212 protein-coding genes and 1 tRNA gene (1 of these 213 only partly in view) are annotated in these 225,351 nt (G+C 64.1%); 128 read left to right on the top strand and 85 right to left on the bottom strand.

What is annotated here, in order from left to right; translation table 11 throughout:
* The 5 genes from dctA to ACLFLU_RS18715 form a co-directional block, all read left to right on the top strand.
* Positions 1-126 carry the final stretch of a C4-dicarboxylate transporter DctA gene (gene dctA / locus ACLFLU_RS18695; RefSeq protein ID WP_426413624.1) on the top strand. The gene continues 1,176 nt to the left of window position 1, outside the view, so the window shows 126 of its 1,302 coding nt (coding positions 1,177-1,302); the start codon falls outside the window, past its left edge; the stop codon is at positions 124-126.
* 66 nt (positions 127-192) lie between these two features.
* Complete coding sequence (locus ACLFLU_RS18700) at positions 193-906, top strand: PIG-L deacetylase family protein (RefSeq protein WP_426413625.1); 714 nt, start codon at positions 193-195, stop codon at positions 904-906.
* Positions 903-1,586 carry a 4-carboxy-4-hydroxy-2-oxoadipate aldolase/oxaloacetate decarboxylase gene (locus ACLFLU_RS18705; protein WP_426413626.1) on the top strand — a complete coding sequence of 228 codons (684 nt, stop codon included), beginning with the start codon at positions 903-905 and terminating at the stop codon, positions 1,584-1,586. Before ACLFLU_RS18700 ends, ACLFLU_RS18705 begins: the two co-directional genes overlap by 4 nt.
* A 19-nt stretch (positions 1,587-1,605) precedes the next feature.
* A complete protein-coding gene (locus ACLFLU_RS18710) occupies positions 1,606-2,475 on the top strand; it encodes an ABC transporter substrate-binding protein (RefSeq protein WP_426413627.1) in 870 nt (289 codons plus the stop codon).
* Complete coding sequence (locus ACLFLU_RS18715) at positions 2,475-3,389, top strand: DUF1932 domain-containing protein (protein WP_426413628.1); 915 nt, start codon at positions 2,475-2,477, stop codon at positions 3,387-3,389. Before ACLFLU_RS18710 ends, ACLFLU_RS18715 begins: the two co-directional genes overlap by 1 nt.
* Before the next feature lie 16 nt (positions 3,390-3,405).
* Here the strand turns inward: ACLFLU_RS18715 and ACLFLU_RS18720 are convergent, their stop codons facing one another.
* The 3 genes from ACLFLU_RS18720 to ACLFLU_RS18730 all read right to left on the bottom strand — a co-directional run bounded on the left by ACLFLU_RS18720 (position 3,406) and on the right by ACLFLU_RS18730 (position 6,369).
* A complete protein-coding gene (locus ACLFLU_RS18720) occupies positions 3,406-3,723 on the bottom strand; it encodes a hypothetical protein (protein ID WP_426413629.1) in 318 nt (105 codons plus the stop codon).
* A gap of 158 nt (positions 3,724-3,881) precedes the next feature.
* Entirely contained in the window at positions 3,882-5,087 is a 1,206-nt protein-coding gene (locus ACLFLU_RS18725; RefSeq protein WP_426413630.1) for an amidohydrolase family protein, read from the bottom strand.
* Positions 5,088-5,133: 46 nt separating this feature from the next.
* Positions 5,134-6,369: an amidohydrolase family protein gene (locus ACLFLU_RS18730; protein ID WP_426413631.1), complete on the bottom strand. Its 1,236-nt coding sequence runs from the start codon at positions 6,367-6,369 to the stop codon at positions 5,134-5,136.
* Between the two features lie 227 nt (positions 6,370-6,596).
* Here ACLFLU_RS18730 and ACLFLU_RS18735 point away from each other — a divergent pair, with 227 nt between their 5' ends.
* Entirely contained in the window at positions 6,597-7,505 is a 909-nt protein-coding gene (locus ACLFLU_RS18735) for an amino acid ABC transporter substrate-binding protein (RefSeq protein WP_426413632.1), read from the top strand.
* A 10-nt stretch (positions 7,506-7,515) separates the two neighbouring features.
* Here ACLFLU_RS18735 and ACLFLU_RS18740 read toward each other — a convergent pair whose 3' ends face one another.
* Entirely contained in the window at positions 7,516-8,742 is a 1,227-nt protein-coding gene (locus ACLFLU_RS18740; RefSeq protein ID WP_426413633.1) for an MFS transporter, read from the bottom strand.
* Between the two features lie 89 nt (positions 8,743-8,831).
* Between ACLFLU_RS18740 and ACLFLU_RS18745 the strand changes: the two genes are divergently transcribed.
* The 4 genes from ACLFLU_RS18745 to ACLFLU_RS18760 are packed head-to-tail and all read left to right on the top strand — an operon-like array spanning position 8,832 to position 12,422.
* On the top strand, positions 8,832-9,302 hold the full coding sequence (locus ACLFLU_RS18745; RefSeq protein ID WP_426413634.1) for a MarR family winged helix-turn-helix transcriptional regulator: 471 nt from the start codon (positions 8,832-8,834) through the stop codon (positions 9,300-9,302).
* A 2-nt stretch (positions 9,303-9,304) separates the two neighbouring features.
* Positions 9,305-11,356, top strand: coding sequence for an FUSC family protein (locus ACLFLU_RS18750; RefSeq protein ID WP_426413635.1), 2,052 nt, complete (start codon positions 9,305-9,307; stop codon positions 11,354-11,356).
* Entirely contained in the window at positions 11,353-11,559 is a 207-nt protein-coding gene (locus ACLFLU_RS18755; protein ID WP_148749382.1) for a DUF1656 domain-containing protein, read from the top strand. Before ACLFLU_RS18750 ends, ACLFLU_RS18755 begins: the two co-directional genes overlap by 4 nt.
* A complete protein-coding gene (locus tag ACLFLU_RS18760) occupies positions 11,556-12,422 on the top strand; it encodes an efflux RND transporter periplasmic adaptor subunit (protein WP_426413636.1) in 867 nt (288 codons plus the stop codon). The genes ACLFLU_RS18755 and ACLFLU_RS18760 overlap by 4 nt, the downstream gene beginning before the upstream one ends.
* A 666-nt stretch (positions 12,423-13,088) precedes the next feature.
* Here the strand turns inward: ACLFLU_RS18760 and ACLFLU_RS18765 are convergent.
* From ACLFLU_RS18765 to ACLFLU_RS18775, 3 genes are all read right to left on the bottom strand, one after another.
* The gene (locus ACLFLU_RS18765) at positions 13,089-14,300 is read right to left on the bottom strand and encodes an acyl-CoA dehydrogenase family protein (RefSeq protein WP_426413637.1); all 1,212 of its coding nucleotides are present in this window, start codon (positions 14,298-14,300) and stop codon (positions 13,089-13,091) included.
* 23 nt (positions 14,301-14,323) lie between these two features.
* A complete protein-coding gene (locus ACLFLU_RS18770) occupies positions 14,324-15,442 on the bottom strand; it encodes a glycoside hydrolase family 172 protein (RefSeq protein ID WP_426413638.1) in 1,119 nt (372 codons plus the stop codon).
* A 92-nt stretch (positions 15,443-15,534) separates the two neighbouring features.
* Positions 15,535-17,160 (bottom strand): long-chain fatty acid--CoA ligase, encoded by a 1,626-nt coding sequence (locus ACLFLU_RS18775; RefSeq protein ID WP_426413639.1) that lies wholly within the window; start codon positions 17,158-17,160, stop codon positions 15,535-15,537.
* Positions 17,161-17,338: 178 nt separating this feature from the next.
* Here ACLFLU_RS18775 and ACLFLU_RS18780 point away from each other — a divergent pair, with 178 nt between their 5' ends.
* The 7 genes from ACLFLU_RS18780 to ACLFLU_RS18810 all read left to right on the top strand — a co-directional run bounded on the left by ACLFLU_RS18780 (position 17,339) and on the right by ACLFLU_RS18810 (position 23,109).
* Positions 17,339-19,171, top strand: coding sequence for a flavin-containing monooxygenase (locus ACLFLU_RS18780; RefSeq protein WP_426413640.1), 1,833 nt, complete (start codon positions 17,339-17,341; stop codon positions 19,169-19,171).
* A 5-nt stretch (positions 19,172-19,176) separates the two neighbouring features.
* The gene (locus ACLFLU_RS18785; RefSeq protein ID WP_426414025.1) at positions 19,177-19,980 is read left to right on the top strand and encodes a shikimate dehydrogenase family protein; all 804 of its coding nucleotides are present in this window, start codon (positions 19,177-19,179) and stop codon (positions 19,978-19,980) included.
* A gap of 133 nt (positions 19,981-20,113) precedes the next feature.
* Positions 20,114-20,929 carry a lytic murein transglycosylase gene (locus ACLFLU_RS18790; RefSeq protein ID WP_426413641.1) on the top strand — a complete coding sequence of 272 codons (816 nt, stop codon included), beginning with the start codon at positions 20,114-20,116 and terminating at the stop codon, positions 20,927-20,929.
* Positions 20,930-21,039: 110 nt separating this feature from the next.
* Complete coding sequence (locus tag ACLFLU_RS18795) at positions 21,040-21,261, top strand: hypothetical protein (RefSeq protein ID WP_426413642.1); 222 nt, start codon at positions 21,040-21,042, stop codon at positions 21,259-21,261.
* 12 nt (positions 21,262-21,273) lie between these two features.
* Complete coding sequence (locus ACLFLU_RS18800; protein ID WP_426413643.1) at positions 21,274-21,696, top strand: hypothetical protein; 423 nt, start codon at positions 21,274-21,276, stop codon at positions 21,694-21,696.
* Positions 21,697-22,074: 378 nt separating this feature from the next.
* Positions 22,075-22,521 carry a MaoC family dehydratase gene (locus tag ACLFLU_RS18805; RefSeq protein ID WP_426413644.1) on the top strand — a complete coding sequence of 149 codons (447 nt, stop codon included), beginning with the start codon at positions 22,075-22,077 and terminating at the stop codon, positions 22,519-22,521.
* A 90-nt stretch (positions 22,522-22,611) separates the two neighbouring features.
* The gene (locus tag ACLFLU_RS18810) at positions 22,612-23,109 is read left to right on the top strand and encodes a hypothetical protein (protein WP_426413645.1); all 498 of its coding nucleotides are present in this window, start codon (positions 22,612-22,614) and stop codon (positions 23,107-23,109) included.
* 148 nt (positions 23,110-23,257) lie between these two features.
* Here the strand turns inward: ACLFLU_RS18810 and ACLFLU_RS18815 are convergent, their stop codons facing one another.
* Positions 23,258-26,446, bottom strand: coding sequence for an efflux RND transporter permease subunit (locus tag ACLFLU_RS18815; RefSeq protein ID WP_426413646.1), 3,189 nt, complete (start codon positions 26,444-26,446; stop codon positions 23,258-23,260).
* Between the two features lie 134 nt (positions 26,447-26,580).
* Positions 26,581-27,822, bottom strand: coding sequence for an efflux RND transporter periplasmic adaptor subunit (locus ACLFLU_RS18820; RefSeq protein ID WP_426413647.1), 1,242 nt, complete (start codon positions 27,820-27,822; stop codon positions 26,581-26,583).
* Between the two features lie 201 nt (positions 27,823-28,023).
* Between ACLFLU_RS18820 and ACLFLU_RS18825 the strand changes: the two genes are divergently transcribed.
* Positions 28,024-28,629, top strand: a complete 606-nt coding sequence (locus ACLFLU_RS18825; protein ID WP_426413648.1) for a TetR/AcrR family transcriptional regulator — start codon at positions 28,024-28,026, stop codon at positions 28,627-28,629.
* A gap of 21 nt (positions 28,630-28,650) precedes the next feature.
* On the opposite strand, the gene ACLFLU_RS18830 is transcribed toward ACLFLU_RS18825, so the two are convergent.
* Entirely contained in the window at positions 28,651-30,147 is a 1,497-nt protein-coding gene (locus ACLFLU_RS18830) for an amidase (protein WP_426414026.1), read from the bottom strand.
* Between the two features lie 245 nt (positions 30,148-30,392).
* On the opposite strand from ACLFLU_RS18830, the gene rnz reads away from it, so the two are divergent.
* Entirely contained in the window at positions 30,393-31,298 is a 906-nt protein-coding gene (gene rnz / locus ACLFLU_RS18835; RefSeq protein ID WP_426413649.1) for a ribonuclease Z, read from the top strand.
* Between the two features lie 90 nt (positions 31,299-31,388).
* Here the strand turns inward: rnz and ACLFLU_RS18840 are convergent, their stop codons facing one another.
* Complete coding sequence (locus tag ACLFLU_RS18840; RefSeq protein ID WP_426413650.1) at positions 31,389-32,222, bottom strand: IclR family transcriptional regulator; 834 nt, start codon at positions 32,220-32,222, stop codon at positions 31,389-31,391.
* Positions 32,223-32,361: 139 nt separating this feature from the next.
* On the opposite strand from ACLFLU_RS18840, the gene ACLFLU_RS18845 reads away from it, so the two are divergent.
* The 7 genes from ACLFLU_RS18845 to ACLFLU_RS18875 all read left to right on the top strand — a co-directional run bounded on the left by ACLFLU_RS18845 (position 32,362) and on the right by ACLFLU_RS18875 (position 37,515).
* Positions 32,362-33,282 carry a dihydrodipicolinate synthase family protein gene (locus ACLFLU_RS18845; protein ID WP_426414027.1) on the top strand — a complete coding sequence of 307 codons (921 nt, stop codon included), beginning with the start codon at positions 32,362-32,364 and terminating at the stop codon, positions 33,280-33,282.
* 24 nt (positions 33,283-33,306) lie between these two features.
* The gene (locus tag ACLFLU_RS18850) at positions 33,307-34,407 is read left to right on the top strand and encodes a four-carbon acid sugar kinase family protein (RefSeq protein WP_426414028.1); all 1,101 of its coding nucleotides are present in this window, start codon (positions 33,307-33,309) and stop codon (positions 34,405-34,407) included.
* Complete coding sequence (gene pdxA, locus ACLFLU_RS18855) at positions 34,404-35,441, top strand: 4-hydroxythreonine-4-phosphate dehydrogenase PdxA (protein WP_426413651.1); 1,038 nt, start codon at positions 34,404-34,406, stop codon at positions 35,439-35,441. Before ACLFLU_RS18850 ends, pdxA begins: the two co-directional genes overlap by 4 nt.
* 13 nt (positions 35,442-35,454) lie before the next feature.
* Complete coding sequence (locus ACLFLU_RS18860; protein WP_426413652.1) at positions 35,455-36,585, top strand: iron-containing alcohol dehydrogenase; 1,131 nt, start codon at positions 35,455-35,457, stop codon at positions 36,583-36,585.
* Between the two features lie 2 nt (positions 36,586-36,587).
* A complete protein-coding gene (locus tag ACLFLU_RS18865; protein ID WP_426413653.1) occupies positions 36,588-36,734 on the top strand; it encodes a hypothetical protein in 147 nt (48 codons plus the stop codon).
* Positions 36,735-36,914: 180 nt separating this feature from the next.
* A tRNA-Gln gene (locus ACLFLU_RS18870) sits at positions 36,915-36,988 on the top strand.
* Positions 36,989-37,149: 161 nt separating this feature from the next.
* Positions 37,150-37,515, top strand: coding sequence for a DUF1428 domain-containing protein (locus ACLFLU_RS18875; RefSeq protein ID WP_426413654.1), 366 nt, complete (start codon positions 37,150-37,152; stop codon positions 37,513-37,515).
* Positions 37,516-37,563: 48 nt separating this feature from the next.
* On the opposite strand, the gene ACLFLU_RS18880 is transcribed toward ACLFLU_RS18875, so the two are convergent.
* Positions 37,564-38,346 (bottom strand): inositol monophosphatase family protein, encoded by a 783-nt coding sequence (locus ACLFLU_RS18880; protein ID WP_426413655.1) that lies wholly within the window; start codon positions 38,344-38,346, stop codon positions 37,564-37,566.
* A 2-nt stretch (positions 38,347-38,348) separates the two neighbouring features.
* Positions 38,349-39,341, bottom strand: a complete 993-nt coding sequence (gene iolG, locus ACLFLU_RS18885; protein ID WP_426413656.1) for an inositol 2-dehydrogenase — start codon at positions 39,339-39,341, stop codon at positions 38,349-38,351.
* A 237-nt stretch (positions 39,342-39,578) separates the two neighbouring features.
* On the opposite strand from iolG, the gene iolD reads away from it, so the two are divergent.
* The 7 genes from iolD (at position 39,579) to ACLFLU_RS18920 (ending at position 47,209) form a co-directional block, all read left to right on the top strand.
* Complete coding sequence (iolD, locus tag ACLFLU_RS18890) at positions 39,579-41,420, top strand: 3D-(3,5/4)-trihydroxycyclohexane-1,2-dione acylhydrolase (decyclizing) (RefSeq protein ID WP_426413657.1); 1,842 nt, start codon at positions 39,579-39,581, stop codon at positions 41,418-41,420.
* Between the two features lie 15 nt (positions 41,421-41,435).
* Positions 41,436-42,335, top strand: coding sequence for a myo-inosose-2 dehydratase (gene iolE, locus ACLFLU_RS18895; RefSeq protein WP_426413658.1), 900 nt, complete (start codon positions 41,436-41,438; stop codon positions 42,333-42,335).
* A 244-nt stretch (positions 42,336-42,579) separates the two neighbouring features.
* Positions 42,580-43,833, top strand: coding sequence for an ABC transporter substrate-binding protein (locus ACLFLU_RS18900; protein WP_426413659.1), 1,254 nt, complete (start codon positions 42,580-42,582; stop codon positions 43,831-43,833).
* 68 nt (positions 43,834-43,901) lie between these two features.
* Positions 43,902-44,765, top strand: coding sequence for a branched-chain amino acid ABC transporter permease (locus tag ACLFLU_RS18905; protein WP_426413660.1), 864 nt, complete (start codon positions 43,902-43,904; stop codon positions 44,763-44,765).
* Positions 44,765-45,736: a branched-chain amino acid ABC transporter permease gene (locus tag ACLFLU_RS18910; protein ID WP_426413661.1), complete on the top strand. Its 972-nt coding sequence runs from the start codon at positions 44,765-44,767 to the stop codon at positions 45,734-45,736. Before ACLFLU_RS18905 ends, ACLFLU_RS18910 begins: the two co-directional genes overlap by 1 nt.
* The gene (locus ACLFLU_RS18915) at positions 45,726-46,493 is read left to right on the top strand and encodes an ABC transporter ATP-binding protein (protein ID WP_426413662.1); all 768 of its coding nucleotides are present in this window, start codon (positions 45,726-45,728) and stop codon (positions 46,491-46,493) included. The genes ACLFLU_RS18910 and ACLFLU_RS18915 overlap by 11 nt, the downstream gene beginning before the upstream one ends.
* Positions 46,490-47,209, top strand: a complete 720-nt coding sequence (locus ACLFLU_RS18920; RefSeq protein WP_426413663.1) for an ABC transporter ATP-binding protein — start codon at positions 46,490-46,492, stop codon at positions 47,207-47,209. The genes ACLFLU_RS18915 and ACLFLU_RS18920 overlap by 4 nt, the downstream gene beginning before the upstream one ends.
* Here the strand turns inward: ACLFLU_RS18920 and ACLFLU_RS18925 are convergent.
* Positions 47,191-47,877 carry a TetR/AcrR family transcriptional regulator gene (locus ACLFLU_RS18925; RefSeq protein ID WP_426413664.1) on the bottom strand — a complete coding sequence of 229 codons (687 nt, stop codon included), beginning with the start codon at positions 47,875-47,877 and terminating at the stop codon, positions 47,191-47,193. The genes ACLFLU_RS18920 and ACLFLU_RS18925 overlap by 19 nt on opposite strands.
* An 89-nt stretch (positions 47,878-47,966) precedes the next feature.
* Here ACLFLU_RS18925 and ACLFLU_RS18930 point away from each other — a divergent pair, with 89 nt between their 5' ends.
* Positions 47,967-50,255 (top strand): arylsulfatase, encoded by a 2,289-nt coding sequence (locus ACLFLU_RS18930; RefSeq protein WP_426413665.1) that lies wholly within the window; start codon positions 47,967-47,969, stop codon positions 50,253-50,255.
* Positions 50,256-50,269: 14 nt separating this feature from the next.
* Here the strand turns inward: ACLFLU_RS18930 and ACLFLU_RS18935 are convergent, their stop codons facing one another.
* The 3 genes from ACLFLU_RS18935 to ACLFLU_RS18945 all read right to left on the bottom strand — a co-directional run bounded on the left by ACLFLU_RS18935 (position 50,270) and on the right by ACLFLU_RS18945 (position 55,216).
* Positions 50,270-50,842 carry an invasion associated locus B family protein gene (locus ACLFLU_RS18935; protein ID WP_426413666.1) on the bottom strand — a complete coding sequence of 191 codons (573 nt, stop codon included), beginning with the start codon at positions 50,840-50,842 and terminating at the stop codon, positions 50,270-50,272.
* A gap of 64 nt (positions 50,843-50,906) precedes the next feature.
* On the bottom strand, positions 50,907-54,044 hold the full coding sequence (locus ACLFLU_RS18940) for a multidrug efflux RND transporter permease subunit (RefSeq protein ID WP_426413667.1): 3,138 nt from the start codon (positions 54,042-54,044) through the stop codon (positions 50,907-50,909).
* Positions 54,041-55,216, bottom strand: a complete 1,176-nt coding sequence (locus tag ACLFLU_RS18945; protein ID WP_426413668.1) for an efflux RND transporter periplasmic adaptor subunit — start codon at positions 55,214-55,216, stop codon at positions 54,041-54,043. The genes ACLFLU_RS18940 and ACLFLU_RS18945 overlap by 4 nt, the downstream gene beginning before the upstream one ends.
* A 399-nt stretch (positions 55,217-55,615) precedes the next feature.
* On the opposite strand from ACLFLU_RS18945, the gene ACLFLU_RS18950 reads away from it, so the two are divergent.
* From ACLFLU_RS18950 to ACLFLU_RS18980, 7 genes are all read left to right on the top strand, one after another.
* Positions 55,616-55,855 carry a hypothetical protein gene (locus tag ACLFLU_RS18950; protein WP_426413669.1) on the top strand — a complete coding sequence of 80 codons (240 nt, stop codon included), beginning with the start codon at positions 55,616-55,618 and terminating at the stop codon, positions 55,853-55,855.
* A gap of 233 nt (positions 55,856-56,088) precedes the next feature.
* Positions 56,089-58,497, top strand: coding sequence for a TonB-dependent receptor (locus ACLFLU_RS18955; protein WP_426413670.1), 2,409 nt, complete (start codon positions 56,089-56,091; stop codon positions 58,495-58,497).
* Positions 58,498-58,802: 305 nt separating this feature from the next.
* The gene (locus tag ACLFLU_RS18960; RefSeq protein WP_426413671.1) at positions 58,803-61,364 is read left to right on the top strand and encodes a TonB-dependent receptor; all 2,562 of its coding nucleotides are present in this window, start codon (positions 58,803-58,805) and stop codon (positions 61,362-61,364) included.
* Between the two features lie 20 nt (positions 61,365-61,384).
* Positions 61,385-62,074: a Fe2+-dependent dioxygenase gene (locus tag ACLFLU_RS18965; protein WP_426413672.1), complete on the top strand. Its 690-nt coding sequence runs from the start codon at positions 61,385-61,387 to the stop codon at positions 62,072-62,074.
* Positions 62,071-63,054 carry a tonB-system energizer ExbB gene (gene exbB / locus ACLFLU_RS18970; RefSeq protein ID WP_426413673.1) on the top strand — a complete coding sequence of 328 codons (984 nt, stop codon included), beginning with the start codon at positions 62,071-62,073 and terminating at the stop codon, positions 63,052-63,054. The genes ACLFLU_RS18965 and exbB overlap by 4 nt, the downstream gene beginning before the upstream one ends.
* 3 nt (positions 63,055-63,057) lie before the next feature.
* Entirely contained in the window at positions 63,058-63,519 is a 462-nt protein-coding gene (gene exbD / locus ACLFLU_RS18975) for a TonB system transport protein ExbD (RefSeq protein WP_426413674.1), read from the top strand.
* A gap of 10 nt (positions 63,520-63,529) precedes the next feature.
* The gene (locus ACLFLU_RS18980; RefSeq protein ID WP_426413675.1) at positions 63,530-64,321 is read left to right on the top strand and encodes a cell envelope integrity protein TolA; all 792 of its coding nucleotides are present in this window, start codon (positions 63,530-63,532) and stop codon (positions 64,319-64,321) included.
* 118 nt (positions 64,322-64,439) lie between these two features.
* On the opposite strand, the gene ACLFLU_RS18985 is transcribed toward ACLFLU_RS18980, so the two are convergent.
* Together ACLFLU_RS18985 and ACLFLU_RS18990 are read right to left on the bottom strand one after the other, a co-directional pair.
* Complete coding sequence (locus ACLFLU_RS18985; RefSeq protein WP_426413676.1) at positions 64,440-65,753, bottom strand: MFS transporter; 1,314 nt, start codon at positions 65,751-65,753, stop codon at positions 64,440-64,442.
* 158 nt (positions 65,754-65,911) lie between these two features.
* Positions 65,912-66,838: a dihydrodipicolinate synthase family protein gene (locus tag ACLFLU_RS18990; RefSeq protein WP_426413677.1), complete on the bottom strand. Its 927-nt coding sequence runs from the start codon at positions 66,836-66,838 to the stop codon at positions 65,912-65,914.
* A gap of 274 nt (positions 66,839-67,112) precedes the next feature.
* Between ACLFLU_RS18990 and ACLFLU_RS18995 the strand changes: the two genes are divergently transcribed.
* Positions 67,113-67,913, top strand: coding sequence for an IclR family transcriptional regulator (locus ACLFLU_RS18995; RefSeq protein WP_426413678.1), 801 nt, complete (start codon positions 67,113-67,115; stop codon positions 67,911-67,913).
* A 54-nt stretch (positions 67,914-67,967) separates the two neighbouring features.
* Here ACLFLU_RS18995 and ACLFLU_RS19000 read toward each other — a convergent pair whose 3' ends face one another.
* From ACLFLU_RS19000 to ACLFLU_RS19010, 3 genes are all read right to left on the bottom strand, one after another.
* Positions 67,968-68,390 carry a hypothetical protein gene (locus tag ACLFLU_RS19000; RefSeq protein WP_426414029.1) on the bottom strand — a complete coding sequence of 141 codons (423 nt, stop codon included), beginning with the start codon at positions 68,388-68,390 and terminating at the stop codon, positions 67,968-67,970.
* Positions 68,391-68,469: 79 nt separating this feature from the next.
* Entirely contained in the window at positions 68,470-69,150 is a 681-nt protein-coding gene (locus tag ACLFLU_RS19005; RefSeq protein ID WP_426413679.1) for a site-2 protease family protein, read from the bottom strand.
* A gap of 74 nt (positions 69,151-69,224) precedes the next feature.
* Complete coding sequence (locus tag ACLFLU_RS19010) at positions 69,225-70,091, bottom strand: LysR family transcriptional regulator (RefSeq protein WP_426413680.1); 867 nt, start codon at positions 70,089-70,091, stop codon at positions 69,225-69,227.
* Positions 70,092-70,210: 119 nt separating this feature from the next.
* Here ACLFLU_RS19010 and ACLFLU_RS19015 point away from each other — a divergent pair, with 119 nt between their 5' ends.
* Positions 70,211-71,122, top strand: a complete 912-nt coding sequence (locus tag ACLFLU_RS19015; protein ID WP_426413681.1) for a DMT family transporter — start codon at positions 70,211-70,213, stop codon at positions 71,120-71,122.
* Between the two features lie 2 nt (positions 71,123-71,124).
* On the opposite strand, the gene ACLFLU_RS19020 is transcribed toward ACLFLU_RS19015, so the two are convergent.
* The 6 genes from ACLFLU_RS19020 to ACLFLU_RS19045 all read right to left on the bottom strand — a co-directional run bounded on the left by ACLFLU_RS19020 (position 71,125) and on the right by ACLFLU_RS19045 (position 77,400).
* Positions 71,125-71,517, bottom strand: coding sequence for a GFA family protein (locus tag ACLFLU_RS19020; protein ID WP_426413682.1), 393 nt, complete (start codon positions 71,515-71,517; stop codon positions 71,125-71,127).
* Between the two features lie 3 nt (positions 71,518-71,520).
* Entirely contained in the window at positions 71,521-72,678 is a 1,158-nt protein-coding gene (locus tag ACLFLU_RS19025; protein ID WP_426413683.1) for a serine hydrolase domain-containing protein, read from the bottom strand.
* A gap of 32 nt (positions 72,679-72,710) precedes the next feature.
* The gene (locus ACLFLU_RS19030) at positions 72,711-73,457 is read right to left on the bottom strand and encodes an SDR family NAD(P)-dependent oxidoreductase (RefSeq protein ID WP_426413684.1); all 747 of its coding nucleotides are present in this window, start codon (positions 73,455-73,457) and stop codon (positions 72,711-72,713) included.
* A gap of 20 nt (positions 73,458-73,477) precedes the next feature.
* The gene (locus ACLFLU_RS19035; RefSeq protein ID WP_426413685.1) at positions 73,478-74,209 is read right to left on the bottom strand and encodes an SDR family oxidoreductase; all 732 of its coding nucleotides are present in this window, start codon (positions 74,207-74,209) and stop codon (positions 73,478-73,480) included.
* A gap of 136 nt (positions 74,210-74,345) precedes the next feature.
* On the bottom strand, positions 74,346-76,175 hold the full coding sequence (locus tag ACLFLU_RS19040; protein ID WP_426413686.1) for an IlvD/Edd family dehydratase: 1,830 nt from the start codon (positions 76,173-76,175) through the stop codon (positions 74,346-74,348).
* A 127-nt stretch (positions 76,176-76,302) separates the two neighbouring features.
* Entirely contained in the window at positions 76,303-77,400 is a 1,098-nt protein-coding gene (locus ACLFLU_RS19045) for a LacI family DNA-binding transcriptional regulator (RefSeq protein WP_426413687.1), read from the bottom strand.
* A gap of 205 nt (positions 77,401-77,605) precedes the next feature.
* On the opposite strand from ACLFLU_RS19045, the gene ACLFLU_RS19050 reads away from it, so the two are divergent.
* The 12 genes from ACLFLU_RS19050 (at position 77,606) to ACLFLU_RS19105 (ending at position 89,043) form a co-directional block, all read left to right on the top strand.
* The gene (locus tag ACLFLU_RS19050) at positions 77,606-78,667 is read left to right on the top strand and encodes an ABC transporter ATP-binding protein (protein ID WP_426413688.1); all 1,062 of its coding nucleotides are present in this window, start codon (positions 77,606-77,608) and stop codon (positions 78,665-78,667) included.
* A gap of 58 nt (positions 78,668-78,725) precedes the next feature.
* Complete coding sequence (locus tag ACLFLU_RS19055; protein WP_426413689.1) at positions 78,726-80,039, top strand: ABC transporter substrate-binding protein; 1,314 nt, start codon at positions 78,726-78,728, stop codon at positions 80,037-80,039.
* A 67-nt stretch (positions 80,040-80,106) separates the two neighbouring features.
* On the top strand, positions 80,107-81,054 hold the full coding sequence (locus tag ACLFLU_RS19060; protein ID WP_426413690.1) for a carbohydrate ABC transporter permease: 948 nt from the start codon (positions 80,107-80,109) through the stop codon (positions 81,052-81,054).
* 2 nt (positions 81,055-81,056) lie between these two features.
* Entirely contained in the window at positions 81,057-81,932 is an 876-nt protein-coding gene (locus ACLFLU_RS19065; RefSeq protein WP_426413691.1) for a carbohydrate ABC transporter permease, read from the top strand.
* Between the two features lie 74 nt (positions 81,933-82,006).
* Entirely contained in the window at positions 82,007-82,993 is a 987-nt protein-coding gene (denD, locus tag ACLFLU_RS19070) for a D-erythronate dehydrogenase (RefSeq protein WP_426413692.1), read from the top strand.
* Positions 82,994-83,022: 29 nt separating this feature from the next.
* Entirely contained in the window at positions 83,023-84,003 is a 981-nt protein-coding gene (locus ACLFLU_RS19075; RefSeq protein ID WP_426413693.1) for a sugar kinase, read from the top strand.
* Between the two features lie 13 nt (positions 84,004-84,016).
* The gene (eda, locus tag ACLFLU_RS19080; protein WP_426413694.1) at positions 84,017-84,667 is read left to right on the top strand and encodes a bifunctional 4-hydroxy-2-oxoglutarate aldolase/2-dehydro-3-deoxy-phosphogluconate aldolase; all 651 of its coding nucleotides are present in this window, start codon (positions 84,017-84,019) and stop codon (positions 84,665-84,667) included.
* A 60-nt stretch (positions 84,668-84,727) separates the two neighbouring features.
* Positions 84,728-85,897, top strand: a complete 1,170-nt coding sequence (locus ACLFLU_RS19085; RefSeq protein WP_426413695.1) for an acetyl-CoA acetyltransferase — start codon at positions 84,728-84,730, stop codon at positions 85,895-85,897.
* Positions 85,898-86,013: 116 nt separating this feature from the next.
* Positions 86,014-86,217: a hypothetical protein gene (locus tag ACLFLU_RS19090; RefSeq protein WP_426413696.1), complete on the top strand. Its 204-nt coding sequence runs from the start codon at positions 86,014-86,016 to the stop codon at positions 86,215-86,217.
* A 123-nt stretch (positions 86,218-86,340) separates the two neighbouring features.
* Positions 86,341-87,540 (top strand): CaiB/BaiF CoA transferase family protein, encoded by a 1,200-nt coding sequence (locus tag ACLFLU_RS19095; protein WP_426413697.1) that lies wholly within the window; start codon positions 86,341-86,343, stop codon positions 87,538-87,540.
* A gap of 10 nt (positions 87,541-87,550) precedes the next feature.
* A complete protein-coding gene (locus ACLFLU_RS19100) occupies positions 87,551-88,687 on the top strand; it encodes a thiolase family protein (RefSeq protein ID WP_426413698.1) in 1,137 nt (378 codons plus the stop codon).
* Positions 88,684-89,043: a Zn-ribbon domain-containing OB-fold protein gene (locus tag ACLFLU_RS19105; RefSeq protein WP_426413699.1), complete on the top strand. Its 360-nt coding sequence runs from the start codon at positions 88,684-88,686 to the stop codon at positions 89,041-89,043. The genes ACLFLU_RS19100 and ACLFLU_RS19105 overlap by 4 nt, the downstream gene beginning before the upstream one ends.
* Before the next feature lie 455 nt (positions 89,044-89,498).
* On the opposite strand, the gene ACLFLU_RS19110 is transcribed toward ACLFLU_RS19105, so the two are convergent.
* Complete coding sequence (locus tag ACLFLU_RS19110) at positions 89,499-90,257, bottom strand: FadR/GntR family transcriptional regulator (RefSeq protein ID WP_426413700.1); 759 nt, start codon at positions 90,255-90,257, stop codon at positions 89,499-89,501.
* Between the two features lie 126 nt (positions 90,258-90,383).
* Here ACLFLU_RS19110 and ACLFLU_RS19115 point away from each other — a divergent pair, with 126 nt between their 5' ends.
* From ACLFLU_RS19115 to ACLFLU_RS19135, 5 genes are all read left to right on the top strand, one after another.
* Positions 90,384-91,775, top strand: coding sequence for an aspartate aminotransferase family protein (locus tag ACLFLU_RS19115; protein ID WP_426413701.1), 1,392 nt, complete (start codon positions 90,384-90,386; stop codon positions 91,773-91,775).
* Between the two features lie 18 nt (positions 91,776-91,793).
* Positions 91,794-93,398: an ABC transporter substrate-binding protein gene (locus ACLFLU_RS19120; protein ID WP_426413702.1), complete on the top strand. Its 1,605-nt coding sequence runs from the start codon at positions 91,794-91,796 to the stop codon at positions 93,396-93,398.
* A gap of 12 nt (positions 93,399-93,410) precedes the next feature.
* Positions 93,411-95,639: a N,N-dimethylformamidase beta subunit family domain-containing protein gene (locus ACLFLU_RS19125; RefSeq protein ID WP_426413703.1), complete on the top strand. Its 2,229-nt coding sequence runs from the start codon at positions 93,411-93,413 to the stop codon at positions 95,637-95,639.
* Between the two features lie 72 nt (positions 95,640-95,711).
* Positions 95,712-96,239: a carboxymuconolactone decarboxylase family protein gene (locus ACLFLU_RS19130; protein ID WP_426413704.1), complete on the top strand. Its 528-nt coding sequence runs from the start codon at positions 95,712-95,714 to the stop codon at positions 96,237-96,239.
* A 27-nt stretch (positions 96,240-96,266) separates the two neighbouring features.
* Complete coding sequence (locus ACLFLU_RS19135; RefSeq protein ID WP_167406753.1) at positions 96,267-96,569, top strand: nucleoside triphosphate pyrophosphohydrolase family protein; 303 nt, start codon at positions 96,267-96,269, stop codon at positions 96,567-96,569.
* Between the two features lie 7 nt (positions 96,570-96,576).
* On the opposite strand, the gene glsA is transcribed toward ACLFLU_RS19135, so the two are convergent.
* Positions 96,577-98,424: a glutaminase A gene (gene glsA / locus ACLFLU_RS19140; protein ID WP_426413705.1), complete on the bottom strand. Its 1,848-nt coding sequence runs from the start codon at positions 98,422-98,424 to the stop codon at positions 96,577-96,579.
* A 136-nt stretch (positions 98,425-98,560) separates the two neighbouring features.
* A complete protein-coding gene (locus ACLFLU_RS19145; protein WP_426413706.1) occupies positions 98,561-98,782 on the bottom strand; it encodes a biotin/lipoyl-containing protein in 222 nt (73 codons plus the stop codon).
* Between the two features lie 94 nt (positions 98,783-98,876).
* On the opposite strand from ACLFLU_RS19145, the gene ACLFLU_RS19150 reads away from it, so the two are divergent.
* On the top strand, positions 98,877-99,851 hold the full coding sequence (locus ACLFLU_RS19150; protein ID WP_426413707.1) for an IclR family transcriptional regulator: 975 nt from the start codon (positions 98,877-98,879) through the stop codon (positions 99,849-99,851).
* Positions 99,781-101,340, top strand: a complete 1,560-nt coding sequence (locus ACLFLU_RS19155; protein WP_426413708.1) for an acyl-CoA carboxylase subunit beta — start codon at positions 99,781-99,783, stop codon at positions 101,338-101,340. Before ACLFLU_RS19150 ends, ACLFLU_RS19155 begins: the two co-directional genes overlap by 71 nt.
* A gap of 93 nt (positions 101,341-101,433) precedes the next feature.
* Here the strand turns inward: ACLFLU_RS19155 and ACLFLU_RS19160 are convergent, their stop codons facing one another.
* Positions 101,434-101,709 (bottom strand): DUF3303 domain-containing protein, encoded by a 276-nt coding sequence (locus ACLFLU_RS19160; protein ID WP_426413709.1) that lies wholly within the window; start codon positions 101,707-101,709, stop codon positions 101,434-101,436.
* Positions 101,710-102,273: 564 nt separating this feature from the next.
* On the opposite strand from ACLFLU_RS19160, the gene ACLFLU_RS19165 reads away from it, so the two are divergent.
* On the top strand, positions 102,274-102,627 hold the full coding sequence (locus ACLFLU_RS19165; protein ID WP_426413710.1) for a hypothetical protein: 354 nt from the start codon (positions 102,274-102,276) through the stop codon (positions 102,625-102,627).
* Positions 102,628-102,654: 27 nt separating this feature from the next.
* Here ACLFLU_RS19165 and ACLFLU_RS19170 read toward each other — a convergent pair whose 3' ends face one another.
* Positions 102,655-104,130: an FAD-binding oxidoreductase gene (locus ACLFLU_RS19170; protein ID WP_426413711.1), complete on the bottom strand. Its 1,476-nt coding sequence runs from the start codon at positions 104,128-104,130 to the stop codon at positions 102,655-102,657.
* A gap of 200 nt (positions 104,131-104,330) precedes the next feature.
* On the opposite strand from ACLFLU_RS19170, the gene ACLFLU_RS19175 reads away from it, so the two are divergent.
* Positions 104,331-104,825 carry a hypothetical protein gene (locus ACLFLU_RS19175; protein ID WP_426413712.1) on the top strand — a complete coding sequence of 165 codons (495 nt, stop codon included), beginning with the start codon at positions 104,331-104,333 and terminating at the stop codon, positions 104,823-104,825.
* A gap of 191 nt (positions 104,826-105,016) precedes the next feature.
* Positions 105,017-105,793, top strand: coding sequence for an acetoacetate decarboxylase (locus ACLFLU_RS19180; protein WP_426413713.1), 777 nt, complete (start codon positions 105,017-105,019; stop codon positions 105,791-105,793).
* 41 nt (positions 105,794-105,834) lie between these two features.
* Here the strand turns inward: ACLFLU_RS19180 and ACLFLU_RS19185 are convergent, their stop codons facing one another.
* From ACLFLU_RS19185 to ACLFLU_RS19195, 3 genes are all read right to left on the bottom strand, one after another.
* Positions 105,835-107,130, bottom strand: a complete 1,296-nt coding sequence (locus ACLFLU_RS19185; protein ID WP_426413714.1) for an MFS transporter — start codon at positions 107,128-107,130, stop codon at positions 105,835-105,837.
* 114 nt (positions 107,131-107,244) lie between these two features.
* Entirely contained in the window at positions 107,245-108,441 is a 1,197-nt protein-coding gene (locus ACLFLU_RS19190; RefSeq protein ID WP_426413715.1) for an acetyl-CoA C-acyltransferase, read from the bottom strand.
* Positions 108,442-108,571: 130 nt separating this feature from the next.
* On the bottom strand, positions 108,572-109,342 hold the full coding sequence (locus tag ACLFLU_RS19195; protein WP_426413716.1) for an enoyl-CoA hydratase: 771 nt from the start codon (positions 109,340-109,342) through the stop codon (positions 108,572-108,574).
* Positions 109,343-109,497: 155 nt separating this feature from the next.
* On the opposite strand from ACLFLU_RS19195, the gene ACLFLU_RS19200 reads away from it, so the two are divergent.
* Both ACLFLU_RS19200 and ACLFLU_RS19205 read left to right on the top strand, forming a co-directional pair.
* Entirely contained in the window at positions 109,498-110,037 is a 540-nt protein-coding gene (locus ACLFLU_RS19200) for a PaaI family thioesterase (RefSeq protein ID WP_426413717.1), read from the top strand.
* A gap of 59 nt (positions 110,038-110,096) precedes the next feature.
* Positions 110,097-110,717, top strand: coding sequence for a TetR/AcrR family transcriptional regulator (locus ACLFLU_RS19205; protein WP_426413718.1), 621 nt, complete (start codon positions 110,097-110,099; stop codon positions 110,715-110,717).
* A gap of 141 nt (positions 110,718-110,858) precedes the next feature.
* Here the strand turns inward: ACLFLU_RS19205 and ACLFLU_RS19210 are convergent, their stop codons facing one another.
* A complete protein-coding gene (locus ACLFLU_RS19210; RefSeq protein ID WP_426413719.1) occupies positions 110,859-111,773 on the bottom strand; it encodes a LysR family transcriptional regulator in 915 nt (304 codons plus the stop codon).
* Positions 111,774-111,886: 113 nt separating this feature from the next.
* Here ACLFLU_RS19210 and ACLFLU_RS19215 point away from each other — a divergent pair, with 113 nt between their 5' ends.
* The 8 genes from ACLFLU_RS19215 to ACLFLU_RS19250 all read left to right on the top strand — a co-directional run bounded on the left by ACLFLU_RS19215 (position 111,887) and on the right by ACLFLU_RS19250 (position 120,991).
* The gene (locus ACLFLU_RS19215; protein WP_426413720.1) at positions 111,887-113,383 is read left to right on the top strand and encodes a CoA-acylating methylmalonate-semialdehyde dehydrogenase; all 1,497 of its coding nucleotides are present in this window, start codon (positions 111,887-111,889) and stop codon (positions 113,381-113,383) included.
* Positions 113,384-113,405: 22 nt separating this feature from the next.
* A complete protein-coding gene (locus ACLFLU_RS19220; protein WP_426413721.1) occupies positions 113,406-114,551 on the top strand; it encodes an isobutyryl-CoA dehydrogenase in 1,146 nt (381 codons plus the stop codon).
* On the top strand, positions 114,548-115,615 hold the full coding sequence (locus tag ACLFLU_RS19225; RefSeq protein WP_426413722.1) for an enoyl-CoA hydratase/isomerase family protein: 1,068 nt from the start codon (positions 114,548-114,550) through the stop codon (positions 115,613-115,615). Before ACLFLU_RS19220 ends, ACLFLU_RS19225 begins: the two co-directional genes overlap by 4 nt.
* Before the next feature lie 31 nt (positions 115,616-115,646).
* A complete protein-coding gene (gene mmsB / locus ACLFLU_RS19230; RefSeq protein ID WP_426413723.1) occupies positions 115,647-116,537 on the top strand; it encodes a 3-hydroxyisobutyrate dehydrogenase in 891 nt (296 codons plus the stop codon).
* The gene (locus ACLFLU_RS19235; RefSeq protein ID WP_426413724.1) at positions 116,537-118,252 is read left to right on the top strand and encodes an AMP-binding protein; all 1,716 of its coding nucleotides are present in this window, start codon (positions 116,537-116,539) and stop codon (positions 118,250-118,252) included. Before mmsB ends, ACLFLU_RS19235 begins: the two co-directional genes overlap by 1 nt.
* 6 nt (positions 118,253-118,258) lie before the next feature.
* A complete protein-coding gene (locus ACLFLU_RS19240) occupies positions 118,259-118,738 on the top strand; it encodes a MaoC family dehydratase (RefSeq protein ID WP_426413725.1) in 480 nt (159 codons plus the stop codon).
* A 118-nt stretch (positions 118,739-118,856) separates the two neighbouring features.
* Positions 118,857-119,774 carry an SDR family NAD(P)-dependent oxidoreductase gene (locus ACLFLU_RS19245; protein WP_426413726.1) on the top strand — a complete coding sequence of 306 codons (918 nt, stop codon included), beginning with the start codon at positions 118,857-118,859 and terminating at the stop codon, positions 119,772-119,774.
* A gap of 38 nt (positions 119,775-119,812) precedes the next feature.
* A complete protein-coding gene (locus ACLFLU_RS19250) occupies positions 119,813-120,991 on the top strand; it encodes a TIGR03862 family flavoprotein (protein ID WP_426413727.1) in 1,179 nt (392 codons plus the stop codon).
* Here the strand turns inward: ACLFLU_RS19250 and ACLFLU_RS19255 are convergent, their stop codons facing one another.
* Positions 120,992-122,209, bottom strand: coding sequence for an MFS transporter (locus ACLFLU_RS19255; protein WP_426413728.1), 1,218 nt, complete (start codon positions 122,207-122,209; stop codon positions 120,992-120,994).
* 93 nt (positions 122,210-122,302) lie between these two features.
* Here ACLFLU_RS19255 and ACLFLU_RS19260 point away from each other — a divergent pair, with 93 nt between their 5' ends.
* The gene (locus tag ACLFLU_RS19260) at positions 122,303-123,205 is read left to right on the top strand and encodes a LysR family transcriptional regulator (protein WP_426413729.1); all 903 of its coding nucleotides are present in this window, start codon (positions 122,303-122,305) and stop codon (positions 123,203-123,205) included.
* On the opposite strand, the gene ACLFLU_RS19265 is transcribed toward ACLFLU_RS19260, so the two are convergent.
* Genes ACLFLU_RS19265 through ACLFLU_RS19275 form a run of 3 tightly spaced genes read right to left on the bottom strand, consistent with a single transcriptional unit; the run spans position 123,202 to position 126,589 of the window.
* Positions 123,202-124,281: a D-TA family PLP-dependent enzyme gene (locus tag ACLFLU_RS19265; RefSeq protein ID WP_426413730.1), complete on the bottom strand. Its 1,080-nt coding sequence runs from the start codon at positions 124,279-124,281 to the stop codon at positions 123,202-123,204. The genes ACLFLU_RS19260 and ACLFLU_RS19265 overlap by 4 nt on opposite strands.
* A 2-nt stretch (positions 124,282-124,283) precedes the next feature.
* A complete protein-coding gene (locus tag ACLFLU_RS19270) occupies positions 124,284-126,095 on the bottom strand; it encodes an ABC-F family ATP-binding cassette domain-containing protein (RefSeq protein ID WP_426413731.1) in 1,812 nt (603 codons plus the stop codon).
* 2 nt (positions 126,096-126,097) lie between these two features.
* Positions 126,098-126,589 carry a YaiI/YqxD family protein gene (locus tag ACLFLU_RS19275; protein WP_426413732.1) on the bottom strand — a complete coding sequence of 164 codons (492 nt, stop codon included), beginning with the start codon at positions 126,587-126,589 and terminating at the stop codon, positions 126,098-126,100.
* Between the two features lie 107 nt (positions 126,590-126,696).
* Between ACLFLU_RS19275 and ACLFLU_RS19280 the strand changes: the two genes are divergently transcribed.
* On the top strand, positions 126,697-127,497 hold the full coding sequence (locus tag ACLFLU_RS19280; protein ID WP_426413733.1) for a hypothetical protein: 801 nt from the start codon (positions 126,697-126,699) through the stop codon (positions 127,495-127,497).
* 179 nt (positions 127,498-127,676) lie between these two features.
* Here ACLFLU_RS19280 and ACLFLU_RS19285 read toward each other — a convergent pair whose 3' ends face one another.
* Positions 127,677-130,046, bottom strand: coding sequence for a xanthine dehydrogenase family protein molybdopterin-binding subunit (locus ACLFLU_RS19285; RefSeq protein WP_426413734.1), 2,370 nt, complete (start codon positions 130,044-130,046; stop codon positions 127,677-127,679).
* 211 nt (positions 130,047-130,257) lie between these two features.
* Between ACLFLU_RS19285 and ACLFLU_RS19290 the strand changes: the two genes are divergently transcribed.
* From ACLFLU_RS19290 to ACLFLU_RS19305, 4 genes are all read left to right on the top strand, one after another.
* Positions 130,258-131,328 carry a Ppx/GppA phosphatase family protein gene (locus ACLFLU_RS19290; protein WP_426413735.1) on the top strand — a complete coding sequence of 357 codons (1,071 nt, stop codon included), beginning with the start codon at positions 130,258-130,260 and terminating at the stop codon, positions 131,326-131,328.
* Position 131,329: 1 nt separating this feature from the next.
* Positions 131,330-132,019, top strand: coding sequence for an RlmE family RNA methyltransferase (locus ACLFLU_RS19295; RefSeq protein ID WP_426413736.1), 690 nt, complete (start codon positions 131,330-131,332; stop codon positions 132,017-132,019).
* A 190-nt stretch (positions 132,020-132,209) separates the two neighbouring features.
* Positions 132,210-137,819: a beta strand repeat-containing protein gene (locus ACLFLU_RS19300; protein ID WP_426413737.1), complete on the top strand. Its 5,610-nt coding sequence runs from the start codon at positions 132,210-132,212 to the stop codon at positions 137,817-137,819.
* Between the two features lie 261 nt (positions 137,820-138,080).
* Positions 138,081-143,642 carry a beta strand repeat-containing protein gene (locus ACLFLU_RS19305; protein ID WP_426413738.1) on the top strand — a complete coding sequence of 1,854 codons (5,562 nt, stop codon included), beginning with the start codon at positions 138,081-138,083 and terminating at the stop codon, positions 143,640-143,642.
* 97 nt (positions 143,643-143,739) lie between these two features.
* On the opposite strand, the gene ACLFLU_RS19310 is transcribed toward ACLFLU_RS19305, so the two are convergent.
* Positions 143,740-144,666 (bottom strand): class I SAM-dependent methyltransferase, encoded by a 927-nt coding sequence (locus ACLFLU_RS19310; RefSeq protein WP_426413739.1) that lies wholly within the window; start codon positions 144,664-144,666, stop codon positions 143,740-143,742.
* 128 nt (positions 144,667-144,794) lie between these two features.
* The gene (locus ACLFLU_RS19315; protein WP_426413740.1) at positions 144,795-146,285 is read right to left on the bottom strand and encodes an MFS transporter; all 1,491 of its coding nucleotides are present in this window, start codon (positions 146,283-146,285) and stop codon (positions 144,795-144,797) included.
* A 377-nt stretch (positions 146,286-146,662) separates the two neighbouring features.
* On the opposite strand from ACLFLU_RS19315, the gene guaB reads away from it, so the two are divergent.
* From guaB to ACLFLU_RS19330, 3 genes are all read left to right on the top strand, one after another.
* Entirely contained in the window at positions 146,663-148,156 is a 1,494-nt protein-coding gene (gene guaB, locus ACLFLU_RS19320) for an IMP dehydrogenase (protein ID WP_426413741.1), read from the top strand.
* A 250-nt stretch (positions 148,157-148,406) separates the two neighbouring features.
* Positions 148,407-149,429, top strand: a complete 1,023-nt coding sequence (locus ACLFLU_RS19325) for an NADP-dependent oxidoreductase (RefSeq protein WP_426413742.1) — start codon at positions 148,407-148,409, stop codon at positions 149,427-149,429.
* Between the two features lie 193 nt (positions 149,430-149,622).
* Positions 149,623-149,946 carry a hypothetical protein gene (locus ACLFLU_RS19330; protein ID WP_426413743.1) on the top strand — a complete coding sequence of 108 codons (324 nt, stop codon included), beginning with the start codon at positions 149,623-149,625 and terminating at the stop codon, positions 149,944-149,946.
* 9 nt (positions 149,947-149,955) lie between these two features.
* On the opposite strand, the gene ACLFLU_RS19335 is transcribed toward ACLFLU_RS19330, so the two are convergent.
* The 9 genes from ACLFLU_RS19335 to ACLFLU_RS19375 all read right to left on the bottom strand — a co-directional run bounded on the left by ACLFLU_RS19335 (position 149,956) and on the right by ACLFLU_RS19375 (position 157,710).
* Positions 149,956-151,020 carry a LacI family DNA-binding transcriptional regulator gene (locus ACLFLU_RS19335; protein WP_426413744.1) on the bottom strand — a complete coding sequence of 355 codons (1,065 nt, stop codon included), beginning with the start codon at positions 151,018-151,020 and terminating at the stop codon, positions 149,956-149,958.
* Between the two features lie 41 nt (positions 151,021-151,061).
* Complete coding sequence (locus ACLFLU_RS19340; RefSeq protein ID WP_426413745.1) at positions 151,062-152,090, bottom strand: succinylglutamate desuccinylase/aspartoacylase family protein; 1,029 nt, start codon at positions 152,088-152,090, stop codon at positions 151,062-151,064.
* 62 nt (positions 152,091-152,152) lie between these two features.
* Positions 152,153-152,497 carry a RidA family protein gene (locus ACLFLU_RS19345; RefSeq protein ID WP_426413746.1) on the bottom strand — a complete coding sequence of 115 codons (345 nt, stop codon included), beginning with the start codon at positions 152,495-152,497 and terminating at the stop codon, positions 152,153-152,155.
* 57 nt (positions 152,498-152,554) lie between these two features.
* Entirely contained in the window at positions 152,555-153,352 is a 798-nt protein-coding gene (locus ACLFLU_RS19350) for a transporter substrate-binding domain-containing protein (RefSeq protein WP_426413747.1), read from the bottom strand.
* A gap of 35 nt (positions 153,353-153,387) precedes the next feature.
* Positions 153,388-154,116, bottom strand: a complete 729-nt coding sequence (locus ACLFLU_RS19355) for an amino acid ABC transporter ATP-binding protein (protein ID WP_426413748.1) — start codon at positions 154,114-154,116, stop codon at positions 153,388-153,390.
* Positions 154,103-154,753 (bottom strand): amino acid ABC transporter permease, encoded by a 651-nt coding sequence (locus ACLFLU_RS19360; RefSeq protein WP_426413749.1) that lies wholly within the window; start codon positions 154,751-154,753, stop codon positions 154,103-154,105. Before ACLFLU_RS19360 ends, ACLFLU_RS19355 begins: the two co-directional genes overlap by 14 nt.
* Positions 154,754-154,763: 10 nt before the next feature.
* Positions 154,764-155,423 (bottom strand): amino acid ABC transporter permease, encoded by a 660-nt coding sequence (locus tag ACLFLU_RS19365; protein WP_426413750.1) that lies wholly within the window; start codon positions 155,421-155,423, stop codon positions 154,764-154,766.
* A 7-nt stretch (positions 155,424-155,430) separates the two neighbouring features.
* Entirely contained in the window at positions 155,431-156,726 is a 1,296-nt protein-coding gene (locus ACLFLU_RS19370) for an amino acid deaminase (protein ID WP_426413751.1), read from the bottom strand.
* Positions 156,727-156,867: 141 nt separating this feature from the next.
* Positions 156,868-157,710 (bottom strand): metallophosphoesterase family protein, encoded by an 843-nt coding sequence (locus ACLFLU_RS19375; RefSeq protein ID WP_426413752.1) that lies wholly within the window; start codon positions 157,708-157,710, stop codon positions 156,868-156,870.
* A 291-nt stretch (positions 157,711-158,001) separates the two neighbouring features.
* Between ACLFLU_RS19375 and ACLFLU_RS19380 the strand changes: the two genes are divergently transcribed.
* On the top strand, positions 158,002-158,424 hold the full coding sequence (locus ACLFLU_RS19380; protein ID WP_426413753.1) for an MAPEG family protein: 423 nt from the start codon (positions 158,002-158,004) through the stop codon (positions 158,422-158,424).
* A 34-nt stretch (positions 158,425-158,458) separates the two neighbouring features.
* Positions 158,459-159,760 carry an RsmB/NOP family class I SAM-dependent RNA methyltransferase gene (locus tag ACLFLU_RS19385; protein ID WP_426413754.1) on the top strand — a complete coding sequence of 434 codons (1,302 nt, stop codon included), beginning with the start codon at positions 158,459-158,461 and terminating at the stop codon, positions 159,758-159,760.
* 108 nt (positions 159,761-159,868) lie between these two features.
* Here the strand turns inward: ACLFLU_RS19385 and ACLFLU_RS19390 are convergent, their stop codons facing one another.
* From ACLFLU_RS19390 to ACLFLU_RS19400, 3 genes are all read right to left on the bottom strand, one after another.
* Positions 159,869-160,078, bottom strand: coding sequence for a cold-shock protein (locus tag ACLFLU_RS19390; protein ID WP_027532363.1), 210 nt, complete (start codon positions 160,076-160,078; stop codon positions 159,869-159,871).
* Between the two features lie 253 nt (positions 160,079-160,331).
* Positions 160,332-160,664 carry a DHCW motif cupin fold protein gene (locus tag ACLFLU_RS19395; RefSeq protein ID WP_234680701.1) on the bottom strand — a complete coding sequence of 111 codons (333 nt, stop codon included), beginning with the start codon at positions 160,662-160,664 and terminating at the stop codon, positions 160,332-160,334.
* Positions 160,665-160,762: 98 nt separating this feature from the next.
* On the bottom strand, positions 160,763-161,134 hold the full coding sequence (locus tag ACLFLU_RS19400; RefSeq protein ID WP_426413755.1) for a nuclear transport factor 2 family protein: 372 nt from the start codon (positions 161,132-161,134) through the stop codon (positions 160,763-160,765).
* Between the two features lie 150 nt (positions 161,135-161,284).
* Here ACLFLU_RS19400 and guaA point away from each other — a divergent pair, with 150 nt between their 5' ends.
* Together guaA and ACLFLU_RS19410 are read left to right on the top strand one after the other, a co-directional pair.
* The gene (gene guaA, locus ACLFLU_RS19405; protein ID WP_426413756.1) at positions 161,285-162,883 is read left to right on the top strand and encodes a glutamine-hydrolyzing GMP synthase; all 1,599 of its coding nucleotides are present in this window, start codon (positions 161,285-161,287) and stop codon (positions 162,881-162,883) included.
* An 88-nt stretch (positions 162,884-162,971) separates the two neighbouring features.
* Positions 162,972-163,592 carry an HNH endonuclease gene (locus tag ACLFLU_RS19410; protein ID WP_426413757.1) on the top strand — a complete coding sequence of 207 codons (621 nt, stop codon included), beginning with the start codon at positions 162,972-162,974 and terminating at the stop codon, positions 163,590-163,592.
* Between the two features lie 36 nt (positions 163,593-163,628).
* Here ACLFLU_RS19410 and ACLFLU_RS19415 read toward each other — a convergent pair whose 3' ends face one another.
* Both ACLFLU_RS19415 and ACLFLU_RS19420 read right to left on the bottom strand, forming a co-directional pair.
* Positions 163,629-164,060 carry a type II toxin-antitoxin system VapC family toxin gene (locus ACLFLU_RS19415; RefSeq protein WP_426413758.1) on the bottom strand — a complete coding sequence of 144 codons (432 nt, stop codon included), beginning with the start codon at positions 164,058-164,060 and terminating at the stop codon, positions 163,629-163,631.
* Positions 164,057-164,356 (bottom strand): hypothetical protein, encoded by a 300-nt coding sequence (locus ACLFLU_RS19420; RefSeq protein WP_426413759.1) that lies wholly within the window; start codon positions 164,354-164,356, stop codon positions 164,057-164,059. Before ACLFLU_RS19420 ends, ACLFLU_RS19415 begins: the two co-directional genes overlap by 4 nt.
* A 283-nt stretch (positions 164,357-164,639) precedes the next feature.
* On the opposite strand from ACLFLU_RS19420, the gene ACLFLU_RS19425 reads away from it, so the two are divergent.
* From ACLFLU_RS19425 to ACLFLU_RS19440, 4 genes are all read left to right on the top strand, one after another.
* A complete protein-coding gene (locus tag ACLFLU_RS19425; protein WP_426413760.1) occupies positions 164,640-165,125 on the top strand; it encodes a hypothetical protein in 486 nt (161 codons plus the stop codon).
* 123 nt (positions 165,126-165,248) lie between these two features.
* Positions 165,249-165,491 (top strand): type II toxin-antitoxin system Phd/YefM family antitoxin, encoded by a 243-nt coding sequence (locus ACLFLU_RS19430; protein ID WP_426413761.1) that lies wholly within the window; start codon positions 165,249-165,251, stop codon positions 165,489-165,491.
* Between the two features lie 102 nt (positions 165,492-165,593).
* Positions 165,594-166,835, top strand: a complete 1,242-nt coding sequence (locus ACLFLU_RS19435) for a serine hydrolase domain-containing protein (protein WP_426413762.1) — start codon at positions 165,594-165,596, stop codon at positions 166,833-166,835.
* Between the two features lie 216 nt (positions 166,836-167,051).
* Positions 167,052-167,933, top strand: coding sequence for an AraC family transcriptional regulator (locus tag ACLFLU_RS19440; protein ID WP_426413763.1), 882 nt, complete (start codon positions 167,052-167,054; stop codon positions 167,931-167,933).
* A 59-nt stretch (positions 167,934-167,992) separates the two neighbouring features.
* Here the strand turns inward: ACLFLU_RS19440 and ACLFLU_RS19445 are convergent, their stop codons facing one another.
* The gene (locus tag ACLFLU_RS19445; protein WP_426413764.1) at positions 167,993-168,859 is read right to left on the bottom strand and encodes a LysR family transcriptional regulator; all 867 of its coding nucleotides are present in this window, start codon (positions 168,857-168,859) and stop codon (positions 167,993-167,995) included.
* A gap of 250 nt (positions 168,860-169,109) precedes the next feature.
* Here ACLFLU_RS19445 and ACLFLU_RS19450 point away from each other — a divergent pair, with 250 nt between their 5' ends.
* Both ACLFLU_RS19450 and ACLFLU_RS19455 read left to right on the top strand, forming a co-directional pair.
* On the top strand, positions 169,110-169,472 hold the full coding sequence (locus ACLFLU_RS19450; RefSeq protein WP_426413765.1) for a hypothetical protein: 363 nt from the start codon (positions 169,110-169,112) through the stop codon (positions 169,470-169,472).
* Positions 169,472-170,587 (top strand): alpha/beta fold hydrolase, encoded by a 1,116-nt coding sequence (locus ACLFLU_RS19455; RefSeq protein ID WP_426413766.1) that lies wholly within the window; start codon positions 169,472-169,474, stop codon positions 170,585-170,587. Before ACLFLU_RS19450 ends, ACLFLU_RS19455 begins: the two co-directional genes overlap by 1 nt.
* A 112-nt stretch (positions 170,588-170,699) precedes the next feature.
* Here the strand turns inward: ACLFLU_RS19455 and ACLFLU_RS19460 are convergent, their stop codons facing one another.
* On the bottom strand, positions 170,700-171,209 hold the full coding sequence (locus ACLFLU_RS19460) for a GFA family protein (RefSeq protein WP_426413767.1): 510 nt from the start codon (positions 171,207-171,209) through the stop codon (positions 170,700-170,702).
* A 165-nt stretch (positions 171,210-171,374) separates the two neighbouring features.
* Positions 171,375-171,875, bottom strand: a complete 501-nt coding sequence (locus tag ACLFLU_RS19465) for a peptide deformylase (RefSeq protein ID WP_426413768.1) — start codon at positions 171,873-171,875, stop codon at positions 171,375-171,377.
* A 77-nt stretch (positions 171,876-171,952) separates the two neighbouring features.
* Here ACLFLU_RS19465 and ACLFLU_RS19470 point away from each other — a divergent pair, with 77 nt between their 5' ends.
* The 3 genes from ACLFLU_RS19470 to ACLFLU_RS19480 all read left to right on the top strand — a co-directional run bounded on the left by ACLFLU_RS19470 (position 171,953) and on the right by ACLFLU_RS19480 (position 174,715).
* Complete coding sequence (locus ACLFLU_RS19470) at positions 171,953-172,537, top strand: TetR/AcrR family transcriptional regulator (protein WP_426413769.1); 585 nt, start codon at positions 171,953-171,955, stop codon at positions 172,535-172,537.
* 100 nt (positions 172,538-172,637) lie between these two features.
* Complete coding sequence (locus ACLFLU_RS19475) at positions 172,638-173,219, top strand: DUF308 domain-containing protein (protein WP_426413770.1); 582 nt, start codon at positions 172,638-172,640, stop codon at positions 173,217-173,219.
* Between the two features lie 269 nt (positions 173,220-173,488).
* Positions 173,489-174,715, top strand: coding sequence for an MFS transporter (locus tag ACLFLU_RS19480; RefSeq protein ID WP_426413771.1), 1,227 nt, complete (start codon positions 173,489-173,491; stop codon positions 174,713-174,715).
* Between the two features lie 6 nt (positions 174,716-174,721).
* On the opposite strand, the gene ACLFLU_RS19485 is transcribed toward ACLFLU_RS19480, so the two are convergent.
* Positions 174,722-175,600, bottom strand: a complete 879-nt coding sequence (locus tag ACLFLU_RS19485) for a bifunctional helix-turn-helix transcriptional regulator/GNAT family N-acetyltransferase (RefSeq protein WP_426413772.1) — start codon at positions 175,598-175,600, stop codon at positions 174,722-174,724.
* A 61-nt stretch (positions 175,601-175,661) separates the two neighbouring features.
* On the bottom strand, positions 175,662-176,006 hold the full coding sequence (locus tag ACLFLU_RS19490) for an MmcQ/YjbR family DNA-binding protein (RefSeq protein ID WP_426413773.1): 345 nt from the start codon (positions 176,004-176,006) through the stop codon (positions 175,662-175,664).
* Positions 176,007-176,134: 128 nt separating this feature from the next.
* Between ACLFLU_RS19490 and ACLFLU_RS19495 the strand changes: the two genes are divergently transcribed.
* From ACLFLU_RS19495 to ACLFLU_RS19515, 5 genes are all read left to right on the top strand, one after another.
* Positions 176,135-176,761 carry a PadR family transcriptional regulator gene (locus tag ACLFLU_RS19495; protein ID WP_426413774.1) on the top strand — a complete coding sequence of 209 codons (627 nt, stop codon included), beginning with the start codon at positions 176,135-176,137 and terminating at the stop codon, positions 176,759-176,761.
* Between the two features lie 288 nt (positions 176,762-177,049).
* Positions 177,050-178,705: an acetolactate synthase large subunit gene (locus ACLFLU_RS19500; protein WP_426413775.1), complete on the top strand. Its 1,656-nt coding sequence runs from the start codon at positions 177,050-177,052 to the stop codon at positions 178,703-178,705.
* 107 nt (positions 178,706-178,812) lie between these two features.
* Positions 178,813-180,639 carry a chloride channel protein gene (locus tag ACLFLU_RS19505; RefSeq protein ID WP_426413776.1) on the top strand — a complete coding sequence of 609 codons (1,827 nt, stop codon included), beginning with the start codon at positions 178,813-178,815 and terminating at the stop codon, positions 180,637-180,639.
* 24 nt (positions 180,640-180,663) lie between these two features.
* Complete coding sequence (locus ACLFLU_RS19510; protein ID WP_027535184.1) at positions 180,664-181,011, top strand: Lin0512 family protein; 348 nt, start codon at positions 180,664-180,666, stop codon at positions 181,009-181,011.
* Between the two features lie 4 nt (positions 181,012-181,015).
* Positions 181,016-181,708: a GNAT family N-acetyltransferase gene (locus tag ACLFLU_RS19515; protein WP_426413777.1), complete on the top strand. Its 693-nt coding sequence runs from the start codon at positions 181,016-181,018 to the stop codon at positions 181,706-181,708.
* Positions 181,709-181,739: 31 nt separating this feature from the next.
* Here ACLFLU_RS19515 and ACLFLU_RS19520 read toward each other — a convergent pair whose 3' ends face one another.
* On the bottom strand, positions 181,740-182,309 hold the full coding sequence (locus tag ACLFLU_RS19520; protein ID WP_426413778.1) for a hypothetical protein: 570 nt from the start codon (positions 182,307-182,309) through the stop codon (positions 181,740-181,742).
* Positions 182,310-182,555: 246 nt separating this feature from the next.
* Here ACLFLU_RS19520 and ACLFLU_RS19525 point away from each other — a divergent pair, with 246 nt between their 5' ends.
* The 6 genes from ACLFLU_RS19525 to ACLFLU_RS19550 all read left to right on the top strand — a co-directional run bounded on the left by ACLFLU_RS19525 (position 182,556) and on the right by ACLFLU_RS19550 (position 186,385).
* Positions 182,556-183,752 (top strand): serine hydrolase domain-containing protein, encoded by a 1,197-nt coding sequence (locus tag ACLFLU_RS19525; RefSeq protein ID WP_426413779.1) that lies wholly within the window; start codon positions 182,556-182,558, stop codon positions 183,750-183,752.
* A 95-nt stretch (positions 183,753-183,847) separates the two neighbouring features.
* Positions 183,848-184,057, top strand: coding sequence for a YgaP family membrane protein (locus ACLFLU_RS19530; protein ID WP_426413780.1), 210 nt, complete (start codon positions 183,848-183,850; stop codon positions 184,055-184,057).
* Positions 184,054-184,575, top strand: coding sequence for an RNA polymerase sigma factor (locus tag ACLFLU_RS19535; protein ID WP_426413781.1), 522 nt, complete (start codon positions 184,054-184,056; stop codon positions 184,573-184,575). The genes ACLFLU_RS19530 and ACLFLU_RS19535 overlap by 4 nt, the downstream gene beginning before the upstream one ends.
* Before the next feature lie 3 nt (positions 184,576-184,578).
* Positions 184,579-184,920, top strand: a complete 342-nt coding sequence (locus ACLFLU_RS19540) for a carboxymuconolactone decarboxylase family protein (RefSeq protein WP_426413782.1) — start codon at positions 184,579-184,581, stop codon at positions 184,918-184,920.
* 31 nt (positions 184,921-184,951) lie between these two features.
* Positions 184,952-185,617: a DUF429 domain-containing protein gene (locus tag ACLFLU_RS19545; protein ID WP_426413783.1), complete on the top strand. Its 666-nt coding sequence runs from the start codon at positions 184,952-184,954 to the stop codon at positions 185,615-185,617.
* Positions 185,618-185,680: 63 nt separating this feature from the next.
* Entirely contained in the window at positions 185,681-186,385 is a 705-nt protein-coding gene (locus tag ACLFLU_RS19550) for a glutathione S-transferase family protein (protein WP_426413784.1), read from the top strand.
* Positions 186,386-186,392: 7 nt separating this feature from the next.
* Here ACLFLU_RS19550 and ACLFLU_RS19555 read toward each other — a convergent pair whose 3' ends face one another.
* Entirely contained in the window at positions 186,393-186,764 is a 372-nt protein-coding gene (locus tag ACLFLU_RS19555; protein WP_128961888.1) for a tRNA-binding protein, read from the bottom strand.
* Between the two features lie 107 nt (positions 186,765-186,871).
* Here ACLFLU_RS19555 and ACLFLU_RS19560 point away from each other — a divergent pair, with 107 nt between their 5' ends.
* Positions 186,872-187,237, top strand: coding sequence for an ArsC family reductase (locus tag ACLFLU_RS19560; RefSeq protein WP_426413785.1), 366 nt, complete (start codon positions 186,872-186,874; stop codon positions 187,235-187,237).
* Here ACLFLU_RS19560 and ACLFLU_RS19565 read toward each other — a convergent pair.
* On the bottom strand, positions 187,234-187,881 hold the full coding sequence (locus ACLFLU_RS19565) for a hypothetical protein (protein ID WP_426413786.1): 648 nt from the start codon (positions 187,879-187,881) through the stop codon (positions 187,234-187,236). The two genes, ACLFLU_RS19560 and ACLFLU_RS19565, sit on opposite strands and share 4 nt — an antisense overlap.
* 341 nt (positions 187,882-188,222) lie before the next feature.
* On the opposite strand from ACLFLU_RS19565, the gene ACLFLU_RS19570 reads away from it, so the two are divergent.
* From ACLFLU_RS19570 to ACLFLU_RS19600, 7 genes are all read left to right on the top strand, one after another.
* Positions 188,223-188,978, top strand: a complete 756-nt coding sequence (locus tag ACLFLU_RS19570; protein ID WP_027535192.1) for an ABC transporter ATP-binding protein — start codon at positions 188,223-188,225, stop codon at positions 188,976-188,978.
* The gene (locus ACLFLU_RS19575; RefSeq protein WP_426413787.1) at positions 188,971-189,717 is read left to right on the top strand and encodes an ABC transporter ATP-binding protein; all 747 of its coding nucleotides are present in this window, start codon (positions 188,971-188,973) and stop codon (positions 189,715-189,717) included. The genes ACLFLU_RS19570 and ACLFLU_RS19575 overlap by 8 nt, the downstream gene beginning before the upstream one ends.
* A 47-nt stretch (positions 189,718-189,764) precedes the next feature.
* Positions 189,765-190,988, top strand: a complete 1,224-nt coding sequence (locus ACLFLU_RS19580) for an ABC transporter substrate-binding protein (protein WP_426413788.1) — start codon at positions 189,765-189,767, stop codon at positions 190,986-190,988.
* A gap of 72 nt (positions 190,989-191,060) precedes the next feature.
* On the top strand, positions 191,061-191,924 hold the full coding sequence (locus tag ACLFLU_RS19585; RefSeq protein WP_426413789.1) for a branched-chain amino acid ABC transporter permease: 864 nt from the start codon (positions 191,061-191,063) through the stop codon (positions 191,922-191,924).
* A 1-nt stretch (position 191,925) separates the two neighbouring features.
* Positions 191,926-192,894 carry a branched-chain amino acid ABC transporter permease gene (locus tag ACLFLU_RS19590; RefSeq protein ID WP_426413790.1) on the top strand — a complete coding sequence of 323 codons (969 nt, stop codon included), beginning with the start codon at positions 191,926-191,928 and terminating at the stop codon, positions 192,892-192,894.
* A gap of 154 nt (positions 192,895-193,048) precedes the next feature.
* Positions 193,049-193,693 (top strand): DUF47 domain-containing protein, encoded by a 645-nt coding sequence (locus tag ACLFLU_RS19595; protein ID WP_234680631.1) that lies wholly within the window; start codon positions 193,049-193,051, stop codon positions 193,691-193,693.
* A gap of 15 nt (positions 193,694-193,708) precedes the next feature.
* A complete protein-coding gene (locus tag ACLFLU_RS19600) occupies positions 193,709-194,713 on the top strand; it encodes an anion permease (protein WP_426413791.1) in 1,005 nt (334 codons plus the stop codon).
* Here ACLFLU_RS19600 and sugE read toward each other — a convergent pair.
* Entirely contained in the window at positions 194,706-195,020 is a 315-nt protein-coding gene (gene sugE, locus ACLFLU_RS19605) for a quaternary ammonium compound efflux SMR transporter SugE (RefSeq protein WP_426413792.1), read from the bottom strand. The genes ACLFLU_RS19600 and sugE overlap by 8 nt on opposite strands.
* Before the next feature lie 156 nt (positions 195,021-195,176).
* Here sugE and ACLFLU_RS19610 point away from each other — a divergent pair, with 156 nt between their 5' ends.
* From ACLFLU_RS19610 to ACLFLU_RS19645, 8 genes are all read left to right on the top strand, one after another.
* Entirely contained in the window at positions 195,177-196,796 is a 1,620-nt protein-coding gene (locus ACLFLU_RS19610) for a peptide chain release factor 3 (protein ID WP_426413793.1), read from the top strand.
* 103 nt (positions 196,797-196,899) lie between these two features.
* On the top strand, positions 196,900-197,478 hold the full coding sequence (locus ACLFLU_RS19615; RefSeq protein ID WP_426413794.1) for a hypothetical protein: 579 nt from the start codon (positions 196,900-196,902) through the stop codon (positions 197,476-197,478).
* 71 nt (positions 197,479-197,549) lie between these two features.
* Complete coding sequence (locus ACLFLU_RS19620) at positions 197,550-198,134, top strand: NnrU family protein (protein WP_426413795.1); 585 nt, start codon at positions 197,550-197,552, stop codon at positions 198,132-198,134.
* Positions 198,135-198,207: 73 nt separating this feature from the next.
* Positions 198,208-199,794 (top strand): class I adenylate-forming enzyme family protein, encoded by a 1,587-nt coding sequence (locus ACLFLU_RS19625; RefSeq protein ID WP_426413796.1) that lies wholly within the window; start codon positions 198,208-198,210, stop codon positions 199,792-199,794.
* Between the two features lie 182 nt (positions 199,795-199,976).
* Positions 199,977-200,630, top strand: coding sequence for a tetratricopeptide repeat protein (locus ACLFLU_RS19630; protein ID WP_426413797.1), 654 nt, complete (start codon positions 199,977-199,979; stop codon positions 200,628-200,630).
* A 35-nt stretch (positions 200,631-200,665) separates the two neighbouring features.
* Positions 200,666-201,232, top strand: coding sequence for a hypothetical protein (locus ACLFLU_RS19635; protein ID WP_426413798.1), 567 nt, complete (start codon positions 200,666-200,668; stop codon positions 201,230-201,232).
* A 50-nt stretch (positions 201,233-201,282) separates the two neighbouring features.
* The gene (gene der / locus ACLFLU_RS19640; RefSeq protein ID WP_426413799.1) at positions 201,283-202,665 is read left to right on the top strand and encodes a ribosome biogenesis GTPase Der; all 1,383 of its coding nucleotides are present in this window, start codon (positions 201,283-201,285) and stop codon (positions 202,663-202,665) included.
* A complete protein-coding gene (locus tag ACLFLU_RS19645) occupies positions 202,662-203,918 on the top strand; it encodes a TCR/Tet family MFS transporter (RefSeq protein ID WP_426413800.1) in 1,257 nt (418 codons plus the stop codon). The genes der and ACLFLU_RS19645 overlap by 4 nt, the downstream gene beginning before the upstream one ends.
* Before the next feature lie 177 nt (positions 203,919-204,095).
* Here the strand turns inward: ACLFLU_RS19645 and ACLFLU_RS19650 are convergent, their stop codons facing one another.
* The 14 genes from ACLFLU_RS19650 to ACLFLU_RS19715 all read right to left on the bottom strand — a co-directional run bounded on the left by ACLFLU_RS19650 (position 204,096) and on the right by ACLFLU_RS19715 (position 217,457).
* The gene (locus ACLFLU_RS19650; protein WP_426413801.1) at positions 204,096-205,325 is read right to left on the bottom strand and encodes an ABC transporter substrate-binding protein; all 1,230 of its coding nucleotides are present in this window, start codon (positions 205,323-205,325) and stop codon (positions 204,096-204,098) included.
* Between the two features lie 166 nt (positions 205,326-205,491).
* On the bottom strand, positions 205,492-206,640 hold the full coding sequence (locus ACLFLU_RS19655) for a hypothetical protein (RefSeq protein WP_426413802.1): 1,149 nt from the start codon (positions 206,638-206,640) through the stop codon (positions 205,492-205,494).
* A 79-nt stretch (positions 206,641-206,719) separates the two neighbouring features.
* Positions 206,720-207,463 carry an SDR family NAD(P)-dependent oxidoreductase gene (locus tag ACLFLU_RS19660; RefSeq protein WP_426413803.1) on the bottom strand — a complete coding sequence of 248 codons (744 nt, stop codon included), beginning with the start codon at positions 207,461-207,463 and terminating at the stop codon, positions 206,720-206,722.
* Between the two features lie 143 nt (positions 207,464-207,606).
* The gene (gene purF / locus ACLFLU_RS19665; protein WP_426413804.1) at positions 207,607-209,118 is read right to left on the bottom strand and encodes an amidophosphoribosyltransferase; all 1,512 of its coding nucleotides are present in this window, start codon (positions 209,116-209,118) and stop codon (positions 207,607-207,609) included.
* A gap of 27 nt (positions 209,119-209,145) precedes the next feature.
* Positions 209,146-209,775, bottom strand: coding sequence for a CvpA family protein (locus ACLFLU_RS19670; RefSeq protein WP_092234672.1), 630 nt, complete (start codon positions 209,773-209,775; stop codon positions 209,146-209,148).
* Positions 209,776-209,943: 168 nt separating this feature from the next.
* Positions 209,944-211,392, bottom strand: coding sequence for a DNA repair protein RadA (radA, locus tag ACLFLU_RS19675; RefSeq protein WP_334518971.1), 1,449 nt, complete (start codon positions 211,390-211,392; stop codon positions 209,944-209,946).
* Between the two features lie 80 nt (positions 211,393-211,472).
* Positions 211,473-212,198, bottom strand: a complete 726-nt coding sequence (locus ACLFLU_RS19680; protein ID WP_426413805.1) for a sulfite exporter TauE/SafE family protein — start codon at positions 212,196-212,198, stop codon at positions 211,473-211,475.
* Positions 212,199-212,304: 106 nt separating this feature from the next.
* The gene (gene rpiB, locus ACLFLU_RS19685) at positions 212,305-212,751 is read right to left on the bottom strand and encodes a ribose 5-phosphate isomerase B (RefSeq protein WP_426413806.1); all 447 of its coding nucleotides are present in this window, start codon (positions 212,749-212,751) and stop codon (positions 212,305-212,307) included.
* 67 nt (positions 212,752-212,818) lie between these two features.
* Positions 212,819-213,613, bottom strand: a complete 795-nt coding sequence (locus ACLFLU_RS19690) for a transporter substrate-binding domain-containing protein (RefSeq protein WP_426413807.1) — start codon at positions 213,611-213,613, stop codon at positions 212,819-212,821.
* Positions 213,614-213,633: 20 nt separating this feature from the next.
* Positions 213,634-214,392: an amino acid ABC transporter ATP-binding protein gene (locus tag ACLFLU_RS19695; protein WP_426413808.1), complete on the bottom strand. Its 759-nt coding sequence runs from the start codon at positions 214,390-214,392 to the stop codon at positions 213,634-213,636.
* 1 nt (position 214,393) lies between these two features.
* A complete protein-coding gene (locus ACLFLU_RS19700) occupies positions 214,394-215,062 on the bottom strand; it encodes an amino acid ABC transporter permease (protein ID WP_426413809.1) in 669 nt (222 codons plus the stop codon).
* Between the two features lie 7 nt (positions 215,063-215,069).
* Positions 215,070-215,753 (bottom strand): amino acid ABC transporter permease, encoded by a 684-nt coding sequence (locus tag ACLFLU_RS19705; protein ID WP_426413810.1) that lies wholly within the window; start codon positions 215,751-215,753, stop codon positions 215,070-215,072.
* Positions 215,754-215,762: 9 nt separating this feature from the next.
* Positions 215,763-216,662 carry an NAD(P)-dependent oxidoreductase gene (locus ACLFLU_RS19710; RefSeq protein WP_426413811.1) on the bottom strand — a complete coding sequence of 300 codons (900 nt, stop codon included), beginning with the start codon at positions 216,660-216,662 and terminating at the stop codon, positions 215,763-215,765.
* A gap of 54 nt (positions 216,663-216,716) precedes the next feature.
* Positions 216,717-217,457 (bottom strand): FadR/GntR family transcriptional regulator, encoded by a 741-nt coding sequence (locus tag ACLFLU_RS19715; RefSeq protein ID WP_426413812.1) that lies wholly within the window; start codon positions 217,455-217,457, stop codon positions 216,717-216,719.
* 179 nt (positions 217,458-217,636) lie between these two features.
* On the opposite strand from ACLFLU_RS19715, the gene ACLFLU_RS19720 reads away from it, so the two are divergent.
* From ACLFLU_RS19720 to ACLFLU_RS19730, 3 genes are all read left to right on the top strand, one after another.
* Complete coding sequence (locus ACLFLU_RS19720; RefSeq protein WP_426413813.1) at positions 217,637-217,945, top strand: hypothetical protein; 309 nt, start codon at positions 217,637-217,639, stop codon at positions 217,943-217,945.
* Between the two features lie 88 nt (positions 217,946-218,033).
* The gene (locus ACLFLU_RS19725) at positions 218,034-218,402 is read left to right on the top strand and encodes a GFA family protein (protein ID WP_426413814.1); all 369 of its coding nucleotides are present in this window, start codon (positions 218,034-218,036) and stop codon (positions 218,400-218,402) included.
* A 95-nt stretch (positions 218,403-218,497) separates the two neighbouring features.
* Complete coding sequence (locus ACLFLU_RS19730) at positions 218,498-219,313, top strand: DUF4886 domain-containing protein (RefSeq protein ID WP_426413815.1); 816 nt, start codon at positions 218,498-218,500, stop codon at positions 219,311-219,313.
* 59 nt (positions 219,314-219,372) lie between these two features.
* Here ACLFLU_RS19730 and ACLFLU_RS19735 read toward each other — a convergent pair whose 3' ends face one another.
* The gene (locus ACLFLU_RS19735; RefSeq protein WP_426413816.1) at positions 219,373-220,149 is read right to left on the bottom strand and encodes an exodeoxyribonuclease III; all 777 of its coding nucleotides are present in this window, start codon (positions 220,147-220,149) and stop codon (positions 219,373-219,375) included.
* Positions 220,150-220,190: 41 nt separating this feature from the next.
* On the opposite strand from ACLFLU_RS19735, the gene ACLFLU_RS19740 reads away from it, so the two are divergent.
* Positions 220,191-220,409: a cysteine rich repeat-containing protein gene (locus ACLFLU_RS19740; RefSeq protein WP_426413817.1), complete on the top strand. Its 219-nt coding sequence runs from the start codon at positions 220,191-220,193 to the stop codon at positions 220,407-220,409.
* Positions 220,410-220,421: 12 nt separating this feature from the next.
* On the opposite strand, the gene alr is transcribed toward ACLFLU_RS19740, so the two are convergent.
* From alr to ACLFLU_RS19755, 3 genes are all read right to left on the bottom strand, one after another.
* Positions 220,422-221,699: an alanine racemase gene (alr, locus tag ACLFLU_RS19745; RefSeq protein WP_426414030.1), complete on the bottom strand. Its 1,278-nt coding sequence runs from the start codon at positions 221,697-221,699 to the stop codon at positions 220,422-220,424.
* A gap of 46 nt (positions 221,700-221,745) precedes the next feature.
* A complete protein-coding gene (locus ACLFLU_RS19750) occupies positions 221,746-223,257 on the bottom strand; it encodes a replicative DNA helicase (RefSeq protein ID WP_426413818.1) in 1,512 nt (503 codons plus the stop codon).
* 760 nt (positions 223,258-224,017) lie between these two features.
* A complete protein-coding gene (locus ACLFLU_RS19755; protein ID WP_426413819.1) occupies positions 224,018-225,268 on the bottom strand; it encodes a class I SAM-dependent methyltransferase in 1,251 nt (416 codons plus the stop codon).
* Between the last annotated feature and the right edge of the window lie 83 nt (positions 225,269-225,351).

A 225,351-nucleotide genomic window follows, 5' to 3' on the forward strand; every position in this document is an offset into this window, starting at 1 on the left:
ACGCCGACCAATTTGATCGGGAACGCGGTCGCGACCATCGCGATTGCCAAATGGGAAGGGGCGCTCGATGGCGAGCGCCTGAAGCGCGTACTCGACGGCGAGGAACCCGTGGCCGTTGCAGCCTGATGAAATTGCTGCCGGCCTGACGCTGGCAGCCTATGATGCTGACGAACGAAAGAGGGGAGCTCTCCCATGAAAACAGGTCTCGTAGTCACCGCCCATCCCGGCGATTTCGTCTGGCGCGCCGGAGGTGCCATCGCGCTGCATGCGAAGAAGGGCTATCGGATGAAGATCGTCTGCATGTCCTTTGGCGAGCGCGGCGAGAGCCAGTTCGCCTGGAAGGAAAAAGGCGCGACGCTGGAATCGGTCAAGGCCGGCCGCAAGGACGAGGCGGAACGGGCGGCAAAGCTTCTGGGCGCCGAGATCGAGTTCTTCGATTGCGGCGATTATCCGCTGAAGCTCACCGAGGTGCATTTCGACCGCATGGTGGACATTTACCGCGAGCTCAATCCGAGCTTCGTGCTGACACACGCGCTGGAAGACCCCTACAATTTCGACCATCCCAACGCGGCGCATTTCGCGCAGGAGACACGTGTGGTCGCGCAGGCGATGGGCCACAAGCCCGGCGCGCAGTACAAATATTCGGCGCCCCCGGTGTTCCTGTTCGAGCCGCACCAGCCCGAGCAGTGCAATTATAAGCCGGATCTGCTCCTCAAGATCGACGAGGTCTGGAAGGAGAAGTACGAGGCGTTCCAGATCCTCGCCGCGCAAAAGCATCTCTGGGGCTATTACGAGCGCGTCGCGCTCAATCGAGGCATTCAGGGCAGCCGCAACACCGGTATTCCCATGACCTATGGCGAAGCCTATCAGCGCCTGTTCCCGACGGTTGCGGAGGAGCTGGCATGAAGTCGGTCGTCGTTCGCAACATCAAGCGCGCCGATCCCGCCGGCATGGCGGAATACGGCGTCTCCACCGTGCACGAGGCTTTTGGTCGCATAGGCCTGATGAAGCCTTATCTGCGGCCGGTCTGGGCGGGCGCGTCGATCGCGGGTCCCGCCGTCACCGTGCTGGCGCAGCCCGGCGACAACTGGATGATCCATGTCGCGGTCGAGCAGTGCAAGAAGGGCGATATCCTCGTCGTCGGCTGCACCACCGACAATACCGATGGCATGTTCGGCGAGCTGCTGGCGACCTCGCTACAGGCACGTGGCGTGCAGGGACTGATCATCGATGCCGGCTGCCGCGACGTCAAAGCGCTGCACGAGATGAACTTTCCGGTGTGGTCGCGCGCGGTCTCGGCCAAGGGCACGGTCAAGGCCACGCTGGGCTCGGTTAACGTCCCCGTGGTCTGCGCCGGCGTCAACGTCGATCCCGGCGACATCATCGTCGCGGATGACGACGGCGTCGTGGTGGTGCCGAAGCGCTATGCCGCCGAGGTTACCGAGAAGGCGAAGAAGCGCAACGCCGACGAGGGCGGCAAGCGCAAGCGGCTCGGCTCGGGCGAACTGGGCCTCGACATGTACAGCATGCGCGAGGCGCTCGCGAAGGCGGGTCTGGTCTACGTCGATAATCCCGAGGACGTCTGAAGCGAAGCGGAGCGCACCGATGGATCGTCTCAAGCTGAAGGCCGTGCTCGGCAATCACCCTCACGTCAAGGCGGTGAAGAGTGGCGAGCTCAGCTCCGACCTGTTCGACCTCGACTTCACCGAGTACACGCCGACCAACGCGGCGTTCAAGCCGATGGTGCGGGAGCAGGAGTTTGACGTCTGCGAGATGGCGATCGTCACCTATCTAATGGCGAAGGCGCACGGCAAGCCACTGGTGCTGCTGCCGGCGACCATGATGGGCCGCTTCCAGCACACCCATGCGCTGTACAATCCGGCACAGGGGACGCTCGGGCCGTCCGATCTTGAAGGCAAGCGCGTCGGCATCCGCTCGTTCACGACGACGACGGGAGCCTGGATCAGGGGCATCCTCGCCAACGACTATGGCGTCAATCTCGACAAGATCCGCTGGGTGACGTTCGAGGATCCGCATGTCGCCGAATATGTCGACACCACCGAGCGTGCGCCGAAGGACAAGAAGGTCTTGCAGATGCTGCTCGACGGCGAGGTCGACGCCGTTCTCGGCGAGACCTCCGATAATCCCAAGCTGAAGCCGCTATTCCTCGATCCGGCTGCGGAGGCCGCGAAATGGTATGCGCGCCGCGGCGTGGTGCCGGTCAATCACCTCGTGGTCGTGACCGAGCAGCTTGCAAAATCGCGCCCTGACGTGGTCGCGGGCGTCTATGATCTGCTCAAGCGGAACAAGGAACGGATGGGGCCTGCGGCAACACCCGACTTCGTTCCGTTCGGGATCGAGGCGAACCGAAAACCGTTGGAGTTGATCGTCGACTACGCGTTCCAACAGGCACTGATCCCGCGCCGCTATGCGGTCGAGGAGCTGTTCGACGCGACGACACGAGGACTGAACTGATGGCTGATCCGAAGCGGTGGCAGATCGGGCTGGTTGGTTACGGCGAGGTCGGCAGGATACTGGCCGAAGACCTGCGCCAGCAGGACATCAAGGTCGCTGCGTATGACATCAAGCTTGGCAGCGAGCAGGGGACTGCGCTGACGGCGCATGCGACGAAGTTCGGCGTGAAGCTCGCAGCCTCTCATGCCGAGCTGACTGCAAAATCCGATTTCATCATTTCTGCGGTGACCGCGAGCCAGGCCGTTCCGGTCGCAAAGGCCTGCGCGGCGGCGATCAACCAGGGCACCTGGTTTCTCGACTTCAACTCGGCCTCGCCGGGCGCCAAGCAGCGCGCGGCGGCGCTGATCGACGGCGCCGCAGGGCGTTATGTCGAGGGCGCCGTGATGACCTCAGTGCCGCCTTATCGGATCAAAGTGCCATTGCTGTTGGGCGGTCCTGGGGCGAGGGAGCTAGAGCCGCTGCTGAATTCGATCGGCTTTGCAGCCAAGGTTGCGAGCGACAAGCTCGGTGTGTCCTCGGCCGTGAAGATGTGCCGCAGCATCATGATCAAGGGTCTCGAGGCCATGGTCATCGAAAGCTTCACCACAGCACGCGCCTATGGCGTCGAGGATGCCGTGCTGGCGTCGCTCACCGAAACCTTCCCCGCCATTAATTGGGAAAAGCAGGGCGCTTATTTCTTCCAGCGCGTGATAGAGCACGGCCGCCGCCGCGCCGAAGAGGTGCGCGAGGTCGCCGAAACCGTGCGCGAGGCAGGGCTGACGCCGTGGTCGGCGCAGGGCACGGCCGAGCGTCAGGCCTGGGTGGCCGATCTTGCCGACGAGGGCCTGTTCGGCGCGAAGGGAACGAAGGAATTTGCCCGCAGCGCGGATTGGCGCACCGAGGCGGACCGCATTCTGGCGAAGATCAAGCGCTAGAGCTGAACGCGCCCGCTCAGCTCAGGATCCTGCCGCCGTCGCGATAGCCCGAGATCTCGTCGCGGGCGGCCTCGATCAAGTCGATCAGGCTCGTGGCTTCGCGGACGACGTCCTTGGTGCGCTCGGTCCTGAACTCGGCCAGGATCATGCGAATGCACTTGTCGGCGGTGTCGAGCGTCCACAGCGCGTGGGCCATGTCGTCCTGCGTGTGGATCGCCGAGACGTCCAAGCCCGACAGCACTTCGCCGATGCCGTTCAATCGCTTGACGGCTGTCTCGGCGGGCGTGCTGGCGCGGATGGAATGGTAGTCAATGCTGCGGAATGCGCTGAACATATCCATAACTTCCCCAAAAGAACGCAGATGGTCAGTGCGCGTCTCCCAGTATGATCTGCGCGGCCGGCTTCGCAACGCGTGGAGCTACGGTCCGGGATTCTACCGGACCGGGATTTGGGGGCGAATTCGCGGTGAATCGGGCCGGAAAGGTGCGATGATCAGAGATGTTTCCCGATCATCTTACCGTTGAGCGCGACGAGCATACCTGCCTTGTAGACAGCGCGGCCCTGCGGCGCCGCCACCACGGCCTCGGGCACGTGTTCCGCATTCAGCGTGACGAAATCGGCTTTGGCGCCAACGCGCAGACCGTAGCCTTCGAGCCGCAGCGCCTTGGCACCGGCCTCGGTGACGACATCGAACGCGACGCGTAATTCCTCGTCGATATTGAATCCCGAACGATAGCCGAGCGTCGTCGCCCGGCGCAGCATATCGCCGTCGCCATAGGGCCACCAGGAATCGCGGATGTTGTCGTTGCCGCTGAACACGGTGACGCCGGCGCTGCGCAGGATGAGGATCGGCGGGAAGGCGCGGGCGCCAGGTGCATTCGTCATGATCGCGACGCCGGAGCGGGCGAGGGTATCGGCGACTGTTTTCAGCTGATCTGCGTTGATGTCGCCAAGCCCGTAAGCGTGGCTGATGGCGACATGGCCCTCCATGCCGAGCGCACGCGTGCGCGCTGCGATCTGCTCGATCTCGAAGGCGCCGAGCGTTCCCATGTCGTGCAGGTGAATGTCGACATCGATTCCGTGCTTGTTGGCGACGCCGAACACCACATCGAGATGCTTCTCGACATCGCGATCGAAACTCGCGGGATCGAGCCCGCCGACCAGGTTCGCGCCGAGCCCGATGGCTTCGTCGAGCAATTGCGGTGTGCCCGGGCTCGCCAAAATGCCACTCTGGGGGAAGGCGACGAGCTGGATGTCGATCAGGCCGCGATATTCCTCGCGCACGCGCAAAATCGTTTCCAGCGATTTCAGGCCGACCGAGCCGTCGACCATGACGTGGCTGCGCATTTGCGTGCTGCCATGGGCGATGCAGAGATCGAGCTGGTTGCGCGCCCGCACGTCCATCGGCGCGGCCTCTGCCATGTTCTGGGCCTGGAAGGCCACGCGTTCGTGCACGTTGAAGCCATTGGTGCAGGGCTTGTGCGGACGCCAGGCGTCGCCATAGAAGCTGGTGTCAAGATGGATGTGGCCTTCAACGAAGCCGGGAACGACGAGGGCGTTGCCGAGGTCGATCGTCTCGGCACTGCCGGCCGGCGTGTCAGCCGGCATGAGCGCGGCGATGCGGCCGTCCTTGACCGCGATGTGATGGCGAGCCCCGCCGTCGAAGCGGGCGTTCAGGAATATCTTGTCGAAGGCCATCCGGTTGCTCCGTTGGTCAATTTGCAGTTGCGCGAGCGGTTCGGTCTCACGGCTTCAGCAGCGTCGCTCGCTTCCGCTCAAAGGTCTGCCGCCCGTTCTTGAAACCCATCAGGACATCCGGCAGCTCGGCGACGGCGAAGCGGCTGTCCTGCGTGTCGAGCACGACGAGATCGGCGGGTTTTCCGACTTCGATGCCGTAATCCCCGAGGTTCATCAGCCGTGCGGGCAGTTCTGTGACGAGATCGAGGCAGGTGTCGAAATCGGCGACGGCGGCGTGGGCGACGTTGGCGTAAAAGTTCGCCATCCGTAGCAGGGAGGCATCGCCGAACGGCGTGAAGGGATTGAGCACGTTGTTGGTCGCGACCGAGCAGACGATGCCGTCGCCCGCGAGCTTATGCGCCAGCGTCAGTCCGCGTGGCGCGTTGTGGGTGGCCTCGCGCCCCATCAAATAGAGATCGGTCGCGGGCAGCACGGTGACGGCTACGCCGGCCTTCGCCAATTGTGCGGTGGCCGCCTTCAGCCGCTCCGGCGGCAAGGCCGAGAGTTTTGTGGCATGCCCAATCGCGACGCGACCACTGTAGTTGCGCTGTTCGGTCTGCCGGCAGACTTCGTCGAGATGCGACCAGGAGGGATCGAGATCGAAGTCGAGATGAAGATCGACATCGAGGTCGAATTGCTGTGCGAGGTCGAAGATGCGCGAAAGATGCGCGTTTGGGTCGGTGTCCGTATAGGGGCAGCCGCCGATCGCCTCCGCGCCGTCGCGCAAGGCCTGGACCAGCAGCTCCTCGGCTCCGGGATCGTTGGTCAGGCCCTCCTGCGGGAAGACGCAAAGCGACAGATCAATCGCCCAGGCATAGTCACGCTTGAGCGCCTTGATCGCCTCGAAGCTGCGCAAGCCGATGCGTGCGTCGATCTCGACATGGGTGCGCATCCGTGTCGTGCCGTGAACGATGGCGCGCTCGAGCACTTTTGCGCCGCGCGCATAGACATCGTCGACGTCAAAATCCCGCTTCATCGCCGAGACGGCACGGATGGCATCACTGAGCGTGCCGTGGATGTGCCCGCAACGCTCGAGCAGGCAGGCCTTGTCGAGATGGATGTGGGTGTCGACGAAGCCGGGCAGCGCCAGCCGTCCGCCGAGATCGACCTCGATCGCCTCGCAAGCCAGCCTGGGTTCGATTGCGGCAATACGTCCGCTCTTCACGCCGATATCGACGGTCGCAGGGGTTGATCGCAACTGGGCATTGCGGAAGATCAGGTCGAAGGCGGTCTGAGCGGTCATGGCGGGGAATCTTGCTGGAGAACTTATAGCAGTCGGCGAGGTTGCTTGTGTGCGGCAATGTAGCTGGGGACATGACGAAAATATATCCGTTCCCCCGGCTCCCGGCGCATATCGAAAGCTGCGATAGCTGATAGGTGCAGGCCGGTCTGGCGGCGGGCCTGCGCCTGGGCTATCAACCCCTCGATTGCGCCCGGCATGGAGGCGCAACCCGCTTTCAGGAGCCCCCGATGCGTCTACCCGCCGTTCTCTTGGCCGTCACTTGTCTTGCCGGCGCAGCGTCTGCCGAAGATCTGTCGGGCACGCTTCAGAAGGTCAAGGAGACCAAGAAGATCACGCTGGGCTATCAGGAAGCCTCCGTGCCCTTCAGCTATCTCGATGGCAACCAGAAGCCGGTCGGCTTCGCCATGGATATCTGCCTCAAGATCGTCGACGCCGTGAAAAAGCAGCTCGGCATGCCCGACATTGCTGTCGACTATGTCGCCGTAACGTCGTCGAACCGCATCCCGCTGATGGTCAACGGCACGCTCGACCTGCACTGCTCGGCGACCACCAATAATGCCGACCGCCAGAAGCAGGTCGCCTTCACCAACACGCATTTCCTCAGCGCGACGCGATTTGCGGCCAAGAAGGCCGCCAAGATCAACACCATCGACGATCTCAAGGGCAAGGCCGTGACCGCGGTCGCAGGCTCGGTCAATTTGAACCAGCTCGCCAAGGTCAATACCGAGCGCAATCTCGGCATCAGGATCATGCCCGCCGTGGATCAGGCCGAAGCGTTCCTGTTGCTGGAGACCGACCGCGCGCAGGCCTACGCGCTCGACGACGTTCAGCTCGCGGTCGCCATTGCGCGCTCGAAGGAGCCGGCCCTGTTCATGATCAGCGAAGAAGCGTTTGCGAAGGCTGAGCCCTTCGGGATCATGCTGCGGCGGGAGGACGCGCCGTTCAAGGCGCTGGCCGATCGCGCCACCGCCGAGCTCTATGCAAGCCCGGAGATCGAGGTGCTCTACGGGAAGTGGCTGGAATCCCCGACGCCGCCGAACGGTATCAACTACAATGTTCCGATATCGGCGGCCTTGCGCAATGCCTTCAAGAACCCGAGCTCGAGCGCCGATCCGGATGTGTATCTGGTGAAGTGAGCCGAGGGCGCTAGCGGGCGCGCGGTGTGTCGAGCAGCTGGCCCGCCAGCGCTGCACCGATCGCCGCAATCGCGGCCATGACGAGAGCCCAGGCCACGAACAGGCGATGGCCGATCAGCGCGCCGCTCAGCAGCGGGGCGCTGATATTCGCACCCGACATCAGCGACTGGTTGAGGCCCATGATCATGCCCTGGCGGTTGATCGCGGTCGAGCGGGACAGCTCTGCCGTCAGCGTGCTGCGGGCGAACATGGTGCCGACAATGATCAGCGTCAGATAGAGCGCGAGCAGGCTGATATTGCTGCCGGCCGCGAGCCCCGCAAATCCGAGGCCCATGCAGGCGAATGCCGCCATCACGATGCTGCGGTCGGAGGCAATGAGGTTCGCCCGGGTGATCAGAAGTCCCTGAACCACCATGTTGATGAAGCCGGCATAGGCGAACATCCAGCCGAGCTCGCGTGCGCCGAAGGGATGGCCGTCCCAGGAGAACCGCGCCGACAGGAATAGGCCGATCTGCGACAGGAACATCGAGTTGACGAAGAAGAACACTATCAGCAGGCCGAGCAGACGCCAGGCGTAGCGCATGCCGAACAGGCTGCGTGTCAGCGTCGGCTCGGGCACGCGATGCTGGTAGAGCGGCTCGGACGCCGGATGGTCCGGCGGAAGCAGGGCGATGGTCGCGACAATGCTGATCAGCGAGAGCACGGCTGCCGCCCAGACCGGCGCGGTCTGGCCGTAATGGACGAGGAAGCTCGATAACGCGGGGCCGAGCAGCAGTCCGGTTCCGATCGCGCCGCTGGTCATTCCGAGCGCCTGTTTGCGCGTTGCCGGCGCGCTGTGCTCGGCGGCATAGGCATGCGCGACCGAGATGTTGCCTGATGTCAGGCCATCGATGATGCGCGCCAGAAAAACCAGCGTCAGATTGCCGGCCAGCGCGAGCAGGACGAATCCGATCAAGGTTCCGATCTGGCTGACGACGAGAACCTTCCGTCGTCCGTAGCGGTCGGAGAGAATGCCGACCACGGGACCGGCGATGAGTTGGCAAACCGCATAAACCGAGATCAGCGCGCCGATCAGGAACGGCGTAGCGCCGAGCCGCTGCGAATAGAACGGCAGCAGCGGCAGGATGATGCCCATTCCCGTGGCATCCACCGCCACGACGACGAAGGTCGGGACGAGCATCAACGTGCTGTCGCCCACCATCGCCGCCTGTGCCTCTGTCGTGGAACCGGGGCCCATATTGCTTGTCTCGTTCGCTTTTTCGTGATCAATCGAGCTATGCAGGATATATAGTTGTAGCCTAATAGTTTGTGTCCTATCTAAATTGCATGGCACCCTCGCAAGGCTTTATCTACGGCGAAATCGGCCGGCTCATCACGCGCCTGGCCCGCATCTGGCGGCGCGAGTCGGATCAGGCGCTGTCCGATCATGGCCTGTCCTATGCGACGGCGATCCCGCTGCTGGTGCTGTCGCGGCAGGGCGAGAACGTTCGGCAGGGCGTGCTTGCCGACGAGCTCGGCATCGAAGGGCCGTCGCTGGTGCGGCTGATCGACCTGCTCCAGGCCGAGGGCCTGGTGGAGCGCCGCGAGGACCCGACCGACCGTCGTGCCAAAACGCTCCATCTCACCAAAGCGGGCGAGGCCAAGGTCGAGGAGACCAACCGGATCTTGCGGCGCGTACGGGCGGGTCTGCTGAAGGATATCGCGCCAGAGGAACTTGCGATAACTTTCGAGACGCTCCAGCGTATCGAGCGGCGGGCCAGCCTGCTTGAGGCAAAGGCGTTTCCAGAGGCGAAATAATCATGCGCGCGGAAGAGCCGTTCCTGGTCCGCCATGCGGACCTGATTTTTGCTTTGAAGACGTTCGCCGCGTCGATGCTGGCGCTGGTCATTGCACTCGCGATGGACCTGCCGCGGCCGTATTGGGCGATGGCGACCGTCTACATCACCTCGCAGCCGCTCGCCGGCGCCACCAGCTCAAAGGCCTTCTTCCGTGTGATGGGCACGCTGGCCGGCGCGACCATGACGGTGGCGCTGGTGCCGAACCTGATCAACGCGCCCGAACTGCTGTGCCTCGCCATCGCGCTCTGGGTCGGGCTCTGCCTGTATCTCTCGCTGCTCGACGGCACGCCGCGCAGCTACGTCTTCATGCTGGCCGGATACACGGTCGCGCTGATCGGCTTTCCCGCGGTGTCCGAGCCCGGTGCGATCTTCGACACGGCGGTTGCGCGCTTGGAGGAAATCTCACTTGGCATCATCTGCGCCAGCCTGGTCTCGACGATCGTGTTTCCCCGCAGCGTCGCGCCGGCGGTCGCCGGCCGTGTCGATAGTTGGCTGTCGGATGCGCGCCGTCTCAGCAACGTCGTGCTGCTGCGCGAAGGCACCAACGAAACCCGCCGCGGCAAGCGCCTCAAGCTTGCGACCGACATCGTCGAAATCGATACGCTGTCCACCCATCTCGCCTACGACCAACTGACCGATCGCAATGCGGTGACCGGCCTTGGCGAAATCCGGCTGCGCATGCTGATGCTGCTGCCCGTGATCGCCTCGCTGGAGGATCGGCTGGCTGCGTTAGGGGAGGAGGCTCTGCGCCGGCAGCCCGAGCTGAAGCAGATTCTGGAGGATATCGCGCAATGGATCGTCAGCGACGTCAGCGCACGGCAACCGGCAGAGCGGATTCGCGCCATGATCGCGGAGCGGCAGGCGGTGCTCGATGACAGCGCGTCCTGGGAGCGGATCATCATCACGAGCCTGCTGTCGCGACTGCGCGAGCTCGTCGATCTCTCGCGCGACTGCCGCGCGCTGACCGTAGCGATCGCCGAGAACCGCAACGTCTCGACCCTCGATCTGGCCTTCCATTCCGAAGCCGGCGCCGCGCCCGTACGCCACAGAGATCGCGGCCTCGCGCTGTGGTCGGCGGCCGGTGCGGCCGTGGCGATCCTGATTTGCTGCGCGTTCTGGATCGGCACGGGCTGGTCCGATGGCGCCTCGGCGCCGATGATGGCGGCGGTGGCCTGTTCGTTCTTCGCAGCCCAGGACGAGCCCGCGCGCTTCATCCGCAGCTTTGGCCTGTGGTCGCTGGTCGCCATCGTGGTGGTTGCGATCTATCTGTTCGCGCTGGTGCCTGCGATCTCTCATATCGAGGTCCTGGTTGTCGCGCTGGCGCCGACCTTCCTGCTCTATGGCTTCCTGATCGCGCGGCCTGCCACTGCTGGCACCGGCATGGCGCTCGCGGCAAACACCGCAACGCTGCTCGCGCTGCAATCGACCTACATCGCGGATTTTGTGTCCTACGCCAATTCCGCCGTCGCCTTCTTCGTCGGCGTTCTCATTGCTGAGATCGTGACGCGGATCGCGCGCGGGGTGGGCGCGGAGTGGATCGCCAATCGCCTGGTGCTGTCGAGCTGGATCACAATCGCGGTTGCCGCCGAACGGCGCGGCAAGCGCGACCGTGCGGAGTTCGCCGGCCTCATGCTGCACCGGCTCGGGCTGCTGGTGCAGCGCATCGCTTTCCTGTCGGAGAGCGATCGGCGCGACGCCGACAGCCTTGTCCAGCTCCGCATCGGCATCAACATCATCGATTTGCGCCGTGCGCGCTATGGGCTTGCGGTATCGACCATCGCCGTGATCGACGACATGCTCGACCAGCTCGCCATTGCTTGCCGTAATTACGCGGGCGGCGGAATGCCGAGCCAGCTTCTGACCAGCGTCGACCGGGCGCTGGCCCAGGCGGTGAAAGATCCCAATGATAGCGCGCGCGAAGACGCTCTGATCGGCCTTGTCGGCATCCGCCGCGGCCTGTTCCCGGACGCGCCGGCCTATCGGCCGCGCGGTGATGCGAGTGTGGCGGCATGAGATATGTAATCGACATCTATGGCGTGCTCGTGCCGGCGCTCCTGCTCTGGATCATCGTCGCCTATGTGCTGAGCGCGCTTCTGCGCCGGCTGATGCAGCGCTTCGACCTCTACCGGCTGGTCTGGCACCGCGCACTGTTCGATTTCGCGATTTTCGTCTGCCTTCTCGGCGGCGTCGTCTATCTCTCGGAGTATCTCTCATGAAAGGAAATGTTGCCTGGCTCGGCCGGCTTGCGCTGACCGTCCTCGCTGTCGTTGCCGCGCTCGGCGTCGGTCGCGAGCTTTGGGTCTATTACATGGAGTCCCCCTGGACCCGTGACGGCCGTGTGCGCGCCGACGTGGTGCAGGTCGCGCCTGACGTTTCCGGCTTTGTCACCGACGTCCTGGTCAAGGACAATCAGAAAGTCCATCGCGGCGACGTGTTGTTCAAGATCGACCGCGAGCGTTTTGCGCTGGCGTTGCGGCAGGCCGACGCGTCGGTGGCGGGTCATCAGGCCACGCTGGATCAGGCCAATGCCGATCTGAAGCGCTACAGCACGCTGACAACCGATGCCGTCTCGCAACAGAAGCAGGAACAGGTGCTCGCGACCCAGCTTCAGGCCAAGGCAGCCTTCGATGCGGCGGTTGCCGACCGCGCGGTGGCCCAGCTCAATCTCGATCGCAGCGAGGTCCGGGCTTCCGTGAACGGCGTAATCACCAACATGGATCTGCGGCCCGGCGCGTACGTCACCGCCGGGAAGGGCGTGATGGCGCTGGTCGACAGCGACACGCTGCATGTGGAGGGTTATTTCGAGGAGACGAAACTCGCGCGCATCCGTACCGGCGACAAGGTGCAGGTCCGCTTGATGGGCGAGAAGGTCACGCTGACCGGCCATGTCGAGAGCATCGCCGCCGGCATCGAGGACCGCGACCGCGCCGAGGGCGCGAGCCTGCTCGCCAACGTCAACCCGACCTTCAGCTGGGTGCGGCTCGCCCAGCGCGTGCCCGTGCGCATCGCGCTTGATCCGGTGCCCGATGGGATGTCGCTGGTTGCAGGGCGGTCGGCGACGGTGGAGGTGTTGGATTAACGCGAGCGCCGATGGAGCCGCGTTTGGGCTGGGGAAAAGCCGGTAGCAAGCGTGTCAAAGCCAAATGGCGGAGCTAATCCTGACTCGCGTGTGTGAGTCGGGGAGCTGCATTGGGCATTTGGTTTTTAGTCCTCGCGGCCTGCGTGGTTGGCGCGTTGCTCCTTTTGGCATTCTGTCGATAGGACCGACAGCGGACACACTTGTTGCTGCGAAGCATCAGCGAGCCGCTGAAATAGCGGTTCCAGTCGGATGGTTTTTGACTGTGCAAGCATGAGCCCGTTCACTCCCGGTGTTGGAGGCGGACGTGAGTTGGTTGCTTGTATTTCTCATCGCCGCGAGCGCAATGGTGTTGATCGCTCATGCGATTGACGCGATGCGTTCCTGATACTCTTTGAGACTCGTTTTCGTCGGTAGTCAGGTAAGCCGCGAAAATGTTCCGCGGCGGCGAGCCGTCAATTTGGGGAACTTGGCTCTGCAAGTCGAGGTTGTCGCTGCAGGAGGAGCACGATCATGCTTATGTTTTACCTGCCGATGATAATCTTCAGCGCGATGCTCGAAGCCACGAAGCAGAAGAATGAGCCGGTTTCCATCGATGAGCCGCCAAGCTCCGACTAGACCCGATCCCAATCCGTTAGCTTCGATACCTCCTGACGGGCCAGCGCCTCCTCAGGCATTTGAATATTTTCTCAGCTCGAACCGCGCGATCTGGTTCCTGTGCACTTCGTCCGGTCCGTCGGCGAGGCGCAGCAGGCGCGCGGTGGCGTAGGCCTGGGTCAAGCCAAAGTCGTTCGAGGTGCCGCCGCCGCCATGGGCCTGGATGGCCCAGTCGATGACCTGACAGGCCATGTTGGGAACGGCGACCTTGATCATCGCGATCTCGGCTTTCGCGACCTTGTTGCCGACAGTGTCCATGGCGTAGGCGGCGTTGAGCGTCAGCAAGCGGGCCTGCTCGATCATGATGCGGGCCTCGGCAATGCGCTCCTGCGTCACGGTCTGCTCGGACACCGGCTTGCCGAAGGCGACGCGGCTGCGGACGCGTCGGCACATCTTTTCCAGCGTGCGTTCGGCAAGTCCGATCAGCCGCATGCAATGATGGATGCGACCGGGGCCGAGGCGGCCTTGCGCGATCTCAAAACCGCGGCCTTCGCCGAGCAGCATGTTCTCCTTCGGCACGCGCACGTTGGTGAAGATCACCTCCGAGGCGCGGTCGGGGACACCATAGAAGCCGAACACGGGCAGGGGCCGTTTCACCTCGATGCCCGCCGTGTCCATCGGCACCAGGATCATGGATTGCTGCTTATGGCGATCCGGATTGTCGGGGTCGGTCTTGCCCATGAAGATGCAGATCTTGCAGCGCGGATCGGTCGCGTTGGTCGTGTACCATTTGCGCCCGTTGATGACGTAATGGTCGCCGTCACGCACGATCGAGCTCTCGATGTTGGTCGCGTCGGATGAGGCGACCGCAGGCTCGGTCATGGCGAAGCAGGAGCGGATTTCGCCGGCGAGCAGCGGCTTCAGCCAGCGCTCCTTGTCTTCTTTCGAGCCGTAGCGCTCCAGCACCTCCATGTTGCCGGTGTCGGGCGCCGAGCAGTTGAACACTTCCGGCGCTAAGTGCGAGCGTCCCATCACCTCACAGAGCGGAGCGTATTCGAGATTGGTGAGGCCCGCGCCATGGCGCGACTCCGGCAGGAACAGGTTCCACAGGCCCTCGGCGCGTGCCAGCGGCTTCAGTTCCTCGACGACGGGATAGACCTTCCACGGCCCAAGCTCTTCCGCCTCGCGATAAAATCGCTCCTCGTTCGGATAGATGTGCCGGTCCATGAAACTCTCGAGCTTGCGCTTGAGCTCGACGACTTTTGGCGACATCGGATAGAGCATGCTGGACCTCCTCAGGCGTCGGGCTAGTCGATCTCGAGATATTCCGGGTCGGCCAGTTCGCGGAACGGCGCGGCCGGCAGCGTCTGGTACCAGAACGCCACGGAAGCGATGTCGTCCTGCAGCGGGAGATATTTTGCCTCCTTGAGGCCCGTTCGCCAGCCCAGCGCCTGGATGGTGACGCGAAGATCGCTCTGGAAGCGGATGGGGTCGGGAATGTGCCAGCGATACATGCCGAAGCGCTGCTGCGATTTGTAGACGCCGTCGGGACGGATCACCTGCGGCAGGCCGGCATAGGGCGTCGTGAACTCCTGGTAGCGCGATTGCTGTACGGAGCCGCGGCCGGAATGCGCCACATAGGGATCGAAATTGTACGCGCCACAGAAATAATCCTCGGTGCCGGTGCCGCAGATGGTTGGGAATTCGCCGTCGCCGTCGATGAAGAACTTGATCTCGCCTTCGCCCCACCAGCCGTTGTTGTTGACGCCCCAGGCCATGTAGGTGCCGATATATTGGCCGTGCCCGCTCACGCCATCGAGGATGGTGTAGACGTCCTTGTAGGGCAGTGGGTTGGTGCGGCGGAATTGCGCATGGAAATAGGCGCAGTCCTCGGGCACCTCGGTCAAGGTGTAGTTGATCTGGTAATAGACGGTGAGGGCCTCCTCGCTGCGGTTCTCCATCGTGAAGCGGGCGCGCTTGCGGAACGGCATCTCCCAATAGCAGTTGAAGGCACGCCCGGGATTGACGCAGACCGCGAGCGACGACACCTGCGCGAACTCTTCCCATCCGCAGGCAAAGAAATCGCCGGCCGGGCATTCCACGCTCGGATGCTCCTGGTCGTCCCAGTAGACGCGCAGGATCGAATGGCGAAGCCTTCCGCGCGCCAGCGTCATCCATATCTGCTGGATCGCGCCCTGGCCCTCGATGTCGGCGAGCGTGAACGTTGCGCCGGGCTCGATCACGACAAAGGGCGAAACCTTCCAGCCTTGCCCAAGGTCGCGGGCCTGGGGCGCCGCAGGTCCGTCGACGGACATGCCGCCCTTGCCCTTCTCGCCGGTGAAATTCTCAGGGCTGATCGAACGCGTCTGCGCATTCGACAGGCGGGACAGATTGCCGAGATGCAGGCCCAGTCCGGAAAACGCCATGATGTCCTCGATCAGGGGTTAGCGATATCAGGATATATCGCCCCCGAATCTACCAAAAGATGAAGATGACCGCGCAATGAGAGAGGGCGAGATTACCCGACGCGATAGTCCCTGAATTTCTCGCGCAGCGCCGATTTGAGCACCTTGCCGGTGCCGGTCATCGGGAATTCGTCGAGGAATTCGACCGCGTCCGGCATCCACCAGCTCGCGATCCTGGGGCGCATATGGTCGAGCAGGGTCTTGCCGTCGACGGTCGCGCCCTTCTTGCGGACCACGAGAAGGAGGGGCCGCTCCTGCCATTTCTCGTGAGCGATCGCGACCACGGCGGCCTGCAGCACGTCGGGATGGGACAGGGCGATGTCCTCGAGCTGGATCGAGGAGATCCATTCGCCGCCCGACTTGATTACGTCCTTGGAGCGGTCGGTGAGCGTGACGTGGCCCTCGGCGTCGATCACGGCCATGTCGCCGGTGATCAGCCAGCCGTCGCGGTCGAGGCCTTCTTCTAATTTCATGTAGCCGGAGGCGACCCAAGGACCGCGGGCGCGCAGATGGCCGACGCTCTTGCCGTCGCGCGGCAGCTCGTTGCCGGCGTCGTCGACGATGCGCAAGGCTGTACCGAAGCAGGCGCGACCTGAGACCTGGCGCCGGTCGAATTTTTCAGTGTCGCTGAGATGCTCCGAGCCCGGCCGCAGGCCTGGCATCGAGCAACCCAGCGCTTCCGTCATGCCCCAGGCCTGGATGTAGTCGACGTTGTAGTCACGCTTGAGCTTTTCGACCATCGCGCGCGGCGGCGCCGAGCCCGACGACAGCGTTGCGCGCAGCGTCGAGAATCTGTTTCCGGTGCGGCCGAGCCAGTCGAGCAGGATCAGCCAGAAGCTCGGCACGCCCGCCGAGAGCGTCACCTTCTCGCCCTCCAGCAACTCATAGAGCTTGTCGGGCTCGTAATTGCGGCCGGGCAGCACCAGCTTGGAGCCGGTATAGGGCGCGGTGAACGGCATGTTCCAGCCGTTGCCGTGGAACAGCGGCGCCATCGGCATCATCACCTCGCGCACGCCTTCGACATGCCCGGTCAGGAAATCGAAGCCGCAACATGTCATGGTCTGGAGGATCGCGGCGCGGTGCGAATAGATCACGCCCTTGGGATTGCCCGTCGTGCCCGAGGTGTAGCAGATGGTAGATGCGGATTTCTCGTCGAACAACGGCCAGGCGAAACCAGCGTCGCTCTCCTTGTCCAGGAGCTCCTCGTAGCAATGCACGTTCGCAAGCGTCGTCTCCGGCATGCGTTCGCGCGACGACATGATCACGTAGGCTTCGATCGTCTTCAGCTGCGGTGCGATCGCCTCGACGATCGGCAGCGTGGCGCGGTCGACGAAAAGCAGCCGGTCTTCGGCGTGGTTGATGATGTAGACGAGCTGTTCTGGAAACAATCGCGGATTGACGGTGTGCAGCACATAGCCCATGCCGGGCGCCGCGTAGAACATCTCGAAATGGCGATGCGTATTCCAGGCCAGCGTGCCGACGCGGTCGCCTTGCTTCATGCCGAGCCGCTTGAGCGCCAACGCCATGCGCTTGATGCGCGGATGAGCCTCCGCGTAGGTGGTGCGATGGATGTCGCCTTCGATTTCGCGCGCGACGATCTCCGCTTCGCCGTGATAGTCGGCAGCATACTGGATCAGGCCGCTGATCAGCAGCGGCATGTCCATCATCAATCCCTGCATCGTTCCCTCCAGGCCGCCACGTCGTTGCATGGCGTAAGCTTGTGATTTGCGCGGAAGGTTAGCGGAACGTCACGCGGCGTTCACGCAAAAAGCGATGGACGTGATTGCATGCGCCACTTTTTCAGGGCTAACTGGCGCGCGCAGCAGGCCGAAGCTGCAGCCGCCGTGGAGGAGATCGATGTCAGCGGAAAGACACAAGACCGGCGCAGCCGGCGCACCTAGCATCGATATTCAGGCCTTGCGTGCGCGCTATCGTGATGAGCGCGACTTGCGTCTGCGCTCCGAAGGCAAGGCGCAGTATGTCGAGGCTACCGGCAGCTTTGCTCACTATCTCGACGATCCCTGGGCCACTCCTGGATTTGCACGCGCGGCGATTGCCGAAGAGACAGAGGCGCTGATCGTCGGCGGCGGCTTCGGCGGCCTGCTGTGCGGCGCGCGCCTGCGCGCGGCCGGCATCTCCGATTTCCGCATCGTGGAAAAGGCGGCGGATTTCGGCGGCACCTGGTACTGGAATCGCTATCCCGGCGCGGCCTGCGACACCGAGAGCTACATCTATCTGCCGCTGCTGGAAGAGACCGGCTACATGCCGGTGCGCAAATATGCGCGCGCGCCGGAGATCTACGAACACTCGCGCCGCATCGGCCGCCATTTTGGTCTCTATGAGCGTGCACTGTTTCAGACCGTCATCTCGCGAATGACGTGGCAGGAGCAAGAGGGACGCTGGCTGGTCGAGACCGATCGCGGCGATCGCATCCGCGCGCGCTTCGTGATTTTGGCTGGAGGGCCGTTGAGCCGGCCGAAGCTGCCGGGCATTCCCGGCATCGAGACCTTTAAGGGCCACAGCTTCCACACCAGCCGCTGGGATTACGCTTACACCGGCGGCAGCGCCGAGGGAGGTCTCGCCGGTCTTGGCGACAAGCGCGTCGGCATCATCGGCACCGGCGCCACCGCCGTGCAATGCGTGCCGCATCTCGGCCGGTCGGCGAAGGAGCTCTACGTGTTCCAGCGCACGCCGTCGGCGATCGGCGTGCGCGACGACAAGCCTACGGATCATGCCTGGGCGGAAAGCCTGAAGCCCGGCTGGCAGCGCGAGCGGATGGACAATTTCACTGCCGTGATTTCTGGTGAGCCGTTCGAGCAGGATCTGGTGCAGGACGGCTGGACCGGCCTGCTCGGCGAGATCTTGCTGGCGCCGCGCCGCCAGCCGCAACCGGTGACCTCGATGGAGGAGGCGCTGAAGGTGATCGAGCAGGCCGACTATCGCAAGATGGAGGAGATCCGGGCCCGCGTCGACGCTGTGGTCAAGGACGACGCGACCGCAGCGGCGCTAAAACCCTGGTATAAGGCATTCTGCAAGCGGCCGTGCTTTCACGACGAATATCTCGACACGTTCAATCGCCCCAATGTGCATCTCGTCGACACCGGAGGCAGGGGCGTCGAGCGCATTACCGAAAATGCGGTCGTCGTCGACGGCAAGGCTTATGAAATTGACTGCCTGATCTACGCCAGCGGTTTCGAGGTCGGCACCGACTATGCACGCCGCATGGGGTTTCAAGTCTATGGCCGCGACGGCGTCAGCCTGTCCGAGCGCTGGCGCAACGGCGTCAAGACGATGCACGGCTTCTACAGCCGCGGCTTTCCGAACTGCTTCCTGATCGTGACGGTGCAGGCCGGCCAGAGCGCCAATTTTCCGCACATCATCGACGAGCAATCGCAGCACATCGCCTATGTCATCGATCAGGCGCGCAAGCGCGGTGCAAGGACATTGGAGCCGACGCTGGCGGCCGAGAACGCCTGGGTCGACGAGGTCGTCAAGGCCGCGGTCGGCCGCCAGACCTACCTCGCCGAATGCACGCCCGGCTACTACAACAATGAAGGCGTGTTCGATCCGACCGCGGCGCGCAACAGCCAGTATTGGCGCGGGCCGATGGCGTTCCTGCGGCTTCTTGCCAAATGGCGGAAGGAGGGCAATCTGGATGGACTGGAATTGACCTCCGAGGTGTCGGCTTGAGCGGCATGATCCCGGCGCCATCAGGCGCGACGCGGCTCTACGTCATCGTCGGCGATCCCATCGCCCAGGTTCGTTCGCCCGCGGGAGTCTCAGCCGAGTTCGCAGCGCGCGGCCATGACGGCATTCTGGTTCCGGTTCAGGTTGCGACCGCTGATCTGCCGGATTTTCTCGCAGTGGCGAGCCGGTTGAAGAACCTCGACGGCATCGTCGTGACGATCCCGCACAAATTTGCCTGCTACCAGGCCTGCGCCAGCGCGACGGAACGCGCGCACTTCCTCCGCACCGTGAACCTGATGCGCCGCCGCGCTGATGGTTCGTGGCACGGCGACATGGTGGACGGACTCGGCTTCCTCGGCGCCGCACGGGCGAAGGGGATCGATCCCCGCGGCATGCGGGCGCTGCTGGTCGGTGCCGGCGGGGCAGGCTCGGCGATTGCGCTTGCTCTGGTCGAAGCCGGCGTCAGCGAGCTCGCGGTTCACGACAGCTCGGCCGAGCGCAGGGATACGCTCATCCATCAGCTCAACAGGCTTGGCAAAGGACGCGCGCGGGCTGGAACTGCCGATCCCTCGGGCTTCGACTTCGTCGCCAATGCCACGCCCGCCGGGATGAAGGACGGCGACCCGCTGCCGGTCGACGTCACGCGGCTGACGCCGTCGGCCTATTGCGGCTGCGTTATCACCAAGCCCGAGATATCGCCCTTCATCGCCGAAGCCCGCAAGCTCGGCTGTGTCACCGCGACTGGCGCCGACATGTACCAGCGGCACCAGAGCATCATGGTGGATTTCCTGCTCGGGATCGATGGCGATTGATAAGCCTTTGATTCATGTCAAGCGCAATGCTTGCATTGATTGCATCGGTCGGGGGCTTGAGCACGCGCGGCTGACGTAGGATCATGCCCGCGTGCGAGCCGGTCGCGCAAAATCGAGGAAAGGGAACGCAGGAATGACCAAGGGCAGGACCGTTGCGACGGCCATGATCGGCGCGGCTGCGCTGCTGCTGTCCCTAATGCCCGTCGCCCATGCCGCGCAATGCGGCAACGGACCCGGCGGCTTCGAGGCCTGGAAGCGCGAGTTTAGTGCGGAGGCGCAGGGTAAGGGCATCGGCCAGACCGCGATCTCGGCGCTGATGCAGACCAATTATGCCAGCGCGACCATTGGCGCCGATCGCAGCCAGCACAGCTTTTCACTGTCGCTCGATCAGTTCCTGGCCAAGCGCGGCGCCACCACTATCGTGGCGCGCGGCCGGTCGCTGAAGCAGTCGCAGGCCGCAATGTTCGCCTCGATCGAGCAGCGCTACGGCGTGCCGGCCGGGCCGTTGATCGCGATCTGGGGCATGGAGACCGGTTTCGGCAGCCAGCGCGGCAACCAGAACATGCTCTCGTCGATCGCGACGCTCGCCTATGACTGCCGCCGTCCTGAATTCTTCACCGAGCAGCTCTATGCGGCGTTGAAGTTGGTCGATCGCGGTACGCTGTCGGGGTCCACCCGCGGCTCCATGCATGGCGAGGTCGGCCAGACCCAGTTCATGCCCAAGAACATCCTGGCCTACGGCACCGGTAATCTCGATGTCGCCGCCAACGCGCTCAGCTCGACGGCGAATTTCCTGAAAGCCAATGGCTGGCGTGCGGGAGCCGGTTACCAGCCGGGCGAACCGAATTTCGCCGCCATCCAGGCGTGGAATGCGGCCGGCGTCTACCAGAAGGCCATCGCGCTGATGGGTCGGCAGATCGACGGGGGTGGCGGGGCGGCGGCGCGCTGAGGTACTCCAGAAGGCGTGACCTGCTTGTCAGAGAAAGTTGTTGCTTTCAGGAACCGACGGCATGAGGTTTGCTTAGATCAAGTTTGGGGCTGGCATGAGGAGAACTCAACATGGCTACCCAGATCGTGATGGATCAGACGGGCGATACACGCCACGAGTTTGACCCTGAAAATGCCGAAGCGTTGGCGCGGGCCGAACAACGTTTTCGGGAGCTGACCGGCGTGGGCTTTACCGCCGCGTACCGGACCGGACCCGGCGAAGTCACGCGTATCAAATCGTTCGACCCGACCGCGCACGAAACGCTGTTCTATCCCCGCCTGGTCGGCGGTTGATCTGAACGGCCCATGATCGCGGTCTTCAGGCTTCGCGCGCCCGCGCGAGCGCGTCTGCACGCGCTCCGCGAGCTCTACCGGCGCTTCTTCGGCGAGAACACGCCCGAGGCGCGCGGTCGCCGGCTTTTGTCCGAATGGCTGTCTGAAGAGCAGCGCGCACAATTCCAGCAGCACCGGCATTTTGACGTCATCGGTTGCGACAGCGGCAAGCGCTATCGCATTCACTACGGCACCGCCGCCAACGTCCACGAGGTCGACGACGCGGGGAATGCAACGATGGGGTGGTGCTTCGTCCCGTCGGGCTTCCTCGTGCCGGGCGACGTGATGCTGGCGCAGAAGATCGCGCTCGAGACGGACGAGAAGGGGGCCTTGGCGCTCGCCAACCGGTTTCCACCGGCAACGCATTCCGAGCACTTCTACCGGCGGCCGTTCTAGCGACGGTCAGTAGTGCGTGGTGCGGTAGGCATCCACCGCATGCGCTGCGAAGATGCCGATGCTGCAAAGGACGAGGAGGGCTGAGATCAACTCGATCATAGCTGGTCCTCCCCAAGCGGCTGAGCGACGGGGTGCTGGCAGCAGGCGTATTCGCTGATCAGGTCGAGGAAGAATTGCATGACGCACGTCCCTGTATGATTTTGACAACCACATAACCGGCCATCTGTTTCAGGCGTGTTTCGTCGATTTGGGAAAGGGGTTTCGCGGGGAACCCAGGGGCTGGCCTGCGAGCGGCCAAATCGCTACATCCGGACCACCAATTCACTGCTATGGCTGCGCGCATCGCGCGGGCCGCGCGTCACATTTCGAGGCAAAATCATGGCACAAGTCGCCTGGTTCGACGATCTCACCGTCGGCATGCGTTTCAAATCTCCCGAGGTCGAGGTTACCGAGGCCGACATCAAGCGGTTTGCCGCCGAGTTCGACCCGCAGCCGATGCATCTCGACCACGAGGCCGCCAAGGCGACCTTGTTCAACGGCCTGGCTGCGTCGGGATGGCACACCGCGGCAATCGCCATGAACCTCGCGATCCAGACCCGTCCCTTCGGCCCGCATCCGCTGATCGGCGCCGGCGTCGATGGGCTGCGCTGGACTATTCCGGTGCGGCCGAATGATCGCCTACATCTGGTCGGCGAGGTCATGAGCGTGACGCCGTCGAAGTCGAAGCCGCAAGGCATCGCGCTGGTGAAATGGACGATGTTCAACCAGAACGGCGAGGAGGTTTACACCTTCACGCCGATCGCGATCGTACCGCGGCGCGTCTAGGGTCGGTTCGCCGGGGCGAGCCGGCTGAAGTCCTTGCGGCTTGCGGAGAGAGGTGGTCAGCTTGAGCAGGGGAAAACGCGGGAGGCTGACATGAAACGATTTCTTCTTGCCGCTGCGCTGCTGGCCGGCGCCTTGAGTGCCGGGCCTGCGGTCGCCCAACAGTCCAAGGTCGGTGACTGGACCATCGAGAAGCGCACCCAGGACACCCACTGCAATGCCAGCCGCGGCTACAAGGACAAGGACGACGAGAACCGCGACTACGTCATCGTCATCACCTATTCCGACAAGGCCATCGTGATCGTGATGATCTATGACGGCTGGGAGTGGGACAAGGTCGGCGAGATCCTGAAGGCCGACGTCGGCACCGACGACTCCGACATCATGTCGAAGGCGAAGTGGGAGGTCATGGACAAGACCACCGTGCGCGGCATCTTCGAGTTCGATCAATCGATCATGGACCGCCTGTCGAAGGCCAAGCGCCTCACGCTCGATTTCGAGGACGATGACGACGACAGCATCGAGATGCAGATCCCGCGCGCCGGCGAGGCGCTCGCCGCGCTCAAATTCTGCGAGGAGAACCGGAAATAAAATACCGCGGTCTCAGGCGCGGTCGACCTCGCGGCCAGCCTGCCGGCGCTGTTCGTGGAATCCGCGCTCGGCGTCATCGCCTTTGAACGAGCACGGTCTTTCGCAAGACCGTGCTCGTTCTGTTGTTGATATCGGGGCTCTCACCGATCTAGTGGCCGGCGCCCTGAACCGGTGCTGCGCTGATGTCGCTGCCGTGATGCACCAGCGGCTTCATGCCGGTGACGGTCCGCAGCAGCACATAGAACACCGGCGTCAGGAACAGGCCGAACACGGTGACGCCGATCATGCCCGAGAACACCGCAACGCCCATGGCGCGCCGCATCTCCGAGCCGGCGCCGGTCGAGAGCACCAGAGGCAGCACGCCCATGATGAAGGCCATCGACGTCATCAGGATCGGGCGTAGCCGCAGCCGGCTGGCCTCGATCGCAGCGCGGATCGGCGTGCGCCCTGCGAATTCGAGCTCGCGCGCGAATTCGACGATTAGGATCGCGTTCTTGGCGGAAAGGCCGACCAGCACGATCAACCCGATCTGGGTGAAGACGTTGTTGTCGCCCTTGGAGAGCCAGACGCCGAACATCGCAGCCAGCAGGCCCATCGGCACGATCATGATGATCGAGAGCGGCAAGGTCAGGCTCTCATAGAGCGCGGCCAGCACCAGGAACACCAGCAGGATCGCCAGCGGGAACACCCAGAGCCCGGAATTGCCGGCGATGAACTCCTGGTAGGTCAGGTCAGTCCATTCGAAGGCAAAGCCCGGCGGCAACGTCTCCGCCGCGATCCGCGTCGCCACCTCCTGCGCCTGGCCTGATGAGAAGCCCGGGGCGGCTGCCGCGTTGATGTCGGACGACAGGAAGCCGTTGTAGCGGATCGCACGCTCAGGCCCCGCGCTCTGGCGGATCGTCAGCAGCGCCGACAGCGGTACCATGTCGCCCGAGGACGAACGCACCTTCAGCTGCCTGATGTCGTCGGCGCGCGCGCGGAACGGCGCATCGGCCTGGACATAGACGGAGTAGGTGCGGCCAAACTTGTTGAAGTCGTTGACGTAGTAGGAGCCCAGATAGATCTGGAGCGTGTTGAAGACTTCAGTCACGGGCACGCCGAGCTGGAGCGCCTTGGTGCGGTCGATGTCGGCGAACAGCTGGGGCACGTTGACCTGGAAGCTGGAGAACACGCCGGCGATCTCCGGCGCTTTCTGCATCGCTGCCATGAACGCCTTGGTCGCCTCGTTCAGCGCCTCGTAGCCGAGACCGGCGCGGTCTTCGATCTGCAGCTTGAAGCCGCCGATGGTGCCAAGACCATTGACCGGCGGCGGCGGGAACATGGCGATGAAGGCTTCCTGGATCCCCGAGTATTTCTTGTTGAGATCGGCCGCGATGGCATTCCCGCTTAATGTCGGGCCCTTGCGCTCGTCAAAAGGTTTCAGCGTCGAGAACACGATGCCTGCGTTGGAGGAGTTTGTGAAGCCGGAGATCGACAGGCCGGGGAAGGCGACCGAGCTTTCGACACCGGGCTGGGTCAGCGCGATGTCGCTCATCTTGCGGATCACCTCTTCGGTTCGGTCGAGCGTTGCCCCGTCGGGCAGCCGCGACAAGCCGACCAGATATTGCTTGTCCTGGCCCGGCACGAAGCCGCTCGGCACCTGCTGGAACAGGAAGGCGGTCAGGCCGACCAGGACCACATAGAGCCCCATCACCGCCGCCTTGCCTGAAATCACCTTGGTGACGGTACCGCTGTAATTCTCCGAGGAGCGCGTAAAGGCCTTGTTGAAGCCGCGGAAGAACCAGCCGAGCGCCTTTTCGAGAATGATTGTCAGGCGGTCCTTCGGCTCGTCGTGACCCTTGAGCAGCAGGGCCGAGAGGGCCGGCGACAAGGTCAATGAGTTGACGGCCGAGATCACCGTCGAGATCGCAATCGTCAGCGCGAACTGCTTGTAGAACTGCCCGGTGAGGCCGGAGATGAAGGCCAGCGGCACGAACACGGCGATCAACACCATCGCGATCGCGATGATCGGACCGGAGACCTCGCGCATGGCCTGATAGGTCGCGTCGCGCGGCGAGAGCCCGCCTTCGATGTTGCGCTCGACGTTCTCGACCACGACGATGGCGTCGTCAACGACAATGCCGATCGCGAGCACCAGGCCGAACAGGCTGAGCGCGTTGATGGAGAATCCGAACAGATGCATCACGGCAAAGGTGCCGACGATCGACACCGGCACCGCGAGCAGCGGAATGATCGAGGCGCGCCAGGTCTGGAGGAACAGGATCACCACCAGCACCACCAGCGCGATTGCCTCCAGTAGCGTGTGGATCACAGCCTCGATCGAGGAGCGCACGAACTGGGTGGGGTCGTACACGATCTGGTAGGACACGCCTTCCGGCATGTTCTTCTTGATCTCGGCCATGGTGGCGCGGACGTGGTCGGAAATCTCCAGCGCGTTCGAACCCGGCGCCTGGAAGATCGGGATCGCGACCGCCTGCTTGTTGTCGAGCAGCGAACGCAGGCCGTATTCGGATGCGCCGAGCTCGATGCGGGCGACGTCGCGCAAGCGCACGACTTCGCCGCGGGTGCCGGTCTTGACCACGATGTCGCCGAACTGCTCCTCGTTCGCGAGCCGGCCCTCTGCATTGACGGAGAGCTGCAGGTCGATGCCCTTGACGTTGGGGGAGGAGCCGACCACGCCGGCGGCGGCCTCGACGTTCTGCGCCTGGATCGCCTTGACGATGTCGCTTGCCGTCAACCCGTGCTCGGCGGCTTTCTGCGGATCGACCCAGACCCGCATCGAATAGTCGCCGGCACCATAGAGCTGGACGTCACCGACGCCGTCGATCCGCGCCAGACGGTCCTTGACGTTGAGCACCGCGTAGTTGCGCAGGTAAGTCATGTCGTAGCGGTTGTTCGGCGACAAGAGATGCACGACCATGGTGAGGTCGGGCGACGACTTCTTGGTGATGATGCCGAGCTGGCGCACCACGGCCGGCAAGCGCGGCTCGGCCTGCTGCACGCGGTTCTGCACCAGCTGCGTCGCCTTGTCGGGGTCGGTGCCGAGCCGGAACGTCACCGTCAGCGTCATCGCGCCGTCGGTGGTGGCCTGGCTCGACATGTAGAGCATGCCTTCGACGCCGTTGATCTGCTCCTCGATTGGAGTCGCCACCGTTTCCGCGATCACCTTGGGATTGGCGCCGGGATAGGTCGCGCGCACCAGCACCGAGGGCGGCACCACGTCGGGATATTCCGAGATCGGCATCGCGAACAGCGAGATCAAACCGGCGAGAAAGATCAGGACCGAAAGAACGCCGGCAAAAATCGGACGATCAATGAAGAACTTTGAGAGATTCATAGCTTTGCCCCTGCGCGAGCGACAGCTCTCCCGTACCCCGGGACGCGGGCTAGTGCCCACGTCCCGGAATCGAGATGCGATGTCTTGGTCGTTATGACGTCGTCATTCCGGGCGTGCGCTCCAGAATGACGTAACTAGCGTTGCACCACGTCCTGGTTGCTATGGTTGGAGGCCTGCTGCCCGCGCGCACCCATTGCGGCCACCTCAGTCTTGAGGAGAGCGCCCGGACGCACGCGCTGCAGGCCGTTGACGACGATGCGATCGCCCGTTTTCAGGCCCGCTGTCACGATGCGCAGCCCATCAACGGAGCCGCCCAGCTTGATCGGCCGATAAACCGCACGGCTGTCATCGCCGACCGCCATCACGAACTTCTTGTCCTGGTCGGTGCCGATCGCGCGCTCGTCGATCATCACCAGCGACTGCTGTTTCGGCTGGCCCATGCGTACGCGGGCGAACTGGCCGGGGATGAGACGCCCGTCCTCGTTCTGGAAGACCGCGCGGACACGGATGGTGCCGCTCTGACCGTTGACCTGGTTGTCGATCAGCTGGATATGGCCCTTCGCCGAGAGGCCGCCGGAGGTCGCCATCTCGACCGGGATCTGGTCGAGATTGCCGCGTTTGCCGGTGCTATCTGCGATCGAGTTCAGCGCGCGCAGCACGACCTCTTCATCTGCATCAAAGGACGCATAGATCGGATTGACCGAGACCAGCGACGTCAGGACCGGGGAGGCGGTGCCGGCGGCAACGAGATTGCCGACGGTGATCTCGAACTTGCCGACGCGGCCGTCCACGGGCGCGCGCACCTCGGTGTAGTCGAGATTGAGCTTTGCGGTCTGCAGCGTCGCTTCGGCCGCCTTCACGTTGGCGATGGCCTCGCGATTGGCGTTGTCGCGCTGGTCGTAATCGCGCCGCGTGACGACGGCGTTGCCGACCAGCTGCGCGCCGCGCTCGAGCTCGCTCTGGGTGAAGACCACGCGCGCCTTGGCGGCCTCGAGCTGTGCGTTGGCCTTGTCGACCTCGGCCTCGTAGGGAGCCGGATCGATCTTGAACAGGACATCACCGGCCTTCACCAGCGCGCCCTCGGTAAATTTGGTCGACAGGATCGCGCCGGCCACGCGTGGTCGGAGCTCGACGCGTTGGATGGCCTCGAGCCGGCCGGAGAAATCGTCCCACAGCACGGTCGGCCGCGGTTCGATCATTGCGACCGTCACGGAGACGGCCTGTTCAGCGGCGGCCGCCGTAGCGGTCGCTTGCGCGGCACGGAAATAGTGGCCGGTCGCGATCGAGCCGGCCACGGCGAGGGCGCCCACGACCGCAACACCGCCGAGAAGACGGCGGATACGGCCGGGACGAGAGGTGTTTTGGGAGGGGGGCATTTGCGCGCTCCATAAATGTAGTGTTCACTACAGATGTGGAGCTGGATATCGCAGCGCAAGATACTTATGTACCGTTCACTAAGAAAATTGTAGCCGCTTACCGCAAGAATTGGAAGGCGGAAGAGAAAAGAAAGACAGAACAAATAGATAGGATCAGGCGTTAAGTCGAGGGACGACGCCGATTCCAAGGAGAACAGGCACATGGGCATGGGACGCCCCCGCGAATTCGACGCTGAAGTGGCGTTGGATCGGGCGATGGAAGTGTTTTGGCGCCATGGCTATGAGGGCGCCACGATTGCCCAGCTGACCGAAGCCATGGGCATCAATCCGCCGAGCCTCTATGCCTGCTTCGGCAACAAGGAAGGCCTGCTCAAGGCCGCGCTCGACCGCTACACCAAATTGCGCGGCGCCTGGATGGACGAGGTGGTCGCGGCACCGACCGCCCGCGATGTCGCCGAGCGGATGCTGATGGGCATGGCCGAAAAGCAGACCGATCCCGCCAATCCACCCGGCTGCCTGCTCGTGCAAGGCGGCATCGCCACCGGCACCGGCTCCGAGAATGTCCCCTTCGAGCTCGCCGCGCGCCGTGCCCAGAACGAAGACCAGCTCCGCGACCGCTTTGTCCGTGCCAAGGCCGAAGGCGATCTCAAGCCAACGTCGGACCCAGCGGCTCTCGCGCGTTATGTCTCGGCCGTGTCGGTCGGCATGGGCGTGATGGCATCCTCAGGCTCCGACCGCGAAGCGCTGCGGCAGGTCGCGACCGTGGCGGTGCAAGCGGTTGAGGCACAGTCGGCCGACAGAACGTAATAATTCTGGTCAGCTCGCGGACTATATTGCAGGCAGCGACGGCGGCGGGACGAAGCCGCCGAACTCGCGTTCGATCAGCCCGGCCAGCGCAATCGTCGTGCGGTCTTCGAGATACGGCCCGATGATCTGGACGCCGATCGGCAGGCCCGTCGGCGTGCGCTCGATCGGAACGGCGGTCGCCGGCAGTCCGCAGGTCGACGCAGGGTCGGCCCATATGAAGCACGCATCAGAGTAATTGTAGAGCTTTCCGTCGATGTCCAACTGCCGCGCGTCGAACGGCTCGGAATGATCATGCGGGAACGCCGGCACGGCAGCGGCCGGGTAGATCACCGCATCGAACTCGCGGAACAGCTCCTGCCATTTTTGTTGCAGCTGCTGGCGGGTCGCATCGGCCGCCAGCCACTCACGATGGATCATGCCCCAGCCACGTGCGCGCTCGGCCTGCAGGCTGCGGTCGTCGGGCGCGAGTGCTGCGGCCAATCCTTGCGCTTCTGCCAGTGCGGCCGGCGTCAGGCGCGGACTTCTCGCCGCGTTCAACAGCTTCATGTAGAGCCGCGCGGACTCGGCGAGATCTGGCAGCGACGTGCTGGAGCGCGCGATCCGCGCCCCCGATTTGTCGAGTCGATCGGCCAACCGCCCAATCGCTGAACGCACGGCGTCCCCCGTCGGCATCAACGGATGCGTATCGATCACGAGGATTCTGAAATCCCTGAGCTCGTCATGGCGCGGAGCAGGCAGTGCGAGGCGATAGCCGATGCCGTCGCGCGTCTCGTCGGGGCCGGCAATCACGTCGAGCGACAATGCGAGGTCCGACGCCGTGCGCGCCATCGGCCCGACGACAGCCAGATCGCCCTGGCCGGGAACGGGGCGTGCCGGCGGCAGGCTGTATCCACGCAGCGGCACCAGGCCGAGGCTCGGCTTGTGGCCGAACACACCGCAGAAATGCGCCGGCACCCGGATCGAACCGCCGATGTCCGAGCCGATCGAGAGCGGACCGAAACCCGCGGCCAGCGCCGCGCCGCATCCGCCCGAGGAGCCGCCGGGCGACCGGCCAAGATCCCACGGGTTGTTCGTCGCCCCGTAGATCTCGTTGTAGCTTTGGAAATCCCGCAAGCCGATCGGGATGTTGGTCTTGCCGATGATGATGGCGCCCGCCGCCTTCAATCGCGACACGACGAGGGCATCTTCGGCCGGTTGGAAATTCCTGAAATGCGGAAAGCCCCATGTCGTCGGCAGGCCGGCGACGTTGAACGGCTCCTTGAGGGTCACAGGGATGCCGAGCAATGGTAGCCGCTCGCCGCCGCCAAGCGCGGCATCGGCGGCACGCGCGGCGTCTCTGGCGCGATCGAAATCGCGGACGATGATCGCGTTGATCGGCCCGTCCAGCGCCTCGATGCGCGCGATCGTGTGTTCGAGCAATTCCGACGCAGATAGCTTGCGCGCGTATAGTGCGCTCAGCAGTGCGCCGATCGAGCCGTAAGTCAGGTCAGCGGCATCTCGTTGCATCATGAGCTCCATCATAACTCATTGCCGTGTCGGGACCACTCCGGCTGCAAACTGGTCCGGGCATCGAACGTGCAATTTTGAAAGCGGGATGAGGAGGCGGTGCAACGGGAACCAGATCTGCCTGCATATGGGGGCGGGGGTGGTCGGCGCTCCGTTAGAATAACAAAATTGCACGCTCGCCTATCGGCCGGAGTGTGCGCGAGCCAATAGCAGCTATAAGGGCGGATCAGCCCTGCGATCTCGCACAAGAGTCGGCAATGTTCGCCCTGACATTTCTCGGGACTTCGGCCAGCGTTCCATCCGCAGAGCGCAACCATCCGGCGCTTCTGCTGGAGGCCGCGGGCCAGCGCATGCTGATCGACTGCGGCGAGGGCACGCAGCGACAGTTGCTGCGAAGCGGCGCCGGCTTTCGGCGGCTCGATCGCATTCTGCTGACGCACGGGCATCTCGACCACGTGCTCGGCATCCCCGGCCTGTTCTCGACATTGGGGCTGCGCCAGACCTCCGATGTGATGACCATCCATGGGGGCCCACGCACGCTCGATATCGTCATCCGCATGCTTGCGGGCCTGTGGGGCGAGGGCCGGGCGCCGATTCCCGTGGCGTTCGCGCCGCTCTCCGAAGGGAATGTCGTCGACGCCGGCGACTTTGCCATCGACTGTTTTCCGGTCCGCCACCGCGACACTGATAGCTTTGGCTTCTCATTCCAAAGTCCTGCGCGCCGCCATCTCTTGCCCGATCGCCTCGCTGCGCTCGGTGTGCCCGATGGTCCTATGCGCGGCGAGCTTGCCGCAGGTCGACCGGTCACGATTGAAGGTGGCCGGACGATCGATCCGGAAGACGTCCTGGGTCTGCCGAGTGGCGGCAAGAAGCTGGTCGTGATCGGCGACACCGAGACCACTGAGGGGCTATCGAAACATGTCACGGGAGCCGACCTGCTGGTGATCGAGGCGACGTTCCTCGATCGGGATGCGCCGACTGCGCGGGACTATGGCCATCTCACCGCGGCCGAGGCGGCTCAGTGCGCGGCTACGAACAACGTCCGGCAGCTCGTGTTGACCCATCTGTCAGGCCGCTATGAGGACGGCGAGATCGTGGCCGAGGCGGCAAAGATCTTTCCGAACGTCCGGGTCGCGGCAGACTTCGATCGCATCACTGTCTAGGCCGTGCGTTGCGCGGCCATCGAAGCCGGACTTGCGACGCTCGTCCCGGAATAGCCGTCTTCGGAGGTCGTGCTTCGGCCGACGGCGCGCTCAGCTCAACAGGCCGGACTTGATCGTGATCTCCTGCACCGTGCTCGTCAGCCGCATCAGCTTCGGCAGCGCCTGATCGCGAAAGGTCGGCATGTCCATGCGCATCGCATCCACGGTGACGCTCAGTCCTGCGATCACAAAACCCTGCGCGTCCAGGATCGGCGTCGCCAGCGTGCGCAGGCCATAGGCGTTCTCGCCGTCGGAGACGGCATGGCCCTTCTTCTTCACCTGGTCGAGCCGGGCGAGCAGGGCGTCGAGATCGGTCAGCGTTCGCTCCGACAGCTTGACGCGGGGCCGCGACTCCAGCCGCTCGATCTGCTCGTTGCGCGCAAGATGCGCCAGCATCGCATGGCCAAGGGCGGCGCTGTAGGCGGGGATGCGCGTGCCTGGCCGGCGGTCCATCTTGTGGCGGTCGAGGCCGGCACCGACGCGCGCGAGATAGATCACATCGCCGCCATCGAGGATGCCGAGCGAGGCCGCATCGCCGACCTCAGGCACGAGGTCGCGCAACAAGGGCTCGACGATGGTGCGCAACGAGCCGTGCGACAGCACGGTGTAACCGAGGTCGAGGCAGGCGAGGCCGAGACGGAACCGGCGGCTCTGCGGCACCGGTTGGAGATAGCCGAGTTCGATCAGGGTCTGGATCAGCCTGAACGCCGTGCCGCGATCGAGATCGGCGCGGGCGGCAACTTCACTGAGCGTCAGCTCGAAGGCCTCGCTGGTGAAACTCTTGAGCACGGCAAAGGCCTTGCCGACGGAGGCGACATAACTCTTGGGATTTTTCGGTGTAGCCTCCGGTGCGCGCTTCGCCGCCTTCTTTTCGACCTTGGCCATGCCTGTATGCCCTGCCATGACAGCCACAGCCCTTGACGCGGCGGCAGCCTGATCTTACCAACGGGTCAGATTATAACAAATGTTCGCATTCCGAACAACATCGATCTGACGATCGGAGGAAGCTTTGTCGACATCATCGCTGTACCCCCAGTCCTTGCATCCACATGGCGTGTTCTCCGCCGCGTTGACGCCGCTCGACGCCGAGCTCGCGCCCGATCATGCGCGCTTTGTCGCGCATTGCCGCTATTTGCTGGACGAAGGCTGTGATGCCATTGCGATGCTTGGCACGACGGGGGAGGCGAACTCCTTCTCGGTCGCCGAGCGCACCGCGCTGCTGGAGGCCGTGATCGCCGGCGGCATCAAGCCGAACCAGTTGCTGCCGGGCACCGGCGTTGCTGCGTTCACCGACACCATCGCGTTGACGCGCCATGCGCTGTCCGTCGGCGTCGATACTGTGGTGATGCTGCCGCCGTTCTACTACAAGAACGTCAGCGATGACGGCGTCTATGCCGCCTATAGCGAGATCGTCCAGCGTATCGGCGATGAGCGCCTCAAGATCGTACTCTATCACATCCCGCAAATGTCGATGCAGCCGATCTCGCATGCGCTGATCGAGCGGTTGCGCGCGGCCTATCCGTCGACCATCGTCGGCATCAAGGACTCCTCGGGCGACTTCGCCAACATGACCGCAATGGTCGATCGGTTCCCGGGCTTTTCGGTGCTGACCGGTGCCGACCCGCTGCTGCTGCCGCTGCTGCGCAAGGGCGGCGCGGGCTGCATCACCGCGACCTCGAACCTCGTCGCGCGCGATCTCGCCTATGTCTTCAAGCATTTCCGCGACAGCGACGACGACGCCAAGCTCGCTGCCGCACAGGCGCGCATCGTGAAGGCACGCGAGCTGGTCTCGCGCTTTGCGCAGATGCCGTCATTGAAGGCGCTGATGGCCGAGCGCACCGGTCATTCCGGCTGGCAGCGCCTGCGGCCGCCGCTCGAGACCTTGCCGGCGGCTCAACTGAAAGAGCTGCTCGCGAATGCCGCGGCATTCGCGGCGGCCGCTTAAGGCGGGCGCGGAAGCAGCATGACGATGACGCGCGTCCGCCTGCTTGCCGACGATCTCACCGGTGCACTCGACACCGCGGTGGAGTTCGTCGGCCTGTGCGGACCGTTCGACGTCATCTGGGAGGATGCGGCGTCAGGCTCCCCGAGCCTCGCCATCGACAGTGGCACAAGGGAACGTTCGAAAGCCGAAAGCGTCGCGATCGTCGGCCGGCTCGCGCCGCTGCTTCGCGACGGAACGATCGCCTATAAGAAGGTCGACAGCCTGCTCCGTGGCGCTTGGGCGGCCGAGCTCGGCGCCTGCCTGAACACCGGCCACTGGGCGTCATGCGTGGTTGCGCCCGCCTTCGACTATCAGGGACGTCGCACCGTCGATGCCCAGCAATATGCACGCACGGTGGATGGCGACTGGCATCGCGTCGGCGACAATCTGCTGGACCAGTTGCGACAGGATGGCGTCGAGGCGCAACGCGGCAGCGTCGACACGCTGGCGCAAGGCGGCGTTCAGGTCTTCGATGCCGAGAGCGACCTCGATCTCGATCGTGTCGTCGAGACGGCGCGGCGGATGCCCGGGCCAGTACTGTGGTGCGGCAGTGGCGGGCTGGCCGCTGCACTCGCGCGTGGCCACCGCGCAGATGCGCTTTCGAAATTGAAGCGGCCGGTGCTGGGCCTGTTCGGCTCGGACCAGACCGCCACCGCATCCCAGCTGGAGGCATGTGGCGACGTCACTGTTGCTCTCGCCGAGGGGGACGGCGACGCAGTCGTTCAGCGCAAGTTGGCTGACGACGGCGTGGCGTTGGTAAGATTCTCGCTTGCCGAAGGACTGTCGCGCGCCGACGCCGCGCAACGGATCGCGCGCGAGCTGACGGCGCTGATCGCGGCGCTCGATCCCCCGGGAACCCTGATCGTTGCTGGTGGAGAGACGTTGAAAGCCGTATGCCTTGCGCTCGGCGCGCATGCGCTGCAGGTGACAGGGCGGATCGTGCCGGGCCTGCCGCGCTCGACGCTGCAAGGCGGCCGCTGGGCCGGCGTCGATGTCATCTCGAAATCCGGAGCGTTCGGCGCACGCGATCTGTGGCGCGATCTGCTCCGGGACAATCATTTGCTCAATATGGGGAGTCCGTCATGACCTCTCGTCATCTTGCCATCACCATGGGCGATCCCGCCGGAATCGGGCCGGAGATCATCGTCAAGGCCTGTGTGAGATTGAAGGAACGGATCGCGAGTGGCGATCTGCGCCTGCTGATCATCGGCAGCGGCGCTGCGCTGGACGGCGCGAAGGCCGCACTCGGGAGCGACGTTGCGATCTCGCAAGTCACGGCCGACGATCGCGACTGGCCGAACCTCTGCTATTTGCAGGCCGACGCCGAGGGCGCCCCGATCAAGCCCGGCGTGCTCAGCGCCGATGGCGGCCGCTTTGCCTACAAGGCGATCGAGCAGGGCGTCCGGCTGACCCAGGCCGGCCGAACCGGAGCCATCGTCACGGCGCCGCTGAACAAGGAAGCCCTCAACAAGGCCGGCTATCACTTTCCCGGTCATACCGAGATGCTGGCGCATCTCACGGGCGTGCGCGGATCAGTGATGCTGCTCGCTCACGGTAACATGCGCGTCAGCCACGTCTCGACCCATGTGGCGCTGGAGGACGTGCCGAAACGTCTGACGCCGGAGCGGCTGCGCATGGTGATCGATCTCACCAATGATGCGCTGCTGCGGCTCGGCATCGCCAAGCCGAAGATCGCGATCGCTGCGCTCAATCCGCATGCCGGCGAGGGCGGCCTGTTTGGCCGGCAGGATATCGATGTCTCCGCGCCGACCATTGCGAAGGCGGTCGCCGACGGTCTCGACGTCGTCGGTCCCGTGCCAGGTGACACCATCTTCGTCAAGCTGCGCGCCGGCCAGTACGATGCGGCGGTCGCGATGTATCACGACCAGGGGCACATCCCCGTCAAGCTGCTCGGCTTCCAGGTCGATCCGGCGACCGGCCGCTGGCAGGAGCTCTCCGGCGTCAACATCACGCTGGGCCTGCCGATCATCCGCACCTCCGTCGATCACGGCACGGCCTTCGACATTGCCGGCAAGGGCATCGCCAACGAGCACAGCCTGATCGAGGCCATCGACTATGCCGAGCGGCTGGCCGCAGGCAGCACCGCAGCCAAGTCCTGAGATCGAGCCCACGATGACCAACGCCTTCACGCCCATCGAAATCCTCCGTCCCACGATCCTCGAGTTCGGCAACGGCACCATCACTGCTGCGGCGCGCTTCGCCGAGCGGATCGGTGCCAAGCGACCGCTGGTGATTGCCGATCCCTTCAATGCGCGCCGCGTCGACACGCTGGCGCTGCCGGGCGCAGTCAAGGTGTTCGGCGAGGTCAAGCCGGAGCCGGATCTGCCCAATCTCGAGAAGGCGGTCGCGATGGCGAAAGAGGCCAAGCCCGATCTCGTCGTCGGCTTCGGCGGTGGCAGCGCGATGGACCTCGCCAAGCTGGTCGCAGTGATGTGCACGTCTGACGTGGCCTTTGCCGACATCGTCGGGCCGGAGAAGGTGGCCGGCCGTAGCGTCGCGCTGATGCAGATCCCGACCACGTCTGGTACCGGCAGTGAGGCCGGCACCCGCGCGCTGGTCACCGATCCCGTCAGCCAGAACAAGCAGGCGGTGCAGAGCCGCTTCATGCTGGCCGATATCGCCATCGTCGACCCTGATCTGACGATGACCGTACCGAAGGAGATCACGGCCGCCACCGGCGTCGATGCGCTGGCGCACTGCGTCGAGGCCTTTACCAACCGCAAGGCGCATCCGACGATCGATCTCTATGCACTCGAAGGCGCACGGCTGGTCGGTCGCTATCTCAAGCGCGCGGTCGCCGATGGCGGCGATCGCGAGGCCCGCGCCGGTCTTTCGCTGGCCTCGCTCTATGGCGGTTATTGCCTGGGCCCGGTGAACACCACCGCCGGTCATGCCGTGGCCTATCCGCTCGGCACGCGCCATCACGTCGCCCACGGTCTCGCCTGCGCGGTGATCTTCCCGCACACGCTGGCGTTCAACATGCCGGCGGTCGAGGCGAAGACGGTCGCGGTGCTGGGCGCGCTCGGGCTGCCGGAGCAGAACGATCCGAAGCTTGCGTTCGACGCGACCTACGCGTTCTGCAAAAATCTCGGCGTCGAGATGCGGCTGTCGGCGCTCGGCGTGCCCAGGAATGATCTCGGTGTGATGGCCGACGAGGCGCACGCCATTCGCCGGCTGCTCGACAACAACCCGCGCGATTTGAGCCGGGATGCGATCCTGGAGATGTACGAGGTCGCGTTCTAACTATGCAGCAGCCGGAGACGGTGCAGAAAATGGCCGAGCTCGGCGCCGCCGCAGTCGTCGTCGATTCCGAGCCGTTCGCAGCCTACATCACCTCTGAGACGGAGCGGTGGAAGAAGGTGATCCAGGCCGCGAATATGAAGATGGAGTAGGGCGCGGGGCGCGTGTTTGAGGTGAGGGCGGCTGCGTCTTGATCCGTGCACAGCCGCGCTTGCCAGCCTAGGGCTGAGCAGGTAGAACCCTGCCACGCCTGAGCCGTGATTTGCGCCAAACGCGCTTCCGGCCGAAGTCGGACAGATCAATAAGATATTGAATTTGTTCGACTATTCCGTTGGGGAATGGTGTAACGGTAGCACAACAGACTCTGACTCTGTTTGTCTTGGTTCGAATCCAGGTTCCCCAGCCATTTCAAGGCGTCTCCCACAGGCCTGAACTGCCACCCATCCGGCCGTCCGCCGTGCCCCGGCTCGCGACGGTTTGCCTCATCCGGCCATCGCCATCGCCATTGCCTGTCGGATCGGAGCGCATCGGATCGTCCTTGGGGCACACAACCCAAGGAGATCCGTGATGCCCTATGTCGATGGTTTCGTGCTGGCCGTGGCGAAGGACAAGATCGAGGCCTACAAGGCGCTGGCCCGAACGGCTTGCGCGGTGTGGATGGAGCACGGCGCGCTCGACTATGTCGAGTGCATCGGCGATGACGTGCCGTATGGCAAGCTCACATCCTTTCTGCGCGCGGTGATGGCGACGGAGGATGAAGTCGTGGTGTTCTCGTGGATCATCTACCGCGATCGCGCGAGTCGCGATGCCGTCAACGCCAAGGTGATGGCCGATCCGCGGCTCAAGGGCGCCGACATGCCGTTCGACGGCAAGCGCATGATCTATGGCGGCTTCACGACACTGCTTCAGGCACGTGATGAGCGGGCTTCATAGGTGAGTTAGGCCTGCGCCACCGCACCACAGCAGCAAGTGTCACGCCGGTCAGGAAATCCCCGTGATTTCGCTGAGCTGCGACGCCAGCGCCGGCGTGCAGCACAGAATCGGATTGCCCTTGCTGATGCCGTCACCGGCGAAGAAGTCGCTGATCCAGCCACCAGCCTCGCCGACGATCACAATGCCGGCGGCGACGTCCCAGGCGTTGATATGCAGCTCGGCATAGGCGTCGGTGCGCCCGTTCGCGACATGACAGAGGCCCAGCGTGCCCGAGCTCCCGCGCTTGATTGAGCAGCCGGCGGAATGACCGCGGCCGATCATGTCGAGATAGTGCTGCGAGGGTATGCGGGCCGACCAACCCAGTTCGACAGTAGCGCGGCGGATGTCATTGGCGCCTGAGACGGCGATCGGCTGCCCGTTCAGCGTCGCGCCCTGGCCACGTTGCGCGACATAGAGCTCGTCCAGCGCTGGTGCGGCGACGATGCCGATCGCGGGCTCGCGGTTCAGCAGGAAGCCGATCGAGATGCACCAGTTGCGATCGCCACGGGCGAAGTTCGACGTGCCGTCGATCGGATCGACGATCCAGACCGCATCGCTGGCCTTGCCGCCGCCTTCCTCGCCGATCACCGTGTCGCCAGGGAAAAGCTCTGTGAGCCGTGCACGCAAAAAATCCTCGACGGCGCCGTCGGCGACGGTGAGCCAATCCTGCGCCCCCTTCATCGTGACGCCGAGGCTTTCCTTGCGGCCGAAATAGTCGAACGCCATGCGTCCCGCCTCGGCGACGAGGCCCTGGGCCGCGTAGCGCCGCAGCATGAGTTCGGCGGGCGTCATGGTCAGGCGGCCTTGATTGCGACTGGGCGACCCGTACGGGCCGATTCCGTGGCTGCATCAGCGAGCATCTGAGCGCGCAGCCCGTCGAGACCGGTCGGAGAGGGGGCAGCGTTTCCGGCGACGGCGGTGATGAAGGCCGCAAGCTCGGCGCGATAGGCGGCGGCATAGCGTTCGAGGAAGAAGTTCTGCACCGGATCGGCGCGGAACCCGGCGCCGGTGGCGATCTCAACGGTCGTCTCGTGGATGTTGCCGACCCTCAGCATTCCCTTCGAGCCATGCACCTCCGCGCGCTGGTCGTAGCCGTAAGTGGCGCGGCGCGAATTCGAGATCTGTGCGATGCGTCCGCTCGCCGTCTTCATCAGCACCGCGGCGGTATCGACGTCGCCGGCTTCACCGATGGCCTTGTCCACCAGTGCCGAGCCCAGCGCGAAGACCTCGACCGGCTCCTCCGCCAGCAGGAAGCGCGCCATGTCGAAATCATGAATCATCATGTCGCGGAACAGCCCGCCCGAGCGTTTCACATAGTCGAGCGGCGGCGGTCCGGGATCGCGCGAGATGATGTTGACGATCTCGATCTCGCCGGCCTCGCCCTGGCGCAGCCGCTTCTCCAGCGCCGCAAAGTTCGGATCGAAGCGGCGGTTGAAGCCGATCATCAGGGGCTTGCCCGTCTTCTCGACCGTGGCGAGGCAGCGGCGGATCCGGTCTGAATCGAGATCGACCGGCTTCTCGCAGAACACCGCCTTGCCGGCCGAGACGGCGGCTTCGATCAGGTCGGCATGCGTGTCGGTTGGCGTGCAGATCAGGATGGCATCGATGCCGGCATCGCCGATAATCGCATGCGCATCGGCCACTTTCGCACCTGCAGCCTGCGCCAGCGAGGATGCCGCGTCAGTCGAGGCGTCGGCCACCGCGACGAGCCGTGCATCGCCGCGCGCCGCGACATTGAGCCCGTGAATGCGCCCGATCCTCCCGGCGCCAAGAAGTCCAAACCGCATTGGCATATTTTCTTTGTCTTGCTTGACTATTCGAAGAAGCATTCCATTCTCTGCGCCGCCTAGTCAAGGTCGGAGCGTGCCCTTCTCGATGTCATCAGCCGCGTCACAGCATCGTATCAGATCGAACGACGACGCTTTCGCGACGCAGCTGCGCGAGCACGCGCGCGGTCAGCGTGATGATGGAACAGTTCGGCGGGCCGGTCCAGGCCGGGCGGTGCGGTTGAACGGGAGCAGGTGATGGCGACGATCAGGCTCACCATGGCACAGGCGCTCGTCGCCGCGATGGCTGCGCAGAAGACGGTGGTCGATGGGCAGGAGCTGCCGCTCTTCGCCGGCGTCTGGGCGATCTTCGGGCATGGCAATGTGGCGGGCCTCGGTGAGGCGCTGTATGGCGCGCGCGACCGTCTGCCGACCTTGCGCGCCCATAATGAGCAGGCGATGGCACATGCCGCGATCGCGTTCGCCAAGGCCTCGCGCCGCCGGCGCATGATGGCGGTGACGAGCTCGATCGGGCCGGGCGCGACCAATATGGTGACGGCTGCTGCTGTCGCGCACGTCAATCGCCTGCCGGTCTTGCTACTGCCGGGCGATGTCTTTGCCGGACGCCGCCCCGATCCGGTGCTGCAGCAGGTCGAGGATTTCGGCGACGGGACCGTCTCCGCCAATGACTGCTTCCGGCCCATCTCGCGTTATTTCGACCGCATCACCCGGCCCGAGCAGATCATGCCCGCCTTCGAGCGCGCGATGCAGGTGCTGACGGATCCGGCCGAATGCGGCCCGGTGACGCTCGCGCTCTGTCAGGACGTGCAGACCGAAGCCTTCGACTATCCCGACTGGTTCTTCGCCGAGCGCGTCTGGCAGCCGCGCCGGCCGCGGGCCGACAAGACGCAGTTGGCGCAAGCCGCAGCCCTTATCAAGGCGGCCAAGCGTCCGCTCGTCGTCGCCGGCGGCGGCGTCCTCTACAGTGGGGCGGAAGGCGATCTCGCAGGCTTCTGCACAGCGCACGGCATCCCGGTGGCGGAAACGCAAGCCGGCAAGAGCGCGCTGCCTCACGACCATCCGCTCAATCTCGGCGCGATCGGCGTGACCGGCACCGGCGCTGCCAACGACGCGGCGCAACAGGCCGATCTCGTTCTTGCGATCGGCACCCGGCTGCAGGATTTCACCACTGGCTCGCGCTCGCTCTTCGCCGATCCCGCATGCCGGATCGTCGGCCTCAATGCGCAGGCCTTCGATGCCGGCAAGCACCGTGCGCATCCGCTTGTCGCCGATGCCAAAGCCGCGCTGGCGGAACTTGGGGCCGCACTTCAGGGCTGGGCGGCACCTGCCAGTTGGACTGGCCAGGCCAAGACCGGCCGCACGGCTTGGCTGGAAGCGGCTGCGCGCTATACCGCGGCCGGCAACGAGACCTTGCCGAGCGACGCGCAAATCATCGGCGCCGTTGAGCGCCGCAGCCGGCCGAGCGACGTCGTGCTCTGCGCCGCCGGCGGCTTGCCCGGCGAGCTGCACAAGCTCTGGCAGTCCGGCGCGCCCGGCGGCTACCACATGGAATACGGCTATTCCTGTATGGGCTACGAGATCGCCGGCGGGCTGGGCGTCAAGCTCGCCGATCCCTCGCGCGAGGTCGTCGTGATGGTCGGCGACGGTTCCTATTTGATGATGAATTCCGAGATCGCAACGTCGGTGATGCTCGGCGCCAAGCTCATCATCGTCGTACTCGACAATCGCGGCTTCGGCTGCATCAACCGGCTCCAGAACGCGACCGGCGGTGCCTCGTTCAATAACCTCCTGCGCGACACCCGTCACGAGACGCTGCCTGCGATCGACTTCGCAGCCCACGCCGCGGCGATGGGGGCGATCGCGCGCAAGGTTGCTGATATCACCGAACTGGAAGCGGCGCTCGACGAGGCACGACGGCACGATCGGACCAGCGTCGTGGTGATCGACACCGACCCGTTGCGCTCGACCGATGCCGGCGGCCATTGGTGGGATGTGGCGGTGCCCGAGGTCTCGGATCGCGCCGAGGTCGAAGCCGCAAGGCACAATTATGTCGCGGCGCTCGCGCGCCGCGATACATGATCGAACGAGGACGACATGCCTATCCGTATCGGTGCCAACCCTATCGGCTGGTCGAACGACGATATGCAGGAGATTGGCGGCGAGACGCCGCTCGAGACCTGCCTGACTGAGGCGCGCGAGGCGGGCTTCGAGGGCATGGAGCTGGGCCACAAATTTCCGCGCGAGCCGCAGGCGCTAAAGGCCGCGCTCGCGCCGTTCGGTATGGCCTGCATCTCCGGCTGGTATTCGGCGGAGCTTCTGCGGCGCGATGCCGACGAGGAGATGCGGTATCTGCGTCCCCATCTCGATCTGCTGAAGGCGATGGGATCGACCGTGCTGGTCTTCGCCGAGACGTCGAATGCGATCCATGGCGATCGCAGCAAGCCGCTATCGCAGCGGCCGGTCATGAACGCGGGCGACTGGGCGGAGTTCGGCCGCCGCATCACAGAGGTGGCGGAGCGCACGCTCGCCGAGGGCGTCAGGCTGGTCTACCATCATCACATCGGCACCATCGTGGAGAGCGCGGCGGATATCGACGCCTTCATGGCGGCGACCGGCGAGGCGGCTCATCTCCTGCTCGACACCGGGCATGCCACTTGGGGCGGTGCCGATCCCGCCGTGCTGGCTCGGCGTTATCGCAGCCGGATCAGCCACGTCCACACCAAGGATGTGCGTCAGGCCGTGATGGAGCAGGCCCGCAGCGAGGATTGGAGCTTCCTCGATGCGGTGCTGGGGCAGGGCAGCGATCTCGGCGTCTACACCGTGCCCGGCGACGGCATGGTCGATTACGCGGCGGTCTTCCGCGAGCTGCCGGGCTATTCCGGTTGGCTTGTCGTCGAGGCGGAGCAGGATCCGCAGAAGGCGCATCCGCTGACCTATGCCAAGAAGGGGATCGCCCATTTGAAGAAGAGCTTGAAGGAGGCCGGGCTCGCCTAAGCCAGGGGCGCGCCGCCGCAGTCGTCTCGCGTGAAATAAACGACGCCAGATAGAACGCGCGCCGCCCAGACGTTTCGTAATCGCTGCTTCCTCATGCAGCATCGTCGCAGTCCGTTTCACCTTGCCGGTGCTCCGCTGGCATGCCATCCTCTCATCACCAGGCATAATCAAACGGAAGCGGGCGCCTAAGCCCTCAGCATCCAAAAAATCTTGGTTGGGGAAACCCTTGGGGAGGTTGGATTTCATGACATTGAAGCACGTCACGGGGCTGCTTTGCGCGGCCGCGATGTCCCTTGCGTTCACTGCCGGCGCGCGCGCCGAGGACAAGGCGGTCAAGATCGGCGTCATTCTGCCGATGTCCGGCGGCACCGCCTCGATCGGCGCGCATGCCAAGGCGGCGCTCGAAGTTGCGATGGACATCATCAACAACGCCCATCCCGAACTCGGCAATCTGCCGCTGGCGAAGTACGCAGGGCTTGCCGGCCTCGGCGGCGCCAGGATCGAGGCCGTGTTCGCCGACAACCAGGGCAACCCCGCGACGGGCCAGAACCAGGCACTGCGGCTGATCACGGAAGACAAGGTCGCGGCCGTGTTCGGCGCATACCAGTCCGGCATCACGTTGACCTCAAGCGCAATCGCCGAGAAATACGGCATTCCCTACCTGAACTCGGAGTCGGTTGCCGCCAATCTCACCGAGCGCGGCTTCAAATGGTTTTTCCGCACCACGCCGATCGCGACGGATTTCGCCAAGATCTACGTTGATTTCCTCGCCGACATGAAGGCGGCCGGCGCCAAGACCAATGCGATCGCGCTGGTCCATGACAACACCGAATACGGCACCTCGGTCGCCAACACGATCAGCGCCGCCTTCAAGGAGAAGGGGCAGCCGGTCGCGCTCGACGTCGCCTATCCCGTCAACGCGACCGACGTGCAGGGCCAGGTGCTCCAGCTCAAGGACAAGAAGCCCGACGTGATCATCATGATCAGCTACACGTCGGATGCGATCCTGTTCGCCAAGACCATGCAGTCGCTCGACTACAAGCCGGCGATCCTGCTTGCCGACGATGCCGGCTATTCCGACCCGTCCTTCATCAAGGCGGTCGGCAAGATCTCGCAAGGCGTCTTCAACCGTTCGTCCTGGGTCGTCGGACCGCCGGGCTCGGCGTCAGCCGTCATCGCCGACTTGTACAAGAAGAAGAGCGGCGAGGAGATGGACGACACGGTGGCCCGCCAGATGCAGGGCTTCTTCGTGCTGGCCGACGCCATCGACCGCGCCGGCTCGACCGATCCGGCAAAGGTCCAGGCCGCGTTGAAGACGACGGAGCTGAAGGCCGACCAGCTCATGATCGGCTACAAGGGCGTGAAGTTCGACGACAAGGGGCAGAACATCCTGGCCTCAGGCGCCATCATCCAGCTGCAGGACGGCGAGAACTACGTCTCGGTGTGGCCGAAGGCGACGGCCGAAAAGCCGCCGGTGCTGCCCTACAAGGGCTGGTGAGAGTTTTTGAAGGCGAGGCCTTTTCGCCCCGCCTTTCCCAAAATGATCTGATCAGAGCAACGCGGCTCATGTCCTTTGTCCTTGTGCAGGTGATCGTCGGCGGGCTTCTGCTTGGCGCCGTCTACGCCCTGTTTTCCTCGGGCCTCACACTGGTGTGGGGTATGATGAACATCGTCAATTTCGCGCATGGCGACTTCGTCATGCTCGGCATGTACGTCGCCTATGTCGTCTACACCCTGATGGGAGGCGGGCCGCTCCTGGGTGCGCCGCTCGCAACGCTGGTGCTCGCAACCGTCGGCGTCGTCGTCTACTTCGCCCTGATCCGCGACATCATGAAGGGGCCGATGCTGGCGCAGATCCTCGGCACTTTCGGCCTTGCGCTGCTGCTGCGCTATTCCGTGTTCTGGTGGTTCGGCGCCAATTTCCTGTCGATGCCGCAGGACATCGTCGGCGGCACGTATGCGTTTGCGGGTCTGCGCATCGAGGCCTCGCGGCTGCTGGCCGGTGTGGTCGCGCTGCTGGTGACGCTCGGCCTGCATCTGTTGCTGACGCGCACCTCGCTCGGCTCGAAAATGCTGGCGGTGGCGGAGGATCAGACCGCGGCACAGCTGATGGGGATCCGGCCCGATACCATGCAGGCGATTGCCTGGGCGATTGCGGCCGGCGCCACTGGTCTCGCCGGCGCGCTGATCGCGAATTTTTTCTACATTGTGCCGACGGTCGGCGAGACGCTCAGCATCGTCGCGTTCGTCACGGTCTCGCTCGGCGGCTTTGGGAGCGTGCCCGGGGCGCTGGTCGCGGGCCTGTTGATCGGCGTGATCGAGTCGCTGTCCGGCTATCTCATCGGCGCGGTGTACAAGGACATCGTCGTCTATGTCCTGTTCCTGTTCTTCCTCTGGTTCCGGCCACAGGGCCTGATGGGGAAGATGTGATGCGGCGCTTGATCTGGCTTTCGGTCGTCGTGGCCGTTGCGATGGCCTATCCATTGCTGTTGTCCTCGCCGTTCCAGCAGCGCCTTGGCGCGCTGGTGTTGCTCTACGCGATCGCGGCGTCGGCCTGGAACATTGTCGGTGGCTATGCCGGCCAGGTTTCGGTCGGCCATGTCGTATTCTTCGGCTGCGGCGCCTATGCCGCGATGGCGTCCTACGCCAAGTTCGGGCTCTCGCCGCTGTTCGGCATTCCCGGCGGCATCGTGATTGCGGTCGCGCTTGCCGCGATCATCGGCGTGCCGACGCTGCGGCTGTCGGGGCATTACTTCAGCATGGCGACGATCGCAGTCGCCGAGACGATGCGGTTGATCGTCACCAACACCGACTGGCTGGGCGCGGCGGTCGGCCTCTCGGGCCCGACCGTACCTCGCAACATCTTCGATCTCTCGTTCCTGTCGTCGCTGCCTTACTATTATCTCTTCCTGGTCATCCTCGCGATCACGCTCTTCGTCACCTGGTGGATGACCAACAGCCGTATGGGATTTTACCTGCGCGCGATCAAGGATTCCGAGCGCGCCGCGCGTTCGCTCGGTGCACCCGCAACCCGCACCAAGCTTTACGCCTACATGCTGAGTGCCGCGTTCACCAGCGTCGCCGGCGCGCTCTATGCGATGATGTTCGGTTTCGTCGATCCCGAGTCCGGCCTCGGCATCCTGATCTCGGTGAAAATCCTGATCATGGCGGCGCTCGGCGGGGCAGGGCTGCTGTTCGGGCCGCTGGTGGGCGCAGCGATCCTGGTGCCACTGGAAGAGATCTCCAACAGCTGGCTCGGCGGCAAGGGCGCAGGCCTCACCTTCGTGCTCTATGGCGCGATCATCGTGCTGATCGCGCGCTTCCAGCCCGGTGGTCTGCTCAGCCTCTTTACAGGGCGCAGCAAGTCCAGGACTGACAACGGAGCAACCCATGCTCCTTGAGGCGCGCGGGATCACCAAGGCGTTCGGCAGCTTCAGGGCGGTGGACGATGCCTCCGTGACGCTGGAGCAGGGTGACATTCTCGGCCTGATCGGCCCGAACGGTGCCGGCAAGTCGACCTTCTTCAATTGCTTGACCGGCGATCTCAAAGCCACATCCGGCCGCGTCCTGTTCGAAGGATGTGACATCACCGATTTCGCGCCGGAGCTGCGCGCCCGGCTTGGGCTCGCGCGCACCTTCCAGGTGCCGCAGACGTTCGAGGGCATGACGGTGCTTGAGAATGTCATGATCGGCGCGTTCCTGCGCACCTCGCATCGCAAGACGGCTGAAACCAGGGCGCGTGCCGTGCTGGAGCGCGTCGGCATGAGCCGGCTTGCGGATGCACCCGCGCGCTCGCTCGGCACGCCCGGCCGCAAGCGGCTGGAGATCGCCCGCGCGCTCGCGACCGAGCCAAAAGTGCTGCTGCTCGATGAGGCCATGGCCGGCCTCAACGCGCATGAGGTGAGGCTCGCGATCGATCTCGTCCGCGACATCCATCGCTCCGGCATCACGCTCGTGATCGTCGAGCACATCATGGAAGTGATCATGTCGCTCGCAAGCCGGGTGATGGTGTTTCACCAGGGCAAGGAGATCGCCCGCGGCTCGCCCCGCGAGGTCACCTCGAACCCGGCTGTGATCGAAGCCTATCTCGGCAAACGCGCGGCGAAGGCGGCCGCCGGTCACACACCGGTCGAGCTGATGGGCGGGCCGGATCTATGAGCGGACCGTTGCTCAGGATCGAGCATCTCGAGGTGCGCTATGGCGACCTCATCGGTGTCTCCGACGTCTCGCTGGAGGTGCCCGAGGGCAGCGTCGTCGCGCTGCTCGGCTCCAATGGCGGCGGCAAAACCACGACGCTGAATGCGATCGCCGGCCTCATCCCCGTGCATTCAGGAACGATCAGCTTTCGCGGCGAGGACATCGCCGGCCAGAAGGCCTTTGCGATCGTGCGCAAGGGGTTGGCGCTGTCGCCTGAAGGCTGGCGGCTTTTCGTGCAGCAGAGCGTCGAGAACAACCTTATGCTCGGCGCGACACCGCTGCACGACAAACCGCGCCAGGCCACGCTGCTTGAGCGCGTCTACGAGATTTTTCCGCGACTGAAGGAACGCCGCAACCAGCGCGCCGGCACTATGTCCGGTGGCGAGCGGCAGATGCTCGCGGTCGGTCGCGCGTTGATGAGCGACCCAAAACTCCTGATGCTGGACGAGCCATCGCTCGGCCTCGCGCCGGCGGTGGTCGAGTCCATGTACGAGACGTTTGGTCGCCTGCATCGCGAAGGCCTGACCATCCTGCTTGCCGAGCAATCGATCGAGCTCGCACTGGAAGTCTCGGACTTCGCCACAGTGCTCCAGGTCGGCAAGAGCGTGCTGTCGGGCACTGCAGCGGCATTGGCCCAGGATCCGCAGGTGCAGAAGGCCTATCTCGGCGTGGACTGAGTGATCTCCGCCTGCAGCAGCAGCCACAGGCAGCCTGCAAGCCGTGTCTCCATCTCTTTCGACCGAAGCGACAGCGGGCCCGGATCGTTGAGGATCGCGTTCACCAGCGTGCCTAGCACGACCTGGAAGCCGAAACCGATGGCGCGCGTCTTTGCCGCCTTACGGCCCTTGCCCATGGCCGGCAGCAGGAGAGGCGTGGCGCGTTCGGTTGTCGCTTTCGCGAGGGCCTTGAAAGGTGTCCATTTGTCCGGACGGGTGTCGTCATGCTGGAGCGCTGCACGCAGCACGCCCTCGTGGTGGCGCATCCAGGCGATGATGCCGCTGACGATGATGTGGCAGAGCTTGTCGAGATCCGTCTCGGGCGATGGGCGTCTGATTTCACCCAGCCGCTGCTCGCCGTCGCGTGCGGCCAGCGCCATCAACGCGTTGAAATAAGCCTCCTTGCTCTCAAAGCGGCTGTAGAAGGCGCCGACGGTGGCGTCGACTTCAGCGCAGAGCGTCTCGATCGAGAGCTCGGCAAGGCTTCGTGTCCGCAGCATGTCGGCGCCGGCCCGCAGCAGCGCCAGCGTCGTCTCGCGGCTGCGCTTCTGGCGCGACGGGGCGACGCCCGGCAGATCGAAATCGCGGGAGCCCGTCGCCTCGGAAGATGGCCGCGTTCGTGCTTGCATCCGTCCCAGATTATAATCATAATTCTGATTATAATTTAGGCCGAGACGAGCCGCGGGTCAACCGCGATGGCTGGGATAGAGAGCAACCAATGAGCGCAGGCAGCGGCACGCCGTTTCGCGGCACCGTCGGCAAGACGGCTGCGGAGTCAAAGCCCTGGTGGCCGGAGGCCGCGAAGCCGCCCGCAGGCGCTCCGAACATCCTCGTCGTGCTGTTCGACGACGTCGGATTCTCCGATTTCGGCTGCTACGGCTCGAGCATCAAGACGCCGACCATCGATAAGCTCGCCGCGGAGGGCCTGCGCTATTCGGGCTTCCACACCACCGCGATGTGCTCGACGACGCGTGCCGCACTGCTCACCGGCCGCAACCACCATTCGGTCGGCGTCGGGTGCCTCGCCAATTTCGATTCCGGCTATCCCGGCTACCGCGGCAAGATCGCGCGCGAGGCGGGCACGCTCGCTGAAATGCTGCGTGTGCACGGCTATCGCAACTACATGGTCGGCAAATGGCACGTCACGCCGCTGACCGAGAGCGGCGCGACCGGCCCGTTCGACGGCTGGCCGTTAGGGCGCGGCTTCGACCGCTTCTACGGCTTCCTCGACGCCGAGACCGACCAATACGCGCCCGAGCTCGTCTCTGACAATACGCACATCGATCCTCCGGGCACTTACGCCGACGGCTATCACCTGACCGAGGATCTGGTCGATCAGGCCATCCGCTTCATCGGCGATCATCATGCCGATCGGCCGGATATTCCGTGGCTGAGCTGGGTCGCGCTCGGCGCCTGCCATGCGCCGCATCAGGCGCCGGCCGAGATCATCCGCAGCTACGATTCCGAATTCGTGCACGGCTGGGATGTCGAGCGCGAAAGGCGGCTGGCGCGCCAGAAGGCGATGGGGCTGGTGCCGCAGGGGACGCGGATGCCCGCGCGCAACGACGGCGTGAAGGCCTGGGAGGAGCACTCCATCGACGAGCGGCGGGTGTTCACGCGGCTGCAGGCGGCCTTCGCCGGCATGCTCGATCATTCCGACCGGCATCTTGCGCGCCTTGTCTCATTCCTGGAGACGGCTGACATTCGCGACAACACGGTGATCATTGTGATGTCCGATAATGGCGCGAGCCAGGAGGGCGGCCCGCTCGGCTTCGTCAACGCGATGGGGCCGTTCAATTTCAAGCCTGAGCCGATCGCGGAGAAGCTCGCCCGCATCGACGATATCGGCGGGCCCGACACCCACAGCAATTTCCCGCATGGGTGGGCGATGGCGTCAAACACGCCGCTGCGCCGCTACAAGCAGAACACCCATGGCGGCGGCATCCGCGATCCCTTCGTCATCAACTGGCCGAAGCGGATTGCAGCCAGAGGCGAGCTGCGGCACCAGTTCGTGCACGCCTGCGACCTGACGCCGACGCTGCTCGAGTTGATCGGCATTGAGGCGCCGCGCGAGATCGGCGGCTGCCCGCAGATGCCGCTCGAAGGCGAGAGCTTTGCGCGCTCGATCACCGATGCGTCGGTGCCGTCAAAGAGCTCACCGCAATATTTCGAGATGTTCGGCCACCGCGGTCTCTGGCAAGGCGGCTGGAAGGCGGTCGCGTATCATCCGCCGGGCACGCCGTTCGAGAACGACAAATGGGAGCTGTTCCATCTCGATAAGGACTTCTCCGAGACCGACGACCTCGCGGCGAAGGAGCCGGAGCGTCTGGCGCAGATGATCGCGACTTGGTGGGGCGAGGCCGAGAAACATAACGTGCTGCCGCTCGACGACCGTTTCGGGCCGCGCTTTGCCGAGAACGCCGCGCGCTTCCACGGTGCGCGCCACCAATTCGTCTTCCACCACGGCATGGGCCACGTGCCGACCGACGTCGCGCCCGATGTGCGCAGCCGCAGCTACACGATCGAGGCGCATGTCGAGATCGATGAGGCGGGCGCCGATGGCGTGCTGATCTCGCATGGCGATGCGACGTCGGGCTACAGCCTTTACGTCAGGGATGGCCACCTCGTGCACGACCTCAACATCGGCGGCAGCCACCAGATCGTGCGCTCCGACCGCAAGGTGCCGTCAGGCGCGCGACGGCTCGGCGTCCATGTCGAGCGCCTCGTCCGCAAGGAGCCGCCGGCCAAGGGCTCGCGCACCGGCGTCACCGACTACACGCTGCTGATCGACGGCGAGAAGGCCGGCTCGCTCCAGACCCAGCTCGGCTTCCACACGCTGATCTCGTGGTCCGGCCTCGACATCGGCCGCGACCGCGGCAGCCCGGTGTCGCACTACGAGTCGCCGTTCGAGTTTGAGGGTAAGTTGCTGCGCGTCACCGTCACCATGCACAACGACCAGAGGCTCGACGGCGAGGCCGTCGGCAATGCGCAGATGGCCCGGCAGTAGGGGCGCGAGGCCCCTTACTTGATCTTGTCGTAGGCCGTCGCAAAATCGCTGAGCGGCATCGGGATCGCGATCGTCTCCTTGGCCATGTTCTGGAAGGAGACCTTCAACTGCTTGCCCGACTTCAGGCTCGCAAGCAGGTCCGGCGCGATCGGCGTCGAGGCGTAGCAGCCGCGGTTCTCGCAGGTCTGGATCTGGAGATCGACCGTCTTGCCCTCGTCGACCTGGAGTTTCGCGCCCACCTGCAAATTGAGGCCGAGCGGAAGCTGGAGCAAGGCGACCGGCGTGCGGGTGTCGGGGGCAATGCGGATGTTGATCAGGACGATGGTCTGGCCGGTCCTGGTCAGGACCGCGTTCTGCTCGATCGCGCATTCGAGGGGCGCGTCGCGGCTCGCGCTGGTGCAGCGGGCGATCCAGCCGGGCTGCTGTGCAGGAGCGCCTTCGGCTTGCGGCTGGGTCGGTGAGGGCGCGGGCTGTGCCGCCGGGGCCGGGGGAGCAGCGTTCTTCTTGGCGCCCTGCTGGGCATACGCGGCACCCGTGGACAACAGGGCAGCGGCGGCGAGAACGACAAGTCTGGATTGCATGGGCATGGCGAGACCGCGTTGGCGTGAACCGATGGCCTCGCTGTAGCGTCGCGAAAGCCGCGGCGCAAGCTTACTCGGCGGCTTCCTTGACGGCGCGGTGCCCGGTCGCCTCGTGCCTTTCGTCCTCGGCCGAATGGCTCTTGAACAGGTTCGAGAACTTGTCGAGATAGAGATAGACCACCGGCGTTGTGAACAGCGTCAGCGCCTGGCTGACGATCAGGCCGCCGACCATGGCGTAGCCGAGCGGCTGGCGGATCTCGGCGCCGGTGCCGTGGCCGAGCATCAGCGGCACGCCGCCGAGCAGCGCGGCCATCGTGGTCATCATGATCGGGCGGAAGCGGAGCAGCGCGGCCTGCCGGATTGATTCTTCCGGCGTCTTCCCGTCGCGTTCGGCGGCGATGGCGAAGTCGACCATCATGATGCCGTTCTTCTTCACGATGCCGATCAGCAGGATGATGCCGATCAGCGCGATCAGGCTGAAGTCGAAGCCGGCCGCCATCAGGATCGCGAGCGCGCCGACGCCGGCCGAGGGCAGGGTCGACAAAATCGTGATCGGATGGATGTAGCTCTCGTAGAGAATGCCGAGGATCAGATAGACCACAACGAGCGCTGCCAGGATCAGAAGCGGCACGGTGCCGAGCGACTGCTGGAACGCCTGCGCGGTGCCCTGGAAACTCGAGTTCAGCGTCGCGGGCGCGCCGAGATCGGCCATCGCCTTCTGCACGGCCTGGGTGGCCTGCCCAAGCGCGACGCCCTGGGCGAGGTTGAAGCTGATCGTAATCGCCGGGAACTGGCCCTGGTGGCTGATCGAGAGTGGGCGGACTGGATCGGTGGTCCAGGTCGCAAAGGTCGACAACGGCACCTGGTCGCCGGTCAGCGGTGACTTCAGATACAGCTTGTTCAGCGAATCCAGATTGCCCTGCATCTCAGGCAGGATTTCCAGGATCACGTGATAGCTGTTGAGCTGCGTGAAGTACTGGGTGACCTGGCGCTGGCCGAAGGCGTCATACAGCGTGTCGTCGATCAGCTGCGGCTGGATGCCGTAGCGCGAGGCGGTGTCGCGGTTGATCTTGAGCTGAACCGTGGTGCCCTGGGTCTGCTGGTCGGTGGCGACGTCGCGCAGCTCCTGCAGCGTTTGCATCTTGGCGAGGATCTTGGGCGCCCATTCATTGAGCTCGCCGAGGTCGGCGTCCTGCAGGGTGAACTCGAACTGCGTTCGCGTCGGGCGGCCGCCAAGGCGGACGTCCTGGGCTGCCTGCATGTACAGGCGCGCGCCCTCGACCTTGTCGAATTTCGGACGTAACCGCGCGATGATTTCCTGAGCCGACGCCTCACGTTTGTCGCGAGGCTTCAGCGTGATGAACAGGTTGCCGTTGTTGCCGGCACGGCCGCTGCCGCCGATCGACATGGCGACGCTGGCTACGTCGGGATCGGCCAGGATGATCTTGCCGAGCTGCTCCTGACGCCTCGTCATGTCCTTGAAGGAAATGTCCTGCGAGGCTTCGGAAGTGGCGGTAATCAGGCCGACGTCTTGCTGTGGGAAGAAGCCCTTCGGGATCAGGATGAAGAGATAGACCGAGAGAGCGAGCGTGGCGAAGAAGATCACCAGCGTGGTGCGCCGCCAGGCGATGGCGTGGTCGAGCACATATTCGTAGCCGCGCAGCATCGCGTCGAAGGCGCTCTCGCTCCATTGGTAGAACTTGCCGTGGGTCACCTCGCCATGGGCGCGCAGGAAGCGCGAGGCCATCATCGGCGTCAGCGTGAGCGACACGAACATGGAGACGAAGATCGTCATCGCCAGCACGACCGCGAATTCACGGAACAGGCGACCGATGATGCCGCCCATCAGGAGCAGCGGGATCAGCACCGCGACCAGCGAGATGGAGATCGAGACGATGGTGAAGCCGATTTCCTTGGAACCCCGGAAGGCGGCGGCGAGCGGCTTTTCGCCTTCCTCGATATAGCGCGTGATGTTCTCGAGCATCACGATGGCGTCGTCGACGACGAATCCGACCGCGATCGTGAGCGCCATCAATGACAGATTGTCGAGCGAATAGCCGAACACCCACATCAGCGCGCAGGCGCCGAGCAGCGCCAGCGGAACCGTGATGGCGGGAATGACGGTCGCCCAGAAGCTGCGCAGGAAGACGAAGATGACCATCACGACAAGCGCGATGGTGAGGAGCAGCGTGAACTGCACGTCTTCGACCGCGGCGCGGATGGTGGTGGTGCGGTCGCTGATGAGCTCGATCTTGACCGCGGGCGGGATCGCCGCGACGAGGCGGGGCAGGGTCGCCTTGATCCGGTCGACGGTCTCGATGACGTTGGCGCCGGGCTGCTTGAAGACGACCAGGAACACGCCGCGCTTGCCGTTCGCCCAGGCCGCTTGCTTGGCGTCCTCTGGACCGGTGACGGCCTGGCCGATGTCCTTGATCCGTAAGGGGCCGCCGTTGCGGTAGGCGATAATGACGTCGTTCCAGTCCTTGGACTGCAACAATTGGTCGTTGGCGTAGATGGTGTAGGCGCGCTTGTCGCCGTCGATATTGCCCTTGGGGCTGTCGACCGTGGTGATGGCGATCGCGCTGCGCACGTCTTCCAGCGACAGGCCCTTGGCCACGAGTTTCGCCGGATCGATCTGGACGCGGACCGAGGGCTTCTGCTGGCCGCCGATGAACACCTGCGCCACGCCGGAGATCTGGCTGATCTGCTGCGCAAGCTGGGCGTCAATCGAATCGCTGACGGTGGTCAACGGCAACGTGTCTGAGGTCGCCGAGAGCAGCAGGATCGGCGAGTCCGCCGGGTTCACCTTGCGATAGGTCGGCGGCGAGGGCAGATTCTTCGGCAACTGGCCGCTAGCGGCGTTGATGGCGCCCTGCACGTCGTTGGCGGCACCGTCGATGCTGCGATTGAGATCAAACTGGATGGTGATCGACGCGGTGCCCAGATAGCTCGTCGAGGTCATCTGCGCGATGCCGGGAATCTGGGCGAACTGGCGCTCCAGCGGCTGCGCGACCGACGAGGCCATCGTCTCCGGGCTGCCGCCCGGCAAATTGGCTGTGATCTGGATGGTCGGGAAGTCCACCTGCGGCAGCGGCGCCACCGGCAGCAGCGGATAGGCGACGAGACCGACAAAGAGAATGCCGGCCATCAGCAGCGACGTGCCGATGGGATAACGGATGAAAGGTGCCGAAATCCCGGCTTCGGTCATTCCTGCTGAACCTTGTTTTTCTGAACCTGATCCGAGCTCGCCACGGCCGTCGAGACAAGACTGCCGGGCTGAACCTTGTATTGACCGCTGGTGATCACCTGCTGACCGGGGCTCAATCCTTCATCAACGACAGAGCGTCCGTCGATGGAGTAGCTGACCTTGATCTTGCGGACTTCGGCCTTGTTGTCCTGGCCGACGGTATAGGCGTAAAGGCCGTTGGTCGAATGCTGAACCGCGTCATCGGGCACGATGGTCGCATCCTTCAGGGTCCGGACCAAGAGGCGTGTCGACACCGATTGTCCCGGCCACAGCGTGTGTTCCTTGTTGTCGAACACCGCCTTGAGCCTGATAGTCCCGCTGGTCGTATCAACCTGGTTGTTGATAACGGCAAGCTTGCCTTCGGCCAGCGTCTTCTTGCCGTCGGTGGTGAACGCGATCACCTTGAGCTCGCCGGATTTCTGGCCCTCACTGATATAAGGCAGCTGGTCCTCCGGCGCCGTGAAGATCACCGTGATCGGCTCGATCTGCGCGATGGTGACGATGCCGGTCTGGGTCGAGGCGTTGACGATATTGCCGATGTCGACCTGGCGCAGGCTCGCGACGCCGCTGATCGGCGACTTGACCTGGGTGTAGTCGAGCTGGGTCTGGGCATTGGCGATCGCGGCTTCATCGGCGGCGATCTGGGCGGTGAGCTGGGCAACGGTGGAGCGCTGCGTATCGGTCTGCTGCCGCGTCGCGAATTCACCGAGCTTGGTGTAGCGCTGCAGATCGAGATTGGCGTTGGCGAGATTGGCCTCGTCCTGCGCCTTCTTGGCTTTGGCCTGGTCGAGGACGGCCTGGAACGGGCGCGGATCGATCTCGACCAGGAGATCGCCCTGGTTGACCATTTGGCCTTCGGTGAAGGCGATCTTGTCGATCTGGCCGTCCACCCGGGTCCGGACTTGTACGGTGTTGAAGCCCTGCACGGTGCCCAGACCAGTCAGGTAGACCGGGAAGTCGGCCTTCTGGACCGGCGCAACGCCGACAGGCACGGCGGGGGCCCGCGGCGGACCCTTCTGCGCGGTCTGGGCCTTCCCAGCCTCAAGCGCCGAGAATCGCTGCCAGCCGTAATAGCCGACAACGGCCACAGCTGCGATGATGACAACCCACAGGATCGGCCGTGACTTTTTCATTTTTTATCGTATCGGCTTGTATGCCCAAAACAACGAATTGCGGGGCTATCAAAGGGTTCCAGCGAGGCTTGTATAATACACGCCAAGTTCCAGTGTAAACAGCACTATCGGCTGAGAATCCTAAACAATTGGAAAGCTTTGCACCCCATAGGCAACCGGGTGCCGCAGCGGTGTGCAGTGCTGCATTCTCCCGATGCAAGCCAACAAAGTGCAAAAGCTGGGCAGTGCTCGCGGACCGCGTGAGCAGCCGACCGTGCGCGCGGCGTTGCATGCGCCCGGACGCAGCTTCGATGTTTCGGATTGATCGCAGTTAGGACGGTTCTAAACCGGCCGCCTGCCGTTTCGGTTGTCAGGAAAATCAGCGTCGTTCATATCGGCCCGCCACAACTGGAGCATATGATGGACGAGCTGAACGGCAAGCTGATCGCGTGTCAGATTCTGATCACGGGGTTGATCGCGCGCGTCGCCAATGAGCAGCGCGATCCCTTGCGCTTCCTCACCGACTTTCGCGACGAGATCAAAGCCGTCGTCAACGGCGTCAACATCGCGGGCGTGGACAATTCCGATCGCGTGCGTGCGACCGCGCGGCGCACCGTCGACGAATTGTTCTCGCTGATGAAGCCGCCGAGCAGCGACTGACGACTGCGCAAAATGATGCGCGAGGACAAGCGCTGCTGTGACTGGCTGCTTCAATGTGTCGCGCGACGTTTCATCATTTCAGATTCGAAATTCTAGAATCGATTTGAACTAGAGCGATTCAAGAGGTCGCGCGCGCCTCCTCGCATTGACCTGATTTTTCGTGATCGGTAGCACCGTCTCATCGTTCGTCGCGCATGTTGCGTATCGACGAGTTTGGATTGGGGTGCGTTGGAATGGGGCTGGCGGTGGCTCCGCGATCGTTGCGTGCGATCGCGGCAAGAAATTCATTTGAGCTCGATGGCAATTCCGGCAAGGCGGTGTCGGCCGTTGCCGGCCTGATTGCGGTGGCGTCGGTGTCGAGCGGCGCGCAGGCGCAGCAGTCGAGCCTGCCGCCGGTGAATGTCGATGCGCCGGTCGAGCGTTCGCGTCCGGCCGCCTCGAAGCCGACGCCGGAGCAGGTCCGTGCGCGCAACGCGCTTCGCCGCGCCGCGCAGCGCCAGCAGGCGCAGCAGCAGGCTGCCGCCGCCGCACCGGCGCCGGCCGGCGCCGTCGATCGCAATCCCTATGCCGATCCGGCCGCGCCCTACAAGGTCGACCACGTCCAGGCCTCCGGCAAGTTTCCCGAGCCGATGCTGAACACGCCGAAGACGATCACTGTGCTCAGCAAGGAAGTGCTCGAGGACAAGAACGCGACGACGCTGAAGGAGATCGGGCGCTCGACCGCCGGCGTGACGCTGGGATCGGGTGAGGGCGGCAACGCCTTCGGCGACCGCTTCTTCATCCGCGGCTTCGATGCGCGCAACGATGTCTTCATCGACGGCATCCGCGATCCCGCCGTGTCGATCCGCGAGAACTTCTTCACCGAGCAGATCGAGATTTTGCGCGGACCGGCATCGTCCTATGCCGGCCGCGGCACGGCCGGCGGCGCCATCAACATCGTCACCAAACAGGCCGGCGACGTCAACTTCAAGCGGATGGATACCGAGTTCGGCACCGACAGGACCAAGCGCGTCACGCTTGACGTCAACCAGGTCGTCGATCCCTCGTTCTCGGTGCGCACCGGCGGCCTGTTCCAGGACGCCGATGTCGCCGGCCGCAATTACGTGACCGACGATCGCTGGGGCACGTTCCTGTCGACCAAGTACACGCCGACCAACGACATCAAGATCACGACCAACTACGTCCACACCGATCTCAGCGGTCTGCCCGATTTCGGCGTGCCCTATTACAAGCAGGGCAACGTGCCGGTGACGTCGGCCGGCATTCCGCGCGGGACCTGGTACGGCTTTCTCAACCGCGACTTCCAGACCGCGCGGCAGGATTTCGGCACCGCGACCGCGGAGTACAAGGTCAACGAGGCCATCACGCTGAGCAGCAAGGTGCGCGGCGAGCATTCGCTACTCAACTATATCGGCACGCTGCCGCAGAACCCGGTGACGGCCAGCCCGAACCCGCTGCTCTGGACCACGACGGCGAGCGCGCAGAGCCGCTACCAGACCGTGGATGTGTGGGCCAACCAGAACGAGGCCACGTTCAAGCTCGACACCGGCGGGGTCAAGCACACCGCGGTGTTCGGCGTCGAATACACCAACGAGAACATCTCGATCGACCGTTATTCGGGTCTTGCATCGGAGCTGGCCGGCTCCGGCTTCACGAGCAGCGGGGCTCTCTCGGGGATCAATCTCTACTCCCCTCAGTCCACTTATGTTGGTGGCTTCGGCACTCCGTCGCTGACGGGCAACCCGACGCGCTATGGCGTCAACACCAGCAGCGTCTACGCCATGGACACCGCGAACTGGCAGGACACCATCATCGTGAACGGTGGCATCCGCTATGACGGCTACAACATGAGCTCGTCGACCAACACGGCCTATCTGAAAATGAACTCCGATCTGGTCAACTACAACGTCGGCCTGGTCTACAAGCCGATGTCGATCGGCAGCATCTATGCGGCCTATGCGACCTCGGCCAATCCGTTCGGGTCGGAGCTTGACGCAACCGGCACCGATTACGGTGGCGTTCCCGCCAACACGACCGTTCTGCTTGGGCCTGAGCGTAACAAGGCGGCCGAGGTCGGCACCAAGTGGGAGCTTGCCGATCGTCACCTGCTGGTCGGCGCAGCGCTGTTCCAGACCACCAAGGACAATGCGCGCGAGACCAACGCCGCGGGCCTGCTCACATCAGGCGCAGCCTACAAGATCCAGGGCATCGACATCGAGGCCGAGGGCAAGATCACAGATCGCTGGAGCATCTTCGGCGGCCTGGTGCTGATGCAGTCCAAGGTCACGCAGAGCAACATCGCCTCCAATCTCGGTCTGCAGCTCGCCAACGTCGCGCACCAGTCGTTCAGCATGCTGACCAAGTACAAGTTCGACGGCGATTGGGAAGTCGGCGGCCAGGCGGTGTATCGCTCCAAGGTCTATGGCGGCACGTTCGCGGCCAACACCGGCAACGAGCTGCCGAGCTATTGGCGCTTCGATGCGTTCGTCGAGAAGAAGATCGACAAGAACTGGACCATGAAGTTCTACGCGCAGAACCTCACCAACAAGCTCTACTACGACACGCTCTATCGCAGCGCCGTGCCGTTCGTCGCGGTCGCGCCGGGGCGGGCGTTCTATCTGATCACGACGGCCAAGTTCTGATGAAGTTCTGATTGCGCCGATCCAAACCCGGGATGCCTGCCACGGCAGGCATCCCCAGCTGTTTTGCAATGGATCGCGATGCGCGCCATCCGCTTGGTACCAGTTTTAGAACGCTTACAAACTTGAGTTTTTAGAACGGTTTAAAAACTGGAATGCGCACGCAAGTTTAGAATCGCTATGAAATTGATGGTTCGTATCGCAGTGTTGCCGTGATCGCGTTGACCCCCATAACCACGCCCGATAGCACCAATGCGTCGCGTTGTCGCAACGCGACGATTGGAAGCATAAGCACAGTGGGGCGTGTGATGGGCGTTACGAGAACACCGCGATCGTTGCGTTCGGTCGCGGTTCGGAAATCATTTGGCAGCAATCTCGATGGCGCGACCGGCAAGACCGTGTCGGCTGTCGCGAGTCTGATTGCGGTCGCGTCCGTCTCGACCGGCGCGCAGGCACAGCAATCGACTCTGCCGCCCGTGAACGTCGACGCGCCCAAGGAACGCCCGCGCTCCACTGCGGCGAAGCCGACGCCCGAGCAGATCCGCGCCCGCAGCGCGCTACGCCGTGCCGCACAGCGTCAGCAGGCCGCAACAGCGCCCGTCGTCAACCCGAGCCCTGGTGCTCCCGACCGCAACCCCTATGCGGATCCCGCCGCGCCATACAAGGTCGATCACATGCAGGCCTCCGGGAAATTTCCGGAGAAGCTGGTCGATACGCCGCGATCGGTGACGGTGCTGTCGAAGGAGGTGCTGGAAGACAAGGGCGCCACGTCGCTGAAGCAGGCGATCCTGAGCACCGCGGGTGTCACGCTCGGCACCGGGGAGGGCGGCAATGCCTTCGGCGACCGCTTCTTCATTCGCGGCTTCGACGCGCGCAACGACATCTTCATCGACGGCATGCGCGACGCCGGTGTCAGCGTGCGAGAGAACTTCTTCACCGAGCAGGTCGAGATCCTGCGCGGCCCGGCATCGTCTTTCGCCGGCCGCGGCACGGCAGGTGGTGCGATCAACATCGTCACCAAGCAGGCAACGACGGAGAAGAGCTTCTACAACATGGACACCACGTTTGGCACCGACCAGACCAAGCGTGTCACGCTGGACGTCAACCAGGTCGTCGATCCGACATTCGCAATTCGCGCCGTCGGCCTGTTCCAGGATGCCAAGGTCGCGGGCCGGGACAGAGTTATCGACAACCGCGACGGTGCTTTCGTTGCCACCACCTGGAAGCCGACCGATGCGATCAAGATCACGAGCAATTACATCCACACCGAATTGACCGGTATTCCGGATTTTGGCGTGCCGTACTATCGGCCGAGCACGTCGTCGACATCAGGTGGTCCGTTCCCAGACTTTGGTGTCAACCGCAACAATTTCTACGGCTTCGTCAATCGCGACTTCTATCGAACCGGTCAGGACATCGGTACGGTCAACGCCGAGGTCCAGATCACGCCCGATCTGATGCTCAGCAACAAGATCCGGGAGTCGCACCCGACGCAGAACTATATCGGTACGCTTCCGGAGTCGCCGACGCTCGCCGCGGGAGCTCCGTTCACGGCCTATACGCTCACGGCCAATCCGCAGAGCCGCTACCAGGCCACCGACGTGTTCGCCAATCAGACCGAGGCGACCTACAAGTTCAACGATGTCGCCGGCTTCAAGCACACCCTGCTTGCCGGCATCGAATATGACAGAGAACGATCCTCGATCGATGGCTATACGGGCCTTAGCTCCGAGATCACGACGGGGACGACGCCGTTCACCGGCGGTGGATCGACGTCCGGCGTTAGCGTCTTTTATCCGCAGGCTACGGACAATCCGTTTCCGATCCCGGGAGGCCTCACGGGCAAGCCAACCAAGATCGGCATCGACACCACCAGCGGGTACGTCGTTGATTCCGCCAACTATCGCGATTTGCTGATCCTCAACGGCGGTTTTCGCTACGACGACTACAGCATCAAGGCATCGGGATACTCGACGGCTGGCGCTTTTGGTCAGCAGTCGGCGGAATTCCTGATTCCGAGCTTCAATCTCGGGCTCACGTTGAAGCCTCTGCCGAATGGCAGCGTCTATGTGGCCTATGCCACGTCTTCGAATCCTGTCGGCGCTGAGTTCGACGGCACCAGCACGGCCTATGGCGGCATCAACCCCACCTTGGCTGGCGGCAACACCCAGATCTTCGGGCCTGAGAAGAACAAGGCGATCGAGCTCGGCACGAAGTGGGAGCTGTTCGACCGTCACTTGCTGGTGACGGCGGCGCTGTTCCAGACCGAGAAGGAAAACGCGCGCGAAGCCCAGAATGTCAACAGCGTAGCTACTGCGGCCGCGGTTCCGGGCTGTACCTACAATCTGGCGCCGGGGTCGGGCAACGTGTCTTGTATCACTGCTGGTGCGGCCTACCGGATTCGCGGTATCGATCTCGGCGTAGGCGGCAACATCACCGACAAATGGAGCCTGTCCGGCGGCCTCGTGTTGATGCAGTCGGAGGTGACCAAGTCGCTGGCGCCGTCGGCCAATATTGCGCTTTATCCGACGAATGTCGGGCGGCCGCTCGCCAACATCGCGCATCAGTCGTTCAGCTTGCTCTCGAAATACCAGTTCAACGATATCTGGGAACTGGGCGGGCAGGCGGTGTACCGTTCGCAAATCTACGGCGGTACCTTGCTCGCGGCCAACCAGGGTACGTCGATCCCGGGCTATTGGCGATTTGACGCGTTCACGGAAGCGAAGATCAACAAGAACTGGCGATTGAAGCTGGCCGTGAACAACATCTTCGACAAGCGCTACTATGACGCGCTGTATCAGAGCGCTGCGCCCTTCGTGCTGGAGGCACCGGGACGTGCCGCTTATCTGACGATCTCGGCGCGCTACTGATGGAGACATAACGAGGTGCCATGCTGACATGCATAGACAGCGTCCTGAGCAAAGATGATGTGGCGGAGTTCCGCCGCATCATGGACGCCAGTGAATGGGAAGACGGCCGTTCCACCGCGGGCGCGCAGTCAGCAATGGTCAAGCGCAACGAGCAGTTGCCGCCGGATGGCGAGGTCGCGCGCAAGCTCGGCCACCGCATCATCTCGGCGTTGACGGCAAACCCGCGATTTCTGGCAGCCGCGATCCCGCTCCAGATCTTTCCGCCGCTGTTCAACCGCTATGCGGCGAACAGCGGCCACCATTTCGGCCTGCACGTCGACAACGCGATCCGCGGCGACCGGCTGACCGGCCTTCGCATCCGCACGGATCTTTCGGTCACCCTGTTCCTCAGCGAGCCCGAGGAGTACGATGGTGGCGAACTTGTGATCGAGGACACCTACGGTTCTCATGAAGTCAAGTTGCCAGCGGGGGACTGCGTGCTCTATCCCTCGACCAGCCTGCATCTCGTCACCCCGGTGACCCGGGGGGCGCGGGTTGCGTCTTTCTTCTGGCTCCAGAGCATGATACGGGACGATCAAGCCCGCAGCATGATCTTTGACCTCGACACCGCCATTCAGGCGCTGGTGGCACGGATCGGGCGTGACGATCCCGAAACGGTCAAATTGACGGGTATCTATCACAACCTCATTCGCACCTGGGCCGAAGTATGAAGATCACATCTTTCCAAGCAAGCCTCGCTGCAGCCGTGCTGCTGACGGCCTCCTGGCTCGCAACTCCTGTTTCTGCCCAGACACAAACCCAGCCGGCCGCGCCGGCACGGCCCGTTGCGGCACCGGCGCAGGTGGCGGCTCAGCCGGCTCCGGCCGCTCCCGCAGTCACGGCACAGCCTGCGACCCCCGCGGCTGCTGCTCCCGTGGCCGCGACGCCCAGCGCGCCGGCGACCGAGGCTGCCGTGGTCCCGGCATCCGACGTTGCGCCGAAGGCCGGCATCGCGCCGGCCATGAAGGAATTGTCGCCCTGGGTGATGTTCATGTCGGCGGACATCATCGTGAAGGCGGTGATGATCGGACTCGCCTTCGCCTCGCTCGTGACCTGGACCGTCTTCATCGCGAAGTCGATCGAGCTGTCGGTCGCGTCCGCCAAGTTGCGTTCGGCGTTGAAGAAGGTCGCGGAGGTGCGCTCGCTTGCCGAAGCCCAGATGGCGCTCGGCAGCAAGGAGGGCATCCTGCCGTCGTTCCTGGCGGCCGCGCTGCGTGAGGCGCGGATGTCGGCCGGCCTATCCAGCGACACCGGCATCAAGGAGCGCGCGGCTTCGAGCTTCGCCGAGATCGTGCGCGCGGAAGCACGGCGCATCCGCATCGGCATGGGCGTGCTCGCGACCATCGGCTCGACGTCGCCCTTCGTCGGTCTGTTCGGCACGGTGTGGGGCATCATGAACAGCTTCATCGGCATCTCGAAGTCGCAGACCACCAACCTCGCGGTGGTCGCGCCAGGCATTGCCGAGGCGCTGCTTGCTACGGCCATCGGCCTCGTCGCGGCGATCCCGGCGGTCATCATCTACAATCACTTCTCGCGCGTGACGAAGAGCTATCTCGAGCTCGTCAGCCGCGCCTCGGGCGCTGCCGGCCGGCTGTTGTCGCGCGATCTCGATCGCAGTCACGGCAGCGCGCATTCGCGCGCGGCGGAGTAGGCCATGGCAGTTTCGCTCACCGACAACGATGACGACGACGATTTCTCCGAGACGCATGACATCAACGTCACGCCGTTCATCGACGTCATCCTGGTGCTGCTGATCATCTTCATGGTCGCGGCACCGCTGTCGACGGTCGATCTGCCGATCGACCTGCCGACGTCGAGCGCGACGCCGCAGAAGAAGCCGGACAAGCCGACCTATGTCAGCATCAAGCCCGATCTGACGCTCGCGATCGGCGAAAACGCGGTCAAGCGAACCGACCTGGTCAGCTCGCTCGACGGGATCGCCGACATGAGCAAGGACAAATACGTGTTCCTGCGCGCCGACAAGGCCGTGCCTTACGGCGAGTTGATGGGCGTCATGGAAATCCTGCGATCCGGCGGCTATTCTCGGATCAAGCTGGTGGCGCTCGAAGCACCTCCTGGGGCGGCCGGGCCGGCGCAGGGAGCGGTCCACCCCTGATGGCAGCGCGATGTCCGACCCTTTGATCGAAGCGAAACCATCCCGGCGGCTCTGGATTCTGGCCGCGATCGCCGCGATTGGCCTGCATCTCGGCGGGGCCGCGCTGGCGCTCGCCAACCTTCGTGCCGACGACGGCGACGACGGCCTCGGCGCCAACGGCGCGGAATACGCCGTCGAAATGACTTCGCCGAAGCTGCCCGAGACGGATCTGCCGCCTGGCCCGGACAGCGAAGCCTCGCAGTTCCAGCCACAGCAGATGCAGCAGCAGGCCGAGGTCCACGAGACCGATCTTCCGAAGGAAATACCTCAGGAGGCCGAAGACCCGGACCGCCTCGTCACCGAGAACGACTCCAAGAAGCCGGTCGAGGACACCACGAAGGTGGCCAAGGTCGAAACCCAGGCGGTCGAGGAAATGCCGAACGCCCAGGAATCGGCGAGGCAGGCGCTGAACGAAGACGCGCGCGAGGACGAGAAGGCGGCTGCACCCAACCAGGGCATCGGCAAGGACCTTCGCAAGCTGACGGCCGAATGGGGCAAGCGGATCAGCGCCTATTTCGAGATTCACAAGCGCTATCCCAAGGACAAGAGCAAGACGACGACGGTCAAGCTCAACCTGGTCCTGAACCGGCGTGGCAATGTCGTTTCCGTCGACGTCGCGGAGTCGTCAGGCGATGCCGCCTTCGACGATGCGGCCATATCCATGGTGCGCCGTTCGGACCCGGTGCCGGTTCCACCGGCCGAACTGACCGACGATCAGTTCTCTTTTAACCTGCCGGTGAATTTCAAGAAACCGGCGAAGTAGCCGGGACGGTGAACTTTCAAGACGCCTGAATGGTTGCCTCGCTCAAGGCGCCATCGCCGCCCGGTTTCGGACGGCGATGCGCTTGTCTTCCGGTCGTGCGGGCTCAGTTCCGGATGCCTCAGCTCAGCCTTCGTCCCGCCGTTTCCGTCGTCGCAAGCACACAGCCAACGGTAATTGCGCAGCCTGTCATGAGGAAGACCGAGATCGGCCAGGAGGCGCCGCCCGCCTGAGCCACGAGGAAAGTGGCGATCATCGGCGTCAATCCGCCGATGATATTGGCGAGTTGGAAGCCGAGCGAGATGCCGGTGTAGCGGACGCCGGTCGAGAAGCTTTCCGAGAAGAAGGCCGGCTGGACCGCGAACATGGCCGCCAGCGCCACGGCATAACCGAAAACGATGGCGAAGAAGATCAGCACAGGATTGGCGGTGTTGATCATCCAGAACAGCGGGAAGGCGAACACCGCGGCGAGACCGGCGCCGAACAGATAGACGGGCCGCCGGCCGATCCTGTCAGAGAGTGCGCCGAACAGGGGCACCGTGACGATGCCGAGACCGCTGGCCGCGAGCAGCGCGATTAGCACGTGCTGGGAGGTGAGGCCGACCGTGCGCGTGGCGTAGGATAGCAGGAAGCCGATCACGAGCCAGCCCAAGATGATCTCGCCGGTGCGCATGCCCATGGCGATCAGCACCGGCTTCTTGCCGTTGCGCAAAATCTCCATGATCGGCGCGCGTCGCTCAGCCTGCGGCTTCCGCGCCGCAGCCTCGAACACCGGGCTTTCATCGACCTTGCTGCGAATGAACGAGCCGACCGCCAGTAGCAGGATGCTGATGAGGAATGGCACGCGCCAGCCGTCGCCGTTGAGGCTGTCCTGCGGCAGGAGGGCAAATACAAGCGTCGATGTAAAGAGGCCGATGACGTTGCCAAGCTGTACGAACGTTCCGAAGAAGCCGCGTCGATTTGCGGGCGCATATTCCACGATCATGGTGGCGGCGCCGCCCCATTCGCCGCCGATGGCAAAGCCTTGCAGCAGACGCAGCAGAATGATGATGGCCGGCGCCGCCAGCCCGATGCTGTCGTAGCTCGGCACCAGCCCGATTGCGAAGGTCGACAGGCCCATGATCCCGAGCGAGGTGACCAGCGTGGCTTTGCGGCCGAAACGATCGCCGAAATGTCCGAACACGATGGCGCCAAGCGGACGCGTCAGGAACGGAATCGCGAGCGTCGCATAGGCCGCCATGATGCCGGCGTAGGGTGACAGCGTCGGGAAGAAAACCCGCGGAAACACCAGCGCTGCCGCTGTGCCATAGATGAAGAAGTCGTAGAATTCGATCGTGGTGCCGACGAGGCTCGATCCCACGACGGTTGCAAGCTTCGAGCGGCTGCGCGCAGGTATGTCGATCGCTCCATCGGCGACGAGATTCTGTTCGCTCATGTTTTCTCCCCTGATGTTTTGCTTGTTTCGATGAAAGGGCGCGGCTTGCCCGCCCAATCGTTTCGGTCAACGGGACAGCCGCTCCCGTCTGCCCGTGAGGGCAGTCGAGGCGACGTTCGATTTGGCGTTGGTTCGCGGCGGGCCGCGCCCCGTGCGCGTTAGATACCGAGGCCCTTCAGCGCCAGGTCGATCGCCTTCTTCTGCTCGTCGCTCACCTCATCCATCGGCGCGCGCGGATAGAAAAGGCCGAGCCCCTGGCGGTGCTGGATGTATTTCACGCAGGCCGGCAGATTGTCGTGACGCAGCACATTCCAGAGCCGGTTGAGCTTGTTGTGAATGTCGAGCGCGGTGTCGTGGTCCTTGGCGCGCACGGCGTTCCACAGCTGGACGCATGTACCGGGCAGGGCGGCGGTCAGTGCGCTGATGGCGCCATGGGCGCCGAGCGCGAAGGAGGGATAGAGCAGGGCGTCGATGCCGGAGAGCACGACGTTGCTGGGCGCGACGCTGCCCATGAGGTCGGAGACCGACTTGAGATCGCCGGAGCTCTGCTTCATGCCGATCACGCCGGGCACCTCGCGCATCACGCGAAGCATCAGCTCGACGCTGAGATAGTTCCAGGGGATCACGTTATAGATGAGGATCGGAATCCCGGTTTCCTCGTAGATGGCGCGGAAATGCTCGACCGTGTTCTCGGCGCTTGGCTTGAACAGATAGTGCACCGGCGTGATCTGGAGCGCGGCGATGTCGAGATCGCGCAACGCTCGCATGCGTTCGATCGCCTCCCGGGTGCTGTTGACGATCAGCCCGACGATGAGGGGCTTGCGGCCGGCGAGGGCGTCGTGGCTCGCATGCATGACCCTGGTGAATTCGTCTGCGCCGAGCGTGTGGCCTTCGCCGGTGCTGCCGCCGACCACGATTCCATTCACGCCTTTATCGATCGCGAAATCCACCTGCTCCTTGATGGCGGAGAACACGATCTCACCATGCCGGTCGAACGGCATGGTGAACGGCGGCAGGATACCGGTCAGGACGTTGCGGAGATTGGTGGCTTTGGCTTTCGGCTTATCGAGTACGGCTGTGGACACATTGCGCTCCTCTGATGGCGGCTACGGTCAGGCCTGGAGGTGAGCGCCTTCGCCTTTCCCGTGAGGTTGCCCTCGATCGGAGGAGGCGGTGGTGGCGAGCGCTTCCTTCAGGGACGGTCCGTCCGTCCGCTTTTGACTTTTGAACGCGACTACCGTTGCGGCGGATCGGCCGGCTGTCAACCAAATTACGGAATTGTATCCCGACATATGGGATAAGATAGAAAATTTTGCCGTCTTATCCCACATGTGCTAATGCTATCCCGTTATCCGGAATATGGTGATCAACCTGAATAGCGACCTACCCCAAACCACCACGCGCCCGGACGAGGGCCTAAAATCCCTGGTCAAAGTCGTGCGTATCCTCGACGTGTTCTCGCGCACCGCGCGCGCGCTCTCGCTGGCCGAGATCTGCCAACGCACCGGTTATCCCCGCAGCACGACCCACCGGCTGCTCTCGTCGATGCGCGAGGCCGGATTGCTCGATCAGGATCGCAATCGTGACCGCTATCGCCTGGGCTTGAAGTTGTACGAGCTCGGCAACACGGTGCTTGCCAATATGGACCTGCACCGCGAGGCGCGGCCTTATGTCGAGGCGCTCGGTCGCCTGACCGGTCAGGTCGTCCATCTCGCAGTGTTCGACGGACGCCATGCGGTCGTCATCGGCAAATCGGAGTCCCAGATCGACGCGACCTCAGGGGCGTTCCTGGAATCCGCACCTGCCCACTGCACCAGTGTCGGCAAAGCTATCCTGGCGCATCAACCAGAGGCCGTCCTTGAGACTTTCCTCGCCGAGGGGCTTACCCGCTTCACCGACAGCACCATCACTGATCCCACGGCATTGCGGCAGGAACTGCAACTAACGCGCAGCCGCGGTTACTCGATCGATCAGGCCGAGCATCAGCCGGGCCTGAATTGCGTGGGGGCCCCGATCCGGGATCTGTCGGGTCGGGTCTTCGCCGCCGTCAGCGTCAGCGGCCCGGCCTGGAAGACGCCGTTGAATGAAGTGGGACGGGTTGCGAAGATCGTGATTTATCACGCCGACGCGATCAGTCGCGCACTTGGCCACGGGGCATAGAGCCCACTCGTCGAGTGCTGCGTCCACGGCGCAATGAGACCGGGACAATCATGTCTATCGCCAGTAGAACTTGATCCCGACATAGACCACGACCAGGCAGGCGAAGATCAGCGCCACCGGGAGGGGGCGCTTTTCGGTTCCACCAAGCATCGTCGCCCCGAACATGGCGGCCTTCTTCGGCTTGGGGGCCGGGCGCCGGAAGGCGGTAACATTGTCCGCCACCGGTTCGGCCGGCCGCGTGCGGACGTCGGGCGGGTTCCCGGCGCCACCCATCTCCAGATAATAGGATTTGTAGACCTCGGCGATCGTGGCCTCGGCTGCCTCGCCCTCGCTCATCCGCTCCAGCAGCTTCTTGTAGCCATCAAGGAAGCCCTGTGCGTCCGAAGGCAGCGCCGACAACCCATTCAGCTTGGCCATCATCTTCCAGGTGGCGAAATCAGCGCGGGCACGGGTATCGGCGCGTCGCGCGATCAGCATATCGGCAGCTTTGACCAAGTTGGCCTCTAGCCCTTCGGCTTTGTCTTCAAGTGCAGGATCTTAGACGGTACCGCTTCAACTACGCATTGCCGGTCAGCAAGAGAACAGCTTGAATCACATAACCGGTCAACGTTCGCAGTATTGCTGAAATAACATCAAGATTTAGACCGAACTGGGAACCCGCCAGCGGCAGCAGGATCAGAAGCGCGATCAGGATCATCATGCCGTACGGCTCGAGTCGTGACAGGGGCAGGGCGAGTGGCCGGGGCAACAGCCCGACCGCGACCCGCCCGCCGTCGAGCGGCGGGATCGGCATCATGTTGAAGACCGCCAGCACCGCGTTGATCAGCAGCGCATTCTTGAGGTTGTCGAATATCCATTGCGCCGAACTGGCGGGTGCCCAAGGCAGCGCATGGAGGGCGAGGCCCGCGACGAGCGCCAGCAGGATGTTGGTGACGGGGCCGGCCAGGGCGACCCAGACCATGTCCAGCTTCGGATTGTTGAGGTTGCGAAAGTTCACCGGCACCGGCTTGGCGTAGCCGAACAGGAACGGTGAATGTGCAAACAGCAGCATCGCCGGCAGGATCAGGGTGCCGAACGGGTCGATGTGGCGGAACGGATTGAAGCTGACACGGCCGAGCTGCCAGGCGGTGTTGTCGCCGAGACGGTGCGCGACGAAGCCGTGCGCGGCCTCATGGAAGGTGATGGCGAGCACCAGCGGCAGCACCCAGACGGAGAGGTCATAGTAGGAAATGTTCACGTTGCATCTCGCCCGGTTTTGCCTGTCGCCTTGCAGACGACCTGGCCAAACCGGCGGTGCAGCAACGCTTCAGCTCAACATAGGGTGGCCGGTTCCGAAATGCCACGCTGCAAATGATCGGCAAGCAGTGCCGCCGGGCGCGACAGATCGCGCGCGCGGTGGAGGCGGATGTCCGCCATGGGCAGCGGCGGCAGGCCGTCGCGCGGACCGAGGGGGCGAAGACGGGGCGGCAGGGTGCCGGCCTTGACCACGGTGACCGCAAGTCCCTGCGCCGCGATCGATTCCACCGCCGCCAGCGTCCGGCTGACAAAGGCGAGCCGCCAGGGCCGGCCGGCGCGATCGAGGGCGTCTGCGGCCCATTGGCGAAACAGGCAGCCGGGCGGATAGAGCGCGACGGGCAGGGTGTGCTCTGCCGTGGCGCGGCACGCGGCGGCGGCCGCCCAGATGGCCTGCTCACGCCGCAACAGTTCCCCATCGCCGCGACCTTGCGGATGCATGGCGATGACGAGGTCATAGGCCTCGCCGAGCCGGGCCGGCATGGTCGCGGTCAGCCCGGTCTCGATCTCAACCCGCACCGTCGGATGCTCCTTGGCAAAGCTCGCCAGCAGGGGCGGAATGAAGATCGTGCCATAATCGTCCATCACGCCGAGACGGATGACGGCCTCAGGCTTGCGTGCGCGCATCGCGCCGACCGCTTCTGCATGGAGCGTAAGGATGCGCTGCGCATAGGCACGCAGCTCATGGCCCGCGGCGGTCGGCACGACGCCGGCACGGCCGCGCTGAAACAGTCTAGTGCCGAGCCGCTCCTCGAGGCGCCTGACCTGCACGCTCACCGCCGACTGGGTGCGGTTGAGCTGATCCGCCGCACGCGTGAACGAGCGATGCTCGGCGACGGCGAGAAAGGCCTTGAGCAGATCGGGATCGAGGTCGGGCGCGGTCATCACCAAACGTTATCTCAGCATGATGGAAATTCCATTCCCAGTTTCGGCACGGCCCGTATGCTGTTCGTCCAGTGCTGTTCGTCCAGTACTGTTCGTCCAAGCGTTCGACGGGAGGGATTGTGGGCGAGATTTTTGGCGTTCTGGCTGCCGTGCTGTCGAGCGCGCTGGGCGGCACCTCGATCGGTGCCACGCGTTATCTTGTGAGCAGCATCGATCCGCTGGCGATCGGCTCGTTCCGGTTCGGGATCGGCTTTCTCCTGCTGCTGCCGCTGACATGGGTGCGTGGCGATCGCTGGCCGGGGCGAGGCGACTGGGCTGCGGCAATCGGGCTCGGCATCCTGTTCTTCGCGCTGTTTCCGATCCTATTCAACGCATCGCTGACTTTCACGACGGCCGCGCGCGGCGCGCTCGCGCTCTCGACACTGCCGCTGCTGACGTTGGTGATTGGGGCGGCGCTCGGCAGCGAAGCCCTGAGCTGGCGCAAGTCGATCGGCGTCGTGGTGGCAACGCTCGGCGTTGCCGTCGCGCTGCTCACGGACCTGAGCTTGGCGCCGTCAGGCGCCTGGCGCGGCGATCTCCTGATGATGGCGGCTGCGCTGTGCATGGCGCTGTACGGCATCTGGTCGAGGCCGCTGATCCGGCGCTCCAGCCCGATCGCCTTCACCACCATGAGCATGGCGGTGGGCGCCGCTTGCCTCATCCTGCTCTCGTGTTTCCGTGGCAGCTTCGCGCCGGTCGCAAATTTCGGCACGCCGCAATGGCTCGCCGCGCTCTATCTCGGTGCCTTCGGCGCGGCACTGACCTTCTATCTGTGGGCCTTCGCGCTGGAGCGCACGACGCCAACGCGCGTGGCGATCTCGGTGACGGTCAATCCGATCACGGCATCGCTGGTCGGCGCTTTGTTGCTGAACGAGCCGTTGCGCTGGAATCTGGCGGCCGGCATCGTCGCAGTGTTCGCCGGGATCTGGTTGGCCACGACGGCGGGTCGGCGCGCCCAGGCCGCCGGCATGATCGTTTCAAACCGGCTCTGACCCTACGTCGGGATCGTCGTCTCATATTGCCGCAGGCCGTCGTCCAGCTTCAGCCAGGCGAGCTTTTCCGAGACCCAGATGTGCTCGGTCGGCGTGAACGCATTGCGGTCGTCGAAGGTGGTCAGCGCGACGCCCGCCAGCGTGCCGTTGCGCCGCCAGGAGAACAGCCGCGTGCCGCAGGTCTTGCAGAACACGCGGTCGATGTTTTCGGACGAAGCGTAGCGGCCGGTGTCACCCTCGACGGTCAGCGCCTTCTGATCGAACTGGGCGCGGGCGAAGTAGGGCGAACCCATCGCCTTCTGGCACATGCGGCAATGGCAGATGCGGACGTTCAGCGGTTCGCCTTCCGCCTTGAACCTTACCGCGCCACACAGGCATCCACCTTCCCGGATCATGGCTCAGGCCACCCGCCATTCGCTGACCTGGCGCGCCATGTTCCAGTTGAGCTCATCGAGGTCGCCATCCATGTTGGTGTTCGGCCGGCTCACATTGGTGAAGGCGGCCCAGCAGAAGCCGCCATGGGTTCTGACCGCAATGGTGCTGGTGCCGGGCAGGCTGCCATTGTGCCACCAATTGCCTGACTTGTTGATGCAAAAACCCTTGGCGTAGTCCGGACTGTAGCTGGGCGCTGTCGTCATCACCTCGATGCTGCGCGGCCGCAGGATGTTCGCAGGCCGCGTATAGCCGTCGACATGCATCAGGAACTGCACGAGGTCCGTCGGCGTCGCGATCCAGCCACCATGGGAATCCATCCGCCGGACGTTCATCTCGTAGGGACTTTCGACCTTGCAGTAATAGGCGACTTCGCCGGCCTGGCGCTGATCGCGGGTGTTGCCGGCGATCGTCATGTCGGTGACGCCGCAACGGCCGAGCACCTCGGTGCGGACATGCTCGGCGTAGCGCTGGCCGGTGAGCTTCTCGATGACGCGGCCCAGCGCGCAATAGCCGAAATTGGAGTAGGCGTAGTGTTGCCCCGGCGGACGGTCCAGCGGCCGGTTCGCCAGCGTCCAGGTGATGAGCTGTGCGTGGTCCATGTGCGGATGCGTGAACATGGGATCGCGGTTGTCGTTAGTCCAGCCGCCGCCGGTGTGCGTCAGGAGGTTTTCGAGTGTGATCTGGTCGATGCCGGGCGAATAGGGCGGTGCGCCGTAATCGGTCCCGAGCAGCGCACCGGGGCCGAACACGCGGTCTGTGAGCTTGACGCGGTTCTGCTCGATCAGCTGAAACAGCGTGACCGAGGTGATCATCTTGCTGACGCTGGCGATGCGAAACAGATGCTGCGGCGTGGCTGCTTCATTCTGCTCGCGATCGGCAACGCCAAAGGCGGCCTGATGGACGATCGCGCCGGCATAGCCGATCGCAAAGGACAGCGCCGGCACCTCGAACTTGTCCATGAAGGTCTGCGCCAGCCGGCCCATCGCCGTGTGCTCGGCCGGCGAGGGCGGGCGGATGCTCGGCGGGTTGGGTGCGAGCTGCGCCAGCGCACCGTGCGAAAGCCAAGGCAGCGCGCCTGCGCCCGCTGCGAGCTTCACAAAATCCCGACGTCCTAGGTCCATGATCCGCCCCCCTCGGGCGGCCAATCAATGCCTCAGTAGGTCGCCCGTCCCCCGGAAATATCAAAGACCGCGCCGGTGGAGAAGGCACAATCTTCGGATGCAAGCCAGGCGGCCATCGCGGCGAGCTCCTCCACCAGCACGAAACGCGCTTTGGGGATTTTCGACAGCATGAAATCGATATGCTGCTGTGTCATCTGGTCGAAGATCGCCGTCTTCGCCGCCGCCGGCGTCACTGCATTCACGAGAATGTCATGGGCGGCGAGCTCCTTGCCCAGCGACTTCGTCAGCGCGATCAGGCCGGCCTTGGACGCAGAATAGTGCGACGCGTTCGGATTGCCTTCCTTGCCGGCGATCGAGGCGATGTTCACGATCCGCCCGTATTTCTGCTTAAGCATAGTGGGCACGATCGCCTTGCAGACGATGAAGGGACCGTCGAGGTTGATGCGCAGCACCTTGCGCCATTCCTCGATATCGGTCTCCCAGACCGGCTTGTTGACGCCGGCGATGCCGGCATTGTTGACGAGGATGTCGATCTTGCCGAAGGCGGCGAGCGTCGCGTCGCGCGCCTGCTCGACGCCTGCGGTGTCGGTGACATCGACCTTGAAGACGCGGACGTTGTCGCCGATGACCTTCGCCGTCTTCTCGGCCAGCGCGGCATCGAAATCCCAGATCGCGACCTTGGCGCCGGAGGCGACGAAGCGTTCGGTGATGGCGCGGCCAAAACCCTGCGCGCCGCCGGTGACGACAGCGACGCGGCCGTTGAGATCAATCTTGTTCATGAGATGTGATCTCCCGGACGTCAGAGCATGTAGCCGCCGTCGACGACGAGGTCGACGCCGGTGGTGAAGGCGCTCTCGTCGCTGCCGAGGTAGATCGCCATGTTGGCGATTTCGTCGGCGGTGCCGAGCCGGCCCATCTTCTGGCGGGAGATGAACATCTCCTTGCCCTGCGGCCCTTGGGCTGCGGCGCGGTCGAGCATCGAGGGGGTCTCGACGGTGCCGGGGCAGATCGAGTTGCAGCGGATGCCTTTTGTGATGAAGTCGAGCGCGACGGCGCGGGTCAGCAGCGACACCGCCGCCTTCGAGGAGCTGTAGACGTAACGGTTCGCCGGCGGCCGCAGCGCTGCGCAGGACGAGATGTTGACGATGCTGCCGCCACCGCCCGCGAGCATGTCGGGCAGGAAGGCCTTGATGGTCCGGTGCATCGACTTGACGTTGAGATCGAACGAGAAATCAAAATCCTCCTCCGAGCACTCCAGGATGGTGCCGTGATGCACGAAGCCGGCGGCGTTGAGCAGGATGTCGATCTTGCCGATGCGCTTGGCGAAGGCGTTGACGTCTGCGGTGTTGCGGACGTCGAGCTTTGCGGTCTCGGCGATGCCTTCCTTGGTCAGGCCCGCGATGCCGGCTTCGTTGATGTCGGTGGCGATGACGGTTGCGCCTTCACGCGCGAATGCGAGAGCGCATGCGCGCCCGATGCCTGCGGCTGCAGCCGTGATGACGGCGCGCTTACCCTTGAGGCGGTCTGCCATTTTCTTCTCCCTGTTCCTTATCCATTGCCTTCATTCCGGGGCGCCGCGTAGCGGCGAGCCCGGAATCCATAACCACGATCGGGAGTATGGATTCCGGGCCTGCGCCTTGCGGCGCATCCCGGAATGACAAACTGTCCTAATGATTATCCCGCGCCACACCAAAGGTGCCGGCGACGTTCTGGTAGCGCGTGGCGAGCTCCATGCAGGCGCCGGTCGATTGCTGGCCGACGGTGTTGCGGTAGATCTCCTGCCACGGCGTCTGGTTCGGCGGATGCTTGAAGCCGCCATTGGCCTTCAGCTCGGCATGGCGCTTCTTCACCTCGTCGTCCGAGATCAGGATGTTCGCGCTGCCCTTGTTGAGGTCGATGCGGACCTTGTCGCCATTCTTGAGGATCGCGAGCCCGCCATTGGCGGCCGCTTCCGGTGAGGCGTTCAGGATTGAGGGCGAGCCTGAGGTGCCGGACTGGCGGCCGTCGCCGATGCAGGGCAGGGACAGGATGCCGCGTTTGATAAGGGCCGCCGGCGGCTGCATGTTCACGACCTCGGCGCCGCCGGGATAGCCGATCGGGCCGGTGCCGCGGATGAACAGCACGCAGCGCTCGTCGATGTCGAGCGAGGCATCGTCGATCCGCGCGTGATAATCCTCCGGGCCCTCGAACACGATGGCGCGGCCCTCGAAGGCGTTGAGGTCCTTCGGGTTGCTCAGATAGCGGTCGCGGAATTCCTTGGAGATCACGCTCGTCTTCATGATCGCGGAATCGAACAGATTGCCCTTCAGCACCAGGAAGCCGGCGTCCTTCACCAGCGGCTTGTCATAGGCCCGGATCACGTCGTTGTCGGGTGCGGGCGCATCCTTGCAGTTCTCGCCGATGCCGCGGCCGTTCACCGTGACAGCGTCCTCATGGATGCGCTTGTGCTTCATCAATTCGCGTACCACGGCCGGTACGCCGCCGGCGCGGTGGAATTCCTCGCCGAGATAGAAGCCGGCGGGCTGCATGTTGACCAAGAGCGGCACGTCGTGGCCGAATTTCTGCCAGTCGTCGACCGACAGCTCCACGCCGATATGGCGGGCCAGCGCGTTGATATGGATCGGCGCGTTGGTCGAGCCGCCGATCGCCGAATTGATGACGATGCAGTTCTCGAACGCCTTGCGGGTCAGGATGTCCGAGGGCTTGAGGTCTTCCCAGACCATCTCGACGGCGCGTTTGCCTGTCTCGTAGGCGATCTGGCCGCGCTCGCGGTAGGGGGCGGGGATGGCCGCGCAGCCCGGCAGGGAGAAGCCGAGCGCTTCGGCAAGTCCGTTCATGGTCGACGCCGTGCCCATGGTGTTGCAATGGCCGACCGAGGGCGCCGAGGACGCCACGATCTCCATGAACTCTTCGTAGTCGATCTCGCCGGCGGCAAGCCGCTCGCGCGACTTCCAGACGATGGTGCCGGAGCCGGTGCGCTCGCCAGCATGCCAACCGTTGAGCATCGGGCCGCCCGACAGCACGATCGCGGGCAGGTTCACGGTCGCTGCCGCCATCATGCAGGCCGGGGTGGTCTTGTCGCAGCCGGTGGTCAGCACCACGCCGTCGAGCGGATAGCCGTAGAGGATCTCGACCAGGCCGAGATAAGCGAGGTTGCGGTCGAGCGCCGCGGTCGGGCGCTTGCCGGTCTCCTGGATCGGGTGGGTCGGGAATTCCATCGCAATGCCGCCGGCCTCGCGGATGCCTTCGCGGACGCGGTGGGCCAGCTCGATATGGTGGCGATTGCACGGGGAGAGGTCGTTGCCGGTCTGGGCGATGCCGATGATCGGCTTGCCGGACTGCAGCTCGGCACGGGTGAGGCCGTAGTTCAGATAGCGCTCCATGTAGAGCGCGGTCATGCCCGGATTATGCGGGTTGTTGAACCATTCCTGCGAGCGAAGGTGGCGGCGGGTGCCGTTACCGGCGGGCGCGTGCCCATTGGTTGGCTTTTTTGTCATTGGATTCTCCTTCAATGCAAACGCACGGGCCGACGTCCGGGATGCCGATCGGTGCGATGCCCGGCAGCGCGAGCATGTAACAACGGCCCGCCTGCTGGCGAACGTTTCCTCATAGTAGCGATACTACTCATGGGTCGTTGGTAACGCTATCATTTTGTACGGCTGGCGCCCATTCCGGCGGGTGCGGGCTGGCCCCTGGCCGCTGCGTCTGCGAACTTTGCCGCTCGATCACGGTAAAGCCGAGATCGAGCACGGGCTCCTCGGGACGCTTGCCCTCGATCGCCTCGATCAGCATCGCGGCAGCAGTGCTGCCCATCTCGTAACGGTTGGTCCGCACGCTCGTCAGCGTCGGCACCGAGGAGGCCATGAATTCGAGGTCATTGAAGCCGACGATCGCGATCTGCTCGGGGACCGCAATCTCCCGGCGCCGGCATTCGAAGAGCACGCCGAGCGCGAGGTCGTCATTGGCGCAGAACACCGAGTCGATGCCGGGCTCGCGCGCGAGCAGATCGGCGAACAGCGCGCCGCCGAGCGTCACCGAGGTCGGCGTCGCCGTCGTCACGATCTGCCTTTGGTCGAACAGACCGGCGTCCTTCATGGCCGCGACATAGCCGTCGAGCCGGCGCTGCACCCGCGGGTCCATGCGCGCGCCGACGAAGCCGATCCTGCGGTGGCCCTGCGCGAACAAATGAGCGATCGCCGCGCGCGCTGCATCATAATGGGAAAAGCCGATCATCATGTCGACCGGGTTGGGCCCGATCTCCATGATCTGCACGATCGGGCAGTCGGCCGCCTCCAGCATCGCGCGCGATTCCGTGGTCTGGTCGATGCCTGTGACGATCAGTCCTGCCGGCTTCTGCGCCAGAAAGATGCGCAGCAGCTTCTCCTCCTGGAGAATAGAGTAGCGCGTGTTGGACAACTGGATCGAGTAACGGCTGCTTTCCGAGGCGTCATAGATGCCGCGCAGCACGTCGGAAAACACATTGTTGGTCAGTGACGGAATCAAGACACCGATCACCTCGGTGCGTTGCGAGGCCAGCGCCCGTGCCGCAAGGTTGGGCACATAGCCGAGCTCCCGGGCCGCGCTTTCGACCCGCGTCCGCTTGGCGACCGACAGCGCCTCGGGATTGCGGAAGAAACGGGAGGCGGTAATCGGGCTGACGCCGGCGAGCTCGGCGACTTCTGCCAGCCGAATCTTGCCAGACTTGGTGCGCTTTCGACCCATTTGTTGGTCTTAACACAGCCACCCCCGCAAACAAAGGATCGTTGACAGCGCTACCAGCAGCGACTAACCAAAGACAAATTGCCAAAGCCGCACAAACTGCCGACAATGTCGCCCGTTAAGAAGGGCTTCGGGTCGGCGAAGTTCAGAAAAAACAAGACGGTGGCGGCGCCACAGTTGCGTCGTCTAAGTCGGAGGAGGGAGCTAGATGTCGTCTGTGCAAATCCGCGACGTGCGGAAATCGTTCGGCAATTTTGAAGTCCTGCACGGCGTCTCGATTCCGATCGAGGACGGCCAGTTCGTCGTCCTGGTTGGCCCCTCCGGCTGCGGCAAGTCGACGCTTCTGCGCATGCTCGCAGGCCTCGAGAACATCACCTCCGGCACGATCTCGATCGGCGACCGTGTCGTCAACAATGTCCAGCCCAAGGAGCGGGACATTGCGATGGTGTTTCAGAACTACGCGCTCTACCCGCACATGACGGTCGGCGAGAACATGGGCTTCTCGCTGAAGCTGCGGAACGCCGGCTCCGACGAGATCAACAAGCGCGTCAAGCGCGCCGCCGAAATTCTCGCGCTGACGCCATTGCTCGAGCGCTATCCGCGCCAGCTCTCCGGCGGCCAGCGCCAGCGCGTCGCCATGGGCCGCGCCATCGTGCGCGATCCCCAGGTGTTCCTGTTCGACGAGCCCTTGTCGAACCTCGACGCCAAGCTGCGCGTCGCCATGCGCACCGAGATCAAGGAGCTGCACCAGCGGCTCAAGACCACCACCGTCTACGTCACCCACGACCAGATCGAGGCCATGACCATGGCCGACAAGATCGTCGTGATGCATGACGGCATCGTCGAGCAGATGGGCACGCCGCTCGAGCTCTATGACAAGCCGGAAAACCAGTTCGTCGCCGGCTTCATCGGCTCGCCCGCGATGAACTTCCTGAAGGGGCATGTCCGCGTCAACGGCGTTGCGACCTTCGAGGGGCCGAACGGCGTCAAACTGCCGCTCAGGAGCGCGCCGGCCGGCTCGGATGGCAAGCCTGTGGTCTATGGCGTCCGCCCGGAGCATTTCACGATCGCCGACGACGGTGCCGACGCCGAGATCGTCGTGGTCGAGCCGACCGGCTCGGAGACGCAGGTGTTTGCGAAGGTCGGTGGCGAGCAGGTCGTCGCGGTTTTCCGCGAGCGTCACCAGTTCAATCCGGGCGACAAGGTCAAGCTGAAGCCCGATCCGGCCCTGGTGCATCTGTTCGACGAGGCGACGGGCAAGCGCATGTAGCGGCGTTTCGTGACGTAAGACGACCAAAATACAAATATAAAAATTCAGGGAGAGAACGATGAGCCATTTCGACAGGCGTAGTGTGCTTAAAGCCAGCCTGGGCGGCGCAGCTTTGCTCGCTGGCCCGGGTATCGTCCCGGTGCGTGCTGCGGAGTGGACCAACACGCCTGAGCCGAATGCCTCCATTCGCGTGCTGCGCTGGAAGCAGTTCATCCAGGCCGAGTTCGACAAGTTCGCCGAGCAGACCAAGAAGTTCTCCGAAAAGACCGGCATCAAGGTGAAGCTCGAGGCCGAGAGCTGGGAAGACATCCGCCCCAAGGCCGCGGTCGCCGCCAATGTCGGCGCCGGTCCGGACCTGATCGTCGGCACGCTCGACGATCCCTTCAAGTTCCCCGAGAAGCTGATCGACGTGACCGACGTCGCCGACTATCTCGGCAAGCAATATGGCGGCTGGTACCCGGTTGCCGAGCGCTACGGCAAGAAGGGCAACAACTGGATCGCCATTCCGCAGGGCGCAACCGGCGGCTGTCTGAACTACCGTATCAGCCACGTGAAGGCCGCGGGCTTCGAGGAATTCCCCAAGGACACCGACGGCTTCCTGAAGCTGTGCCAGGGCCTGAAGAAGAACAACACGCCGGCCGGCTTCGCGCTCGGCCATGCCACGGGCGATGCCAACGGCTGGTGCCAGTGGGCGCTGTGGGCGTTCGGCGGCAAGGTCGTCAACGACAAGAACGAGGTCGTGATCGACTCGCCGGAGACGATCGCCGCGATCGAATACGTCAAGCAGCTCTATGCGACGTTCATTCCGGGCGTGCTGTCGTGGAACGACTCGAACAACAACAAGGCGTTCCTGAACGGCGAGCTCAGTCTCACCCTGAACGGCATCTCGATCTGGACCGTCGGCAAGAACTCCCCTGATCCCAAGCAGCAGGAGATCGCCAAGGACATGAACCACGCGCCGATGCCGATCGGGCCCGTGGGCGTGTCGACCGAGCAGCAGAACGTCCTGGTCTACTACGGCTACAAGCACTCGAAGTATCCGAAGGCGGTCAAGGAATACATCAAGTTCATGATGGACAAGGAGAACTACGACGCGTGGGAAGTCGCCTCCAACGGCTACGTCTCGCCGCCGCTCCCGGCCTATAACGACAACCCGGTCTGGACCTCCGATCCCAAGATCACGCCGTATCGCGACTGCCTGAAGCGCTGCCGCGACAACGGCTATGCCGGCGATCTCGGCTACGCCTCGGCTGCCGTCATGGGCGATTTCGTCGTGGTCGACATGTTCGCGGAAGCCGCCTCCGGACAGGCCACGGCGAAGGAAGCAGCAGCGCGCGCCGCCGAGCGTGCCAAGCGCTACTATCAGGTCTGATCAGCCACAAGCGGCGGCGTCCGGTTTGCTGGACGCCGCCGTTGTCGTTCTTTGAGGGGAGTCCGACATGGCCGTTATCGCCGAGCCCGTTGCTGCAGAGGTCAAGCGCAGCAGCTTGTGGAGCAGGGCGTTCGAAAGCCGAAATTTTCTCGGCGCCATGTTCATGGTGCCGGCGATCGCCATTCTGATCCTGTTTCTGGCTTACCCGCTCGCGCTCGGATTCTGGCTCGGCATGACCGACACCAAGATCGGCGGCGTCGGCCGTTACATCGGCTTCCGGAACTTCGTCTCGCTGTCGAAGGACTCTGTGTTCTGGCTGTCGGTGTTCAACACCATTTTCTACACGGTGTTCGCGAGCATCGTGAAATTCGCGATCGGACTTTACCTGGCCCTGCTGCTCAACGAGCGGCTGCCGTTCAAGTCGATGGTCCGCGCCATCGTGCTCTTGCCCTTCGTGGTGCCGACCGTGCTGTCGGCGATCGCGTTCTGGTGGATCTATGACAGCCAGTTCTCGATCATCTCCTGGGTACTGATCAAGGCGGGCCTGTTGACCCACTACATCGATTTCCTCGGCGATCCCTGGAATGCGCGCTGGTCGGTGGTGCTCGCCAACATCTGGCGCGGCGTCCCCTTTGTCGCCATCACGCTGCTGGCGGGATTGCAGACCATCTCGCCGTCGCTTTACGAGGCCGCCAATCTCGATGGCGCCACCAATCTGCAGCGCTTCCGCCACATCACGCTGCCGATGCTGTCGCCGATCATTGCGGTGGTGATGACGTTCTCGGTGCTGATGACGTTCACCGACTTCCAGCTGATCTACACCATCACGCGCGGCGGCCCGATCAATGCCACGCACCTGATGGCGACGCTGTCGTTCCAGCGCGCGATCACCGGCGGCAATCTCGGCGAGGGCGCGGCGATCTCGAACGCGATGATCCCGTTCCTGGTCGCGGCAATTCTGCTCAGCTTCTTCGGGCTTCAGCGCTCCCGCTGGCAGCAGGGCGGGAGGGACTAACCATGACCACCGTGGACGACCAAAGCGTCGGAATGGACTACCTGGAAAGTTTTCCGCGGAAATTCCTTCGCGTCTACCTTCCGCTCGGCCTGATCATCGTCTTCCTGCTGTTCCCGTTTTACTGGATGGCGGTGACGACGTTCAAGCCGGACGCGGAGATGTACGACTATGAGAAGTACAATCCGTTCCTGATCGCGCATCCGACGCTCGAGCACGTCAAGAAGCTGTTCTTCGACACCGACTATCCGCTGTGGATGTGGAACACCGTCATCGTCTCGGTGTCCTCGACCTTCATCTCGCTGTTCGCCAGCGTCTGCGCGGCCTATGCGATCGAGCGTCTGCGCTACAAGGGCTCGCGCTATGTCGGCCTTGCGATCTTCCTCGGCTATCTCGTCCCGCCCTCGATCCTGTTCATTCCACTGGCGGCGATCGTGTTCCAGCTCGGCCTGTTCGACGGCAATCTGGCGCTGATCCTGACCTATCCGACCTTCCTGATCCCGTTCTGCACCTGGCTCCTGATGGGCTATTTCCGCACCATTCCTTACGAGCTTGAGGAATGCGCGCTGATCGACGGGGCGACGCGGCTCCAGATCCTGACCAAGATCACGCTGCCGCTGTCGCTGCCGGGGGTGATCTCGGCGGGCATCTTCGCCTTCACGTTGTCCTGGAACGAGTTCATCTACGCGCTGACCTTCATCTCCTCGTCTGAAAACAAGACGATTCCGGTCGGCGCCATCACCGAGCTCGTCAATGGCGACGTCTACCATTGGGGCGCCCTGATGGCGGCGGCCCTGACCGGCTCGGTCCCCGTAGTTATCCTTTATTCCTTCTTCGTAGAGTACTATGTGTCGGCGATGACCGGCGCCGTGAAGGAATGATTGCGGGGCCTGCCTGAGAACGCGCCAGACCATTCAAGAGCGGCGCGTTCCGGCCAATAAGAAGGAGTAGGCTCTTGCACATTCTGGTTCTGGGCGCTGCCGGCATGGTCGGCCGCAAATTGTGTGAACGGCTGTTGCGCGACGGCCGGCTCGGCAAGAGCGACATCACCAAGCTGACCATGCACGACGTGGTCGAGCCCAAGAAGCCGGAGAAGGCCGGTTTCCCCGTCGAGACCGTCTCGGGCGATTTCGCTGTGCCGGGCGCCGCCGAAAAGCTGATCGCCGGCCGTCCCGACGTGATCTTCCATCTCGCCGCGATCGTCTCGGGCGAGGCCGAGCTCGATTTCGACAAGGGCTACCGCATCAATCTCGACGGCACGCGGATGCTGCTGGACGCTGTCAGGCTCGTCCGCGGCGGCTACAAGCCGCGCGTGGTGTTCACGTCCTCGATCGCAGTGTTCGGCGCGCCGTTCCCGGATGCGATCGGCGACGAGTTCTTCCACACGCCGCTGCTCAGCTACGGCACCCAGAAGGCGATCGGCGAGCTGCTGCTGGCGGATTATTCGCGCCGCGGCTTCCTCGACGGCATCGGCATCCGCCTGCCGACCATCTGCATCCGTCCCGGCCTGCCCAACAAAGCGGCATCGGGCTTCTTCTCCAACATCCTGCGCGAGCCGCTCGCCGGCAAGGACGTGGTCCTGCCGGTTTCCGAGGACGTCCGCCACTGGCACGCCACGCCGCGTTCCGCGGTCGGCTTCCTGCTCCATGCCGGCACCATGGATCTCGCGACCGTCGGCCCGCGCCGCAACCTGACCATGCCGGGCCTGTCGGCCACGGTCGGAGAGCAGATCGCAGCGCTGAAGCGTGTCGCCGGCGACAAGGTCGCGGCTCGCATCAAGCGGGAGCCGGATCCCTTCATCATCGGCATCGTCGGCGGCTGGCCTCGCAATTTCAATGCGAAGCGGTCGCTCGAGCTCGGCTTCACCACCGCCGAGAAGACGTTTGACGATATCATCCGCATCCACATCGACGACGAGCTCGGCGGCAATTTCGTCGCCTGATCGTATCGATGAACAGCGTGGATATGACGATGGCGAGCGTTGCTTGCATCGGTGAATGCATGGTCGAGCTCCGGCAGGCTCAAGGTGGACATTCCACCGGCCAGTCTGCCGGGCAGGGCGGTGGCCTGTTCTCGCGCGGCTTCGGCGGCGACACCCTCAACACGGCGGTGTATCTGGCGCGGCTCGAGGTCAAGGTTGATTATCTCACCGCGCTCGGCGACGACGGCATGAGCGAGGAGATGATTGCGGCCTGGAACGCCGAGGGCGTCGGCACGCGGCGCGTGGTGCGGCTGCCGGGCAAGCTGCCCGGCCTCTACATGATCCAGCTCGATGCCAACGGCGAGCGCCAGTTCTTTCACTGGCGCGACAGTGCGGCGGCGCGGCAGTTGATGAGCCTGCCGGAGACCGACGAGATCCTGAATTCGCTGATGAGCTACGACATCGTCTATCTCTCGGCGATCACGCTCTCGATCTACGACGCCGCCGGTCGTGATCGTCTGTTTGCGGCAATCAAGCGCGCGCGCCTGCTCGGCACCCGCTTCGTGTTCGACACCAACTTTCGCGCGCGCGGCTGGCCCGACCGCGACGTCGCGCGCGAGGTGTTTGCCGCAGCCTTTGCAGCCGCCGACATCGTGCTGACGTCGACCGAGGACCTGCTCGCGCTCCATCCCGGCGAGAGCGCTGAGCAGCTGATGGCGCGCATCCCGACGCCCGAGCTGGTGTTCCGGCTCGCCGAACCCGTCAGCCTGCTGCGCTTTCCCGGCGGCACGAGTGAAGTCCGCGCCGAACCAATGACCAAGCCGGTCGTTGACACCACGGCGGCCGGTGACAGCTTTGCCGCGGCCTATATCGCGGCCCGGCTCGGCGGTTCCGATTCCGTTGAGGCGGCCCAGGCCGGGCATCGTCTCGCCAGCCTCGTGATCTGCTATCCCGGCGCCATCATTCCGGGCTATGCCATGCCGCCGAAGAAGCGGCACCGGCCGGCGACCACGCGTCAAGCGACCAAGTGAAACGAAAGCCAAGATGACCACGACTGCCCAACAGAACCACCTCGTCGCGCTGTTCAAGGCCGCGACCGTCATTCCCGTCCTCACCATCGAGCGGATCCAGGACGCCGTGCCGCTGGCGCGTGCGCTGGTGGCCGGCGGCGTCCGCACGCTGGAGGTGACCCTGCGCACCCCCGTTGCGATCGAGGCGGCGAGGGCGATGATGGCCGAAGTTCCCGAGGCGGTCGTCGGCATCGGCACGATTCTCAATCCGGCCGACTTTACCCGTGTCGAGAAGCTCGGCGTCGCGTTCGGCATCAGCCCGGGTCTGACCCCGGATCTGTTGAAGGCCGCCACCGATAGCTCCTTGCCGTTTGCGCCGGGCATTGCCACGGCGTCCGAACTGATGATGGCGCTGTCCTACGGCTTCGACGTCGCAAAATTCTTCCCGGCCGAGCAGGCCGGCGGCATCAAGGGGCTGCGCGCGCTGGGCGGGCCGTTCCCGAACGTGCGGTTTTGCCCGACCGGCGGGGTCGGCGAGGCCAATGCGGCGACCTGGCTTGCCGAGCCCAATGTGGTCGCCGTCGGTGGTTCCTGGCTGTGCCCGATGGCGGAGATCAGGGCCGGGAACTGGGCCGGCATAACTGCCATCTGCCAGCGCACCCTCCAGGCCCTTAAACCTGCGTGAAGTCTTGCCATCCCTGGGCTAAGACTTAGCTCAGCAAGAGACCGCCAGGGAGAAAAGACCATGACCGCCAGCATCGTCGGATGGGCGCATACGCCGTTCGGCAAGTTCGACGCCGAAACCGTCGAAAGCCTCGTCACCCGCGTCGCCAACGAGGCGATGGCCGATGCCGGCATTTCGGCCTCCGATGTCGACGAGATCGTGCTCGGCCATTTCAACGCCGGCTTCTCGGCGCAGGATTTTACCGCCTCGCTGGTGCTCCAGGCCGACCCGAAGCTGCGCTTCAAGCCGGCGACCCGCGTCGAAAATGCCTGCGCGACCGGCTCCGCGGCGGTGCACCAGGGCCTGCGCGCGATCGCCGCGGGCGCGGCCAAGATCGTGCTGGTTGTCGGCGTCGAGCAGATGACCCGCACCCCGGGTCCGGAGATCGGCAAGAACCTGCTCAAGGCGTCGTACCTGCCTGAGGACGGCGACACCGTCGGCGGCTTCGCCGGCGTGTTCGGCAAGATCGCCAGCTCGTATTTCCAGAAATACGGCGACCAGTCCGATGCGCTGGCGCTGATCGCGGCCAAGAACCACAAGAACGGCGTCGCCAATCCCTTCGCCCAGATGCGCAAGGATTTTGGCTTCGACTTCTGCCGCGCCGAGAGCGAGAAGAACCCTTATGTTGCGGGACCGCTGAAGCGCACCGACTGCTCGCTGGTCTCCGACGGCGCGGCTGCGCTGGTGCTGGCCGATGCCGAGACCGCCAAGGGCATGGGCAAGTCGATCGGCTTCCGCGCCACCGCACACGCGCAGGACTTCCTGCCGATGTCCAAGCGCGACATCCTTCAGTTCGAGGGCTGCACGGTCGCCTGGCAGCGCGCGCTGGAGCAGGCCGGCGTGACGCTGTCTGACCTCTCCTTCGTCGAGACCCATGACTGCTTCACCGTCGCCGAGCTGATCGAGTACGAAGCGATGGGCCTGACGCCGAAGGGGCAGGGCGCCCGCGCTATCAAGGAAGGCTGGACGCTCAAGGACGGCAAGCTGCCGGTCAATCCGTCCGGCGGGTTGAAGGCCAAGGGCCATCCGATCGGCGCCACCGGCGTCTCCATGCATGTGATGACCGCGATGCAGCTCGCAGGCCAGGCGCCCGAGGGCATGCAGCTCAAGAACGCAAAGCTTGGCGGCATCTTCAACATGGGCGGCGCCGCCGTCGCCAACTACGTCTCCGTGCTTGAGCCGCTGAAGTAGGTCTCGTAGGGTGGGCAAAGGCGCGAAAGCGCCGTGCCCACGTTTTCTTGCGTTAGATCATGGTGGGCCCGCTTCGCTTGGCCCACCCTACGGCTCCTGATTGCTAGGACGACATCATGAGCAACGACTACGACTATCTCTCGACGGACCAACTCAACGATCGCATCGCGATTCTCGAGGACAATATCCGCCAGCTGATCGAGCAGGCTGCTGCCGCCTCTGGCGAGCAGAACGAGTCGCGCATCGCCGACCGCATCAACCAGCAGAACGATGAGCTCGACCGTCTCATCAAGATCCGCGAGTCCCGCCAGAAGAAATAGCGCCCGTATCGGCCTGCGCATGCGGCCATACCCAGGCCGCCCTTGCGCGCGCGGCGTCACTGCCTTTAGCTGGACCGAAATCGCGAGGCCGCTTCGAGAGCCCGCGCAATCGGGAGCGAACGAATGGGGCCGCTGAAGGGCATCAAGGTCGTCGACATGACCACCGTGCTGATGGGGCCTTATGCGACCCAGATGCTCGGCGATTACGGTGCCGACGTGATCAAGGTGGAATCGCTCGATGGTGACGTCACCCGCCTGATCGGCCCGATGCGGCATACCGGCATGGGGCCGGTGTTCCTCAACACCAACCGCAGCAAGCGCTCGATCTGTCTCGACCTGAAGACGCCTTCGGGGCGCGACGCCGTGCTGCGTCTGCTGAAGGATGCCGACGTTCTCGTCTACAACGTCCGCCCGCAGGCGATGGTGCGGCTTCAGCTTGGTTATGACGTCGTCTCGGCGATCAACCCGCGCCTCGTCTATGCCGGCGTGTTCGGTTTTGGTCAGGACGGGCCCTACGCCGCAAAACCCGCTTACGACGATCTGATCCAGGGCGCCACTGCGCTGCCCGCCTTGATGGCGCAGACCGGCGACGGCGTGCCGCGCTATGTGCCGAACGCGCTGGTCGACCGCATCGTCGGCCTCACCGCCGTCGGCGCAATCTGCGCCAGCCTTGTGCATCGCGACCGCACCGGCCGCGGCCAGCGCGTCGACGTCCCGATGTTCGAGACCATGGCTGGCTTCGTCATGGGCGACCACATGGGCGGGCTCACCTTTGATCCGCCGCTCGACAAGGGCGGCTATGCCCGCCATCTCTCGCGCGACCGCCGGCCGTACAAGACCTCGGACGGCTATCTCAGCGTCATCGTCTACAACGACAAGCAGTGGGAGAACTTCTTCAGGGCGACAGGCCGCGACGATCTGCGCGCCGATCCGAAGTTCGCGAATTTTGCCGGCCGCGCCGCCAATATCGACGTCGTCTATGCCGAGCTCGCGCGCATCTTCGAGACGCGCACCACAGCCGAATGGATCGACCTGCTGACCAAGGCCGACGTGCCCGTGATGCCGATGCACGACCTCGCGTCGATCCTGCATGACGAGCATCTGGAGGCGACAGGCTTCTTCCCGGTTGTGAACCATCCGACCGAAGGGCCGATCCGCAGCATGAAGGTGACGGCGACCTGGTCGGACACAGAAGCCGAGCCGGTGCGGCTGGCGCCCCGCCTCAACGAGCACGGCGCTGAGATTTTGCGCGAGATCGGCTACTCCGCTGACGAGATCGCAGCCATGGTCCGCGATGGCGTCACGCGCTCGGCGCCGGAGTAGGGAGGGCATCATGAGCTTCATCACCGGCGTCGGCCTCACGCCCTACGGCAAGCATGAAGGCTCGTCCTCGCTCGACCTGATGAGCAAGGCGGCGCAAGCCGCGCTCGACGATGCCGGGCTGAAGCGGGCCGAAATCGACGGCATCCTCTGCGGCTACTCGACTGTCTCGCCGCACATCATGCTGGCGACCGTTTTCGCCGAACATTTTGGCATCCGCCCGAGCTACGCCCACGCCGTCCAGGTCGGCGGCGCCACGGGCCTCGCGATGACCATGCTCGCGCATCACCTGGTCGAAAGCGGTGTCGCGCGCAATGTGCTCGTCGTCGCCGGCGAGAACCGCCTGACCGGACAGAGCCGCGACGCCTCGATCCAGGCGCTGGCGCAGGTGGGGCATCCCGACTACGAGGTGCCGCTGGGGCCGACCATTCCCGCTTATTACGGCTTCGTCGCCACCCGCTACATGCACGAATACGGCGTCACCGAAGAGGACCTCGCCGAATTCGCAGTGCTGATGCGCAGCCACGCCTGCACCCATCCCGGCGCGCAATTCCACGATCCCATCACGGTCGCCGACGTCATGGCCTCGAAGCCGGTGGCGATGCCGCTCAAACTGCTCGACTGTTGCCCGGTCTCCGACGGCGGCGCGGCCTTCATCATCAGCCGCGAGCGAACCGGCGCGGCGGGCGTGCGCATCCGCGGCTGCGCGCAAGCGCATACCCATCAGCACGTCACCGCCGCACCAGCGCTTAGCGAGCTTGGAGCCGAAATCTCCATCGCGCGCGCCAAGGCCGCCGCCGGCCTTGCGATCTCCGACGTGCGCTACGCCGCCATCTACGACAGCTTCACCATCACGCTCGCCATGCTGCTGGAAGATCTCGGCCTTGCCGGCCGCGGCGAGGCGGCCGCGCGCGTGCGCTCCGGCCATTTCAGCCGCGACGGCGCGATGCCGCTCAACACCCATGGCGGCCTGCTGAGCTACGGCCATTGCGGCGTCGGCGGCGCCATGGCGCATCTGGTCGAGGCGCATTTGCAGATGACGGGGCGGGCGGCTACCCGCCAGGTGCGCGACGCCTCGATTGCGCTTCTGCACGGCGACGGCGGCGTGTTGTCGTCCCATGTCAGCATGTTTCTGGAGCAAGTGCGATGAGCGAACGAATCGCAGATTGGACCAAAGGCGAGCAGGCGATCGCGTACCAGACCTGCGTCGCATGCGGCCATGTGCAGTATTTCCATCGCGCCTTCTGCGCGGCCTGTGGAACTGCCGATCCGCGCGAGGCGCGCGCCAGCGGCAAGGGCAGGGTCTATGCGACCTCGCTGGTCTGCCGCGCCGCTACGCCCGAGACGCGTGCGCACGTGCCCTACAACATTCTGCTGGTCGATTGCGCCGAGGGATTTCGCATGATGGCCCATGGCGAGAATGATCTTGCCATTGGCGATGAGGTGACCGCGGGCTTCAAGCCGTTTGCCGGGAAGCTCGTTCCGTTCTTCACCAAGACAGCGTAACGGGATTCCGTCATTCGGGGGCGGTCCAAGGGACCGAGCCTGGAACGGGTATTCTGGGCCTGGCCTGTGCGAGAGCCACCCCGGAATGACGAAAACTCTGATACTCTGAAACGCTAACTCAACGCCCGTAGAATAATATGCTGGCGATGACGAGCATCGCCATCACCGCCAGCATATGCGCGAACGCTTCCGAGGCCGCCCCCTTGGTGGCTTCCTTCATGCCGTTTCTCCCTAGACTTGGGCGTGACTCATCGTTGTGCGCGCTGCACACCCGACGGCCAATTATTTTACTCGGAACACCCCACATCGAGTATTCGCTGCAATGTGTCCCCACGCGGCGAATATCGACTGTGCCAAGGTCGATCAGCAATGCGGCGGCATTTTGACTCGATGTTGTTGCTCCTGCGGTCGCACAGCGCAGAGTTTGCGGAAACTTTCTTTGACCGCGACAAGTCTCAGCGAATTTTCTTGGTGGAGTTCGCAGACGATTTGGGTGCGGCCATTGATTTGGCATTTGAAGCCACCATCAGTGCATCCCTGATATTGTTGAGGTGACGCGTCATCGCGTGGCTCGCCTTGCGTGGGTTCCTCGCCTGAACGGCATCGAATATGGCCTCGTGATCCCTGACCCACATGGGACGATAGTCCTCCATCTGCATGTGGTTGTGAATCTCCTGCCAGATGCCGGACTCGGTCTGCGCGCGCCACAGCGAGTCGCAAATCGACACCAGCGTGCCGTTCCCCGTCGCTTCGGCCAGCACCACGTGGAAACGATGGTCTGACGTGTCGGCCTCACGGCCCTGCGCGTGTTCCCAGCGCATCATGGCAAGCGCTTCGGCAAGCTGCGCGAAGCTCGTCTCCGACGCGCGCTGAGCGGCGATCGCCGCAATCTGCGGCTCGATCAGCTGGCGCGCCTCCAGGTTCTCGAACGGCCCAAATCCTTCGAGCGCATGCACGTCCGGCGTTTCCTGCCGGCTGATCACGTAAACGCCGCTGTTGCTGCGGACCTTCAACATACCGGCCATCGCCAACGACAGGATCGCCTCGCGCACGGTCGGCCGCGACACGCCAAAGGTTTTCGCGAGGTCGCGTTCAGCTGGCAGGCGCTGGCCGATCCGGTAACTCGCCTGGACCATCGCTGTGATGCGCCGGGCGACGATCTCGAAGCTGCGTTCCGGCCTGGAGGGAGGATCTGGTAACATCGCGATGCTCATCAGCTGTTTTTTTGAGTTTGACAAGCCGACGCGATAAAGCCAAGCTGGTCAGACCAATTTGGACTGACCAATTTGGTCGACCAAGACCGAATAGGTGTCCTGGGCGGGAAGACGGAGCGTCTGCGCGTGTCCGACAGAAGACTGAATTCAGCCGAGGCGCGCGATATAGCGTTCCATCTGCACTCGCAGACCAACCCGCAGCGCCATGCAGAAATCGGACCGTTGATCATGGCGCGCGGCGAGGGCGTCCATGTCTATGACGCAAACGGCAAGCGTTATCTGGAAGCGATGGCCGGCCTGTGGTGCACCTCGCTCGGCTTTTCCGAGACGCGGCTCAAGGCAGCCGCAATGGCGGCCTACGACAAATTCGGCTTCTATCACAGCTTCAATCACAAGACGCCGGACAACACGATCGACCTCGCCGAGAAGCTGGTCGAAATCTCGCCGATCCCGGATGCGCAGGCTTATTTTGCCACGTCGGGCTCGGAAGCCACAGAGACCATGGTGAAGCTCGCCTGGGTCTATCACGCAGTCCGCGGCAAGCCCGGCAAGCGCAAGATTATCGCCCGCGATCGCGGTTTCCACGGCTCGACCATCGTCGCTGCGTCGATGTGCGGCTTGCCGCGCATGCACCGTGAATTCGGCCTTCCGCTCGACGGTTTTCTGCACACGCATTGCCCGGATGCCTATCGGGGCACCAGGCCGGGCGAGAACGAAGCAGCCTTCGTCGACCGGCTTGCTGCCGATCTCGAAGCGCTGATCATGGCCGAGGGGCCGGATACGATCGCCGGCTTCATTGCCGAGCCAATCAACGCCGGCGGCGGCATCGTCGTGCCGCCGAACGGCTATTTTGCCAAAGTTGAAGCGGTGCTGCGCCGTCACGACATCCTGGTGCTCGGCGACGAAGTGGTGTGCGGCTTCGGCCGCACCGGCAATTGGTTCGGCTGCCAGACGGTCGGCATGAAGCCGGACATGGTTGCGCTCGCCAAGGGCATCACCTCGTCCTATTTCCCGATGTCGGCCGTATTGCTCGGCCGTCCGATTCAGGACGCGCTCGCCGAGATGAACAAGGGCGGTGAGTTGTTCGGCCACGGCTTCACCAATTCCGGTCATCCGGTCGGCGCGGCCATCGCGCTCGAAACGCTGAAGATCTATCACGAGATGGATGTGGTGCCCCATGTCCGCCGCATGGGCGGCAGGCTCCGCGCCGGACTGGACCAGGTTGCGCGGGACTCGCGCATCGTGGGCCAGGTGCGGGGCGAGGGGCTGATGATCGGAGTCGAGCTGGTCGCCGATCCGGCGACGCGACAGGCCTTCGATCCGGCGCTGAAGGTCGGAGCGATGTTCGACGCATGCGCAATCGACAACGGCCTTATCATCCGCGCGATGGGCGACACGATCGGGTTCTGTCCACCGCTGATCATCGACGAAGCCGGGGTCGACGAGGCACTTGATCTCTTCGCGCGAACCTTGTCCGGCGTCGAAGCCAGGCTCGCCGAGAACCGTCCATCCGCGTAACTCCTTGAGGAGAATAGCATGCGTCGTCGAGACCTGCTTCGTTCCACACTGGGCGCCGGTCTCGGCGCCGCATTGGCATCGACTTTTCCGATGCCGCGGCTGGCCCGCGCACAGGGCGCTCGCGTGCTGCGCTTCGTGCCGCAGGCCGATGCGGCGATCCTCGATCCGATGATCACCACCGGCCTCGTCAATCGGAACCACGGCTTTCTGATCTGGGACACGCTCTACGGCGTGGACGAGAAATTCCAGGTCCAGCCGCAGATGGTCGCCGGCCATACCGTCGAGAACGACGGCAAGCTGTGGACCATGACCTTGCGGGACGGGTTGAAATTCCACGACGGTGAGCCCGTGCGCGGACGCGACGTGGTGGCAAGCCTGAAGCGCTGGGCCTCGCGCGATGCCTTCGGCAATTCACTCTTCACCCTGGTGGACGAACTCTCGGCGCCGGACGACAAGACCGTGCGCTGGCGTCTCAAATCACCGTTCCCGATGCTGCCTGAATCGCTTGGCAAGGTCGGCGCCATCGTCGCCTTCATCATGCCGGAACGTCTGGCGCAGACGGACAGCGTCACGCCGGTCAAGGAATTGATCGGGTCCGGTCCGTTCAAATTCCAGGCTGACCAGCACGTGCCCGGCGCACGGCTGGTCTACACGCGCTTCGATGGTTACGTGCCGCGCACCGACGGAATGCCGAGCCAGCTTGCCGGTCCGAAGATCGCCAATTTCGACAGGGTGGAGTGGCAGGTCATCCCGGATCCGGCGACGGCGGCGGCCGCGCTTCAGCACGGTGAGATCGACTGGTGGGATCAGCCCATCGTCGATTTGCTGCCGACGCTGAAGGCCAACAAGACGCTCAATGTCGAACTGCTCGACCCGATCGGCAATGTCGGCGTGCTGCGCTTCAACCATACCCAGCCGCCGTTTGACAATCCGGCGATCCGCCGGGCCGTGCTCTCCGCCATCAACCAGAAGGACTTCATGTCTGCGATCGCGGGCGAGGACACCAATCTCTGGCGCGACAAGGTCGGCTACTTCGCACCCGGCGGCAACATGGCCAACGATGCCGGCATGGACGCGCTCGCCGGTCCGCGGGATATCACGGCCGCGGCCAAGGCGATCAAGGATGCCGGCTACAAGGGCGAGAAAGTGGTCCTGATCGCGCCGGGCGATTTCCCGGTGATCGGCCAGATGAGCGAGGTGACCGCCGACCTGTTCCGCAAGCTTGGCTTCAATCTCGACTATGCCGTCATGGATTGGGGCTCGATGCTGCGGCGGATGGCCAATCGCGAGACGCCGGACAAGGGCGGCTATAGCGCCTTCTGCACCTATTCCGCCGGCGTGACCCAACTGAATCCGTCCGCGCACAACTTCATTCGCGGCAGCGGCGACAAGGCGACCTTCGGCTGGGCGAAGAGCGAGAGGCTGGAGCAGTTGCGCGATGCCTGGTTTGCCGCGCCCGATGCCGCGGCGCAGGCCAGCATTGGCGTCGAGATGCAGAAGCAGTGCTTCATCGACGTTCCCTACGTGCCGCTGGGTGTGTTTTATCAGCCGACGGCCTACAGGAAGAACCTGACGGGCATGCTCAAGGGCCTGCCATTGTTCTGGAACGTGCGCCGCGCCTGAAGGGGATTTTCGATGCTTGCGATCACCGGCTACGCGGACCGCTGGAGCGTGCGCCAGGGCGGCGACATCAAGTTCATGATCGCCGTCAAAGGCGGCGGCCGTTATTCGGCGCGGATCGCCCGCGTGATCTGCGGTGATCCGAACCCGAAGGGACCCGGCTATCGCGAGATTCCGGTCAAATGGGATCTCGAGGGCCAGCACGACGGCATCGAGCAGACCATCGCGAAGGGATCGTGGGTCGACATACCCGTGCTGGCGCTGCCGGGCGGCCCGGTCGGCTTTGCCGCGACGATCTGGCCGACCTTGCTCGCCGCAGGCAAGCAGGCTGTGCTGAATTGGGCGGGGGCCGGTGGTTCGCTCACGGTTGGCATCGGTGAGCGGGGCGCTTTCGCTCGCCTTGCGACCAGCTCGGGAATTATCGAGGTCGAAACCGGCATCGCGCTCACCGAGCGGGCCTGGCACGATATCGCCTGCCTGTACGACCCGGCGACCGGGGTTTTGTCGATCGCGCAGGCGCCGCGCAAGATCAGGCTCGACCACGACGAGCGTGCGACGAAATCGTCAGGCGCACCACGCACCGCGTTGGCCGGCACTGGTGCGGCTGCGATTGCGGCGGAACGCGAAGACCAGCGTGTGGCCCACCATTTCAACGGTAAGATCGAACGACCGCGCATCACCGATGGCGGTGGCGGCCTTGACGGCCTCATTGCTGCGCAAGGCTCCGGCGCCGCAGCGCCTTCGATTGCCGAATGGGACTTTTCCATCGGCATCCCGACTGACGCTGCGACCGATATCGGGCCTGCCAAGGCGCACGGCACCTGCATCAATCTGCCGACGCGTGCGATGACCGGCTCGCGCTGGACCGGCGGCGTGACGCATCGCTGGACGGAAGAGCCAAAGCTTTGGGGCGCGATCCATTTCCACGACGACGACATTGGCGATTCCGGCTGGCAGCCCTCGCTGGCATTCACGGTGCCCGAGGACTGGCAGAGCGGCGTCTATGCGCTGCATCTCGAAAAGGACGGCGCACGCGACAATATTGTCTTCTATGTCCGCGCCAGGGTGCCGGGATCCCAGGCCAGGGTGGCCTTCCTGGCGCCGACCTTCAGCTACACGGTCTACAGCCAATATCAGAAGAAGGGTCGACAGGCCCTGATCACGGAGCGGTCGCTGGCCTGGGGGGCGCTGGCACAGGCGCCGGATGGTCATCCGGAGTACGGCGTCTCGCCCTACAATTTCCATTCGGACGGCAGCGGTGTGGTGATGTCGACCATGCGTCGCCCGCTGATCGACAAGCGCGTCAACCAGATCCATCTGGTCGATCCCAGCGACGATGGGTCCGGCCTGTACTGGATCTCAGCCGACAGTGCGATCACCGACCTCCTGACCCGCAAGGGCATCGACTTCGAGGTCATCACCGATCACGACGTCCACGCCGAAGGCATCGACCTGCTGTCGAAATACGCCGTCGTCCTGACTGGACAGCATCCGGAATACCACACCCACGAGACACTCGATGCGCTCAGTGCCTATCTCGGCAGCGGCGGCCGCTTCATGTATCTCGGCGGCAATGGCTTCTACTGGAAGGTGGTGCCGCACGCGACAGGCACCTGGGCTTTCGAATTGCGACGCGCCGAGGGCGGCATCCGTCTCTGGGAGACACTGCCCGGCGAAAGCTATCACGCGTTCGACGGATCCTATGGCGGCCTGTGGCGAAGGCTCGGCCGCCCGCCGCAGGCGCTGGTCGGCGTCGGCTTCAGCACGCAAGGGGAGTACAAAGGGTTTCCCTACACCTTCCTCGACGGCATTCTCGATCCGCGCGTCGCCTTCATGCGCGAGGGGATCGAGGATCTGGCGAGACCTGGTCACAAGCTTGGTGAGCGCGGCTTCATGGGCGGCGGCGCGGCCGGCCATGAGCTCGACCGCGCCGACACGCGCCTTGGTACGCCGCATCATGCCATCATCGTGGGCCGAGCCGTCCTTGACGACCCGACCTATCAGCCCGTCAACGAAGAGCGTTATGACCACACCTGGCCGGCCACGCGTGAGGAGATCATCCGCTCCGACCTGACCTTCTTTGAGACGGGAGGCGGTGGCGCGGTGTTTTCTGTCGGCTCGATGAATTTCATCGGCGCGCTGCCGGTCGACGGCTACGCCAACGTGGCAGCCCTGCTGGTCACCAACATTGTCAGGCGCTTCGCTGATTCCACGCCATTTCCGGTGCCAACAATGGCGCCATGATGTTGCTCTCGGGTCGAGCCACGATTAATCTTGGAGGTTCTTAGAGAACCATAACAAGACCCAAGGTGATTGATGGCCCGCATCGGCTATAGCGACCCGTCCAAGGCGTCCGACCGCACCCGCGAAATTCTCGACAAGAACCGCAATGCCAACATCTTCCGCATGATGTCGCATTCGCCGAGCTATTTTGAACAATACTGCCGCCTCGGCGGCGCCATCCGCCACAAGGGCGAGCTCGATCCGATCGTGCGCGAGCTCGCGATCACGCGCACCGGAATTCTGTGCGAGGCGCCGTACGAGATCGTCGCGCACAAGCGCATCGGCAAGAATGTCGGCGTCACCGACGCGCAGAACGAGGCGCTGGAAAACTGGCAGGCTGCGACCTGTTTCGACGAGACCCAGCGCGCCGCGCTCGCCTTCACCGACGAGATCGTGAAGCTGAAGAAGCCGACGGATGCGACCTTCAAGGCGATTGCCGCAAAACTGACGCCGGCAGCGCTCATCGAGCTGCAGCTCTCGGTCGGCTTCTACATCATGACGTCAAAGTTCCTGGAGACGTTCGAGATCGATCTCCAGCCCGTCACCGAAGTGGTGGGCTGATCCAAAGCTTGGCTTGCGAGGGATGTCATGACGATCGATGAATATGCGGCCTGGGCCGCGACGATTGCGAAAGTCGATGAGCATCCCTCGAACGAGCGCCTGTCCTATCTCGGGCTTGGCCTTGCCGGAGAAGCCGGCGAGGTTGCCGAGCACATCAAGAAGCTGCTGCGCGACGACTGGCTCGACAAGGCGGGTCTCGTCGAAGAGCTTGGCGATGTCATCTACTACTGGGCGTGCCTGTGCGCGGCGACCGGCCAGCAGCCATCCGAATTGCTCAAGGCCAGCGCCGCCAAGATCAGGCGGCGGATCAGCGAAGCGGCGAGCCGATAGACTTAGCTCACGTCGACGTCAGGATATCGACCTTGGTGTTGGCGACGATCAGGCGATCGGCCAGGAGCTGCGCCAGGTTGCGCATGATGCGCTCGGAGGCGCGCGGGTGCTGCCTGCGAAAACGTTCGAAATCCTTCAGGGGGACTTCGAAGGCGGTCGCGGCCATGTCCGCGAACACGTCGGCTGAGCGGGCGGTCTCGATCAGCGCCATCTCGCCAAAGGCCATGCCGGCGGTCAGCGTCGCCAGCCGCACGCCGTCGGGCAGGGTGACATGCACGGCGCCGCTGCGCAGAAAGAACAGTGCGTCCGCAGGATCGCCCGTCGTGAGGATCTTTGCGCCGGACTGATAGGTCCGGATCGTGCAGATCGAGGCGAGGTCCGTCAGCTCTTCCGTGCTGAGGCCGTCGAGCAGCGGCTGTTCGGACAGCTCGGTGGTCTCGTGAAAATCGATCGAACCGCCATAACGGTAGACGATCTGGTCTTCGGCCCATTCGATCGCGGTATCGAGCAGATAGAAGTCGCGGACGTTCTTCAGCTCCGCGGTCCATTCCCGCAGCGTATTCCACTCCTTCGACGCGCGCCTGACGCCGGATATCACCACCGTGACGTTGAGTTCGGAGAGGTCTTCGAAGGCCTCCGCGATCAGCCGCGCGCCGGCCCGCGTGGTGGAGGTCACACGGTGCAAGTCGAAGATCACGAATTGCGGCCGCGGCCGCTCCGCTAGCCGGCGCGAGACATAGTCGACCGCCGAGAGCGACAGCGTGCCGACCAGCTCGATGACCCGCACCTCCTGCTCGTGCGCGGCCAGAATCTCGCGCTCCTGCTGACGGCGGACGCGGCGTGACGGGCTCTTGCCGATGTCGTAGTCGGCAATCACCGCGTTGCGGGCGTCGTCGCTGCGATTGAGCATGTGCAGGTCGTAGTGCGAGGACAGCGCCTCGCAGACCTTGATGCCGCGCACGCTGTTGCCGTGCTTGTCGAGCTTTGGCGAATAGCTGCCGAGCCCGAGGCGGGCAGGAAGCGCAGCCAGAATGCCGCCGCCGACGCCGCTCTTGGCGGGGATGCCGATCCTGTAGATCCATTCGCCGGCATAGTCGTACATGCCCGACGATGTCATCACCGACAGCGTGCGCGAGATTGCGTAAGCGCTCAGCACCTGTTCGCCCGTGACCGGATTGACGCCGCGATTGGCAAGCGTCGCCGCCATCACCGCGATGTCGCGCGCGGTGACCAGCACCGCACATTGCCGGAAATAGACGTCGAGCACGCTGGCGACATTGGCCGAGATCACCGCATTGGTCTTGAGGAGATAGCCGATGGCGCGGTTGCGATCGCCGGTCTGGCTCTCCGACGTGTACACCGCCTCGTCGACGGCGAGGTCGCGTCCCGCGAAACGGCTGAGTGCCAGCCTGATCTGCTCGAATGCCTCAGCGCCCTTGCTGTCGTAGATCAGTCCGGTGCAAGCGATCGCACCGGCGTTCACCATCGGATTGAACGGATGATTCTCCGCATTGAGCCGGATCGAGTTGAAGGGGTCGCCCGAAGGCTCGACGCCGATCGCGCTCTCGACCTTGCCTGCGCCAAGAAGATCCAGCGCCAGCGCGAACACGAACGGCTTTGACATCGACTGGATGGTGAATGGCACCCTGGAGTCGCCGACCTCGTAGACATGGCCGTCGAGCGTGGCGAGGCTGATGCCAAAATAGGCAGGGTCGGCCTTGCTCAGCTCGGGAATATAATCCGCCACGTGGCCCGCGGTCTCAGCGGAGAATTTATTCAGGCACGTGTCGAGAAACCGCAGCAGCGGCGGCTTCGAGCGGGTCCAGTCGGAGGCGGGCGGCGGTTGCGCTATCATCGCCTCCTTGTGCAACGCAATCCAGGCATGCGCAAGCCGTCCGGCACCTGCGTTCGTCGTAACGCCCGAACGCAAGACGCCGCGCATCATCACAATATGATCTGTTTCAGATTGTCGCGGATGAGAAGCTGTGTGCTCAGCTCGCGACGATCGCGATCGTCTGGCCCTCTGCAACGAGGTCGTCGATCTTCACGAGCAATGATGTGAGCGTGCCTGAAGCAGGCGTGGGCACCGGTATCTCCATCTTCATGGCTTCGACGACCACAACGTCATCGCCATCGACGACGGTTCCTCCAACTTGCACGGGAGTTGCGCAGATGCGACCGGCGACCTCCGTGACGATCTTAATTTCTGGCATGCCATCGCCTTTTTGTTGTGGTGGCAAAATGCCTGAGGTAGCGTCGTCTGCAAGTGGAATTTAATTCCGCACAGCGGAACAAACGGTAGGGATCATGGGACGACGTTCGGAGCGGTTGAGCAGGCAAGGTGCACTCGCTGGCGATGCCGGCGAAGGTGATGTCATCCAGGTGGTGTCGCGCGCGTTCGACGTGTTGCGATGCTTCGAGGGCCACGATAGCAGGCTCGGCAATCTCGAGATTTCAAATCGCTGCGGCTTGCCGCGCTCGACGGTGTCGCGGCTCACGCACACGCTGACGCGCATGGGGCAGCTGGTCTATCTGCCGCGTGACCAGAAGTATCGCATCGGTCCGAGCGCGGTGGCGATGAGCGCCTCGATGATGAAGGGCGCGCAGCTGCGCAGCATGATCCGGCAGCGGCTGCAGGAAGTCGCCGAGCTATTGCCGGGCACCGTCGGCTTCGTCGTGCCCGATCGCTTCCATCTGGTCTATCTCCAGTTCGCGCGCTCGGCCTCTGCGCTCGGTCTGCACGAGGGCACCGGCAGCCGCATCTCGATGGCTTCGACGGCCGCGGGCGCGGCTTACACCGCGGCCTTGTCGCCGGAAGTCGGCGATGCCTACATCGCCGAGATGGAGCGCGAAGCGCCCGAGGCCGTAAAAATCCTCAAGCCCCGCATCGAGGCCAACCGGCAGTCGTTGCACGAGCGCGGCTATGTCACGGCCTGCGGTCTGTGGAGCCCGCACATCAATGGCCTGGCGGTACCGATCTGGTCGCCGCAGTACCAGACCTTCGTGGTCGTCACGATCGGCCTTCTCTCGGCGATGTATGACGAGCAGCGTCTGCATGCCGAAGTCGCGCCGGTGATGGTCGCGCTCGGCCGTTCGCTCGGCAGCCTGATGGAGGGCGCGGAAGGCGACGCCTTCAACAACCGCATCTCGCGCAAACCGGTCGCAATGGCCGTGCACAACAATAACAAGCCGATCAATTCGGAGGGAGTGAATGAACTGGAAGCCGGAACTCGACGAGCTCGCCCGGCGCGAAGCCTTCGCGCGGGAGATGGGCGGCGTTGACAAGGTCAAGCGACAGCATGACCAGGGCCGACTGACTGTTCGGGAACGCATCGACAAGCTGATCGACAAGGGTAGCTTCCACGAGATCGGTGCCGTCTCCGGCATCGGTGAGTACGATCCGTTAGGCGAACTGAAGACTGTGACGCCGGCGAACTGCGTGTTCGGCCGCGCGCGCGTCGATGGCCGCACGGTCGTCGTGGTCGGTGATGATTTCACCGTGCGCGGCGGCTCGGCCGATGCATCGATCTCGGCAAAGCCCTTGATGGCGGAGGAGATGGCGCACGATTTCCGTCTGCCCATCGTCCGCATCATCGAGGGCTCCGGCGGCGGCGGCTCGGTCAAGACCATCGAGACCAAGGGCGCGGCGAACCTGCCGGGCGGCATCGGCGGCACGCGCTGGTATCGCTTCACGACGGAGAATCTCTCGCGCGTGCCGGTGGTCGCACTCGGCCTCGGCTCGGTTGCGGGCCTGGGCGCTGCGCGTCTGGCTGCCAGCCACTATTCCATCATGACGCGGAAGTCCGCGATGTTTGTCGCAGGCCCGCCGGTGGTGAAGGCGCTTGGGCAGAACCTCTCGAAAGAAGAACTCGGGGGCGCCGACATCCAGACCAAGGCGGGCGCGGTCGATCACGCCGTCGACACCGAGGAGGAGGCTTTTGCCTGCGCGCGACGCTTCCTCTCGTATCTGCCGTCATCGGTCTACGAGCTGCCGCCGACCTTGCCCTGCATCGACAATCCTGAGCGCAGCGAAGAGGCGTTGATGAATGCGGTGCCGCGCAACCGCAAGCAGGTCTACAAGATGCGGCCGATCATCGAGCAGGTGGTCGACAAGGGCTCGTTCTTCGAGGTCGCCAGCAATTTCGGCAAGCCGATCATCGTGGGTCTGGCGCGGCTCGGGGGCCGGGCGGTCATGGTGCTCGCCAGCGACAGCTTCCACTATGGCGGCTCCTGGACGGCGGATGCCTGCCAGAAGGTGGTGCGCTGGGTCGACTTCGCCGAGACCTTCCATCTGCCGATTGTCTATCTCATGGACTGCCCCGGCTTCATGATCGGCCTCGATGCGGAGAAGGCGGCGACCATCCGCCACGGCGTCCGCGCCATGGCCGCGGTCAACCAGACCACCGTGCCCTGGTGCACCGTGATCCTGCGCAACGCCTTCGGCGTCGCCGGCGTCGTGCATCAGCCAGCCGACCGCTTCTCGATCCGCTACGCCTGGCCGTCGGCCTATTGGGGTTCGCTGCCGCTCGAAGGCGGCATCGAAGCCGCCTACCGCGCCGACATCGACGCGGCCGAGGACAAGGCGGGTAAGCTGAAAGAGATCGAGGAGCGTCTCAACAAGCTGCGCTCGCCGTTCCGCTCGGCCGAAAAATTCTGGGTCGAGGAGATCATCGACCCGCGCAAGACGCGCTCGCTATTGTGCGAGTTCGCGCGGCTGGCCGAGCCGCTGCGAAAAGCAGGTCCGCCGGAGAATTTTTCGATCAGGCCGTAGGCGTGTCTGTCATTGCGAGCGAACCACACCCCATCGTCGTTGGGCATGTCACTGCCGCCAGTTTCAACGGCGGCAGTGACGTGAGATTGATGATCAACGCTTGGGTAGCGACGCCATCACCTCGCCCGCGTCTCCGTCTTCGAGGCAGGGCGTGACGGTCAACGGGAGCAGGTCGGACCATTGCGCGATCCAACGATACATGGCTTTGGGGTCACTCGATTCAGAGATCGCAAATCCCTGTCCGTTCATGCCATGCCAGCGCCCCAACATCTTGACGCCTTCGGGTGGTGCGCCGCCGGTTTCCAGAAACCGGGCGACGGCTGCATTGAAGGTGCCTTGGGGTACACTCCAGGAGGCTATGAATTTCATGCGATTCTCCCATAACTGGAATTACTGGATGAATGCTGCGGCTGTGCCGCTTGCGCACGATAGCGCCTGCGCATCGAATAACAACGGCGAATGAACGGGTGCGTTAGTTTGATCCAGGGCGCCCTTCTCGGACACGGTCGCAACCTTCTGCGTCTGCCGCAAAGCGAACCTGGTCGCATGTCGCAAGGCGTTGGAAGCGCCAAAGGCAGGCGTTCGTATTCCGCGAGTTAATCGTTTCGATCGCAACGTGTAGCTTGTGAAAATTGAAGAGAGCGGCGCACAAATGTAGCCAGTTTCGGCCGCTGTTTAGGCCCATTTCAGCCAAACTGATATTGGTTCCTCATTGCCCGGGGCAGGCCCTCCAGACGGAGTCCTGCAATGATCAAGCTAGTAATTTCTGCGTGTTTCCTCGTTGCCATTAGTTCAGTTGCCTCCGAAGCGCGACCCTCTCGCAATATTCAAGCGCCTGGGTGCAACGTCACCATGCCCTGCGACTTCTCGTATACGCAAACGCAACGCGAGCGCGCTCCCAGGCACTCCCTGCAAGCCTATCGCGCAACGCAAATGACGGTGTCCGATGCGGGGAACACCGCCACGACAATCAGCGTCTCCGGTGGTGATCGCATCATTGGCGGTCGTCCGGCCGGTTGTCCCTCGTCCTTCTGCGGCTGTGGCGCGGCGCTGCGCGTATTCGGCCATCACGTGCCGGAATTGAACCTTGCGGCCAACTGGCTGCGTTTCCCGCGGACGTCGCCGGCGCCGGGAATGGTTGCGGCGCGCCGCGGGCATGTCTTCGTTCTGGAGCAGCCCCTCGGCGGCGACATGTGGATGGCCTATGACGCCAATTCGGGCGGCCACGCCACCCGCATGCACGCGCGTTCGCTGCGGGGCTACACCATCGTCAATCCGCGCGGCTGAGACGGCGGGGAGGGTGCTCGGTCTCCATCACACCCGCAGCACCTTCCCTGGATTCATGATGTTCTGCGGGTCGAGCGCGCGCTTGATGGTACGCATGATGTCGAGCTCGGTCTTCGAGCGGTAATGGCTGAGCTCGTCGAGCTTTTCGATGCCGATGCCATGCTCCGCCGAAATCGAGCCGCCCATGGAGGTGATGAGATCGTTCACCGCCCGCGTGATCGCGGCCGTGTATTGGTTTAGCGTCTGCTGATCCATATCCTTCGGCCCCATGAACGAAAAGTGCAGGTTGCCGTCGCCGATATGCCCCAAAGGATAGGGGCGAATGGACGGGAGAATATCGAGCACCGCCTTGAGCCCCTTGTCGACGAACTCCGGAATCCTGGAGATCGCCACCGACACGTCGTAGCTGATCCCCGGACCCTCGGCGCGGGAGGCCTCGGCCATGGCTTCCCGGATGCGCCACATGTTGCGCGATTGACTGACGGTCTGTGCGATCACGGCGTCGAGCACGCGACCGGCCTCGAGTTGATTGGCGAGGAACTGCTCCAGTTTCTCCGACATGCCATCGGCGCCGTCCTGCCGTGGGCGCGAGGACGACCATTCAAGCAGCAGGTACCATAGCGAATCCGCCTTGAGCGGATCCTGGACGCCGGGAATGTGGCGCATCACGAGGTCGACGGCCGCGCGGCTCAGCAGCTCACAGGACCCGACATTGTCCTCGGAGGCCGCATGCGCTTCGGAGAGAATCTCCAGCGCCGCGCGCGGATCGCGGACAGCCAGCCACGCTGTGGCGACGTCCTTCGGCGCTGGCCATAGCTTGAGAACAGCCTTGGTGATGATGCCGAGCGTCCCCTCGGCGCCCATGAAGAGATGCTTGAGGTCGTAGCCCGTGTTGTCCTTCTTGAGCGCACGCAATCCGTTCCAGACGTCGCCGTTGGGCAGGACGACCTCGAGCCCGAGCACGAGGTTGCGCGCGTTGCCGTAGCGCAGCACCTGCACGCCACCGGCGTTGGTCGAGAGATTGCCGCCGATCATGCAGGAGCCCTCGGCGCCAAGACTCAAAGGCAGGAACCTGTCGTGCTGAGCCGCGGTCTCCTGAAGCGTCTGCAAAACGCAGCCGGCCTCGACCGTCATCGCATAGCCGACGGGATCGACGTCCAGCACGCGGTTCATGCGGCCGAGCGACAACACGATGCCGGTGTGCGCAGGCCAGGGCGTGGCGCCGCCCATCAGCCCGGTATTGCCACCCTGCGGCACGATCGCGACGCCGTGTTCATGGCAAAGCCGGACCACTTTCGAGACTTCCTCGGTGCTGCCAGGACGTATGACGGCCCCGGCGCCCCCAATCAGCAGCCCCCGCCAGTCCGTGACGAACGGCTGCTTGCCGTGCTCGTCTTCGATAAATCCCTTCTCGCCCACGATCGCGCGCAAGGCGTCGCGTAGCCGGGCGGTCACAGGCGCGGTCGGAATGGCGGGTACGGGTGACGGGAAGGCAGTCGGCATTTTGTTTCCCCTGGCGCATCTTGGTGTGCACTGCGCGCGCGAAGCGCTTAGGGGTATTGTCCACGTTTGGGCCGCGAAGTCTAACGGCAATATCGGTCACACCGGGACAAATTCAGCAACATCGCCAAACATGTTCGCCAACATCTTGCGGCTGTTCCTGCCTAGGAGGTGACAGGGCTTCATCGATCAGGACAGGCAGAATGCGATTGAATTCTCTGGCGGCGCACATAGGCATCGGTGCGGCCTGTCTCGTGCTTGGCGGCATCGGCCCGGTGCGCGCGGAGCCGGTGTTCGATAGTCTGGGCGGCACATGGTCGGGCACCGGCTCGATGAAGCCGTCGGACGGCCCGCGTGAGAAGGTCCGCTGCAAGGTTGCCTACAGCGTCACCAAGCCAGGACGCTCGTTAAGCCTTGACCTGCGCTGCGCGAGCGACGCGTACAAGATGGTCCTGTCCGCGAACATCGATCAGAACGGGACCGAACTTTCCGGCAACTGGTTCGAGCACGAGTACCGGCAGGGCGGCAAGGTCTACGGCACCAACAAGGACGGCCTGATCGAGGCGCGCATCGAAGGAAACACCGTGGCTGCGCTGGTGACGATCCAGACCAAGGCCAATCATCAGTCGTTCCTGATGGAGGCGCCGGGAGCCTGGATGTCGGAGGTCGCGATCGAATTGAACAAGGATGCGAAGTAGCTTCGATATCCTTTCGTCCCCCGCGCTTTGGCGTGCAAAAACTCCGATGCATCCTTTGCATGCAGGTCAACCGCACCGGGAATGGCGCCAGGTCGTGCGGCGGACGGAAATCGGTCACACCGTAGTCAATGACGGCGGCTAGCAATTTGCGTAAAGTCGGAACTTGCCGGACTTCACCAGAGGAGACAGCGATGCGCAGGGAAGACGTGCTGAGGCTTCCGTCCATGCCGGCCGCCGGGCCGAGCTACCCGACCGGACCGTACCGCTTCGTCAACCGCGAATTCCTCGTCATCACCTACGAGACCGATCCGGACCTGATCCGCGCCGGCCTGCCTGAGCCGCTGGAGCCGATCGACCAGCCAATCGTGCATTACGAATGGATCAAGATGCCCGACTCCTCCGGCTTCGGCAGCTACACCGAGTCCGGCCTCGTGATCCCCGCGCGGCTGCACGGCGAGGAGGTCAGCTTCGTCTCGCAGATGTATCTCGATGATGATCCGCCGATCGCTGCTGGCCGCGAGATCTGGGGCTTTCCCAAAAAGTACGCCCATCCAAAACTCGAGATCGTCAAGGACACGCTGACGGGCACGCTTGAATATGCCGGCCAGCTCGTCGCCATGGGAACGATGGGCTACAAGCATGAGAGCATGGCGGGCAACGGCGATCTCACCCGCGCCACGCTGTCGAAAACTCAAGTTAATCTGAAGATGATCCCGGGCGTCGACGGCCATCTCGAGGTCTGCCAGCTCGTCGCGATCAACCTCATCGACATCGTGCCGAAAGGTTCGTGGATCGGGCCCGGCCGGCTGCATCTGGTGCCGCACGTCAACGCGCCGGTTGCGGATTTCCCGGTTCGCCGCTGCATCGGCGCGCATCACTACATCGCCGACCTGACGCTGCCATTCGGCCGTGTCGTGCACGACTATGTCAAGGAAGCCCAAGCTGCGACAGGGTTGGCCGCGAAGTAGGGTCCTGAGCCGGCTCGCGCCGGCCCAGTCTCACGCGCCGTTTACGCCATCGCCGGTTTTGCTTGCGGCTTCGGCTGCCGGGACAGCCCCAGCACGATCAACGAGGCGAACACACAGAGCGCGCCGGCCACGAAGAAGGCGGGCAGGTAGCTCTGCAGCAGCGTCCGCGACAGGCCCGCGCCGAAGGCGGCCGTGCCGGCGCCGAGTTGATGGCCGGCAAAGATCCAGCCGAACACCAGATTGGCGCGTTCGGGCCCGAATTTCTGCGCGGTCAGCCGCACCGTCGGCGGCACGGTCGCGATCCAGTCGAGGCCGTAGAACATCGCGAAGATCGACAGGCCATAGAACGAGAAATCGCTAAACGGCAGGAAGATCAACGAGAGCCCGCGCAGGCCGTAGTACCAGAACAGCAGGAAGCGATTGTCATAACGGTCCGACAACCAGCCCGACATGATGGTGCCGAAGAAATCGAAGATGCCCATCGCCGCCAGCAGGCTCGCCGCCTGCACCTGCGGGATGCCGAAGTCGAGGCACATCGGAATCAGATGCACCTGCACGAGGCCGTTGGTCGAGGCGCCGCAGACGAAGAACGTTGCAAACAGGATCCAGAACGCGCTCGACTTCGAGGCGTCGCGCAGTGTGCCGAGCGCCACGCCTGTGATCGAGCCGTGGTTCACGGGCGGCGCGGGCAGGGGCTCGGTGCCTTCGTCGCCGAAGGGACGCAGGCCAAGATCGCTCGGGCGATCGCGCATGATGAGCAAGACCGCCGCTGCCGAAACGCCAAGCATGATGCAGACGAAACCGAGCGCCAGGCGCCAGCCGTAACGTTCGGTCAGGCTTGCCAGCAGCGGCAGGAACACGAGCTGGCCGGTAGCGACGCTCGCGGTCATGACGCCGATGACGAGGCCGCGCCGCGCGGCGAACCAGCGCGTCGCGATGGTGGCGCCGAGGACCAGCGCGGTCATGCCGGTGCCGATGCCGATCACCACGCCCCAGAGAGCCACGAGCTGCCAGACCTGCGTCATGCCGAGCGAGAGCACGAGCGCCGAGACGACGATGAGCTGCGCCGTCAGCGTGACGTTGCGCAGGCCGTAGCGATTGAGCAGCGCGGCGGCGAACGGCGCCATCAGCCCGAACAGGATGAAGCGGATCGAGAGCGCGGAGGAGATTTCCGCCGTGCTCCAGCCGAACTCCTTCTGAAGCGGAACGATGAACACGCCGGGCGCGCCGACCGTGCCGGCACTGATCAGCGCGGCGAAGAAGGTCACGCCCACCATCACCCAGCCGTAGTGGATGTTGCGACGGCCAAGCGCGGCCGAAAGCCAGTTCGAGATCATTGCCCCTCAATCCAGGTTGGCGGGTCTTGGGAGGCCCGCGTCATTGTTGCAGTCTGGCATGGAAACGGGAAGTCTGAAATGCCAGACTTCCCTCATTTTAGGACGTCATTGCAGTCAGTGCGCGAGACGCTCCACCGCGATCGCAGTGGCCTCGCCACCACCGATGCAAAGCGCCGCGACGCCGCGCTTGAGGTTGTTGGCCTCGAGCGCATGCAGTAGCGTCACGATCAGCCGCGCACCGGTGGCACCGATGGGATGACCGAGCGCACAGGCGCCGCCATTGATGTTGAGTTTGTCGCGGGGAATGCCGAGATCGCGCTGCGCCGCCATCGCGACGACCGCAAACGCTTCGTTGATCTCAAAGAGATCGACATCGCCAGCGCTCCAGCCGACCTTGTCGAGCAGCTTGCGGATCGCCGGGATCGGGGCGGTGGTGAACCATTGCGGCTCCTGGCTGTGGGTGGCGTGCCCTTTGATCACGGCGAGTGCGGGCAGGCCGTTGCGATCGGCAAGCGAGCGCTTGGTCAGCACCAGCGCGGCGGCGCCGTCGGCGTTGGCAGAGGAGGCCGCGGGCGTGATGGTGCCGTTGGCGCGGAACGCCGGCTTCAATCCGGGAATCTTCGCCGGATCGACCTTCAGTGGATGCTCGTCATTGGCGACGACTCGAGGGCCCGCTTTCTCGGTCAGCGTGATCGGTGCGATCTCCGCCTTGAACGCGCCGCCCTCGACCGCCTTGCGCGCGCGGCTCAGCGTTTCCATCGCGTAGGCGTCCTGGTCCTTGCGGGTGAACTGATAGGCCTCGGCTGTCGCTTCGCCGAAATCGCCCATGGAGCGGCCGGTCTCGTAGGCGTCCTCCAGGCCGTCCATCATCATGTGGTCGATGATGCGGTCGTGACCGGCGCGATAGCCGCCGCGCGCTTTGGCGAGCAGATAGGGCGCGTTGCTCATGCTCTCCATGCCGCCAGAGACGACGATCTCGGCCGAGCCGGCGCGGATGATGTCGTGCGCCAGCATGGTCGCCTTCATGCCGGAGCCGCAGACCTTGTTGACCGTGGTCGCGCCGGTGGCGTCAGGGAGACCCGCGCTACGCGCCGCCTGGCGCGCCGGCGCCTGGCCCTGGCCGGCGGGCAGCACGCAGCCCATGAACACCTCGTCGATCTTCTCGGGCGCCAGCTTGGCGCGGTCCAGCGCCGCATTGATCACGTGCGATCCGAGCTTATGCGCGGCGAGCGGCGACAATTCGCCCATGAAGCGACCAAGCGGGGTGCGGGCGGCGGAGACGATGACGACGGGATCGGCAGCTTCGGCCATGACAAGCTCCATGGAGATGACGAATAGATTATGATCATCATATGATGCGGCGCAAAAAATGCAACCGCGCCCGGCATGAGAAAATGTCGTGGTTCGAATGAGAATTGATCGTTCGAGTGAAGGAGGCGACTTATCGCTTCCGGTCCACAAACGCCTGCATCAGCCGCGTCGGCTCGTCTGTCAGGAACGACTCGCCGAACACCTTGACGCTGAGGTTCACCGACTCCGTCAGCGGCAGTTCCTCCCATTGCCGCAGCAATGCCTTCTGCGACCGCAGCGCCTCGGGGCCGCATTCGAGCAGCGCGTTCACGAGGTGCTCGATCTCGGCGTCCAGTCCGCCCTCTGGCGCGACCTTGTCGATCAGGCCCCAGGCCAGCGCCGTGGCTGCGTCGATATTCTCCGCGGTCATCACCAGCCAGCGCGCGCGGGCCCAGCCGATCAGGCGCGGCAGCAGCGCGGCATGGATCACCGAGGGGATGCCGACGCGCACCTCCGGCATGCCGAAATGCGCGTCATGCGCGGCGATGCGGAAGTCGCAGGCCGCGGCGACTTCGAGACCGCCGCCGAGGCACCAGCCGGGCATGCGCGCGATCACGGGCGTGGGGAATTGGCGTACGGCTTCGCAGAGATCGCGCAGGCGGCTGATGAACGTCTCGGCCGATTTCTGGTCGAGCTTCGCCATTTCCTTAATGTCGGCGCCGCCGATCATGCTCTTCTCGCTCTGGCCACGCAGGACCACGATTCGGATGCTGCGGTCAGAAGAGAGCTGCTGCAGGCCTTCGCGCACGGCGTCGGTGACGGGCGAGCCCAGGATGTTGAGCGAGCCGGCATTGCAGATCGCGACGTGAACGACGCCGCGCGCATCGCGCGTCACGCCGCAGTGGTTGTTGAGCATTTCCATCGTGGGATCTCGAAGGTTTCGTGGACATGCGCAAGGCGCGCCGGTCGGGATCACTTCCGGGCGAAACGCTCTGCTTGTCAAGCGGGCAGGAGAAGCGGAGTTGCCAGGGCGAAGTCCGCAGCATAGTATGACATACATCATCTAAAGAGATGGCCATGACCGACATCGATCAACTCGACCTGTTTTCGCCCGCACAGCGCCGCGAGCGCGTGGTGGACTGGCAAGTTCCGGCGCCGGTTGCGAAAGTGGCGATGGGGCTATCAGGCATCGACGCCATGCTCGGCATCCGCGACGGCCGGCTACCGCCGCCGCCGTTCGCAAAGCTGATCGGCTTCGTCATGGCGGTGGTCGAGCCGGGCCGGATCGTGATGGAACTGGAGCCGCGCGAGGACCTCGAAAATACCATTGGCCTCCTGCACGGGGCGACCGCAGCCGCGCTGATCGATACCGCCATGGGGTGTGCGATTTCGACGCGGCTGGAGGCCGGGCAGGGGTCGGTTACCCTCGATTTGAAGATGACCTTCCTGCGGCCGCTCTCGGTCCGGTCCGGGCTGATCTCCGCCGAAGGCAAGGTGATCAAGCTGGGGCGCCAGACCAGCTACGCCGAGGGCTTTGTCCGTGACGGTAAAGGGGCACTAGCGGTGCATGCAACCGCGACCTTTTCCATGATCGGCAACAATTTTACCGGGAATTAATGCGCCGTTCGACCGATATCCGTGTTATTAGATGATTTCCGACATCCAATGAGAACCGCATGCGCTATTCCCGGGAACACAAGCAGGAAACCCACGACCGCATCGTGAAGAAGGCGTCGGTGCGGTTGCGCGAAAAGGGGGCCCACGGCATCGGCGTCGCCGACCTCATGAATGAGGCGGGCCTGACCCATGGCGGCTTCTATGCGCATTTCGATTCCCGCGAGGCGCTGGTGATCGAGGCCTTTGCCTACGCCATGGACCGCTCGATGGAGCACTGGCGCAAGCAGTCCGATCAGGTCGCGCCCGAGAAGCAGCTCGCCCAGATCGTCGAGACTTATCTTTCGGCGCTCCACCGCGACAATCCCGGCCATGGCTGCTCGATCCCCGCGCTTGGCGCCGAGATCGCCCGCGAGAGCCCGAAGACGCGAAAAGCCTTTGCCGGCAAGCTCGACGAGATGGTCGAGATGATGACCGATTTCATCCCCAATTTGCCGCGCAAGGCCGCGCGCAAACAGGCGATCGCCACGCTGGCGACAATGGCCGGCACCATGCTGCTGGCGCGCATCGCAGGCTCGAGCGAGCTGTCGGATGAGGTGTTGAAAGCCGGCAAGGACAGTGCGCTCGAGGGCGCGAAGCGCGAGCCTGTGAAGGCTGCACCGGCCAAGAAGAAGCAAAACTAGGCGGGATGCCGTAGGGTGGGCAAGGTGCCGTAGGGTGGGTTAGCCAAAGGCGTAACCCACCACTTCTGCCGCCGCGGAGATTAAAGAGGTGGGTTACGCCTAGCGGTTTGCGCTTCGCGCAATCCGCGGGGCTAACCCACCCTACGAAGTTCGCCCCGCAAACAACGCCCGCTCGCGCTCCACGATCTCTCCGATGTAATCCGCGACAGCCCGGATCCGCGCGAGATCCTTGCTGTCGGCGTGCATCAGCATCCAGAACGTCCGCGTGATCGAGATCTCCTCCGGCAGCACCGCGACGAGCTGCGGATAGTCGGCCGCCATGAAGTGAGGCAACACCGCGATGCCGAAGCCTGCAAGCGTGGCGTTGAGCTGCGCGATCAGATTGGCGCTGCGCAAGCGCGCGGAGATGCGCGGCGACACCTGTGGGAGATAGTCGAGCTCCGGCGTGAACAGGAGCTCCTCGATATAACCGACGAACCTATGCTGCGGCAGCACCTCGCGCGAGGTGATGGCCGGGAAGCGGTCGAGATAAGCGGGCGCGGCATAGAGCCCGAGGCGATAATCGAGCAGCTTGCGGCCGACGATGCGGCCTTCCTTCGGCATGGTCAGGCTGATCGCGATATCGGCTTCGCGCTTGGAGAGACTGAACAGCCGCGCGGTGGCTACAAGTTGCAGATCAAGGTCGGGATAGCGGTCGGCAAAAGGCGCCAGCCGCGGCGCCAGGAAGGCGGTGCCGAACCCGTCGGGCGCGCCGATCCGCACCGTGCCGGTCAGCCGCGCCACGGAGCCGCCGACCTGCTCCTGGTTGGCGACGATGGTGGATTCCATCGCCTCGGCGCTGTCGGCGACGCGCTGGCCGGCCTCGGTGAGGAGGTAGCCGGTCTTGCGGCGGTCAAACAGCTTGGCCGAGAGGTGCTTCTCCAGCCGGTCGACGCGGCGGATCACCGTGGCATGGTCGACGCCAAGCTGTTTTGCTGCAGCCGAGACCGAGCCGCCCCGCACGATGGCCAGCACGAAGCGGAAGTCGTCCCAGTCGATGTGACCTTGATCCAGCATTTTCGCACATCTATGGTGCATTATCTCAGACTTGAATCCTATAAAATGCAGGTCGATAGGATTTGTCAAAGCAATCAGACTTAGACCTAAGCTTGGACCTAAGGAGTTCATCCATGCGCGCAGTCGGACATTTCATCGGTGGCAAGGAGGTCAAGGGCACCTCAGGCCGCACCGCCGACGTCTTCGAACCGATGACCGGCGAGGTCCAGGCCAAGGTCGCGCTGGCGTCCAAGGCTGAAGTCCGCGCCGCCGTGGAAAACGCCCGTGCCGCGCAGCCGGAATGGGCCGCGACCAACCCGCAGCGCCGCGCCCGCGTCATGACGAAGTTCGTCGAACTGGTGCAGCGCGATTACGACAAACTCGCCGATTTGCTCGCGCGCGAGCACGGCAAGACCGTGCCCGACGCCAAGGGCGACATCCAGCGCGGCCTCGAAGTCGCCGAGTTCGCCTGCGGCATCCCTCATCTGATGAAGGGCGAGTACACCGAAGGTGCCGGCCCCGGCATCGACATCTATTCGCTGCGCCAGCCGCTTGGCGTCGTGGCCGGCATCACGCCGTTTAACTTCCCGGCGATGATTCCAATGTGGAAGTTCGCGCCCGCGATCGCCTGCGGCAACGCGTTCATCCTCAAGCCCTCCGAGCGCGATCCCGGCGTGCCGATGCTGCTCGCCGAGTTGATGATCGAGGCGGGCCTGCCGGCGGGCATCCTCAACGTCGTCAACGGCGACAAGGAAGCGGTCGACGCTATCCTCGACGATCCCGATATCAAGGCCGTTGGCTTCGTCGGCTCCACGCCGATTGCGCAATACATCTATGAGCGCGCCGCGCAGACCGGCAAGCGGTGCCAATGCTTCGGCGGTGCCAAGAACCACGCCATCATCATGCCGGACGCCGACATGGATCAGGCGGTCGACGCGCTGATCGGCGCGGGCTACGGCTCGGCCGGCGAGCGCTGCATGGCGGTTTCGGTCGCCGTGCCCGTCGGCAAGACCACCGCGGACCGCCTCATGGAAAAGCTGATCCCGCGCGTCGAGAGCCTCAAGATCGGCACCTCGATCGATCCGTCCGCCGATTACGGTCCGCTGGTCACGCGCGAGGCGGTCGAGAAGGTCAAGGGCTACATCGACATCGGCATCAAGGAAGGCGCGACGCTTGCCGTCGATGGCCGCGGCTTCAAGATGCAGGGCTACGAGAAGGGCTTTTATCTTGGTGGTTCGCTGTTCGACAACGTCACCAAGGACATGCGAATCTACAAGGAAGAGATCTTCGGCCCGGTGCTCTCGGTCGTGCGCGCGCACGACTACAAGGAAGCGCTGGCCCTGCCGTCCGACCATGATTACGGCAACGGCGTTGCCATCTTCACCCGCGACGGCGACGCCGCGCGCGACTTCGCGGCTAAGGTCAATGTGGGCATGGTCGGCATCAACGTGCCGATCCCGGTGCCGATCGCCTATTACACCTTCGGCGGCTGGAAGAAGTCCGGCTTCGGCGATCTCAACCAGCACGGCCCGGACTCGATCCGCTTCTACACCAAGACCAAGACGGTGACCTCGCGCTGGCCGTCCGGTGTCAAGGAAGGTGCGGAGTTCTCGATCCCGACGATGAAGTGATCCTCTCAGGAGCGAGGCCGGGATGCAATTCGCTCTGAACGAGGATCAGGTCGCGGTTCGCGACATGGCGTTGGCGTTTGCGGCGGAGAAGATTGCGCCGCATGCGTTGCGCTGGGACGAGGAGAAGCATTTCCCCGTCGACGTGATGCGCGAAGCCGCCACGCTCGGCATGGGCGGCATCTACATCCGCGAGGATGTCGGCGGCTCCGCCATGACGCGGTTCGACGCGGCGCTGATTTTTGAGGCGCTGGCGACGGGTTGCCCGACCACCTCGGCCTTCATCTCTATCCACAACATGGCGTCCTGGATGATCGATGCCTTCGGCAGCGACACCCAGCGCCACACATGGCTGCCAAAGCTCTGCACAATGGAGCTGATCGCAAGCTATTGCCTGACCGAGCCGGGCGCAGGCTCCGACGCCGCAGCGCTCCGCACCCGTGCGGTGCGCGACGGCGATCACTATGTTCTGAATGGCCAGAAGCAATTCATCTCCGGCGCCGGCGGCACCGATCTGCTGGTCGCTATGGTGCGGACCGGCGGCGATGGCCCCGGCGGCATCTCGACCCTCGTCATCGACGGCAAGACGCCCGGTGTCTCGTTCGGTGCCAACGAGCGCAAAATGGGCTGGAACGCGCAGCCAACTCGCGCTGTGATCTTCGAGAACGCCCGTGTGCCGGTGGCTAACCGGCTGAGCGAAGAGGGCGTCGGCTTCAAGATCGCGATGGCCGGCCTCGACGGCGGCCGGCTCAATATCACGGCCTGCTCACTCGGCGGCGCGCAGACTGCGCTCGACAAGGCGCGCACCTACATGAAGGAACGCAAGGCTTTTGGAAAGCGCCTCGACGAATTCCAGGCGCTGCAGTTCAAGCTTGCGGACATGGCGATCGAGCTCGAGGCCGCGCGCACCTTCCTGTGGCGCGCAGCCGCGGCGCTCGACCGCAAGGATCCGGACGCCACTATGCTCTGCGCGATGGCAAAGCGCTTCGGCACCGATGCCGGTTTCGAGGTCGCCAACCATGCGCTCCAGTTGCACGGCGGCTACGGCTATCTCAGTGAATACGGTATCGAGAAGATCGTGCGCGATCTGCGCGTGCACCAGATCCTCGAAGGCACCAATGAAATCATGCGGCTCATCGTGGCGCGCAAATTGATCGAGGGCGCGCGATGAGTTCAGTGGAAGAGGGCGATCTCATCGTTCGCCGTGAGGGCACGGCGGGCGTGATCCGCCTTAATCGTCCGAAGGCGATCAACGCCATGACGCTGGAAATGTCTGAGGGCATCGATGCGGCGCTGGATCGGTTCGAGACCGATCCAGAAGTCGCTCTGATCATCCTGGAGGGCGCCGGCGAGCGCGGCCTCTGCGCCGGCGGCGACATTCGCGGCCTCTGGGAGAGCTCGCGCGAAGGCGGCGACCTCGGTGCGCGGTTTTGGCGCCAGGAATACGTCATGAATGCGCGGATCGCGAAATATCCGAAGCCGTACGTCGCGTTCATGGACGGGCTCGTGATGGGCGGCGGCGTCGGGCTATCAGGCCACGCCAGCCATCGAATCGTCACCGATCGCACCAAGCTCGCGATGCCCGAAGCCGGGCTCGGCTTCTTCCCCGATGTCGGCGGCACCTGGCTGTTGTCGCGCTCGCCCGGCGAGATCGGCACTTATTTCGGCCTCACCGGCCAGACCATGAATGGTCCTGACGCGATCCATGCAAAATTTGCGGACGCCGTGGTGCCTGCAGCCAAGTGGCCGGAGCTGCGCGAGGCGCTGACCAAGGTTCGCACAGGTGTGACCGCGACGGAGGTCAGCAAGCTCATCAACAGCTTTGCGACCGGCGATGCCGCAGGTCCAGTCGCGGCGAAGGAGCGGATGATTGACGCCCTGTTCGGCTTCGATCGCATGGAAGATATCGTCGCTGCGCTCAAGCGCGACGGCTCCGAGTTTGCGCTGGCGACGCTCAAGACGCTGAATGAAAAATCGCCGCGTGGCATGGTGGTGACGCTAAAACTGCTGCGGCTTGCGCGCAGGGCCTCGAGCCTGGAAGAGTGTCTGGTGCGCGAATATCGCGCCGCGCTGGAAGTGTTCCGCAGCGACGATTTCCGCGAGGGCGTGCGCGCCGCCGTGATCGACAAGGACCGCAATCCGACCTGGTCGCCGCCGCGGATCGAGGATGTGACGCCACAGATGCTTGCGCCGTATCTCGCCGAGATCGGCGCCGACGAATTGAAGTTCAACTAAATCAACGAGACGTCTAGCGGAGGAAACGAAGATGGCCACGATCGCATTCATCGGTCTCGGCAACATGGGCGGCCCGATGGCGGCCAATCTGGTCAAGGCTGGCCACAAGGTGGTGGCCTTCGATCTCTCCGAGGCCTCGCGTAATCAGGCCAAGGCCGATGGCGCCAGCATCGGCGAAAGCGCCGCGAGTTCCGCGAAGGGCGCCGATGTCGTCGTCACGATGCTGCCCGCCGGCAAGCATGTGCTCGGCGTCTGGAGCGAGGTGGTGCCCGCCATGGCCAAGGGCGCGCTGATCATCGACAGCTCCACCATTGATGTCGAAAGCGCGCGTCAGGCGCACGTGCTCGCAGCCAAGCACGGCGTGCTCTCGGTCGACGCGCCGGTCTCCGGCGGTACCGGCGGTGCCAAGGGTGCGACGCTTACCTTCATGTGCGGCGGCGAGGAGGGCGCGTTCGCGGCGGCAAAGCCGGTGCTGGAGAAGATGGGCAAGAAGATCGTGCATTGCGGCGGCGCTGGCGCAGGCCAGGCGGCAAAGATCTGCAACAACATGATCCTCGGCATTTCGATGATCGCGGTGAGCGAGGCCTTTGCGCTCGGCGAAAAGCTTGGCCTCTCGCATCAGGCGCTGTTCGACGTCGCCTCGACCTCGTCGGGCCAGTGCTGGTCGCTGACGACCTATTGCCCGGTTCCGGGTCCGGTGCCGACCTCGCCGGCCAACAACGACTACAAGCCGGGCTTTGCGTCGGCGCTGATGGTGAAGGACCTGACCCTGGCGCAAGACGCCGCCAAGGCCGCGGGCGCTGCGACGCCGCTTGGCCAGCATGCGCAGGAGATTTACCAGTCCTTCGACAAGGCCGGTCAGGGCGGGGTGGATTTTTCCGGAATTATCAAGCACGTTAGGGGGCTAGCCGGGAAAGCTTGATGACGACATTTCAGGAAGCGCGCGCGTTTCTGCTGCACAACCGCACGGACTACGAGACAGCGGTCAGGGATTTTCGCTGGCCCGATCCGGTTCCCTTCAACTGGGCGCTCGACTGGTTCGATCAGCTCGCGATGGATGCGGAAGCAAGGGATCGGCCCGCGCTCTGGATTGTTGATTCCGCCCAGGACAAGCAGACGAAACTGTCCTTCGCGGCGCTTTCGCAGCGCTCCAACCAGGTCGCCAACTTTCTCCGCGCGCAGGGCCTGAAGCGCGGCGATCATCTCCTGCTGCTGCTCGGCAATGTGGTGCCGCTGTGGGAGACCATGCTGGCGGCGATGAAGCTCGGCGTCGTCGTGATCCCCGCGACCACGCTGCTTACGGCCGAGGAACTCCGCGACCGGCTCGATCGCGGCAAGGCGAAGGCGGTGGTGGCCGCCGAAGATCAGGTCGCGAAATTCGCAAGCCTCGGTGCCGAGAACATTGTGCGCATCGTGGTCGGTGCGGCCTCCGACGGCTGGCTTGCCTATGGCGAGGCGGCGAAAGCCCATGCCAGCTTTGCCGCCGACGGCCCGACCAACGCCGACGACCCGATGCTGCTCTATTTCACCTCGGGCACGACGGCAAAACCAAAGCTCGTGCTGCACAGCCAGCGTAGTTATCCGGTCGGCCATCTCTCGACCATGTACTGGATCGGGCTGAAGCCCGGCGACGTCCATCTCAACATCTCGTCGCCCGGCTGGGCCAAGCATGCCTGGAGCTGCTTCTTCGCGCCGTGGAACGCAGGCGCGACCGTGTTCGTGGTCAACCAGCCGCGCTTCGATGCCAAGGCTCTGCTCGCCACCATTGGCCGCTGCGGCGTCACCACGCTGTGCGCGCCGCCGACGGTGTGGCGGCTGTTCATCCAGGAGAACCTGGCGTCGTTCAAGGTGAGCTTGCGCGAAGTCTGCGGCGCCGGCGAGCCGCTCAACCCCGAAGTGATCGACCAGGTGCAGGCCGCCTGGGGCCTCACCATTCGCGACGGCTACGGCCAGACCGAGACCACGGCGCTCGCCGGCAATTCGCCGGGGCAAAAGATCAAGGTCGGCTCGATGGGCCGGCCGCTGCCGGGCTATCGCGTGCAGGTCAGCGATGCCGACGGCCATCCGGCCAAGGAGGGCGAGGTGGCGCTGCTGCTCGGTGCGGACCGCCCCGCTGGCCTCATGCAGGGCTATCAAGGCGACGACGGCAAGCTCTCGGGCGCCGAAGGCGAGCTCTATCGCAGCGGCGACGTCGTCTTCGCTGACGAGGATGGCTATCTCACCTTCGTCGGCCGCTCCGATGACGTGTTCAAGTCATCGGATTATCGTATCAGCCCATTCGAGCTGGAGAGCGTGCTGCTCGAGCACGAGCTCGTTGCGGAAGCCGCGGTGGTGCCGAGCCCGGATCCGATCCGGCTCGCGATTCCGAAGGCCTTCGTGCTGCTGACCTCGGGCGCGGAGAGGACCCCGGAGACTGCGCTCTCCATCTTCAGGCATCTGCACACGCGGCTTGCCCCGTTCAAGCGCATCCGCCGCCTCGAAATCGTCACTGAGCTGCCGAAGACGATCTCTGGCAAAATCCGCCGCGTGCAGCTACGACGGCTCGAACGCGATAACGATCGCGACGATCCGCTGCGCGGCCGGGAATTCCGTGAAGAGGATTTTCCGGAGCTGCCGAAAACAAGAAGTGAGACCTGAGGCGAAATGAACGAAATCTGGAAGAAGCCGCCGATCACGCTGGAGGCCTATCAGGCCATGGTCGGCAGGGAGATCGGCGTGTCGTCCTGGCACCTGATCGATCAGCCCCGCATCGACACCTATGCCGACGTGACCGAGGATCACCAGTTCATCCATGTCGACTCCGAAAGGGCGAAGAAGGAGACGGCGTTCGGCACCACCATCGCGCACGGTTTCCTGACGATGTCGATGATGTCGGTGATGTCCTACGAAGTGATGCCGGCGATTGCAGGCGCCACGATGGGCGTCAATTACGGTTTCGACAAGCTGCGCTTCATTTCGCCGGTGCGCTCGGGCAAGCGCGTCCGCGGCCGTTTCGTGCTGGCCGAAGCCAGGCTGCGCAAGCCCAACGAATTGCAGACCCGCACCAACGTGACGGTGGAGATCGAGGGCGAGGACAAGCCCGCGCTGGTCGCGGAGTGGCTTGGCCTGACCTATTTCGTTTGAACCGGGCCGCCATGGCCGGGCTTGACCCGGCCATGCATCGCTGCTCAAAAGCCTCTCGATTTTGAGGGACGGCCGGGTCGAGCCCGGACATGACGCCTAACATCCAGGAAGCACACTCATGGCAATCAGGTTCGACGGACGCGTCGCCATCGTCACCGGCGCTGGCAATGGTCTCGGCAAGGCGCATGCGCTGGGCCTCGCGAGCCGCGGTGCGAAAGTCGTGGTCAACGATTTCGGCGGCGCGCGTGACGGCAGCGGCGGTTCGCTCTCGCCGGCCGAGACCGTGGTCGAGGAGATCCGCAAGGCCGGCGGCACCGCGATGGCCGACGGCGCCGATGTTTCGAATTTCGAGCAGGTCACCGCCATGGTCGAGCGCGCCACCAAGGAATGGGGCAGCGTCGATTTGATGTGCGCCAACGCCGGCATCCTGCGCGACAAATCGTTCGGCAAGATGGAAGCCGCCGATTTCCAGAAGGTGCTCGACGTGCATCTCGTCGGCACCTTCTATTGCTGCAAGGCGGTCTGGGCCGGCATGCGCGACCGCAATTACGGTCGCATCGTGCTGACGACCTCGTCCTCCGGCCTCTACGGTAATTTCGGCCAGGCCAATTACGGCGCGGCCAAATCCGGCATGGTCGGCCTGATGAACGTGCTGGCCGAGGAAGGCCGCAAGACCGACATCCGCGTCAACATCATCTCGCCGACCGCCGCTACCCGCATGACGGAAGAGCTGCTGCCGCCGCAGGCGCTGCAGCTGATGAAGCCGAACGCGATCACGCCTGCGGTCGAGTACATGCTGAGCGAGGACGCGCCGACCCGCACCATCATGGGCGCCGGTGCCGGCTCCTTCGCGGTGATCAAGATTTTGGAGAGCGAAGGCATCAACCTGCCGGAGGCCGACTGGACGCCGGATGCGGTCGCCGCGCATTTCGCCGAGATCTGCGACATGTCGAAGGCCAGAGCGCTGACCGGCGCGTTCGAGCAGACGCAGAAATACGTCGCGCAGGCCGCGGCACGGGCGGGGATCAAGCTCTGACCGACGTCGCCGTCATCGGTGCCGGTCCCGCCGGGCTGATGGCGGCGGAGGTGCTGGCGCAGGGTGGCGCACGCGTCACCGTCTATGACGCCATGCCGTCCGCCGGCCGCAAATTCCTGATGGCCGGCCGTGGCGGACTCAATCTCACCCACAGCGAGCCGCTCGCGGATTTCCTTGTCCGCTATCGGGAAGCGATGCCGCATCTGCGTGCGGCGGTCGAGGCGTTTCCGCCCGACGCGCTGCGCGAATGGAGCGCCGCACTTGGGGAGCTCACCTTCGTCGGCAGTAGCGGGCGGGTGTTTCCCAAAACATTCAAGGCTTCGCCCTTGCTGCGCGCCTGGCTGCGGCGGCTCGATGCGGCCGGCGTGCGGTTCGCGTTTCGGCATCGCTGGACTGGCTGGGACGAGCAGGGCGGGCTTCAGTTTCAAACGTCCGGTGGCACGCTTGCCGTCGCTCCGAGCGCAACCGTGCTTGCGCTTGGTGGCGCGAGCTGGCCTCGGTTGGGCTCGGATGGCGCATGGGTCGACTGTCTCGTCGCGAAGGGCGTTGCCGTCTCAAAGCTCAGGCCGGCCAATTCCGGTTTCATGGTCGCATGGTCCGACGTGTTGCGCGATCGGTTCGAGGGCCAGCCGCTCAAGGGCGTGGCGCTGACGGTCGGCACGCATACGGTGCGCGGCGAAGCCATGATCACCCGCAGCGGCATCGAGGGCGGCGCGATCTATGCGCTGTCGGCGGAATTGCGAGAGGCCGTGCTTGGGATCGGGCAGGCAACGTTGACGATCGCCTTGCGGCCTGACCTCGACGTTAACGCGCTGACGACGCGCCTGTCGGGCACGCGTGGCAAGCAGTCGCTCGCGAATTTCCTGCGCAAGGCGGCGCAATTGTCGCCGGTCGGCATCGGCCTGATGCAGGAGGCGGCCATTGCATCCGGCCGGTCGCTCGCCGCGTTCTCGCCGGCTGAGCTTGCGTATCTGGTGAATGCGATTCCGGTTCGCCTCACCGGCGTCGCCCCGATCGACCGCGCCATCTCGACCGCGGGCGGGATTGCCTTCGACGAGGTCGACGACCACTTTATGCTGCGCAAACTACCGGGCGTGTTCGCCGCCGGCGAGATGCTGGATTGGGAGGCCCCGACCGGCGGCTACCTGCTCCAGGCATCGTTCGCGACCGGCGCTGCGGCGGGCAGGGGCGTGCTGCGGTGGCTCGCGTCGTCCTGATCATGACGTGCCGGTCCTGGTCAGAAGATCGGTGAGAAGGCCGAGCACGCCGAAACTTGCCGCGACCACGCAGACAGCGGTCCAGCCACCAAAACTCCAGGCCAGCGAGGCCGCTGCCGAGCCTACGCCGCCGCCAATGAAGAACAGCGCAACGAACAGGCCGTTGATGCGGCCGCGCGCCTCGGGTCGCAGCAAATTGACGGCGCGGCGGCCGAGCGTCTGGTCGGCGGTGATGCCGACGTCGAGCAGGATCGTGCCGAGGCTCAGCACCAGCAGACCCGCTACGCGGGACTCCATCGCACCGGCGAAGGCGCAGAGCGCGAGCGAGCCGATGATGCACAGATGCGCGGCAAGAAACAGCGGGCGCGCCCAGCCCTTGTCACCCCAGTGGCCAGCGAGCGGTGTCGCCGCGGCGCCCGCGACGCCGATCAGCGCGAAGGCCGCGATGCCCTTGGCGTCGAGCGCAAACGGTGCATCCGGCAGGCGCAGCGCGACCGCGGACCAGAACGCTGTGAAAGACGCCATGACCAGGGACGCGGTCCAGGCCCGTACGCGCAGCACCGGCTCTTCCCGCAGCAGTTTGGGAAACGAGCGGAGCAAATCGCCGTAGCCAACGCGGGCCGCCGGTTGCAGCGTCGGCAGATAACGGCCGAGCGCACCGGCGAGGAACGTCATCAGGACGGCTGAGACGAGATAATAGGCACGCCAGCTCCAGATATCTGCGATCAGGCTCGCGGCAGGCCGCGACAACAGGATGCCGATCATCAATCCGCTCATGACTTCGCCGATGGCCTGGCCGCGGCGCTCGGGCGCCACCATCGAGGCCACGAGCGGAACCATCATCTGGATCGCGGCGCAGGACGCGCCGAGAATGAACGTGGCGAGCAATAGCAGCGACGGCGTCGGTGCGAGTGCCGTTGCCAGTGCTGCGAGGATTGCGCAGCCGAGCGTGCGCAGGATCAGGCGCCGGTTCTCGATGAGATCGACCAGCGGCACCAGCAACAACAGGCCGAGCGCATAGCCGAGCAGGGTCAGCGTGCTGACAAGGCCGGCCTGCCCGGCGGTCATGGACAGCGATCGGCCGATCAGGCCAACCAGAATCTGCGGCGCGAACAGATTGGTGACGACGACGCCGGTGGTGATGGCGCCGAGCCAGATCAGCGATCGCTCGGCGAGTTGCTTCGGGGATGCGAACTTGGTGGTTTCGGAGACGGTCATGGGACCTCGCGGGCTGGGTGCGGGGTCCCCTTTAAGCGGGACGAACAATATGCTACAATTCAATTAAGCCTATAAAGAATATGCGAGTTCGTTATGAATACCCATGACCTCGTCGCGTTCATCGCTGTGGTCGAGACCGGATCAATCGTAGCCGCCTCGACGCGCCTCAATCTCACCCAGCCCGGCGTGACCCGGCGAATCCAGAATCTCGAGGAGATGCTGGGTGCGCAGTTGTTGGACCGTCTGTCGAAGCCGCTGAAGCCCACGGCCGCAGGTCACGAGGCCTACGAGCAGGGCCGGCGCCTTCTTCGGATGCTGGACGACCTCAAGTCCGGCGTTGCCAATGACGGCGTGGTACGCGGCGAGTTCAGGCTCGGCCTCACGCCGTTTCTCTCCGAGGCCGGCCTCAGCGCGCCGCTCGATGCGGTGCGTGCGGAATTTCCGGCGCTGAGCGTGCGCGTGGTCTCGGGCTGGTCGCCCAATCAGGTCGAGCGGGTCAGCCGCAACGAGCTGGATGCCGCCGCGATCTGCCTGCCCGACGGGGCGGCGCCGCCCGCCGATCTCGTCGCCGACGATCTCGGGTCGCAGCCGGTGGTGTTCGTCGTCGCGCGCGAGATGAAGATTCCGCGCACCGTCGACCTGGAGCGCCTGTCGCAGCTCTCGTGGGTGATCAACCAGGACGGCTGCGGATTTCGTGACACGCTCAAGCGCCGCTTCGATGCAGAGCATTTGCCGTTCACCGTCGCCGTGGAGGCGCTGGATAGCGAGCTTCGGCTGTCGCTGGTGTCACGCGGTCTGGGCGTCGGGCTGGTCACACCGATCGCGCTGAAGCGCAGCGCATTTCGCGACAAGCTCAAGCCGGTCGCTGCGCGGGACTTCAATCCCGCCGTGCGCGCATGGCTGGTGCATCGCCCGCCGGCCGGCCGTCTGACCGGCCCGATCAACCTGTTCCGCGACGGACTGGATCGGGAGCTAAAAGCCCTGATTCGCGCCTAGCGCAGCTTCCCGCGCGCCGCCACCGGCAACGTGCCGATGATCTCCTCGCCGCGGACCATCACGACCTCGTCCATCATGTTGACGACGACGCAAACGTGATTGGGCACGATGCGGACGACGTCGCCGACATTGGGGCGCGTGTTGCTGCGGGAGAGGTCGAGGAAGCCATGCTCCTCGGCGAAGCGCGCGATCTTGGCTTCGGGATGCTCCAGGATCAGGCCGTGGCCATCGAGCCCACCGGTATCGGTGGTCAGCGTCTTCGAACCGGCATCGAGAATGCCGCGCTCGGGGGCGGCGCGGCTCACCACGGTCGAATAGATGTGGAGCGCGCAATCGTCCCAGGTGGCGGAGCCAGCTGCGACCTGCATGCGGTCGTTGTAGATATAGGTGCCGAAGCGATGCTCGGTGCCACCCTTGAGCTTGCCGATATTGACGAGGTTCGGCGTGCCGCCGGTCGAGACAATCTTTGCATCGAGCCCGTGCGCGCGCACGCCGGCCAGCGCCTCGTCGAAGAATTTCTGCGCATCGCCCCAGCCGGTCTCGGTCGGGTAGAGCATGAAGCCGGCAAACTCCAGTCCCTTGGACGCTGCGATCTCGCGTGCGAGCGCAATCGCTTCCGCAGGCGTCTCGACGCCCGCGCGCTTGCGGCCCGTGTCGCATTCGACCACGACCGAGAGCGGACGGCCCGAGGCCGCGGCCGCCTTCGGCAGTCCGGCAACGACGGTCGAATTGTCGGCGGCGACCGTCATGTTGGTCTTGGCATTCAGCGCGCCGAGACGCGCCATCTTTTCCTCGCCCAGCAGATTGTAGCTGATCAGGATGTCGTCGATGCCGGCATTGGCCATGATCTCGGCCTCGCCGATCTTCTGGCAGGTGATGCCTTTGGCGCCGGCCGCGATCTGCATCTTCGCGATCGTCGGGTTCTTGTGCGTCTTGATATGCGGACGGTTGGCAACGCCAGCGTCGTCGCAGGCCTTCTGGATCCGCGCTATGTTGCGCTCGACCTTGTCCATGTCGATGACGGCGCAGGGCGTGCCGTATTCGCGGGCGATCTTGGCGGCGAGTGTGGTTGTCATGGTTAAGCCTGCTCTATTTCTTCGCGAAGCATTTCAAGGTCGAGCCAGCGCTCTTCAGCGGCTGACAATTCGTCATGCGCCTTGGCGATGGCAGCCGACGTATCGTCGAATGTCTTGCGATCTTTGGCGTAGAGATTGGGATCGTCAAGCACGCGTTGCAGTTTGGCAATATCGGCCTGCAACGCTTCCATCCTCTTCGGCAGCGTTTCCAGCGCGTGTTTCTCGTTGAAGCTCAGCTTGCGCCTGGACGCGGACGCGGGAGCAGCGGAGCGCTCCTCTTTCTTCTCGGCGGGTGCCTGTGTCTTCGCGGTCTCGCGCTTCAGGTCGGCGCCGCGTTGCGTGAGCATGTCGCTATAGCCGCCGGCATATTCGGTCCATTTGCCGTTGCCTTCGGGCGCGATCACGGACGTGACAATGCGGTCGAGGAAGTCGCGGTCATGGCTGATCAGGATGACCGTGCCCTCGTAATCACCGAGCATGTCTTCGAGCACGTCGAGCGTTTCGAGATCGAGATCGTTGGTCGGTTCGTCCAGCACCAGCAGGTTTGACGGCTTGGCCAGCGCGCGGGCCAGCATCAGCCGGCCGCGCTCGCCGCCTGAGAGCACCTCCACCGGCGTGCCGCGCTGCTCCTGGGCGAACAGGAAGTCCTTCATGTAGCCGACCACATGCTTCGGCTTGCCGCCGACCATGATCTGGTCGCCGCGGCCGCCGGTCAGCGCCTCGGCCAGCGTCGACTTGGGATCGAGGCTCTCGCGGTGCTGGTCGAGCGTGGCCGTCTCCAGATTGGCCCCTAACCGCACGGTGCCGGAGTCAGGCTGCGCGCCGCCGGTGAGCAGATTGACCAGCGTGGTCTTGCCGGCGCCGTTGGGACCGATGATGCCGAGCCGGTCGCCGCGCTGGATGCGGGTGGAGAAATTGTCGACGATGATGCGGTCGCCGAAGGCCTTGGTGATGCCCTTGGCCTCGATCACCAGCTTGCCGGATTGCTCGGCTTCGGCGGCAGCGAGACTGGCGGTGCCGGCGGTGCCGCGATAATTGCTGCGCTGGTCGCGTAGCGCATGCAGATTGCCGAGCCGCTTGACGTTGCGCTTGCGGCGGCCGGAGACGCCGTGCCGCAGCCAGTGCTCCTCGTCGACGATCTTGCGGTCGAGCTTGTGCTGGTCGCGCTCTTCTTCCGCCAGCACCTCGTCGCGCCAGCTCTCGAACGAGGCGAAGCCGCGGTCGATCTGCTTGATCTTGCCGCGATCAAGCCAGGCGGTGGAGCGCGAGAGATTGGTGAGGAAGCGGCGGTCGTGGCTGATGATCACCAGCGCGCTGCGGCGGCTGTCGAGCTCCTTTTCCAGCCATTCGATGGTAGAGAGATCGAGATGGTTTGTCGGTTCGTCCAGCAGCAAGATGTCGGGCGAGGGCGCCAGCACCCGCGCCAGAGCCGCGCGGCGGGCCTCGCCGCCGGAGACGTTGGCCGGGTTCTCGTTGCCGGTGAGCCCAAGCTGCTCGACCAAATAGCGCGCCTGGTATGGATCATCGCCGGGCGCGAGACCAGCCTCGACATAGGCCAGCGTGGTCTTGTGGTCGCCGAAATCCGGCTCCTGCGGCAAATAGCGAACCGTCGCGCCGGGCTGCACGAAGCGGGTGCCGCCGTCGGCCTCAACGATGCCGGCAGCTATCTTCAGCAGCGTCGACTTGCCGGAGCCGTTGCGGCCGATCAGGCAGACGCGCTCGGATGGCGCGACATTGAGCTCGACGCCCGACAGCAGCGGCGTGCCGCCAAAGGTCAGCTTGATGTCTTTGAGTTGGATCAGCGGCGGCGCCATGACTAGCCTTGGCTCGTAGCAGCTTGATCGGCGCGGCGGCGCTGGATCCGGCGCAGCGTCTGGTCGAGCGCCGAAAGGAATGAGGAGCGATCGCGCGGCGCGAACGAACGGGGGCCACCGGTGACTTCACCGGCCGAGCGCAGATCCGTCATCAGATTGCGCACCGCCAGCGTCATCCCGATCGACTCCTCCGTGAACGGTTTGCCGTTCGGCGCGATCACGTCGGCGCCCGCTTTCACGCAGCGGCTCGCCAGCGGAATGTCGGAGGTGATGACGACGTCGCCGGGCCTGGCCCGCTCCGCGATCCAGTCGTCGGCTGCATCCATGCCGGCGCCGGCGGCGATGCGCTCGATCAGGGGATCGTGGGGCACGCGAATAAAATTGCCGGCGACCACGCTCACGGGCACGCCGTGGCGGAGCGCGACGCGGTAGATTTCGTCCTTCACCGGGCAGGCGTCGGCGTCGACATAGATGCGGGTGGGAGTGTCATTCATTCGCCGCGTGGTACCCCATTCGGGCCGCAAAGGCGAGGGGATTGACCGTAGTTCCGCGAGGCTTACGATCGGCCCTGAAAGAACAAAAACATAGGGAAAAGCCTGCCATGCCGAACCGGCTCGAAACCTGGCGCGTCGAGGCCTACAACACCGCCAAACAGTCCGAAAACAAGATGCACGACGACACGGTGGCGCGCCGCTTCGGCTTTTCCGGTGGCCTCGTTCCGGGCGTCGATGTGTTCGCCTACATGATGCACGTGCCGGTGGCGCGCTGGGGCCGCGATTTCCTGACGCGCGGGCTGGTTGAGGCGCGCTTCATCAAGCCGGTCTATGACGGCGAGACCGCCGATGTCGATGCGACCGAGCACAACGGCCTGCTCACGATCGAGGTCTTCAGCCGCACCGAGCTTTGCGCCACCGGAACGGCGTCGCTGCCGGCGGCAGCGCCCGCGGTGTCATTGGGAGACTATGTCGCAGTACCAGCAGTGGCCGAGCGCAAGCCGGTCAGCCCTGAAATCTTCGAGGTCGGCAAATGGCTGGGCACGACGCCGCGCCGCTGGGCCGGGCAGGGCGCGACCGACTACCTTGCAGATGTCAGGGAGACCGATCCGATTTTCGCGCGCGAGGGGCTCGGCCATCCCGGCCTGATCCAGCGCGTCATGAACCGTGTGCTGGTGGACAATACGATCCTCGGCCCGTGGATCCACGTCGGCAGCCGCATGCAGCTCTTATCGCCCGCTCGCACCGGCGACGAGATCGTCGCGCGGGCGAAGGTCACGGCCAACTACGAGAAGAAGGGCCACCGCTTCGTCGAGCTCGACGCGCTGGTGGTCGCCAACAGCACGACGCCGATTGCGCATTGCCAGCACATTGCAATCTACCAGCCGCGCGAGCAGGCGGCGGCGTAATTGACGGCTGGGTTCTAAGCTCCCTCACCCAATTCGGTGTCATGCCCCGCGAAAGCGAGGCATCCAGTACGCCGCGGCTTCTCGGCTCTGGCGGCGCCGCCTCTGGAATACTGGGATCGCCCGCTTTCGCGGGCGATGACAGCGTGATTGTGGAAGGGGAAGGGCGTCCCTTACGCCCCTTACACCATCCCCTTCGCGTCCTGGATCGCGCGCCACACCCGCTCCGGCGTCAACGGCATGTCGATGTGCTTGATGCCGTAGTCGGAGAGCGCATCGACCACGGCGTTCACCACCGTCGACAGGCTGCCGGCGCAGCCGGCTTCGCCGCAGCCCTTGGTGCCCAGGGGATTGCTCTTGGCCGGCACCGGGTGATCACCGACCTCCATGTACGGCACGTCCCCGGCGCGGGGCAGCGCATAGTCCATCAGCGAGCCCGTGATCGGCTGGCCGCTCTCGTCGTAGCGGACATGCTCCATCAGCGCCTGGCCGATACCCTGGACGACGCCGCCGTGGAGCTGACCGGCGACCAGCATCGGGTTGATCACGGTGCCGAAATCGTTGACCGCGCTGTAGCGCACGATCTGCACCACGCCCGTATCCGGATCGACTTCGACCTCGGCGACATGGCAGCCGTTCGGGAAGGCCGACGGCACCGGTTCGCTGGTGTGGTCGACGTCGAGACTGTCAGGCACGCCGTCCGGAACCTTGCCGTCATGCAGCTTCTTGGCGAGCTCCATGATGTCGATGCTGCGGTCGGTGCCGGCGATGGTGAAGGCGCCGTCGGCGAACTCGATGTCGGCCTCCGAGGCCTCCAGCATGTGCGCGGCGGCGCGCTTGCCCTTTTCGATCACGAGGCGCGATGACTCCACGATGGCTTGCCCCGTCGCGGTGATCGAGCGCGAGCCGCCGGTGCCGTTGCCGGTATGGACGATGTCGCTGTCGCCCTGCACCAGCTTCACGCTCTCGAAGGGAACCCCTAACTGCGCGCACAGCACCTGTGCGAACGGGGTGGCGTGGCCCTGACCGTAGTCGAGCGTGCCGGTGATCAGCTGCACGCTGCCATCGGGATCGAACACGATCTTGCCGAGCTCGGGGCTCGGCGGCGCGGTGACCTCGAGATAGGAACCGACGGCGATGCCGCGGAGCTTGCCGGCTTTCTTGCTCTCCTTCTTGCGCTTGGCGAAATTCTCGTGGTCGGAGATTTCGAGCGCCTTGGTGAACACCGCCTGGAAGTCGCCGCTGTCATAGGTGACGCCGGAGGAGGCCGGGAAGGGCATCTGGTTCGGCTTGATGAAGTTGCGCTTGCGCATCGTCAGCCGGTTGATGCCCATCTCGTCGGCGGCGCGGTCGATCAGCCGCTCCATGTAGTAGTTCGCCTCGGGCCGGCCGGCGCCGCGATAGGCGCCCATCAGCGTGGTGTTGGTCAGCACCGTCTTGATGTCGACGCCCATCAGCGGCGTGCGGTAGACGCTGGAAAAATTCTTGCCCGTGTTGAGCGAGAGCGGGCCGGGCGCAACGCCGGTGATGTAGGCGCCAAGATTGCCGTAGCCGGACAGCTTTGCCGCGAGGAAGTGGCCCTCGGCATCGAGCGCGAGCTCGGCATGGATCTTTTGCGCGCGGCCGTGGCTGTCGGAGAGGAAGCTGGTGGAGCGCTCGTCGAGCCACTTCACCGGGCGTCCCAGCGCCTTCGCCGCGTACAGGATGCACATGTATTCGGGATAGTTGACGTTCTTCATGCCGAAGGAACCGCCGACATTGGCGGTGAGAATGCGCACCTTCTCGTTCGGCACCTTCAGGTTCTTGGCGAGGTTGGCGCGGTTGCCCGCGACGCCCTGCGTCGGCATCTGGATGGTGTAGCGCTCGGTGGTCTTGTCGTAGGAGGCGAGCCCCACGCGCGGCTCCATCGAGACCACAGCGACGCGGGTGTTCTCGATGTCGACCTTGGTGACATGGGCGGCGCCGGCGAAAGCGGCGTTCACCTTCTCCATGTCGCCATAATGATAGTCGAGCGCGACGTTGTTCGGGATGTGGTCGTAGAGCTGCGGTGCGCCGGGCTTGGTAGCTTCCTCGGGATCGGTCACCGCCGGCAGCGGCTCGATATCGAGTTCCACCGCCTCGGCCGCGTCGCGCGCCTGGGCCAGCGTATCGGCGACCACGAAGGCGACAGGATCGCCGACGAACCGGACCTTGTCGGTTGCCAGCGGCTGGCGATTGGTCTGAAGCAGGGGCGAGCCGTCGCGGCTCTTCAGCGGCAGGCCGCAGGTGAAGGGACCATAGCCGGCCGCATCGAGGTCCTTGCCGGTCCACACGCCCAGCACGCCCGGCATTGCCCTGGCGGCGTCGGTGCTGATACCGCGGAGGATGCCGTGGGCGTGGGTCGAGCGGACGACCACGCAATGGGCCTGGCCGGGCAGGTTGAAATCGTCGGTATAGCGGCCCTTGCCGCGCACCAGCGTGTCGTCCTCCTTGCGGCGGACCGGCTGCCCGACGCCGTATTTTTGCAGTGCAATAGCGTTTTCGAGCGTCGAGGATTTCGTGTGTTCTTGCATGGAAATGACCTGAAAAGCCGGCAATTGCGCGTTTTGTGGGCGCCTTGGGGGGCCGGACCCTATTGAAATAACCCACCGACCCGTTCACGACAACGCACGAATGGGCATGGTCCCATGTGATGCGTTGTTGCGCATGCCTGACGCGCTGCTAATGTTTCAGGCGAAAAATCAATTCCAGACCGGCCCGACCGGCCGCGGAAAGACAGTTTGTATGAATGACCACACGCGGCTCCGCGACGGCCATGCGCCGCACGGTGAGCTGGAGGGGTCGATGGCGGCGGTGGCGTTGGCCCCCGAACCGGCTGTCCCCGCGCAAGCGGGAACCGGCGTCTACGCGGCGCTGGACCTCGGCACCAACAATTGCAGGCTCCTGATCGCTTGTCCGACCCATGACGGCTTTCGCGTGGTCGATTCCTTCTCGCGCATCATCCGGCTCGGCGAGGGCGTCTCGGCGACCGGCTCGATCAGCGAGGCCGCGATCGATCGTGCCATCGCCGCGCTCAGCATCTGCCGGGACAAGATCAATCTGCGCAAAGCCAAGCGGCTGCGGCTGATCGCGACCGAAGCCTGCCGCGCGGCCTCGAATGCGGAGGGCTTTCGCAGCCGCGTCGCGGTCGAGACCGGCATCGAGCTCGAGGTGATCGACCGCGAGACCGAAGCCTCGCTCGCCATGCTCGGCTGCTCGCCGCTGGTCGACCCGAAGGGCCGCGGCGCCATCCTGTTCGATATCGGCGGCGGTTCGACCGAGCTGGTGCGGATCGAGCGCGACCCGGAAAATCCGGAGCCACGCATCAAGGCCTGGATGTCGATCCCGCTTGGCGTCGTGACGCTGGCCGAGCAGTTCGGCGGCCGCGACGTGACGCCGGAGATTTATGCTGCGATGGAGCAGGAGGTTGCCAACCATGTAGCGCCGTTCGCGGAGCAACATGGCCGCGATCTCACCGACATGCATCTGCTCGGCACGTCTGGCACCGTGACGACGCTCGCCGGCATCCATCTCAATCTCGCTCGCTACGACCGCCGCCGCATCGACAGCATCTGGATGAACGACACCGACATCACCGCGACCATCAACAAGCTGCTCGGCATGAGCTACGAGGACCGCGCCAACAACAGCTGCATCAGCATCGAGCGCGCCGATCTCGTGCTGGCCGGCTGCGCCATCCTCGACGCGATCCGCCGCGCATTCCCGCTGCCGCGCCTGCGCGTCGCCGACCGCGGCCTGCGCGAGGGCATGCTGGTCGAGATGATGCGCGAGGACGGCGCGCTCAGGAGCTGGTGAGATGGCGAAAGACACCACCGGCCGCTTGCACGTCCAGGTCAAGACCGGCGGCAAGCGCAAATTGTCGTCGAAGCTGTGGCTGGAGCGGCAGCTCAACGATCCCTATGTGGTCAAGGCCAAGGCGCTGGGCTATCGCTCGCGCGCCGCGTTCAAGCTGCTCGAGATCGACGACAAATATCGCCTGCTGAAGGCCGGCATGGCCGTGGTCGATCTTGGCGCCGCGCCCGGCGGCTGGAGCCAGATCGCGGCCAAGCGCGTCGGCTCGATCGACGGCAAGGGCAAGGTCATCGCGATCGATCTGTTGGAGATGCCGGGGATTGCCGGCGTCGACTTCGCGCAGCTCGACTTCATGGACAACGACGCGCCGGAAAAACTCACCGCGATGCTCGGCGGCGGCGCCGACGTCGTGATGTCCGACATGGCCGCCAACACCACCGGTCACCGCAAGACCGATCAGCTCCGCATCGTCGGCCTGATCGAGACCGCGGCCGCCTTTGCCTGCGACGTGCTCAAGCCCGGCGGGTCGTTCCTGGCCAAGACGTTCCAGAGCGGCGCCGACGCCGATCTGCTCGCCCAGCTCAAGCGCGACTTCGCGACCGTGCGCCACGTCAAGCCGGCCGCGAGCCGGCAGGATTCCTCGGAGCGCTACGTGCTCGCGACGGGATTTCGCGGTGGGGCGGACAGAGAGTAGCGGTCTGGCTTTTGAAAAACCTTGCCACCGCGTCGCGCCTGCGGCGTTGTGGTATGGTATTTTATGTTAATATATCATAAATCTGTAGTGATATGACGCAATGATCCCGCCACCGCAATCCGGTGGTCGGCCGTCGCGCAAGCAATCTCAGGTGGACCTTCGAACCGGGACCATCTGAGAGGAAGAAGCGATGTCCGAGCCAGTGATCGATGCGAACACGTTCCCCGTGATCGGAGAGGTGATTGGCGGTGGGACATTCACCGTGGCGGTAACGCCGCGGGAGCCGGTACCCCAACAGACAGGCCCGGTCACCGTGGGGGCGGGTGGTGTGCTGGTTACGGAAGACGCGCCCTATGTGTCGGCCGCGCCATATGTCAGCACTTCGCCGGTGCTCTTCACGCCGATACTGCTCGCGCCAGCGCCGGCGAGCGTGCTGTCCGTCACCGCCTCGCCCGCAAACGGTGTGCTGCACTCCGGCGATACCGTGACCTTCACCCTGGCCATGAGCAGTGCCGTGACCGTCTCCGGCGGCACGCCGACATTGACGCTCAATGACGGCGGCACCGCCGTCTATGACGCGGCCGCAACCGCGGCGCTCGGCGATCCCACCAAGCTGGTCTTCAGTTACAAGGCCGCGGTGTCCGACTGGCCTGTGGACGGCCTTTCGTTCGTCCGCGGCAGCTACAACAGCGCGTCGATCGTCGATGCGACGGGGCAGACGCCGGACTTCTCCGCCGTGTACACCAGCTCGTTCGCCGGACTCCAGGTTGAAACGTCCGGGCCTACCAAGGTGACCCTCTTCGCCGGCACCGACGGCAACAAGCACGTCAATCTCTGGGTGACGGACGGCACGTCAGCCGGCACTTCCGAGCTCTCCGTCGCCAATGCGTCGGTAAATGGGCTCAAGCCCACGTCGTTCGTCTCGCTGGGGACCAAGGTCGCCTTCATCGGTACGGATTCGGCCAACCATCAGGGCCTGTGGATCTCGGATGGTACCGCTGGCGGAACATCGGAGTTCTACGTCCCCGGCACATTTATCAACGGTCTTGCCTCTGCGACGCTGGTGAAAGTCGGCGACAAGGTCATCCTGTCCGGCATTGATGCACAGGGCAATCGCAATGCCTGGGTGACCGACGGCACGGCCGGCGGGACGTTGGAGCTTCCCGCCACCAACCCCACGAATTTCACGCAGGTCGGCGGCAAAGTGTTCTTCTCCGGAGTTGATCAACTCGGCCTCCGCAATATCTGGGTGACTGACGGCACGGCGAGCGGCACTTCGGAGCTGATGGTCCCCGGCTCCTCCACCCTTGACGGCAGCGGATTCACTGCGCTGGGCAACAAGATCCTGTTCCGCAACAACGGCGATCTCTGGATAACGGACGGGACGGGGGCGGGGACGTCGCGTCTGTCGGTGACCGGCGTCAGCAGCGGTTATGGGCTTTCACCCACCAATATTGTCTCGCTTGGAAACAAGGCGCTCTTCCTCGGCCTCGACTCGGGCAATCATACCGGCATCTGGGTGACCGACGGAACGGCAGCAGGCACGTCCGAACTGTCGATTGCTGGTTCGGCGAATTGGTTGGCGGCGCCGGGACAGCTGACTGTCCTCGGCAACAAGGCGCTGTTCGTTGCGAATGATGTCTTCTGGGTCACCGACGGCACATCGGCCGGAACGTCGCAGTTGCAGATCGCGGGAATGGGGGATCCGAGCGGCATGACCCTGTTCGGCGGCAAGCTGCTGTTTCAGGCGAATGGAAATCTCTGGATCACCGACGGCACAGTCGCCGGCACTTCGATCCTGAGCGCTGGCGGAATGACCGGAAATCCGTACTTCTCGGTGTCCGGCAACGAGGTCCTGTTCCAGCGTGTCAACGCCGGTGGTCAACTGACCCTTTGGAAGACGGACGGCACGACGGCTGGAACGCTGGAGGTTCCAGTCGCCGGCGAAACGCCGGTATTCGTGGCGGGGCGCGACTTCGCGACGACCGGGAATCAGTCGCTGTTCGTGGGCGCCAATTCGACCGGCCGCGAGACGCTCTGGGTGACCGACGGCACCAATGCGGGCACAAGCGAACTGTCCGCATCGATGATCTTCTCGTATTTGGCCGACACCTACGTCACCTACCATCCCTACTTCACCGCGTTCGGAACCAAGGTGTTGTTCGCGGACGGTCCAGCCCTCGCGGTGAGTGACGGCACCGCCGCTGGCACGCATCTGGTGTCCGTGACCGGCGCGTATAACGGAGGCGGCCTGTTTTATGACCTCACCGGCTCCGGAAGAACCAACAACGATCCCCAATTTACGGTTCTCGGAAGCCGCGCCCTGTTCAGAGGGCTCGATGCGGCGGGGTTCACAGGCTTGTGGGTCACGGACGGCACCAGCGCGGGCACGTCCGAGCTGTCGGTTGCAGGGGCCGCGACGAGCGCCGTCGCTCTCGGTCCGATTGGCTTGGCGCCATCGGCCTTCGAGCTGTTCGGCAATCAGGTTTTGTTCACAGGGCAGGACAACACCCATACGTCTGGTCTCTGGATTACGGACGGAACGTCGGCCGGCACCTCCGAACTCGCCGGAGGCGTGTCCGCATTCGGTCACGGCACCGTGGGTGGCGTGACCGTGCTTGGCAACAAGGCGGTGTTCGTCGCCACCAATTCATCCAACCAGAGAGTTCTCGGTGTTACCGACGGTACCGCAGCTGGCACATCGGAAATTGCGGTCGCGGGGGTGTCGGCGACATCATTCAACCCGAGAGGATTGACCGCTCTCGGCAACAATGTGCTGTTCTCGGGCGTCGATGCAGCGGGCAATAGCGGCATTTGGTCGACTGACGGGACGTCGGCCGGGACATCGGAGCTGTTCTCTGGACTTGGCTCGGCTCCAAACTTCTTTGCTCAGCTCGGCGGTAAGGTGGTGTTCACCGGCGCCGGCGCTCAGCCCGATCTGTGGGTCAGCGACGGGACCGTGGCCGGGACCACCGAATTTTACATCCCCGGGAGCTATTCGACCAACAGCATCCTCATCGGAATCCAGGGCAACCAGGTGCTGTTCTGGGGCATGGATACGAGCGGGAGATACAATCTCTTTGCAAGCGATGGCACGCTCGCCGGCACCTCCGAGCTATCGGTCGCCGGGGCCTATGTCGGCCCAAGCGGAGGCGGGCTCTTTTCTCAGTCCACATCTCGACTGGACCCGTCCGCTGTATCCTTCGGCGGCAAGACCTATTTCGCAGGCCGAGACACGAACGGTCTTGTCAGCCTTTTCGTGACGGATGGGACCTCGGCCGGTTCGTACAAGATTGTCGTCAATGGTGCGGCCGCGACCGGACTCAATCCCACTAATCTGACCGTAGTGAACGGGAAGATCGTCTTCGACGGCCTCGATGCGAGCGGCCGGGGCAGCCTCTGGACTTCTGACGGCACCACCGCCGGGACAGTGGAGATGTCCTTGACGCAACCGGGTTCACTCGCTCCGGGACCGTTCGCTCCCCTCAGCCCGCAAGCGACTGTCCTCTCCTTCACCGGCTCGCCGGCGAGCGGAATCGTGCATGCCGGCGACACCGTGACCTTCACCATGACGCTGAGCCGCGGCGTGACGGTCAGCGGTGGCACGCCGACGCTGACGCTCAACGACGGCGGCATTGCCGTCTACAACGCGGCCGCGACCGCCGCGCTCGGCGATCCCGCCAGGATGGTGTTCAGCTACACGGTTGGTGCGTCTGATCTGCCGGAGAACGGCCTGTCCTTCGTGCGTGGCGATCAGAATGGCGCTGTCATCGTCGACTCGTCCGGCCAGGGGCCCGATTTCTCCGGCGCATTCGCGACCTCGTTCTCCGGACTCCAGATCGCGACGGCACCGACGGCGGTGACCTCCGTCGTCGCCTCGCCGTCAAACGGCGTGGAGCATCCCGGCGACACCGTGACCTTCACGATCACCATGAACCGCGCCGTCACGATCTCCGGCGGCACGCCGACGCTGACGCTGAACGACGGTGGCGTCGCCAGTTACGATGCGGTAGCGACCGCGGCGCTGGGCGATCCCACCAGGATGGTGTTCAGCTATACGGTTGGTACGTCCGATCTGCCGGTGGACGGCCTGTCCTTTGTGCGCGGTGACCAGAACGGCGCCGTCATCGTCGACGGGGCGGGCCGGGGTCCCGACTTCTCCGCCGTGTTCGCGGCCTTGTTCTCCGGGATTCAAATTAGCCCGGCCGCACCGGGCGTAGTGACTGCTGGACCGGAAATTCAAGCCGCGAGCGGTGCGGTCGTCGCTGAATTGGCCAACGGCAATTTCGCGAGCGCGTGGCTGGAGGGTTCGGCGGTTCATGCCCAGATCCTCAGCCCGGACGGCACAAAGGTCGGCGGCGAATCCATCGCACAAATGCCGATCCTGACGATGCCGGGATTAGGGGCACATCCGTCCGTCACGGCATTGACGAATGGTGGATTCGCGGTGGTCTGGGGGGCCTACGATGCGTTCACCGCTCTTAATGGTGTGGAGGTTCAGCTCTTTGCGTCGAACGGCGCGCCGACCGGTACGGCGTTCCAGGCCAACACCGAGGCAGGTCAACTCAATTTGGGCCTGAACACGTCAGGCGTTCAAGTCAAAACGCCCACCGTCACCGCTTTGGCCGACGGAGGTTTTGTCGCAACGTGGACCTACGATGATGTTCGAAGTCCCATCGCGACTTCGAGGTCGCAGATATTCGATGCGAACGGGGCCAGGATCGGCAACGAGATCGTTGCCGCTCTGGACAAGAGCGACGGAGCTTCACCGGCCATCTCCTGGTTCGCAGATGGCAGCTTCGTTGCGGTCTGGAATCAGTTAAATGTTCAGGCCATCGTCCCCGGGCCGCCCCCGGGAGAGCTGGTGCGGCCGGGTTTCACGGCCCAGATCTTCGACGCGCAGGGTAACAAGATCAGCGCGGAAATCGCTGTCAATTCGAATTCCGATTTGTGGAACTCCAGCAACCCCAGCGTGGCCGTATTGCCGACGGGCGGATTCGTCGTCACGTGGGAAGAGCAACGTAACAACGGTACAGCGGTCACGGACGCGATCGTGGCACAGCAATTCGATGCCGGCGGAACGAAGGTCGGATCTCAGTTTCATGTCGATGCGACGGTTGCGCCCGTCAATGCGTTCGTCGCATCCCAGCCGAAGGTGACGGCGCTGGCTGACGGCAACTTCGCAATCCTCTGGCAAGACGCCAGCAGCGTCGACGCGAGCGCATCCGTCGTCAAGGTGCGACTGTTCGACGCGTATCAGCAGTCCCCTGTCGGCAGCGAAGTCGTGATCAATGTGCAAGCGAGCCAGGATCAGGTTCATCCCGCGCTTGTCGCTTTGCAGGACGGCGGATTCGCAATCGCGTGGGGCGATGCGAACGGCGAGAAGACGCAAATCTACGCCGCCAATCAACCTGTCACCACGATTGCATCGGGCGCGACGCTCGAGATCCCGGCTGCATCTTCCGCCAAGCTCGCCTTCGCGCCTGGCGGCGCCTCGCTGCAACTCGACCAATCCACCGCATTCACAGGCGCGATCACGGGATTCGATGCGGGCGACGGCATCGACCTCGCCGATATCGCATTCAGCGGCGCTGGCACGACGCTCGGCTATGCGGCGAACGCCAGCAATAGTGGCGGGCATCTCGCCGTCTCTGACGGGACGCATATCGCTGCGTTGACACTGCTGGGGCAGTACAGCGCAACGAGCTTCGTCCTTTCGGCCGACGGACACGGCGGCACGCTCATCAGTGCGGCGGCGCCCGACGCAGCTGGTCAGCCGCATCTGGCAGCGCCGGTCTAGCGTTCCAGAACCTTTCGCTTTTCGCGATCACGCACCCACTGCAAGAAGCCGCTGTCGCCGCAATTGCTGACGGCGCGGCAGGCTCAACCACGTCAACCCTTCATGTCGCGCCAGCTATGCGCGTTATGTTATGAATTACGTTAACTTATCATAAATCTGTAGCGGTTGGACGCGATGATCCGGCCAACGTAGTCAGGTGGTCAGGCGCAGTGCTGGCAGCCTCAAGTTGCTTTCGAGCCGGATCAAGAAGGAAAAAATGGGATGACGACCACCGTAACGTCCTTCACCGCCTCACCTGCAAACGGTGTGCTGCACTCCGGCGACACCGTCATCTTCACGCTGGCCATGAGCAGCGCCGTGACTGTCTCGGGCGGCACGCCGACACTGACGCTCAACGATGGCGGCATCGCGGTCTACGACCCGGTGGCCACTGCGGCGCTCGGCGATCCCACCAGGATGGTGTTCACCTACAAGGTGGCCGCATCGGATTCGCCGGTGGACGGTCTCTCCTTCGTGCGCGGCAGTTACAATGGCGCGCGCATCGTCGATGCGACCGGCCAGGTTCCCGACTTTTCCGGCGTGTATTCGAGCTCGTTCACCGCGATCGACGTCGGGACGGCAGGGTTGGCCACGACCAACACGACTCTTTTCGCGGGAACGGATGCCAGCGGTCACGTCAATCTCTGGGTGACGAACGGGACGCCGGCCGGCACGTCCGAGCTTTCGGTCACGGGCGCATCATCGAACGGGCTCCAGCCGACCGGGTTCGTCTCGCTCGGAAACAAGGTCCTGTTCTCAGGGCTCGACGCGACCAATCATCAAGCCCTTTGGGTCTCGGATGGCACCGCGAGCGGGACGTCGAAGCTTTCGATCGCCGGTGCGTCTCCGAACGGTTTCAACCCGACCAACCTCACGCAAGTCGGCGACAAGGTGTTCTTCTCCGCGATCGACGCGTTTGGTCACAGCAATATCTGGATCACCGACGGAACGGCGAGCGGCACGTCGGAGCTGTTCGTCCCCGGGATGACCAGCATTGCCGCCTTCGGATTCGCGGCGTTGGGCGGCAAGGTCCTCTTCAGCAGCGGCAACGACCTCTGGATCACGGATGGCACGACGGCAGGGACGTCGAAACTGTCGGTGGCAGGCGCCGGTTCACCGAACGGGCTCCAACCGTCCAATCTGCTCGCCTTTGGAGGCAAGGTGCTGTTCGAAGGTGTGGATTCGACCAACAAATACGGCTTGTGGGTGACCGATGGCACAGCGGCGGGCACATCAGAGCTCTCGGTTGCGGGACTGAGTTACCCCCACTCGTTTGCGTCGATCGGCGACAAGGTCATGTTCGTCGCGCAGGACCCAAGCAACTATGCCAAAACGCTCTGGGTGACGGACGGGACATCTGCCGGGACGTCGCAGCTTCAGATTCCCGGAACGTATACTGTCGGGGGACTGACCGCGTTTGGCGGCAAGGTCATATTTCAGTACGGCACCGATCTCTGGGTCTCCGACGGCACAGCCGCCGGCACGACGAAACTGGCCGTTAGCGATGCCTCCGCATTTGGGTTGTTTTCACAGACCAGCTTCCCCAGCACGAGCCCCACTTTCACCGGCCCCAATTTCACGGTGGTTGGCAACGAGGTCCTGTTTGAAGGACGCAATGCCAATGACCAGTTGACGTTGTGGAAAACAGACGGGACCGCGGCCGGAACCTCCGAGATTCCGGTAACTGGCGCAGCTGCCGCGTTCACGACGGGGCGCGATTTTGCGACGATCGGCGACAAGTCCTGGTTTATCGGATTCAGTCCGATTGGCGACACCATCTGGGTGACTGACGGCACCGGTGCGGGGACAAGCGACCTCGGGGTGCCCCTGAAATTTTCGTCATACGGTTTCACCTATGACACCTACCATCCCTACTTCACCACTTTAGGAACCGAGGTGCTGTTCGCCGGAGGTACGACCCTCTGGGCGAGCGATGGCACCGCTGCGGGTACTCACCAGGTGTCCGTGACCGGCACTTACGGGTTAGGCCTGTTTTATGACGTCAACGGCAGCGGTCTCTTTCGGAATAACGTCGATCCCCAGTTTGCGATTCTCGGAAATCGCGCTCTCTTTTCCGGCCTCGACGCCAACGGGCTGATGGCTTTGTGGGTCACGGACGGTGTCAGCGCCTCCAGACTGTCGGTGACCGGCGAGGCGACGTCTTATGGTCTGCGGCCGACGGCTTTCCAGGCGTTCGGCAGCCAGATGTTGTTTGGCGGTGACGATACGTCGAACGGATACGGCCTCTGGATCACGGATGGCACGTCGGCCGGCACCACCGAGCTCGTCGGCGGCGTGTCCGCATTCGGCCACGGCGCCGCATGGAACGTGACGGTGTTGGGCAACAAGGCGGTGTTCGATACCTTTGACTCGACCGGCAAGACCATTCTCGGTGTTACCGACGGCACCGCAGCCGGCACGACGCTGCTCCCGGTCGCGGGGGCGTCGGTAACGGCTTTCAACCCGTCGGCCTTGGCGGTCGCCGGCAACAAGGTGGTGTTCACCGGCGTCGATGCTGCCGGCAACAACGCCATCTGGTCGACCGACGGGACTTCGGCTGGAACGTCGGAGCTGTTCGCCGGGTTCGGTTCGGCTCCAACCGTCCTCGCGCAGTTCGGAGGCAAAGTCGTATTCCGCGGGGCGGGCAGTCAGCCCACTCTGTGGGTCACCGATGGGACGGTGGCCGGAACCACCGAATTCTACGTTCCCGCCAATGCATCAATGTACCCCGTTCCCTTTGCGGTCACGAGCGATCGGGTGCTGTTCCAAGGCACGGACACGAGCGGGCGGTTCAGTCTCTGGTCTAGTGACGGTACGCAGGCCGGCACCTTCGAACTGTTGGTTCCGGGTGCCTATCTCGGCGGAAGCGGAGGCGGGATCTTTACGCAGATGACCCCGACCGCCGTGACACTCGCTGGCAAGATCTATTTCACGGGCAGGGACGCCGGCACCAATATCGGTCTCTTCGTGACCGACGGCACGGCGGCCGGCTCGTACCAGATTGTCGTCAACGGTGCGGCCGCAACCGGGCTCAATCCCACCAATCTGTCCGTCGCCAATGGAAAAATCATGTTCGACGGCGTCGATGCGAGCGGCAAGACCAGTCTGTGGATTTCGGACGGCACCTCGGCCGGAACGGTCGAACTGCCGTCGCAACCCGGCTCGCTGGCGCCGGGACCGTTCGGCGTCGTGAACCCGCCGCCGCCTGCCTCCGTCGTCTCGTTCACCGGCTCGCCGGCGAGCGGGATCGTGCATGCCGGCGACACCGTGACCTTCACGATGACGATGAGCAGGGCCGTGACGGTCAGCGGCGGCACGCCGACGCTGACGCTGAATGACGGCGGCATCGCTGTCTACAACGCTGCCGCGACCGCCGCGCTCGGCGATCCCACCAAGATGGTGTTCAGCTACACGGTTGGCGCCTCCGACCTGCCGGAGAGCGGCTTGTCGTTCGTGCGCGGCGACCAGAACGGCGCCATCATCGCCGACTCCTCCGGCAACGGTCCCGATTTCTCCGGCGCGTTCGCGACGTCCTTCTCCGGCATTCAAGTCGCGACGGCGCCGACGGCAGTGACCTCCGTCGTCGCTTCGCCATCAAATGGCGTGGAGAAACCGGGCGACACCGTGACGTTCACGATCACGATGAACCGCGCCGTCACAATCTCCGGCGGCACGCCGACGTTGACGCTCATCGACGGAGGCATTGCCACCTACGATGCGGCTGCGAGCGCGGCGCTGGGCGATCCCACCAAGATGGTGTTCAGCTACACGGTCGGCGCGTCCGATGCAGAGGTGAGTGGCCTGTCCTTCGTGCGCGGCGACCAGAATGGCGCCGTCATCGTCGACGGACAGGGGCATGGCCCCGACTTCTCCGGCATATTCGCGGCGTCCTTCTCCGGCCTCCAGATCGCACCCACAGTGGTGACGTCTGTCGTGGCCTCGCCGTCGAGCGCGACTGAGCACGCGGGCGACACCGTGACCTTCACGGTGACCATGAGCCGCGGCGTCTCGGTGTCGGGCGGCGCTCCGGTCCTGACGCTCAACGACGGCGGCGTCGCGATCTATGACGCTGCCGCAACCGCGGCGCTCGGCGATGCGACCAAGCTGGTGTTCAGCTACACGGTCGGGGCCACGGACAAATCGGTGAACGGCCTTTCCTTCGCGAAGGGTGACCTGAACGGTGCGTCAATTATCGACGCGGCCGGCAAGTCTCCCGATTTTTCCGGTCTTTTCTCGAGCGGTTTCTCCGGGATCCAGATTGCGACGACACCGGGCGTGCACGCGGTCGGAACCAAATTCCAGATCGACAATGCGAACCAGAACGGGAACGCGGTGACCATTATCGCCGAGCTGGGCAACGGAACCATCGCGGCCGCGTGGCTGCAAAACGGCGCGGTGCACACGCAGATCTTCGATCAGAACGGTGGGAAGGTGGGGGCCGAGTCCGCCGTGTCGCTCCCGAACGGGTCGATATTTCCGGGGGCGGTCACGGCATTGACGAATGGTGGTTTCGCCGTCGCCTGGACCACGCTCAACAACAGCGAAGTCCTGACCCAGCTCTACAATGCGAGCGGCGCGCCGATCAATGCGACATTCCAGGTCAACACCACGGGCGCTGTCGAAATCGACAATGGCACGATCACTGCGCTTGCGAACGGCGGCTTCGTCGCCGCATGGAATTTCTACGACGGCCAGACCACAACCGCAAAGGCGCAAATCTACGACGCGAATGGAGCCAGGGTCGGAAACGAGTTTTCGCCGGGTGCGCAGACCAATGCTGATCGTCCGGTGATTGCCGGATTGGCCGACGGCAATTTCGTCGTCATCTCGCACGACACCGGATCGTTCGTGGTCACGGGCCAGATCTTCGACGCCCAGGGCAACAAGGTCGGCGCCGCGTTCGCGGTTCATTCCGGGACGCAACAAATCGGCGAAACGTTGAACGGTCTGAGCGTCGCCGCATTGCCGACCGGTGGATTTGTGGTGACCTGGGAGCGGGACTACGATTACAGGGCCAGCGGTGTCAGCGCGATCGAAGCCCAGCAGTTCGATGCTGCTGGCGGCAAGATCGCTAGCCAGCTCGCGGTCAATACGCTCACCAGCCCCAGATCGATTTATGGCACGAACTATTATGCGCCGGAGGTTGCGGCCCTCGCGGACGGTAATTTCGTGGTGACCTGGCAGGACGTGACCCTCAGCCCGGTGGGCTCCACGTCGAGCATCAGGGCGCAGGTGTTCGACGCCTACAACCAGCAAAAAATCGGCGCCGAGTTCGGGCTCGACACCGTCAATACGGCGGGCTCGCGCAGCGAGGTCGTCGCGCTACAGGGCGGTGGTTTCGCCATCGCGTGGGGCGATGGTTCCGGTGAAAAAGGGCAGGTCTACGCTGCGAGCCCCGCGGTAACTGCGATCGCGGCGGGAACGACGCTCGAGATCGCCGGCGCTTCCACCGCCAAGCTCGCCTTCGCGCCGGGCGGCGCCGCGCTTCAGATCGACCATTCCGTCGCGTTCGCGGGCTCGATCACGGGCTTCGGCGGCGGCGACGGCATCGACCTGGCCGACATCGCCTTCAACGGCGCTGCCACAACGCTTGGATACTTCGTCAACGACAACAACACAGGCGGCCACATGACGGTTTCTGACGGCAGCCACGTGGCAGCGTTGACATTGCTGGGCCAATACACCGCGTCGAGCTTTGTCCTGTCAGCCGATGGTCATGGTGGCACGCTCATCACAGCTGCGGCCAACGTGGCCAATCAGCCCCAGCTCGCCGCGCACGCCTGACCGCGCGCGAACCCGGGACGCGCCCGAGCGTTGGGTGCGTCCGCCAACGGCCACGCGCAGCGCGCGCAACTGTCAATGCGTCACAGTTCCGGTATGGTCAGCCGCGCACGCGCAAATAGATCGACGACGGAAAATGGCCGGTCGTGTTGGGCACGTTCAATCCGTCGACGTCGGGTGCCGGAGAATAGCCGGGGAAGACGTCCTTCAACACGTCCTGCGCATCGTAGTGAAGCATGCTGAGGCAGAACAGGATCTCCAGCCGGTCATTGTGCGCGAGCAGGGTCTGGAGCATGGGCGTTTCGGTGGTCTGAAACAGGCCGTCCAGGAGATCGCGCTGAAACGAGTAGGGGAAATAGATGTCGTGAATGTGGATCACGCAGCCCGGCTTGATGCGGGGAATGACCTCGAGATAGAGGTGCGTCACGTCGCCGATCGGCCGGACGGCATGCGACGTGTCGATGAACAGGATATCGCCATCTCCGAGCTGATCGAACATTGCGGGGTCGATGTCCTCGACCTTGCTTGGCACCAGATCGATTGCCGGCGAGCTCTTCAGATAGTCGCTGGGGTATGGCTCGATACAGGTGATCCTGCCGGGGCGTCCCTCCGATGCGTTCAGCGCCAGCGCCTTCACCGCACAATGCGTCGAGACGCCTGATCCGACCTCGATCATGGATTTGGGCTTGAGCCACCGCAGCACGCCGTGCAGCGCCTGTGCCTCCACATAACCAAAGCCCGGTCCGAAGCCCTTGGCCGCACCTTCCTTGTAGGTGGCGTTGTCGCGATATTCGGACACGAACGGCCTTACGATGTCCTGCAAGCGTGAGACTTGCCGGTCGATGTCGACATCGATGCCGGTCATCGGCGACCGCTTCGCCCATTTGTCCCTGGTCCGGGCCAGCTCCCGGACGTCCGCGATCGGCGTGTAGAAGTGATTGGGCAGCACGACGAGCCCGCCGCCAAGCGCCACCTGATGCACCTTCAGGAAGGCCGATTTGATCATGTTTCTGGCTGGCGTGTTCATGCGCAGCATCCCACTTGGAGGAGCATCGTCTATCACGCGAGATACGACAGTTTGATGCAGCTCGCAGTCGTATGTTATCGATTGCGTTATTCGTAACGCAATTGGCCGATCCCTCAACGCCAGCGGGATCACCCCAGCCGCTGATCCCGCATGTCCTGCGTGTCTTCCGTCGCCACCTTGACGGCGGCCTTGGCCGCGCTCTTGGCGGCGCCCTTGCGGCTCGCGATCTCCACCGCCTTGCGGCCGGAGATCTCGTGACCGGCATCATCCGGCATCTGCCAGAAGAACCAGCTCGACAAAGCCGAGGTCAGCGCCACCACGACGAAGGCGGGCGCGAACACGGTGGCGTTGAGCTCGCTGACATGGCTGAGCCACATCGTGGTCTCGACCGAGGCGGCACCGACCGCGACGCCGGCGGAGACCGCGAGTTGCTGGTTGACGCTGACCAGCGTCGTGGCGCGGCTCATCTGTGCGCTCTCGACGTCGGCATAGGCCACCGTGTTGATCGCGGTGAATTCGAGCGAACGGAAGAAGCCGCCGACCACCAGGATCACCAGGATGATCAGCAGCGGCGTCGTCACCGTGAACAACGCGCAGACGCCGAGGAAAAATGCGCTGATGATGGCGTTCACGGTCATCAAATTGCGGAAGCCGAAGGTCCGGATGATCCGCGCGGCCAGCGTCTTCATGCCCATCGCGCCGAGCGAGGAGCCGAAGGTGACGAGGCCTGAATGGAATGGCGACAGCCCGAAGCCGATCTGCATCAGCAGCGGCAGCAGGAAGGGCAGGGCGCCGATGCCGAGCCGGAACAGGAAGCCGCCGAGAATGGCCGCGCGCAGCGTCGGCAGGTTTAGCAGCGAAAAGTCCAGCACCGGCGATCCCGTCCGCCGGGCATGGATGACGTAGAGCGTCATCGAGATCGCGCCGCCCCCGACCAGGGCGGCAACGATGCTCCATGGCAGCAGGTTGAGGCCGGCCACGGACAGGCCGAACGCGATGCCGGCAAGCCCGATGCCCGCGAGCACCATGCCGTAGAGGTCGAACGGCTCGGGTTCGTCGCTCTTGATGGGATCGATGAAGCGCAGCGCCATGAAGATGCCGAGCAGGCCGATCGGAATGTTGATCAGGAAGATCCAGTGCCACGACGCGTAGGTCGTGATGAAGCCGCCAAGCGGCGGGCCGATCACCGGACCGATCAGGGCGGGAACCGTCACCCAGGCCATGGCATTGACCAGCGCGCTCTTGTCGACCGAGCGCAGCAGCACGAGACGCCCGACCGGGGTCATCATCGCGCCGCCCATGCCCTGGAGGATGCGCGCGAACACAAAATCGGTGACCGAGGTCGAGAGCGCGCAGCCGACCGAGCCGACCATGAACACGCCGACCGCGATCGCGAACACCATCCGCGCGCCGAACCGGTCGGCGGTCCAGCCGCTCGCCGGAATGAACACCGCCAGCGACAGCAGATAGGAGGTGATCGCGAGCTTCAGCGTCAGCGGGCTGGTGCCGATGTCGGCCGCGATCGCCGGCAGCGAGGTGGCGATCACCGTCGAGTCCATGTTCTCCATGAACAGAGCGGTGGCCACGATCAGCGGAATGATGCGTTGCTTGTCGACCATGACGGATTGGTAATGAAAATCAGAAGGAAAGGCGGACTTGCGGCTTATCACCGCGACTCGGCCGGGACCATTGCGGATCAACGCATAGCACCTAAATCCTGCGCTCACTCCTTCGTCATCCCCGGCTCGCGACTTCGTCGCGCCCGGGAATGACGGGTGCGTGCCCCTCCGCCGGGCTATCCACGCTGAATTTACCTAAAAAAGCCTGTGCATGGCTGGCCAGCGATCCGAATTGCTTTGATTCGTCATCCGACCGTGCTATCGACCCGCGTCAACCCCACCGATGGGCTCCGATTCTCCGGCGATGCCGCAAGGCACGCCGAGGGCGGCGCTCATCCATGCTCATTTGCGGCACGGCCGCAGGAAGGAGTTGGCAGATGGCCACGGTGCAACTTCAAGGCATCCGCGAAGCCTTTACGTTCGACGACGTGCTGTTGAAGCCGGGTCTATCGGACGTCATGCCGGGCGAGGTCGACATCCGCTCCCGCGTCACCCGCGCCATTCCGCTCAACATCCCGATCATGGCCTCCGCCATGGACACCGTGACCGAGGCCCGCATGGCGATCGCCATGGCGCAGGCCGGCGGCCTCGGCGTCATCCACCGCAATTTCGATCCCGAAGGGCAGGCCGCCCAGGTGCGGCAGGTCAAGCGCTACGAGTCGGGCATGGTGGTGAACCCGCTCACCATCAGCCCCGAGGCCACGCTCGACGATGCGCTCAAGCTGATGAGCGATCATGGTATCTCCGGCATTCCCGTCGTGACCGGTGCCGGCAAGTCCACGCCGGGCAAGCTGGTCGGCATCCTCACCAACCGCGACGTGCGGTTTGCCACCGACCGCCGGCAAAAAGTCTCCGAGCTGATGACGCATGAGAAGCTCGTCACGGTGCGCGAGAATGTCAGCCAGGACGAAGCACGGCGGATGCTGCACCAGCACCGCATCGAGAAGCTGCTCGTGGTCGACGAGCAGTATCGCTGCGTCGGCCTGATCACCGTGAAGGACATGGAGAAGGCGGTCGCCCATCCGCTCGCCTGCAAGGATGCGCAGGGGCGCCTCCGCGTCGCCGCGGCCACCACCGTTGGTGACACCGGCTTCGAGCGTACCGAGCGGCTGATCGATGCCGGCGTCGACCTCGTCGTTGTCGACACCGCGCACGGCCATTCCCGCCACGTGCTTCACGCCGTCAACCGCATCAAGCGTCTCTCCAACTCCGTGCAGGTCGTCGCCGGCAACGTCGCGACATCGGACGGCGCGCAGGCGCTGATCGATGCGGGCGCGGATTGCATCAAGGTCGGCATCGGCCCGGGCTCGATCTGCACCACGCGCATCGTCGCCGGTGTCGGCGTGCCCCAGCTCACCGCGATCATGGACGCGGTCGAGGCGGCGAAGAAGTCCGACATCCCCGTCATCGCCGACGGCGGCATCAAGTTCTCCGGCGACCTCGCCAAGGCGCTCGCCGCCGGTGCCGATATCGCGATGGTCGGCTCGCTGCTGGCCGGCACCGACGAGACGCCCGGCGAAGTGTTTTTGTGGCAGGGCCGCTCCTACAAGGCCTATCGCGGCATGGGCTCGGTCGGCGCGATGGCGCGCGGCTCGGCCGACCGCTACTTCCAGCAGGACATCAAGGACGCGCTCAAGCTCGTCCCTGAAGGCATCGAGGGCCAGGTGCCCTACAAGGGCCCGGTCGGCAACGTCATGCACCAGCTCGCCGGTGGCCTCCGCGCCGCAATGGGCTATGTCGGCGCAAAGGACATGAAGGAGCTGCACGAGAAAGCGAACTTCGTCCGCATCACCGGTGCGGGCCTGCGCGAAAGCCACGTCCACGACGTGACGATTACGCGCGAGGCGCCGAATTATCCGGGCGGGGGTTAGGCGCTCTTTCTCGTGCCCCGGACGCAGCGCAGCGCTTCTTCAGCGGTGCGCTGCAGGGCCGGGGCCCATCGTTGGGCTTGGTCGCATGTAGCGATCTGGGTCCCGGCTCTGCGCAGCAGCGTTGCACGCTGCAGCGCGTCCGGGACACGAGAATGGCACGTCGTCGGGACCATCTACTCCGCCGCTTTTGTATTGACGTGCCTCGCTGCCTCCGCTTCCGTTCGTGCCGAAACACAATTCGGAGGAAGCCATGTCCCAAGCAAAACGCATCGTTCTCGCCGCACGTCCCGTCGGCGAACCCAAATCATCCGATTTTCGTCTGGAGGAATTTGCGGTCCCGACGCCCGGCGCGGGCGAGGTGCTGCTGCGCACGATCTGGCTGTCGCTCGATCCCTATATGCGCGGGCGCATGAGCGAGGGGCCGTCCTATGCCGCGCCGGTGCCGGTCGGCGGCGTGATGGAAGGCGAGGCGGTGAGCGAGGTCGCGGCCTCCAACAATCCAGACTTTGCCAAGGGTGACATCGTGCGCGCACGGACCGGATGGCAATCGCACGCGATCTCGAACGGCAAGGGCCTCATCAAGGTCGATCCCAGGCTCGGTCCGATCTCGACCTCGATCGGTGTGCTCGGCATGCCCGGCATGACCGCGTATACGGGCCTGCTCGACATCGGCAAGCCGCAAGAAGGCGAGACCGTCGTCGTCGCCGGTGCTTCCGGCGCGGTCGGCTCGGCCGTGGGGCAGATCGCAAAGATCAAGGGCGCACGCGCGGTCGGCATCGCCGGCGGCAAGGATAAGTGCGACTACGTGGTGAAAGAGCTCGGCTTCGATGCCTGCATCGATCACCGCGATCCTGATCTCGCCGCGAAGCTCAAGGACGCCTGCCCGAAGGGGATCGACGTCTATTTCGAGAACGTCGGCGGCGCGGTGTTCGAGGCGGTCTTTCCGCTGCTAAATACATTCGCGCGCGTGCCGGTGTGCGGCCTGATCGCCCATTACAACGACACCGAGGCCAAGCCGCCGAAATGGGCGGCATCCATGATGCGCGCGACGCTGACCAAGCGGCTCACCTTCCGCGGCTTCATCGTCTCCGACTTCGCCTCGCGCCATGGCGACTTCCTGCGCGACATGTCCAGCTGGGTCCGCGACGGCAAGGTGAAGTACAAGGAGTTCGTCACCGACGGTCTGGAGAGCGCCCCGGACGCCTTCATCGGGCTTCTGAAGGGTGCCAATTTCGGCAAGCAGCTGGTCCGGGTCGGGCCGGATAAGGCTTAACTTCAGGGCCTGGAACGCCTCCTGGAGGGCTGGAGCGACTAGCAGTTGCACCGGTGTCACACTCCGGACACCGGTGGTTAACAAAGAGTAACCGATTGGCAACACCTGCCCGCAAAAACCCGCTGGTGTGACTGAGGGTTCATTGACGTGTGGGCGAAGGCATTGAATCATCGCGCATATTTTAGGTGCTGCGATGTTAGAGATCGGTATTTTCTGCATAATCCTTCTGGCCGCCGGCTATTGGGCGACCATGTTCGTCATGGGCCGCCGCGACGACGTCATCCATGGCAAGTTCGTGCTCAGCGAAGACGAGGGTGCGTTCACGCAACCCGCGATGCTGGCGCCGCCGCCATTCCCGAAGCGTCCAGTCAAGGCTGCGCAGCCTGCTCATGTCCAGCCTGCCAACGTCCAATCTGCAAAGGCTCAGCCCGAGATGGCTGAGGCGAGGCCTGTGAGCAGCGCCGCGCTGGAATCCTTGCTCGCTGCGATCCAGCAGGACCTCAAGAGCGTCGCTTAGATCCAACGCTCAGACGCTGCCGCGTTCGACCAGGAACAGATCGACGGCCAGCTGCTGCTCGGCCCGAGGCGTTCCGGACAGCCGCGCCAGAAGCAGCTCTCCCGCAATACGCCCGACGGCCGCGGCGTCGAACGAGATGGTGGTGAGGCCGGGCGTGATCTGATCGGCAACGTCGTTGTCGCCGAAGCCGAGCACGGCAAGATCGCGCGGCACCGACAGGCCGCGGGCGCGGGCCTCGATCAGCGCGCCGGTCGCCAGCAGATCGTTGGCGCAGAACACCGCATCGATGCGGGCGCCGCGATCGAGCAAGGCCGTAAACGCAGCGCGGCCGTCGACGAGCCCTGTGATCTCGCCGACGCTGATCTCGTGGACGATTTCGAGCCCGAGCTCGGTTGCCGCCGCGCGAAATCCGTCGCGGCGAAGCGCGCCGCGGCCGCTGTTGCGACCGATGAAGGCGACGCGGCGATGGCCGGCATCGGCAAGGCGACGCGCTGCCATCGCGCCGGCATCCGCATTCGGCAGGCCGACCAGCATGTCGATGGGATCGCGCGGAAACGCCCAGGTCTCGATCACGGGAATGCCGAGCTCGAGCAACGCGGCGCGATTCTCCTCGAGCTCGATCACGCCCGTGAACATCACCGCCGCAGGCCGAATGCCGCGCAGCGACTGGATCATCGCGACCTCCTTTGCATAGGAATAGGAGGTCTGGCCGACGAGCACCTCAAAGCCCTCCGGCTCGAGCGTGGCGGCGAGGCTGCGGACCGCGAGGCCGAACTGCTGGCTCAGAATGTTCGAGACAAAGGCCACGACCACGTTCGACCGGCCCGAGCGCAGCGCGCGCGCATGCGGGTTGGAGGCGTAGCCGGTCGCCTCGATCACTTCGAGGATGCGCTCGCGGGTGTCGCGATTGACTTTTTCGGGATGGCGCAGCACCCGCGACACCGTGATCGGCGACACGCCGGCGCGCTCCGCCACCTCCTCGATGCGCGGCGGCCGTCCGGTGGCATTGCTGCGGCCGGGCGGCGCCGGAATGCGCACCACATCGTCGTAGCCTGGCTTTGCCGGATCGGTCATCGAATCCCGAGGTTAATCGAAGTCGGTGTCGTCTCCAAAACTCAGAGCACGGGCAACTCGTCGCGTGACAGCGCGCGGCCGACCTGGACCAGGCAATCGCCGCTCTGGCTGTCGGTGTGCAGGCGCTGCGAGATCACGATGCCGTCGGCGGGAAAGCGCAACACCTCTTCCGGCAATTCCGGGCGCTCGAAATCATGATACCAGCCGGCGATGTCGCCGGCCGCAACGCGCGCGCCGACCATGACCGCAGGCTCGAACCAGCCGCGGCGTGTCGCGAACACGGCCTGCGCGTGGCTTTGCAACGCCAGCAATTCGGTGGCGCGCTCGACGGGTGCATGCGGCCCCAGCACCGGGGCCTGGACGAGGCCGAGTGCCAACAGCAGGCGATCGACGGCGCGCGCGGTGAGCGCCATCGTCTGTGGCGTGACACTGCCGCCGCCGCCGAATTCACCCGACAGCCCGATCGCGCCGGCGCGCGCCGCCGCGGCCATCGAGGTCGGCGCGGTCGCGCCATTCTCGGCGACGAACGCGAAGGGCATACCGAGCCCCTCCATCAGCCGCAGCGCGTGGCCGAACATCTCGGGCGGTCCCTGCCGCTCGATCAGCGCGCAAGGCACATGCGCCATCGACGTGCCGCCGGAATGGATGTCGAAGACGACATCGTGACGCGGAAACAGCTCGTGCTCGAGGAAGTGCGCAAGCCGGAACGTTGGCGTGCCCGCGGCATCGCCCGGGAAGGCGCGGTTGAGATTGCCCTCGTCGAGCGGCGAGCGCCGCCGCGCCGCCATCACCGCAGGCCAATTGGCAAACGGCAGGATCGTGATCTCGCCCTTGATGGCTTTCGCATCGAGCCGGCGATACAGCCGCGTCAGCGTGATCTCGCCCTCGTACTCGTCGCCGTGATTTCCGGCCATCAGCAGCAGTTTCGGGCCGGTGCCGTTCTTGATCCGGAAGATCGGAATCTTGAGCTGGTAGTAGGGGGAGCGATCGATCGAGAAGGGAATGCCGAGATGGCCGGACCATTTCTGGTCCTTCTCGAAGTCGATCTCGTGGAAAAGTCCGGTATGCATGGCTTGCCTCGGGGCCGCGCCGTCGCCGACGCCGGCCGAAGGTGGAAGGAAGGGCGGCGCTGCTACAGCAAGGCGACCGCGGTCATCTCGACGCGGAGGTCGGGATCGGCGAGGCGGGCCTCGACACAAGCGCGCGCTGGCGGATTGGCCGGATCGATCCAGGAATCGTAGACCGAGTTCATGGTGTCGAAGTCGACGATGTGCGGCAGGAAGACGTTGACTGCGATCAGCTTGGAGCGATCGGAGCCGGCTTCCTTCAGCAGGGCGTCGATCTTGGCGAGCACCTGCTCGGTCTGTGACACGATGCCGGCCTTGCGGTCATCGGCGACCTGGCCGGCGATGTGCACCATGCCGCCGGCGGCGACGGCCTGGCTCATGCGCGAGCCGACGACATAACGTTTGATCATCTCAAAATTCTCCTCGTGAAGCCTGGCTCCCGCATGATGCGGGAGCCGTGTGCGTGCTTACAGCGTCGGCAGCGTCTGTTCTTCCTTGAACCATTTCAGTTGCAGCGCGCCGAGCTTGCCGTTGAGCTTGTTGGTGAAGATGTCGGTGTTGATCCAGTTGAGCAGGTTCTGCTCGCCTTGGCGCACGCCGACATGGGCCGGCGACTGGCGGATCAGGAATTTCAGCTCGACCTCCTTGGTCGGATTCTGCTCCTGCACCTTGATCGCGATGGCGCTGTTCTCGGCGAAGGTGTCGGCTTGTCCCGCGAGGAACGCGGCGAGCGCGGCCGGCGTGTCCTCGAAACGCACCAGCTTCACCTTCGGCGCGTTGTCGGTGAGCCAGATGTCGAGCGTCGAGCCCTTGGCCACGGCAACGCTGCGGCCCTCCAGATTGTCGGGCTTCTTCCCGGTAGCGGCCGGAATCGACTTGGCGCCGTAGACGCCGAGATTCACCACCGCATAGGGCTGCGAGAACATCACCTGCTGGGCGCGCTCGGGCGTGGCGCCGAGGCCGGCGATCAGGATGTCGATCTTGTCCGCGAGCAGGCTCGGGATGCGCGCGGCGCCCGTCACCGGGACCAGCTCGAGCTTCACGCCCATGTCGGCGGCGATCAGCCGGGCGAGGTCGGCGTCGAGACCCGCGATCTCGCCCTTGTCGTCCTTGAAGCCCCAGGGGGCAGCGTCGGTAAGGATGCCGACGCGCAGCTTGCCGGAGCCAAGCACGTCCTGCAGCTTGTCGGCATGCGCGAGGGTCGGTACCGCGAGAACGGCGAGGGCCGTGGCTGCGATCGCAAAGAGGGACTTCAATTTTCTCATGACTCTCTCCTGGTGACGGATGGCTGGAACAATGTTCATTTCGACGAGGCGATGAAGCTTGCGAGCTCGGGTGTCTCGGGGTTGGCGAACAGTTTTGCCGGCGGTCCCTGTTCCCAGACGCGGCCCTGATGCATGAAGACGATGCGGTTGGCGACGTTGCGGGCAAAGCCCATCTCATGCGTGACCAGGATCATGGTCATGCCCTGCTTGGCCATCGCCTCCATCACCTTCAAGACTTCGCCGACGAGTTCGGGGTCGAGCGCGGAGGTCACCTCGTCGAACAGCATGAGGTGAGGGGCCATGGCGAGGCAGCGTGCGATCGCGACGCGCTGCTGCTGACCGCCGGAGAGCTGCTCCGGCCACGCATCGATCTTCTCGGCGAGGCCGACGCGGGTCAGCACATCCTCGGCCAGTGCACGCGCGCGGGCCTTGTCGATGCGGCCGGTGAGCAGCGGCGCAAGCGTGATGTTGCGCTCGACCTTCAGATGCGGAAACAGGTTGAAGGCCTGGAACACGATGCCGACGCGCTGACGGAACTTCTTCAGGTCGGGCATTTTGGCGTGGACCCTCTCGCCCTCGACCCGGATCTCGCCGGAATCGACGCTCTCCAGCGCGTTGATGCAGCGGAGCAGCGTCGACTTGCCCGAGCCCGAGCGGCCGATGATCGTGACGATCTCGCCTTCCTCGACATCGAGCGAGACGCCCTTGAGCACCTCGACCTTGCCGAATGTCTTGTGCACGTCGCGGATTTCAACGAGAGCCATCGAGGCGGGCCTCCAAAGAGCGGGACCAGAGCGTAAGCGGCAGGCACAGCGCGAAGTAGATCGCCGCGACGAGCGCATAGGTGAGCAGCTGCTGGAACGTCGCCGCGCTCACCACTTGTCCGGCGCGGGCAAGCTCGACGAAGCCGACGATCGAAGCGAGCGAGGTGCCCTTGATCAGCTGCACCAGGAAGCCGACGGTCGGTGGCAGCGACAGCCGCAGCGCCTGCGGCGCGATGATGTGGCGGAACTGCTGCCAGGCGGAGAGACCGAGGCAGGCTCCCGCTTCCCACTGCGCCTGCTTCACGGCTTCGAGGCCGCCGCGCCAGATCTCGCCGAGGAAGGCGGCGGTGTAGAGCGTATAGGCGACGGTGACCGCGATGATCGCGGGCACCTGGATGCCGAGGAAGACGGGCATGCCGAAATAGAAGAAGAACAGCAGCCCGAGCAGCGGCACGCTCTGGATCACCTGGATCAGCGCCGCCATGGTCCAGCGCAGGCCTTTGAAGCGGCTGATGCGTCCGAGCGCGAGCCCGAGCGCCAGCGGCGCGCCGAAGGCGAGCGCGAGCACGACGAGCGCGACGGTCCAGCGCAGGGCCGAAAACAGCGAGACGAAATCGATGAGGGTGAAGGATCGCATCGCCTTGTCCCTACCTTCGCCGTGGCCAGCGGAAGGCGGTCGCGGCGACGATGGCGAACAGCGCCTTGAACGCCATCGCCATTGCGAAATAGACCACGCAGATCACCGCGTAGACCTCGAAGCTGCGATAGGTGCGGCTCTCGATGAAGCCGGCGACATGAAACAGCTCGTCGGCGGCGACCTGCGAGGCGAGCGAAGTGCCGAGCAGCAGCAGGACGAACTGGCTGGTCACGGCGGGATAGGCATTGCGCAGGGCCGGCGGCAGCACGATGTGGCGGAACACTTGCCAGCCGGACAACCCGAGGCATTGCCCGGCCTCGACCTGGCTTCGCGGAATGGAGTCGAGCCCGGAGCGGATGATCTCGACCGAATAGGCGCCGAAATAGAGCGAGAGGGCGACCGCTGCGGATTCGAAGGCCGGCAGCTTCAGGCCGAAGTTCGGCAGCACGAAGAACACGATGAAGATCTGGATCAGGGACGGCGTGTTGCGGAACAACTCGATATAGAAGCGCACCAGCCAGCGCAGCGGTGCGATGCGACCCTTCAGTGCAACCGCGCCGGCAACACCGATCAGGAGCCCGCACACCGCCGCGATCGTCGTCAGCTCGAGCGTGACGATGGCCCCGTCGATGAGCTGGTTCTGATAGCGCCAGAGCGGGAGGAAGTTCATGGGCCGCTCAGCCGAACTGGGTGGGAAGCGCGCGCGTCACTGTGCCGGAGGCATCGACGCCAAAAATCACGCGCCAGCGATCGAGGCAGGTACAGGGATGCGAGATGCCGAAAGCGATGATGTCTCCGACCTCGAGCGCGCATCCGGGCGCGACGGACAGGAACGCATGCTGGTCGTTGAGACGCGTGACCGACAGGCGCCCGGTCAGACCGTTCTGTTCGACGCCGTCGCGAAAGATGTGCAGCGGCACCGGAAGCCCCTGATCGAACGAGGCATCGCGCATGCCGAAGCCTGCAATCGCAAGTCCCGCCTCGGGGCGCGAGAGCACCTCGGCCCAGAGTGTGAGCGCGGGACGAAAACTGTCGGACGCGGAGTGTCGTGTGCCGTCGATGACGAGACCGCCGCGCCGGTCTAATTCCGCGAAGGCGCGGGCATAGATGCCGTGATCGGCAAAGAACAGCGCGCCGGAGCGCAACAGGACAGTGGCGTTGCCGTCGGCCTGGGCGATCGGCGCGAGCGCGCGGGCCACGAGGTCGAAATAGGCTGAGCCGCCGGCACTGACGATCAGCGGCCGGTTCGACGCCGCACTGCGCACCAGCGAGAAAGCCGCGATGGTGCGCTCCATCAGCGCTGCGATCGCGCGCACGGTATCGTCGGGATCGGGCGTCGCGACCGCGCCCTCATAGGTGGCAACGCCGCCGAGCACGAGGCGGTCGGCGGCAAGCACCGCGGCGATCGTTGTCTCGACCGCGGCACGATCGCGTGCGCCGGCGCGGCCCGCGCCGAGCTCGACCAGCACCGACAGTTCGCGCCGGTCGGCAACGCGCGCCGCCTCAGCGAGTGCAGCGACCGCCGCAGGTGAATCCGCGAATGCATAAAACTCGACGTCGGGATACGCGCTCAGCAGCGCGCCGAGCCGACGGCCGGCTGCGAGCCCGCCGATCTCATTCGCCAGCAACAGGCGCCGTTCGCCGTGGCCCAGCAGCACGGCGGCCTGCTGGATGTTGGCCACCGTGGTGCCCCAGGCGCCGGCCTCGCGCAGCGAGCCTGCGAGCTCGGGCGACATCGGCGTCTTGGCGTGAGGGGCAATGGCAACGCCGGCGCTCCGGCACCAGCGCAGGAAGAGGTCGCGATTGGCAGCGAAGGCGGTCTCATCGAAGGTGAGGGCGGGAAGGGCAAGGTCGCCACGCGCCGGCATCCAGCCTTGGCTGCCGACGTCTTCCGCAGCGAGTCCATCGACCAGGGGAATGCCCCGTGTGGTCGTCGAAAGGCGCTGGTGATCCCACCGGGCCAAGAACTGCATCGTCGCTCCCTCGTGCGGTCCTCGACCGCTGGCAGAACGATATGGGCAAATGACAACGTTGTCATTAGGCAATATCTGGCATTTCAAGATCAAATTTGGCGCATTGAGGTATCAAGGTAAGGAAAATGCTCGCGGGTTGAGCTAGTGCTCACCGCCCATCTGGGCGAGCAGCTCTTCGATATCGATATCGACCTGGCCGGCGGCGCGGACGTGGCGGACTTCGAAGCTGTCGCGGGCGAAGCGGTATTCGATGAGGCCGGTCTCCTTGATCGCGATCCGGTCCTGGCGCGAATCGTTGATCTTGAAGCCGGCCGAGGGCGCCCAGACGTGTCGCGTGTGGCGAAACGTGAAGTCGCGGCGCTGATGCACGTGGCCGCTCGCGATGAGGCGAAGATCGACATGCGCAAACATCTCGATCAGCCGCGCCCGCGCCGGCTGCGGCACGTAGCGGATCGAGGTCTCCGGGGTTTCGGGATCGTCAGGCAGATTGAGAAACACCGGCTTGTGCAGGAACAGCGCGACCGGCTTGCCGTTCACACGTGCGATTTCGGAGGCCAGCCAGTCGAACTGCTCAGCCTCGAACGCCAGCCCTGAATTCATCACCAGCGAGTTGAGGCCGATGAAGCGCCAGCCCGCGGCCTCGAACGACCAATGGTCCTCGCCGATGATGTCGCGGAATTGCTGGCGGTGCGCTTCCGCGATCGGCGGCTTTGGCGCAGGCCCGATCGCAGTCGGATTGTCGCCGATGTCGTGATTGCCCGGAAGATAGCGACAGTCGACGGGCAGGGCGTCGTGCAGGCTCTTTGCAAACTCCACATCGTCGCGGCTCGTCGGACCGTCGAACGACACATCGCCGGTGTTGATGACGAGATCAGGCCGGTCAGCGTCGATGTGCTCACTGACGCGATGGAAGTTTGCGACCAGGCCGGGAAAGCGCCGGCCGAGATGCGTGTCGGAAATCTGGGTGAGGCGGAATTCAGACATGGGCGAAGTATCGTCCCGCCAAACGTCGGAACGATGACGCGCGCGCAAAATCCACGATAGAACAAAGTTTAAAGCACGCGATAGCGGGTGTCGGCGGATTCGGTCCAAAGGCTGGACAGGGTGTTCATGTTGCTCGCTTGGCGTGTCTCGCCAGGTCCCAGGGGGCCAAAATCGCTTTGATGATCGGCAGTTGGTGCCTGATCCGGAACGGCGGTTCAACTCGTCGATTGTCAGCGCCAGAAGTCGCGGCTAATGACGGTCCGCGGCACGCCGCCTTACGGGAAAGTTCCGATGTCCGTCCAAATGGTCTTGTTGCCTGTCTTCGTGCAGGTCGGGCTCACCTTCGCGCTCTTGCTCGGCATGGTGTTCGGGCGCCGCAATGCGCTGGTCTCAGGCGAGACCAAGATCCGTGACATTGCGCTCGGCGAGCCGAACTGGCCGAAGGGCGCCACACAAATCGCCAATTGCTACCGCAACCAGTTCGAGCTGCCGGTGCTGTTCTACGCGCTGATCGCGCTGGCGCTGCCGCTCCGCCATGCCGACCTCTTCATCGTGCTGATGTCCTGGATGTTCGTGGTGACGCGCTTTGCCCATGCCGGCGTGTTCGTGACCTCCAACGATCTCGGCCGGCGCTCGTCAGTCTGGCTCGCCGGCGTGCTGGTGCTGCTGGCGATGTGGATCTACTTCGCACTCAAAATTCTGTTGCTGATCTGACCCTTATGAGTCGGATCTAATCTGAAAGATTCAAATGACTCCCGCTGCCCGGCTGTCTGCGGCCATCGAACTGATCGACACCATCGAACGCGACCGCGTCCCCGCGGCGAAAGCGCTGAAGGAGTGGGGCACCGCGCACCGCTTTGCCGGCTCCGGTGACCGCGCCGCCATTGCCGGCCTCGTCTGGGACGTGCTGCGCCGCTACGCCTCGAGCGCCTATCTCATGGATTCCGACACCGCACGCGCGCGCCTGATCGGCATGCTCCGCCTCGAGCGGAACATGGACACCCCGACCATGGCCGCGATGTTCGACGGCAGCCGCTTTGCACCTGAGCCGCTGACGGAGGCCGAGGAGGCCGCGCTCGCCTCGCGGTCGCTGAAAGATGCGTCCGCCGCGATCGCCGGCGACTATCCGGAATGGCTCGATTCCCATCTGGCAAAAGTGTTCGGCGCGGACCGCGCCGCAGAAGCCGCCGCGATGGCGAGCCGCGCGCCGCTCGACCTGCGCGTCAACACGCTAAAATCCAATCGTGACAAGGTGCTGAAGGCGCTTGCTCATCTTCATGCGAAACCGACGCCTTGGTCGCCAAATGGCCTGCGCATCGAGCTTTCGGCCGATGCGCGCAACCCCGGCATCCAGGCGGAGGAAGATTTCATCAAGGGTGGCGTTGAAGTGCAGGATGAAGGATCGCAGCTTGCGGCCCTTCTCACCGCGGCAAAACCGGGCGAGCAGGTGATCGACCTCTGCGCCGGCGCAGGCGGCAAGACGCTGGCGCTGGCGGCGATGATGCAGGGCAAGGGCCGGCTGATCGCGACCGACAGCGACAAGCGTCAGCTTGCGCCGATCCACGAACGGCTGTCGCGCGCCGGCGTGCACAATGCCGACATCCGCACGCCCAAGGGCGAGCCCGATCCGCTGGCGGACATCAGCGCGACCGCCGACCTCGTCGTGATCGACGCGCCCTGCACGGGCACCGGCACCTGGCGCCGCAATCCGGATGCCAAATGGCGCATGCGGCCGGGTGCGCTGGAGATTCGCCTCAAGGACCAGGCCGAGGTGCTGGAGCGTGCGGTGCCGCTAGTGAAGGCGGGCGGCCGCATTGCCTACATCACCTGCTCGGTCTTGCCGGAAGAGAACGGCGAGCAGGTGAGGGCCTTCGTCGCGAAGCATCCGGAGTTCGCGGTGGTGCCGCCGGAGCAGACCGCGAGCGTGCTCTGGGACAAGGCCGAGCAATTTGCAGAAGCCGCGCTGCAGTCACCTGAGGGCTGGCTGATGACCCCGCGCCGCACGGGGACGGACGGGTTTTTCGTCTCGGTGCTGAAGAAGGCGGGCTGATCTCACCGGCCAAACAAAAACCCCGCGAACCGGGTCCCGGTCGCGGGGTCTTTCGAACTCTACGATCTGCCGGTACGTCCGTGGTCAGATCGCGAATTGCGCGGTCAACTAGCCGGCGCGGAGGTTGTCGGCCGAGGACTTGCCGCTGCGGCGGTCCGCAACGATGTCGAAGGAGACCTTCTGGCCCTCGTTGAGGGTCGACAGACCAGCGCGCTCAACGGCGCTGATGTGAACGAAGACGTCCTTTGCGCCGTCATCCGGCTGGATGAAGCCAAAGCCCTTTTGGTTGTTGAACCACTTCACGGTGCCCATTGCCATAGTCATTTCCTTTCAATTGACGATGCACTCAGGGGGACAAATGCACATTGCTGCGCCCATCGTCCCGGTTGGTCGATTTTGGAGAAATACCTGAAACGTGCTCGCCCATGGAAATGAGACGGAGCGGCCCAGTCGTTCGGCCAAGGATCGATCATCACAATCTAGCGATTTTTTGGGGCAACTTCAAGGCACCACGCGCTCGTGGCGAGCCGCGCGAGCTTTGCTATTTTGCGCTGCACACCGCGCGGTTCCGTCAGTCAACGATGAAGAGAGTAGCACCCACCGCCGTCGATGAGCGATGCGCGGCGTCGCCAAAGTCCGAGACCTGGTAGCTCATCCCCGCCGTGAGCTTGAACTTGCGCCCGTCGCGCAGCTCGCTGTCGAGCTCGCCCGCGAGCACGTACAGCACGTGGCCGCGGTCGCACCAATGATCGGCGAGATAGCCCGGCGAATACTCCACCATCCGCACCCGGAGATCGCCGATGTTGAGCGTGCGCCACAGCGCCTGTCCGGTCTCACCGGGATGCGTGGTGGCCTCGACCTTGCTCCAGTCGGTGACGGTGAAGGGCGAGGTGGGGAGTTTCATGGGGAGGGTCCTTGAATTCGACTGGCGCCGCAGATTCAGTCGGCTCTGCAGCGAACGCAATTAGCAACAACATACTCCGTGACGGGGAGGGAGCAACGTCACTGCACCAGATGATTCGCTGATCCCTGCACGATCAGCCCCGCATCATTCACCCGCAGATATTCGCAGATCTTCTTCCCCCGCTCGTTCTCGTAAAACACCACCAGGCTGTCAGGGCTGACGTAGACGTCGATCAGCGAAAAATGCAGGTCCGGCAAAAGCTCAAGCGCCTTGCCCCAATAGGCGCGCAAAGCATCCTTGCTGCGCACGGTGCCGCTCGGATCAATCCGCATCGCGGGAATGCGGTCCGAGGTCATCACGGCCGCCTCGTCATAGAGCGAGAGCACGCGCTCGAGGTCGCGCGCGTTCCAGGCCTCGACCCAGGTCCGGCCGAGCGCGGCGAGCGTTGATGGCTGATGGTGCTGTGACATTGGCATTCTCCCTGATTGGGCCCTGGTTCATGGTGGGGCAAATTAGGTCAATAATACTTACCTATATGCGTTTGTCCATGCCCAAAGAAGAATGTGGGCGCGCGCGCCCGCGCGGTTGCGGGCAGGGGGCTCATCGCGTATCTGCTTGCCATGACAGCAGCACAGAACGACCGCTCCGCGTCGACGCCCTCCGTGGCCTCGGCGCACGACAAGATTCTCATCGTCGACTTCGGCAGCCAGGTGACGCAGCTGATTGCGCGTCGCGTGCGTGAGGACGGCGTCTATTGCGAGATCGTCCCGTTCAACAAGGCCGAAGAAGCCTTCAAGGAGATGAAGCCGAAAGCGGTGATTCTCTCCGGGGGCCCGGAGTCGGTGCATGAGGCAGGCTCGCCCCGCGCCCCGCAGCTGATCTTCGCCTCCGGCGTGCCCGTGATGGGCATCTGCTACGGCCAGATGACCATGGCCGAGCAACTCGGCGGCACCATCGAGGGTGGCCATCACCGCGAGTTCGGCCGCGCCGATGTCGAGGTGAAAGCCGAGAGCAAGCTGTTCGAGGACGTCTGGTCATCAGGCAGCAAGAACCAGGTCTGGATGAGCCATGGCGATCGCATCACAAAGATGCCGCCGGGCTTCTCCGTCGCCGGCACTTCGCCGAACGCGCCCTTCGCGATCATCCAGGACGAGACGCGCAAGTACTACGGCCTGATGTTCCACCCCGAAGTGGTGCACACGCCCGATGGCGCCAAGCTGATCCGCAATTTCGTGCGCAAGATCGCGGGCCTCACCGGCGACTGGACCATGCGCGCCTTCCGCGAGGAGGAGATCGCGAAGATCCGCGCCCAGGTCGGCAAGGGCAAGGTGATCTGCGGCCTCTCCGGCGGCGTCGATTCGGCCGTCGCGGCCGTGCTGATTCATGAGGCCATCGGTGACCAGCTGACGTGTGTGTTCGTCGATCACGGCATGCTGCGCCTCGACGAAGCCAAGACCGTGGTCGACCTGTTCCGCCACCACTACAACATCCCGCTCGTGCACGTGGATGCGTCGAAGCAGTTCCTGGGCGAGCTCGAAGGCGTCACCGACCCCGAAACCAAGCGCAAGACCATCGGCCGTCTCTTCATCGAGGTGTTCGAGCAGGAAGCCAAGAAGCTCGGCGGCGCCGACTTCCTGGCGCAAGGCACGCTCTACCCCGACGTGATCGAGAGCGTCTCCTTCACCGGCGGACCTTCAGTCACCATCAAGTCGCACCACAATGTCGGCGGTCTGCCCGAGCGCATGAACATGAAGCTCGTCGAGCCCCTGCGCGAGCTGTTCAAGGACGAGGTGCGCAAGTTAGGGCGCGAGTTCGGCCTCCCCGAAATCTTCGTCGGCCGCCACCCGTTCCCGGGCCCCGGCCTCGCCATCCGCTGTCCCGGCGACATCACGAAGGACAAGCTCGACATCCTGCGCAAGGCCGACGCCGTTTACATCGATCAGATCCGCAAGCACGGCCTCTACGATGACATCTGGCAGGCCTTCGCCGTGCTGCTCCCCGTGAAAACCGTCGGCGTCATGGGCGACGGCCGCACGTATGACTATGTGGTTGGCCTCCGCGCCGTCACCTCGACCGACGGCATGACCGCGGACTTCTACCAGTTCGACATGAAGTTTCTCGGCGAGACCGCCACGCGCATCATCAACGAGGTGAAGGGCGTGAACCGGGTGGTGTATGATGTGACGAGCAAGCCGCCTGGGACGATTGAGTGGGAGTAGGGGGCGAGACCCTGCCACCCGTCCAACGCCGCTATCCAGCTCCATTGTCAGGTCAACTAGGAAGGTTGGCGGGCCCATGGAGGTTGCTATGGCGCGAGCGCAGAACGTCGATAATCTTCCGTCAAGAGGCGAAATATTCGAGTTCTGGAAGGATCGCATCGTTGAAGCGGTGCGATGGATTGACTGGGGCGAACCCAGTTGTTGGGCCTGCGGATTTCACTACCGCCCCAAGTACGACATCAAACGATCAGATGCGAGTTGGGATGAAATCCTCCGCTGCTGGGATCGCATTCCCCTTCAACGCTGCCACATCGTAGCTCGCTCGCTGGGAGGCAGCGACGACGTCTCGAACCTATTTTTGATGTGCCGCGAGTGTCACGATCGGATGCCGAATACATGCATTCCCGAGATATTCTTCGAGTGGGCAAAAGCTCAGAGCTGGAATGCGCGGGAGGATTCGAAGATCCAGGATGCGCTGAAAGCGTTCAAAATTGAAGAGACAATTGTGCCTGTTTTGGACGAGGTGCTGAACTCCGAAGATTTCAGGGCTTGGACCGGTGGTAAGATGGGGCTGCATTGGCCTCAATCGAATTATGCGCCGGTTTCGTCGCGCCTGACACCCGCGACGTTGGTGGGGCTTGCCTTCTATTATCTCCGCGCATTCGGGAGCGGTCGGTCCAGAGCTGGTGGGAACAGCAAACGAGGCTGATTGGACCCGCGTCGCCCACTGATCCTGCAAGCCGCATCAGGCTTTTCCGCGTACCGGATTTAGTACCTTGAGCCCGGTGAAATCCTTTTCGTTGTCTGTCACCACCACACAGTCGTTTGCGTCGGCCACCGCGGCGATGATCATGTCGAGCGCGCTTCGCGGTTTTCCCTCAATTTTGCCCTCGGCCATCAGCTGGGCCCAGACAAGTCCCGCCTTGTCGTCAAAGGATAGGATGCGGCCGGCAAAAAGCGCCTGCGGTCCTTCAGGCCCGGAAAACCAATTGTCGAGGATGTCGCGCTTCTTGCCGCGCGGCTTCTCCAAAATGCCGCGACGGATTTCTCCAACGGTTAGAGAAGCGATGAATAGATCGTCGTCGCGCTGCGTCGACATCCATGACAGCAAAGATTCTGATGGCCGCGGTTTGACGACGTTGCTGATGATGTTGGTATCGAGGAGGTAGCGCGTCACAGGTTGGCCTTGCGTCCCTTTTCGCGAGGTCGTGAAAGATCGAGATCGGCCCCCACAAGTGGTGAACGACGCAATGCGGCAAGAATACCGCCGGGCTTCGGCGGCTCGCCCGCGATCGACTTGCTCACGGCGGCGCGAAGCTCCGAGGACTCCGGTGTATCCTCTGACAGGCGTTTTGCGAACGAACGGATAAGGTCGCGATCGGCGTCCCGACCGAGGACTTCAAAACGGGCCAAACCGCGCTTGCCGAGGCGGGATCGATAATTCTCGATGGCACGCTTCTGTGAATTTCCCATACGCCCTCAGCAGTCTTTCCAGTAATATATCCAGAAACGCGGATCTATGCAAGCTGCTGCAAGGTTGGGTGCTGCCTTCCTGATCGTCGCGCAGTACCTCGGCACAAACGCGAGACGTTCGCGCCGCCGTCGGGGGCTGGACTGCAACCTTTAGGTGAGACACGATAATTACAGTAAGTAGGATGGGTAGAGCCATTGTGGTCGGATTGATGGGTATCGCTTTGCTCCACCCGTCCTTCGAACTCTGGCAAGCAGGCTATGTCGATCGTAGCGGAGGGGTTGCATGGGTGAGGACGACAAGAAGAAGGAATTCGTTGAACGGGTAGGGCAGCACTTTCAGAAGATCACGCCTCGACTGAATAAAGAAATGGCGATGATCGCAGAACTGTCATGGGATGAGGAAGCGAGATTCCTCCTGATTGAATATGACGCGTCACGGTTTAGCGATGAATTTTTTGTAGCACTGTGGGCGATGGATGCCGATGGCGAACCTGTCGACCGGGAGGGGCATTGGTTTCTGAAGGGCCGGACGGTCGTCGTTCCCTCCGAAATTTATGATGATGAGAAATATGAGGCGATTGAACCGGGGGAAACGGCTTCAGTGCTTCTGGAGCAATGGTTCGCCCAAGCGTGGCGTGCCCATGGGCCCAAGGCGCTTCCGGCGTACATCGGCCACCACGACGACTATTTCAAGATTGATCTGGCCACAAGCGGACAGGTGAATTGGGACAGCATCGTTGCGCGAGCAAAGGCTGGGCTCGCCTCATAGTCTCGCAATTCGTGAGCGCGCAGGATAGGGAGAGCCTAGCGAAACCCGTCGCGTCGGAAGAACGATTGATGGGTTTCTGCTTCCGCGCGACCCTTCCTTCGACCGAGTGGGGGGAGGTGCGCCGTGCGCGAAGTTCGACTCCATGACGCAAGGGCCAATCTCTCTGCGATCGTCAATGACGCGATCGATGGCAAACCTGTCGTGATCATGCGCCGCGGAAAAAAGCAGGCGGTGGTCCTGGGCTCGGACGAGTGGCTGCGGCTATCGCAAGTCCCGGGCTTTGGGCGCGCCTTCCAATGCATCGTCCGCGAATGCGGGGGACTTGCCGGATCGCCACCGAGCAAGGTTGAGCAAAACAAATTCTGACCTCCATATTGATCGCCGGGCAGGTGCCCAGCGCTTGCGTCAGATGTCCGTCCCGCGCTCCCATGCTACGACTTCAGGATCGCCTCTCTGGAGCCAGCGTTGATGTCCGTCCCGCCCGCCCAACCCACCCCCACCGACCCCGAAACCCTTGGCTGGATGCGCGGCTTCCCGCCGGCGCCGGACCGGACCATCACCTTCCAGAACGGCTCGTTCCGCAGCTTCCCGGAACTGCGTTGGGCCTGGAGCAACATCCGCCAGTTGGTGCCGACGGTGAATGTCTGGCGTGGGGCGGGGCCTGCGTCGCCACTGCCGCGCGCGGATCAGGACATCGGCGCGGTCGCCTCGATCACCATGGACGGGCGTCCCATGACCTTCGCAAACATGCTGGAGGAGACCTACACCGACGGCATCGCCGTGCTGCATCGTGGCAAGCTGATCTATGAGCGCTATTTCGGTGCGCTGAGGCCGCACAAGCCGCATATCGCGATGTCGGTGACGAAGTCGTTCACCGGTACGCTTGCCGGCATCCTGATCGCGGAGGGCGAAATCGATCCGCAGGCGCCGGTCACGGATTATGTGCCGGAGCTGAACAGCAGTGCTTTCGGTGACGCGCGCGTGCACGAGGCCATGGATATGACCACGGGGCTCGAATACACCGAGGTCTACACCGATAAGAACTCGCATGTCTGGGGCTTGCGGCGTGCCAACGGCATGGCGCCGATCCCGCCTGATTATGATGGCCCGACCACGATCTTCGATTTCCTTGTGTCGCAGAAGAAGCAGGGCGAACATGGCAGGGCGTTCTCGTACAAGACGGTCAACACCGACGTGCTCGCCTGGATCTGCCGGCGCGCCAGCGGCATGACGCTGTCTGATCTTCTTTCCGAGCGGATCTGGGCGCCCATGGGCGCGGAGGAGGACGCGCATTATCACGTCGATCGCATCGGCACCGAGAGCGGCGGCGGCGGCCTCTCGACCTGCTTGCGTGACCTTGCGCGCTTCGGCGAGACCATGCGCAATCACGGCCGCTTCAACGGCCGCCAGATCGTCCCATCATCCGTGGTCGAGGACATCGCGCGCGGCGGCGATCCCGAAAAGTTCAAGCCGGCCGGCTACACCACGTTGCCCGGCGCTTCCTACCGCAATCAATGGTGGGTCACGCACAATGCGCACGGCGCCTACATGGCGCGCGGTGTTCACGGCCAGGGCATCTATATCGATCCCAGGTGCGAGATGGTGATCGCGCGCTACGCCTCGCACCCGGTCGCGGGCAATGCCGCCAACGATCCCGTGACGCTGCCGGCGTATATGGCATTGGCGAAGGAGTTGATGGCGGGCGGATAAACGTGTGGGGTGCCGCGACGACCTGGCACCCTCGTAGCCCGGATGGAGCGAAGCGTAATCCGGGGCGAGCCGGACCGTATCGCGCAACTGCCTGGGTGGCGCGAATCCCGGATTGCGCTTCGCTCCATTCGGGCTACGGATTCATCTCAAACCGCAAGATCGGTCGAGCAAATCACCACCGTCAGCGCCTAACTGGAGCCGCCACGGAGGAAGACGATGACGGCGGTACTGCAAAACTATCAGGCCCGGATGCGGCGGGTGCTGGATCATATCGACCGGCATCTCGACGCTGATCTGGACCTGGACAGCTTAAGCGCTGTCGCGGCGTTCTCGAAGTTTCATTTCCACCGGCAGTTCATGGCGACCTTCGGTCTATCAGTGCATCGCTATGTCCAGCTGGCTCGCATGAAGCGCGCGTCGCATCAGCTGGCCTACAATGAGACCCTTGATGTCACCGACATCGCGATGGATGCCGGGTACGACGCACCTGACGCCTTCGCCCGTGCCTTTCGGCAACGGTTCGGGCAATCGCCGTCGTCGTTCCGGAAATCGCCGGACTGGGAGCCGTGGCGTGCGGCCTTCGGGCCTCTCGACAATGCGAGGAGCAAGCTCATGCAGAAGAATTTTACGACTGACGACGTGACGATACGCGATGTGCAGCCCACGCGGGTGGCGATCATGGAGCATCGGGGGAGCCCTGAGACACTCGGTGATACGATCCGGCGGTTTGTCGCCTGGCGCAGGGCCGCCGGCCTGCATCCCAGGACAAATCCGACCTTCAATGTCTGGCATTCCGAGGGGCGTCCCGCGCAGCAGGACGAATATAGCATCGACCTTTGTGTCGGGACCGACCAGCCGATCGAGGCGAACGGTGAAGCGATCAAGGCCGGCGAGATCCCCGGCGGACGCTGCGCGGTGCTCCGCGTCGTCGGCTACACCGACAATCTGGAGCCCGCCGCGCTCTACCTTTATCGCGACTGGCTTCCGGCCAGCGGCGAGGAAGCGCGCGACTTCCCGATCTATTGCCAGCGGTTGAGCCTGTTCCCCGAGGTGCCGGAGCATGAGGCCGTCGCGGACGTTTTCCTGCCGCTGAAATAGCGGAGGGCGCCTGGCTAGGATGGGTAGAGCGAAGCGAAACCCATTCTACACGTCGCTTGCTAAGCCGCCGCGATGCCCTGCTCCAGGGCCTGTTTTTCACGCCGGAACGCCTCGGTGATCGCGTTCGAGACAGCCTTGATGCGCGCCGCGCGGCGCATGTCCTGATGCATGATCATCCACAGCGCGCGCCGTACGGGCGCTCTGTCGGGCCACACACGGACGACATCGCCCGCGCGATCGCCGAGAACGCAGATCACTTCAGCGATGCCGGTGTGGCTTGCCGCCGCGCGAAGCTGGATGAACGGGCTGTCGCAGCGAAGCGCAATGCGCGCGCCTTCGAACTGCTCGCCCATGAAAAACGGGCCCATCGCGGCCGGCGTGCCGCTGTAGGCGATCAGGTCGTAATCCGCCAAGCCCTGGCCCTGTTTCGGAATGCCCTTGCTCGCCAGATAGCGCTTCGAGGCGTAGAGCGAGAAGGCGACCTCGCCAAGCTTGCGGCAAATCAGGTCCGAGGCCGTGGGCCGCGCGAACCTGACGGCGAGGTCGGCTTCGCGCCGCGCGATGTCGAGCGTGCGAGTGCCGATCATCAGATCAACGCGCAGCTCCGGATGGGTCTTGCGCAACGCCGCGATCGCCGGCGCGACCAGTTGATAGCCGAGCGCCTCGGTCGTGGCGACCCGGACCGAACCCTTGAGCAGCGCGTCGTGGCCCGCGACGATGCGCTCGAGATCCGAGGCGGCGCTCTCCATCGCCGCGCATTGGCGCAGGATGGCTTCTCCGGCTGACGTCGTCACGAAGCCGTCCGGGTTGCGGTTCAGCAAGGTCACGCCGAGTTGCTTCTCGAGCAGCGCAATCCGCCGCCCCACCGTGACATGACCGACGCCCAGCGTGCGCGCCGCCGCCGAGAGGCTGCCGGCGCGCGACACGGCGAGAAAGAAACGGATGTCGTCCCACTGCCAGTTCATGCGCTTCCCCTGTTCATTTCCGAACAACATATGTGAACAAATCGACCATACAAGCTGCGCGCCCAGCTTCTATGTGAACCGGGCGCCGCCAAAGCGGCCGCGATCGATGTTTCAAACAAGGAAGCCCGCCATGATCGCCAGCACTGGAACGACGGGCGCTCTGCGCAGTGTCGTCGTCGCACTCACTCTCGCTTTGACAGGAGGTTCGTTCATGACCAATCCCGCCGCCGCCCAGGCTCAAGCCTCATCGCCAACCGTAACTGGCGTCCTCGTCATCCTGACCGTGAAGCAGGGCGTCGCCCGCGAGCAGGTGATGGCGGTGCTGCCGGCAGAAATTCGCGCGACGGTGCAGCTCTATCTCGGTGGGAAAATCCGCGAATGGTATTCGCGCGGCGACGGTCGCGGCGTCGTCTTCCTGCTCGATACGAAGGACGTCGCAGAGGCGCAGGCGATCATGGATGGGTTGCCGCTCGGCAAGGAGCATCTGATGGATCACGACTACATCCCCGTCGGTCCGCTCCAGCCGCTCGGCTTACTGATGGCCAGCCCTGCCGCGGCGAAGGAGGCCAAGTGATGTCGAGAGAAACCGCACTGTCCCGACGCGACATGCTGTGGGCGGCGGGTGCGTTCACCGCAGGTGTCGCATTCGCGCAGCCGTCGCGCGCTGCCGCGGCCGAGCTGGCGGCGGCAAACTCCGAGCCGGCATCCTGGGTCGATCCGGCGATGCCGGACGTGAGGCATCGCATGATCGAAACCAACGGCATTCGCCTTCACATTGCCGAGCAGGGCGAAGGTTCGCTCGTCATTCTCTGTCACGGTTTTCCGGAGTGCTGGTATTCCTGGCGACATCAACTCGGAGCGCTGGCGAAGGCCGGCTTCCACGCGGTGGCGCCGGACCTGCGCGGCTATGGGCGTAGCGACCGTCCCGATGAGGTGGAGAAGTATACGATCCTGCACGACATCGGCGACATCGTGGGTCTGGTCGATGCCCTGGGCGCCAGGCAGGCCGTGATTGCCGGCCACGACATCGGCGCGGCGATAGCGTGGCAGGCGGCCTTGCTGCGCCCCGACCGCTTCTCAGCTGTGATTGCGATGAGCCCGCCGTTTCGGCCGCGGGCGTTTGGCGACAGCGCGGCGCCGCCGACCACGCTGATGCCGCGCAACGAGGATGCGGTGTTCTACCAGCTCTTCCTTCAGACGCCGGAGGCCGAAGCCGGGCTGGGGCGCGATCTGCGCCGCACCTTTCGCTCCCAGCTCTATCTGCAATCCGGCGACAGGCCGGCGTCGGCGGCCGGCGGATTTGCGGCCGGCATGGTGCCGCGGAAAGGCAATGTCCTGGCCGATCCGCCGTCGCTGCCACCCTGGATCACGGAGGCCGACATCAACGTCTATGTCGAGGCGTTTGCGCGGAGTGGATTCCACGGCCCGCTTGCCTGGTGGCGCAATGTCGATCGCGGCTGGGAGCTCATGGCCGCCTTCAACGGGGCGATGGTCACCGTGCCCGCGCTCTATCTCGTCGGCGACCGCGATTTCGTCGCTGCTGCGTTTCGAGAAGACATCGCAAAGCAGGCGGCATTCGTTCCAAATCTCAGGCCAGCGATCATTCTGCGGGACTGCGGACACTGGACCCAGCAGGAACGCGCGCCGGAGGTCAGCACCGCCATGATCGACTTCCTCCGGAGTGTGTAGGCAAGCCGGTCGGATGGGTCGTTGGTAGGATGGGTAGAGCGCAGCGAAACCCATCATCGCTCCGCGCCAAGGGAGTCGATGGGTTTCGCTGCGCTCCACCCCTTCTACGCGTTCATCGCCGCAGCGCCATGGCAATGCGCGAGGCGAGAAGCTTCGCGGCGAAGCCCGCAGCGAAACCCCGCGAGATTGGCACGTCGTTCGGAAGGACAACACCATCGGGCTTGAATTTCGTACAGATCCGGTACTGGAGGGGCGGGAGCTCGCCGTGAAATCGGGCTCTGTAGGTCGACACCCAATGCAGGCCTTTGTCGAAACTCATGAACATCGCCGAATTGCAACATGTGGCGACAACCCTGTTGGTCCGCGACGTTTCCCTGAGTTTGTAAGGCCTGAGCAACTCGGCTCCCTTGGAGCATTCGAAGCGGTCTGTTCGATAGAGTATATAGGCCGTCCCGCCATCGGAATCGCGTACGGCGGGTGCATTTGGCAGAGTTTCGATCTGGGCCGCCCCCTTCTGGCAGTCGTCGCAATAGCAGGCGGCGCTGGCGATCGGCCTGCCGAACGCCCGGAGTTCGACGCTGCCGCAGGCGCATGATGCGATCATGCTGGGGGAGTGGGTCATCTGGTCACCAAGTGATACGGTTGATAATGCAAGCGTAAGCACCGTGCAGGGTGGATTAGCCCGCGGCTGCGCGGGGCGCAGTCCGCTGGCGTAATCCACCTCTTTAGCGTCCGCGGGAAGAGACAGCGGTGGGTTACGCCTTCGGCTAACCCACCCTACGACGTCCTATGAGTCCCGCGAGATCTTCTCGAACTTCTTCACCAGCCGCTCCCGCTTGAGCCGCGACAGCCGCTGGATCCAGAACATCCCATCGAGCTGATCGATCTCGTGCTGATGGCACACGGCGCGCAAGCCGTCGGACTCCTCGCTGTGCGTGCTGCCGTCGACATCCTGATAACTGATCCTCACGCGCGCGTGGCGCTGCACCTCGTCGTTGACGCCGGGCATCGAAACGCTGCCTTCGCGGTGCATGATCAATTCGGGCGAGGCCCATTCGATCTCGGGATTGACGTAGGTGCGCACGCCGTTCTTGGCGTCGAGTTCGAGCACGACGACGCGCAAGGGCACGCCGATATGCGGCGCCGTGATGCCGATGCCGGGCGCGGCGCGCATCGTCTCCAGCAGGTCGCCTGCCAGCTCGCGCAAGCCGTCGTCGAAGGCGGTGACGGGGCGGGCGGGCATGGCGAGCCGCCGGTCTGGGTAGCGGACGATCGGGCGAATGGTCATGCAGGCTCCCTACCACTCACGGGGGAGTGAAGCACCCCGTTCTTGACGCCCTACCAACTGGAAGGTAGTTAACTGCCATGAGCAACGCTTCCTCGACCGCCGACGACATCCTGGCCTGCGCCCGCACGCTGATCATTGCAGGCGGCTATAACGGCTTCAGCTACGCCGACGTCGCCGAAATCGTCGGCATCCGCAAGCCGAGCATCCACCACCATTTCGCCAGCAAGGTCGACCTGGTCCGCACCCTGGTGTCGCGCTATCGCGAGGAGGCCGAGGCGGGACTGGCAGCGCTCGAGCGCAACATTCCGGACCCGCGCGAGCAGCTCAGAAACTATGTCGGGTATTGGGAAGCGTGCATCGGCGATGCGACGGCGCCTTTCTGTGTCTGTGCGCTGCTGGCCAGCGAGATCCCGATCCTGCCGGAGGAGGTGGTGCTCGAAGTGCGCTCGCATTTCCGCTCGCTGGCGTCCTGGCTGACGTCGGTGATGGAGCGCGGCAAGCGGAAGGGGCAGCTCAAACTCTCCGGCACGGCCCGAGTCGAGGCCGAAGGATTCATGGCGACCATTCACGGCGCGATGCTGTCGGCGCGCGCCTATCGCGATCCAAAGATGTTCAGTGTGATCACCGCGCCGCTGCTGGATCGGCTGACTACGAAACACTGAGAGACGTTGGCGAGACGTCAACGTCACCCCGCAGGCATCGGGGTGAAGGCGTCTTGCTGTGTGCGAAAACTACCAACTAGTCGGTAAAGGACTGAAGGCAATGGTTCACTATCAAATGGATCTCGTTCGTGACGATCGCGAGCAATGGCTCAAACAATACTACTTCCTTCGCGCGGCATTCTCCGTCGCCTGGGTCATTGCCGCGTTTGCCGTCGCGCCGTTGTCTGCGGCGATCGCGGGCGCCTTGCTCGTGCTCTATCCGGCATGGGACGCCGCGGCCAATTTCGTGGACGCCTTGCGCAGCGGCGGGCTCACGCAAAACCGCACGCAGGCGCTGAACGTTGTGGTCAGCCTCGCAACCACCATCGCGGTCGTCGTCGCCTTGCAGACGAGCACGAACTGGGTGCTCGGCGTCTTCGGCGCATGGGCGATCCTGTCCGGCTTGCTTCAATTGGGGACGGCGATCCGGCGCTGGAAAAGTTTTGGCGCGCAATGGGCCATGGTGCTCAGCGGTGGTCAGTCGGCGCTCGCGGGCGGCTTCTTCATCGCGCAGGCTTTGACGCCGGCGGTGCCGTCGATCGCGAATGTCGCGGGCTATGCCGGGGTCGGCGCGATCTACTTCCTGGTCTCGGCCGTATGGCTCACCGTCAGCGACTGGCACCGCAGCAGGCAGCAGGGGTGATGCGATCGGATTGTCGGGATGATGGCATCATGCCGGTGTTTTGCCCGACGTGTCAAATCGCGGCTTGATACCGTGGACTCTCGGTCTCGCAAACGGCGCGCATCGTAAGTCACTGATCCAGCTGCTGCCGGCTACTGTGCATGGGGTTGTTTTCGCCAGTTTTTGGCGTGGCAGCATAAAATTCGCGAGGAATAAATAATCAGGCTATCCTGTCTGCTTTCGCCATTCCCATTCGTCTTCCACCCAGACAGACCTGACGGGAGACAACAATGCCTGCTTCCTCTTATCGCTGGGTGATCGTCGCCGCCGGCGGCCTGCTTGGCTGCGTCGCGATCGGCGGCATGTTTTCGCTGCCGGTGTTCTTGCAGCCGATCGCCAAGGACACCGGCTGGTCGGTGACCGGCATCTCCAGCGCGATGACGATCGGCTTTCTGGCGATGGCCCTCACCAGCATGGCCTGGGGCACGCTGACGGATAAGTTTGGTCCGCTGCCGGTGGTGCTGACGGGATCGATCGTGCTGGCGCTCAGCCTGTTCGCTGCGAGCCATGCGACCTCGCTGATCGTGTTCCAGTTCGTGTTCGGCCTGCTGGTCGGCGCCTCCTGCGCTGCGATCTTCGCGCCGATGATGGCGACCGTCACCGGCTGGTTCGACACCCATCGCGGCCTCGCGGTCTCGCTGGTGTCGGCCGGGATGGGCGTGGCGCCGATGACGATGGCGCCGTTCGCCGCCTGGCTGGTGTCCAACCACGACTGGCGTACCGCGATGCAGATCGTGGCGCTGGTGGTCGCTGTCATCATGATCCCGGTCGCGCTCCTGGTCCGCCGTCCGCCGGCGCTGGCGCATCCGCCGGTCGCGGTAGCCGGTCAGAGCGGCCCGCAATCCGAGATGACGGTGGGCGAAGCGTTGCGCTCGCCGCAATTTCTGATCCTGCTCGCCACCAATTTCTTCTGCTGCGCCACCCATTCCGGCCCGATCATCCACACCGTCAGCTATGCCGTGAGCTGTGGCATTCCGCTGATCTCGGCGGTGACGATCTACAGCGTCGAAGGGCTCGCCGGCCTCGGCGGCCGCATCGCCTTCGGCCTGATGGGCGATCGGCTCGGCGCCAAGCGCGTGCTGGTCTCGGGCCTGTTCGCGCAAGCCTTCGGCGCGCTCGCCTATGTCTTTGCCCATGAGCTCACGACCTTCTATGCGGTCGCGACGGTGTTCGGCTTCATCTATGCCGGCACCATGCCGCTCTATGCGGTGATCATCCGCGAAAATTTTCCGCTCAAGATGATGGGCACCGTGATCGGCGGCACCGCGATGGCCGGCAGCCTCGGCATGGCGACCGGACCGCTCGCCGGCGGTATGATCTACGACGCGTTTTCCAGCTACGCCTGGCTCTACATCGGCTCCTGGGCGATGGGTCTCGGCGCCTTCCTGATGGCGATGACGTTCCGGCCGTTCCCCAAGCCGCAAGCCGAGCCGGCGCCGGCGGCGGTGGCGGCGTGACGCGAGCTACGACCGGATCTGTTTCTCGAAGAACAGATCCGGATACGGGTCGTCGTTGAAGCGCGGGATTTCGCGCCAGCCGGTCGTGCGGTAGAGCTGGCCGGCTTCCGGCAGCGCGCTGTTGGTGTCGAGCCGCAGCAGCGCGATGCCGAGCGTGCGTGCGGCATCCTCGGCGGCATCCATCAGGCGTTTGCCGAGCCCCAATCCGCGCGCGGAGGGCGCGACCCACAGTCGCTTGATCTCGGCGTAGCCGTGCTCCGTTCCCTTCAGGCCGACGCAGCCGATCGGCAGCGTGTCCGACATCGCGACGATGAAGCTGCCGCGCGGCCGGCGCATGTCCTTGGCATCGGGGTCGCGCGAGAGCGAGACGTCAAAGCCCTGTTTGAAGCGGCGACCGAGCTCGGCGTAATATTCCCGAAGACAATAGCGCGCCTCGTCGCTGCGCGGATTCATCTCGGCGAGCGTGACACGATCGCGCGTCAGCGCAGACGCGATCAGATCCATCGCCGCGAGCAGCGCCTCGGCTTGCGCATTGCGGGCGAGAAGGCTCTCGGCCTGCCTGTTCGACAGCGCCTCATAGGCCGCGAATTCGCGCTTGCCGGCGCGGGTCAGGCTGGCCACGCGGCGTCGCGCATCGTTCTCATGCGCTTGCGTCTCGATTAACCCTTCATCTTCCAGGCTGCGCAACAGCCGGCTCATCAGCCCGGAATCAAGGCCGAGATAGTCGCGGATTTCGCCGATTTCGGAGCGTCCCTGTCCGATCGCATTGAGTACACGCGCCGCGCCGAGCGGCCGGCCGCGCCCGAGGAATGAATTGTCGAGCGCGCCGACAGCGGAGGTCACGGCACGGTTGAAGCGGCGGACGCGGGAGACGGGATCGAGCATTGTCTGACTTTAGTCAGATATAAATTCGCCGTCAATCGCGCATCCGCTGCTGACGCGCACTCTAGCCCAGCCCAAGCTCCTTGCGCGATTTGCGCGTCAGCTTCGCGACGATCAACGCATGGGCCTGCGCGAGGTAAGCCGTCAGCTCCGCATCCGGCAGCGCATTGTTGCTGACGAGCTGCACCCATTTGGCTCGCGCCAGATAGGGCGCCGGGCGCGCGAGGCCGTGCTCGATCAGCATGGAATAGGCCATGTTCGAGACCTTGAACATGTAGCTTGCGGTAAAGCCGCCGCTCAGCGCGAACATCTTGCCGCCGACCTTGAACACGGAAGTGCCTTCCCATTGCACCACCTTGGCAGCGGCGGGCAGGCGCAGGCAGCGGGCCTCAAAGGTCTTGGGAGTCATGCGATTGCAATAGCGGACATCCGCCCGGCTCCGCGTCCATTTCTGCTGTCTGATCACGGACCCGTGATTTGTGCCTCGATTATCGCAAATTAGATCGTAAGATATGTTTTGAGAAGGAGACGTAAGATATGTTTGGCAAACACCGAGACCACAGAGACTTCCACTTTGGGCACTTCGCTCATTTCGCCATGGGCCGGCACGGCGGACGACACCGCTTCGGCCGCGGCGGGCATGGCTTTTTCGGGCGCGGCGGCGACGAGTTTCCAGGGGCACGGCGGCTGTCCTCGCAGGACCTCCAGCTCGTGATCCTGGCGCTGCTCGCCGAAAAGCCCGCGCATGGCTACGAGCTGATCAAGATCATCGAGGAGCGCTCGGAGGCGTTCTACACACCTAGCCCCGGCGTCATCTATCCGGCGCTGACCTATCTCGAAGAGGTCGGTCACGCGAGCGTCGCGCAGGATGGGGGCAGAAAACTGTACAGCATCACGCCGCAGGGTGAGGCCTATCTCGCCGAGCAGCGCGGGACGGCTGATGCGATCCTCCAGGCGCTGTCGCGGATCGGACGCCGTATGGACGAGGTGCGCGAGGCCTTTGCCGGTGTCAGTGATCTCGATGCCGATGCCTCCGACGAGCTGCACCGCGCCCGCCACAACCTCAAGCGCGCGTTGCGTTCCAAGCACGGCAGCGACTCCGCTGAGGCGCGTCGTATCGCTGGAATTCTGGAGCGCGCAGCGGCGGAAATCCTCGGCAAGTGAAGCAGGACGCCGTGATCGTGCACCTGCAAGGCGCGCGGCTGCGGCCCGCCGTGTCTGCAACAGAGAAACGAGCTACAGAACCAACGCTCCTGCTCTCCGTCGTTGCGAGCGTAGCGAAGCAGTCCAGATTGTCGCCGCGGAAAGATTCTGGATTGTTTCGCCACCCTCGCAATGACGCCGTTGATGCAATTGCGCGCCTCTTTGTGAGTTGTGCCGGAACGGTAGATCGCTACGATGCGATTGCTCCTGATCACAGGATACAGCACAGCGAGCACAAGCGGAGGCGACATGAGCGAACAGGAACGCAAGGTCAAAGGATCGGATCTGTTCGTCGCGGCGCTCGAGAACGAAGGCGTCGATCGCATTTTTGGCGTGCCCGGTGAGGAAAACCTCGACCTCGTCGAATCGCTCCGTACCTCCAAGATCGAGTTGGTCCTGACCCGCCACGAGCAGGCCGCCGCCTTCATGGCCGCCACGCATGGAAGGTTGACCGGCAAGCCCGGCGTCTGCCTCTCCACGCTTGGCCCCGGCGCGCTCAATTTGTCGACCGGCGCGGCCTACGCGCATCTCGGCGCGATGCCGATGATCCTCATCACGGGGCAAAAGCCGATCATGAGCAGCCGGCAAGCGCGCTTCCAGATCGTCGACGTGGTCGCGACCATGAAGCCGTTGACCAAGCTCTCGCGGCAGATCATCAGCGCCTCCAGCATCCCGACCGTGGTGCGCGATGCCTTCCGCGTGGCGATGGAGGAGCGGCCGGGACCCGTGCATCTCGAACTGCCCGAAGACATCGCGGGCGACGAGGTGCCGGCCGTTCCCGTGATCCCGATCCATCCGATCGAGAGTCCCGTTGCCCACCGCGCCGCGCTCGATCGTGCCGCCGAGATGATCTTGGCCGCAAAGCGTCCGCTCGTGATGATGGGCGCGGCGACCAGCCGGCCGCGCTCGACCCACGGCATCGCGAGCTTCGTGCGGCGGACCGGCATTCCGTTCTTCACCACGCAGATGGGCAAGGGCACCGTTCCCGGTGGCACCAATCTCTACATGGGCACCGCGGCGCTGTCCGAGCGCGACTATGTGCATGACGCGATCGACGCCGCGGATCTGATCGTGGCAATCGGCCATGATCCGATCGAGAAGCCGCCCTTCATCATGGGGCCGTCGGGGCCTAAGGTGATTCACGTCAACTACACCTCGGCCAGCGTCGAGCTGGTCTATTTTCCCGACGCCGAGGTCGTCGGCGACGTCGGCCCGAGCCTGGAGCTTCTGGCCGACCGGCTCGAAGGCAAGCTGCCGCAGGCGGCCGCGCTGTTGCCGTTGCGCGAGGAAATTCTCAACCACATCGCCGACCGCGCCACCGAGACGCGATGGCCGCCGACGCCGCAGCGCATCGTGCACGACATCCGCCAGGTCATCCCCGAGAACGGCATCGTCGCGCTCGATAACGGCATGTACAAGATCTGGTTCGCGCGCAACTACCGCACCCGCGTCGCCAACACGCTGCTGCTCGACAATGCACTGGCGACGATGGGCGCCGGCCTGCCGTCGGCGATGATGGCCGCGATGCTCTATCCCGATCGCCGCGTGCTCGCGGTCGCCGGCGACGGCGGCTTCATGATGAACAGCCAGGAGATGGAAACCGCCGTCCGTCTCAAGCTCAATCTCGTCGTGCTGGTGCTGGAGGACAACGCCTACGGCATGATCCGCTGGAAACAGGCTGTCGACCATTTCGCCGATTACGGCATGACCTTCGGCAATCCCGATTTTGTGCTCTACGCAAAGGCTTATGGCGCCAAGGGCCACCGCATCGAAAGCATCGACAGTTTTGGCCCGACGCTGGATGCTGCGTTTACGGAGGGCGGCGTGCATTTGGTTGTGATTCCGATCGACTATTCGGAGAATGTGCGCGTGCTGGTCGACGAACTGCGGGCGCGGCAGAAATAGGAGAAAATTCTCTGAAATGGCATGGAGGATCATACCAGCCATTCCTTGAAATATATCGTTCTACGATATATTTCGGGCGCGAAGAAGCCTCCTGATAAGAGACATCCATGCGCCAGACCCCCGACATGACCGGCGGCCTCCCGCGTCCGCGCGGCAAGCCCGGAGATTTTACCGCCGACCGCCGCGTGCTGGTCCTGATCGGCATGGCGCTGCTGGTCGGCAGCCTCGGCGCCGGGGCGGCCTGGGTGCTGCTGAAGCTGATTGCGCTGGTGACCAATCTGGTCTGGTTCGGCCATTTCAGCACCGAGAATGTCTCACTTGCGAATGCCCATCCCGGAATTTGGATGGTGCTGGCGCCGGCGCTCGGCGGTCTCGTGATCGGTTTGATGGCGCGGTTCGGGTCGGAGAAGATCCGGGGCCATGGCATCCCTGAGGCGATTGAGGCGATCCTGATCGGTGGCAGCCGGATGCAGCCGAAGGTCGCGATCCTGAAGCCGCTGTCCTCGGCGGTGTCGATCGGAAGCGGCGGTCCGTTCGGTGCCGAGGGACCGATCATCATGACGGGCGGGGCGATCGGATCGATCTTCGCCCAGTGCTTCCATCTCACCGCGGCCGAGCGCAAGACGCTGCTGGTCGCGGGCGCGGCCGCCGGCATGACGGCGATCTTCGGCACGCCGATCGCGGCGGTACTGCTCGCGGTCGAGCTGCTGCTGTTCGAATGGAAGCCGCGCAGCTTCCTCCCCGTGGTGACGGGAGCGGTGATCTCGGCGGCGTGGCGCCCGCTGCTGTTCGGGACAGGACCGCTGTTTCCGTTCGCAGAGCGGCCGGACTTGCCCTGGTGGGGCCTCGTGGCTGCGATCGGCGTCGGCATCGTCGCCGGCCTGCAATCCGGGCTGATGACGCGGCTGCTTTACGCCATCGAAGACATGTTTGATCATCTGCCGCTGCACTGGATGTGGTGGCCGACGCTCGGTGGCCTCGTCGTCGGCCTTGGCGGCCTGATTGATCCGCGCGCGCTTGGCGTCGGCTATGACGTCATAGCCGATCTCCTGTCCGGCCACATGGTGCGCGACGAAGCGATCCGGCTGCTGCTGGTGAAATCGGTAATCTGGGTGGTCGCGCTGAGCTCGGGCACGTCGGGCGGCGTGCTGGCGCCGCTGCTGATCCTCGGCGGCACGGCCGGCTGGATGGAGGGACTGGTGCTGCCCGGTGGCGCATCATTCTGGGCACTGGTCGGCATGGCCGCGATGATGGGTGGCACGATGCGCTCGCCGCTCACCGGCGTAATGTTCGCTATCGAGCTGACCGGCAATATCGACATGCTGTTGCCGCTGCTGGCGGCGACCGGCGCGGCGCACGCCGTCACGGTGCTGCTGCTCAAGCGCTCGATCCTGACCGAGAAGATCGCGCGCCGCGGCCAGCACATCACGCGCGAATACGCGATCGATCCGTTCGAGCTGATGCGGACGGCCGATGTCATGGTCACGAATGTCGACACGCTGCCGGTCGACATGTCGGTCGACGCGGCGGTTGATTTCTTCACCTCGGATCAGCGCCGTCACAAATCCTATCCCGTCGTCGCGGCCGATGGACGGCTGTCCGGCATGGTGACCCGCGCCGATGTGCTGCGCTGGCGCACCGAGGGTGATCACCAGGCCGCGACGCTCGACGACGTTGTGTCTGACACCTCGGTGGTGGTGGCGCATCCCGACGATGTGCTGGGGCGGGTCGCCGATCTCATGGTCGCCTCCGATCGCGGGCGTCTGCCGGTGGTCGATCGCGCCAGCCATCGCGTGGTCGGCCTGGTCGCTCGCAAGGATTTGCTGCGGATTCGCGCGGTCGTGAACGCGCAGGAGGAGGACCGCAACGCATATTTCCTGCGCGAAAAGGCGCTTGTGCCGGAGGCGCGGATCGCGGAAGGTCAGCCCCTCTGAACACCAGCACTGACAGGAATGATCATGACTCGCGTTCGCTGTATCACCGAGATGGGCATGGGCGTCGACGTCCATGGCCGGGACGCCACCAAGGCGGCGAAGCGGGCGGTGTCGGATGCGATCCGGCATTCGAGCCTTGGTTTCTTCCGGATGATCGGCAAAACCGCGAACGACATGTTCGTCGACGTCACGATCGGCGTGCCCAATCCCGAGGCCGTTGACAAGGAGGCGGTCGCCAAGGAGCTTCCCTACGGCACCGTGACGGTCAACGCCGTTAAGGGCGGGCTGGAGATTCCCTCGGCCACGGAGCAGGCCAACGACCCCATCCTCATCGCCAACGCCGCTGTCATCGTCAGCTTCGACAAGGATTAGGCCGGTGTCCGAGAGCGATGTGCGGCTACTGGATCGTCCGATCTGGAGCGCGCTGACGACGAGCCATAAGCATCTGGCCGAAGGTGGCGCGCGGGCGCTGCGCTATCCCGTGGACATGACGCCGTTCGCCGACATGGTCGACATGTCCGCGGCAAGCTTTGCTGCGCTCGGTGACCTCATGTCGCCCTCGCAGGTCGCCGCGCTGTTCACGCCAGAGCCGGTCGATATTCCCGCAGGCTTCAAGGTCGTGCTGGCCGAGACCGGTGAGCAGATGATCGGATCGCCCGCCGATAGCCCGCTTCGCGATGCCGAGATCGTCACACTTGGTCAGGCCGACGTTCCGGCGATGATGGCGCTGACGGCGTTGACCAAGCCCGGACCGTTCGCCCTACGGACGCACGAGCTCGGCACGTTCCTCGGCATTCGCGCCGGCACTGAGCTGGTCGCGATGACGGGCGAGCGCATGAAGCCGGGCAAGTTCGTCGAGATGACGGCCGTCTGTGTTCACCCCGACTATCGCGGGCGCGGTTACGCGCAGGCGCTGCTCGCCGCGGTCGCGCGCCAGATCGAGGCGCGCGGCGAGATTCCGTTCCTGCACGTGTTCTCGAACAACAATTCCGCCATTGCGCTCTATCAGCGCCAGGGCATGCGCATCCGCCGCCGTCTGCACGTGACGGCGTTCATGAAGCAGGGGTGAGGGCCCGGCGGCGTGCGCCGGGCCGCCGACCTTAAGTCGTGTAGTCGACGAGCAGCGCACTCGATGCGTTGGAGGACGCCGAGTTGCCGCTGGAGCTATAGGAGGTCGACTGGCTGGTTGCGTTCTGGAGCAGCGAGATCAGCTCCTTCATCAGCTCCGCGGTGGTGGCCGAAGACGAGCTGGACGAGGAATCGGACGAGGAGGTCGAGTCCGTACTGCCGGTGCTGCTCGTGCTCGATGAGCCGCTGCTGCCATCGGGCGGCGGTGGTGGCCCGCCGGCGCCATTGGCGCTGCCGGAGAAGGTGTTGGCGAACACGTTTTTCAGCTCGCTGGCCTGGTCGCTGGTCAGCTTGCCGCTCGACACCTCGTTCTGGATGAGATCGTCGATCTTGGACTGCATCTCGTCAGCCGAGGGCGGCGACGACGAGCTCGCGCTCGATGCGCCGCTCTTGAGCGACGAATCGATGTCGTCGAGCGCGGACGAGAGCGCGGACTCATCGCTCGAAGAGATGGTGCCCGCCGAGACTTCCTTGGTGAGCTCGCTCTTAAGGCGGTCGAGTGGGGAGTAGGAATTGGTGGTCGTTGCGGAGATCGAGGTCATTGCCGGTCACCTTTGATGAAGTTTGGGATACGCTGAACATGACCGTGAGGCTAAAGGTCGCGCGCTTAATGAGGTCTTGCCGCAAGGATTGCTGGCGTTTTCGTTGTGTTGCTCGCACGGGTGCAAACACGCGGCGAAACAAAAATGCGGGTGTTGCCGGCGCTGCCCACACCTCGCGCGAACGGGCTTCCCCGCGGCCGATTCGTTGCTATATCCATCGCAACCAATTCGGGGAGGGGACTATTCATGGACGCCAGGACAACAAATAAGGCACCGGATTTTTCCGCTGCGCGGACGGCGATGCAGCGTTACGTCGATCAGGAGATCATCCCCGGCGTGTCCTGGGCGGTGCTGCGCGGACGCGAGGTGGTCGATCAGCAATGCGTCGGCTTTGCTGATCGCGAGGCGAAGACGGCGCTGCGGCCCGACCATATCTTTCGTGCCTTCTCCAACACCAAGATATTCGTCACCTCTGCGATCATGCTGCTGGTCGAGGAGGGGCGTGTCGGGCTCGATGACGCGATCGAAAAAGTCCTGCCGCAGCTTGGCAATCGCAAGGTGCTGAAGCAGGGCGCTTCGAGCCTCGCCGATGTCGAGCCAGCAAGAAGCCCGATCACGATCCGGCAACTTCTGACCCACACCTCGGGTCTCAGCTACGGCATCTTCGATCCCGGCTCGGTGCTGTTCAAGGGCTACAACGAGGCGGGCGTGCTCAATCCGTTGACGCCGCTGACCGACATGATCGACAAGCTGGCCGATCTGCCGCTGTCCTATCATCCCGGCACCAGCTGGGAATATTCGGTGGCGACCGATGTGCTCGGCCGCGTGGTTGAGGTTGTCTCGGGAAAGCCCCTCGATGCCTTCTTCAAGGCACGCATCTTCGATCCGCTCGGCATGACCGATACCGGCTTCTCCGTGCCCGAAGCGCAGCAGGGCAGGTTGGTCGCGCACTATACCGGCGCCGACGTACTTGATCCGACGAAGCCGGGCCTCACCCGCGCCGACAATCTGCCCTATCCGCAGGCCTATCGACGGCCGTTCCCGCGGCTGTCGGGCGGCGGCGGGCTGGTCTCGACCCTGCCGGACATGCTCGCTTTGGTGCGCTCCCTGTTGCCCGGTCCGGATTCGCTGCTGAAGCCGGAGACGTTGCGGATGATGATGACCAATCAATTGTCGGAGGGGCAGGTCATCCGCTTCGCCAATCTCGGGCCGATGCCCGGCAAGGGCTTTGGCCTCGGGGGGGCCGTCACCTTCGCTCCAACGCAGTTCGATCCTCCGAACTCGACCGGGGAATTCCAGTGGGGTGGGCTCGCCGGCACCCATTGGTGGATCTGCCCTGAGGCCAATACCGCCGGCGTCCTGATGGCCCAGCGCCATCTGGGGTTCTGGAATCCCTTCTTCTTCGAGTTCAAGCGCCTGGCCTACCAGGCGATCGGAGGCTGACCGCGGAAAAATTGCAGGCGCCCGCGAATCCTTTTGCGCGATCGGGCCCTCTTCACAGTCGAGGCATTCCGCCTCGGCTCGTGTTGGAGGATGTGATGGCGTTTTACAGGAAGAGTATCGGTGGCCTGCACCAGGCGGTGCGGGTGGCCGCGGGGATCGCCGTGGCGATCGCGGCATTGGTTTATCTCACGGGTGCGCCGGCATGGCTGGTCGCGCTCGGCGGTGCCGCCTTCGCGGTGACCGGCCTCGTCGGCTATTGCCCGATGTGTGCCATGGCCGGTATCGGCAGGGGAGGCGTGTCGTGAGTGCGGCTGTGATCTCGCCAAATCTGTTCGAGGCGGCGCGGCTCGGCGATCCCCAGGCGATCGCCCGTCTGCTCGAGACGGCGCAGCCCGATATCCGCCGCTACGCACGCGCGACCTGCCGCAGCTCGGCGGATGCCGAGGACGCGGCGCAGGAAACGCTGTGGATCCTGTTTCGGCATGTCGGCACGATCCGCTCGCTGTTAGCATTTTCGGCCTGGCTGTTCAGCGTGGTCCGCCGCGAATGCCTGCGCCTCGCGCACAAGGCAGGCCTCGCGGCGTCGATCGATGAGAGCCAGGCGGAGGCCGTGCTGCTGTCGCGGCCAGAGGCCGATCTGCGGCTCGACGTGGCCGCAGCCTTCGAGGCGCTGCCACCGCATTACCGCGATGTCGCGCTGATGCGCGACGTCAAGGAAATGACCATCGACGAAATCGCCGAAGCACTCGGCGCAACGCGGCAGACCGTGAAGGCCCGCCTTCATCGCGCCCGCGCCCTGATGCGCGAATATCTGACGAGATGAGCCATGAGCGATTATCAAACCCCTGACGATCTGAAATCGATCCCGGCCTTCGTGGCGCTGGCGCCAATCGAAGCCAACGCATTCCTCGCGTTCAACCACGCGGTCGAGCGCAAGGACGGACTGATTCCGCCAAAATATCGCGAGCTGATCTCGCTTGCGGTCGCGCTCACCACGCAATGCGCCTATTGCCTCGACGTGCATACGGCGCAGGCGGCGAAAGCCGGCGCCACGCGCGAGGAGGTGGCGGAAGCCTCACTGATTGCGGCGGCGGTGCGCGCCGGCGGCACGCTCGGCCATGCGCTGCTGGCGCAGCGGCTGTTCGCGCGGCATAAGGGTGAGGGATGATCGAGCGTTGGTTGGCGGCGGGACCGGACATGTGAACAACTATCTCGGTCTCGACGGATTTCGTTTCGGTTGGGTCGCAGCCTGGATCGATGATCGCGGCGATCATGGCTTCGATTACTCGCCGGGCCTCACGCGTCTGCTCGCAATGCCGAATGCGCGCGCGATGATCGACATGCCGATCGGATTGAAGCCAACCGGCTATCGAACATGCGACCTGCGTGCACGCGAAATGGTGGGCCCCGCGGTGTTTCTCGGGGCTCGCCGCGACCTCTGGTTATTTTCTGACATGACGGCGGCCAATCGCCACTATTGGACGCACGAAGGCAAGGGCAGGGGCGTCTCGGCGCAGCTCTGGAACATCAGGGACAAGATCAGGGACGTCGACGAGATCATGACGCCGGCGCGGCAGGCGATGATCGGCGAGGCCCATCCGGAATTGATCTTCTGGAATCTCGCGAGGCAAGTCCGGCTTGCGAAGAAGACATCGGCGGAAGGCCGCGAGCAGCGCATCGCGCTGCTGGCGCAACGCGGCTTCACGAAGCTGCCGAAATGGCTGACACAGCGCCATGGCACTGGCATCGGCCGCGACGATCTCATCGATGCCTGCGCCTGCTCGGTTGCGGCGCGCGACAGCACGGAGCGCGTCGGCGGGGATGAGATCGATCCGCGCGGTCTACGGATGGAGATCAATTATTGAGCCTTGTGTGATACTGCGTCTCACCTAGATTAGATCCGCTTCAACAGCAGATTGTAGGTACCGATGTCCGATCTCTCCGCCTTTGCCATCACCAAGCGCTGGCCTGCCAAACATCCGGAGTTGCTCCAGCTCTATTCGCTGCCGACGCCGAACGGCGTCAAGGTTTCGATCATGCTGGAGGAGATCGGGCTGCCTTATGAGGTGCATCTCGTCGACTTCGGCAAGGACGACCAGAAGACGCCGGAGTTCCTCTCGCTCAATCCGAACGGCAAGATTCCGGCGATCCTGGATCCCAACGGCCCCGGCGGCAGACCGCTGCCGCTGTTCGAGTCGGGTGCGATCCTGCAATATCTCGCGGAGAAGACCGGCAAGCTGCTGCCGCAGGATGCCGCGCGCCGTTACCAGACCATCCAGTGGGTGCACTTCCAGATGGGCGGCATCGGGCCGATGTTCGGCCAGGTCGGCTTCTTCCACAAATTCGCCGGCAAGGATTTTGAGGACAAGCGGCCGCGGGACCGGTACGTCAGCGAAGCCAAGCGCCTGCTCGGCGTGATGGAGACGCATCTCGCCGGCCGGCAATGGTTCATGGACGACGACTACACCATCGCCGACATCTCCATGCTCGGCTGGGTGCGCAACCTCATCGGCTTCTACGGTGCCGGCGATCTCGTCGAATTCAGCCAGTTCAAATCGGTCGGCTCCTGGCTCGAACGCGGGCTGGCACGTCCGGCCGTCGAGCGCGGGTTGAATATTCCCAAGCGGCCGTGACGAGTCTCTAGAACAGCCGCCCGCCGTTCGGCACCGGCTTGCTCGGCTGCATCAGCACGACCTTGCCGTCGGCGTCGGGGAAGCCGAGCGTCAGCACCTCCGAGACGACAGGCCCGATCTGGCGCGGCGGGAAATTGACGACGGCCGCGACCTGCTGTCCGACCAGCGTCTCGAGCGGATGGTTCTCCGTGATCTGCGCCGAGCTCTTGCGCACGCCGATGGCCGGGCCGAAGTCGATCCACAGCCGCCAGGCCGGCTTGCGCGCCTCGGGGAACGGTTTTGCATCGACAATGGTGCCGACGCGGATATCGACGGCAAGGAACGTGTTGAAGTCGATGGTCGGCGAGGCGGATGCGGCGGGATCGTGGGTGACGTGCATGGTGTGTCCGTTCGGAGGAGGTCGAAAGCGTCGTTGGCAATATTGTCGCGCGAAGCGGAGTTTCGTACAACGCCACAGCACGTCACGACGCATGCGCGAGGATCGTCTTGCCCAACATCATCTACGGCATCAAGAATTGCGACACCATGAAGAAGGCGCGCGCCTGGCTTGACAGCCATGGCGTCACCTACGAATTCCACGATTACAAGGCCGCCGGCGTCGAGAAGGACAAGCTCAAGCAATGGAGCGACAAGCTCGGCTGGGAGACACTGCTCAATCGCGCCGGCACCACCTTCAAGAAACTGCCGGATTCCGACAAGGAAGATCTGACCGAGAAGAAGGCACTGGCGCTGATGCTAGCGCAACCATCAATGATCAAGCGGCCGGTGCTCGAAATCGGCGGCAAGCTCCTGGTCGGCTTCAAGCCGGACATCTACGACAAGGAAGTTGGCGCGAAATCGCGCAAAAGCTAATTCAGCTCGATGATCTCGGTGACGCTCGGACCGCCGGCCTGATCGGCGAATTCGACGACGTCAGCGGCCGCGATGCGTCCGGGCGTGCGGTGAAACAGGTCGCGGTCGATCACCGTCTGCAATTTCGGCCGCGGCAGCGCGTCATTTCCGCGCAGCAGATTCTTGATCTCGAAGCCGCCATCCTCGCAGAAGGTCTTGAGCGAAGCGATGACGTGGCTGACCCTGTCGTCGGTGAGGAAAGGCAGCAGCAGCCGTTCATAGGCCACGACGCGGCCGTAGAGGTCGTCGACCTCGGCAACGCTGTAGACCGGAAGCCCGCGCGCGACGCATTCGTGATAGACCGGCATGACAAAGGGCGCGAGCCGCGGTCCCACATAATCCTCCAGCAGGATTCCCTTGCCGGTATGGCCATAGGCGCGCGAGATCCGTGTGCCCTCGCTCTGAATGGTCAGGTGCGGCGTCGGCGCCGAATTGTCCACCGTGTAGTAGATGAGATCGGACAGCTCTTCCTCGAGTCGCGCGGGCTGATACTCCCAGATCGCCGGCGCAGTCTGCTGGCGCGCATAAAGTCGCAGCCACGTGTTGAGCAGGTCACGCTGCTTGATCGATTTGACTACGGAGGGAGCGGCGCTGGCGAAATCCAAAACAATATTCCCGGCGAATGAAACCGGCACATGATCGCCTGCGGTGGGGAAATTTTTGATGAAGGCTGGCGCGCGGGACCAAAGACCGTTAACGACGGCTTGATGACCGGTGTCTTGCGAACCGGAAGGCCGGCAGGCGCAACATCACAAAACCTCCAACTAAGGGAGCATAAGACTCCCGGCCGGAGGCCTGACCTGCTCAGCTTTCCGCCTTGCCTAACCCCCGTCACCTCCGGCATATTCCGCGCCCGGAGGCGGTGTTCCGGGAAGGCTCCAAGGCCCCCGGAAAGCCGAAGTAACAAGGACAGCCACGCGTATTGCGCGGGCAGGGGGAAATCTGTTTGGCCGATGAGTTCATTCTCGAAACGGAAGGCTTGACCAAGGAGTTCGCGGGCTTCTTCGCCGTCCGCGACGTTGCGCTCAAGGTCCGCCGTGGGAGTATTCACGCGTTGATCGGCCCGAACGGGGCCGGCAAGACGACGTGCTTCAACCTTCTGACCAAGTTCCTCAAGCCGTCTGCCGGCAAAATCCTGTACAAGGGGCAGGACATCACCGCGATGGCGCCGGCCGATGTCGCGCGCTTGGGGCTGGTGCGTTCGTTCCAGATATCGGCGGTATTTCCGCATATGACCGCGCTGGAGAATGTCCGTGTCGCGCTCCAGCGCCAGCACGGCAGCTCCTTTGATTTCTGGCGCTCCAAGTCGGTGCTGAATCAGTTCAACGACCGCGCGCGTGAGCTGTTGAACGATGTGGGTCTCAGCGAGTTCGCCAACACGCCTGCGGTCGAGATGGCCTATGGGCGCAAGCGCGCGCTCGAGATCGCAACCACGCTCGCGCTCGACCCGGAGATGATGCTGCTGGACGAGCCGATGGCCGGTATGGGCCACGAGGACATCGACAAGATCGCGGCGCTGATCAAGCGCATCTCGGCGAAATACACCATCCTGATGGTCGAGCATAACCTAAGCGTCGTGGCCAATCTCTCCGACATCATCACCGTGCTGACGCGCGGGCAGGTGCTTGCGCAGGGCCACTACAGCGAACTCACCAAGGACGAACGCGTCAAGGAAGCCTATCTGGGAGCCGGTCATGCCTGAGACTGCAATGGCCGAGGCTCCGGCGAAGGCCGCAACCGGCGGTAATATCCTCCAGGTCCGCAACCTCGAATCCTGGTATGGCGAGTCCCACATCCTGCACGGGATCAATTTCGACGTGAACGCGGGCGAGGTCGTGACGCTGCTCGGGCGCAACGGCGCCGGCAAGACGACCACGCTGAAGTCGATCATGGGCATCATCGGCAAGCGTGCCGGCTCGATCAAATTCAACAATCAGGAGATCATCCGCGCGACCTCCGACAAGATCGCCCGCATGGGCATCGCGTTCTGCCCGGAGGAGCGGGGAATTTTCTCCAGTCTCGACGTGCGGGAGAATTTGTTGCTGCCGCCGGTGGTACGGCCGGGCGGGCTGCCGCTCGAACAGATCTTCGATCTGTTTCCGAATCTGAAGGAGCGGCTCAACAGCCAGGGCACCAAGCTGTCCGGCGGCGAGCAGCAGATGCTCGCGATCGCGCGCATCCTGCGCACCGGCGCCAGCTTCCTGATGCTGGACGAGCCGACCGAAGGTCTTGCGCCTGTCATCATTCAACAGATCGGTCACACCATTGCGCGGCTGAAGAAGGAAGGTTTCACGATCCTTCTGGTCGAGCAGAACTTCCGGTTCGCATCCACCGTCGCCGACCGCTATTATGTCGTCGAGCACGGCAAGATCATTGACGGGTTTTCCAATTCGGAGCTTGCCGCCAACATGGACAAGCTCCACACCTATCTCGGCGTCTAGGACGGCCCAGAGTCGAACGGCTAAGAAAAATTCACAAGGGAAGTAGCATGAAGACAAAGTCGATTGCGTCGTTTCTGCTCGGCACTGCATTGGCAGTTACCACCGCTGGCGCGGCCTTCGCGCAGGACAAGACTGTCAAGATCGGCGCACTGTCCGATCAGTCTGGCCTCTACGCCGACCTCGGTGGCCCCGGCTCGACCTTGGCCGCGCAAATGGCCGTTGAGGATTCCGGCCTCGCCGCGAAGGGCTGGAAGATCGACATCATCTCGGGCGATCACCAGAACAAGCCGGACATCGGCACCGCGATCGCGCGGCAGTGGTTCGATGTCGACAAGGTCGACATCATCGTCGACGTGCCGAATTCCGGCGTGGCGCTCGCCGTTAACAACGTCGTGAAGGAAAAGAACGGCGTCTACATCAATTCGGGGGCGGCGACCTCCGACCTCACCAACGCGCAGTGCTCGCCCAACACCGTGCACTGGACCTACGACACCTACATGCTGGCTCACACCACGGGCCAGGCTCTGGTGAAGGCCGGTGGCGATACCTGGTTCTTCCTGACCGCGGACTACGCCTTCGGTGCGGCGCTCGAGCGCGACACTACCGCCGTCATCACCGCCAACGGCGGCAAGGTCGTCGGCGGCGTCAAGCATCCGCTCAACACGCCGGACTTCTCGTCCTTCCTGCTCCAGGCGCAGGCCTCCAAGGCCAAGATCATCGGCCTTGCCAATGCCGGCGGCGATACCACCAATACGATCAAGCAGGCCGCCGAGTTCGGCATCGTCAAGGGCGGCCAGAAGCTCGCGGCGCTGCTCTTGTTCCTCACCGACGTCAAGGCGATCGGTCTTGAAACCGCGCAGGGCCTGAACTTCACCGAGACCTTCTACTGGGACATGAACGACCAGACCCGGGCTTTCTCCAAGCGGTTCTCCGAGAAGATGAAGAGCGGCGCAATGCCGACCATGGTGCAGGCGGGCGTCTATGCGGGCGTGCGCCACTATCTCAAGGCGCTGGATGCGCTCGGCGGCAATCCTCATGACGGCGTCAAGGTCGTCGAGAAGATGAAGTCGATGCCGACGGAGGACGAACTGTTCGGCAAGGGTGAGATCCAGCCCAACGGCCGCACCATCCACAACGCCTATCTGTTCGAAGTCAAGAAGCCCTCCGAGTCCAAGGGACCGTGGGACTTCTACAAGCTCGTCGGCACGGTGCCGGGCGATCAGGCCTTCACGCCGCTCTCCGAGAGCAAGTGCGCGCTGCTTAAGAAGTAAGACCAACAGCCCGCCGGCAGCTCGCCGGCGGGCGCTACTTTGGGAACGCCGAAGGGACTGGGTGCTGGATCGATGCAGGCTCTCTACGCACAGCTACTGGTGGGACTGATCAACGGCTCGTTCTACGCGCTGCTCAGTCTCGGGCTCGCCGTCATCTTCGGCATGCTCAACATCATCAATTTCGCCCATGGTGCGCTCTACATGATGGGCGCCTTCGTCGCCTATTTCCTGCTGAACCTCGGCGGCATCAACTACTGGTGGGCGCTGCTGCTTGCGCCGATCATCGTCGGCATCTTCGGCATGATCCTGGAACGGACCATGCTGAAATTCCTGACCGGGCTCGACCATCTCTACGGATTGCTGCTGACCTTCGGCATCGCGCTGATCGTGCAGGGTGTGTTCCAGAACTTTTTCGGCTCCTCCGGCCTGCCTTACGCCATTCCTGACCAGCTCAAGGGCGGCATGAATCTCGGCTTCATGTTCTTACCCGTCTATCGCGGCTGGGTCGTCATCTTCTCGCTGACGGTGTGCATCGCGACCTGGTTCCTGATCGAGAAGACGCGGCTCGGCGCTTATTTGCGCGCTGCCACTGAAAATCCAACGCTGGTGCGTGCCTTCGGCATCAACGTGCCGCGCATGATCACGTTGACCTACGGCCTCGGCGTCGGCCTGGCCGCGCTCGCCGGCGTGCTCTCGGCGCCGATCAACCAGGTCCGGCCGCTGATGGGCGCCGACCTGATCATCGTGGTGTTTGCGGTGGTGGTGATCGGCGGCATGGGGTCGATCATGGGCTCCATCGTCACCGGCTTCGCGCTCGGTGTGATCGAGGGCCTGACCAAGTATTTCTACCCCGAGGCCTCCAACACCGTCGTGTTCGTGCTGATGGTGCTGGTGCTCTTGGTGAAGCCAACGGGATTGACGGGAAGGGCAGCCTGATATGACAGCCTTGACGGACGACACGCTGCCGATGACCCCGCGCGCGATGCGTGACGAGATGATCGTCTTCGTGGTGATGGCGCTGCTGCTGGCCTCGGTGCCGTTCAGCGGCATCTACCCGTTCTTCGTGATGCAGGCGCTCTGCTTCGCGCTGCTCGCCTGCGCCTTCAATCTCTTGATCGGATATGGCGGCCTGTTGTCGTTCGGCCATGCGATGTTCATGGGCACCGCCGGCTACTGCAGCGCGCACGCGCTGAAAGTATGGGCGCTGCCGCCTGAACTCGGCATCCTCGTCGGCATCGTCGCGGCGTTCGGGCTGTCGCTCGTCACCGGCTTCATCTCGATTCGCCGCCAGGGCATCTATTTCTCGATGATCACGCTGGCGCTGTCGCAGCTGCTGTACTTCATCTATCTCCAGGCGCCGTTCACTCATGGTGAGGACGGTATCCAGGGCATTCCGCAGGGGCACATGTTCGGCGTGCTCGATCTGTCCAAGCCGACCGTGCTCTATTATGTCGTGCTGGTCGGCTTCCTCGCGGGCTTCCTGCTGATCTATCGCATCATCAACTCGCCGTTCGGCGAGGTCCTGAAGTCGATCCGTGAGAACGAGCCGCGCGCCATCTCGCTTGGCTACCGGACCGACCAGTACAAGTTCCTGGCGTTTGTCCTGTCTGGGACGCTGGCAGGCTTTGCCGGCGCGCTGAAAGTGTTCGTGGCGCAGAACGCCTCGCTCACCGACGTGCACTGGTCGATGTCGGGCGAAGTCGTGCTGATGACGCTGGTCGGCGGTCTCGGCACCATTTTCGGTCCGGTGGTCGGTGCCTTCGCGATCATCGCCATGCAGCAATATCTGGCCGGCTTCGGCCAGTGGGTGACGGTGATCCAGGGCTCGATCTTCGTGATCTGCGTGCTCACCTTCCGCCGTGGCGTCGTTGGTGAAATTGCCCATTACTTCCGGCGGTCGCTCTAAATCATTGATATTGCACCAATTTGACTGGTGCGCGAAAGCGGTGGATGGTCCGGCTCTGCGGGCGCGATGACACGCGCGCGGCGCGAAAATGGTCTATGACAGTTTTGTGACGGTCCGTTCGGGCCGGGCCATGTCCAACCGGTAGACTATCCCCATGATGCGATGGTTTCGCGCTTTCCTGCCCAAGGAAGAACGGTTCTTCGACCTGTTCGACCGCCACGCCCAGACCGTGATCCAGGGCGCGATCGCGCTCCAGGGCGTGCTGAACGGCGGCGAGGAGACGCCGGTCTACTGTCAGCGCGTCAACCAGTTCGAGAACGATGCCGACAACATCACGCGCGAGGTGCTGACGGCGGTGCGCCGCACCTTCATCACGCCGTTCGACCGCGGCGACATCAAGAACCTCATTACCTCGATGGACGATGCCATCGACCAGATGCAGCAGACCGCCAAAGCCGTGATGCTGTTCGAGGTCCGCACCTTCGAGCCGCCCATGCGCGAGATCGGTGCGCTCCTGATCGAATGCGCCAATCTGGTCGGACGTGCGCTGCCGCTGATGCAGTCAATCGGGCCCAATGTCGCGATGCTGACCGCGATCACCGAAGAGCTGACCAAGCTCGAAGGCCGCGTCGACGATCTCCATGACATCGGGCTGAAGGAGTTGTTCCTCAAGCACCGTGACGGCAGTGCGATGGACTTCATCGTCGGCGTCGAAATCTACGATCACCTCGAGAAGGTGGCCGATCGCTTCGACGACGTCGCGAACGAGATCAACAGCATCGTTATTGAACAGGTTTAGGGCAGGGGCCGCGCCGTGGATGCTGCGTTGGGTCTTCCCGTCCTGGTCGGATTGATTGCCGTCGCGCTGCTGTTCGACTTTCTGAACGGCTTGCACGACGCCGCCAATTCGATCGCGACCATCGTGTCCACGCGCGTGCTGCGGCCGCAGTTCGCGGTGTTCTGGGCTGCGTTCTTCAATTTCGTTGCCTTCACGGTGTTTGGGCTGCACGTCGCTCAAACCATCGGCACCGGCATCATCGATCCCGCGATTGTCGATGCCCAGGTGATCTTCGCAGCGCTTGTCGGCGCCATCGTCTGGAATCTCGTGACCTGGGCGATCGGCATCCCGTCTTCCTCCTCGCATGCGCTGATCGGCGGCCTCGTCGGCGGCGGCATGGCCAAGGCCGGACTATCGGCGGCGGTCTGGAGCGGACTGACCAAGGCGGTGCTGGCGATCGTGCTGTCGCCGCTGGTCGGATTCCTGCTTGCGATGGTGCTAGTTGCGATCGTGTCCTGGCTCTCGGTGCGTTCGACGCCGTTCGCGGTCGACCGCGCCTTCCGCATCCTGCAATTCGCCTCCGCCTCGCTCTATTCGCTCGGCCATGGCGGCAATGATGCGCAGAAGACGATGGGCATCATCGCCGTGCTGCTCTATTCGCAGGGCCATCTCGGCGGCGAATTCACCGTGCCGTTCTGGGTGGTGCTGTCCTGCCAGGCCGCGATGGCACTGGGCACGCTGATGGGCGGTTGGCGCATCGTCCGCACCATGGGCCTGCGCATCACCAAGCTGACGCCGATGCAGGGTTTCTGCGCCGAGACCGGCGGGGCGGCAACCCTGTTCATAGCCACCTTCCTCGGCGTTCCCGTCTCGACCACCCACACCATCACCGGCGCCATCGTCGGCGTCGGCGCGGCCCGCCGCGTCTCGGCGGTGCGCTGGAACGTGGCGAGCTCGATCGTCTATGCCTGGGTGATCACGATCCCGGCCTCGGCCATCGTCGCGGCGCTGAGCTGGTGGGCGGTCCTGATATTCAAGTAACGAGCTTCAGCCCGACAATGCCGGCCACGATCAGCCCGATGCTGGCGAGGCGAAGTGCGGTGGCCGGTTCGCCCAACAGGATGATGCCCAGCGTCGCGGTTCCGACCGCGCCGATGCCGGTCCAGACCGCATAGGCGGTTCCGATTGGCAGGGATTTGAGCGCGACGCCGAGCAGGATGACGCTGCCGGCCATCGCGGCCAGCGTCAGGGCCGACGGCACCAGCCGCGAGAACCCCTCGGTATATTTCAGCCCGATCGCCCAGCCGATCTCGAGGAGACCTGCGGCGAACAGAATGGCCCATGCCATGGCGAACCCTCCGGATATGGCAGGGTCGTCCCCGCAGATGGTGTGGTGAGGAGAATGTCGTCCTTCGCATCCCTATATGGGGGTGGTGCGGCCATTCCGCATTGCGACAAAACGCCCTTGATTGCGTCCGTTTTCCCTGCCAAACGCTGCCCCGCCATGTCCGATACCGCTGTTCCATCCGAATCGCCGTCCCGTTCGCCGCTTTCCGAGGAAGTGGCCCGGCGCCGTACGTTTGCGATCATTTCGCACCCGGACGCCGGCAAGACCACGCTGACCGAAAAGCTGCTGCTGTTCGGCGGCGCCATCAATCTGGCCGGCCAGGTCAAGGCCAAGGGCGAACGGCGCAACACCCGCTCGGACTGGATGAAGATCGAGCGCGAGCGCGGCATCTCGGTCGTGACCTCGGTCATGACCTTCGAGTTTGAAGGCCTCGTCTTCAACCTCCTGGATACGCCGGGCCACGAAGACTTTTCGGAAGACACCTATCGTACGCTCACGGCGGTCGACTCCGCCGTTATGGTGATCGACGCCGCCAAGGGCATCGAGGCGCGGACGCGAAAGCTGTTCGAGGTGTGTCGTCTTCGCGATATCCCGATCATCACCTTCATCAACAAAATGGACCGCGAGAGCCGCGACGTTTTCGAGCTGCTCGACGAGATCGAGAAGACGCTGGCGCTCGACACCACGCCGATGACCTGGCCGGTCGGCCGCGGCCGCGATTTCCTCGGCACCTATGACGTCGTCAATGGTGGCGTACGCCTGCTCGAAGGCGGCGGTGCCAAGACGGGCGCTGCGCAGCAGATCGAGATCGCTGAACTTGCCAAGCTCAATGCCAATCTCGACGTCTCGGCGGTGAAGGATGAGCTCGAGCTCGTCACTGAGGCCTCGAAACCGTTCGAGCTCGACGCGTTCCGCGAGGGCCATCTGACGCCGGTCTATTTCGGCAGCGCGCTACGCAATTTCGGCGTCGGCGATCTCTTGGAAGGCCTCGGCAAGTTCGCGCCCGAACCGCGCGCCCAGGACAGCGACCAGCGCAAGGTCGAAGCGACCGATCCGCGCATGAGCGCCTTCGTGTTCAAGATCCAGGCCAACATGGATCCGAACCACCGCGACCGCATCGCGTTTGCGCGGCTCTGCTCCGGTAAGCTCAGCCGCGGCATGAAGGCGAAGCTGGTGCGCACCGGCAAGAGCATGCCGCTGTCGAGCCCGCAATTCTTCTTTGCCCAGGACCGTTCGGTGGCGGACGAGGCCTTTGCCGGCGACGTCGTCGGCATTCCCAATCACGGCACGCTGCGCATCGGCGATACGCTGACCGAGGGCGAGGATTTCAACTTCGTCGGCGTGCCGAGCTTCGCGCCTGAAATCGTTCGCCGCGTCCGTCTCACCGACGCGATGAAGGCGAAGAAGCTGAAGGAAGCGCTTCAGCAGATGTCGGAAGAGGGCGTCGTGCAGGTGTTCCGTCCGCGCGACGGTGCTCCGGCGCTGGTCGGCGTGGTCGGCGCGCTGCAGCTCGACGTGCTCAAGGCACGGCTCGATGCGGAATATTCGCTGCCGGTCGAGTTCGAGGTGAGCGAGTTCCAGCTCGCCCGCTGGGTTTCCTCGGAGGACCGCAAGAAGCTCGACACCTTCATCGCAGCCAACACCTCCAGCATCGCCGACGATGTCGACGGCGATCCCGTGTATCTCGCCCGAAACGAGTTCTATCTCGGCTACACAAGGGAACGCGCCGAGGGCATCGAGTTCACCAACGTCAAGGACGTCAAGAAGAAGGGCTAGGGCGAAGCCCGGCCACTTGAGCGCGAGTATGTGAACGTCCGCGGGCTTGACGCAGTCACGAACGGTGCCACGTTTCACCGACGTGACATCGCGAGCTTAAGACATGTGGCGCGGCATTCTCGTTCTCACACTGTTGGCGACATCAACCGTCGCCGCCGACGCGCAGCGTCGCCAGATCAATCCGATCCCGTTTGCGCACGAGCCGTGTAGTGTGCTCGACGGCCGGCCCTGCACGCCGTCCTATTGCAGTCCGCTCGAGCCCGGCCCCTGCATTCCCGAGATCGACTATCCCTATGGCCAGAACCTCCAGCTCACGATCGAGAGCGTGCCCGCCGAGACTGATCGGGCCAAGTATCAAAAACCGGATCACGATCTCGATACGATCGGCGATCTCTTTGCCGAGCTTCGCACTTGCTGGTCACCGCCATCGGACAATGCGCACGCAGGCATGCAGGTGGCTGTCCGCTTCAGCTTCAATAAAGCCGGCGGCCTGATCGGTCCGCCTCGGCTGACCTTTGCGACTGCGGGCGTCCCCGCCGATACACGAACCACCTACCTCAACGCGATCAATTCGTCGCTGAATGCCTGCCTGCCGCTGAAATTCACCAGCGGCCTCGGGGGCGCCCTGGCCGGGCGTCCGATCGCGATCCGCTACGTCGATAATCGCGAGACTGGCAAATAGCGCATCAGTTGCGACCGGCGGCCAATCGATGATACGCCATGGGCGGGGGCGCTGGTTGAGGGGAGGATGTCGTGGGTCTGCTGGTGATGATCCTGGGGCTGGTGCTGTTTTTTGCCGCCCATGTTTTCACAACGAAACGTGACGCGCGCGCGCAGGCGATCGCGCGGCTGGGCGAGGGGACCTACAAGATCCTCTATTCGGTCGTCTCGCTTGCGGGACTGGCGCTGATCATCTGGGGTTTTGCCCATTATCGCGCGACCGGCTGGATCGATGTCTGGTATCCGCCGAAGGCGATGAAGCACATCACGGTGGCGCTGATGCTGCCTGCCGTCATCCTGGTGGTCGCGTCCTATTTGCGTGGCCGCATCTATGCGACGCTGAAGCATCCGATGCTTGCCGGCGTCAAGCTGTGGGCGGCGGCGCATCTGCTCGCCAATGGCGATCTCGGCTCCATCATCCTGTTCGGCTCGTTTCTGGGCTGGGGGGTCTATGACCGCATTTCGCTCAAGCATCGCACCGATAGCGGCGGTCCGCCGATTCCCGTGGGCGGCGTCACCAACGATCTGATTGCGATTGCGGTCGGCATCGTCGCCTATCTGGCGTTGGCGTTTGCATTCCATCCTGTCGTGATCGGTGTTCCCGTCATGGGTGGGTAGCCGATCAGCGCAAGACAGCACCCGCGTGCGCATGCGCGGAAGGTGACAAAAGCAACAAGCCGAGGACCCTCCGATGGACTGGTCGCAATCTCAGATTCCACCGATGCGGTTCGAGACGCGTTTTGGCGATCGGGTGGTGCCGGCCTTCACCGATCGACCGGCTAGTCTCTGGGCGATGATTGCCGAGGCCGCCGCGCGTAACGGCGATGGCGAGGCGCTGGTCTGCGGCAATGTCCGGCTGAGCTGGCGGCAGGCGGTGGAGCAGGCCACGCGGATTGCCTCGGGCTTTCGCAAGCTCGGCCTGCAGCGCGGCGACCGTGTTGCGATCCTGCTCGGTAACCGCATCGAATTCCCACTGCTACTGTTTGCCGCCGCGCATGAAGGGCTGGTCACCGTGCTGCTCAGCACGCGCCAGCAGAAGCCGGAGATCGCCTATGTCCTGACTGATTGCGGCGCCAAAATCCTGATCCACGAAGCGGGTCTCGCCGAGCGGCTGCCCGATGCGCAGGATGTGCCCGATGTGATCCATCGCGTTGCCATCGACGGCGATCCGGCGCTGTCGCGCTTCGCGGTGCTCGCGGACAACGCTCCGGCTCCGACACCTGTCGAAGTGAGCGAGGAGGACACCGCGATGATCCTCTACACCTCGGGCACAACCGGCAAGCCGAAGGGCGCGATGCTGGCCCATTGCAACATCGTGCATTCCTCGATGGTGTTCGTGTCCTGTTTGCAATTGACGGCAGCCGACCGCTCGATCGCGGCCGTGCCGCTCGGGCACGTCACGGGCGTCGTCGCCAACATCACGACCATGATCCGCAGCAGTGGCGCGCTGATCATCATGCCTGAATTCAAGGCGGCTGATTATCTCAAGCTCGCCGCGCGCGAGCGCGTCACCTACACGGTGATGGTGCCGGCGATGTACAATCTCTGCCTGCTGCAGCCGGATTTTGACAGCTATGATCTTTCGAGCTGGCGCATCGGCGGTTTCGGCGGCGCACCGATGCCGGTCGCGACCATCGAGAAGCTCGAGGCGACGATTCCGGGCCTGAAGCTCGCGAATTGCTACGGCTCCACCGAGACGACGTCGCCGTCCACCATCATGCCGGGCGAGTTGACCGCAAGCCACATCGACAGTGTCGGCCTGCCGTGTCCGGGTGCGCGCATCATGGTGATGGGAACGGACGAGCGCGAGCTGCCGCCCGGCGAGATCGGCGAGCTCTGGATCCAGAGCGCGTCCGTCATCAAGGGCTACTGGAACAACCCGAAGGCCACGGCCGAGAGTTTTACCGCCGGCTTCTGGCATTCCGGCGATCTTGGCTCGGTCGACGCCGAAGGCTTCGTCCGCGTGTTCGACCGGCAGAAGGACATGATCAACCGCGGCGGCCTGAAGATCTATTCGGCCGAGGTCGAATCCGTGCTGGCCGGCCACCCCGCCGTGGTCGAGAGTGCGATCATCGCAAAGCCGTGCCCGGTGCTGGGCGAGCGCGTCCATGCGGTGGTGGTCACGCGCACACCCGTTGCCGGCGACGACCTGCGATCCTGGTGCGCCGAACGGCTGTCCGACTACAAGGTGCCGGAGACGATGGCGATCACCGCCGAGCCGCTCCCGCGCAATGCCAATGGCAAGGTGCTGAAACGGCAGCTGCGGGAGCTGTGGTAGGGGCTCGGACCGGGCGGTCCCCGGTTTCCCGGATTATCCCGGATCGCGCGTTAACGCCTTGATCGGCCTTGCTTTGCCTTGCCTCCGCCATATCGATAGGGTATCGCCGCCGCGACGTGGGGACGGGCTTTAGACGCGCACGATGTGGCGCGCGGTCCCGGCCGGGCATGGGATTAGCATAAGTGTCTGAATTATTTGACGAAGTCGACGAGGAAGTCCGTCGCGAGCAGCTCAAAAAGCTGTGGGACAAATATTCGCTCTACTTCATCGCCCTGATGGTGCTGGTCGTGGCGGCTGTGGGCGGCTGGCGCGGCTACCAGTATCTGGAGGCCAAGAAGGCCGCCGAGGCCGGCGCGATCTTCGAGAAGGCCGTCGAGCTGTCGGAGCAGGGCAAGCACGCCGAGGCCGAGACGGCCTTTGCCGATCTCGCTGCCAAGGCCCCATCCGGCTACCGCACCCTGGCGCGGCTCCGCGCTGCGGCCGAGGCATCGGCCCGCGATTCCAAGGCGGCGGCCAAGATGTACGACGATATCGTGGCTGACACCGGTGTCGGCAGCGAGTGGCGGGATCTTGCCAAGATTCGCGCCGCCGGCCTGCTCGTGGACAGCGCTAGCTACGCCGACATCCAGCAGCGGCTGGAGACTTCTGCCGAGCCTAAATCGACCTTCCGCCACAGCGCCCGCGAGTTACTGGCGCTGTCGGCCTGGCGCAACAACGACATGACCGCGGCCCGCAAATGGGTCGACGCGATCGCCGAGGATGGCGAGACGCCGCCGGGCCTGCGCTCGCGCGCCGAAGCGCTCCAGGCCCTGCTGCCCCCCGTCGCCAAGAGCTGAGCTGACGGTCTAGAGAGCTGAGACGAGATATCGATATGCGCCGTACGCCACGTTTCATCGCAGCTGCCGTCCTGATCGCCTTCACGGGCCTCCTGGGCGGCTGCTCCAGCGGCGGATTCGATCCGAGCGATCTGCTCGACTTCCTCGACACCAAGAAGAAGCTGCCGGGCGACCGCAAGCCGGTCTTCCCCGAGGGCGTGCCGGGTCTCGAGCAGGGCGTGCCGAAGGACATGTACAAGGGCGCGCAGCAACAGCAGGATCCGAACGCACCTGCCGTCGCGGCGCTGCCGGCCGAGCCTCCGCCGGCTGAGCCCGCCAAATCGTCGAAATCCGCAAAGGGCAAGAAGAGCAAGCAGCCTGCCGCGACCGCAGCCGCACCAGCTGAAGCGCCGGCCGGCGAGGTCGACGGCGAGGCCCAGCCCGAGGCGGCACCGGCGCCGGCGGCTCCCCCGCCCAAGCATAAGATCGTCCGCAAGCGCACCACCGCGCCACCACCGGATCAACCCGCACAGCAGCCGGCGCAATCGGCGCAGACCACCCAGCAACAGCAGACGCAGGGGGCCTTCCCGGCGCCGATGCCCAGCGGCAGTTTCTCGCGCTGATATTTTTCACCGATTTGACAGGCGCTACCTCGACGGCGCACGAATGACTGATGTCCTTTACGATAGCCATCATCGGCCGACCCAATGTCGGCAAGTCGACGCTGTTCAACCGCCTGGTCGGACAGAAGCTTGCGCTTGTCGATGACTTGCCCGGCGTCACCCGCGACCGCCGCGAGGGCGAGGCCAGGCTCGGCGATCTCGAATTCACCATCATCGATACCGCCGGCCTCGACGAGGGCGCCAAGGGTTCGCTGACCGCGCGCATGCAGGAGCAAACCGAGACTGCGATCGCGCAGGCCGATGCCCTGTTCTTCGTGATCGATGCACGTATCGGCCTCACGCCCACCGACCGCGCCTTCGCCGATTTCGCCCGTAAGGCCAACAAGCCGGTGCTGCTGGTCGCCAACAAGAGCGAAGGCAAGCATGGCGACGCCGGCGCGATGGAATCCTTTGCGCTCGGCCTCGGCGATCCCATCCAGATCTCGGCCGAGCATGGCGAGGGCATGGGCGAACTCTACGATGAGCTCGCTAAGCTGATGCCGGAGCCCGTCGACGAGGATGAGGCCGAGGACGACGAGCCTCTCACCGAGGAAGAGGCCGCGACGCGTCCGATCCGGGTTGCCATCGTCGGCCGGCCCAATGCCGGCAAGTCGACAATGATCAACCATCTGCTCGGCGAGGAGCGCCTGCTGACGAGCCCGGAGGCCGGCACCACGCGCGATTCCATCGCGGTCGAGCTCAATTGGAAGGGCCGCGAATTTCGCGTGTTCGATACGGCAGGTCTGCGCCGGCGCTCCCGCATCGAGGAGAAGCTGGAAAAGCTCTCGGTTGCGGACGCGCTGCGCGCAGTGCGCTTTGCCGAAGTCGTCGTGATGATGATGGATTCGCAGAACCGCTTCGAGGAGCAGGATCTGCGCATCGCCGATCTGATCGAGCGCGAGGGCCGGGCGATGGTGCTCGCCGTCAACAAATGGGACCTGATGGAGACCAAGGGCGGCGGCGCGATCTCGACGTTGCGTCGCGACGCCGACCATTGGCTGCCGCAGGTCAAGGGCGTGCCGATCGTCGCCGTCTCCGGCCTGATGGGCGAGGGCATCGATCGCCTGATGCAGGCGATCCAGGACGCTTACGCACTCTGGAATAAGCGCGTCTCGACCTCGGCATTGAACCGCTGGTTCGAAGAAGCGGTCCAGGCCAATCCGCCGCCCGCGGTATCCGGCCGCCGGCTGAAGCTGAACTACATCACGCAGACCAAAGCGCGCCCGCCGAGCTTCGTGCTGTTCTGCTCGCGTGCGGATGCCGTGCCGCAGTCTTACTTGCGCTACCTCATCAACTCGATGCGCGAGGCCTTCGACCTGCCGGGCACGCCGGTGCGCATCACCTTGCGCGAGAAGGCCAATCCCTTCGCGCACAAGCGCAAGCGGCCGTCGTGAGCGGCGAGGCCGGTGAGGCGATGGCGCAAGGCGCTGCGCCGGTCCGGCGCGGTGCCGTCGCCTTCATCTTCGTCACCATCCTGCTCGACATGCTCGCGCTCGGCGTGATCATGCCGATCCTGCCTAAGCTGATCGAGAGTTTTGTCGGCAACGACACCGCGCATGCAGCCCGCATCTTCGGTCTGTTCGGCACGGCCTGGGCGCTGATGCAATTCGTGTTCTCGCCGCTGCTCGGCGCGCTGTCGGATCGTTTCGGTCGTCGGCCGGTGGTGCTGTTGTCGAATTTCGGGCTTGCCGCCGACTACGTGCTGATGGCGCTGGCGCCGTCGCTGAATTGGCTGTTCGTCGGCCGCGTGATCTCCGGCATCACCTCGGCCAGCATCTCGACCGCCTTTGCCTATATCGCCGACATCACGCCGCCGGAGCGGCGCGCGGCGGTGTTTGGCAAGATTGGTGCGGCGTTCGGTGCCGGCTTCATCCTCGGCCCGGCGCTGGGCGGCCTGCTCGGCGATATCGATCCGCGATTGCCGTTCTGGGCTTCGGCGGGTTTGAGCTTTGCCAACGCGCTCTACGGCCTGTTGATCCTGCCGGAATCACTGGCGCAGGAGAAGCGCGCGCCGTTCCGCTGGACCAGCGCCAATCCGGTCGGGGCCGTGCATCTGCTGCGCTCCAATGCGGGGCTGGCGGCTTTGTCGGTGATCAATTTTATCGCACAGGTCGCGCATGTCGTGCTGCCGTCGACCTTCGTGCTCTATGCGACCTATCGCTATGGCTGGGATTCCAAGACCGTCGGGCTGACGCTGGCGATGGTCGGCGTCTGCGCCATGCTGGTGCAAGGGCTCGCTATCGGGCCGATCGTGCGCGTGCTTGGCGAACGGAGCACATTGCTGCTTGGATTATGCTGCGGCGCCATCGGCTTTTCGATCTTCGGCAGCGCCACGACCGGGCTGCTGTTCTGGCTCGGCATTCCCGTGATGTCGCTATGGGGAATCGCGGGTGCTGCACTTCAGGCGCTGATGACGCGGCTGGTCGCGCCCGATCAGCAGGGCCAGTTGCAGGGCGCGACCTCGAGCGTGCAGAGCGTCGCGCAGCTCGTGGGGCCGTTCCTGTTCACGCTGACGTTTTCATATTTCATCGGCGGCAGCGCGCCGCTGCATTTGCCCGGCGCGCCGTTTCTGCTTGCGGCGGTGTTGATGGTAGGTTGCGTCGCGATCGCGGTGCGGACGCTGGCGAATACGAAGACGGTCTCGTAAGGTGGGCAAAGGCGCACTTGCGCCGTGCCCACCATCTCTCCATGACTTCAAGTAGCGGTGGGCACGCTTCGCTTTGCCCACCCTACGGCAGCATCGATGCCGCGCGAAATCCTCAGGTGCGCAATTGCGCACCATAGCTCGATGCTTTGCATCGCCCCGGGGATGACCGCTACGCGGTCACTTCTTCACCAGCGGACACTCGCTGTCCTTGAGCGGCTTGGCGGCATCTTCCGCCGGGATGGTCGCGACCAGCTTGTAATAGTCCCACGGCCCCTTCGACTCCTCGGGCTTCTTCACCTCGAACAGATAGGCCGGGATGATGCGGCGGCCGTCCTCGCGCAGCGGGCCCTTGCCGAACAGCGGATCGTCGGTCGGAAGCTCCTTCATCTTGGCAACGACCTTGGCGCCGTCATGCGGATTGCCGCCGAGCGCTTCCATCGCCTTCAGGTAATGCAGCACGGCGGCATAATTGCCGGCCTGGGTCATTGATGGCATCGCGTGATTGGTCACTCGTTCCTGGAATTTCTTCGACCATGCGCGGGTGTTGTCGTTCAGATCCCAGTAGAACGATTCAGTGAAGGTCAGGCCGTGCGCGGTCTTCAGGCCGAGCGAGTGGACGTCGTTGATGAAGAGCAGCAGCGCTGCGAGCTTCTGGCCGCCTTCGACGATGCCGAATTCGGCCGCCTGCTTGATCGCGTTGGTGGTATCGCCGCCGGCATTCGCAAGCCCGACGATCTTCGCCTTGGAGTTCTGCGCCTGCAGCAGGAACGACGAGAAGTCCGACGTGTTGAGCGGATGCTTGACGCCGCCCAGCACCTTGCCGCCGCTGGCGGTAACGACCGCGCTGGTGTCACGTTCGAGCGCCGCGCCGAAGGCGTAATCGGCGGTCAGGAAGAACCAGGTGTCGCCGCCCGCCTTGGTCAGCGCCTTGCCGGTGCCGTTGGCGAGCATGTAGGTGTCGTAGCTGTAGGAAATGGTATTGGCGTTGCAGGCCTTGCCGGTGAGGTCGGCGCTGGCGCCGCCATTGTTGAGCAGGACCGCGTTCTTCTCCTTGACGACATTGCTGACGGCCAGCGCGACACCGGAATTCGGCGTATCGGCGATCGCGTCGACCTTCTGGGTATCGATCCACTGGCGCGCGATGTTGACGCCGACGTCCGGTTTGTTCTGGTGATCGCCGCTGATCACATCGATCTTCCAGCCCTTGGCGAGCAGGCCGGAATCCTCGACAGCCATCTTGACCGCCACCACGGCGTTGGGGCCGCCGATGTCGGCGTAGAGGCTGGACATGTCGTTGAGCACGCCGATCGTGATGGTCTTGTCCTGGGCGTAGGCTGATGATGCAAAACCGAAAACGGCGGCACAGGCCAGAAGGGCCGCGGAGCGGCGCGCGAACGTCGTCGTCATAAAAGGTTTCCTCCATTGTCAAATATGCGGACGGCTCTCTTGCGGAGCCTTGTGCCGCCGGACTCCGTAGCCGGTCCCAGGGTCGGCGGCAATGCGCCTAAAGCCGGATGACGCTGCGTCGTAGCGTCATCCGTCGGTTAACTTTTGGGCAAAATGCGTTGAGGCGCTATTTCAGCGCGTCCGAGGTCAGCCTGAATTTCTGGACGCGCTTTCCGGTGTCGACCTCGGCGGTATAGACGTTACCCCCGGCATCGACCGCCATGGCATGCACCCAGTGGAATTGCCCGGCGTTGCGGCCGTTGTGGCCGAAGCTGCCGACGACGCTGCCGTCCTCGCGCTTGATCACCCTGATCTCGTTGTTCTCGCCATCGGCGCTAAGCAGCCAGGTTTGCTTCGGATCAGGCCAGATCGCGATGTCCCACACCGCGCCGTTGCCGAGCGTGTTCTTCTCAAAGAAGAACTCCTTCACGAAGGTGCCGTCCTTCTTGAACACCTGGATGCGGTTGTTGATGCGGTCGCAGATATAAACGAGACCGTCGTTGGCGATCTTCACGCAATGGACGGGATTGCCGAATTGCTGCGAGACCGGGGCCTTGGGATCATAGGCCGCCTGCTTGCCGTCATCGGGCTTGTTGCCGTAGGCGCCCCAGTGCCGCTTGTAGGCGAGGGTGGTCGCATCGAACACGATGACGCGGCGGTTACTGTAGCCGTCGGCGACGTAGATCTCGTTGGCGTCCTTGTCGAGCGCGGTTTCGGCGGGTTTACCGAGCTGCGTGGTGTCGTTACTTCCGAGGCTCGGCGCGATCTTGCCGATCTGGGCCACAAACTTGCCATCGAGCGTGAACTTCAGGATCGCGTTGTCGTTGTCGGCATTGCCGCCAATCCAGACGAAGCCTGCCGGATCAACCTCGATGCCGTGCTCGCGGCCGACCCATTCGTAGCCGGTGCCGGGCCCGCCCCACGACCGCAGCAGATTGCCGTCGCTATCGAATTCGAGCACCGGCGGCGCCGAGACGCAGCACTTCGAACGGGGCGGGTTGAGGCTCGCGCCTTTCTCGTCGTCGGTGAGCGAGCGCGGACGGTGGATCATCCAGATGTGGCCCTGCCAGTCGACGGTGATGCCGCCGACCTGGCCGAGGATCCAATTGTTAGGCAGCGGTTTTGGCCAGGACGGGTCGACGGCAAAGGTTGGAACGTCACCGGCCTTGGCAACGTTCGGAAGCGCCAATGCGATGGCTGCGATCAGGATAGCGAAGGTGTGAGAGACCCGTACGAGCGCACGGTTGAAGTGTGCGCGATCATGCCGTGGCGCCATGGCAACCTCCCTTTTTTTGGCTTGCGGCTTGCTGCCGCTTGAGCGCGGGCAGTCAATCGCGGGGAGGTGCTCAAGTCAATCAGGCCGGCGCGCGGAAGCTCATCAAGCTGCGCGTCTTGTAGTCGTAGAATTTGCCGGTCTCGGTCCAGTCGGGTGCGCACATTGGCACGATGAATTCGGCGACTTGCTCGGGCGTCTCAAGCGTCGCCGGATCCTCGCCCGGCATCAGGGTGGCGCGCATGCGGGTGCGGATCGGGCCCGGATTGAACAAATTGACACGCAGGGGTGTGTTCGCGGTCTCCTGCGCCCAGGCGCGCGCCAGCGTCTCCAGCGCGGCCTTGGAGGCGGCGTAGGGGCTGACATAGGCGGTCGCCTTGTTGGCGGCGCCCGAGGTGATGAACACCGCGCGGCCGGCGTCGGACTGCTTCAGCAGCGGCTCCATGCAGCGGATCAGCTGGAAGTTCGCGGAGACGTTGACGGCCATCACGTCGTTGAAGGTCTTCAGCTCGATATGGCCGACCGGCGAGGAGGGGCCGAGCACGCCGGCATTGCCGACGAGGATATCGAGCTTGCCATAGCGCTCGTGCAGGCCTGCGCCGAGGCGCGCGATGCCGTCGGAATCGGTGAGGTTGAGCGGGACCAGCGTGGCGCCGTTGCCGCCCGCTTTGCGAATCTCGTCGTCGAGCTCCTCAAGCCCGCCCTGCGTGCGCGCAGTGGCCACGATATGCGCACCGGCCTTGGCCAACGCGAGTGCCGTGGCAAAACCGATGCCGCGCGAGGCGCCGGTGACGAGAGCGATGCGGTTGGCGAGGGGCTTGGTCATTGAAACGTTCTGTCCAGCGTCGGCCTGGCGAAAGCCAGGACCCATACGCCGTGAAGGTACGGCATGGGAAGGCGGTCGTTACACCTTCTTCGAACCACGGGGGCCTGTGGTAATGGGTCCTGGCTTTCGCCAGGACGACAGGGTCAGCTCGCCTCCGCCAGCAGCGACAGCTGCCGCGGTTGCGGCTCGGTCTGGGTCTGGTCGGTGAGGTGGGTCGGATAGGCGCCCGTGAAGCAATGATCCGAGAATTTCGGATTAGCGGGGTCGCGGCCGGGCTCGCCCATGGCGCGGTACATGCCGTCGATCGACAGGAACGCAAGCGAGTCCGCGCCGATGATCTCGCGCATCTCCTCCAGCGAATGCGTCGCTGCCAGGAGGCCGCCACGGTCGGGCAGGTCGATGCCGTAGTAGTCGGGATAGAGGATCGGCGGCGAGGCGAGGCGGAAATGCACTTCCTTCGCGCCGGCATCGCGCATCATGCGGACGATCTTCTTCGAGGTGGTGCCGCGCACCAGCGAATCGTCGATCAGGATGATGCGCTTGCCTTCGATCGCGGCGCGGTTGGCCGAATGCTTCATGCGCACGCCGGATTCGCGGATCGCCTGCGTGGGCTGGATGAAGGTGCGGCCGACATAGTGATTGCGGATGATGCCGAGCTCGAACGGCACGCCGGAATGCTGGCTGTAGCCGATCGCGGCGGGCACGCCGGAATCCGGCACCGGCACGACGACGTCGATCGGCACATGGCTTTCGCGCGCGAGCTGCGCACCAAAGGCCTTGCGCACCTCGTAGACCGAGCGGCCGTGGACGATGGAATCCGGACGCGAGAAATAGATGTATTCGAAGATGCAGGGGCGCGGCGCCATCGGCGGGAACGGCTTGTGGATGTCCTGGCCGTTCTCGTCGAACACGATGACTTCGCCGGCCTCGATGTCGCGCACGAAGCGCGCGCCGATGATGTCGAGCGCGCAGGTCTCCGATGTCAGGATCGGGCAGCCGTCGAGCTCGCCGAGCACCAGCGGACGGATGCCGCGCGGATCGCGCGCACCGACCAGTTTCTTGTTGGTCAGCGAGACCAGCGCGTAGGCGCCTTCGATCTCGCGCAGGGCATCGATATAGCGCTCGATGAAGCGGGCGCGCTTGGAACGCGCGACCAGGTGCAGGATCACCTCGGTGTCGGTGGTCGACTGCATCATCGCGCCGTGCTTCACGAGCTCGCGGCGCAGCGTCAGGCCGTTGGTGAGGTTGCCGTTGTGGGCGACCGCAAGGCCGCCGGCATTGAGCTCGGCGAACAGCGGCTGCACGTTGCGCAGGATGGTCGCGCCGGTAGTGGAATAGCGGACATGGCCGACCGCCATGTTGCCGGGCAGGCGGTCGATCACCTCGCGGCGGGAGAAGGTATCGCCGACGAGGCCGAGGCGGCGTTCGCTGTGGAAGCGGCTGCCATCGTAGGAGACGATGCCAGCGGCCTCCTGGCCGCGGTGCTGAAGAGCGTGGAGACCGAGCGCCGTGATAGCGGCTGCGTCCGGGTGTCCGTAGATGCCGAACACACCGCATTCTTCGCGGAGCGTATCTCCCTCCAGGTCGTCCTGAAGCTCTAGCGCGGCCGGGCCGGTATCGAGATCAAGTTGGGCGTCCTGGTCAGGGTGTCGCATCTCGTCCGCGCCTCTCTGTTGGCTCAATCAACGCGCTGCAGGTTTCTCGATCAGCTTCTTGAGGCTGTCACGAGCAGGTTTACTGTATCCGTCGCCACTGCCCGAAGGCTGCTGCTCGGTATCAGCTTGATCATCATCTGGTTTGTTTTTCTTGAATCTCTTCAAGATGGTGTTCTCGGGGTCGTCCGGCAAGAGGGACATCAGCCAATCACCGGTTCCCTGGAGCACAACGCGGGATTTTGCCCCCGACACCCAGTCCGGACGCTGCTTGTCCGGCACCAGCCAGGTGAAGAATAGGAAGGCCACCACGACGATCAAAAGCCCGCGAGCCAGCCCGAACAGGAACCCAAGGGTGCGGTCAAGCGCGCCAATGCGCGAATCCAGGATCATGTCGGAGATCCGGACCGTGATCACGGAGACCACGACCAGGGTACCGACGAACACACCGGCGACCACGACCACGCTCGCGACGGTGTCGTTGTTGAAATACGTCTTTGCAGTCGGCAGCAGCTTGGAGAACGAGTACAGCGTCACGATCGCCGCCGTGCCCCAGGCCGCGATCGAGAGGATTTCGCGCATGAAGCCTCGGACCATGGCAAGCAGGCCCGAGATCAGCATCACACCGAGCAGGATCAAGTCGAGGAGTGTAACTGGCATCGGCTGGTCTGGTCCGCTCGTACTCTCAAAGGGTGCTCAGCGAATCGGTGTTTGGCCGCCGCCCTAACTGAAGGCCAGACGACGTTCCCGGCAAGGCCGTAACCACGCAATCCCGTGCTGCTTTTGTGACGGCTGTATAGCCGTGGGGACGCTTGACGTCACCTCCGGCTACCCCTCGCCACGGCGGAATCTTGCCGGTGTGGCATTTTTCTCCGCTGGCGGGTTCGAGTCGCCACGGCGGGAGCCCTTGGCGGCGATTTCAGCGACCAGGGTCGTGAGGCTGTTGACCGCGTTCAGGGTCAGCCCGGCATCACCGCTGGCATCACCGCCGCGGGCCGATTCGGGCAGCACGGCGCGCTTGAAGCCGAGCTTGACCGCTTCCTTGAGCCGGGCCGGGGTCTGCGCCACCGGTCGGATGACGCCGGAGAGCGAAATCTCGCCGAAATAGACCGCATCGGTGGGTAACTGCGCGTTAACCAGGGAAGAAACCAGCGCGGCCGCAGCCGCCATATCCGCGGCCGGCTCGTGGATGCGCAGGCCGCCCGCGACGTTCAGATAGACGTCGTGGCCGGACAGCTTGACCCCGCAATGCGCCTCCAGCACCGCCAGCACCATAGAGAGCCTGCTTTGGTCCCAGCCGACCACGGCACGGCGGGGGGTGCCGAGTGAGGTCGGGGCCACCAGCGCCTGCAATTCGACCAGAACGGGCCGCGTGCCCTCGATGCCCGCGAAGACTGCGGTGCCGGGGGTGCCGAGGTCGCGCTCGGACAGGAACAGCTCGGAAGGGTTGGTGACCTCGCGCAGGCCGAGCCCGGTCATCTCGAACACGCCGATCTCGTCGGTCGGGCCGAAGCGGTTTTTGACGGCGCGTAAGATTCGGAATTGCTGCGAGCCTTCGCCCTCGAACGACATCACGGCATCGACCATGTGCTCGACGACGCGAGGGCCGGCGATCTGGCCGTCCTTGGTGACGTGGCCGACCAGGATGATGGCCGCACCCGTCTTCTTGGCGAAACGAATGAGCGCCTGCGCCGAGGCGCGCACCTGGGTCACGGTGCCGGGCGCCGATTCCACCGTGTCGGTCCACATGGTCTGGATCGAGTCGATCACGATCAGCCGGGGCACGGCGCCTTCCGACAGTGTCGAGACGATGTCCTCGACCGAGGTCTCGGCCGCGAGCTGCACGGGCGCATCCGACAGTCCGAGCCGCTCGGCGCGCAGCCGCACCTGGGCGATGGCTTCTTCGCCGGAGATGTAGACGATGCGGTGCCCGGCGCGCGCCATCAGGCTGGTCGCCTGCGTCAGCAACGTCGATTTGCCGATGCCGGGATCGCCGCCGACGAGCAGCACCGAGCCGCGCACGAAGCCGCCGCCGGTGACGCGGTCGAGCTCGGTCAGCCCAGAGGACAGGCGCGGCGCGTCAGGGCTTTTTCCCGCAAGGCTCTCCAGCGCAAACGTTCGGCCCTTGCGCTTGGAGCGGATCGAGACCGGCACGCTGCCGGTCGCGTCTTCCTCGGCCAGCGTATTCCATTCGCCGCAGGACTCGCACTTGCCCTGCCAGCGGTTATAGGCCGCGCCGCAGTTCTGGCAGACGAAGGAGAGCGTGTTCTTGGCCATGGGATGGTTGAGTCGAGGATCTCTGATGTGCTGATAGCACGAAATAGCAGGCCGCAACCGCAATCGCCGGAGTGTTACAGCTACTGCTGCGTTGCGTTCCAGAGCATCGAGACCCCGGCAGCGATCATGATCCCATCCATCACCATGCGGAACATCTCGGGTTTCAGGTGCATGACGAAGCGCTTGGCGACGAAAGCGCCGGCCATCAGCGAGGAGCCTGCGATCACACCCTTGATGAAGACCTCCTGCGTCAGCGCGCCGAAGCGTTCGAACGTCACCGATTTGGCGAAGTAGAGGCCAAGCGAGGAGGCGGCTTCGGTTGCGAGAAAGGCGCCTTTGGAGAGGCCATAGAACAGGAACAGCGGCACGCTGAGCGGACCGGTCGAGACCACGATGCCGGTGAGATAGCCGATGATCGCGCCGCCGATCGCGAGATGCCAGAGATTGGCCTTGAGATCGTGCCGCGCCAGCCAGTGCCGCACCGGCACCATTGCGATCAGGAAGATGCCGATGGTGAGATCGACGGCGTGCGAGGGTAGCGCCAAGAGCGTCCGCGCGCCGAGCACGGCAGCCGGAATGCCCGTGACCGAATAGGCCGCGCAGGCCCGCCAGTCGACCTCACGCCACCACGCCAATATGCGCGAAAAGTTTGCCATGACGGACGCGACCGCCATGATCGGCACGGCCTCCTTCGGCCCGTAGGCATAGACCAGCACCGGCATCAGCATGATCGACGAGCCCGTGCCGACGATGCCGGATATGGTGCCTGCGATCAGGCCGATGCTGAGGACGAAGAGAAAGGCCAAGCTGCTCTCCACGAATCGGGAGAGTGTAGCCTTGGCTGGCGTTGCGGGCGATTCGTCCTGGGGGAACCGATCACACCATGCGTCGACCGCCGGCCCAAGCAGGCCGTCAGCCTTGCTCGTCCATCATCCGCAGCTTCTCCACGCGGCGGCGGAAGTCCTCGTCGGTGGAGAATTCGGCGGAGAGATAGGACGAGACGAGGTCTACGGCCAGCCATCCGCCGACGATCTGTGCGCCGATGCACATGACGTTGACGTCGTCATGCTCGACGCTCTGATGGGCGGAATGAACGTCGTGGCAGACCGCAGCGCGGATGCCCTTCATCTTGTTGGCGGCGATCGAGGCGCCGACGCCGGTGCCGCAGACCATGATGCCGCGCCCGGCTTCGCCCGACGTCACCTTTTGCGCCACGGCGCGCGCAATGTCGGGGAAGTCCACCGGCTTGTCGTCATAGGAGCCGACGTCGACGACGTCGTGGCCGAGCTTGCGGATGTGGTCGATGACGGTCTGCTTGAGCGGCCAGCCGGCGTGGTCGGATCCGATGACGAGACGCATGTGATGTCCTTCTTGATTTTGCATTGGCCGTGACAGCCGCGAGCGGCTGTCACGGTTTTCGTGTGATTTAGCTGCGCATGTCAGGCGGCAGCTCGACCCCGTGAAACTTCTTGTAGATCGCGTTGAGCTTGCCGTTCTTGACGTTCTCGGTGATCCAGGCGTTGAGCTTGTCCATCAGGCGCTGCTCGCCCTTCTTCAGGCCGATGGCGAGGTCGAAAGTGGCCAACGGAATCCGGGAGTCGAAGACGCGCGCCGGATTCTTCACGCCGATCTGGTTGATGATCGTCGCCGACGAGCCGACGCAGTCGACCTGGCCGGAGACGGCTGCCGTCACCATGGTGGCATCGTCGTCGTAACGCGCGATCTTGAGATCCTTGTCCTTCATGTTGGACAGGGTCGTGTCCTGCGTGGTGCCGCGCGAGACGCCGATCGACTTGTCCTTCAGGTCGGGCCAGTCCTTTACGGTCGACGATTTCAGGCAGCCGACGTCGGATTGCAGCGTCGCGTAGCGCTTGGTGAAGTCGATGACCTTGGCGCGCTCGGGTGTCACCGACAGGGTCGAGATGATGATGTCGGCCTTGCCGGTCAGGACGTTCGGAATACGCGTCGCGCCCGTGGTCTGGACAAACTCGAGCTCGAGCCCCCAGTCCTTGGCCAGCAGCTGTGCCACTTCGACGTCGGAGCCAGTTGGCTTCATGCTGGAGTCCATCATGCCCGAGGGCGGAATGGCGACATCCGTCGAGATGCGGATTTTCTTGGCCTGCATGATGTCGTCGAGCAGGTCGGCTGATGCCGGCGTCGCTGATATCATGACGAGGCCGCATAGCGCGGCGGCAGCGCCCAGCAATGTCTTGTTGGTCATCCCTAGTTCTCCTCTCCCTGTTATGATTTTAAGTTTCCCGTGCCCACGAATTGCGTGAGTTCGGGTGTCGTCGGCGACGTCAGGATCGAGGCAGGTCCAGTCTCGTGAACCTTGCCGCGGTGCATGAACACGATCCGGTCGGCGATGCCCTTGGCAAAGCCCATCTCGTGGGTGACCATCACCATGGTCATGCCATCCGCCGCCAGTTGCTCGATCACCTTCAGCACTTCGGCGGTGAGTTCTGGATCGAGCGCGGAGGTCACCTCGTCGAACAGCATCACCTTTGGCTGCATGGCCAGTGAGCGGGCGATCGCGGCGCGTTGCTGCTGGCCGCCCGAGAGCTGCTCGGGGTACGCGTGCAGCTTCTCCTCGAGCCCGACCTGCGCCAGCACTTTTTGCGCGAGATCCTTTGCCTGGGCCGTCGCGATGCCCTTCACGGCGCAGGGCGCGAGCGTGATGTTCTGCTCGATCGTCAAATGCGGAAACAGATTGTAGCTCTGGAAGACGATGCCGACGTCCTGGCGCAGCGCTCGGAGATCGACATCCGGACGGTCGACGCGGTGCCCGCAAACCAGGATCTCGCCGCCGTCGACCTTTTCGAAACGGTCGATGCAGCGCAGCGCGGTGCTCTTGCCAGAGCCGGAGCGGCCGATCAGTGCCAGCACTTCGCCACGCTCGACGGCAAAGGAGACGCCATCGAGCACCCGGAGCGGGCCAAAGCTCTTCTGCACGTTGCGAAGCGACACGATCGGTTCGGAGGAGGGGGCGTTTTGCTGCATGTCAGGCTGGCGCGAGGTTGGACCTGCCGCGTCCCATGCGCTGTTCCAGCTTCTGGCTGAACAGCGACAGGGGATAGCACATGGCGAAATAGACGACGGCGATGATGGCGTAGATGACGAACGGCTCGAACAGCGAATTGTTGACGATCTGGCCCGAGCGCATCAGCTCGACGAAGCCGACGACGGAGGCGAGCGAGGTGTTCTTGATGATCTGCACCATGAAGCCGACGGTGGGCGGCGTCGCGATGCGGATGGCCTGCGGCAGGATCACCTTCATCATGCGCTGGGTCCGGCTCAGCGCCAGCCCCTCGGCGGCTTCCCATTGCGGCTTCGGCACCGACTGGATGCAGCCGCGCCAGATTTCGCCGAGATAGGCAGCGACGTAGAGCGTGAGTGATGCGCCGGCGGCGGTGAGCGAGGAGACCTTGAGGCCGATCGCGGCGAGACCGAAATAGCCGAGGAAGAGGATGACGAGAAGCGGAGTGCCCTGGATGAGCTGGACATAGACAGCACTGGCAATCCGCACGGATTTGAGCGGCGAGATCCGCGCGAGCGCGATGATGAAGCCGACGATGCCGCCGCCGATCAGCGCGATCACCGAGAGACCAATCGTCCACAGCGCGCCTTGGCCGAGGAACATCAGATGATTGAAGTTGAGATGTCCGCCCATGCTCATCTCACAACGGCGTCCCGAGCCGGCGACGGCGCGGGAACAGCACGAGTCCGAGGCCCCAGAAGCCCGCGCGCATGACGAGCGACAAGATGACGTAGAGGATCGCGACGATGATGTAGGTCTCGAACGCGCGATAGGTGTCCGATTGAATGTAATTGGCCACCGCAGTCAGCTCCTCGGCCGAGATCTGCGAGCAGACCGAGGAGGCCAGCATCAACAACACGAACTGGCTCGTCAGTGCCGGGTAGACCTTCTCGATCGCCGGCAGCAGGATGATGTGCCAGTAGATCTGGAAGCGTGACAGCGCGAGCCCTTCGGCCGCCTCGATCTGTCCGCGAGGGATTGCCTCGAAACCGGCGCGCATGATTTCGGCGGTGTAGGCACCGACATTGATTGTCAGCGCGGCCACCGCCACCGTGAAGGCAGAGAGCTTCAGCCCGAGGCTGGCGAGGCCGAAATAGACCAGGAATATCTGCACCAGCAGCGGGGTATTGCGGATGGTCTCGACATAGACCTTGCAAGTGCCGGCGATCACTGAGCTTTGCGCACCGCGCCCGACTGCCGCGAGCGTGCCGAGCACGGCGCCGAACACCGTCGCGAAAGCCGCCAACTCCAACGTCAGTGCAGCGCCGCCGAGAAAGCTCGGCCAACGCTCCAGCACTGCGGGAAAGTCGAGTTGGAGGCTCATCGTATCGGGTCAGCCGGTCGTCTGGTTGGTCATGCGGTCATAGACGCGGAACAGCGCCTGATTGCCGTTGGCGCCCTCGCCATGGGCGCGGGCGTCGACATACTGGCTGGTGACCAGCGCGGTGCCGGGCAGCGGTACGCTCAGCGCCTGCGCGTGCTCCTGCACCAAGCGAAGATCCTTGAGCTGCAGATCAATGCGGAAGCCGGCGGAGACGTCGCCCGCGATCATCGCGGGGCCGAGCTTGTCGAGCATCCAGGAGGCGGCGGAGCCACCAAGCAGGACCCGACGTAGCAGATTGAGATCGAGGCCCGAGGCGCGACCGAGCGCGAGGGCTTCGCAGATCGCCTGGATATTGATGCCGCAGATCAGCTGGTTGCACAGCTTGACAGTCTGGCCGGCACCGGACGCGCCAACATGCGTGATGGTGGTGCCCATCGCGCGGAAGAACGGCTCGGCCTTCGCGAAGGCGGTCGCTTCACCGCCGGCCATGATCGAGAGCGCGGCGTTCTTGGCACCCAGCGGTCCGCCCGAGACCGGCGCGTCGATGAAGCTGACGCCGATCTTTTGCAGGTCGGCATGGATGCGACGGACGGCGACGGGTGAGATCGTGCTCATGTCGATGATGAGCTTGCCGAGCGGAGGAGACTTCAGCAGGCCGTGTTCGCCGTAGACCGTTGCCTCGACATGGGGTGTGTCGGGCAGCATAGTGATGACGATTTCGGCGCCTTGTGCGGCATCGGCCGGATTTTGGGCACGCGTCGCCCCCTCCTTGACGATATCGGCCACGGCCGCTTCGTTCAGATCGAAGGCGCGCACCCCGTGACCGGCCTTCAACAGGTTGCGCACCATCTCCCGGCCCATCGTGCCGATGCCGATGAATCCGACGCTGCCCTTGTCATCCCGTCCCATATGATCTGTCCGTTTCTTGGTTGGTTGGCTTCTTGGTCGACTGCGCGGCCGCGATCAACCTGAGGCGTTGATCTTGTCGATGTCGCCGACGACAGCGCGTCTGCGGTATTCGTCCCCGATGGCAAAATGCTTGCGCAGTGTCGCGTCCGCGCGCTCGGGATCGCGCGCGATGACGGCGTCGAAGATGCGGCGGTGATCGTCGATCAGATAAGTCTTCATCGACGGGAAGGCCTGCACCAGTTCGCGGCGGCTGCGATGCGAATGCGTTAGCAGGCCCGCCATCGAGCTGTGCAGGACGCTCAGCGTCTCCGAATGCGACGCGACGACAATGGCGCGGTGGAATTCAAAATCGGCCATGCCGCCGGCGTCGGCCTCGTCGATGGTCTCGCCGATCTTGGCGAGTGCGCGCTGGAGCCGTTCGAAATCGGCAATGTTGGCGCGCTCGCAGGCGAGCCGGATCGCCTGGCATTCGATCGCGACGCGCGCCTGCATGACGTCGTCGAGCATGTCTGCCTGCTGGGCGAGCGCGAAGGTGAAGAAGTCGTTCAGCACCGAAACATCCGGTCGCGTCACCACGGTGCCGATGCGGTCGCGGATCTCGACGATGCCGAGCACGGTGAGGGCGCGCAGCGCTTCCCGGACGATCGGCCGGCTGACGCCGAGCAGCGTCGCGAGCTCGCGCTCGGAAATCAGGCGATCGCCGGGTTTGAGCGAGCCCGCCAGCAGGCGCTCGCGCAGGAAGGCAAACACCTTCTCGAACCCTTTTTCGCCTTCGGCGGCCCGCTTCAGCTCCATCCCGGTCTCTTTTGGTCTGATCTTGGTCAGACCAGTATGATAACCAGGGCTGCCGCGTCAAGGGCCTCGGTTAAGATCCGGTGTCGCGCCTGTCGCCAATCCGACCAGTTCCCCGGCCGGATCTTTGGAATTTGAAGCGTATCGATCGGAGCGTTCGCTCAAAGAATTTGAGGTCCGCGATGCCCGACCACCATTCCTTCTCCGCGCTCGACCGCCATGCGGTGCTCAGCGGATCCGACAACGGCTTTCCCTGGCACGCCGGCGCGATGCTCGCGGTTGAAGCGAGCGAAGTGGTTCGGCTTCGCTGCGAGAAGTTCAGTCATGGCGATAAGGCTGCAGGGCAAGAGGCTGTGCTGATGGTCAGCGAGAAGGTCGCTGCCGCCTTCGAAGCGTTTGCCAGCCTGCTCGCGGGTGCAACGCCGGCTGCGGTTGTCCAGCGCTATCGCAAGCACGTGGCCGCCAACGCCAAGCGCCTGTCCGCGAACTAGGCCCTCCGACGGTGCGGTCGCGCTGCTGACAGCATGTTGGCAGCAGGGGCGGGCTATGACCACCTCCTGACAAAACGGAGAGCGGGTCATGCCGATCGAGGCAAGTTGTCATTGCGGTGAGACGGTATTCGAGGTGACAGAGGCGCCTTCGAGCGTGACGCGCTGTACCTGCTCGCTCTGCACCAAGCGCGGCGCGCTGTGGGCCTACTACACGCCGGCGCAGTTTCGCCTGCTGTCGCCGGCCGACAACGTCGCGACCTATCTCTGGGGGAGCCGCACGATCAAACATCATTACTGCGCGACATGCGGCTGCGGCACCTTTTCGGAGTCGCCGGATTGGTCGAACGGCAAGCCCGATTTCGACAATCCCAAGGTCGCGGTCAACGCGCGCCTGTTCGACGATTTCGATCTGGAAGCGGTGCCGGTCAACATGATTGACGGCAAGAATTTGTGGTGAGCACGCCGTCTCACGCATATCTGCTGCACGTCCATCCTCTTGAGGCTCTTATGAAAAGCTGATCTGTTTCCAGTCCTAGAAAAAGGGGGGAAGCCATGATGCGTCTTTTTGCGCGAGTGATGCTCGCAATGTGTCTGGCCGTTGCAGCCGGCTTCAATGCGCAAGCGCAAACCAAGCCGAAGGTCACGACGCTCGGACCGGACTTTCCCAAGGCCGCGCTGTTCGTCGGCAACAGCTTTTTCTATTACAACAACGGTATGCCCGGGCACCTCTCCTTGTTGGAGCGGGCTGCGGACGATGCCAACAAGGCGGCCTATCGCAACACCATGGCCACGATCGGCGGCTCCGGCCTCGACTGGCACGACATGGACAATCTGCTGCGGCCGGGCGGTCTCGGCGCCTATTCCTTCGACGACCACAACGTTGTCGTCTTCAACAAGCCGGGCAAGCAGTTCGATGCCGTCGTGATGATGGATTGCAGCCAATGCCCGATCCATCCGCAACTGAAGGACGCCTTCACCACCTTCGCCAAGAAGGACAGCGAGATCGTCCGCGCCCACGACGTGCGGCCGGTGCTGTTCATGTCCTGGGCCTATCTCGACAAGCCGGAAATGACGGAAGCGCTGGCCGAGGCCTATACGATCGCCGGCAATGCCAATGATATGCTGGTCATTCCCGCGGGCCTCGCGTTTGCGCGCGTGCGCAAGTTGCAGCCGGAGCTCAATCTCTACGCACCGGACAAGCGGCACCCGAGCCCCGCCGGCACCTATCTCGCGGCGTGCGTGACGCTGGCTGCGCTGACGGGGCGCTCGCCGGTCGGCAATTCCTACACGATGGGGATCGATCCGGAGACCGTGCAGCTGCTGCAAAAGGCGGCGTGGGACACGGTGCAGGACTATTACGGGCGGTGATAGCGCGCGATTTCGTCGGGTGGGCACGGCGCAAGTGGGCCTTTGCCTACCCGACGAAATCACGGCTGTTTCAGCACCACCCAGGCCGGGGCATGATCGCTCGCGCCATCCTCGCCGCGAACCTTCTTGTCGACGCCGGCCTTTGCCAGACGCGAGATCAGCGCAGGGCTGAGCAGCAGATGATCGAGCCTGAGGCCCGCATCGCGCGGCCAGCGGTTTCGCTTGTAATCCCAGAAAGTATAGACGCGCTGGTCTCCGTGCAGCTCGCGGATCGCATCGCACCAGCCTTGCTCGACGAGGGAGGCGAACGCCGCACGGCTTTTCGGCTGGATCAACGCATCCTTGTCCCATGAGCGCGTCGGATAGATGTCGATCTCATCAGGCGCGACGTTGAAGTCGCCTGCGAGCACGACGGGCAGATCCTGCTTGAGGAAGGTTTTGGCGTGGCGCTTCAGCCGGGCAAGCCAGTCCAGCTTGTAGTCGAACTTCGGCCCGGGCTGCGGATTGCCGTTCGGCAAATAGATGCTGGTGACGATGACGCCGCGCACGGCGGCCTCGATGTAGCGCGCCTCGTGGTCGTCGGGCCGTCCCGGCAATCGGTCGCTCGTCAGCACCGGCTCGGCGTTGCGGGCGAGGATCGCAACGCCGTTCCAGGTCTTCTGTCCACGCCAGACTGCGCCGTAGCCGGCCTTTTCGATTGCCGCTGCCGGAAATTCGCCATCACTTGCCTTCAACTCCTGAAGCGCGACGACATCAGGCTTGGCCGCCCGCATCCATGCGAGCAGATTGGGCAGGCGGCGGTTGATGTTGTTGATGTTGAATGTCGCAATCTTCATGTAGAGCTGATCGCCTCGTACGTCCCGACACCGGAGATACAATGTCCAAGTTGAGCTTTGCCGCTATCGCATTCGTCGTCGCACTCTCCGGGGCCACTTCTGCACAATCGGCCGATCCGCGCGGCGCATGCAAGGCGGACTACGACAAATTCTGCGCCGGCATCGCGCCCGGCGGTGGCATCGTGGCCTGCCTCAACGGCAAGCGCGATCAGCTCAGCACGACCTGCAAGGCAGCGCTGGACAGCAGGAAGAAGAAGTAAGCGGCTGACAGCTCAGCTCGGCAGCGGCGGCGGGTTCGCCGGCTGCTCGATCGGCGGCGGGGAGGGTGGCTGTTCGGCCGCCTGCGCCGGCTCCGGCTTTGCCAGCGGCTCCACGACATTGCCGCCCTTGTAGACGCGGGCGTAGCGGTGGCCGAGGCTGGTCAGCACCTCATAGCCGATCGTGCCGAAATGATGCGCGAGTTCGTCGACGGTGATGCCGTCGCCGAGCAGCGTGACCATGTGGCCGCGACGCGCCGCGTTCGGCGGCAGGTCGGTGATATCGATCGCGATCAGATCCATGGAAACGCGGCCCGCGACGGGACAGCGCTTGCCGGCAACGATCACCTCGGCGCCGCGGGTGCCGTCATTGGAGCTGGCCGCGCGGAAATAGCCGTCGGCATAGCCGACCGCAATGATTGCGAGCTTGGTCGGTCGCCGCGCGGTCCAGGTGCCGCCATAGCCGACGCTTTCGCCACGCTCGATGGTGCGGACCTGCACGATGCGCGCCTTGAGGTCGACCACGGGCTGCATCGGATTGTCGGCCTCCGGCGTCGGATTGACGCCATAGAGCGCGGCGCCCGGCCGGACCAGGTCGAACTGGAAGGGCGCGCCGAGAAAGATGCCTGAGGAGTTGGCGAGCGCCGCCGGCACGCCGGAGAATTCGCTGGCGATGCTGCGGAAGGTCCCGAGCTGCTTGGCATTGACGGGGCTGTTGAGCTGCTCGGCCGAGACCAGATGGCTCATCACCAGCGTGATGCCGTGATCGCCGGCATTGATGCGGGGGATGATGGCCTGCGCTTCCGCAAGCGTCAGCCCGAGCCGGTTCATGCCGGTGTCGATGTGAATTGCGGCGCCGCCGGACCAGCCGGTGCGGCGGCAGAACACGTCCCATTCGGCCAGCTCGTTGAGATCGCCGATCACCGGACGGCAGTTGATCTTGGCGTAGTGCTCGCCGGTGTTCTGGAAGTAGCCGCCGAGCACATAGATCGTGGCGTCCGGTACCGCCGCGCGGGCGATGCGCGCCTCCTCGATGGTGGCGACGAAGAAGGTCTTGCAGCCGGCCTTGTTCAGCGCCTGCGCGACCTGCGCGGTGCCGCAGCCGTATGCATCGGCCTTGATCACCGCCGAGCACTCGGCCGGCACGGCGGTCTTCTCGAGCTTGCGCCAGTTGGCGATGATGGCGTCGAGATCGACGGTGAGCACACCGCCGTGGGCTGCGAGCGCGGCAGCCTGATTGGCCTCCGCGGAGAGAAGGCCGGATTGCGGGATCATGTTCGGGTCGGACGCCATTGTCATGGCGCCGTTTTACGCAAGAGGCAGGCTGGGTTCAAGGAACTCAGTAGTCGTTGCCGCTGCGAGCCGGCATCTGACTGTCAGGCGCAAGGTCGCCGAACCGCGTGACCGAGGCTTCGAACGCCAAATCGACGGTGCCTGTCGGGCCGTGGCGCTGCTTGCCGATGATGACTTCGGCCTTGCCATACGCAAGGTCCATGTCCAGGCGCCATTTCTCGTGCTCGGGCGTGCCCGGGCGTGGCTCCTTCATCGCGAGGTAATATTCCTCGCGGTAAACGAACAGCACGACGTCGGCGTCCTGCTCGATTGATCCGGATTCACGCAAATCGGAGAGCTGCGGCCGCTTGTCGTCGCGGGATTCGACCTGACGCGAGAGCTGCGACAGCGCGATCACGGGGACGTTGAGTTCCTTCGCTAGCGCCTTCAGGCTCGTCGTGATCTCCGTGATTTCCTGCACGCGGCTGTCGCTGGCGCGCTTGCCTGAGCCGGAGAGCAGCTGGATGTAGTCGATCACGAGCAGATCGAGGCCCTTCTGGCGCTTCAGCCGCCGCGCGCGCGCCATCAGCTGCGCGATCGACAGGCCGCCGGTCGCGTCGACATAGAACGGCAGCGACTGCAGCTCGATCGAGACCTCCCGGATCTTGTCGAAATCCGCTTCCGAGATGCCGCCACGGCGGATGTGGGAGGAGGGAATGCCGGTGCGCTCGGCCACGATACGCGTGGCGAGCTGGTCGGCCGACATTTCGCAGGAGAAGAAGCCGATCACGCCGCCATTGGCGGCCTTCATGGTGCCGTCGGCCTGGAGCTCGCCGACATAGGCCTTGGCGACGTTGTAGGCGATGTTGGTCGCCAGCGACGTCTTGCCCATGCCCGGGCGCCCGGCCACGATGATGAGGTCGGAGTGCTGCAGGCCGCCCATCTTGGTGTCGAGGTCGCGCATGCCCGTGGAGATGCCCGACAGCTTTCCGTCGCGCTGGAACGCCTTTGCCGCGAGATCGACTGCGACCGCCAGCGCCTGCGAGAATTTCTGGAAGCCGCCGTCGTAACGGCCGGACTCGGCGAGCTCGTAGAGGCGGCGCTCGGCGTCCTCGATCTGCGCCCGCGGCGCGAAATCGACCGGCGCGTCATAGGCGACGTTGACCATATCTTCGCCGATGCCGATGAGGTCACGACGCAGCGCAAGATCGTAGATGGTGCGCCCATAGTCCTGGGCGTTGATGATGGTGGTGGCCTCAGCCGCGAGCCGCGCCAGGTATTGGCCGATGGTCATGCCGCCAACGTCGGTGTCGGCGGGCAAGAATGTCTTCAGCGTCACCGGCGTGGCGATCTTGCCCATCCGGATCAGGCTGCCGGCGGTCTCGAATATGGTCTGGTGCAGCGGCTCGAAATAATGTTTCGGCTCCAGGAAATCGGAGACGCGGTAGAAAGCATCGTTGTTGACCAGGATCGCGCCCAGGAGGCTCTGTTCCGCCTCGATATTGTGCGGCGCGCTCCGGTAGGCTGGAGTTCCCGCTTCGGGCGCGAGTTTGAGGACGTTCGAATCAGTCAGGGCCATGATCGAGCGATAGCAATTTTCTTGGGCGGATGCGGGGCCGGGATAAAGCGCCGACGCAGCCCGAAGCGGAAGCAAAAGCTCGTCGCTATCAACCGATCATTAAAATGGTGGATGATTAGCGGTCGCGGCACGCGCCGTGCTTGACTGATTTTTGCGGAACTCGCCCGGCGCTGGAAGTGGCCGCGACCTCACCACGGAATAATCCGGATGCCGTGAACCTTATGGGTCGAGGCGCAGACGTATCAAAGAGCGCGCGAAATGACGCACGCTGGCCGCTTTTGGCGCGGGTTTCAGACCAGCAGGAGGTAGACCAGCGCAACCAGGGCCGCTCCGACGCCGGTGGCGATCAGGGCGTAATCGGTGCGGAGGTCGTCCTGCACGTCGAATGAGGTTCGGGTCTCTTTGCTCATGCCGACGATCTAGGCCAGGACCAACCAGACTTATGTGAAGCAGATCACATCTCCCCGGATTCTTTCGGGGTACTCCGGAACAGGACTGGCGGGTGGGGGATTGTCCCCCGTAACCTGCCGCTAGGGAGACGAGGCAAGCGATGCGGCCAGAACGGCAGCTACAGGCTTGGCGAAGCGACGCTGGTAGCCGGCTTTGGCTCTCCGGGCTGATCGCGGCCATGGAGCATGCCACGCGGCCCGAGCAGCGACGCACGCCGGTCGCGCCCGAAACCCTCGCGGAATTGCGCGCCCGCCTGGCATTACCGGCGTCTTTCCGGATCTCGTCGATTTCGACTCTGCGTCATTAGAACTCATTCACCAGCGAGCTTCAGCTTCGGCTTGGCGCCGCTCTCGAGGGCGCGCAGCCGGGCTTCCTCGTGCGCGATATAGTCGCGGGTCATGGGGACCACGCCCTGGCGCCTGGTGAGCTGGATCTGGAAGTTCATCATACCCTGCTTGCGGAACGTCATCTCGCAGGCGGCGAGGTAAAATTCCCACATCAGCGCGAAGCGCTCATCATAGAGCTGCACGGCTTCCTCGCGCCGGGCCATGAAACGTTCCCGCCAGGCTTTCAGCGTGTCGGCATAATGCAAGCGCAGGATCTCGATGTCGCAGACCAATAGACCGGCGTTCTCGATCGCCGGCAGCACCTCCGACAGCGACGGGATGTAGCCGCCGGGGAAGATGTATTTGGCGATCCAGGGATTGGTCGAATCCGGCCCCTGCGAGCGGCCGATCGAATGCAGCAGCATGACGCCGTCCTCGCTGAGAAGCTCGGCGCAGCGCTTGAAGTAAGTGTCGTAGAACCTGGCTCCGACATGTTCGAACATGCCGACCGAAACGATGCGGTCGAATGGGCCATCGATGTCGCGATAGTCCTGGAGCAGGAAGCGCGCCTGTCGCGTCAGGCCTTTTTCGGCGGCGCGCGTGTTCGCAATCTGCAACTGCTCGGTCGACAGCGTCACGCCGGTCACGTCAGCGCCCGCGACCTCGGCGAGATAGAGGCCGAGCCCACCCCAGCCCGAGCCGATGTCGAGCACGCGCTGGCCACTGCTGACCAGCAGCTTTGCTGTGATGTGCCGCTTCTTGGCGAGCTGCGCGTCGTCGAGCGTGGCGTCCTGCGTCTCGAAATAGGCGCAGCTATATTGCTTGTCGGCGTCGAGGAAGAGCGAATAGAGCCGCGCATCGAGATCGTAGTGATGCGCGACATTGCTGCGCGCGCGTGCGCGCGGATTGAACTGCCTCAGGTGCCGGACGAGATAGCGCAGGTGCCACCAGGGCTTTGCCCAGTGCGGCAACAGGTCGGCTTGATCGAGCAGGATCGCGAGGGCATCAGCTATGTTGCCGCGCTCGACGACGAACTCGCCGTTCATATAGGCCTCGCCAAGCCCGAGCTCGGGATTGATGAGGACTCTCCGTTGTGCGTCGGCGGTGACGAAGCGGACTTCGACCGGCTCGCCGGAGCCGTCGCCGACAGTGAACTTCATTCCGCCCGCCGTGGTCACCGTCATCGACCCGCGGCGGATGAATTGGGACAAGAACTTGCGCAACAAGCGGTCCATCGACACACACCTCTCGAGCAAACCCGAAAAGAAGCGAACAAACCCGGCCGTCACACGTGGGATCATACTGGTTCCCATGCGTT

It is taken from the genome of Bradyrhizobium ganzhouense (assembly GCF_049949285.1).
GTDB lineage: Bacteria > Pseudomonadota > Alphaproteobacteria > Rhizobiales > Xanthobacteraceae > Bradyrhizobium > Bradyrhizobium ganzhouense.

Bases quoted from the DNA above. Each gene is read 5' to 3' on its own strand.
- ACLFLU_RS19180 (WP_426413713.1), top strand. From the start codon at position 105,017: ATGCGCAGGGAAGACGTGCTGAGGCTTCCGTCCATGCCGGCCGCCGGG.
- ACLFLU_RS19155 (WP_426413708.1), top strand. From the start codon at position 99,781: ATGAACTGGAAGCCGGAACTCGACGAGCTCGCCCGGCGCGAAGCCTTC.
- ACLFLU_RS19505 (WP_426413776.1), top strand. From the start codon at position 178,813: ATGCGCCAGACCCCCGACATGACCGGCGGCCTCCCGCGTCCGCGCGGC.
- ACLFLU_RS19290 (WP_426413735.1), top strand. From the start codon at position 130,258: ATGAATGACCACACGCGGCTCCGCGACGGCCATGCGCCGCACGGTGAG.
- ACLFLU_RS19280 (WP_426413733.1), top strand. From the start codon at position 126,697: ATGCCGAACCGGCTCGAAACCTGGCGCGTCGAGGCCTACAACACCGCC.
- ACLFLU_RS18790 (WP_426413641.1), top strand. From the start codon at position 20,114: ATGACCAAGGGCAGGACCGTTGCGACGGCCATGATCGGCGCGGCTGCG.
- ACLFLU_RS18980 (WP_426413675.1), top strand. From the start codon at position 63,530: ATGTCCGACCCTTTGATCGAAGCGAAACCATCCCGGCGGCTCTGGATT.
- ACLFLU_RS19465 (WP_426413768.1), bottom strand. From the start codon at position 171,875: ATGACCATTCGCCCGATCGTCCGCTACCCAGACCGGCGGCTCGCCATG.
- ACLFLU_RS19660 (WP_426413803.1), bottom strand. From the start codon at position 207,463: ATGACCAAGCCCCTCGCCAACCGCATCGCTCTCGTCACCGGCGCCTCG.
- ACLFLU_RS19520 (WP_426413778.1), bottom strand. From the start codon at position 182,309: ATGACCTCGATCTCCGCAACGACCACCAATTCCTACTCCCCACTCGAC.
- ACLFLU_RS19710 (WP_426413811.1), bottom strand. From the start codon at position 216,662: ATGGGACGGGATGACAAGGGCAGCGTCGGATTCATCGGCATCGGCACG.
- ACLFLU_RS18935 (WP_426413666.1), bottom strand. From the start codon at position 50,842: ATGCCCATGCAATCCAGACTTGTCGTTCTCGCCGCCGCTGCCCTGTTG.
- guaB (WP_426413741.1), top strand. From the start codon at position 146,663: ATGGCCACGGTGCAACTTCAAGGCATCCGCGAAGCCTTTACGTTCGAC.
- ACLFLU_RS18740 (WP_426413633.1), bottom strand. From the start codon at position 8,742: ATGGGCCCCGGTTCCACGACAGAGGCACAGGCGGCGATGGTGGGCGAC.
- ACLFLU_RS18780 (WP_426413640.1), top strand. From the start codon at position 17,339: ATGTCAGCGGAAAGACACAAGACCGGCGCAGCCGGCGCACCTAGCATC.
- ACLFLU_RS18825 (WP_426413648.1), top strand. From the start codon at position 28,024: ATGGGCATGGGACGCCCCCGCGAATTCGACGCTGAAGTGGCGTTGGAT.
- ACLFLU_RS18810 (WP_426413645.1), top strand. From the start codon at position 22,612: ATGAAACGATTTCTTCTTGCCGCTGCGCTGCTGGCCGGCGCCTTGAGT.
- ACLFLU_RS18750 (WP_426413635.1), top strand. From the start codon at position 9,305: ATGCGCGCGGAAGAGCCGTTCCTGGTCCGCCATGCGGACCTGATTTTT.
- iolE (WP_426413658.1), top strand. From the start codon at position 41,436: ATGCCTATCCGTATCGGTGCCAACCCTATCGGCTGGTCGAACGACGAT.
- ACLFLU_RS19490 (WP_426413773.1), bottom strand. From the start codon at position 176,006: ATGACTCCCAAGACCTTTGAGGCCCGCTGCCTGCGCCTGCCCGCCGCT.
- ACLFLU_RS19635 (WP_426413798.1), top strand. From the start codon at position 200,666: ATGCGCCGTACGCCACGTTTCATCGCAGCTGCCGTCCTGATCGCCTTC.
- ACLFLU_RS18815 (WP_426413646.1), bottom strand. From the start codon at position 26,446: ATGAATCTCTCAAAGTTCTTCATTGATCGTCCGATTTTTGCCGGCGTT.
- ACLFLU_RS18805 (WP_426413644.1), top strand. From the start codon at position 22,075: ATGGCACAAGTCGCCTGGTTCGACGATCTCACCGTCGGCATGCGTTTC.
- ACLFLU_RS19285 (WP_426413734.1), bottom strand. From the start codon at position 130,046: ATGCAAGAACACACGAAATCCTCGACGCTCGAAAACGCTATTGCACTG.
- ACLFLU_RS19210 (WP_426413719.1), bottom strand. From the start codon at position 111,773: ATGCTGGATCAAGGTCACATCGACTGGGACGACTTCCGCTTCGTGCTG.
- ACLFLU_RS19555 (WP_128961888.1), bottom strand. From the start codon at position 186,764: ATGCACGTCACCCACGATCCCGCCGCATCCGCCTCGCCGACCATCGAC.
- ACLFLU_RS19060 (WP_426413690.1), top strand. From the start codon at position 80,107: ATGGCCGTTATCGCCGAGCCCGTTGCTGCAGAGGTCAAGCGCAGCAGC.
- ACLFLU_RS19035 (WP_426413685.1), bottom strand. From the start codon at position 74,209: ATGGCAGACCGCCTCAAGGGTAAGCGCGCCGTCATCACGGCTGCAGCC.
- exbD (WP_426413674.1), top strand. From the start codon at position 63,058: ATGGCAGTTTCGCTCACCGACAACGATGACGACGACGATTTCTCCGAG.
- ACLFLU_RS18910 (WP_426413661.1), top strand. From the start codon at position 44,765: ATGCGGCGCTTGATCTGGCTTTCGGTCGTCGTGGCCGTTGCGATGGCC.
- ACLFLU_RS19305 (WP_426413738.1), top strand. From the start codon at position 138,081: ATGACGACCACCGTAACGTCCTTCACCGCCTCACCTGCAAACGGTGTG.
- iolG (WP_426413656.1), bottom strand. From the start codon at position 39,341: ATGCGGTTTGGACTTCTTGGCGCCGGGAGGATCGGGCGCATTCACGGG.
- ACLFLU_RS19235 (WP_426413724.1), top strand. From the start codon at position 116,537: ATGACGACATTTCAGGAAGCGCGCGCGTTTCTGCTGCACAACCGCACG.
- ACLFLU_RS18700 (WP_426413625.1), top strand. From the start codon at position 193: ATGAAAACAGGTCTCGTAGTCACCGCCCATCCCGGCGATTTCGTCTGG.
- ACLFLU_RS19220 (WP_426413721.1), top strand. From the start codon at position 113,406: ATGCAATTCGCTCTGAACGAGGATCAGGTCGCGGTTCGCGACATGGCG.
- ACLFLU_RS19750 (WP_426413818.1), bottom strand. From the start codon at position 223,257: ATGGCCCTGACTGATTCGAACGTCCTCAAACTCGCGCCCGAAGCGGGA.
- ACLFLU_RS19025 (WP_426413683.1), bottom strand. From the start codon at position 72,678: ATGGACCTAGGACGTCGGGATTTTGTGAAGCTCGCAGCGGGCGCAGGC.
- ACLFLU_RS19295 (WP_426413736.1), top strand. From the start codon at position 131,330: ATGGCGAAAGACACCACCGGCCGCTTGCACGTCCAGGTCAAGACCGGC.
- ACLFLU_RS18765 (WP_426413637.1), bottom strand. From the start codon at position 14,300: ATGCTCTATCCGATGTCGCCAAAAGTCGTCGAGCTCAAGCGCAAGCTC.
- ACLFLU_RS19740 (WP_426413817.1), top strand. From the start codon at position 220,191: ATGTCCAAGTTGAGCTTTGCCGCTATCGCATTCGTCGTCGCACTCTCC.
- ACLFLU_RS18920 (WP_426413663.1), top strand. From the start codon at position 46,490: ATGAGCGGACCGTTGCTCAGGATCGAGCATCTCGAGGTGCGCTATGGC.
- ACLFLU_RS19625 (WP_426413796.1), top strand. From the start codon at position 198,208: ATGGACTGGTCGCAATCTCAGATTCCACCGATGCGGTTCGAGACGCGT.
- ACLFLU_RS19595 (WP_234680631.1), top strand. From the start codon at position 193,049: ATGATGCGATGGTTTCGCGCTTTCCTGCCCAAGGAAGAACGGTTCTTC.
- ACLFLU_RS19340 (WP_426413745.1), bottom strand. From the start codon at position 152,090: ATGCATACCGGACTTTTCCACGAGATCGACTTCGAGAAGGACCAGAAA.
- ACLFLU_RS18965 (WP_426413672.1), top strand. From the start codon at position 61,385: ATGCTGACATGCATAGACAGCGTCCTGAGCAAAGATGATGTGGCGGAG.
- ACLFLU_RS18865 (WP_426413653.1), top strand. From the start codon at position 36,588: ATGCAGCAGCCGGAGACGGTGCAGAAAATGGCCGAGCTCGGCGCCGCC.
- ACLFLU_RS19090 (WP_426413696.1), top strand. From the start codon at position 86,014: ATGAGCAACGACTACGACTATCTCTCGACGGACCAACTCAACGATCGC.
- ACLFLU_RS18775 (WP_426413639.1), bottom strand. From the start codon at position 17,160: ATGCAGGGATTGATGATGGACATGCCGCTGCTGATCAGCGGCCTGATC.
- ACLFLU_RS19200 (WP_426413717.1), top strand. From the start codon at position 109,498: ATGACCGACATCGATCAACTCGACCTGTTTTCGCCCGCACAGCGCCGC.
- ACLFLU_RS19700 (WP_426413809.1), bottom strand. From the start codon at position 215,062: ATGGGCGGACATCTCAACTTCAATCATCTGATGTTCCTCGGCCAAGGC.
- ACLFLU_RS19190 (WP_426413715.1), bottom strand. From the start codon at position 108,441: ATGGCCGAAGCTGCCGATCCCGTCGTCATCGTCTCCGCCGCCCGCACC.
- ACLFLU_RS18850 (WP_426414028.1), top strand. From the start codon at position 33,307: ATGACGCGCGTCCGCCTGCTTGCCGACGATCTCACCGGTGCACTCGAC.
- ACLFLU_RS19040 (WP_426413686.1), bottom strand. From the start codon at position 76,175: ATGACAAAAAAGCCAACCAATGGGCACGCGCCCGCCGGTAACGGCACC.
- ACLFLU_RS19050 (WP_426413688.1), top strand. From the start codon at position 77,606: ATGTCGTCTGTGCAAATCCGCGACGTGCGGAAATCGTTCGGCAATTTT.
- ACLFLU_RS18995 (WP_426413678.1), top strand. From the start codon at position 67,113: ATGGTGATCAACCTGAATAGCGACCTACCCCAAACCACCACGCGCCCG.
- iolD (WP_426413657.1), top strand. From the start codon at position 39,579: ATGGCGACGATCAGGCTCACCATGGCACAGGCGCTCGTCGCCGCGATG.
- ACLFLU_RS19110 (WP_426413700.1), bottom strand. From the start codon at position 90,257: ATGAGCATCGCGATGTTACCAGATCCTCCCTCCAGGCCGGAACGCAGC.
- ACLFLU_RS19385 (WP_426413754.1), top strand. From the start codon at position 158,459: ATGACTCCCGCTGCCCGGCTGTCTGCGGCCATCGAACTGATCGACACC.
- ACLFLU_RS19165 (WP_426413710.1), top strand. From the start codon at position 102,274: ATGACGGTGTCCGATGCGGGGAACACCGCCACGACAATCAGCGTCTCC.
- ACLFLU_RS19370 (WP_426413751.1), bottom strand. From the start codon at position 156,726: ATGCAGTTCTTGGCCCGGTGGGATCACCAGCGCCTTTCGACGACCACA.
- ACLFLU_RS18770 (WP_426413638.1), bottom strand. From the start codon at position 15,442: ATGGCGTTTTCCGGACTGGGCCTGCATCTCGGCAATCTGTCCCGCCTG.
- ACLFLU_RS18720 (WP_426413629.1), bottom strand. From the start codon at position 3,723: ATGTTCAGCGCATTCCGCAGCATTGACTACCATTCCATCCGCGCCAGC.
- ACLFLU_RS19530 (WP_426413780.1), top strand. From the start codon at position 183,848: ATGGCGTTTTACAGGAAGAGTATCGGTGGCCTGCACCAGGCGGTGCGG.
- ACLFLU_RS19020 (WP_426413682.1), bottom strand. From the start codon at position 71,517: ATGATCCGGGAAGGTGGATGCCTGTGTGGCGCGGTAAGGTTCAAGGCG.
- ACLFLU_RS18745 (WP_426413634.1), top strand. From the start codon at position 8,832: ATGGCACCCTCGCAAGGCTTTATCTACGGCGAAATCGGCCGGCTCATC.
- ACLFLU_RS18960 (WP_426413671.1), top strand. From the start codon at position 58,803: ATGGGCGTTACGAGAACACCGCGATCGTTGCGTTCGGTCGCGGTTCGG.
- ACLFLU_RS19325 (WP_426413742.1), top strand. From the start codon at position 148,407: ATGTCCCAAGCAAAACGCATCGTTCTCGCCGCACGTCCCGTCGGCGAA.
- ACLFLU_RS19585 (WP_426413789.1), top strand. From the start codon at position 191,061: ATGCAGGCTCTCTACGCACAGCTACTGGTGGGACTGATCAACGGCTCG.
- ACLFLU_RS19195 (WP_426413716.1), bottom strand. From the start codon at position 109,342: ATGGAAATGCTCAACAACCACTGCGGCGTGACGCGCGATGCGCGCGGC.
- ACLFLU_RS18785 (WP_426414025.1), top strand. From the start codon at position 19,177: ATGATCCCGGCGCCATCAGGCGCGACGCGGCTCTACGTCATCGTCGGC.
- ACLFLU_RS19470 (WP_426413769.1), top strand. From the start codon at position 171,953: ATGAGCAACGCTTCCTCGACCGCCGACGACATCCTGGCCTGCGCCCGC.
- ACLFLU_RS19390 (WP_027532363.1), bottom strand. From the start codon at position 160,078: ATGGCAATGGGCACCGTGAAGTGGTTCAACAACCAAAAGGGCTTTGGC.
- ACLFLU_RS19420 (WP_426413759.1), bottom strand. From the start codon at position 164,356: ATGGGAAATTCACAGAAGCGTGCCATCGAGAATTATCGATCCCGCCTC.
- ACLFLU_RS18860 (WP_426413652.1), top strand. From the start codon at position 35,455: ATGACCAACGCCTTCACGCCCATCGAAATCCTCCGTCCCACGATCCTC.
- guaA (WP_426413756.1), top strand. From the start codon at position 161,285: ATGACAGCAGCACAGAACGACCGCTCCGCGTCGACGCCCTCCGTGGCC.
- ACLFLU_RS19150 (WP_426413707.1), top strand. From the start codon at position 98,877: ATGGGACGACGTTCGGAGCGGTTGAGCAGGCAAGGTGCACTCGCTGGC.
- ACLFLU_RS19705 (WP_426413810.1), bottom strand. From the start codon at position 215,753: ATGAGCCTCCAACTCGACTTTCCCGCAGTGCTGGAGCGTTGGCCGAGC.
- ACLFLU_RS19000 (WP_426414029.1), bottom strand. From the start codon at position 68,390: ATGCTGATCGCGCGACGCGCCGATACCCGTGCCCGCGCTGATTTCGCC.
- ACLFLU_RS19540 (WP_426413782.1), top strand. From the start codon at position 184,579: ATGAGCGATTATCAAACCCCTGACGATCTGAAATCGATCCCGGCCTTC.
- ACLFLU_RS19355 (WP_426413748.1), bottom strand. From the start codon at position 154,116: ATGGCTCTCGTTGAAATCCGCGACGTGCACAAGACATTCGGCAAGGTC.
- radA (WP_334518971.1), bottom strand. From the start codon at position 211,392: ATGGCCAAGAACACGCTCTCCTTCGTCTGCCAGAACTGCGGCGCGGCC.
- ACLFLU_RS18830 (WP_426414026.1), bottom strand. From the start codon at position 30,147: ATGGAGCTCATGATGCAACGAGATGCCGCTGACCTGACTTACGGCTCG.
- ACLFLU_RS18880 (WP_426413655.1), bottom strand. From the start codon at position 38,346: ATGACGCCCGCCGAACTCATGCTGCGGCGCTACGCGGCCCAGGGCCTC.
- ACLFLU_RS19400 (WP_426413755.1), bottom strand. From the start codon at position 161,134: ATGTCACAGCACCATCAGCCATCAACGCTCGCCGCGCTCGGCCGGACC.
- ACLFLU_RS19010 (WP_426413680.1), bottom strand. From the start codon at position 70,091: ATGACCGCGCCCGACCTCGATCCCGATCTGCTCAAGGCCTTTCTCGCC.
- alr (WP_426414030.1), bottom strand. From the start codon at position 221,699: ATGGCGTCCGACCCGAACATGATCCCGCAATCCGGCCTTCTCTCCGCG.
- ACLFLU_RS19440 (WP_426413763.1), top strand. From the start codon at position 167,052: ATGACGGCGGTACTGCAAAACTATCAGGCCCGGATGCGGCGGGTGCTG.
- ACLFLU_RS19410 (WP_426413757.1), top strand. From the start codon at position 162,972: ATGGCGCGAGCGCAGAACGTCGATAATCTTCCGTCAAGAGGCGAAATA.
- ACLFLU_RS19670 (WP_092234672.1), bottom strand. From the start codon at position 209,775: ATGCCAGTTACACTCCTCGACTTGATCCTGCTCGGTGTGATGCTGATC.
- ACLFLU_RS19695 (WP_426413808.1), bottom strand. From the start codon at position 214,392: ATGCAGCAAAACGCCCCCTCCTCCGAACCGATCGTGTCGCTTCGCAAC.
- rnz (WP_426413649.1), top strand. From the start codon at position 30,393: ATGTTCGCCCTGACATTTCTCGGGACTTCGGCCAGCGTTCCATCCGCA.
- ACLFLU_RS19125 (WP_426413703.1), top strand. From the start codon at position 93,411: ATGCTTGCGATCACCGGCTACGCGGACCGCTGGAGCGTGCGCCAGGGC.
- ACLFLU_RS19590 (WP_426413790.1), top strand. From the start codon at position 191,926: ATGACAGCCTTGACGGACGACACGCTGCCGATGACCCCGCGCGCGATG.
- ACLFLU_RS19375 (WP_426413752.1), bottom strand. From the start codon at position 157,710: ATGTCTGAATTCCGCCTCACCCAGATTTCCGACACGCATCTCGGCCGG.
- ACLFLU_RS18940 (WP_426413667.1), bottom strand. From the start codon at position 54,044: ATGACCGAAGCCGGGATTTCGGCACCTTTCATCCGTTATCCCATCGGC.
- ACLFLU_RS19335 (WP_426413744.1), bottom strand. From the start codon at position 151,020: ATGACCGATCCGGCAAAGCCAGGCTACGACGATGTGGTGCGCATTCCG.
- ACLFLU_RS19265 (WP_426413730.1), bottom strand. From the start codon at position 124,281: ATGACAACCACACTCGCCGCCAAGATCGCCCGCGAATACGGCACGCCC.
- ACLFLU_RS19575 (WP_426413787.1), top strand. From the start codon at position 188,971: ATGCCTGAGACTGCAATGGCCGAGGCTCCGGCGAAGGCCGCAACCGGC.
- ACLFLU_RS19485 (WP_426413772.1), bottom strand. From the start codon at position 175,600: ATGCTCGATCCCGTCTCCCGCGTCCGCCGCTTCAACCGTGCCGTGACC.
- ACLFLU_RS19425 (WP_426413760.1), top strand. From the start codon at position 164,640: ATGGGTGAGGACGACAAGAAGAAGGAATTCGTTGAACGGGTAGGGCAG.
- ACLFLU_RS19135 (WP_167406753.1), top strand. From the start codon at position 96,267: ATGACGATCGATGAATATGCGGCCTGGGCCGCGACGATTGCGAAAGTC.
- ACLFLU_RS19310 (WP_426413739.1), bottom strand. From the start codon at position 144,666: ATGAACACGCCAGCCAGAAACATGATCAAATCGGCCTTCCTGAAGGTG.
- ACLFLU_RS19735 (WP_426413816.1), bottom strand. From the start codon at position 220,149: ATGAAGATTGCGACATTCAACATCAACAACATCAACCGCCGCCTGCCC.
- sugE (WP_426413792.1), bottom strand. From the start codon at position 195,020: ATGGCATGGGCCATTCTGTTCGCCGCAGGTCTCCTCGAGATCGGCTGG.
- ACLFLU_RS18915 (WP_426413662.1), top strand. From the start codon at position 45,726: ATGCTCCTTGAGGCGCGCGGGATCACCAAGGCGTTCGGCAGCTTCAGG.
- ACLFLU_RS18930 (WP_426413665.1), top strand. From the start codon at position 47,967: ATGAGCGCAGGCAGCGGCACGCCGTTTCGCGGCACCGTCGGCAAGACG.
- ACLFLU_RS19690 (WP_426413807.1), bottom strand. From the start codon at position 213,613: ATGACCAACAAGACATTGCTGGGCGCTGCCGCCGCGCTATGCGGCCTC.
- ACLFLU_RS19610 (WP_426413793.1), top strand. From the start codon at position 195,177: ATGTCCGATACCGCTGTTCCATCCGAATCGCCGTCCCGTTCGCCGCTT.
- ACLFLU_RS19360 (WP_426413749.1), bottom strand. From the start codon at position 154,753: ATGCGATCCTTCACCCTCATCGATTTCGTCTCGCTGTTTTCGGCCCTG.
- ACLFLU_RS19495 (WP_426413774.1), top strand. From the start codon at position 176,135: ATGTTTGGCAAACACCGAGACCACAGAGACTTCCACTTTGGGCACTTC.
- ACLFLU_RS19455 (WP_426413766.1), top strand. From the start codon at position 169,472: ATGTCGAGAGAAACCGCACTGTCCCGACGCGACATGCTGTGGGCGGCG.
- ACLFLU_RS19205 (WP_426413718.1), top strand. From the start codon at position 110,097: ATGCGCTATTCCCGGGAACACAAGCAGGAAACCCACGACCGCATCGTG.
- ACLFLU_RS19510 (WP_027535184.1), top strand. From the start codon at position 180,664: ATGACTCGCGTTCGCTGTATCACCGAGATGGGCATGGGCGTCGACGTC.
- ACLFLU_RS19475 (WP_426413770.1), top strand. From the start codon at position 172,638: ATGGTTCACTATCAAATGGATCTCGTTCGTGACGATCGCGAGCAATGG.
- ACLFLU_RS19215 (WP_426413720.1), top strand. From the start codon at position 111,887: ATGCGCGCAGTCGGACATTTCATCGGTGGCAAGGAGGTCAAGGGCACC.
- ACLFLU_RS19160 (WP_426413709.1), bottom strand. From the start codon at position 101,709: ATGAAATTCATAGCCTCCTGGAGTGTACCCCAAGGCACCTTCAATGCA.
- ACLFLU_RS18725 (WP_426413630.1), bottom strand. From the start codon at position 5,087: ATGGCCTTCGACAAGATATTCCTGAACGCCCGCTTCGACGGCGGGGCT.
- ACLFLU_RS19085 (WP_426413695.1), top strand. From the start codon at position 84,728: ATGACCGCCAGCATCGTCGGATGGGCGCATACGCCGTTCGGCAAGTTC.
- ACLFLU_RS19245 (WP_426413726.1), top strand. From the start codon at position 118,857: ATGGCAATCAGGTTCGACGGACGCGTCGCCATCGTCACCGGCGCTGGC.
- ACLFLU_RS19435 (WP_426413762.1), top strand. From the start codon at position 165,594: ATGTCCGTCCCGCCCGCCCAACCCACCCCCACCGACCCCGAAACCCTT.
- ACLFLU_RS19045 (WP_426413687.1), bottom strand. From the start codon at position 77,400: ATGGGTCGAAAGCGCACCAAGTCTGGCAAGATTCGGCTGGCAGAAGTC.
- ACLFLU_RS19240 (WP_426413725.1), top strand. From the start codon at position 118,259: ATGAACGAAATCTGGAAGAAGCCGCCGATCACGCTGGAGGCCTATCAG.
- ACLFLU_RS19615 (WP_426413794.1), top strand. From the start codon at position 196,900: ATGTGGCGCGGCATTCTCGTTCTCACACTGTTGGCGACATCAACCGTC.
- ACLFLU_RS18735 (WP_426413632.1), top strand. From the start codon at position 6,597: ATGCGTCTACCCGCCGTTCTCTTGGCCGTCACTTGTCTTGCCGGCGCA.
- ACLFLU_RS19250 (WP_426413727.1), top strand. From the start codon at position 119,813: ATGGCGGCGGAGGTGCTGGCGCAGGGTGGCGCACGCGTCACCGTCTAT.
- ACLFLU_RS19460 (WP_426413767.1), bottom strand. From the start codon at position 171,209: ATGACCCACTCCCCCAGCATGATCGCATCATGCGCCTGCGGCAGCGTC.
- pdxA (WP_426413651.1), top strand. From the start codon at position 34,404: ATGACCTCTCGTCATCTTGCCATCACCATGGGCGATCCCGCCGGAATC.
- ACLFLU_RS19095 (WP_426413697.1), top strand. From the start codon at position 86,341: ATGGGGCCGCTGAAGGGCATCAAGGTCGTCGACATGACCACCGTGCTG.
- ACLFLU_RS19650 (WP_426413801.1), bottom strand. From the start codon at position 205,325: ATGACGACGACGTTCGCGCGCCGCTCCGCGGCCCTTCTGGCCTGTGCC.
- ACLFLU_RS18800 (WP_426413643.1), top strand. From the start codon at position 21,274: ATGATCGCGGTCTTCAGGCTTCGCGCGCCCGCGCGAGCGCGTCTGCAC.
- ACLFLU_RS19145 (WP_426413706.1), bottom strand. From the start codon at position 98,782: ATGCCAGAAATTAAGATCGTCACGGAGGTCGCCGGTCGCATCTGCGCA.
- ACLFLU_RS19030 (WP_426413684.1), bottom strand. From the start codon at position 73,457: ATGAACAAGATTGATCTCAACGGCCGCGTCGCTGTCGTCACCGGCGGC.
- ACLFLU_RS19550 (WP_426413784.1), top strand. From the start codon at position 185,681: ATGTCCGATCTCTCCGCCTTTGCCATCACCAAGCGCTGGCCTGCCAAA.
- ACLFLU_RS18760 (WP_426413636.1), top strand. From the start codon at position 11,556: ATGAAAGGAAATGTTGCCTGGCTCGGCCGGCTTGCGCTGACCGTCCTC.
- ACLFLU_RS19065 (WP_426413691.1), top strand. From the start codon at position 81,057: ATGACCACCGTGGACGACCAAAGCGTCGGAATGGACTACCTGGAAAGT.
- der (WP_426413799.1), top strand. From the start codon at position 201,283: ATGTCCTTTACGATAGCCATCATCGGCCGACCCAATGTCGGCAAGTCG.
- ACLFLU_RS18840 (WP_426413650.1), bottom strand. From the start codon at position 32,222: ATGGCCAAGGTCGAAAAGAAGGCGGCGAAGCGCGCACCGGAGGCTACA.
- ACLFLU_RS19170 (WP_426413711.1), bottom strand. From the start codon at position 104,130: ATGCCGACTGCCTTCCCGTCACCCGTACCCGCCATTCCGACCGCGCCT.
- ACLFLU_RS19100 (WP_426413698.1), top strand. From the start codon at position 87,551: ATGAGCTTCATCACCGGCGTCGGCCTCACGCCCTACGGCAAGCATGAA.
- ACLFLU_RS19730 (WP_426413815.1), top strand. From the start codon at position 218,498: ATGATGCGTCTTTTTGCGCGAGTGATGCTCGCAATGTGTCTGGCCGTT.
- ACLFLU_RS19185 (WP_426413714.1), bottom strand. From the start codon at position 107,130: ATGATCTCGAACTGGCTTTCGGCCGCGCTTGGCCGTCGCAACATCCAC.
- ACLFLU_RS19225 (WP_426413722.1), top strand. From the start codon at position 114,548: ATGAGTTCAGTGGAAGAGGGCGATCTCATCGTTCGCCGTGAGGGCACG.
- ACLFLU_RS19260 (WP_426413729.1), top strand. From the start codon at position 122,303: ATGAATACCCATGACCTCGTCGCGTTCATCGCTGTGGTCGAGACCGGA.
- ACLFLU_RS19500 (WP_426413775.1), top strand. From the start codon at position 177,050: ATGAGCGAACAGGAACGCAAGGTCAAAGGATCGGATCTGTTCGTCGCG.
- ACLFLU_RS19580 (WP_426413788.1), top strand. From the start codon at position 189,765: ATGAAGACAAAGTCGATTGCGTCGTTTCTGCTCGGCACTGCATTGGCA.
- ACLFLU_RS19380 (WP_426413753.1), top strand. From the start codon at position 158,002: ATGTCCGTCCAAATGGTCTTGTTGCCTGTCTTCGTGCAGGTCGGGCTC.
- ACLFLU_RS19055 (WP_426413689.1), top strand. From the start codon at position 78,726: ATGAGCCATTTCGACAGGCGTAGTGTGCTTAAAGCCAGCCTGGGCGGC.
- ACLFLU_RS19270 (WP_426413731.1), bottom strand. From the start codon at position 126,095: ATGGCGCCGCCGCTGATCCAACTCAAAGACATCAAGCTGACCTTTGGC.
- ACLFLU_RS18950 (WP_426413669.1), top strand. From the start codon at position 55,616: ATGGACGAGCTGAACGGCAAGCTGATCGCGTGTCAGATTCTGATCACG.
- ACLFLU_RS19105 (WP_426413699.1), top strand. From the start codon at position 88,684: ATGAGCGAACGAATCGCAGATTGGACCAAAGGCGAGCAGGCGATCGCG.
- ACLFLU_RS19255 (WP_426413728.1), bottom strand. From the start codon at position 122,209: ATGACCGTCTCCGAAACCACCAAGTTCGCATCCCCGAAGCAACTCGCC.
- ACLFLU_RS18705 (WP_426413626.1), top strand. From the start codon at position 903: ATGAAGTCGGTCGTCGTTCGCAACATCAAGCGCGCCGATCCCGCCGGC.
- ACLFLU_RS19450 (WP_426413765.1), top strand. From the start codon at position 169,110: ATGACCAATCCCGCCGCCGCCCAGGCTCAAGCCTCATCGCCAACCGTA.
- ACLFLU_RS19725 (WP_426413814.1), top strand. From the start codon at position 218,034: ATGCCGATCGAGGCAAGTTGTCATTGCGGTGAGACGGTATTCGAGGTG.
- ACLFLU_RS18905 (WP_426413660.1), top strand. From the start codon at position 43,902: ATGTCCTTTGTCCTTGTGCAGGTGATCGTCGGCGGGCTTCTGCTTGGC.
- ACLFLU_RS19075 (WP_426413693.1), top strand. From the start codon at position 83,023: ATGGCGAGCGTTGCTTGCATCGGTGAATGCATGGTCGAGCTCCGGCAG.
- ACLFLU_RS18955 (WP_426413670.1), top strand. From the start codon at position 56,089: ATGGGGCTGGCGGTGGCTCCGCGATCGTTGCGTGCGATCGCGGCAAGA.
- ACLFLU_RS18795 (WP_426413642.1), top strand. From the start codon at position 21,040: ATGGCTACCCAGATCGTGATGGATCAGACGGGCGATACACGCCACGAG.
- ACLFLU_RS19330 (WP_426413743.1), top strand. From the start codon at position 149,623: ATGTTAGAGATCGGTATTTTCTGCATAATCCTTCTGGCCGCCGGCTAT.
- ACLFLU_RS19120 (WP_426413702.1), top strand. From the start codon at position 91,794: ATGCGTCGTCGAGACCTGCTTCGTTCCACACTGGGCGCCGGTCTCGGC.
- ACLFLU_RS19350 (WP_426413747.1), bottom strand. From the start codon at position 153,352: ATGAGAAAATTGAAGTCCCTCTTTGCGATCGCAGCCACGGCCCTCGCC.
- ACLFLU_RS18820 (WP_426413647.1), bottom strand. From the start codon at position 27,822: ATGCCCCCCTCCCAAAACACCTCTCGTCCCGGCCGTATCCGCCGTCTT.
- ACLFLU_RS19715 (WP_426413812.1), bottom strand. From the start codon at position 217,457: ATGGAGCTGAAGCGGGCCGCCGAAGGCGAAAAAGGGTTCGAGAAGGTG.
- ACLFLU_RS19365 (WP_426413750.1), bottom strand. From the start codon at position 155,423: ATGAACTTCCTCCCGCTCTGGCGCTATCAGAACCAGCTCATCGACGGG.
- ACLFLU_RS18755 (WP_148749382.1), top strand. From the start codon at position 11,353: ATGAGATATGTAATCGACATCTATGGCGTGCTCGTGCCGGCGCTCCTG.
- ACLFLU_RS18945 (WP_426413668.1), bottom strand. From the start codon at position 55,216: ATGAAAAAGTCACGGCCGATCCTGTGGGTTGTCATCATCGCAGCTGTG.
- ACLFLU_RS19130 (WP_426413704.1), top strand. From the start codon at position 95,712: ATGGCCCGCATCGGCTATAGCGACCCGTCCAAGGCGTCCGACCGCACC.
- ACLFLU_RS18710 (WP_426413627.1), top strand. From the start codon at position 1,606: ATGGATCGTCTCAAGCTGAAGGCCGTGCTCGGCAATCACCCTCACGTC.
- ACLFLU_RS19315 (WP_426413740.1), bottom strand. From the start codon at position 146,285: ATGGTCGACAAGCAACGCATCATTCCGCTGATCGTGGCCACCGCTCTG.
- ACLFLU_RS19755 (WP_426413819.1), bottom strand. From the start codon at position 225,268: ATGGACCGCTTGTTGCGCAAGTTCTTGTCCCAATTCATCCGCCGCGGG.
- ACLFLU_RS19345 (WP_426413746.1), bottom strand. From the start codon at position 152,497: ATGATCAAACGTTATGTCGTCGGCTCGCGCATGAGCCAGGCCGTCGCC.
- exbB (WP_426413673.1), top strand. From the start codon at position 62,071: ATGAAGATCACATCTTTCCAAGCAAGCCTCGCTGCAGCCGTGCTGCTG.
- ACLFLU_RS19175 (WP_426413712.1), top strand. From the start codon at position 104,331: ATGCGATTGAATTCTCTGGCGGCGCACATAGGCATCGGTGCGGCCTGT.
- ACLFLU_RS19655 (WP_426413802.1), bottom strand. From the start codon at position 206,640: ATGGCGCCACGGCATGATCGCGCACACTTCAACCGTGCGCTCGTACGG.
- ACLFLU_RS19720 (WP_426413813.1), top strand. From the start codon at position 217,637: ATGCCCGACCACCATTCCTTCTCCGCGCTCGACCGCCATGCGGTGCTC.
- ACLFLU_RS18730 (WP_426413631.1), bottom strand. From the start codon at position 6,369: ATGACCGCTCAGACCGCCTTCGACCTGATCTTCCGCAATGCCCAGTTG.
- ACLFLU_RS19395 (WP_234680701.1), bottom strand. From the start codon at position 160,664: ATGAAACTCCCCACCTCGCCCTTCACCGTCACCGACTGGAGCAAGGTC.
- ACLFLU_RS19275 (WP_426413732.1), bottom strand. From the start codon at position 126,589: ATGAATGACACTCCCACCCGCATCTATGTCGACGCCGACGCCTGCCCG.
- mmsB (WP_426413723.1), top strand. From the start codon at position 115,647: ATGGCCACGATCGCATTCATCGGTCTCGGCAACATGGGCGGCCCGATG.
- glsA (WP_426413705.1), bottom strand. From the start codon at position 98,424: ATGATAGCGCAACCGCCGCCCGCCTCCGACTGGACCCGCTCGAAGCCG.
- rpiB (WP_426413806.1), bottom strand. From the start codon at position 212,751: ATGCGTCTCGTCATCGGATCCGACCACGCCGGCTGGCCGCTCAAGCAG.
- ACLFLU_RS18985 (WP_426413676.1), bottom strand. From the start codon at position 65,753: ATGAGCGAACAGAATCTCGTCGCCGATGGAGCGATCGACATACCTGCG.
- ACLFLU_RS19480 (WP_426413771.1), top strand. From the start codon at position 173,489: ATGCCTGCTTCCTCTTATCGCTGGGTGATCGTCGCCGCCGGCGGCCTG.
- ACLFLU_RS19300 (WP_426413737.1), top strand. From the start codon at position 132,210: ATGTCCGAGCCAGTGATCGATGCGAACACGTTCCCCGTGATCGGAGAG.
- ACLFLU_RS18925 (WP_426413664.1), bottom strand. From the start codon at position 47,877: ATGCAAGCACGAACGCGGCCATCTTCCGAGGCGACGGGCTCCCGCGAT.
- ACLFLU_RS18900 (WP_426413659.1), top strand. From the start codon at position 42,580: ATGACATTGAAGCACGTCACGGGGCTGCTTTGCGCGGCCGCGATGTCC.
- eda (WP_426413694.1), top strand. From the start codon at position 84,017: ATGACCACGACTGCCCAACAGAACCACCTCGTCGCGCTGTTCAAGGCC.
- ACLFLU_RS18715 (WP_426413628.1), top strand. From the start codon at position 2,475: ATGGCTGATCCGAAGCGGTGGCAGATCGGGCTGGTTGGTTACGGCGAG.
- ACLFLU_RS19525 (WP_426413779.1), top strand. From the start codon at position 182,556: ATGGACGCCAGGACAACAAATAAGGCACCGGATTTTTCCGCTGCGCGG.
- purF (WP_426413804.1), bottom strand. From the start codon at position 209,118: ATGCGACACCCTGACCAGGACGCCCAACTTGATCTCGATACCGGCCCG.
- ACLFLU_RS18875 (WP_426413654.1), top strand. From the start codon at position 37,150: ATGCCCTATGTCGATGGTTTCGTGCTGGCCGTGGCGAAGGACAAGATC.